Genomic DNA, 230686 nt, shown 5'->3' on the forward strand with positions numbered 1-230686 from the left:
AAAAAATGGGGGGTATATGGTAAAAATACCCTTCATGTCCATATATTTATTGGACATTAAAATATACAGTAGTGAGTATATTTTATGTTATCAAGCTTTCCCTTGGAGATGTGAGGTGTTGTTTGGAGCCCATTCAGACGACGCTCCATCTCTTTTTTTGTTTTTACGCTGGGATAGATTTTTCCGGTATTGCCAACTTGCTGAACGGAGACGGGGAGTTGTACAATTTCAGGCGAACTTGCATTTGCCTGGGTAACACGGTGTCACGGATTAGTTTTTTTTGCTACGTTGGTGACCTCATTCCATACAGAAAATGCCTGCCTACGCATGTGTCGGTACTGCTCCGCTGTCATACGGTTTCGCTGACACCGGAAGACATTGTTGATCGGGCCATGAGCCGATAAAAAGCGCTGAGCATGGCCCGATGATGTGAAGCGCCGCATCTGTCGTTCTCGTTGCCGCGTAGGTTGGTGCGAGAGTTCTGCACGGTTATTGAGGCCTTTGTGCTGGCGATGCTCGACACCCGGCATGATGTGCGTCTTCGCCGCGACATAACTCTTGAGCTTGTCGGTGATTAGCACTCGTGGTGGGTAACGTAAGCCCTTGAGAAGCTTGCAGAAAAAACGTTTTGCCGCTTGTCGGTTGCGCCGACTCTGCAACAAAATATCGAGCACATGTCCGGTCTGATCGACCGCACGCCACAGGTAATGGTGCTTGCCCTTAATCCCAGATTTTCCATTAGACCGCTACCACTTCGCAGAAACGCAGACGGCGTGCGGTCTTCAGAGGTATAGCACGACCGCGATTTGAGTGCGAGCGCTACAGCGACAATTACACCTTTGGCGAACTGCTTGGCGTTGTTGCTCCTCCTAGCAAGATGCAGCTTGCGTCGTCGTCGCGTCTAGCCAGTCAGTCCGACAAAGGCACACTTGTCTCTGTTCCAATGGAAAATCTGGGTTAATTGTTAGCACCACCTCGTCGAGATGCCATTTGTCTCCACGTTGCGGTTGACGCCGGCGAAGCTCATTGGCATAGCATTGGCCGAACATCGTCCATTGGCGGATCGTCTCATACGTGACGATGATGCCACGGCTGGCCATTAGTTCTTCTATGTCGCGAAAACTCAGCGCGAACCGGAAGTAGAGCCACACGACATGGCTGATGATTTCTGCTGGGTAGCAGAAGCCGCAATAGAGCAAAGATTTTTTCATCTCGCCACCTTACAATATCGCCCCGCCGCCCGTAAGTTGACAGTATCTACAAAATATATGAAGAATGAACGCTCGTAAAATAGACGAACCGCCTGCGAGATTGCAAGAAGTTTCGTTCTTGATTTGTCGTTCAAATGGTGCGTTGTAACGCACCCTACTCAAGCCCCACCACATTCTCCAGTACCGCCGCAATTCGCCCTGCCAGCGGCAACACACCGGGTTCATAATTTGACAGCACGACCACGGTATAACCAGCATCGAGATACATATCAAGATTACTGGAAATGCCGGGGAACTGCCCGCTGTGGCCCACGATTTTACCCAGCTTGCCCGAGCGTAATTCGAAGCCATATCCATAGCTGCCCTTGTCTGCACGGCCTGCGGTCTGGTCTTGCCAGAATAACTGGCGCGTTGCTGGCTTGAGCAACTTGCCAGTCTGAAGTGCATCCGCAAAGCGCAGCAGGTCTGGTGCGTTTGAGTAGCCTATGCCATAAGGGCCGCCGCGTACTGGTATCAGGACGGTGTTTTCTTTCCTGCTGGCTGTCGCACCTCGCGTGCTGATGTAGCCGGTGGCGAGGTTTTCTGTTCCCTCATCCCTGATATAGTTATCGGTACTATTCATGCCTGTCGCCAGAAACACATGCTGGCGTACATAGTCAAAATAATCTTGTCCCGAGACTTTTTCTATGATGACACCGAGGAAAAACATACCCATATTGCTGTACAAATAATTGCTGCCGGGCGCAAACTCCAGTGCCGCATCGCGTATAAATGGCTTGTAGTCAGCCAAGTTTCGCATGGCGGCCATCTGCATATACGGACCGTTGGTAAACTTGTTGGTAAAAATATTTCCCAGCCCAGATGTGTGCGACAGCAACTGGCCGATGGTGATTTTTTTCGCCACCTCAGGTGACAACCAGCTGGCATCCACATATTTGCTGACCGGGTCTGCATAGGACAAACGCCCCGCATCCGCTAGCTGGCCTATGGCAACCGCCGTAAACATCTTGCCGACCGAGGCGACATTGAAGATGGTATCCATCGTATTCGCCACATGATAACGCTTGCTGGCTTCACCACATGCTGCTTCGCTGATGACATGATTGCCCCTGGCGACGACATACACACCTGAAAATTCATCCTTGCTACAGACTGTGCTGAATAAGGCTTGCAACTTGTCTTTCAGTGCAGCTTCCACAGCGGGCGACAGAGCCGTGTTTTTATCTGTAATTGCATACGCAGCGGTTTGTCCGGCAACCTGGGATGACAATATCAAACTCAGTATGGCTGGCAGTGCATGGTATGGACGCATTAGTTTTCTTTTCGGGTGCATGGATGAGAAGCGGTAAAAATTTTGTTGACAGCTTTTGTTGACTGTAATTCATGACGTTGTCGATTTTATATGAGTATGCGGTATTGTCAACTTACGGGCGGTGGAGAAATTTTGTAAAGTAGCGTGATGAAAAAATCTTTGCTCTATTGCGGCTTCCGCTATCCGGCAGAAATCATTAGTCATGTCGTGTGGCTCTGCTTTCGGTTTGCGCTGAGTTTTCGCGACATAGAAGATCTGCTGGCCAGCCGTGGCGTCATCGCCGCTGAACAAACGCTGGCCGCTGCCAATGCTGACATCGGTCAGGCCAAGGCGCAGTATTTTCCAAGCCTGAAGCTGACTACCGGTTATGGCGATGAGTCGCGTAGTTTTAAGGACTTGTTTGATCCGGCGTCTTTATTGTGGATGTGGGCGCTGGCATTACACAACCAATCTTCCGCGCCCTCGCGATTGGCGCGCTGGTGTCCGGTGCCAAAGCGCGCAAAACGCAAGCCTTGGCACAATATGTACAAAGTGTGCAAGGCGCGTTCCGCGACGTGCATGATGCGCTGGTCAACACGGCTGCTAATGAGCAAATTTATGCGGCAGGTAGTCGTCGTGTCACAGCGTTAAAAAGACTCACTGCGTATAGCTGACTTGTGTTACAAAAACGGTACAGCAGCTATCTCTATGTACTCAGCGCGCAGCTTGATTTACAGCAAGCCCAATCGACTTTGACTGATACTCAGCGGGCACATCTGGCTGCTGTTGTCAGCATCTACAAAGCCGTCGGCGGTGGTTGGGATAAGTCAGAGAAACTCGCTGCTAAGTAACCGTTTAATTAAAATAAGGGGGGTATACGCCGAAAATACCCTTAATGTCCATAGGTTATTTGGACGTTAAAATATACTGTAGTGAGTATATTTAACCCAGAATTTCCATTGGTACAGCGACAAGTGTGCCTTTGGCGGATTGAATGGCTAGACGCGACGACGACGCAATCTGCCTCTTGCCAGGAGGAGCGACAACGTCAGGCAGTTCGCCAAAGGCACAATTGTCTCTGTAGCGCTCCCACTCGAATCGCGGTGGTGCTATCCCTCCGAAGACCGCATGTCGTCTGCTTTTTTTGCGAAGTGATAGCGGTCTAATGGAAAATCTGGGTTTACAGGTCGAATCAATCAGTTTCGCCTTTTAAAGGTGCGGTGCTAACCTGAATCACAAAATGAAAAAGCCATCCTTTAAGATGGCTTTTTTTAACTGAGATTCAAATTGAGACTAAGACTTAATTCCCACGACGCATCATTTCAAAAAACTCTGCATTGTTCTTAGTTGCCTTCATTTTGTCGAGGATGAATTCCATCGCTTCGATTTCGTCCATGCTATATAGCAACTTGCGCAAAATCCAGATTTTTTGCAATTGATCAGGTTTGATGAGTAACTCTTCACGGCGCGTGCCGGACTTGTTCAAATTGATCGCAGGGTAAGTACGTTTCTCAGCCAGACGGCGTTCGAGATGCACTTCCATGTTGCCGGTACCTTTAAATTCTTCATAGATCACATCATCCATGCGGCTACCAGTTTCGATCAGTGCAGTAGCGATAATGGTCAGTGAGCCACCTTCCTCTACGTTACGTGCAGCGCCGAAGAAGCGCTTCGGACGTTGCAGCGCATTTGCATCAACACCACCTGTCAATACCTTACCAGAGGCCGGAATGACAGTATTGTAAGCACGTGCCAGACGGGTGATCGAGTCGAGCAGAATGACCACGTCCTTTTTCATTTCGACTAGGCGCTTGGCTTTTTCCAGCACCATCTCAGCGACTTGTACGTGACGGGTAGCTGGTTCATCAAACGTCGATGCAACAACTTCACCGCGTACGGAGCGTTGCATCTCAGTCACTTCTTCCGGGCGTTCGTCAATCAGCAAGACGATCATCGTAACGTCTGGATGATTGGTGGTAATGGCATGCGCAATATGTTGCAGCATGACGGATTTACCGGATTTAGGTGACGCTACTAATAAGCCGCGCTGGCCTTTGCCGATAGGGGCGATCAGATCAATGATACGGCCAGTGGTGTTTTCTTCACCACGCATATCACGTTCTAATTGCAAGACTTTGTTTGGATGCAGCGGTGTTAAGTTTTCAAACAGAATACGGTGTTTGGAGGCTTCTGGCGCTTCGCCATTGACCTTGTCCACTTTGACCAGGGCGAAATAACGTTCGCCATCTTTTGGTGTGCGGACTTCACCCTCAATCGAATCGCCTGTGTGCAGGTTGAATCGTCGGATCTGTGAAGGAGAGATATAAATATCGTCGGTAGATGCCATGTAACTGGCATCGGGCGAGCGCAAGAAGCCAAAGCCGTCTGGCAATACTTCTAAGGCGCCATCGCCAAAAATTTGTTCGCCGGATTTGGCGCGTTTTTTCAGGATTGCGAACATAAGTTCTTGTTTGCGCATCCGTGCTGCGTTGTCAATGTCTAAACCGATGGCCATTTCTAGCAAGGCTGAGACGTGTAACGCCTTTAATTCTGATAAGTGCATGTTGAGTGTCCCGGGATGGGATAAGTAGGTGGGGGAGTGAACAGAGGTGAACTACAGGATGGTGTTTTTAGGATTTCTGCTATTTTTTGCCGCTTCTCATTATTTTTTTGAGAACGAACAAAAAATTGATTGTCGATTTGGTTTTTTAAATATCTTTTTAAAGCGCGTTTTTATAAAAACGTTTTTAAATCTAAATGAACGACGCCTTAACGCCGCTCATCTTTTTATAGCTGTGCATTTTACCTTACTTATCTAAGAATATTCTGTAACTTAAACTATCTTAAATATTGCTGTCGATAAATGCAGTCAATTGACCTTTTGCTAATGCGCCGACTTTTTGTGCTGCAGCAGCGCCATCTTTGAACAAAATCAAAGTAGGAATGCCACGAATACCAAATTTAGCTGGAACAGCTTGATTTGCATCGACATCCATTTTTGCAATGATGATCTTACCATCGTATTCTTTTGCTACTTCTTCCAGAATCGGGGCGATCATTTTGCATGGACCGCACCATTCAGCCCAAAAATCGACTAAAACTGGTTTGTCAGATTTCAACACGTCTGCTTCAAAAGAAGCATCGCTTACATATTTGATGTTTTCGCTCATGGAATCCTCATTCGAGGGAAAAATTAAAGGGGGTACAGCGCCACAGAAATAATAACTGAAATCGACTGGTAGGATCTTTGATCTACATCATCGATGATGACGCTTCCGGTAGAACAATTAATATCTGGAGGCGATCTGCACAAATTCAATGCTTTTGAACGGTGCAACACTGGATTCAGTGATGTCTAGTGGCAAACTACGCGTCAAATAATAACCTATTTTTTATAAAAGTGGGATCAAGCTCTGAAATTGCGTAGTCTGTCGCATAAAATGCGCTTATCTAAAGCTTGTCATTTACTAAAAAATCACGAAAATTCTTGAAACTCCATGCGATCTTCCACTGAGCTTATTGCGGCATCCGGCAACTTCTGGCAACAAGCTGCGCATCGCTTTGTACTTGATGTTGTGTCGCCAGCCTGGCCGCTGACATCGGCTAATGATTATTCTGCTGTGCGTGTTGTGGTGCCGACTTTTGAACATGCGCAATTATTTTTAAAAGCACTGGCACACGAGCTGCAGATTAATTTTATTCCACCTCGCATACAAACTATGTTTGCCTGGGTGGAGATGTTGCCGCCACAAACCCATAAAAGAGTCAGCGCACCGAGCGAGCGTCTGATGAGTTTGTATGCCGAGTTGAGGCAGCATGCCTGGCTAAAAAAATTATTTACTGCCAGACGCAATACGGACTTGCTGCCCCTGGCGCAGACTTTATTAAACTTATCGGATGAGCTGACGCAGGCCTTGTTAGCTTCCGTACTAGATGACAGAGAGCAAACGGCACAGCGCTGGCATACTGCCTTGGCACAGTTGCCGCAGCCAACGCAGAAAATCTTATCGGAAGAAGCGCAACTGGTCTGGACTATTTGGCAAAGTCAGTTGGATGAACATGACGCCATCGGACAAACGCATCAGCAATGGCTGCGTATTGCGCAGCAAGCGCAGGAACCTTTAGTCTGGATCAGCCCAACTGCACCGAACGCACTGGAGCAAGCGTTTTTAGATGTGTATTCTAAAAAGAAAAAACTCTTAATGATCTTGCTGGATTGGCGCGTCACATCCATTACGCAGCCATACGCATCTGCCTGGCCGAATTTATTTGAAGATGTTAACAGCGGCCCGCAGCAATTTACCCTGGATCAGGCCGACGTATCGCATATTCGCTTATGTGAGGCGAGTTCGCTTGAAGACGAGGCGCAGCAAGGCGCGCAGACTATTATTGATTGGTTACAGGCGGGTCGTCAGAGCATTGCAGTGATCGCACAAGACCGTGTGGTGGCGCGTCGTATTCGGGCCTTATTAGAAAGAGCACAGGTATTTGTTGCAGATGAAACTGGCTGGAAACTCTCGACGACCCGCGCTGCTGCCGCGATTGCCGCTTGGTTTGAGGTGGTTGCCACACGTGCCGATACGATGGCATTGCTGGATCTGTTGAAGTCGCCTTACTTACCTGGCGGCCTGTCTGGTGCATCTGCAAAAGACGCCGCTCGGACCGATGCGGTGATTGAAATGAATGCGAAGGCCGATGCGGTGATGCATATCGAACTGGCCTTGCGTCGCGCTAACGTTCTCGGTGGTTGGGAGGCGATTTTATCCACGCTGGATAGTAAGCCCGACGAGCGCAAATGGATCGCAGCGCTTGCGCGTCAGGCAGCAGGATTCAGCGGACGTAAAAGTATCTCTGATTGGAGTCGGGCAAGCATACAGATGCTTTACGAGTCAGGCATGCATCCGCAGTTGCAAGCCGACAGTGCAGGCTCACAAATTATTCAGTTATTGCAAGCGTTGACGGAGGATTGTCAGCAGATGGAGGCAACGTTCTCCTTTTCGGAGTGGCGTGCCTTTATTAATTTACAGCTGGAAAATGCACCTTATATCACCGCCAGAATAGATAAGCGCGTATTTATGTTGCCGTTGAATGGTGCTCGCTTGCGACGATTTGATGCGGTGTTGCTGGTTGGTGCAGATGCCGCACATTTGCCATCGCAAGCACAGGAAGTTTTGTTTTTTACCAATGCGGTCAGACGCGAATGTGGTTTGACGACCCGTGAGCAAAGGCAGCAACAACAGCTCAGAGACTTTACCGAGTTATTGCTATCCAATCCAGAAGTGGTTTTGTCATGGCAAGGTCAGCAGCAAGGGGAGCATAATCCTGTGAGTCCTTGGCTGGCGCAATTGAATCTGGCGCTGGAGCGCAATGGCAGCAAGGCGCTTCTCAAACATCATCCGATGTTGTCGACTGTGAATCTGCAATCAGAAACCCTACAACAACCACGCCCAGTCGCCGCTATATTAGCGCCAACTACCTTGTCCTCCAGCGGATATAGCAGCTTGCTCGCATGTCCTTATCAGTTTTTTGCCCGACGGATGTTGCGGCTGGATGCGCTGGATGAATTGTCAGACATGCCCGAAAAACGTGACTACGGCGATTGGTTGCACGCGATTCTTAAAACTTACCACGATCAATTATCGGGGCATCAGCCGGAAGACAGAATCCAATTGCTGAGAGATATTTCTACCCAACGTTTTGACGATATTTTAAAGCGCAGTCCTGCAGCCTTGGGATATAGCGTGCGCTGGAATAAAGTGATACCTGAATATGTCGCCTGGGCTAATCAGCGCGAGGCAGATGGCTGGCAATTTGAAATCGGTGAGGATTGGCGCGAGCGTACTTTGATCTGGTCCGACCAAGGTGAAAACGCGAACATCGTTTTGCGGGGAAGGATAGATAGGATTGATAAAAACCAAGACGGTGAACATGCGGTCTTGGATTACAAAACTAAAACACAAACCGCATTAATGAAACGTTTAAAAGAAGGCGAGGATCAGCAATTACCCTTTTATGGTTTGCTGGCAAATCAGACTGTTGCTGCTGCAAGCTATGTTGCTTTGGAATTAGACAAAGGCAAAATTGGTGCCGCCACCGCCGATAATTTTAGCGACTGGACGAATGTATTGGAAGTGGATATCAAAAGTAATATGCAGGCAATCAGAGATAACACACCACTGCCAGCACAAGGTACAGAATCGGTCTGCCAGTATTGCGAAATGCGTGGACTATGCCGCAAGGGAGCATGGTCATGATGTTATCGCCGATCTTGTCCCCGTTGTTATCCCCACTATTATCACCTTCGTCGTCCCATTCTTCACCAAACGACGATGTTCAAGCCTATGAAATTAACGGACATGGCAGCGACACTGTAAGCTTCACTGCCACCGCATGTAATCCACAATTGTCAGTAGTAGTTGAGGCTTGTGCTGGTAGTGGCAAGACATGGTTACTCGTAGCGCGTATGTTGCGCCTGTTGCTGGCTGGCGCTGAGCCGGGTGAGTTATTGGCGATTACCTTTACCCGCAAAGCTGCGCAAGAAATGCGTGAGCGCCTGATGGCACTGTTACGCGAGTTAGCCTTAGTTGATGAGACTGCGGCTATTCAATTGTTGACAGAACGTGGGATACAGCAAAACGATATTCCCTCAATGTTGCCTAAAGCGCGACGTCTTTACGATAAGATTTTATCCAGCCCGCAAGTGTTAGCGATGGACACTTTTCATAGCTGGTTTGGACGCCTGATCCAGTTAGCACCGCTGGCCTCAGGCGTGCCCCATGGCTTTAGTTTGCTAGAGGCAACTGCTGACTTGCAAAGAGAAGCTTATGCGCAGCTGATGCAATCCCTGACTGATGCCGAGAATCAGGATGTGCGTCATGCCTTATTACTCTTGTACGAAGAGTTAGGTGATTTCAACACCAAAAAAATGCTGGATGCATTTTTAGATAAACGTGCGGAATGGTGGGCATCCAATCAACATGGGCTTGAAGGCGATCCCTTGGATTGGCTGCGCGAGATTTGTGGCGCTGATGCAGAGGTCGATCCACGATTGGCCTTGTGGGATGATCAAGAACTATGTCAGCGTATTAATGCAATCGCATTATGTTTAGGGCAGGGTACCGCGACCAATCAAAAGCGTGCAACTGCGATAGAAACTGCTATGAGCACAGGTACGAACTTAGACAGCTTTGATGCCTTATGCCATGAGTTTTTTGGTACTGATGGCAAAAATAGATCCAATACAAAAACAAAAAATTTACTCATCGCAATCGAAAAATGGCTAGGTGCAGATAGTGTTGCCAGCTTTGATGATGAGTGTACTGTCATTGCAGAAACGCTTAAATTATTGCGTCGGCGTAGCGGTGAAAAAATGGTGCTCACCATTAATCAGGCCTTGTTTAAAGTCGGTGCAGCTTATCTGGAGTGCTATCAATCTTTGAAATCGGATCAGAGAGTATTTGACTTTGCCGATTTGGAATGGCAAGCCTACAGGCTTCTAAGTAACGAGGAATACGCAGCATATTTACATAGCCGGCTAGATGCGCGTTACAAGCATATTTTGCTGGACGAATTTCAGGATACCAATCCTTTACAGTGGGGCATCGTCCAAGCGTGGCTAGATGCCTATGGCAACGACGTGGCGCGGCCAACCGTCTTCATTGTTGGTGATCCTAAGCAGTCAATTTACCGTTTTCGCCGTGCAGAACCACGCGTGTTCTCTGCTGCAAGACAAATGTTGGCGCAGCATGGCGCACAACTGCTACGCACCAATCAGACTCGCAGAAATGCGCCCGAGATTGTGTCTGTCTTGAATGACAGCATGCGTCAAAATAAAATCTATCTGCCACAAACCAGCGCCTCTACAGCGATGGGTGAAGTATGGCGTTTACCCTTAATCAGTGCATCGATTAGTACGATGAATCAAGGTAAAGAAGATTCTGATATTAGCGGCGAGACTCAATCTTCAAACCGTACTTTACGTAATCCCTTCACCACGCCAATGATTGAAGAAGAGGATAGTCGTCGCATGGAGGAGGGACGTCAGGTCGCACAAGCTCTGCTATTGGCGCGGCAGCAACTGGGGAACTTACCTTGGTCAGAAGTCATGTTATTGGTCAGGCGCCGTACTCATCTGGCTGCGTATGAAAATGCTCTGCGTGAACTTGGTATTCCGTTTGTATCCAGCAGGCGAGGTGGTTTGCTGGAAGCCTTGGAAGTTGCAGATCTGATCGCTTTATTAGGATTTTTGATGACGCCGGGCGATAACCGTGCGTTGGCACATGTGCTGAAGTCGCCGATTTTTTCTGCGACTGACGACAACCTGATCACGTTAGCGCAGCGATCAGAAGCGTCGTGGTGGAAGCGTTTGCAAGCTAGTGCATTATCAGCATCAGCATCGGTGGTAGCGCAGGAAGTTTTTGTCCGGGCAGCACGGTTATTGCAAGACTGGATGCAAGCGGCACATGATTTGCCCGTACATGATTTGCTTGACCGGATTTTGCATCAGGGCGAATTGCTGTCGCGCTACGCACAGCTTGCTAGTCCGGCGGAGCGACATCAAGTCATAGGGAATATTCACGCCTTTTTAGAACTGGCGCTCAACATGGACGCGGGGCGCTATCCTAGCTTGCCTAAGTTTATTGCGGCCCTCAATGTGTTTAGAAATGGAGGGGAAGGCGATGCGCCTGATGAGTCGGCAGTAGATGATGCAGCCGACGCAGTAAGAATATTAACCATCCATAGTGCCAAAGGGCTAGAGGCATCAGTCGTTGTTGTACTCGATGCTAACCATAGCGAATCCGCCAAAGATCAGGTCGGCATCTTATGCCAATGGCCATTACAAGAAGGCGATGCCAGACATTTTTCTGTCTTCGGACGCAAGGATCAGCGTGGTGCAGCGCGGGATGCATTGTTCGCGCAAGAGGAGGCGCAAGCCGCACAAGAGAACTGGAACTTGCTTTACGTCGCCGCCACTCGCGCTAAAAATTTATTGATACTCAGTGGTATTGCTAGCGACAAAAAAACGAAGAGCGCCGTGATCGATGAAGGCGGGGATGTCATCATCGGCTTGATTCAAGATAGTTGGTATGATCGGCTGCAACAAGTAGGCCAAGTGAATGTGCCGGTCAACGCTGCATTAGTGCAGCAATCGCAAGGCGAATTTAGTTTGCAAGTATTTAATCCGCCCAATCTGACTTTGCCCCAAGCCGAGAGTGAACCAGTCCCAAGTGACGCGCAGCTGGAGGGCATTGCACTACATGCCTTATTAGAGCGATTGACCAATCAGGTACAAGCATGGCCTGTCGTTGTTCCCGAGGCGGAGGCGATTGCTGCCTGGCTGCCTTGTGCTAGTAGTATCGCGGCCACCATACGTCAGCAAGCTTTAGCAATATTGAGTCAGGCGACGCTGGAAAAATACTTTAATCCTGCCCATTTTGTGTATGCCCGCAATGAGATGGATGTTTTGTTCCAGCAACAACTTTTACGTCTGGACCGAATGGTCGTTTTTAAAGACGAAATATGGATTCTCGATTACAAGCGGGCTTTGTTAGAATCTGAGCGGCTAGACTACCAGACCCAATTACAAACCTACGCTGATGCGCTGCGCGAGTTGCATAAGGATAAAAAAATTAAAGCGGCCTTGATATTAAGTGACGGTGCTCTGGTAGAAAATGCTATAAAGTGACGTTTCAATTTATAATTTAGTTGGTATTGTTTAGCCCGCGCTCTTTCCGCGTTTTTGCCATGTTTTTACCAACCTAGTGACGAGATGAATTCTGAATTTGAATTACTTGCTGAAAAAGTCGCACGGCTCGCAGAGCTGACCGATTTTTTACGCCTTGAGAACGCTGAGCTACGGCGCGATATCGTTGCTCTGACCGAAGAAAATGGTGAGATGCATCAACGTATGGATGAAGCACACGAACGCGTAACAGCTTTGCTCGCGCAATTACCAGTTGAGAACGATTCAGATAAGGATGCCGCATGAAAGACAATGTGATCCAGCTAGATGTCAGCATCATGGGACAAGCCTATAAGCTCAGCTGTAAAGAAGGTGAAGACAAAGCATTGCTAGCTGCAGTCGCTTACCTTAACGAAAAAATGTGCACCATCCGCGACGCCGCCAAGATTAAAGGTAACGACAGAATCGCAGTAATGGCAGCTTTGGGTGTTACGGCAGAATTGCTATCGACCAAATCGCCAGAGGGGCCTTTGTCTGGATTGTCGATTGCAGACGTCAAGCAAAAAATTAATCATATGCATGAGGTCTTGGACAAAGCACTAACACCCCAAGAAAATCTATTTTGAACCGTGCTTGTATTGGTTTAATCAATCAAAAAGAGTTAAAAAAAGCTGTACGACATCGCGGATAGGAGTAAACTTAGATTCCCTACCGTGTTCGCCAGTGCCATATATTCCTTGAACCATTTATGTGCACAGGCTGCGGGAATTGTTCGACAGGTGTGAGCGTCGCTAGTCCGATGAACCCGAAGTTGAACCGACTGTGGCCAACTTGAACCTCCTGGTTCAGGATGCCGGCATAGCGGCATTGGTGGGGACTTATTCCAGAGCACTTACAGCGTTTGCTGTGAGTGCTTTTTTATTGGGACTTACGCAAAACCGCCCCAAAGCGTTGCAGCGACTAGCCGTACTAATGTACTGTCATCGCTGTGCCTTGCCGGGACAATTTTGCGTAAGTCCTATTTGTTTGTAGGCTTGTTTTTTCGACGTTTGACTGAGCAAAGGTGATGCGAGCTTGTCTAACGGTGCAACGTCTTAGAAACTAATTTTCCTTTAGTATTGCTTGTCGTGTTGTGCCAATATCCACTTGGTCGGCTCTTAGATATCGTTAGGCCAAGATGCAACTAAGATGCTTTGGTATTTAATATACTCATATATGTATATTTTAATCGTCCAAGTAATCATTGGACGATAAGGCATTTTTTTAAAAATTTACGGGGAGTATATTGTTATGGCGTATTGGTTAATGAAGTCCGAGCCGGATGAAGTGAGCATTGATGACGCTTTATCTGCATCCTCGATAGCCTGGTTTGGCGTGCGAAATTACCAGGCACGTAACTTTATGCGTGATGCAATGAAGGTTGGTGATGGAGTACTGTTTTATCACTCCAGTTGCGCAGAGCCTGGTATTGCTGGGCTGGCTGAAGTTGCGAGCAGCGCGTATCCCGATCACACACAATTTGATCCGCAAAGTCATTATTTTGATCCCAAGGCGTCGCAAGAAAATCCGCGCTGGATGATGGTGGATATCCGGGCATTGCGCAAGACGCGTTTATTAAGCCTGGCAGAGCTACGCACTCATGGGGCCTTGGCAGATATGCTGGTACTACAGAAGGGGAGTCGTTTGTCGATCACGCCAGTGACTGCCGCAGAATGGGCAGTCATCATGAAGTTATTGGACTGAGCTTTTTAACGGCACTATCGTTTTCGATCAGAGATTAATCCTACGATAATGCCGTAATAATGTTACCTAGGCTTTAGCTGATTTTCTATATACAAACACCAGTATCACCAGTCCACCAATAATCATTGGTAGCGAAAGTATTTGTCCGGCAGAAATGGTCATGCCTGCTAGGTTCACTTGCCAATCCGGCGTACGGAAATACTCGGTAAAAAATCGTGCGCAGCCGTACAGCATTACAAACATTGCGCCGACAGCCAGAGGTGGCCGCGCTTTACGGGCATATATCCATAAAATAACAAACAGCAACAATCCATCCACTAAGGCCTGATAAATTGGCGACGGATGTACCAGGTGATCCACACCAGGCCATTGCATTGCCCAAGGTAAATCGGCTGAAGCAATCCGACCTGGTAGTTCGTGGTTGATAAAGTTGCCGATGCGCCCCGCAGCGTAGCCTAGCGGCACCAGCGGCGCGATGAAATCAAATACATTCACCAATGGTCGACCCACTTTGCGCGCCCAGAAGAACATCGCAATCAAAACGCCGATAAAGCCGCCGTGAAATGACATGCCGCCATGCCAGACCATCAGTATTTCTAAGGGATTGCTGATCAATTCACTTGGCCGGTAAAACAGAAATTCACCAATGCGCCCGCCCAGGACAACACCAAGCACGCCATAAAACAGCATGTCATCAATGTCTTCGTTTTTCCATCCCTGAGCTGCAATATGCGGTGAGCGAATGCGTACCCGGCCTAGCAAGACAAATTGTATAAACGCGACCAGATACATCAGTCCATACCAGTGTACAGAAACAGGTCCTAAATGGAATGCTACTGGATCTGGGTTGGGGTGAATCAGCATAGCTACTCTTTCGTTTGTAATAAGGTGAACCGAGATTTTTCATTAGACGCACCATAGGTGCTATTTGAGTGCTGGCGGCGCATTTACGGTCATTTTTTGATGCTCTTCGTTGCTCACGGCTAGCCATGAGCGCCTTAGTTACAACAAACTCACATCAAAACTGCCTCGAAAAGTGCATCTGCCATTAGCTCAAATCCTAACGGAAAATCTCGGTTAAAAAAGCCTGCAGCACGGGAGACGTATTATCTTTACGCCATGCCACGCCGATTTCTACCACATGGCTAGTTTGCGGCAGACTTAGGTAAGTCACACCGGGACGTTTTAAATTCGAGACAGATTGTGGCACAAGCGCGATGCCCATGCCAGCGGAGACTAAGCCGACGATGGTTTGCATTTGTATCGCTTCCTGACTAATTGCCGGGGTCAACCCGAGTTCTCGGAAGCAGCCAAGTATTAAGTCATGTAAAGCTGGCGCAATTTTGCGTGGAAAAATAATTAGAGGCAGATGCTGGTAATCCAATAGTGAGACGTCGTGTGTTTTTGTCGCAAAGCTTTCCGGTACTGCTAGTATCAACGGCTCGGACAAGACTTTTTGGTAGGCTAACAGATTACGCAAACGATCTGGTATCGGCGGGATGATCAGGCCAGCATCGATTTCACCTTTCTCCAGAGCGATTAATTGAACATCACTGGTTGCCTCTCGCAGTTCAATCTGCACAGCCGCATGACTTTGCCGGAATGTTCGCAGATAGGGTGGCAAGATGCTGTAGTCGGCGATAGACACAAATGCCAGCGACAAATGACCGCTAGCACCGGCGGCTGCGCGTTGTACTAGTGCGGGCAAGCCCTGTGCCTGCTGAAGTATGCGGCGTGCCTCTGGCAGCAGTGCTAGCCCGGCAGCGGTCAGCGCGATACTACGAGTGCTGCGGGTAAATAAAGCAGTGCCAAGAGTAGCTTCAAGCGCTTGTATAGTTTGTGACAGCGGTGGTTGCGTCATGTGTAATTTAGCCGCAGCTCGACCAAAATGCATTTCTTCTGCTACCGCGAGAAAATAACGTAGTTGTCGTAATTCCAGATTCATATGGACCGCATCTGATCGATGCATGAATCAGCTAATCTATAGATGGTTTCACGCAAATTGGTTAGGCTTGGTGGATAAAAATTAGTCAGGGATTTCAACAAGTTAAATGTTTTTTGCATTTGAGATTACGCTGAATCTGGTACAGACTGATGTACTGAAATTAACATACTCCCCCTTTTTTTAAGGAATAGTATCGATTGCCCAATAAATACCTTGACGATTAAAAGATATTACTAAAAGTATTTACGCAGTACAAGATTATTGGTGCGTCGACATCCCTGACCAATTCAAAAAAAACCTGGATAAAAGTTTATTTTATGCTTGAGAAAAGAAAGGTCTTAGTTAGGTGCGCAGACAGTTTATTTTTTCTTTTCAAACGTCCGCTTGACTCGTTCTTTTTTGATTTTTTCAAAATGCTGGTGATCTTTTCGCTTATCCAGTCCCAGGATACGTTCGAAATATTCAAACCATAAAAAAGCAAACACAGCTAGGCCGACTGGCCACCACCAAGAAATATTCGCTAAAAAGCCGACTTCTAAATATTTAAGTAAAAACAACAACGCAACTAGAATGATGAGAGGCATGATGGCTCCTTTTGCCAGATATTAGGAGTAATTTTACTTATGGTCAACCTTATGTTTAGCCGACACGTTCTATGCTGGACACAGCGTATCAAAATAAGCAAAACGCAGTAAAATGGAGCAACAAATTTTCTAACTTGGAGAAAGTAATGAACAAGTCTTTATTAGCGGTAAGTGCACTTTTTACGATGATGGTTTCTGGTGCGGCATTGGCCAATATGGAATTAGCAAAATCTAAAAACTGCATGGCTTGTCATGCTGTTGCTAATAAAGTTGTGGGTCCCGCTTACAAAGATGTCGCTAAAAAATATGCTGGCGACAAAACAGCAGAAGACACCTTGGTAAAAAAAGTGATTGCTGGTGGTAGTGGCGTCTGGGGAGCAGTTCCCATGCCAGCTAATCCACAGGTGTCTGAAGCTGAGGCACATACTTTAGTTAAGTGGGTTTTGTCGACCAAGTAATTTTGCCTGAGCCCTGAATATGACACAGGAGCGTTTTAAGATTAATATAATCCTAGTTTTACAAGTGGTTTAGATCATATTGCTTTATCAGTTTTTAATAATGTAACTGAGAAATAAAAAACGCTGCAAGCCTTTGAGGTTTGCAGCGTTTTTATTTGGTCGCATTTTTATGAAATAGACTGACGAATCAGCCTGTGCAAATCACGATAGCCTCGAATTATTTTACAACTTGCAGCAACTCACGCTTGCCGCCTTTGTATGTGTACAAAGTCAATGTACCGTCTTTGATATCGCCTTTAGCATCAAATTCGATGTCGCCAGTAATACCTTTGTGCTTGATTTTAGCCAGGAAAGGCAGGTACTTTGCTGGTTCTGCTGATTTAGCTTGTTGCATCGCATCAACCATCGTCATCACAGCATCGTATACATACGGTGCGTAGATTTGAACGTCCAGACCAAATTTCTTCTTGTAAGCTGCTTTCCAGTCATCCAACACTTTTTTCTGTGCATCTAAAACACCGCCGGCTTCTGCGCAGACAACTTGACCTTCGCCAATGCCGTCACCAGCCAGTTTCACTAAGTCAGTAGTACAGATACCATCGCCGCCCATGAACTTAGCAGTAATGCCAAGTGCTTTCATCTGACGCAACATCGGACCTGCAACTGCATCCATACCGCCGAAGAAAATCACATCTGGATTCTTCGCTTTGATTGTGGTCAGGATCGCGCTGAAATCAGTCGATTTGTCAGTCGTATGTTCAGTAACAACAACTTCAGCACCTTTGGCTTTAGCACCCTTCATGAACTCGGCCGCAACACCTTCGCCGTAGGCCGTTTTGTCATCGATGACAGCTACTTTTTTAGCTTTGTTAATTTGCACAGCGTAACGACCCAAAGTGCCACCCAATTGACCGTCATTAGCAACAACGCGGAACGCGCCTTTGTAGCCTTGTTGTGTGTATTTTGGATTTGTTGCAGATGGGGAGATTTGCGGGATGCCTGCGTCGTTGTAGATTTTAGAAGCTGGGATTGTCGTACCAGAGTTCAAGTGACCGATCACGCCATTTACTTTTGCATCGACCAATTTTTGTGCTACGGTTGTGCCTTGTTTTGGATCGGCAGCGTCATCTTCTGTCAGCAGTTCGAATTTAACTTTTTTGCCATCGATCATCGTGCCTTTAGCATTCAGTTCTTCGATCGCCATTTTGGCACCATTTTCATTGTCTTTACCCAAATGGGCAATCGCGCCGGAAATAGGGCCTACGTGACCGATTTTAATAACTTGTTCTTGAGCAGCCGCAGTACCAGCGAAGGCGAAAGCAATTGCGCCAGCCAGTGGAATCATTTTAATTTTGAACGACATGAACATACTCCTAAGGTTTAAAAAAAGTAGGACAACATTACTGCATCTCTGACTTATTCAGAAAACTGAATATGCAAAAGGTACAACAGAAAAATTAATAAGCAAAGCTATTTTCTTTTGTTTTTTCATAAATAAGACGATTTTTATATGCCTCAATATCGCTCACTCGACAAGGTTGATCGCAAGCTCTTGAACCTGTTACAGAAGGATAATCAGATACCTACCCGGGTTCTGGCAGACAAGCTCCATATCTCACAACCAACTTGCCTGCGGCGTATAAGAGAGTTGCGTGAGCTCGGCGTAATTAGTGCAGAAGTAGCTATGGTTGATCCATTTGCACTGGGATATGGCATGCTGGCTTTTTTAGAGGTATCGCTGATCAATCAGTCTGATGAGCATATGCAAGAATTTGAAGCGGGAATGAACAAAGAAGCTGAAGTGATGCAGTGTTATTTTGTGTCTGGCGAATACGATTACTTCCTGGTTATTCATGTTATTGACATGGATGCCTATTATCAGTTTGTACGTCGTGTTATTTCTGGTTCTGGCAATGTACGTCACTTCCACTCACGTTTTCCGATGAAGCGTGCCAAGTTTGCAACACGTATTACATTTGATGAGAAGATGCCTGAGTTGCCAGTTAAAGTAAGCAAATAATTCTTGTAACGAGTTGTTGCGTTTATGATTACGCCGATGATGAAGAGGTTACGCCGTACCGCCCCTCGGTATCGAGTCCAGCGCAATTACCATTTCCAGGACAATTAGAACTGGAATTGGGTCTGCTTAGCACCAAGCAAGATGGAACCAGACGAGATAGTTTGCCTTACCAATTAAAGCTGGCGTTTAATCCGCAATGGGGTGTGCTAGTCGGTGGCGAGGCCTTAGTCTCGTCTTTGGACGATCAGGGCAACCGTGAGCGCGGCTGGGGTGATACCACGCTAGTATTAAAGCGTGCCTTTTTGATGAATGACGACACTGCATTTGGACTGGAGTTTGGCGTCAAAGTCCTCACTGCTAAAAATACGATCGGTAATGGCAAAACAGATTACAGCGTGAATGGGATTTACAGTAAAGGCATCGGCAAACTGCATATAGACGCCAACCTAAATTTTACACGTTTGGGCTTGGTCGATCCCGGTACTGCCAGTACACAAACAGGTGTTTCAACATCGGCATCAATAGCCGTCACTGAAAATTGGGGTGTCACGGCAGAACTCAGTGGCACACGCAGACGCGGCACTGACGATACTGCCCAAGCTTTGGCTGCGTTAACCTACAGCCCGAGTAATAAACTGACGATTGATTTTGGTTTTGCTAAAGGTCTGAATAAGGCATCATCAGATTTATCTTTATTCACCGGATTGGTTATGCCGCTGGCAAAATTGTGGTGATATTTGAGTTGTTGAGACGTGTCAGTCAACGTGATGAAAATTGCGTCTAAATGAAGTCAATTCTTGTAGGGTGCTTGAGTGAGTTACGCGGACTAACCAATATCAGTTTAAGTTTTATCCATCGGTGCGCATGACGCACTTCACCGGAAATACAAACTAAAGCGGCAGCAGCGCGCTAAATTTAGTGATGCTGCCTCTCTAGTGTTAATGCTGATGCCCGTGATCGCCATGTACATGACCATGCATAATTTCTTCCGCGGTCGCTGCGCGTACTCCTAATACTTGCAAACCTACACTCAAGGATTTGCCCGCTAGCGGGTGATTGGCGTCGAGCATTACCTGATCGCCTTTGATTTTAAGTACGGTGTAAATGGTTTCCTCACCCGTGTCAGTATGTCCTTGCATAGACGCACCTACTTTGACACCAGGAGGGAAATCTTTCTTGGAAATTGTTCTCAGCAAACTTTCATCACGTAGACCAAAAGCATCTTCTGGCGCCAGATCCAGGGTGGCTTTAAAACCGACTTCCTGATCTTGCAAGGCAGCTTCTATTTTTGGCAGTAAATTGTCATAACCACCGTGCAAATAAGCGATCGGGGTTTTGCCGTTTTCAATGACTTTGCCGTTGATCTCGGCCACGGTAAAGCGCAGGGTGACGGCGGTGTCTTTATCAATTTTCATAAGATTTTTAGCGTAAGAATAGAAAGTGCAAGCATATTAACCGAAGTGACTACTTTGATGAAATCAGATCATGTGCAAATGGGTTTTTCCTCGTTAGCGTGAGATTTTTGTTTATCACTGAGCTCATTTTATTGCGTCAGCGATGATTGTCGTTCAAAAAAAGCCCAGATCATTGCGGTGCCATCCGGTGCCATAGGTGACGGCCCTAATAATCGCGGACGACGGAAGTAGGGTTGCGGCAGTCCATGCCCACCGCCTTGAATCGCAACCAGCTCTACTTCCACTTTAGTATCGTTACGCCATAAAAACTGTTCGACATTCACACCGTCTGCCGCTGTGCTCAGCTTCGTTACTGGTTTCCCGGTGAGGTGATTGAGGTCGGCAAAATATTGACCGGATTCTTGAGATGAGCGCACATTGCCACCCTTGTAAAACAAGCCCAGGAGGCTGGATTCTCCGCCATTGAACGGGACCAGCGGGTCCTTGGTGCCATTCATGATCATGACTGATATACCTGAATTACCGGACGCAAGTTGCTGGGCAGGCTGACATTTAAAATTCTCGGGTGACGGTACGTTTGCGGATACAGCTGCAATCGCGCGAAACCGGGACTGCGCCTCCAGCGCAAGGCGAATCGACATAAAACCACCAGACGAAACACCAGTTGCAAACACGCGATCTGGGTTGACATGAATCTCTGTGATCAGCTTGTCGGCCAGTGCGCTTAAAAAGCCAACGTCGTCTACCTCGCGCCCGTTTGCGCTGAAGTCACCAACTTTGCTACAGTCATTCCAGTCAAAACTGTAGGAGTTAGGGTAGACGACTGCGAAGCCATATTGGTCGGCGAGACGTTCATATCCATACCCGGTATCAATCCGAATTTGCGCGCCGTCTTCACCTGATCCGTGCATCACCATCACCAGCGGCGCTCCTTTTGCCAGCCCTTGCGGTACGTAGGTCAAGTATGTACGCTTGAGTCCACTCACTTCGATGGACTCCTTAGCCAGTGTGCCAGACAGCTTTGGAAGTTCTGGTTCAGGTGAGTAAATGAAGTAGCCAAATAGCAGACCAGCTATCGCTATCAATGCAATCAAACCCAAAAGACAAAACCCAAGAAAACGTAAGACACTTTTCATTAAAAAACCTCGGTAATAGAACGATTGCTGGATGACGTGGTGCTGATGTGAGCACGAACATTAACATGATCAATTGAGCTTGGATGTTACGGAACGTCCCGAGTTGCTGCTTTGATAGTCTTGTGTTGTTATTAATTCCTATGCTCAGATATCTTGTCGGGAATCTACGCATTTAACCCATTGCAGCGCAAAAATGCTTATCAAATAAATCGATTGACACAATATCCAATAAATTGGAAAATAAATCCATTATGAAAGAAATTAACCAAGATAATTAATCTACCCACACTATGCAAGACCAAAAAACTATTCAACCGCCGGACATTAATCAGCGCATTGCAAACCGACTGAGCAGCCTGCGGGCTGAGCGCGGTATGTCGCTCGATGCACTGGCGACCAAGTCGAACGTCAGTCGTTCTATGATCTCTTTGATTGAGCGCGGGGAGAGCAGTCCGACAGCGGTAGTCCTGGATAAATTGTCGTTTGGTCTGGGTGTCACGCTAGCCTCGTTTTTTGAAGAGCCGCAGCCTGATGCTAATCCACTAGTAAGGCGCGAGGAGCAATTACTGTGGATAGATCCACAGTCAGGTTATCGTCGCCGGAATATTTCACCGCCGCATTTCCGTTCGTCTATTCAGTTGGTTGAGGTGGAGTTTCCTGCCGGTGCGAGAGTGTCTTATGCAGCGGGTTTGCGTGAAGTCGGGATACATCAGCAGATCTGGGTACTGGATGGCTCGCTGGAAATTATTTGGGGTGATGTGCACCATCATCTGGAGAGCGGCGATTGTCTGGCGATGGATGAGAACAGTGCAATCGTTTATCAAAACACCAGTAACCGCCCGGTACGTTATGTCGTCGCGATTAATACCGCATCCATTTAAACATCGCCGCTTTCGGATGGAAATCTAATATTGATCTATCAGAATGTGCCTAACCATTTGACCAAATCATTTTTTGTTTATTTCGGGAGTCCAGGATGACCATAGACTATTCGACCTCGCCTCAATCGTCCTCTGAATATTCAATTCAGTTATTGCAGGCGCTCGATGATCATGAGGATATAGAAGCATTGTGCGATGTCTTGATCGATTGTGTCGAAGGCGGTGCCTCAGTTAGTTTTATGCAGCCCTTATCGCGCGCTAAGGCAGATGCATTCTGGCGGAACGTTGGTGCGAGTGTGACGCGTCAAGAGCGACTTTTGCTCGTGGCCAGAGAAGGCGCAGGTGCCATTATTGGAACAGTACAGGCAATATTGAGTCAGCCAGAAAACCAACCGCATCGCGGCGATATTTCTAAGTTACTGGTACATCGCCGGGCCCGTTCCCTTGGACTCGGTGCAGCTCTCATGAAGGCCGCAGAACAGGCAGCTCAGGCAGCAGGGAAAACGGTGTTGGTATTGGATACGGCAACAGGTGGTGGCGCAGAGTCTTTATATGAGCGGCTTGGCTGGCAGATGTGCGGGCGTATTCCAGACTATGCCTTATGGCCGCAAGGCGGGTTGTGCTCCACCACCATTTATTCCAAATCAATTTAAGCGATATTTCTTTTGTTTACCATGAACGTGGAGTCGCCTGATCAGGCTGACGTGCTCACTCTGATTGCTGAACTTGATGCATACCAGCACAGTCTTTATCCGGCAGAAAGCGTCTATTCGCTCGACTTGACTGCGGTCTCTGCGCTGCAACTTATCTGCATTGTTGCCCGCGATTTGGACCAACGCGCGGTCGCCTGCGGTGCGCTTGTTTTGGCGCCAGAATATGGGGAGATCAAGCGTATGTATGTGCATCCCACTCAGCGGGGACAAGGTTTGGCTAAACGATTGCTACATTCGCTTGAGGCAGCTGCCTATAAAGCAGGGTGTCGGCAAGTGATGCTGGAAACCGGCCCACGGCACACAGAAGCTTTGCGTCTTTATGCTCAGGCTGGGTTTGTAGTATGTGGTCGGTTTGGAAACTATCGCGACGACCCTCTAAGCGTGTTTATGTGCAAGGATCTCGTCGCCTGAGAATTAGACCAACAATGCAAAAACATTACGATCAAAGATAAGATCACATTCAGCTAACCTTACCTCTGCTCTTAGATATTCGTTGTTGGCGACCCTGTCGATATCAGTAGTGGGCACTCATTCTTGCGGTAACTCGTGAATAATCAGCCCGGTATGTTGTGCCGGCGGCTGTAGCCAGGATTTGTGACGCAGAGCTCTCTCTGCATCATGCAGTCCTGCCTGCCAGCGGTTTTGTATTGTCTCTGTACTGAAGTCGATATCTTTAAAATACTGATCGTGTTCTTGCGCCTTCATCACCAGATGTACGACATTGATTGTGTGATCGCAGCCCAGTTTCATCAAGGCTTGTATTTCCGGTTTTTTGCGTTCCGCTGCAGAGAGTTTTTCAGATAAACCGCGTATTGCTTTTTGCAGATTCTGCAGTTGGCGACGGGTTGCTAGTTGTTCTTTTGAGCGACTGGCGTATTGAATATTTTTGTACCGTGCCAATGCTTCTGCCATCGTCTTCGGCGCTGCTTCACTTGGGTCCCACAGGTCAACCATAAAGCAAAGCGCATCGCGTTGTAGTGCTCCATCCAGCAAAACCTCTAATGGTGTATTGGAGTAGATGCCGCCGTCCCAATACATTTTTCCGTCGATTTCTACCGGCGGAAAACCCGGTGGCAACGCGCCGCTCGCCATGATGTGTTCTGGTCCTATTTTTTGTTTCTTGCTATCGAAGGTCGTCATCTGGCCGCCGGTAATTTCTACCGCGCAAATACTGATACGTATTGGGCTTTTATTCAGATAGTGAAAATCGATATTTTTCTCTAGCGTCTTTTTGAGAGGCGACGTGTCATAAAAACTGTTTTGGCCTATGTCTACGGCGGCATTCATATCCCAACCAGCACCAACCCGTGGCTTAAAAAATCCAGGAACACCATTGGTCAAAGTGTTCATCGTCTCATTAGAACTGGTCCAGCTGCTCCAGGTATTAGCGATACCCCATTGTTGCAAGAAAGGGGTGAATACCGACCAGGGTTGGTTAGACGCCAATGGCGGTGCCAGGCTTTCCCAAAAGGCCCGTAATTGTTGAACCCGCTTCTCTGGAGGATTGCCGGCAATCAGCGCGCAATTGATCGCGCCGATAGAAGTGCCAATCAGCCAGTCGAGCTGAATATCGTTTTGATGAAGCTGCTCAAAAACACCCGCTTGGTAGGCACCCAAAGCACCTCCACCTTGGAGAATCAGAACGTTTTCTTGTGTAGTCATGGCAATTGGGAGTTTTTGTTGCGATGCAGTGATATTACCTGTAATGCTCATTTTTTGCGGCGCTTGTAGCGAGAAATTACAAATTAAAACGAGGGGTGCTTGGTCTTTCAAGCTTTACAGTTTCTTTACATTTCACGCATGCTCAGCACAAAACAACAAGCCCACCAAATTGGCGGGCTTGTTATGGGCTACTTTTTTAGAAGTAGTTGACTGAAACTAATCAAATAGTCATCTGACGTAAAAACTTGAAGTAAAAACCTGAGGTAAAAAACCTAAGCTGCTACGTTCAACAGCATTTCATTGAGACGTTTTACAAAACTGCTTGGATCTGCCAGTGATCCACCTTCTGCCAGCATTGCCTGATCAAACAGGATATTGGCCCAGTCGTCAAACTTCTTCTCTTCGTACTTTAAACGTTGTACTAACGGATGATCTGGATTGACTTCAAGAATCGGTTTTGATTCCGGTGCTGCCTGGCCTGCTGCTTTCAGCATGCGCATCAAGTTGCCGGATAACTCGTTGTCGTCCGCTACCAGACAAGCAGGGGAGTCGGTCAGACGGAAAGTCACGCGTACATCTTTGGCTTTATCTGCCAGCGCGGTTTTCATCTTCTCAACCAGATCCTTGAACTGCGTTTCGGTCTCTTCGTGCTGTTTTTTCTCAGCTTCATCTTCGAGTGTGCCGAGGTTCAGGTCGCCTTTGGCAACGGAGACTAATTCTTTACCTTCAAAATCACTTAAGAAGGACAGCATCCATTCATCAACGCGGTCAGTCAGCAATAGAACTTCCACACCTTTTTTGCGGAAAATTTCTAAATGAGGACTATTTTTCGCAGCGCCGTAATTGTCGGCAGTAACGTAGTAAATCTTTTCCTGACCTTCTTTAACCCGGCTCAGATAATCAGCTAAAGATACCGTCTGTGCATCGCTGTCGTTGTGGGTAGAAGCAAAACGTAGCAGTTTAGCGATACGTTCTTTGTTGCCCGCATCTTCGCCTATACCTTCTTTGAGTACCTGACCAAACTCGGTCCAGAAGCTAGCGTATTTATCTTTCTTCGCTTGTGAATCACCATCACCTTCTGCATTTGCCAAATCTTCCAGCATGCCTAATACACGCTTGGTCGATCCTTCACGAATCGCTTTGATGTCACGGCTTTCCTGCAAAATTTCACGCGAGACATTCAGTGGCAAGTCATTGGAATCAATCACACCTTTAACAAAGCGCAGGTAGACCGGCATCAACTGTTCGGCATCGTCCATGATGAAGACGCGTTTGACATATAGCTTGATACCGCCGCGTTTGTTACGATCCCACATGTCGAACGGTGCACGGGCAGGGATGTACAGCAATTGCGTGTATTCGCTGCGACCTTCCACACGGTTATGCGTGTGGGTCAGCGGGGCGCTGTAATCGTGTGAAATATGTTTATAGAACTCATCATATTGCTCAGGCTTGATGTCGCTCTTGCTGCGTGCCCACAAAGCGCTGGCCTGATTGATTGTTTCGAGTTCGTCTTTAGTAACTTGTTCTTTTTTCTCTTCGTCCCACTCTTCTTTTTGCATCAAGATCGGCAAAGAGATATGGTCGGAGTAAGTACGGATTACCGACTTGAGTTTCCATGAAGAGAGGAAATCATCTTCACCTTCGCGCAGATGCAAAGTGATTGAAGTGCCACGATCGGCTTTCGTAATATCTTCTACACTAAAGTCGCCAGCGCCTTCAGATTCCCAGCGTACGCCAGCGTCGGCGGCAGTGCCAGCACGACGTGATTCAACGGTGATTTTGTCCGCAACGATAAAGCCAGAGTAGAAACCCACACCAAATTGGCCAATCATAGCAGCATCTTTTTGCTGGTCGCCAGACAGTTTGCCAAAGAATTCTTTCGTGCCTGACTTGGCAATGGTACCTAGATGCGCAATGGCTTCTTCGCGTGTCATACCGATGCCGTTGTCGGCGATGGTGATGGTGCGTGCAGCTTTATCGAAGCTGACTTTGATCTTGAGCTCAGGATCACTTTCATACAAGGCGGCATTGTTGATCGCCTCAAAACGCAGCTTGTCGGCAGCATCAGATGCGTTAGAGATCAATTCGCGCAAGAAAATTTCCTTGTTGGAATACAGCGAGTGGATCATCAATTGCAGCAGTTGTTTGACTTCGGCTTGGAAGCCCATTGTTTGTTTTTGGTCGGACATAATTCCCTCTTACTATTTTTTATGAGTTTAGGACTTTACAAAATTACCCTGGCGACCTCATACAGCATCGCCTGACGATCTGCTCATACCGATTTTGTCAGGGCGATTTTGTGCAAGTCCCGACTTGATGAAATCCATAAAGATTTTGCTTGGCAGTTATGCGGCTAAGTTGGGATATTTCAAGATGTTGATTGCAGCTAATTTATATACTGGGTAGTAGTACAAGGTAAATTAGCCTTATTGTCCAATTATTCTCTGGACAATTAAAAATACTCCCCATTTTTTTAATTATTGTTCTAATTAAGCGAATTAGAGAGTTTAGATGGAAAAGACAAAAATAGATGCTGAACGTGGGATGTCGTGGCGATTTGTTTAAAACCGGAGTTCCAGTTTTTCATATGGTTTAATCTGCGACCATATCGCGTTTAGCTCCACTGCTTGCTGGAATAAGGTGTGTGCCAAACTCTCCGCCGGTACTGCTGGCGCCTCAATATTGCGTGCCTCAGCCGCAGTTTGCAGCCCATAAGCAAACGCGTCGTGATCAAAATTGCCGCTCCAGAGTTGTGTCTGCAATGCCTCAACAATCGCCTCGGCTTGCACTGCGCCCCGTTCAACATCCCGGCGCTGAGTGTCGTGGGTCAGCTCCATGACAAACTGTGCATCGGCACCTTGCGCTACCAGACTTAAAAAACCGTCACTGAGTTTCAGCCCGGTTTCCACCACAAAATGCACCAGATCATGCGGCAGCACACCTTGGCGCGGCATCTCGATTTCACTAACAGAGCTATCTTGCCGGATGAACCTTAGCAAATCCGATTTTTCCGAGGGCGGGCGCTTGGTCGCAGTAAGAAGCATGGTCATATCTAAATTAATCCGTTCGTAGCGCTCTCACCAGAACGGTGATGGTGAAAACCCTAGCATCAGTCAATTGAATCAACTACTTAATTATACTGACGAGCGGTCAACTGCCGTTTCTAGGTTTTATCTTCATCCCATCTGCTTTATCTTCCACCTCATACCCCAATGTATGCAAGGCTGCGCGCAGCCGGTCCGCTTCTACCCAGTTCTTTGTAGTGCGGGCAATTTGACGTTGCTCTGCCAGCGCAGTTACCTCGGCGGGTATGGTGAGTATCGCTGGTTTCCACTCCGCCAATCCCAATCCGAGGACAAGATCAAATTGATCGAGAGTCGCTTTTTTATCTGCGTCGTTCAAATCCGATTTGAGAACTTCCCACACCACGACCAGTGCTTTGGGGAGATTCAGGTCTTGATTGATTTCAGTCTGGAAGCGGGTCACATAATTGCTATCAGCCGCGCCACCTTCAGGTAATGCAAAGTAAGTATCGCGCAATCTGCCCAACGCTGTTTGAGCTGCTTCCAATGCATCCCAGCTAAAATTCATCTGGCTGCGATAGTGTGCTGACAAGCATAAAAACCGGTATGCCAGCGGATCAATCTCCTGGTCAATCAGAGTTTGCAGACGCAAAAAATCGCCGCTGGATTTAGACATTTTTCCTGCATCGATTTGCAAAAAATAGCCATGCATCCAGTAGTTAGCAAGACGGGTGCCGTGGCAGGCTTGGTTCTGTGCAATCTCGTTGCTGTGATGAATCGCGATGTGATCTTCTCCGCCGCAATGGATGTCAAACCACGGTTCCAGATATTTGCTAGCCATCGCAGAGCACTCAATATGCCAGCCTGGAAAACCACGTCCCCAAGGGCTATCCCATTCCATCTGACGCTGTTCATTTGCCGGACTGAATTTCCATAGCGCGAAATCGGTGGGGTGTTTTTTTTCACCCAGATCAACACGGATGCCGGCTTCAATACCGTCTCGATTGAGTCGTGCCAGGTAGCCGTAATCATCTTGTTTGGATGTGTCGAAATATACGCCGTCGCTGGTGGTGTAGGTGTAGCCTTTTTGTTCTATGGTGGCAATAAAGTCGATTTGCTCGGCGATATGATCAGTTGCCTTGCACCAGATGGTAGGGGGCAGCATATTCAGGCTGAGCAAGTCGGCTTTGAACGCGCTAGTAAATTTTTCCGCAATGTTCCAGGCAGATTCTCCCACTTTGCGGCTGCCTTTTTCCATTTTGTCTTCGCCATCATCCGCATCGGATACTAGATGACCAACGTCAGTGATGTTGATGACATGACGGACCTGGTGACCGTTAAATTCTAAGGTGCGACGTAAAATATCTTCAAACAAATAAGTGCGTAAATTACCGATATGCGCATAGTCATACACGGTAGGTCCGCAGCAATACAGACCAACCCAATCCTGGCGCAGTGGAGTAAATTGGCGAAGCTGACGCTCCCAGTTGTCATAGAGATAGAGATGCATAGTGAGTATAAAAAATCGAAAATAAACAGCAGACGTACACCATGATTGCTACAGCTAAAAAACGGTGAATTTTTGGAGTGGTTGTGACTAGATCAGGATCAACAGCGACAACAAAGCTTGTCACTGCATATGTGTGTACATGACAAGCTGAGTGCGACAAGCAACCGGCGCGCTGTTGCGGATGCGCAGATGGAAGTAGAGGCGTTTGTCATCGTATTGAATGTGGCTTGCACGGGTAGCTTTGAGTGATCGATAAAAATGAAATGGCAAGCAGGATAAAACCAAGGCATGAATTTATCACACAATTTGATTGCGTTGATGTGAGTGGACGGCTCGTACTGACTGCTGAGCTAATAAACAACGCTGTTGCAAGATTTTAAGACTGACCCAAATAAGCCAAAAACATATCCACCGCAGCCTCTACGATTTGCACTTGAGCAGCCTTATCCAAAGGCGCTTGACCCATGGTGATTTGCGGCCAGAATGCGAAGGTTTTTAATTGACCTTGTAGCAGGTGGGCTGCAAATATAGGATCGGCCGGTTTGAGTTTGCCATCGGCTTGCGCTGCTCTGATCCAGCCTGTGACGCCTTCTTCTTTTTCCCCTAATTTTGCGACCATCTCTTGTGCGCGGTCTGGCGCGTGGATGGTGGCCGCAATAGCGACACGTGCCAACGCGATAAAGTGCTCATCATTGAGCATCTGCATTTTTTCTTGCATCAAGTCGATTAGCTGATCACGCAAGGAGATGTCGGTGCGATAAACCACCTCGCGCTGGCTGGCGCTGTTTTGCCATAGCTGTAATAAGATCGCAGCGAACAGATCATCTTTGCTGGGGAAATGGTTATAAACCGTGCGCTTAGAAACCTCGGCGCTGGCGGCGATTTTATCCATGCTGGTGGCTTCAAAACCGTGAGTTCGGAATTCGATAATAGCGGCTTGCAAGATCGCTTCGCGCTTGCGGTCGGTAAGGCGTTTTGGACTTGGCATGGCGGTAATGTAGCGTTGAGGTCAAATTGTGGCAAAAAGAGAATTAAATTATTTTACACTAGGTAGTTTACTTTTTAAGAATTTAAAACTACACTGTGTAGTGTAATTATTGGTATGCGTAGGGTTTTGCCGATAATTTCGGTTCGATGTAATGGTTTGTACTTTCGATTTTATTTTGCTTACAGGACATCTGATTATGGCAATTGGCACATTTCCGGCGAACGGCTCAAGTAAGGCAGGGTTAAACACTGTTGGCACTGAGAATACTCAAGATAAGATGCGCTATCTGCGGCATGAGGACGGCAAGTATCGAAATCCAGTACAGATACAAAGGACCAGCTTTTTCAAAACATTGCAAATCGCCTTGACCTTCCTTTTTAATAAACCAGCCAATACCATACCGGCAGGACAAATCCCTGTACAAACTCTGACGAGTGAACAGTTACTAGCCGCGCCGGATCAATCTTTATTCCGCCTTGGTCATTCCACTTTATTACTAAAACTGCGCGGTGAGTTTTGGCTGACTGATCCTGTATTTTCCGAGCGGGCATCACCGTTCCAGTGGATGGGTCCAAAACGTTTCCATCAGCCACCGATCAGTATTGCGGATCTGCCGCCGATCAAGGGCGTGATTTTGTCGCACGATCATTATGATCATCTGGACTATGCTGCAGTGTTACAACTGGCCGACAAAGTCGAACACTTCTTAACGCCGCTAGGTGTGGGTGATACCTTAATTAAATGGGGTATCGCCGCCAGTAAAGTACAGCAACTGGATTGGTGGCAAAGCACCACTGTTGACGGGATTGAATTGACGGCGACGCCAGCACAACATTTTTCCGGTCGCGGTCTCAACGATGGCAATCAAACTCTTTGGGCGTCTTGGGTAATCCGTGAAACCCATGGCGAGGCCGAGCAGAATCTCAAGCTGTTTTTTAGTGGTGACAGTGGTTATTTTGACGGCTTTAAACAGATCGGCGATAAGTTCGGTCCCTTCGATCTGACTATGATAGAAACCGGCGCCTACAATCACCAGTGGCCAGATGTCCACATGCAGCCTGAGCAGACTTTGCAGGCGCATCTGGACTTACGCGGTAAACATTTGCTGCCGGTTCATAATGGCACGTTTGATCTGTCGCTACATGTCTGGCATGAGCCGTTTGATCGTATTACAGCCTTGGCTGAGGCGCGGAATGTTCCTATCAGCACACCGCAAATGGGGGAGCCACTCAGCATGAGCAAGCCACATGCAGGTGAGGCCTGGTGGATATCAGCGAAATAGGGTCTATTACTTAATTTCTTTCTCTAAAAACGCCCACACATCAGGATCAGACATCGCAGCAATGTTGATGCGCATCTTGGTGGAGGGCAGTTGATTGGGGGAGAACAAGCTACCGGGTGCTAGCAGAAAACCTTGCTCCATTGCCTTCTCGGTCAGTACATTGGTATCGCAGCCGGTATCAGTCCACAAAAACATACCGGCAGGTGTGCGGTAATCAACTTTCATCCCGAGATTTTCTACCCGCTTAGTCACATCATCCCGAACAGAATCTAGTTTGACGCGGATGCGGTCGACATGTTTGCGGTAGTGACCTTCCGACAAAATTTTATACACGACACGCTCACCGATTTCTGTCGTAGTCAGCGTGGATAACATCTTACGGTCAGACAAGCGCACGGCTAATTCATGTGAGGTGGCGATAAATCCTACGCGCAGATTGGCAGCGAGAGTTTTAGAAAATCCACCCAGATAAATCACACGGTTTAATTGGTCTAAGGCGGCAATGCGGGTCGCCGCTTGTACCGCGGGACCGGGATGCATGTCGCAGTAAATATCATCTTCCACCACCATAAAATCATGTTCTTCTGCCGTCTTCAATACCTGAAATGCCTTGGCCGCCGACAGGGACGTGGAGGTCGGATTATGCATGACAGAATTAATGATATAGAGCTTGGGCTTATGCAGCGCCGCCAGCTCGGCTAGCTTGACCACATCGGGACCGTCATGCAAGCGTGGTATGCCAATCACTTTGGCACCCAAAATCGCAAATGAGGCAAACATCAAAAACCAGGCGGGATCATCGACAAAAATCGTGTCGCCGGGGCGGGTAAATTCGCGTGCCACCAAATCCAGCGCCTGCGTCACGCCGGTCGTCATGATGATTTGCTCTGGTGCTGCGGCGATTTCCAGTTCAGCTAATTTCAGTTGCAGTTGCTGGCGCAGCGGTAAAAATCCCTGTGGCGTACCGTAGTGTAAAAGCAGGTTTTGATTGAGACGGCTGATCGCACGCAAGCCGTTGGCGACCAGTTCACCATCCAGCCAGTCATGCGGTAGCAGACCGGCGCCCGGCATTTTTTGCGGCGGCAATTGGCGGAACATATTCCGCACCAGCCACACCACATCGAGTTGTTGCCCTGATGGCAAAGCCTCTGCGGCATTATGAGCGTTATTGCTGTTGATCATCGACGCACGCTCACGCACAAAAAAGCCCGAGCCGCGACGTGATTCCAGATAACCCTTGGCGACCAGTCGGTCGTAAGCCTCAACCACTGTAAAGCGAGATACGCGCTGTTCGTCCGCAAACTGCCGGATCGACGGCATCCGCGCACCGGTGCGTAGCAATTTGTCGTCGATACGGGTAGCAACGTTACGGACAATTTGCTCGACCAGAGAGCCGCCAGAATCGCGCGAAACTATGCTTCGATTTGTGCTTCCGATTGTGCTCACATTTGTGCCTCGGTTCTTGTCGCCACTCGTACTGCCATTTGTATCGCTATTCCTGCTACCGTTAATCATAGGATGCCTGCCAATCAGATAGGTGTATCGGGAAAAAGACCGTAACAGTGCGTGAATTATCGTTTTTATTGTACTGGTACTGTATTGGTTTTTGCGGCTAGGATAGCACAACTCCTACACCAATCCGCAAGGAATGCTATGAAAATTCTCACCGCCAATACATTACTGACGCTACCACCAAATGGCTTGTTATCTGTGTCTGCCGAATCGGCGCTGTGCTTGCAAATCGAATGCGGTTTGGTGTGGATTACGATCGAGAATGATGCCTATGATTACTGGTTATCGAAAGGGCAGAGTTTGATGATACCGCCGCTGAAACGAGTGGTAATTGAGGCAGATCGTCAAGCTAGTGAGATCCAAATTTGTCCTGTTATCGAAAATAGCTTGCCTGAGCAAACGCCCTTAACTCATCAGAGTTCAGGCTTGGTCTTGAGTAAACAGTTTGAGCCTGCAGTGTCCTTCCGGCGCACCGATGACGCAATCAGGGCGGAAACAATTTGCGACCCGCGGTGAGATTGGGGGAGTTGCGAGATGAAGCGGTATGCATAGCGCCCCCCGACGATGCTGAAAATATTTGCCTTATACCCATAAAGAAAAAAGTAAAAAATAGGGGAGTATATGAATAAATATACCTTATTGTCCAAATAATCATTGGACATTAAAAATTACACCCCTCTAGTATATTTTATTGAATAGGAAGTCCGTGATGCCGTTTGCTCAAATACAATTTGCTGAAGTGCTGGCTTTTACCACCTTTGCCTGGATCGCTTCTTTTACGCCTGGCCCTAATGTGGCAATCGCTGCAACCACTGGTGTTAATCATGGACTGCGTGCCGCCTTACCACAGGTGGCGGGTGTGCCAATCGGCTTTGTGGTGCTGATGTGGGTGGTCGGTTTGGGCGGCATCGCTATTTTGCAAGCCAGCCCCTATCTGGTCTGGGGTATGAAGCTGGCGGGTATTGCTTATCTTTTGTACCTGGCTTTTAAGCTGTGTTTCTCACGCCAGTTGTCGTCCAGCGATGCGATTAAACCTTTAAGTCTTCCGCAAGCTGCATTGTTTCAGATCGTCAACCCCAAAGCATGGATGATGCTGGTTGCCGCGACCTCAACTTATGCCATAGGGCATGCTGATTTTGTTGTCCGTATGGCTTGGATGAGTCTGGGATTTACCATTCCGAGTGCGCTGAGTATTCTCGCTTGGGCATGGATGGGGCAAAGTTTGCGCAACTGGTTGCTAGTCGGTAATCGTCTGAGAAATTTTAATCTCGTGATGGGATTGGCATTAGCGTTGACGGCGATGTGGATGCTGACTTTATAAGTGATGACGCAGTCGATGATGTCAGTGACGATATAAGCGACGATATAAGCGACGATATAAGCGACGAATTCTCGCCCAATACCAATTGGCTGGCAGCGATAGCGTTATTGGCAATCGGCAGACCGATGAAGAATCATCGGTAGTCGTGTTGAAAAGAGACAGGCCTCCAAATTAAATCAAGCGGATCGTCTGTAATTGGGGGTGTTAATCGGGTGATGAGGGGCTTACAATGGAGGTCTGTCAGTGAAAACAATTGTTCCGCTTCACTCTATAAAATCAGGCACTTGCCTTGGTTCTCATTAGCAATTTCATCAGGTAGTTTAGTTATTGCCGAGATTGCTTTTTGCATTACATTGCACCGAGTCAGGCATACGCCACAACTTTTTTGGAAATCACCATGTCGTTTTACGAAAAACTCCAAGCTTTGAATATTGAGTTACCAGCAGTCGCTGTGCCGGCCGCTGCGTATGTTATGTATGCACAAACTGGTAACACTGTGTTTTTATCCGGTCATATCGCAAAAAAAGACGGCAAGGTATGGGTCGGCCAATTGGGCAAAAATATTAGTACGGAAGAAGGCAAAGCTGCTGCGCGTGCGGTGGCGATTGATTTGATTGCTACCCTGCAAGCAGCTTGTGGTGGCGACCTGAATCGCGTTAAACGGATTGTAAAAGTCATGAGTCTGGTCAATTCCACAGGCGACTTTACAGAACAGCATTTAGTCACAAACGGCGCGTCAGAATTGTTTGGTGAGATTTTTGGTGAACAAGGCAAGCATGCCCGTTCCGCTTTCGGCGTAGCACAAATCCCGATGGGCGCTTGCGTTGAAATTGAATTGATTGCTGAGATTGCCTAGTTGGATCAACTCAAAATTACCTTAAGTGATTCAGATTAATTTAGAGTAATGCAGACAATTGACCGATTATAAAAACAGTACAACATAAAAATACAGAGTGAATGAGACCAGTATGAAACTTGAAAATCCTAGCCCCATGCAGTGGAAATTTTCTGAGCGTGCAGAGCAGTTGCAAGGCTCCGTGATCCGTGAAATTTTGAAAGTCACGATGCGTCCAGAAGTGATTTCTTTTGCCGGTGGTTTGCCGTCACCAGAGACGTTTCCAATCGACCGTATGCGGGCAGCGTTTGATCTGGTTTTATCCAAGCAAGGAAAGTCGGCATTGCAATACGGACCGACCGATGGCTATGCGCCTTTGCGTCAATTCATCGCGGATTCTTTGTCCAACGATGTGACTAAAATTTCGCCAGAACAGATTTTGATGGTCTCGGGTTCACAACAAGGTCTGGATTTGCTCGGTAAAGTGTTGATCGACAAGGGTAGCAAGATCTTGGTCGAGACACCGACTTACCTCGGTGCTTTGCAGGCGTTTTCTTTGTACCAGCCTGAGTATGTTTCTGTGGATGGTGATGTGCATGGTTTGTTGCCGTCGTCAGTTGCGGCAAAAGGACAGGGCGCGCGTTTATTGTATGCCTTGCCTAATTTCCAGAATCCGACCGGTTTGACGTTGTCAGTTGAACGTCGCTATAAGTTGGTCGACACCTGCGCACGTCTGGGTTTGCCTTTGATTGAAGATAATCCGTATGGCGATTTATGTTACAGCGGTGAGCCTTTACCAAAAATGCTGACGATGAATCCCGATGGCGTGATCTACATGGGTTCGTTCTCCAAAATCCTTACGCCTGGTATTCGTCTCGGTTATGTCGTCGGTCCGGCGCCGTTGATCCGTAAATTAGAGCAAGCAAAACAGGCCGCCGATTTACATACATCGACATTAACTCAGATGGTCGTGTATGAAGTAATCAAAGATGGTTTCCTGGGTGAGCATATTCCAACGATCCGTAGCTTTTACTCCGGTCAATGCGATGTGATGCTGGCCGCGATGACAAAGCATTTTCCAGTCAGCGTGACATGGACGCGTCCAGAGGGTGGTATGTTTATCTGGGTGACCTTGCCTGCGCACGTCAATAGCAAACAGTTATTGGATGAAGCGATTGCGCAGAATGTGGCATTCGTTCCTGGTGCGCCGTTTTATGCAGATAATCCGGCCACAAATACCTTGCGTTTGAGCTTTGTGACCGTATCGCCAGAGCGGATTAATGAAGGGATTGAGAAGTTGGGTAAATTGATTCAGTCTAAGTTGTAATCTGAATCCAAGGTAAAAAAATGAGCCACATCGGCTCATTTTTTTTTGCGACTGAATAAGTCACGGTTTTACTATTTGGTCATATTAATTACCTTGTCAAGGTATTCAATTTTTAAACAAACCCTCCCTGCAAATAAACTCCCTTATTTGCGTCACCCCATCACCCGTTTTTAAATTTGTAAAAATAAACGGACGATCACCACGCATACGTTTGGCGTCTTGCGCCATGATGTCTAAGTTGGCTCCGACATGCGGCGCCAAGTCTGTTTTATTAATGATCAACAGGTCAGAGCGGGTTATGCCAGGGCCTCCTTTTCGCGGGATTTTCTCCCCACCAGCGACGTCGATGACATAGATCGTTAAGTCAGACAATTCGGGGCTAAAAGTTGCGGCCAGATTATCACCGCCAGATTCCACCAGAATTAAATCTAGGTTAGGGAAATCAGCGCACATTCGTGAGATTGCTTCCAGATTGATGGACGCATCTTCGCGGATCGCTGTGTGTGGACAGCCGCCGGTTTCTACGCCCATCAAACGTTCTGCCGGTAAGGCATCTGCGCGTAACAGGATTTCCATATCTTCTTTGGTGTAGATGTCGTTAGTGATGACCGCCATCTCGTAGTCGTCACGCATGGCCTTACATAACATTTCACACAGTGCCGTTTTGCCCGAACCTACCGGGCCGCCGATGCCGACGCGCAATGGATTTGATGCTTGTGCACTTATTTTTGAATTGGTTTGCGTGTTGATTTGAGTACTGATTTGGGTATTGAAATCGGAATTCATATGGACTCTCAAAAATTTAAATTCGGTAAGTATGATGTTGGCGTTAGGAGCGATATAGACGGCTATATTGCACTTCATGTTGCATCGATAGCAGAGATAATCCTGGCGCCCAGCTGGATAATTCATCGTCGTTCAGAGTTTGCGCGGTTTTTGCCGCCGCCTCTAATGCCTCAGTCAAACTGAGTAACAGGGCTTGTCCCGCGACTTGTCCCAGTGGCACGGATTTGACGCACACTAGCACCTGATTTTCTGCCCATGAAAATAACATGCCGAGTAATGCTGCCTCGGCAGGTACTTTCAACGCAACCGCACTGCAAGCTAATGCAGTCGGAAAGGGTACTTCGGCCAGACTTTGCAAACACGCAAGCAATGCCGGATCAACTTGGCTATCGTCCAGTTTTAAATCTACCAATAGCTTGCCGAGTGAATAGCCCATTTGTACTGTCTCCGCCCGAAATTCTGCAGTATCTCGCGCGGCTAAAAACCGTTCTGTCCACAGACTGACCGCAGCCTGATCGCGTTTTTCAAAAGCGTGCAGCAGTCGCCACAAAATCGGCGCTTCAAAACAGGCTAGCACCTCGACTAATTGCTGCGATATCCATAGTCTGGCAGTGGCTGAATTTTTCACCAGACCTTGTTCAATCGCACTCTCTAAGCCTTGAGAATAGCTATATGCGCCAACCGGCAGAGAAGGGCTGGCCAGTTGCAGCAAGTGCAGCAATGCAGTGGTTTGTATCATTAGCTGGCAGTGTTAGTTTTTGTCAGAGGGACGATGTATTTTTTGACGTAGCGGGATAGGTGCAAGTGGATTGTTCGGATGACCGTCGTCGCCATGATGATGACCACCGCCATAGGCACCGGCTTCTGGCTCAAATGCAGCAAGTTCTTCCTCTACCTGAGCGCCCAAACCTTCTAACATCTCTTTAAGTACATTGTCGTGACGGATACGTAAAAAACCATCACCAACCTGAGCTTGTGTGTGCCGGTTACCTAAATGGAACGCACAGCGCAACAAAGCCTGGGCCGAATCGCAAACGACTTTATAAGTCGGTTCTGCCGCAGCGACGATTTTGACGACGAAGCCGTCTTCGCTAGTGATCAGATCGCCATCGCGCAAGACGCTACCACGCACCGTGAGTAAGGCAATATCCTCGCCTGAAGTGAGGGTAGCGCGAAAGCGACTTTTTTCGCGTATCTGAAAAGGTAAAACTAATTCGCCATCGATATGATCTGTGTGTTGAATTTTTGTGTGCAGGGTACGCATGAGTTTGCTATAACGAAAGCTGGGATGTTTTTCGGTGCGCATGTTTTTTGCATTGCGCTTCTATAGTGCTATTGTGTTCGTGTTTCATCAAAATATTTTATAAAAACAGAGGTTCTTGCAAAACGAAACACCGGAGAGTAATTTTATTGCGAGAAGCGCAAAATAGATGAGAAAGGAGCGGCCATTTCTGGCAAGATGAAAGTGACTAAACAACCATCTGCGCTCCGCTATGAATCCTACACAACGCCTGCTGATAATGCAACGCTGGAATTTACTGCAACACGATTTGCTACCGGAGATAAAACAGCAATGCGGGTCACTGACGCCGAAGCTGGAAAAATTGATTCATGTACTAGACTGGGTGCGCATCGAAGAATTTGTGTCGGACCAATGGCAAGGGATAGGACGCAAACCGCATGACCGTGGTGCATTGGCCAGCGCCTTCATCGCCAAAGCTGTGTTGGGGCTCAATACAACAGCGGCCTTAATAGAACGATTGACGATGGATCGCAGTTTAAAACGGCTGTGCGGCTTTGAGATGTGGAAAGAAGTTCCGAATGAAGCCACTTTTTCGCGCGCCTTTGGCGAATTTGCCCAAGCCAAATTAGCGGAGAAAGTGCACGAAGCGCTGATCAAGAGTTATTTAGGCGACAGCCTCATTGGACACATCAGCCGTGACGGCACGGCGATTGCGGCGCGCGAGAAGCCGAAGAAACACATGAAAGTTGTTTCCGTAGAAAAGGCCCAAAAGCAGCGCCGTGGACGGCCAAAGAAAGGCGAGATAAGGCCGCCAAAGGAAGAGAAAGTGACCAAGATAGGCTGGCAGTTGACGCAAACTTTACCGAGCATCGTCAATGCTTTACCCAAAGAGTGTGACCGCGGCACTAAATGCAATGCGCAAGGTTATAAAGTGAGTTGGAACGGCTACAAGCTGCATATCGACACCGCTGACTGCGGCGTTGCCATCAGTGCGCTATTGACCAGCGCCTCGGTGCACGATAGTCAAACGGCGGTGCCGTTAGCAACGATGACGGCCGCACGAGTAACGAATTTGTACGATTTGATGGATGCAGCGTATTGCAGTGAAGAGTTAAGGGCACACAGCAAAAGTCTTGGCCACGTGCCATTAATTGATCACAACGCACGCGGCGGGGAGAAGAAACCGTTCGCCCCGCATGAACAACAGCGTTATAAAGAACGCACGCAAGCTGAACGTACCAATGGCAGGCTGAAAGACGAATTTGGTGGCACGACAGTACGGGTGCGTGGTAGCGAAAAAGTGATGTCGCATTTGATGTTTGGTTTATTGGTATTGACCGCAGATCAGTTGATGCGTTTATTTACGTAACAGCTTTGCTTTTAAAGAGTCGAAAAAAACAACGTTTCCCAACGTTCATAGGGGCAGTGATGGTCACATAGGGATTGACACGCCATAAAACGATAATCCGGCACAAATTCATGTCACATGTGCCGCTTCAAACAAGAAAACCAATCGCAACAGTGGCCACACCCATGCTCGACTTTACTGGTTTGGGTATTTTGCAAGAAGCTCAACAAATTATAAAAATAATTCTTAAAAAAGGTATGCACATTGTATGCCATGCCTTTTACATAAAATGACGGCGCTCTGTGCCGTGTTTTACCTGAACTGGCTTATACGACGACAAAGCTGACATGCTTGTTATTGATGATGCCGTATTACTGGAAGTTCTTCGCTTTTCCATCCTTTAATTTATCCGGGAGTTCTAACATGAAAAAAAACGCCTTAATTTTCCCTGTGTTGTTCCTGCTACTTTCAAGTGTAAACATAGGTGCTCATGCACAAACAATCAGTTCTAAGCAGCAATATACCGAAGATACTAAAAGAGCGGCAACTCGATATGCTGATGATAAAAAGTTGTGTGCAGAAGAGAGTACATCCGCTTCGCGCATGCAATGTCTGCGGGATGCCAAGACCGAATATAACAATGCATTGGCTACCGCAAAATCGAATATGCAGGCAGTCACCGTATCAACCAAGTCGGGCGCAAGCTGCGCTGGCTGCGGTCGTGTGCTATCGGTCAATGTGAGTGATAAAGAGGGAGAAGGCAGCGCTTTAGGATTAATTGCCGGCGGTGTGGCCGGTGCACTATTAGGTAATCAGGTCGGTAATGGCACCGGGCGCGATCTGGCAACGGTTGCTGGTGCAGCTGGCGGTGCCTATGCTGGTCGTAAAATTGAGCAAAAAGCAAAATCGTCCAAAGTCTGGGCAGTCGCAGTGCAATATGATAATGGCGATAAAAACACTTTTAATTTCGACCATGATCCAGGATTCGGTAGCGGTGATCTGGTCAGAAACAGTGGCGATAGCATTATCCGCCGTTAATTTTTTGAGTATTCTTGTTAGCGACTTACGCAAATTTGCAGAGATGATCAAGCGAGGTGATTTGCGTAGGCTGGAGATGGGCAGAGTATTTTCAATCGATAATGTAACCAGAGCCTTCGTGGATACTAATAAGCTCACAAGGTTTGCTCTATTGACAGGAGCGAGGGCTAAGCTTGCTTACAGGTCTTGGTTGGGGTCATCATGGGATCGCCAATAGTGGCGAAACTAACTTTACATTTCAGTTTTCTATCTTGCTCATTTTCGTTGCTTCTTAGTATTTTATTGCCCTACGCCTAGATCGTTCTTGTAAATACCAAATCCAGTCGTTAGACTAGACGCTCATTATCCCAATAAAAACAAGGGACTGCTCAATGTTAAGCTACAAGCAAATACAGCCGCTGTCAGGACTAAAGTTGTTCAGTGTTCTCGCCTTGGTTTGCGCCTGTTTTTCTGGTTCAAATGCGCAAGCTGAATCGTGTAAAGCGTTGATTGCAGCAGGCAATCCAGAATATCCTCCTTATTTATGGCGTGACCCCAGCGATGAAAGCAGGTTAATCGGTGCAAATGCCGATTTAATGCAGTTATTATCAAAAGAGTTAGGCATACCGATTGAAGTCAAGTATGTTGGTACTTGGGGGCGCGTGCAGGAGGAGGCTAAGCTTGGTCGTATTGACTTGATTGCGGGAGCTTTTTTCACTCAACCCAGACTGGATTACATGGATTATTTTTATCCGGCTTTCCGTGAAACGCATTCTGTAATCTGGACAAAAGCAAATAGGTCTCTCAACTATAAGAAGTGGAGCGATCTACAGGGCAAACAGGGAGTCACGGTGATCAATAATAGCTTCGGTGACGATTTCGATCATTATGCTAAGGAATCATTGAAAATAGCTACCGTTGCTAGTCTGGAATCAGCATTAAAAATGTTGACTTTATCGCGCTCAGATTATCTGATTTATGAGGAAGATCCAAGCCTCGCCTACGTGGCTAAGCTGAATATCACCGGCTTAAAAATAGTCACGCCAGCGATTAGTAATGAGGGCTTATTTTTAACTTTCTCGCACAAATCGCCATGTAATACCGGAGAAATGCGCGGGCGCGTTGCGAAGGCAATGATCAAATTGACCAAGCAGAATGTGATGGATAAATTAATTGAAAATAACATTCAGCTCTGGCGTAAAAAAAGTGACTGAGGTGTTCAAGACGCTACGCATATATCTGAGTGAATGTCTGTTAATCAGGCTCTTTTTGCAAAAATAGCTAACGGCGAACTCTGCAAAATTCGGTGAATGCCAGTCGTTTCCTTGCAGCGAAAATAAAACTGTATATGGCAACTGGCTATGGCAACTGGCAACTCTATAAGCAACTCTACAAGGCTCATGTTGGGAAAACTTTCACTTCGTCAAATTCTGATTTTAGGCGTCGCATTAGGAATCTTACTGCCAGCCTTGGTCGTCGGACGATTTTTGCTGGTGGATCGGTACGAGCGTGAGTTGGATCTACGTGTGCGTACCCCAATGTCGCAATACGCGGATATGCTGTCCAGCGCGATGGCGGTTCCGGTCTGGAATGTCGATAAAGAAGTTGCTACCCAATTTGTTAAAGCCGTCATGCGTGACCCGGCAGTTCTGCAAGTCACCGTCGAAGATGAATCCCGAAGCCAGTTTGTGCATAGCGAAATCGCCGAGCGACGCATCGGCGAGGTCATGCATGAAGAACGTCCGATTTTTTTAAATAATAAGCAAATCGGTAAGGTCGTTATCGAACTGAGTACAGGGCGTTTGGATCACGATTTACTGATTGATTTCTTGAAGTTGGGCGGCGCAATCCTTGCGCAGGTTTTAATTTCGTTTGGTTTTATCCTGCTGTTATTTGAGCGCAGGATCGTACATCCATTGCAGGCACTGCAAAATATTACTGCCGATCTGGCGCGTGGCAAACTGGACAAAGCGGTGATCTGGCATCGCAAGGATGAGATTGGCAGCTTTGCCGATAGCCTGGACAAAATGCGGCTTGATCTGGGCGCTTTGCTCTCAGAACGCGATCTGAAAAATGAGATACTCCAACAAGAATTAAATGATCGTTTGCGTGCAGAGCAAGCCTTGCGTTTTACCGAAGAAAAATTCACCGCGATTTTTCATGCCTCGCCAGTTGCAATGACGGTATTTCGTAAAACAACCAGTTTCACGATGATTGATGTCAATGATGCCTGGGTCAGGCAATTTGGCTGGTCGCATGATGACATCTTAAACAGCCCAGAAAAACAACTTGCGCTGTGGCGAAATAAAGAAGATTTAGATGCCGTAATGCAAAACGTAGAACATCATGGCGAGATCCATGATTACGAAGCATGGCTACATTGTGGTCATCAGGAAAAAATCCTGCTATGTAATATTTCTGGCAGGTTAATTCGTCTGAGTGAAGAATCTTTATTGGTACTGGTGCAAGAAGATATCACCGAAAAACGGCATAACGAATCAGAAATTCGTACCCTCAATAGCAGTTTAGAGCGCAGGGTATCAGAACGAACTAACGCACTCGAGGTGGCCAATTCTGAGCTAACGATCGTGCTAGAGAATCTCCAGCGGGCGCAGCATGAGCTGTTACGCACCGAAAAAATGGCCGCACTCGGCTCCCTGGTGGCAGGCATCGCGCATGAGCTCAATACGCCCATCGGTACCAGCGTGACGATTGCCAGCACTTTGCAGCAGCATACCGAGCAAATCATCGCCGGGATGAAGACTGGGATGCGGCGTTCCACTCTGGACGAGTTTTTACAAAATACGCGCAATGGCACAGATATTTTGATGCGCAATCTTGGTAAAGCGTCCGAACTAGTCGTCAGCTTTAAACAAGTTGCCGTTGATCAGACCAGTGCCAATCGTCGTTTGTTTGTGTTGGATGAAACCATTGCAGAAATTGTGCTGACTCTTGGTCCGACCATACGCAAGACCCGGCATGAGGTGGTGTATACGATTCCGCCTAAAATTATTCTGGATAGTTACCCCGGTCCTCTGGGGCAAGTGTTGACCAACCTGATTAACAATGCGTTTATTCATGCGTTTGAAGGCGACACCCGCGGTGTGGTGGATATTTCTGCCAAGTTGTTTGAAGAAGATAGAGTGGAAATTGTGGTTAGCGATAATGGCAAAGGCATACCCGCCGCCAATCTCGGACGCATATTTGATCCGTTTTTCACTACTAAATTAGGGCAGGGTGGTAGCGGATTAGGGCTCAATATTGTGTATAACCTGGTGACTGGCGTACTCGATGGGCATATCAGCGTTGACAGCATCATCGACCAAGGCACCATCTTTATCATTAGCTTGCCTTTAACTGTTTTTAAAAAATAAAAACCAATTTGACACCCTGAATTTTGCAGACGTCCTCGCTTCTGTTAAAGTGCCGCCCATGAGTAAATTATCCCTAGATAAAATCCTGCAATCGCAAGGATTTGGCACCCGAAAATACTGTCGCGAGCTAATCGATGACGGCGAACTGAGCATCGCTGGCGAAGTCATGGACAGTTATAAAACGACCGTGGAAACCGATGGCCTGATTTTTCATATTTTTGATGAAGAGTGGGAATATCGTGAACATATTTATATCGTTCTCAACAAGCCCGCTAATTTTGAATGTTCACGCAAACCTAGCCACCATCCCGGTGTACTGAGCCTTTTGCCAGAACAGTTTTCGTGGCGCGATGTGCAGCCGGTAGGCCGCCTGGACCATGATACGACGGGTATGTTGTTGATGTCGGACGATGGGCCATTTATCCACGCCCAGTCTTCGCCTAAACGACATATTCCCAAAGTGTATGTTGCAACCACGGCGGAACCTGTCACCAACGAATTGGTAGAAAAGCTATTGGCAGGCGTGCAATTACATGATGAACCAGCGCCATTGGCAGCGCAAACCTGCCGCCAGCTTTCTGATCACCAGCTTGAGATCGTCTTGGAGCAAGGCAAGTACCATCAGGTCAAGCGCATGCTGGCAGCAGCCGGCAATCATTGTGCGGCGTTGAGCAGAACTGCTGTCGGACAACTAACATTGCAGTCTCTGGGTTTGGAAGAGGGCGAATGGTGTTATCTCACCCAGCAACAAATGGCGCTCTTGGTGCCTGCATAAAATGATTGTTTGTTGCGATTATATAATTTGAATTCTTAGCATCACTTTTATTGTTGGTTTTAGCTTAAGCTTCAACATCATTATCAGTTACGAGGAGTCACTATGCCTGTAGTCGCTATCGTCAATCCTAAAGGTGGTGTTGGTAAAAGTACCTTCGCCACTAACCTGGCCGGATACTTTGCCTCGCAAGGGCATAAGGTGATGCTGGGCGATGCGGACAAGCAGCAATCATCACGCACATGGTTGTCGTTGCGCCCTGCCAGTTTGCCAGCGATTAGTGCCTGGGAAATCCAAGACGGTCATATTGCAAAACCACCTAAAGGGACGACACATATCGTATTGGATACGCCTGCAGGTTTAAGCGGCAGTAAATTAGATGCGGTCTTAAAACTGGCGGACAAGGTGATTGTCCCTCTGCAACCTTCTATTTTTGACATCCTCGCCACGGAGGATTTTTTGAAAAAACTCAATAAGCGGGACAAGAACTACCAATTAGCCGTGCTAGGTATGCGAGTCAATGGCCGTAGCCGAGCGTCGGATCAATTGGCGCACTATGTCGGACAACTAGGCTTACCTGTCCTAGCGTATTTACGTGATACCCAAAACTATATTCAATTGGCAGCACACGGCGCGACTTTGTGGGATGTTGCACCTTCCAGAGTAGAAAAAGATATAGCGCAATGGCAAGACGTGATTGCATGGGTAAATCAGCCTTAAATCAGCCCTAAAGCGGCTATAAATCAGCCACGGAACAGAATTTAGCCGCAAAGCAGAATTGATATGAATTGCCCCGCAATATCAATTTGTGCAAATTCTGGGTTTAATATACTCCCCATTATTTTATGGAAAAATGCCTGATTGTCCAGTGATTATATGGACGATTAAAATATACTAATGGCAGTATATATTTAGGCGAAGCTTACTTCGCCTGATAAATCGACGCAGACTTGTTGCAGCAAACGGTCACAGCGCTTTCACCTACGCACCCTCCATCTTGATTGATGGCACTCTTTATTTCCCTAAAGCAGCATGTCTCTCTCTATAATGCCGCATTCGTCACGACGCCTTGCTGCGGCAATTTGGCGTAAATTCTATTTTTATCAAAGACTTAGTACATGCATCACACCATTTTTGACACGCCCATCATCAATACTTTGATGCGTTGGGTTTCTTTATTGATATTGAGACTGATTGGCTGGAAGGTCGAGGGTATTACACCGACCGCGCCCAAATACGTGCTGATCGCAGCGCCGCATACGAGCAATTGGGATTTTCCCGTGACTTTGCTGGTTTGTTTTGCTCTGCGCCTTAATGTTTACTGGATGGGTAAAGCCAGTTTGTTTCCACCCGTTGTAGCCGGCGTAATGCGTTGGCTTGGCGGCATCCCGGTGGATCGCACCCGCACTGGCAATTTGGTCCAAAGCACGGTTGAGGCTTTCCAAAACACCTCGTCATTGACAGTGATTGTCCCGCCGGAGGGCACGCGTGGCAATGTCAGCCACTGGAAAACCGGATTTTATTACATTGCTCAAGGCGCTGGCGTACCAATTGCGCTGGGTTATCTGGACTTCAAACGCAAAGTCGGCGGCATCGGGCGCATGTTTGAATTGTCTGGGGATATTACGCGTGATATGGCTGAAATCCAGTGCTTTTATGCAGGGATTACTGGCAAGAATCCGCGCCAGTTTGATGCAGGTAATATTCAAATAAAGTAATTGTCTCAGCAGAGCACAGGATAATTTCCCTGTGTTCTAACTATATTCAAATTAAAGTTTTTTGTGGAACGACTTTCACCTCAATAACTTTAGTTGGGCTAAGCTGGCTTGCTGCTTGTGCTCTGATGAATAACCATGACATTGGTTTTAAGATCAGCTTTTGTGTTATCAATTCACACCAGGCGTGTGACGCCAGCCAGACGATCAGTGCACTCACTGCGATTGCCGTAAAAATAGCCAATCCTTGTTCTAGTTTAAAAATCTCATTCAAAATACCCGTCTGTTGCAACACAATCAGTGCCAGACCGTGCCATAAAAAAACATACATAGAACGTTGACCGACTTGTGCCAGACCCCAATTTCTCAAAGAAAGCAAATGTAGACAGGCTAATCCAATTGTCAATGAGGCAAGATATTGGGCGATTTGATACAAACTACCTGTCATATTCGCCATCCCAAGATGGTTGAGCGAATAACTGCCATACAGCCAGCGATAATCGAAATCACTGTGCAATAAGAACGAGGCGGTGATCGCGATTGCTACTACCGGCGCACTCACAAATACCAGACGCTTCTTCGTATTATCAAAGGCACCCGGTCCCATTTTCCAGCCCAATAAGAAAAATGGGAAGAAACAGAGAGTGCGTGAAATACTTAAAAAATAACCCGTGCTGTCTGAATAACCAGCGATTAAGGACATAGCCAAGGCAATTACCACCGGAAATTGCAATTTTGAAAAAATCGGTAACAACAGACGCCAGGATAGTAAGCTCAACAAATACCAGAGCATCCAATAAGGTGCAAACAAGCCGCTATAAACGCTTAAATTGCCTTTTAACAGCAACTCCAGACCTTCATAAAAAATCTCAAAAGCGACCAGGGGAATAACAACATTTTTGACTAATTGGCTACCTTGTTTTTCGTCTAAAGATGCTTTTGAGAACATGCCGGAGACTAAGGCAAACATCGGCATGTGGAACGAGTAGATGAAAAGCCATATCGAGTGCAGAAAATGCGCTCCCGCGATATGCAATTCAATCAAATGACCGAACACGACTAAAAATATCAAAACACCTTTGATATTGTCGATACGGAAGTTTCTGCTCAGTGAGGACATCAATAATTCTCTAACTATTTGTAAACATGGGTTTTTTCGGAAAGTCGCCATGATAACGAATGATCGGAACTTAGGTTCGTGAAGTTTGTAACGAAGCTTTGCTAAAAGCATTGAAGTAGGCAAATAGATGCTTTGATCTGCTAAGATTTCACTGCAATCAGGCTAGTAACATCACTGCTTATCATTGCTATTACAGTGGTGTTTTCGTTACAAAAATTATGAGTAGACGTACGCAAAATCGTCTCAATTGCATTGCTGTGCCTTGCCGGAACAATTTTTGCGTAGGTCTTAATTGATTTCCATACGAAGAACATCTGCCATATTGATGTCACAAAGTGAGCTTATAGTTATCGTGTACCCTATGTTTTAATTTCTTTGTGGCAATTAGTGGTGATGCGATACTACAATTCATCAACGACTTACGCAAAATGATCCCGGCAAGGCGTGACAACGAAGATAGTACTGTTGTATGGCGTCGCGCCACGACGCTTTGAGGCGGTTTTGCTCAAGGCCATCATATTGGTATTTATTATTGGGGAGTGCACTGCTTATGGCGAATAGTGATGCAAAGAAAGCACTGCTGACTTCTAAGCTCGATTTTGAACCCATGCATGGCGGAATAATTAAGTCATCCGAATTTGGCGATAACATTCTTGACGAATGGGGCTTTAGTCCCGATTCAGTTGTGGTTGACAGCAAGCCCGCGCCAGACAAAGTTAATAAGTCAACGCAACCAGTACCGCCTGCAAATTCACCATTACAACCCTCGCCATCTTTGGTCAGCTCCGACGCTACCACTAAGTCTAAACGGTCGGTTGCGTCTATCTCACTTGGAGAGTCTGCGGCAAGAGCCTCGGCCACCCAAAAAAAAGTACCGCTATCACCAACAAGAAAAACAGCCGTAGTCAGAAAAAAAGATCAATTTACCCAGTACGCTGCCAGCATTATTTTGTTGGGATTTATCGTCATTTCAGTGGCGATCTATTTCTATGTGAATCGCGCTCCAAAAAATAATGCCGAAATCAGTTATGCGACGCTGCCCGAAGCTGTCGTCAATATTAACGGTCAAGTGACCAGAATGCAGGTCACTATACAAGTTGGTGCGGACGATCAAGGCTGGTTGCAAGAAAATACGAAAAGTCTCAACGACATATTTAAAGTGGCAATCTCCAACACCAATCCTGACGATTTGCGCACGCCTGAGGGTTTTCTGACACTGCAAAATAATCTTAAGCAAGAACTGAATAAGGCGATGAATTCCGATAAGGTACAGGCAGTTTTATTGACAGAACTACTGCTGCAAGATAAATCTTAAAGAATCACTTGCCGCTATTTTTATGCTTGATGTTGCATTTTGTTCTTGAAATTGTCAGGTTTTAAAATCTTATTTCTGTATCTCATGTAAAAAAAATTCATCAAACAGCAGTTTGAGTTTGCTACACTTCTGATCTTTCTCGCTGGCATCATTCGTCCCCAAACTCTTATTTGCAGAGACCCATCTTGTTAAATAAAAATCTTTTATCGGTCAAGGTATGTATTCTGATCGCATTCACTAGCTTCAGCATAGTCAGTCTAACGATTCAAACTGCCCGCGCTGACGAAGGACAATGGCAACCCTATCAGTTACCGCAATTAAAAGCAGAGCTAAAGCGCATCGGTATCGCCATCCCTGCCGAGCAGTTGGCAAACTTAAGTAAGTTGCCGATGAGTGCCATGGTGGCGCTGCCTGGTTGCTCTGCCTCGTTTGTGTCTGATGCAGGTTTGATCGTGACCAATCATCACTGTGCTTACGGTGCCGTACAGCGTAATTCAAGTGCGACACGCAATTTGATCGCCGATGGTTTTTTAGCGAAAACCCGTGCTGAAGAATTGCCCGCGGGTCCTAGCGAGCGTATCTACGTCACCGACAAAGTCGAGACCGTCACCGATAAAGTAACAGGTAATTTAAGTCCAAATTTATCAGGTCTGGAACGCAATAAACAAATCCAAAATCGAATCAAAGGATTAATTGCCGAATGTGAGCAAGACAAAGCCTACCGTTGCTCGGTGCCTAGTTTTCATCGTGGTCTGGAGTATTACCGGATACGCCAATTGATGATACGTGATGTCCGTCTAGTGTATGCACCCTCCGATAAAATCGGCAATTTTGGTGGCGACGTCGATAATTTTGAATGGCCACGTCACACGGGCGATTTCTCGTTTATGCGTGCCTACGTCGGTAAGGATGGTCGTCCCGCAGACCCTTCCCCAGACAATATTCCTTACCATTCCAAAGACTTCTTAAAAGTCTCTGCAGAGGGATTAAAAAACGGTGATCCGATTCTGTTGGCGGGATATCCTGGTCGCACTAGTCGCTACAAATTACCGACAGAAATCCGTTCAGCGCGCGACACTAGTTATCCCCGTCGTGTCGCTGAAAACCAGGCTGACCTGGCGACAATCGCGCTAGCGACGAAAGACGATCCAGAGTCAACAGTACGCTATGCCAGTGTGGTCAAGAGCATCAACAATGGTATGAAAAAAACCGAAGGACTGATCGACGGTTTTGCGCGTAAAGATATTGCCGCAATCAAAGATGTGCAGGAGTCGGAATTCCGGCAATGGTTTGCCACTCACGGCGATACGAATGATAAAAATTTGCTGGCGGAGTTGGATAAAGTGATTGCTGATGACATCACTTTAGGTGAGCAAGAGTTTGCGATGTCTGTTGCGTTGCACAGCGATATGTTCCGCAGTGCACGCAGCTTGTATCGTTTGGCACAGGAGCGCAAAAAGTCAGATGCCGAGCGCGAGCCGGGTTTCCAGGAACGTGATATTCCATTCCTCAAAGGGCGCCTCTCCGGTTTGGAACGGTCCTTTGTCAGCAGCGTCGATCAGGCTCGTTGGCAAGCCGCATTGCAGCGTTATGCGCAAATGCCGGCAGATACCCATCCGCAAGGTTTAGACGCGCTGCTACCAGCGGTTGACGCCATTGCACCGTTATACGCTCAGACTAAACTGACGACGACTGCACAGCGTTTGGCGTGGTTAGATAAAGATGTCGACAGCATGACACAGTCGGATGATGCTTTTTTACGCTTAGCCAGCAAGGTCTATCAGCTTGGCCAGACGATGGAAAACCGTCGTAAAGAAATCGACGGCAATTTAGAGCGCATCATCCCGCGTTATATGCAGGCGTTTATCAATTGGAAAAAGTCACAAGGTAAACCGGTGTATCCAGATGCCAACTCCACCTTACGCGTGACTTTTGGTACTGTTGCACCTTACTCTCCAAGGGATGGCATCAGCAAAGGTCCGTTTACCACCGTGGAAGGTATCGTAGAAAAGAACACAGGCAAAGAGCCATTTAATGTGCCACCTGCTGAGCAGGAGGCGATCAAGGCAAAGCGTTATGGCGTCTTCCGCGATCCAGTTTTAGGTACTGTGCCGGTTAACTTCCTGTCCAGTGCAGATACCACCGGCGGCAATTCTGGCTCCGCTGTGATGAACAAACATGGTGATTTGATCGGATTAAATTTTGATTCGACTTACGAATCTATCACCAAAGACTGGTACTTCGATAGCGCAATCACGCGTGCTATCCATGTGGATATTCGTTACATGCTGTGGGTGATGAAAGAGATTGATCATGCAGACAATCTTTTGCAAGAAATGACGATCAAGTATCCATCGCATCAAAAATAATTTGCCTTGATTAAATAAAATCATTGGCAACAAGAAACCAGGCAATTTTGTCTGGTTTTTTTTATTTAAAATTTTCATCGGTTATTGGTCAAATCAACCCAGAATGGGATTGAAGCGGTCATAATGCTTGTACTACTGATCGCCCCACCCATTGCAATTGCATGGATATCTGCAAGCGCCATCAAATTGACCTTTCCTATGAGACTCCCACTGTTGACATCTGATTTAGTAATAAAGCGATTGATGGCGAGCATATTGCCACCGATCCTGATCATGCTATCACTCGCCAGTTTGTTGCTCAGCAAATCAGCGATTGCGCAATCGGTACCAGATACCTTAAGTCAGCGACTCATGGCATGCACTTCCTGTCACGGCAAACAAGGAAGGGCGACCAATGATGGTTACTATCCGCGTATCGCAGGAAAACCAGAGGGATATCTACTAAATCAGCTAAAAAATTTCAGAGATGGTAAGCGCGTTTATCCTGTGATGACCTATATGGTGGGTAATATGTCAGATGCTTATCTGCAAGAGATCGCCGCGTTTTTCTCTGAGCAGCATCCGCCTTATCCATCCCCGCAGCAATTGGATATTCCAGCGGCCTCGATTGAGCGTGGACGGCAATTAGTGCAGCAAGGTGATAAGCAAAAAAAATCCCAGCCTGTGTTGCGTGTCATGGCGACAAAATGACAGGTGTCGCCCCGTTTATTCCCGGCTTGCTTGGGTTGCCGCGTGATTACATTAATGGACAACTTGGTGCTTGGCAAACAGGCAGTAGGCACGCGCATGCGCCCGATTGCATGGAACAGATCGCAAAAAAATTAAGTCCTCAGGATGTGAGTGCAGTATCCGCATGGCTCGCATCCCAGGCATTGCCCGCCGATCCGCTACCGATTGCAACCAGAGATATGACCGCATCTTTGCCTATGCGTTGCGGCAGCGTGCCATCAATGGGAGCTAAGTAAATGAAGCGTATTTTCTTGGCTATCTTAGTGGTATTGGCGGCGGGTACTTCTGCTTTATTTGCGTATGGTTATTTTTTAGGCGATACCGTTGTTATACGTTCGGAACAGCCTGCGTCATCTGCATCAACAACGACTGTCTATGTCGCATCACAGATTACTAAAGGTGAATATCTCGCGCGCGCGGCCAATTGCATGGGCTGCCACACCACGCGAGGCGGATTTGCCTACGCTGGCGGTCGAGTGATTTCTTCTGAGTTTGGTGATTTTGTGTCGCCTAACTTAACCCCAGACGTTGCTACCGGTATCGGTAGCTGGAATGCCGATCAGTTTTGGAATGCATTGCATAACGGCAGATCCAAAGATGATCGCCTGCTTTATCCAGCGTTTCCTTTCACCAGTTACACCCAGATGACGCGTGAAGATGCTGATGCAATGTTTGCTTACTTCAAATCAATTCCAGCGATTAAGCGCGAGAATCAGGCACATACTTTGCGTTTTCCGTACGATCAACGGCCGTTGCTGGCGTTCTGGCGTGCATTGTATTTTCGCCCTGGCGAATATCAGAGCGATAGCAAACAAAGTGTCGACTGGAATCGCGGCGCTTATCTGGTAAAAGGCCTCGCGCATTGTGGCGCATGCCATACCAGTCGCAATGCACTTGGTGCTAGCGATGGTGCAAATGAATTAGGTGGGGCAATAATGCCAATCAGTCGCTGGTATGCACCCTCGTTAGTTGCGCAGGATGAAGCTGCGTTAAGCACTTGGTCGAGTAACGACATCAGCACCTTGTTACGCACTGGTGTATCAGAAAAAGCCCATGCATCAGGGCCAATGGCGGAAGTCGTTTCGAATAGTTTGCAATATCTTAGCGACGGCGATATTCATGCGATGACCAGCTATTTACGATCATTGCCTGGCAAGGCTGCGCCCAACGCAGATGTTTTGGATCGCGCTATTGCTACCCGAGGCGAAAGCAAAGAAGAGATGGCGCGCATCATGCTCGAAGGCGGCAGCATTTATAAAAATCACTGTATCGATTGTCATGGTGCGGAAGGCAAAGGGGCAGGTTCGGTTTATCCTGCACTAAAAGCTAATCCAGCAGTTTTAATGTCGAACGCTGGTAATCCTATCCGTATCATCTTGTCAGGCGGCTTCCCTGCAACAACTGCAGGCAATCCAAGGCCGTACGGCATGCCTCCATTTGCGCCGACCTTGACCGATGGCGAGGTCGCGTTGGTGTTGTCCTACATACGCAACGCATGGGGCAATCAGGCGGGCGTTGTCAGTGCTTCAGAAGTTAATCGTTACCGGACAGCACCGTTGGATTAAATTGAATACCATTACCATATAGATTGATCAGGATAACAATGTTACTCGCCCTCTCTTTTTTGCCATTGTTACTGATGCCATGCATCTTCGCATTGCTCATCAAACTGGCAGCTTTTTTGTATAAACGTACACAGTTACGCTGGACTCATGCATTGATATACGGCGTCATTGTCTCTGTATTGAGTACGATTGCAACGATATTAAATAATCTCACTGGCAGAGTCTTACCGGTTTACTTCGCTTTTATTATTGGCTTAGCCTTACAGTTATTGCTGGGTGGATGGTATCTGGGACCAAAAGCCACCAACACAGATAACGCTCTTATTCTATTTAAAGGTGGCGTCATATTGTCATTGATCAGCTATCTGTTGGTTGTCGTGACTGGTATATTGGCCGCAATTTTCATTCCGATTTTTTATCAAATGCACTAGATTTCCTTGTTTGAAAAATAGACTCTGCAATGAAAGGTGGTTCTTTTGGATCTTCAGCTATCAGGTCTTCATGCCATTGTAACCGGTGGATCTGCCGGAATAGGCGCGGCGATTGTCCATGCTCTGGCGAGTGAAGGTTGCACGGTTTCTTTTTGCGCCAGAGGTCAGGCGCAGATTGACAGATCACTTCGTTTAGTTGAGCAACTTCCCGGAACTGTTCGTGGCTACGTTGTTGATGTGACTAAGATCGACGATTTTAAAACGTGGATGGCTGAGATCGGTAATGTTGATATTTTCATTCCGAACGTGAGCGCGATCAGTATGGATTGGGCCGCTAGTATCAAAACAGATATTCAGGCGACGGTCAACACAACAGAGGCAGTCATTCCATATCTGCAAAAATCTTCTCATGCTGCAATCACATACATTGGCTCTAAAGCAGGCTCGCTGGAGGCACCGACCTCTGCACCTTATGGAGCAGCAAAAGCGGCAATGGTGCATTACATGAAATCCCTAGCCACGCGTTTGCTGCCGACAATTCGGGTGAATACAGTCTCTCCCGGGGACACCTTATTTGACGGTGGATTATGGGATCGCGTAAGTCGAGAAGAACCTGAGGCTTTCGAAAAAGTTGTTAAACGCAACCCCATGCGGCGCCTAGCTACAGCAGAAGAGATTGCGCGAGTTGTCGCTTTTATTTCCAGTCCCGCAGCAAGTTTTGTCGCAGGTGCAAATTGGTATGTTGATGGAGGTTCAGTCAATCATGTGCAGTTTTAAATGCCGACTCTGTGATTTCATGTAATTACATTTCAAGCACATGGCTGCAGTCATCGGTTGGTCGCGCAAGATAGCTGTTTAACCAGTTAAATACTTTGCCTGCGTTATCTTCAATTTGCTCGCCAAAACCGTGCGATGACAGTAAGGCGATACCGTTGGTATGTGCCAGTATGCCAGGGCGTAATATTAAGTTCTGTGCGTTGTCATCGGTTGCTGTTACGTAAAGCGAATTGAGCCATTTTTCTAGCAGTGGCGCGAGTACCAGATTATGTGATGAGACGATCACCAGACCTTTTTGTGCTAGTGTTTTTAATACCGCTGCTGCGGCAGAAACTGATTCGCTATGGTTGGTCCCGCGGAAAATTTCATCGATGATGTAAATACCCTGATGCATCCCATTGGCTGCGGTAAGTAATTCTTTGGCACGTCGCAGTTCTGCGATGTACAGACTCTCGCCACCCATTAAAGAATCTTCATTTTGCATACTTGCATAGACTGGACGTGTTGATACGCTGGCGGTCTTGGCATAACAAAATCCAAATGCACGGGCGACGATCAGATTTAGTCCTATGGTGCGTAGCAGGGTACTTTTACCAATGCCATTTTCGCCGGAAATAAATGCACCCTTAGACTCCAGCCCAATTGATAGCGGTCGCGCCTGATGTAGCAGTGGATGTACTGCCTCCGTAAATGCAAGCTGCTTATATTGATGGCGCTCTGCCCAGCAAGTAATTTTTTGATCTAGCAGATGACGTGCTAAAGCGATATCCGCTTCTAAATTCGATACACGTAAATAACAGTCGCGTAGAAAATCGATGTTGGCATAGACGTGCAATACACTCTTAAAATAATGCCTGACATTCGCTATCATTAACCAGTCGATATACGCTCTGGTGCCGGGGATGATGGCATCAATACTGGGCAGTCGTGTTAATTTCCGGTTGATTCTTCCGGCACGGACACTATTGTCTGCAAACTCTTTCAGATCTATTTCTGTACGTTTCCCAAGCACACTGCATACGCCCAATAACTGATTGAGTGAGCGCATGGAGTGATTCCAAAGATGCATCGCCGAATGATAATGAATCTGTATGGCAAACAGTCCTAGCAGCGAGAGTGACGCAGTTATCCAGGCGAATGGATGCAGCAATGTTGCACCGAGCGATACAAAAAATGTCGCAGCCACCGTCCATATATAGCGATGCCAGACAGGTAAGCTGATCTGATTTGAATCGCTAAATAATAAGCTCGCAATTTCAGCGTCGGCTTTGCGCAGGTTTTGGAAAACATGATGTAGCTCGTCCAGCACAACCGGGTCTTGCATCAGTGTTTGCAGTCGCTCAGTCAGCTTTGCACATTGCTTATCGCCGAGCCCAGTACGCAAGCGTTGATACAGTATCTGTTGTCCAAAAATACTGACTTCTTTTGATAATAGTGTTGCGTATTGCTGTACCAATAAATCTTTCCAAGTTTGCTCATCAATCGTATGTGCGTCGGGATTTAGTGTGACGCTATGTAATTGCCCGATCTGCTTTACAGAAAATGAATGATCAAGTGAGTCTGGCTCGGGTAAAACTAAAAAACGAATCCAGCGGATAAAATTTTTCCAGGAAAATTGCAGTGATGATGTGGACATACAGCCCTTAGCTAGCGAAGTGTGTAGCAGAATGTAAATGGGAATTACGTAAATGCGTGCGCGTTGATTCGCTAGATGTAGCTTTGAGCCAAGATATCAAGAGAGGTGCAAAAGGATACGCAATATGGCGGTAGAAATTTAGCCAAGGTCATCGCGGGTATTTGTCAACGCAGTTCGAAACACGTTTGCCCGGTAGTGTCTGCAACGGACTTTTCTTCGCGCATAGAGGAAGATAGTATATTTCCCCGTGGACTAGTTATGGTGACTGGCACTGTTCTGATTTAATCTCTAACGTATGTTGCATTCAAACTTTCAAATTCTATTGCGTTGTTTATTACGTATTTCCTAACATCGGTTTAGCCAACGCTAATATCCTTTCAACTTATCAAATTGCATAGCATGACTGTGGTACCCGCCTGGCGCCAGCTTGTCGCAACAAAATACAGCCAGTACCGCCATGGCGCTGTGGAAGAAGCAGTGATTCGCCGCGAACTGGCCGAGGAGTGCGAAGCGCGAGCCAATCAGGTCTGGCTCAACTTTGCTCAGGTCATCACACGCCATGTCGTAAGCGGGCAATTGAATGGAGCCGCATTGATCATTTGGTAGCGATGCCTGAGTCAACGAAGTTACACAAAGTGGATCGAAAAAGCTTAGCAAAGACATCGGTTTTGAGCATAAACTAATCTCAGTGCTTAAATTTTTTTCAACCTGCCATGGCGCAATGCGACTATAACAATCGCGCTGATGTCCGATTTCTCTGCAGTACTTCGCTGGCTCATCTTTTGTGGCCTACTGTTCCCACCTACAACTGCGGCACATTGCCCTTGGCTTTATCTTGCTCGTCGCGGCGCTTCATCTCGGCGCCCGCAGCCTTGGCATTGACGACGCCAATATCATGCACCAGCCACGGGGCGGCCATGGATACGGAGTAGCTATCGACCAAGCCCGACCTAGGAGCCAAGTGCGACGTAACCATAATATTTAGCGCACAGTTGGGAGAAGGATGGAGCAACATCGCATTCACTTCGGGGGCGCCGGGTATCAAATCCCCCTGGCATGGACTGTCGGAATTGGGCCCTCTGTCGTTCATGCTGAGTTTGCCGTTCATGTCGTAGCGCCACTTCGCTATCCCGAGAAAATCCGGACGCGTTGCGTTGTCGATTCCTTGTGCATCGAATTTCGCTGCGACAGAGCGCTGCAGTACGGCCACTGGGATCGCTTTGTCTGACGGCAGGTTTGTGAAGGCCCGCAACACCATGAATACGGCTCCAGCCTCGTTGTACAACAGGACGAACTTCTCACCGCTGCCGTAAGAGTCGCCAGGCGAGGTGGTTCGCACATCGGCCTCAACACCGTTGAAACTAGAACTCATCCAGGTAAAATCGGTCTTTTTGAACTTGAAATTCGGATTGGCCTTGAGTGCAAGACGGCGCGCTTCATCGATATTCATACCAATCTTGATGCCAGCAATATCTGGCAAATTAAGTTTTGCTAGCACTGCGCTGACCTCGGCTGAATCGGGTCCTTCCGAGCTATTACGCGACGGACTGTTACTCCTGCCCGCTGCGTTGCCGGATGTGGCCGACTTTCCAGAGCCCGCCCTGTTGCCGCTCGCGGATACGGTAGCGGGGGCTTGATTCTGGGTTGAGATGTTGTCTGTGATGATCTTCTTTAGATCAATCGTTGTACCCGCATGGGCTGCCAGCGGTGCCGCGAGTGCCAGTATTGATACGAGGGTTGATACAGCTTGCTTCATGTGTGCTCCGTCAAAAGGAAATTAGGGGGGGCAGTCGCCGTGCATACGGCAAACGTAGCCCTTCCATTGAAACATAAACTTGATTTAATTTCAACATTTCGCATTGCTGTAGAGTGATGCGCAATTGATGTGACTATTTTGAATGAAGTCAAACTGACGTATTTTGAGAGTGGCGGCATTTCTTGCAGCTCACGATATCGATAGTGTTTGTTAACGCAGTTGGCAACGCGTTTACCCGGTGGTATTTGCGACGGACTGGATTAGTTACAGCAAATGACACTGTTCTGATTCAATCACTATTACGCCGGGCGTGGCTTTTAAGGCCGCACTAATCATGGTTGCTGCTACTTTGCTCGTGGTGACCGGGCGTAGACGTTTTGGGACGAGTGGTCCTAATAATTTACTGAAACTGATTGCAAACGATTCCCCCCATCGTTTTTCTGGGCGTTCGCCACCGTCCAATAGCGAGGGACGGACTAGCGTCAGAGATATAAATCCCAATCCCGCCAGATCACGTTCGGTTTCTGCTTTGACGCATAGATAAAATGAACTGGCATTGAGTTTGGCGCCCATGGATGAGTTGAGTACAAAGCAGGTGGTACTGGCAGCAAATGCATATTTCGCTGCATCCACCACATAATCATGATCTACCCGATAAAACGCAGCTTGTGACCCAGCCTGGCGCATGGTGGTGCCAAGCGCGCAGAGAACGGCATCTGCTTTCCACCATAGGGCATCAGCTGGTAGCTGATCAAAATCGATAATCGGATTTTCTAGCTTAGCGTGGCGACGTTGGACATCTGCTAGCGGGCGTCGGGTGGGCGCGATGATATGACTGATGCTGTCATTAGCCAGCGCTTGCACCAAAATTTGTTGCCCTACCAAACCACTGGCGCCGAGTACGATGAGGCGGGTCATAAGCGACTTTCACAAAATAAATAGGATGCGTTGAGTTTGATCAAGATGCCATAGCGACGATTAGTGTATCGCTGAAACGAATATGTTTGCAGAAGATTGTCTGGCGAACCGCCTTAGGCATAAGAGCCGATTTCTTGCGCTGACCGTACGCTAGTACGGAACCGTTTTGAAGCACAGCTGATTTTTACGGCGGCAGTTCCAAGCTTTCAGGACAATATTTCTACCTGAATTGAATATACTCCCTATTATTTTTATTAAAAATGTCGTAGTGTCCAATGATTATATGGACACTTAAAATATACTAGGTGATAGTATTTATCATTCATCCTCTTGTCTGATCATAAAAAATACTATCACCTGCTACGATATATCACCAATTGTCTGCTACTTAGTGCCTACTTAAATGCCTTAATCAGCGCATCAAACTTCACCTTGATGGACTCGTCATGATGATGAATTGACGGGACTTCCCTATCGATTTTAAGTAGTTCATACACAGCCATTTGTGCCGCCCGTACCGAATATTCCACGGTGAAGACAACATCGTCAGCGATCTCTACAAACTGGCTGACGAAGGCGAGATTTTTAGAATTCGCTGGTACTGGCAACGGACGGTCAATTTTTGTCCTTGGCATAAACATGCTGGTGATATACGGCATGCGGCAAGGGATGCAATTGGCATTGGCAAAACTGGCCTGATCAAAATTGAGATGACCGCACAACTCTTGCAAAATTTCTGCCCCGCTGCATTCTGCCATAGGCTTTGCCACAAAATTTCCGACGCGATCTGGGTGTAGCGCATAACCCCAAAATACCTGCACGCCTTCTGGCTGATCCGCAAAATGCGGTTGATGTGCAAGCACTACCGACATAAACCAATTGGAATCTTTAAACGTCACCAAGCCGCCAGTACCTGCCCGGTTACCAGTAAATTGTTCCATCTTATCGAAGAAAATACTGTCTTTGAGTGTGACCGTAAACGATGCCCAATACGATTCCGGGATGCTGGAATTGAAGGCGGCAGGATTACCAAATTCAGGACGATTTACGGCGATCTTTTCCCATAAGCGCCAGCCTTTACTATCGTGTTTGGTCAGCTTTACCGGGGCGGCGCTCATGGAGCCATAAGTAGAGGCATCGGTCATGGACGCATTTTGGAAAAACACAATATCGCCATCAACAACGGGAACCACTTCATCTTTACCATCGCGATGGCAATGCAAGGCCGTGACGACGATTTTGTCATTTTGCGTGACGAGATCCATATCCGTTACAGTGCAGTTCGTCACAAAGTTCACGCCCTGAGTTTGCAACCAGCTTAACAACGGACGTACCAGTGAATCAAACTGGTTATACACAGTGCGCTTTACACCAGCTAAGGTTTCGATGCGAGAAAACTCCATCATAAAGCGGTGCAGATAACGCTTAAATTCCACCGCGCTATGCCAGGGTTGGAAGGCAAACGTAGTCGCCCACATAAACCAGAATTTGGTTTCAAAAAATGTTGGCGATAACCAATCAGTGATGGCGCTATTCCCCAAGCTGGCTTCATCAGCCTCGCTTAGTTTTAGCAGCTCCATCCGGTCTTGCATACTAAAACCCATGGATGTGACATCTACTTTGAAGCGATTTTTATCCACCAGACGCGCCATAGAATGCGGCATGTTCTTGAGATTAAACGCAACGGTTTCATCGAATACACTTTGCGCCAGATTGCTCAATGAAGGAATGCTATTGAACAAATCCCAGGTACATTCATAATTATCAGTAGTCAGCATACGTCCACCACGCAAGGTGTAGCCATGCTCTGGATTGCCCGCACCATCGAGACTGCCGCCAAGGAGTGGCATCGCTTCAAAAATCGTAATTTGCTTGCCGCTCACACCGCCGTCGCGGATCATAAAGGCAGCGGCTGATAAAGAGCCAATGCCACCTCCAATGAGATAGGCTTTATGCGTACTGTTCATTATTTTCCTAGTTAGTTGATGTGTTGATGATTTGCGCTGCTTTCGTGCAGCTTTCATGCTGATATGGCACGCGTTACTTTTCATCTAGGTCAAGATGTCTTACCTGACCGTAGAGCTAAAGGTAGACAAAATCTGTCGATTACGCTTTGATCTAGGTCAAGCAATAGTGGTGATAAAGCGAATGCTCAGGATGAGCGCATCGTAAAGCTCGGCGATAATTCAGTCAGTGCGGCAGCACACAGTGCCTTGTATGTAGCCTTGAAACTGATTTTGTTTGCATTTTGCTACGCAGAACGGCGATTGAGTTTTATAATAGTTTTTACCGATGTAAAGCAAAGAAATGACATGACAAAAACGCCGAGCCAGATGACTACCGTCCGCAAACCAGACTCTGCCAGCGCAGAGCAGCGAAGACTGCAAATGGCCGATATCGCCCGCTTGGCAGGCGTCTCTACTTCTACCGTGTCACGTGCTCTTAGTGGCAGCTCCTTAGTCAATGACGAGACCAAGAAAAGGATAGAAGAGTTAGCACGCTCTTTAAATTATTCCATCAATATCGGCGCACAAAATTTACGCCTTAAACAAAATAAAACGGTAGCAGTCGTGGTGCCTTACGATGCGACAACACGGCAACATTTATCGGACCCTTTTTTCTTAAGTATGTTAGGTAGTCTGGCCGATGCATTGACCGATCGCGGCTTCGATATGTTGCTGTCGCGGGTGGATGCTGAGCAACTGGACTCGGCTGCACAAATTTATGATACCGGCAGAGTGCTTGGCGTAATTTTGATCGGGCAATGGCGTCATCACGATCAGCTTAATCAACTGGCAGCGCGCCGGGTTCCGATTGTGGTCTGGGGCGCACAATTGCCACAACAATTGTATGTGACCGTTGGTAGTGATAACGTTAGTGGCGGTTTTTTAGCGACCGAACATTTAATTCAGTCTGGTAGAAAACACATCGCATTTTTTGGCGATACCCAACTGCCAGAAATGGCGCAGCGTTATGAAGGCTATTGCAACGCGCTGAGCCGTTTTCAGCTCCCCTTAGATCCCAATCTGGTCGTACAAGCCTCATTTGTAGAAGACGGCGGCCGACTCGCAGTAGAAGAGTTGTGCTCCCGTAAAATCCCCTTTGATGCCTTGTTTGCCTGCAGTGATTTGTTAGCGATGAAGGCAATCAATGCACTCAGGGATAAAAAATACCGCGTATCAGAAGATGTCGCCGTAGTCGGTTATGACGATATCGAACTTGCCCGTTATTTTCACCCCCCACTCACCACAGTGCGACAACCAATGGCAGCAGCAGGGCAGGCGCTGGTGCAAGCCTTATTGTCGATTGTCGAACACGATGCAGTTAGCCCGCGACTGTTGCCTACGCAGTTGATTTCTCGTACCAGCAGTTTGTGATTTGGTCGACTAAGGCTTTCAGCTTAAATTCTATGACAATCAGTTTTCTGCTTTGATTATAAATATTTGCAAACGGTTGCAAGTTTTGGATTTTTTGTGTTTTTAAATAATCCAGATGTAGAATTTCTATCGAAATTCATGCTGCGCCGCATAAGCAAACGATTTACATTTTTTATGTATGTTGCACAATTGTGACAAGCGATTGTGGTCAAGGTGCTTATCGATTTTCTCTTATAAATTTCCAAATTAATTTTGAAAACTCCAGATTTGATCATAGTAAGGGCGATAGTTTTTTGCTTCATGATAATTGGGAATATTTAAGATATTTACAGCGAACAATATCAAATTTCTATTTCTTGATTGCACTAAATAAGTGCTTTGCTGCACTGCGTTATTGCAATCGATTGCAATTATTATTTATTTGACCGATAATCGATTCACTTACTGGCCGCCCATGGTTCAAAAGATCTTCAGCAATGTTTGTAGAATATGTTTGACGAGTGTTTTTGGAGAATTTCAAAAATCTAACGAGGATTGCTGGAGGTCTTTTGTTATTTTCTTTAGTCCGTTGAAACACAGCGGTTTAGTAAGAGAACAGTGCGCTGAAGTAAAGTAAATACGTAAAGTGAATGCATAAAATAAATACGTAAAACGACGCAAAGTAAGATTGTTAAGAGCAGTAAAAATAAAGAGAAGCAAAAATAAAGAGCCGAATCAAGCATGCATAGTGTTTGAAGAAATTTGGCGAAACCGAAAAAAACGGAGACAGAAATGACATCATCACGCATCAAAATGACGCGCATGGCCGGCTTGGTATCACTGGCTGTTTTGCGAATGAACTCTGCCTGGGCGCAAGAGGCAACGCCAAGTGCCGACAATGAAAAAAATTCTCTCAATCTGAATAGCGTAGTCGTAACGGGTACACCGCTACGTACCTCTAAGATGAAGGCCAGTGTTTCTATCAGTACGCTGGATGCAGACCAGATCGCCCAATCAGCGCCTACCAATGCAGCAGAAATTTTGCGTGCGATTCCGGGTGTGCGTGCCGAATCCTCTGGTGGTGAAGGCAATGCTAACTTGACCGTGCGTGGTGTACCGATCTCTGCTGGTGGTGCGCGTTATGTTCAGTTCCAGGAAGATGGATTACCCATTTTGCAGTTTGGTGATATCGCTTTTGTGACGCCAGATATGTTCTTACGTGCTGATGGTGGACTCAGTCATTTGGAAGTCGTACGTGGCGGCACTGCCTCAACGATGGCGACTAATTCTCCGGGCGGTATCATCAATTTCATTACTAAAAATGGGCGTGAAAAAGGTGGCAGTATCGGAATTACTAAAGGTCTGGATTTTGATCAGACTCGTTACGATTTTGATTTTGGTACACCGATTTCCGACAAGACACGGATGTTTGTAGCGGGCTTTTATCGCAGCGGTGATGGCGCACGCCCTGCTGGTGTTACTGCAGAAGATGGCGGCCAGATCAGGGCGAATATTACGCATGAACTGGATAATGGTTACATCCGCTTGAGCTTTAAGCATCTGGACGACAAGACACCGATGAATATGCCTGTGCCTGTGAAAACAGTCAATGGAACCATCTCAGAATTGCCGGGAATTGACCCACGCACAGCGAGCTTCTATTCACCGTACTGGACCCGCGATATCGTACTGAACGGTAATAACAGCAAAACCTCTACCAATGTGAACGATGGTTTGCATGTCGTCAATAATGCGTTCGGCGCAGAAGCTTCGTTCAAGCTTGGCGAGGGTTGGACTCTCGACGATAAGTTTCGGAAGTCGAATAATTCTGGTCGCTTCATTTCGATTTTCCCAAGCGACAACAGTAATGTACAAACCGGTATGACTTATGCCACCGGCCCTAATGCGGGTAAGGCGTATAACGGTACTGCGTTCACTGCAACGGTATTCAATACTTCCCTGGATGATGTCGGTAGTACGGTCAATGATCTGAAAGTATCCAAAGTATTCGAACTGGGTAGCGGTAAATTGGCCGCAACAGCTGGTTTGTATTCCTCTATCCAAAATCTGGGCGTGACCTGGAACTTCAATCAATATCTGATGCAGTCCAGCGGCGACAAGCCAGCGCTGCTGAATTCCAGCGCAACGATTGCAGGTTCGCCCGGTCTATTAGCAGCAGGAACCGATGTCTTTGGAGGTTGCTGTAACCGTTATATCGATGCGCAATACAAGACCAATGCGACGTATCTCAACCTCGGTTGGGAATCGGGTAATTGGAATATTGATGGTGGTCTGCGCTACGATAAACAGAATGCCTCCGGTACTTATAATCAGGCAGTCAATCAACTGTATAGCGCGGCCAACACTAAGTTTATCGATTACAGCGTTAATCACACTTCGTATTCATTAGGTGCCAATTATCGTCTGACAAAAGACCTCGCTTTATTTGCACGAACCAGCGACGGTATTGCCTTCAATGCGGATCGCATTATGTTCGGCAATCCACTGGATGGATCGACACCGATCAGCACTAATATCGTCAAGCAAAACGAGGCTGGTGTGAAGTGGAAGACGGGTGACTTTAGCAGTTTTGTTACTTTCTTCCAGGCTAAAACGGCTGAGTCTAATTACGAAGCAACGACGCAAAAATTTACCTCTAATAATTACGATGCTAAAGGTATCGAAGTTGAAGCCAGTTATCGCATAAATGAATTTCGTTTGACGGGCGGCTTGACTTATACCAATGCAAAAATAGTTGGTGCAAATGACCCAACGATCATCGGTAAGACACCGCGCCGTCAGGCTGATTTGATCTATCAGATTGCGCCAACTTATACCATAGGTGATACGGTATTTGGTGCTAGCGTGATCGGTACAACCAAGTCATTTGGTGATGATGCCAATACTTTAAATTTGCCAGGATTTAGAGTGGTCAATGCCTTCGTTAATTACCAAATTAATGAGCGTACACAAGTCTCCTTAAGCGCGAATAATTTGTTTAATTCAATCGGCTATACCGAAGTGGAAGGCGACGGTCATGCTGCTCGCTCAATCAACGGACGTACGATCCGCGCTACTTTGAAATACTCGTTTTAAATAATTGATCGTCTCAAATTAGTCCAAATAATACCGTGGAGATTTCCACGGTGTTTTATTCAGTCCAGCAGTACTTTAACTCCCGTTGTGTGTTCTCCTTCTGCGGGAGTTTTTTTCTTCTTTTTGTCTTGCTAAATAATGCCTTCTAGTTTGTTACATCGCAGTCTTGCGTCTTTGCTCTCTGAGTTGCCATCATCGCAGCATGCCTTAATACGTGTACGTTTTGAGAAGCGAGCGCCAGCTCTAATCGATACATTGCAAAGCTTATATGCAGATCGTCTTGGGAGTGCAGATCAGTTTTCTACATGGCTTATTCAGTTGATGAATAGCGTCGGTCAATTGGCTGCCCAGCGCTCGTCCGCGCTATGCCAATTAGACCAAAGTCGCAGCGCAACGCCTGGATGGTTTGCCAGTCAAGATATGCTGGGCTATTGCACTTATGTTGACCGGTTTGCCGGAGACTTGGCAGGCGTCGCCGACAAGATTCCCCATCTGACAGAAATGGGTGTGCGCTACTTACATTTGCTGCCATTTTTAAAAGCCCGCCAAGGTGAAAACGATGGAGGCTTTGCAGTAGCTGATTTTGATGCGATAGAACCGCGTCTGGGCAGTATGCAGGATTTGCAAGCGCTGACCACCCGATTGCGTGATGCCAATATCAGTTTGTGTTCTGATTTTATTTTGAATCATATTGCAGATGACCATCCATGGGCGATGGATGCGAAGCAGGGCGATCCGCATTATCAGAATTATTTTTATCACTATGCGGATCGACAAAAACCGGATGAATTTGAAACGACTTTAGGACAAGTTTTTCCTCAAGTGGCACCAGGTAATTTTAGTTTTATCGAGGAAATGCAGTCTTGGGTCTGGACCACTTTTTATCCTTATCAATGGGATCTAAATTACAGCAATCCCTCTGTATTTTCTGATATGGCTGCTGCCTTATTGCGTCTTGCTAACCGTGGGATAGAAGTATTCCGATTAGATTCCACCGCTTTTTTATGGAAGCGCGAGCAAACCAATTGCATGAATCAGCCAGAGGCGCATTGGATACTACAAGCATTGCGAAGTATTGTTGATATTGCCGCGCCTGGCGTATTGTTAAAAGCCGAGGCGATCGTCCCGACAGCAGAGTTGCCAGCGTATCTGGGCAGTGCTGACGGTGTCGTGAAAGAGTGCCATATTGCTTATCACAGTAGTTTAATGGCGGCCAGTTGGGTGGCGTTGGCCGAGCAAAATACCGAGTTGATTCAGCAGGTGATACTTGGTACGCCAGTATTGCCGGATCAGACCTCATGGCTGACGTATGTGCGCTGTCATGATGATATCGGCTGGAATGTATTACGCCCCGAGGCGAGTCAATGTGCCTTAGATGTGCAACAACGGCTATCTAAAGTAGCGCAATTTTTTGCCGGAGATGGAGATAGTTTTGGCCGAGGAGCGAGCTTTCAGGCGAGCGATCCCAGCGCGGTTCATGGCAGTGTCGGTATGGCATCTGCATTAGCCGGATATGCCGCGGCTACTACGCCGGAACAATCCCAAACTGCCTTGCGTCGCCTGTTGTTAATGCATGGGCTGGCGCTGAGCTTTGGTGGTATGCCTGTCATTTATATGGGGGATGAATTAGCCCAATCCAATGACGATGATTACCGCCAAAATCCGGCTAATGCGCAAGATAGTCGCTGGCTGCATCGCCCAGTATTGGACGCTGCTGCATTTGCGGCACGACACGATGATCAAACCGATGCTGGTGCGATGTTTGCTGGGCTTTGTCATTTGCTTACATTGCGTCGCCAGTTAAACCAACTCGCAGCAAATCAGCCACGCCAGTTATTACCTATCAGTCAGCCAGAAGTCCTGGCATTTTCAAGAGGTAGTTTTTCTACTGACAGTGATCAATTCATTTTTATAGGTAATTTTTCTGATAAAAAAATTAGCTTAGATTGGTCAACGCTACTTAGTAATTTACCTGCGACGATCGCGCATGTCGTTAGCTGGAAAAATCTTCTTGCCGTCTCTGGTCAACAAGAGATTCCAGTACTTATCGAAAGCCATAATCGCTTAGAACTTCCACTAAAACCGTGGTCACAAGTCTGGCTTACTCCAACAACAAATACTGATGCAGGAGTCATATCGTGAGTAATCCAATTAGCATTCCAGTCACGATTTTTGGCGAAGTACTGATTGATCAATTTCCTCATCAAAAAATTATTGGTGGTGCACCTTTCAATGTGGCGCGTACTTTAGCTTATTTTGCTTGCGATCCCTTATTCATTTCGCGGGTTGGGCAAGATGCTTCCGCCGACTTAGTCCGTTTAGAAATGCAACGGTTTAGTCTACGCCAAGATGGTTTGCAAATCGATGCAGATTATCCGACCGGACTGGTTAAGGTGGAGCAAGATGAGGGGGGCGATAAAGCACAGCATCGCTTTACGATTCTGCCAGATCAGGCGTATGACTACATCGACGCTGAGCTAGCGTCGTCTGCGTTTTCAGCTATGAATAACGATCACGCAGGCATCATATATTTCGGCACCTTGGCACAACGTAGCGAGACCTCTCGCAGGGCTTTGTATGCCTTGCTTAATCAAACCAAGGCACTGAAATATCTTGATTTAAATTTGCGCAGTATGCAGTTCAGTATGTCCACGATTGATACGTCCTTGCATAGCGCCGACGTACTTAAGTTGAATGAGGATGAATTACTGACTTTGTACCAAATCTACCTGCAAACGGATTCTGCGCAGCAGCTCAATATCAATGGTGAGCCAGCAGACTGGCAAGAGGCGATACAGATCTTAATGCGCCTGTTTAGCTTGCAGGCGGTTATCGTGACCTTAGGCGCACGTGGCTATGCTTATTTTGATCGCGAAGGCCGTTATCTCGATAGCAGTCAACACGATCAAAATACGCTCAATACCGTAGTGGTGGACACTGTTGGTGGGGGTGATGCGTTCTCTTCGATTTATTTATTAGGCCTGGTTCAGGGATGGCCGTTGGACGTCAGCTTACGGAGGGCACATCAGTTTGCTGCCGCAATTTGTGGTGTGCGTGGTGCAGTCGCGGCGGACCTTGATTTTTACCAGCAATGGCAAGAGCGATGGGCTGCAGAGTCTTTGAAGGACGAACTCAATAAAGGAACACCCGTATGAGCAGCGTGACTAATGTGACTAATGTGACCAGTGTGATCAGCAGAGTTCGAGGTATTTTGACTAAGCCCAAACTATCGTTTTGGCAAATCATTAATATGAACTTTGGCTTCTTTGGTATTCAGTTCAGTTTTGGTTTGCAGCAAAGTAGTATGAGTCCGATTTACAAATATCTCGGTGCAGATGAGGCCAGCTTGCCTTATCTTTGGCTGGCAGGACCTGTTACGGGCTTGTTGGTGCAACCCTTGATTGGTGCGATGAGCGATCGCACGGTGACTCGTTGGGGACGGCGCACACCTTATTTTTTATTCGGTGCGATTTTATGCAGCCTGGGATTGCTGGTGATGCCGTTTAGCGCAACGCTGTGGATGGCGGCTAGTTTGCTATGGATATTGGATGCCGCCAATAATGTAACGATGGAACCCTACCGCGCATTTGTCAGCGATAAGCTGGATCAGAGCCAACATTCGATCGGGTTTTTAACCCAGAGCGCATTCACCGGACTTGGGCAGACGCTGGCGTATTTAATGCCCTCTATCTTAGTCTTGATTGGCATGAATAAAGATGCCGTTAATGCCAATCACATCCCGCATATTGTGATTGCTGCGTTCTTGATCGGAGCTGTATTTTCAATCGTATCGATCATATGGACGCTCAAAACCACGCCAGAAATCCCGTTGACCGCTGACGAGTTAGCGGCGATCAAACGCAAACCAAGTGGCTGGTTAGCGACACTGCGCGAAGTTGGTCTGGCGATCAAAGAGATGCCGCTAACCATGCGGCAGTTAGCGCTTGTTAAATTATTTCAGTGGTACGCCATGTTTTGCTATTGGCAGTACATCATGTTGTCGATAGGCCGGACTATTTTTGGAACCAGTGATCAGACCTCGCAGGGCTTTCGTGATGCGGGTTTATTGAATGGGCAGATCGGCGCTTTTTATAACTTTATCGCATTTGTCGCTGCATTTGCGATGGTGCCATTTACCCGCCGCTATGGACCAAAAATCACGCACGCAATCTGCCTGACTCTGGCGGGACTTGGCATGTTGAGTATTCCTATGATCCACACACCGTCGTTATTATTTATTCCGATGATTGGTGTCGGTATGGCCTGGGCAAGCATTATGGGGAATCCCTACGTCATGCTGGCTGGCTGTATTCCGGCGGAGCGTACAGGTGTCTACATGGGGATTTTTAACATGTTTATTGTGATCCCGATGATCATTCAGATTTTTACTTTACCGTTGTACTACCAAAGCTGGTTGGGTGGTAATCCGGAAAATGTGGTCCGACTGGCAGGTGCTTTGTTGATTTGCGGTGCGTTTTCAGTCACTTTGGTGAAGATTCGTCCAGTCACTTCTGCTGTTAAAAATTAAAATAATCTTGCGTTGAGCCGATCCAAGATTGTATTGAATGTACGCATCATCTTGGATGACTATAACTAATATACTGGGTAGGAGTAAATATGGGTTGTCCAGGTATTACCTGGACAATGGGCACTATTTCTTAAAAATAATGGGGAGTATATTATTTGGATATCTAATAGAGCGGTTGTTTGTCCTGCAAACACGCTCTATTTTTTTACGATGAATTGGCTGATTATTTTAAAAAATTTTATTCCAAAATCCAGCGTAATTGCTTGCCGTTGGTATCAACAATCGTCGTCATTTCTTTAAATACCCTTGCCTGGATCGCATCCGGCAGACGCACCAGATCCACGTGATTGACAAACCGGTCGCCATGCATAAATCCCCAGGTAAAGAACTTAATCGCCGCCAGCGTTTTGTCTGGATTATTGGTTACTTGCGGCATGATGACAAATGTCCCCATAGCGATGGGCCAGGCATTGGCGCCTGGTTTGTCTGTCAGCATTTCATCAAACATGGCTTTAGATTTCCATTGGCTGGCATTCAGCGCGGCGGCAAAGCTGTCTGCCGTTGGCGCTAAAAATTTCCCGTCACGATTTTTTAACTGGACGCTACTAAGCTTGTCTTGCAGTACATAGTTGTAATCAACATAGCTGATCGAGTAGGGCGTTTTTTTGAGTGTCGCAACGATGCCGCTACTACCTTTGACTTGGGTTACATCTTTATGCCAGTTAATCGTAAAATTTTTGCCATACGTTGTTTGCCAATCCTTGCTCATCTTTCCTAAGTAATCAGTGTAGTTATAGGTTGTTCCTGATCCGTCTTGACGCACGATGACTTCAATATTTTTCTTCGGCAGACTAATTTCTGGATTGAGAGCAGTGATTGCTGCATCATTCCAGCTCACAATTTGACGAGAGAAAATAGCCGCTAATACATCACCGGTTAAACGCAGTTCGCCCGATTTGACCCCTGGTAAATTGACGATGGGCACCACACCAGAAATCGCGGAGGGGAACTGTATCAGTTGATCTTTTTTTAAATCAGCCGGACTCAGTGCAACATCACTTGCACCAAAGTCAACTTCCTTCGCCTTGATTTGCTTAATCCCGCCGGATGAGCCGATTGGTTTGTAATCCAATACATCGCCACTTTTCTTGGCATATGCTTCTGCCCAAGTGTTATACAGCGGCGCAGCGGCAGAAGAACCAGCTCCGTTCATAGTCGCCGCTTGGATGGGTGCTATGGGTGCGAGTAATGCCAGATTGAGCAAGGCGAGTAAGCTGACTCGTTTGGTGATGTTGTGTGCAAATTTCATAATAGACTTAGAGTAAAAAAATACTGCTGTAAAAAACTCGGATTATAACGACTATCCGATGATTGATATCGATCATTACTGCGTCACTAAAATAGTTAATTTGATGCCATGTCACAGGAGTGTCACGTAAAAACACTAGGCTTGATCAATCTGAATATTCGATTTGAATATTCGTTTAGCTAAAAATCCGGATAAATTTTAATTTGTTTGTTTGAGATAAATAGTTTATATTATTTATATGTTTACATTTTTTGGAGATATTAATGGTTACTACTGCAAATAAAAAACCAGTTTTAGATGACAGCGCAGACAAGCCAGTGATTAAAACTGCTGTAGTCCCTGCAAAGAAAATTGCTACAGCAGCAAAGCTGGCGTCCAATCCAGAAACGATGCCAAAAGCGCCTGTCGTAAAGGAAGAAGTGAAAGCGGTAGCTAAAAAAGTTGTAGCAAAAAAAGTAGCTGTAGCAAAAGCGAAGCCAGTTACTAAAGTGGCAAAGTCAGCGATAAAAACAAAAGTATTAGCTAAGCCAAACACCGTAAAAATTGCAAAAGCGGCTACGCCTAAACCGGTAGTGAAGTCTGTAGCAGTTAAGGCCGCAACAAAGCCTGCTGCTAAATTAAGTGCAGCGACTGCGCATAAAGAAAAAGCTAAAAAAGAGAAACTGGTACGTGATAGTTTCACCATGCCAGAATCTGAATATGTCGTTTTAAGCCATGTGAAAAAAGCTTGTCTAAGTGCAGGGATTGAAGTTAAGAAAAGCCAACTCCTACGAATAGGCCTAGTCTTGCTGAATAAGACGGATCTCACTTCCCTCAAAACTTTGATCTCAGGCTTAGCGCCATTGAAGGCAGGACGTCCTAAGAAAGAAAAGTGATTTTTTAAAAATCATAAAATCGCTGCCAGTCATGACATAAGTAGCGAGCTTAATTAGCCATACTTAATCAGCTATACCCCAAACAGGCTCAGCCCATAACGGACTGGGCCTGTTGTATTTTTGCTTGTCATAAAAGCGACATCAAACTGTCATCTTGTTGAAGTAATCCTCATTTAATCTTCGTCCGTCTAAAAGCACAATGCCCAAGATGAGATTGTCTAAGATTAATTGAAATAGGATGAAGAAGAGGATGACAATATGAGATTACTCACGATACCTGCTGATGCCAATCCTAGTTTTTCTAAATTAAGTTTAAGTCTGGCGAGTACCGCCAAAGAGATTAAAGAAGTCCAGCGCCTGCGTTATAAAGTATTCATCGAGGCAATGGGTTTATCTGCCTTAACCAACCCCGATGGTCTTGATAAAGACGAGTTCGATGAGCATTGCGATCATCTGATTGTGCGCGATACCAAGACCTTAAAAGTCGTCGGCACCTATCGTATTCTTGGCCCAACGGCCGCAAGACATATCGGCCGCTATTACTCCGAAACAGAATTCGATTTATCTCGCTTGCAAAATATTCGCGGCAGCATCGCTGAGGCAGGGCGTGCTTGCATTCACCCTGATTATCGTAGCGGTGCAGTCATCATGATGCTGTGGGCTGGCCTAGCAGCGTATATGCGTCGTGAGCGCTGCACCTACCTGATCGGCTGCGCCAGTATTAGCCTTACGGATGGCGGCCACAATGCGGCAGCGATCTACCGTAATTTTAAAGAGAACGACTTTGCTCCTCTGGAATATCGGGTTACGCCGCATTTACCATTTCCGATAGATGAGATGGATGTTTGTCATGACGCACGCATTCCGCCGTTGCTTAAAGGATATTTGCGCGCTGGAGCCTGGGTCTGTGGTGATCCTGCTTGGGACCCGGACTTCCACTGCGCCGACTTGTTTGTGATGTTGCCTTTGTCAAATTTGGATAATCGTTACGCTAAACATTACGGTACTGAGGAGAATGCATAATGAAACCTGGCGACCACTTCTTAAATCAGAAACTGTTTAAAACCAGCAAAAAAGATGTGGTCCGCTTCCGCACTATCTGGATCTCGGATCTGCATTTAGGAACTACTGGTTGCCAGGCTGCCCGCTTACTTGAATTTTTGCAGGCGACTGAGTCAGAGAATTTGTATCTGGTCGGCGATATCATTGACGGCTGGCAGCTCAAACGTCGTTGGTATTGGGATCAAGTCCATAACAACGTGGTGCAAACCGTACTGAAAAAAGCCAAGAAGGGTACCAATGTCATTTTTGTCCCTGGCAATCATGATGAATCAATACGCCAATTCATCGATCTTGATTTTGGTGGTATCAAAGTCAGGGATGAACTGGTACATGTGACCGCACAAGGCAAACGTATGCTGGTATTGCATGGCGACCGTTTTGACGGCGTGATTGCCTGTGCCAAATGGTTAGCGTATGTCGGTGACAGTCTTTACACCGTGATTTTGAAGTTCAACCAAGTCTTTAATAACTGGCGCGCCCGCGCCGGTCTACCGTATTGGTCGCTATCGCAATACCTCAAACTCAAAGTCAAAAATGCCGTCAGCTATATCAGCTCATTTGAAAATGCCTTAGCCGATGAAGCACGCAAACTTGGTTTGGACGGCGTGATCTGCGGTCATATTCATAAACCAGAAATCAGAGATATTGATGGCGTGATGTACTGCAATGATGGCGACTGGGTAGAAAGCTTGTCTGCCTTGGTAGAAGACGCTAGTGGTGAATTACGTCTGATTAGCTGGCACGACGTGGTGCAGGTACAGCAGCCTATGATGGCACAAGAGCCGGTATTCTTTGAGGCTTGACTTTGCTCAGCAGCTTTTGCGTGAAAAATAAGAACGGAAGTTTCTAAAGACCTAAATGGAAGGTCTAATAATGATGTGGCTTGTGGCACGGTATCGTGCCACAAGCCACATCATTATTGGGGGGAGTAATTTTGGACGTTCTAAAAAATCCTTTATCCAGATACAGGACAAGACAGGACACAAACACTATTCGTTTAGTTGTCACCTCTGCTAAAAGCAACAGCAACGACATGCCTTACAACTTCAGCCTTCTCCAATCCGCTTAGCAATATGTGCTAGCGCTTCTTCAACCTGATCAATCAAAATCAGACATAAATCGCCTTCTGATAAACGTGCCATCGCTGTGTCGATTGCTAGAAATTCACCGTTGATTTCGTCGATGACTTTGGTACGGTTGGCATTGGCTAATCCTGTACGTAGCAGAGCAACGACCTCACCATCTGCGCGACCACGTTGGCATTGATCCTGATATAGCACGACGTCGTCGAAGGCATCACCCAGAATCTCGGTTTGCTGGCGAATGTCCTGATCGCGTCTGTCACCTGCGCCGCTGATGACGACCGAGCGGCGTTTAGCAGGGATGCTTTCTACTGCACGGACCAGCGCCAGAATTGCATCTGGATTGTGGCCATAATCGGCAATCAAGGTTGCACCGCGATAGTTGAACATGTTGAAGCGCCCCGGTGCATTGTCGCTCTCATTGGCGAAGGATTTTAAGCCTGAGCGAATTGCATCCCAACTAATCCCAACGCCCCATGCTGCAGCGACCGACGCCATCACGTTTTCTACCTGGAAGCCGACAGCGCCGTTGCGGGTGATAGGAATATCCGCTAACAGAACTTCGTGTTTAGTTTTGCCTTCGGCAGCGATTAGCTTATTGCCATCAACGTACACGACGCGATGCCCTTGCGCTTTATGCGTAGCCATCACTGGATGTTGGTTGTCGGCTGCAAAAAACGTGATAGATCCAGTGCAATTGACAGCCATACTGACGACGATAGGGTCGGCTGCGTTTAACACCGCAACACCGCTGTCTGCGACGTTTTGTACGATCACCCGCTTTAAAACGGCAAGATCTTCTACCGTTGTAATGTAGTTCAAGCCAAGGTGATCTCCAGAACCGACGTTAGTGACAACGGCGACTTGACAGCGATCAAACGCGAGTCCTTCGCGCAAGATGCCACCACGAGCCGTTTCAAATACGGCGGCATCGACGTCAGGGTGAAGCAGAACATTACGGGCGCTACGTGGTCCGCTGCAATCGCCGCTGTCGATACGACGGCCTTCAATATACACGCCATCGGTATTGGTCATGCCTGTGCGCAAGCCGCTTGTGGTTAGCAGATGCGCTATGAGCCGCACAGTCGTTGTCTTGCCGTTGGTGCCAGTCACCGCGACAACAGGGATACGTCCATCATCGCCATCTTCAAACATAGCAGAAATAATCGCTTCGCCAACAGGACGACCTTTGCCAAAGGACGGGGACAGATGCATACGCAAACCCGGGGCTGCGTTGACTTCTACAATGCCACCATTTTGTTCTTCGATTGGTTTTAAGACGCTATCGCAGACCAGATCGACACCGCAGATATCCAGACCAACCATTTGGGCTGCGACGATAGCGCGTGCTGCAACTTCTGGGTGGACATCGTCAGTGACATCAGTTGCTGAGCCGCCGGTCGACAAGTTCGCGTTATTACGTAAAATCACGCGTTGACCTTTAGCAGGTATGGAGTCCGCTACCAAATCCTGTTTTGCCAGACTTGCCAGTGCGATATCGTCAAAGCGAATTTTGGTCAAAGAGGTTGCATGACCACTACCGCGACGCGGATCTTTATTTACTTGTTCGACTAATTCGCGTACCGAGTGCGCACCATCACCAACAACGTGCGGTGGATCACGACGCGCTGCAGCGATCAGCTTGTCGCCGATCACCAGCAAACGAAAATCATGACCCGGTAAATAACGCTCAACCAAAATATCATCGCGGAATTCAGCCGCTGCCTGATAGCCTGCTTCTAGTTGTGCACGGGTTGTGACGTTGACGGTAACGCCTTTACCCTGATTGCCATCTTTGGGTTTAACGACGACGGGCAAGCCGATCTCGCAGGCGATTGCCCAAGCATCGTCCACATCTAATGCTGTACGTCCTAATGGAACCGGCACGCCTGCTGCATCAAGAAGTTTTTTAGTCAGTTCTTTATCTTGTGCAATCGCCTCTGCAATCGCGCTGGTGCCATCCATTTCGGCGGCTTGAATTTTGCGCTGACGGCTACCCCAGCCGAATAAAACCAGACTGCCGTTAGTCAGGCGACGGTAGGGAATATTTCTATCTACGGCCGCTTGCACGATCGAACCAGTGGACGGACCTAGCCTGACATCTTCATCTAAATCTCTTAGTTGTAGCAGCGCGCTACCCAGGTCGAACGGTGTATCTTCTTGCGCTGCTTTGCATAATTGTTCGGCTAATTCTAATGCCAGGCGGCCGACGGCTTCTTCCGAATATTCCACAACAACTTGAAAAATTCCGGCTTCCAGCGTCTGCGTAGTACGGCTAAAAGTGACCGGACAACCTGCTTGTGCTTGTAAGCCCAGCGCGGCCAGTTCCAACACATGCGCCATCGGGATAGTGTCATTGTGGCCGGTCGGTTGTAGTGGACTGATTTCTGGGAAACGGGCGCGCAGTCGTACTTCAAATCCGTTCAGTTCATCAATAGAGAGTTCAGCAGTGCTGCAACCCACTATGGCCTCAACCGCAGTGTGATGGCTCCAGAGATTGGGGCCGCGTAGCGCTCGTATGCGTGATACTTCCATAAACCTTCGTCCTATCTTGATGGCAGTGCCAATATGTAATTACAGCGATTTTATTTTTTAATCTTGCGCTAATTTAGCTGCGTACTTAGTTTCTTACTTGGTTTGCACTTAGCAGCGTGCTTAGTATCGTACTTAGTAGCCTGCTCAATAGCGTGCTTTCTTGGGACTGGAATCAAAGGTACGTAATCCCGCGACGATTAAATCTGGCGAAATTTCTAAAGCCCAGGCAGCCGCTACGGCTGCCATCACGACTTCTGGCTGGGCTGCTTTAATCGGTTTTAAAGTGCTCAATGAGAGCAAGCTAGTTTCTTCTATACCTTCCGCCAAAATGATGTGGTTGTCACGTAAGAAAACTGCGCGTTCGTTTTTAGCACGATGCTGTACGATGGCCTCAAGCGCATCATTCAGACCATAAAAAATCACTTTGCCATCACATAATTCAGCCAGTTCTACCACCTGCGAATCTGCTGCATTTAATACAGCCACACCATCCGGCAATACCACATCTACTTGGGTACGCATTACCTTAAACATCTGGTCTGCTTCATCGATGTAAAATTCACCAAGTTCTGCATGACCATCCATATCAGTCACCACGGCGACCTGACATTTATCGTAGGCCAGGCCTTCAGCCAAAATCATACGGGCATTAGTTTCAAAGACAGCGGTTTCCAGAGAACGATTTAGCAATAGCCGCTGACTGGCTTCCCACTTAATACAGTCAGTACTAACAACTTGTCGCTGATCCAGGTACAAGCCCTGAGAGCAGGCTACACCAGTGTGCTTGCCGCTGACATGCACGACGCTGGCAATTAAGCGCGCGATTAAACTGGTGCCGCGAGTGCCTGCCACACCGATAACGGGGATGCGGCCGCTTTCTTCTGCAGCAAATAAATTAGCGATAATCGCGGTCCCGACCGGACGTGCTTTGCCTTCAGCAGGTTTCAGATGTGCCAGCAATCCCGGGCTGGCATTGACCTCAATAATTGCACCGCGTTGTTCTTCCAGAGGGCGGGAAATATCTTCTGCAACCAGATCAACACCGGCAATATCCAGACCGACAATCCGGGCGGCGAGTGCGGCGGCTTCTGCGATAGAGGGATGGACTTCATCAGTCACATCAAAAGCAACATTACCGTTCGGCTGGATTAAAACTTTTTGGCCATCGAGTGGAATGGAATACGCCGTTAAACCCTGGCGTTCCAATTCCAAAATAATTTCAGCGCCTTTTTCTGGTGCTAAGGCATTGAGAGGAGAGTCTTCGCCCGTGCCACGACGGGGATCGGTATTGATCTGATCATCAACCAATTGAATAATATTCGAAGTGCCATTACCAACTACCCATAAGGCCTCACCTTTGGCGGCAGCCACCAGACGCTTACCAACGATTAACAAACGATGCTCATTACCGGTAACAAAGCGCTCTACGATCACGCTCTCGCTGTCGCCTTTGCGTGCGGCTAAATGATATGCCGCATGTACATCAGCTTCTGTCATTAGATTGAGTGAAACACCGCGGCCATGATTGCCATCGTAAGGCTTGACGACGACTGGTACACCGATATCCTCAGCGGCTTCCCATGCCTCTTCGGCACTTTTTACCAGGCTACCTTCAGGTACTGGTACACCACAAGATTGCAATAATGTTTTGGTCAAATCTTTATCGCTGGCGATGCTCTCAGCAATTGCGCTGGTGCGGTCTGTTTCGGCAGTCCAGATGCGACGTTGCGCTGCGCCATAACCTAATTGCACCAAATTGCCATCAGTCAGACGTATCGATGGAATCCTGCGATCTGTTGCGGCATCTACGATATGTGCGGTGGAGGGACCTAAACACAGATCGTCCACCATTTCACGCAAGGGCACTAATTTTGCCTCAAGATCAAATTGCGTGTCTTCAATGGCAGCCATCAACAAATCACGACCTAATGCTAAAGCCGCACGGCCAACTTGTTCCTGGCGGGTGCGGAATGCCATTTTGTAAACACCTACTTGATTAGTCGACCGGGTTTGACCGAAACCAGTTCGCATGCCAGCCAGATTTTGCAATTCAAGTACAACGTGTTCCAGAATATGACCAGACCATGTGCCTTCGCGCAGACGCTCCAAAAAGCCACCGGTCTCACCGACGCTGCAACGATGCACAGTAAGGCCAGGCAACCAGGTTGTCAGACGCTCGTATAAGCCGGGTAAAGTATTGGAGTGGAAATCTTCTAGCGCACCAATATCTAACCACGCTTCAATTACAGGGCGATAGGTCCAGATATTAGGTCCGCGTAAATGAGTTACACGGAGAATTTCAATGTCTTTCTTCTTCGTCATCATGTATTTAATTTCTTGATAGCAGAGCTAAGTCTGCTTTTAAATCTTTCGGACGCTTTTTTTACGACGTCTTACGGTGGATAAATAGTGTTAGCGTGTATTTTTTAGTCTATTAGGACTTACGCAAAACATTCCCAACTACGTTGCAGCTTCCGTTCACACCAGGCAAGGTGTTAGGGACTAAAGTTAAAGTGCTGTCTTCGTCGCTATAACTTGCTGGCACAATCTGCCAGTAAAATTTGCCGGGATAGTTTTGCGTAAGTCCTAGGTCACTAAATTAGATGACTAAATGAAATTACAAATTAAGAACTTAACTCAAACCTTCTTGGTCTGTTTTTTTTCTTCCGATAGAATACCGTAAATTAATGCTGTAGTGATATGTTGACTTAGTCACTATTGCTACCATTTCAGGCTTCTCACCTCATTTATTCAAAGTTTTATTGAACCGTATCGAAATTTGCAGATTATCTGCATCCCGGTGGTTCAATGATCACTCAAATAATTTATCTTTTTTATATTTATTCCTGACGATAAATCGGGACCGGTCAAACGATGACAACACAACAATTAAGCTTCGACCATGTTTTTAGTGCACTGCCAGAGCATTGGCGCTCTGAAATCGCAAAACAGTTATCCACTGGGGAAAACGTTTTAAGTGCAGTCGAGGTTGACCTAGATGCCGGACTTCGCTTTGTAAAAGGTATGTTGGTCGTTACCGACCGCCGGCTACTTGCGCGGGCGCCGGGGGAAACGACGTGGCAAGAATGGTTTTATGCCAAAAATCTACGGCTCCAGCACCACGACCATGCCGGTGTCGGACATCTGGAATTATTTGATGATAATGCCCGGCTGGCTAGCTGGCGTTTTACCTTGGGTCAGAATTTATTAATGATCCGTTTGCTGGATCACTTTAAAGAGCAATTGCAAAGTCATGTGACTGGTTTGCCGGTCCAACATGAAGAAAAAAATACCTGTCCAAGCTGCAAAGCACCGCTAGAAGCAGATCAGGAAGAATGTCCGATCTGTACCAAAGTAATTTACACCCCGCCATCAACCTGGACCTTGTTTCGGCTGTGGCGTTTTGCACAACCATATCGCTGGCAATTATTAGCGGGCTTTAGCTTAATGCTGATGGGTACGGCAGCGCATATGATTCCGCGTTACCTGACAAAGCCGCTGACAGATGAAGTGTTGATTCCTTACCAGAACGGACAGCATGTTGATCCCCATCTGGTAACTTTGTATATCGGTGGTTTGTTAGGTTCGGCGGTCATTGCCTGGCTACTTAGCTGGGGTAAAACCTACATTCTCGCCTTGGTATCCGAGCGTATCGGCGCGGACTTGCGTACCACGACATATCAACATTTATTGAAATTATCGCTTGAATATTTTGGCGGAAAACGTACCGGTGATCTGATGTCGCGCGTTGGTAGTGAGAGTGATCGTATTTGCGTTTACTTATCTTTACACTTACTTGATTTTGCTACCGACGTATTGATGTTTTTAATGACCGTAGTCGCCTTATTGCAAATCAATACTAAACTTGCTTTAGTCACCTTGCTACCATTGCCTATCATTGCCTGGATGATTCATCTGGTGCGCGATAAATTACGTACCGGTTTTGAAAAAATTGACCGTGTCTGGGGCGAAGTAACTAATGTCCTGGCCGACACAATTCCGGGTATCCGTGTGGTCAAGGCCTTTGCGCAAGAGACCCGCGAGGCAACACGTTTCCGCGAGGCGAATAAACATAATTTAGCAGTCAACGATAAGCTGAATAAAGTATGGTCGCTGTTCTCTCCTACGGTCTCTTTTTTGACTGATCTTGGGATTCTCGTTGTCTGGGCTTTTGGTATCTGGCAGGTATCGCATAACGAAATTACGGTAGGTTCTCTGGTTGCCGCAGTCGCGTTTATCGGTAATTTTTATGGTCGTATTGATTCTATGAGCCGCATCGTTTCAGTGACCCAAAAATCAGCGTCGGCCGCAAAACGTATTTTCGATATTCTGGATCATGTGTCCAGCGTGCCCGATCCGCAGCATCCGGTCAAAGTGAACGAAGTCAAAGGTCAGATTGAATTGCGTGAAGTCGGTTTCCGCTACGGTAACCGTGCTGTTAACCGTGGGATTAATTTAACCATCAAACCGGGAGAAATGATCGGCCTGGTTGGTCACAGCGGCTCTGGTAAGAGTACCCTAGTCAATCTGATCTGTCGCTTCTATGATGTGTCCGAAGGCGCGATTTTGCTCGATGGCGTAGATATCCGTTCTTTTGCCGTGTCCGATTACCGTCAGAATATTGGTTTGGTTTTGCAAGAACCATTCTTGTTTTTTGGCACGATTGCGGACAATATTGCTTACGGTAAGCCTGACGCCAGCCGTGCCGATATCATCGCCGCTGCCCGTGCTGCCCATGCGCATGAGTTTATTTTACGCTTACCGCAGGGTTACGACTCTATGGTAGGTGAGCGCGGACAAGGATTATCTGGCGGCGAACGTCAGCGGATTTCTATCGCGCGTGCACTGTTGATTGACCCACGTATTCTGATCATGGATGAGGCCACCTCATCAGTCGATTCTGAGACAGAAAAAGAGATTCAGAAAGCGCTGGATAATCTGGTCAAAGGTCGTACCACGATTGCGATTGCCCATCGCTTATCGACCTTACATAAGGCTGACAGGCTGGTGGTGCTCGATCGTGGGCAAGTAGTGGAGGTCGGTAGTCATGACGATCTGATGGCACGCGAGGGAGCCTACTTCCGTTTGTATGAGGCGCAGGCGCGCAATGCTAATTTGGGTGGGGGAGAATAAGATGACCGATACATTAAACCCGAGATTTCAACTGAGTCGCAATAGTTTCGGCCATCTTGTGTTGATCAATGCCAGCGGCGAGGTACATGAGCATGTCAGTCCGGTACGTGCTTTCCCTATTCAGACACCGGACGAAGGAATCTCTCTGGTACTGCAAGATGGACAGGAGGTGGCATGGATCGATAAACTCAGCGACCTGGCAGAGAATGAGCGCAAGCTAGTCAGTGATGAGCTGCAGGGGCGCGAATTTATGCCCGAGATAAAACGTATTATCGGCATCACTAGCTACGCCACACCTTGCACCTGGGAAGTAAAAACAGATCGTGGCGACACCTCATTTGTCTTAAAAGGTGAGGAGGATATTCGTCGCATTGGACGCACTTCCTTGCTGATTTCAGATAATCACGGCATACATTTTTTGATCCGCGATATGTTTGAGATTGATAAACACAGTCGTAAAATTTTAGACCGGTTTTTATAAGACGAGATTGATTGTAGAGATAAAAGCGAGTAAGAAAACGGCACATCAGTCACTAAAGCTGATGTGCCGTTTTTTTATATAGTTTACGCAAAGTCGTAAGTAAAAAATTTACTTTCTTCCGTTTTGCCATTGCGCGTCAAGCTAACGATTTTTTTATAGGTAAAGCCGATCTTTTCTAACACGCGTGAAGAGATCGCATTCTCCGGTGCAGTGATCGCCACTAGCCGAGGTAATCCTATCGTTGCGCGCGCATAGTTGACGACTGCGGTTGCGGCTTCGCTTGCTAAACCTTGGCCTGTGTAAGCAGACAAAAATCCATACCCAATATCCACATCATCCAGGCCATCGCGTTTGATTAATCCGCACATGCCGATAGCGATGTTGTCTTGTTTGGATTCCACGATATACAAGCTAAAGCCTAAGCGTTCCTGCATATCGATAGGACCTTTTTTGATCGAATCAATCGCGTCTTCTATCGTGCGTATTCCCTTATCGCCGATGTTGGCAAGGTACGCAGGCTCGTTGACCAGTTGCAGATAAAACGCGGCGTCATCCAAAGTAATTGTCCGTAATCGTAGTCGTGTCGTGTCTAAAATATGCATGATGAATAATTGACTGAGTGATGGTGTCGAGAGAGCAGATTATATGAAGTGACTATCATAGGACTTGCATAAAAAAGAATCACGATTACTCGGCTTTCCTTAGATTTAATTTAATATACTCCCAATTTATTTTTATAAAAGGCCTCAATTGTTCAGGTAATATATGGACGACTGAAATATACTCGTTATGAGTATGTTTAATCGTTAAAGTCATGGCAGCATCGCCGACAATTCTATTGCGCCGCTTTGCAACGTTGTTAAAAAATCTTCCCGCATGCGCTTGCTGCTGACGCGAGTGGCTTGTGCGCTGATGTTGAGCGCCGCTGTGATGTTGCCCGATGCGCCTCTGACTGGCACTGCAATTGATCGTAAGCCGACTTCCAGTTCTTCCTCCACCACTGCATAACCAGATTCGCGGATGCCGGCAAAAATATCCATTAATCCGTTTTGCGATACCACCGTGTTGTCGGTAAAAGCACGCAGCGTAACATTTTTAAAATACTGTTCCAGCGCCGCCTCTGGCATATGCGCCAGTATCACCCGACCTAATGAGGTGCAATAGGCGGGCAGGCGGCTTCCGACGTTTAGCGCCACTGACATAATGCGTGAGGTCGCGGAGCGGCAGACGTATAAAACTTCATTACTATCGAGGACCGCAAGTGAACATGACTCATTGAATTGACGGCTGATCTGATTCAGGCAAGGTTGTGCCGACGTGGCTAAAGGTGTCGACGATAAATAAGAATATCCCAGCGTCAGCGCCTTGGGTGTTAGCCGAAAATTATTACCCTCTGCATCGGCATAACCTAACATTTTTAATGTGTACAAACAACGTCTGACTGCCGCACGCGAAATACCCGTCTTGTGGCTGATTTGAGAAATCGTCAACGTCCGGTGCTGGTTGCTAAATGCGCGCAGTACCGCAATGCCGCGTGCCAGCGAAGACATAAAATTAGGGTCGCCCGTCATTTCGTCGATCTCATCCGAGATGCTGATGGTATGAGGTAGCGGGGCAGATTGCGATAGAGATGACATAGCTTTTCTACGATCGGAGTGAGTGTGGCTAAGGGCTTTTTGTGCGGCGATCGCACAGAATCAATCATGCTATGTTGACGGTCGCATAGCGCGCTGTCTACACTAAAACGGTTCTATCAACAGCCATATGTGCGATAGCCGAACAATAATCTATTTGACGCTACTGTAATTTCGAATGCGTCAGGCGTCAAATTTATTGATTTAGCTTAAGTATCGTTACAGATATCGTCATGGACCTGAGTCTTGGATTCTGGCAGTTGATATAGTCGTCACACGAAAAAATATTATTCCCATAAGCGGCGATCCAACGTGGATCAAACGCAGAGAAGGAGACGTAATTGATTAACAAAATAGTCGATTCGAGCGCGCATGCCCTGGCTGGTGTCAGCGACGGCGCGACGATCATGATCGGTGGATTTGGTAATGCAGGATTGCCGGCCATTCTGGTAGACGCCTTGATCGAGCAGGGTGCACGTGACCTGACCATCGTCAGCAACAACGCAGGTAGCGGCGATCAGGGACTGGCGGCACTGTTAAAAGCGAAGCGGGTACGCAAAATTATTTGCTCTTTTCCACGTCAAGCAGATTCCTATGTTTTTGATGCCTTATACCGAGCTGGTGAAGTGGAGCTGGAACTGACGCCGCAAGGCAATCTGGCCGAGCGCATCCGTGCGGCCGGTGCCGGTATTGGCGGATTTTTTTCTCCGACGGGTTACGGTACCTTGCTGGCAGAGGGTAAAGAAACTCGCCTCATCAATGGCAAACACTATGTGCTGGAAAGTCCTATCCATGCCGACTTCGCATTGATCAAGGCCTTACGTGCGGATCGTTGGGGCAATCTGGTGTATCGCAAAACTGGCCGTAATTTTGGCCCGATCATGGCGACTGCCGCCAAATGTACCGTGGTGCAAGTGGATGAGATTGTCGCATTGGGCGAGCTTGATCCGGAGCACATCATCACGCCGGGTATTTTTGTCCAGCGGGTACTGGCAGTGGGGAAAGCTACGGAAGCTGCAATAACGGACGCTGTAAATACTGGAGCACGCGCATGAGTAGCGACATCAATCTGAATGCCGGTAATAGCGCTCCGTTTAAGCCGCTGACGCGCCAGCAAATCGCAGCGCGTGTCGCTCAAGATATTCCTGAAGGCGCTTATGTGAATTTGGGAATAGGTTTGCCGACCATGGTCAGCAATTATTTACCTAAAGAGCGCGAAATTATTTTACACAGCGAGAACGGTTTGCTCGGCATGGGACCTACGCCACCAGCTGGCGAAGAAGACGAGGATTTAATCAATGCCGGAAAACAGCCCGTCACCTTACTTGACGGCGGCGCTTTTTTTCATCATGCAGATTCCTTCGGGATGATGCGTGGTGGTCATCTGGATATTTGTGTCCTCGGTGGTTTTCAAGTTTCAGCAAAAGGGGATTTAGCAAACTGGCACACCGGTGCACCGGATGCGATTCCAGCAGTGGGCGGTGCGATGGATTTAGCCGTCGGTGCTAAGCAAGTGTTTGTGATGATGGAGCATCAAACCAAAACCGGCGAGAGCAAGGTGGTCGCTGAATGTTCTTACCCGCTAACAGGCATCGCCTGCGTCGCCAAAATTTATACTGATTTAGCGGTGATGGAGGTGGGCCCTCAAGGACTACTCGTCAGGGAGATGGTGCCGGGTTTATCGTTTGAGGTGTTGCAAGCCAGGACGGGCGCAACGTTGACGCTGGCATTACTGTAGTTTTAATTGAGTTGAGTTGAGTTGAGAAAAGCTGCTTTAAAAAATTCTACAAAATTTAAAAAGACAAAGAGACGAACAATATGACTGCTTACATTTGCGATGCAATCCGTACACCGATCGGTCGTTACGCCGGTGATTTAAAAGATGTTCGTGCCGATGATCTGGGCGCTATTCCGCTGCGAGCGTTGATGCAGCGTCAGTCGCAAGTCGATTGGTCTGCTGTGCAGGAAGTGATCTTTGGTTGCGCCAATCAGGCTGGGGAAGATAACCGCAACATCGCACGCATGTCTGCATTATTAGCGGGTTTGCCGCTGACGGTGCCAGGCGCCACCATCAACCGCTTATGCGGTTCTGGGATGGACGCGGTGGGCACTGCGGCGCGTGGCATTAAGTCGGGCGAACTTGATCTGGTGATCGCGGGTGGTGTGGAATCGATGACCCGTGCACCGTTTGTCATGGGCAAGTCGGATAGCGCTTTCGGACGTGGCGCGACCATCTTTGATACCACGATAGGCTGGCGCTTTATCAATCCGCAAATGAAAGCGCAATACGGCGTTGATGCTATGCCAGAGACTGCAGAAAACGTTGCGACCGATTACAACATTAGCCGTGCCGATCAGGATTTATTTGCCTTAGCCAGCCAGGCAAAAGCAGCTGCAGCACAAGCCAATGGCGTGTTGGCAGAAGAAATTACGCCAGTGACAATCGCCCAGAAAAAAGGCGAATCCATCATCATTAGCAAGGACGAACATCCGCGTGTCACCAGCATAGAGTCGCTCAGCAAACTCAAGGGCGTCGTGCGTGCCGATGGCACAGTCACCGCAGGCAATGCTTCAGGCGTCAATGATGGTGCATGTGCTTTGCTGCTGGCATCGGCAGAAGCGGCAAAACGTCACGGACTCACTCCCAAAGCCCGCATCGTCGGTATGGCAACGGCTGGGGTAGCTCCGCGTGTGATGGGCATAGGGCCTTTTCCCGCAGTAGAAAAACTGCTGGCACAAACCGGATTGACCCTGGCACAGATGGATGTGATTGAGCTCAACGAAGCTTTTGCAGCACAAGGTCTGGCTGTGATGCGGCAACTGGGTTTGCAAGACGACGACCCGCGCGTCAATCCCAATGGCGGTGCAATTGCGCTTGGACATCCACTAGGCATGAGCGGTGCTCGTCTGGTCACTACTGCCATGTACCAACTCCATCGTACCGGTGGTCGCTATGCACTTTGCACGATGTGTATTGGTGTGGGGCAGGGTATCGCGATCATTATTGAACGGGTTTGATTTGCACCCCTTTATTTAAAAATAGGGGGGTATAAGTCAAAATAGTACTAATTGTCCATACATTCATTGGTCTTTAAAAAATACTGACGGATAGTATATTTTCTGCTTGTTTCTCTCGTTTTCTTGCATGCGGACGCGGGATGTTGTAGTGCACGCTTGTATCAAAATCAAAATTCGTCCGCTGAGACGCACAAGTTAAAAATAATTTAAAACGATTCAAGGAGACAAAATGACGCATTCCCATTTGCGCATCGGATCAGGGCGGTGCCCATGCTAGGTAATCTTGCGGGTGTTTTATTTGACGGCATCGCTTACGGCGCTTTGCTATTTTTAATCAGCGTTGGTTTGTCTGTGACGATGGGATTGATGAACTTTATCAATCTCGCACATGGGGCGTTTGCGATGCTGGGCGGCTATGTCTGCGTGGTCGTGATGAACCGTCTGGGACTGCCTTTTTTATTATCGCTACCGATCGCTTTTTTTCTCAGTGCTCTCGCCGGATTAGTGCTGGAGCGGGTTTTGTACCGTCGTCTATATAAATCCAGCCATTTGGATCAGGTCTTGTTTTCTATCGGTCTGACGTTTGTGGCAGTGGCTGGTGCAACCTATATCTGGGGGCCGACGCAGCAACCTGTGCTGTTGCCGGAGTGGCTGCGCGGGCAAATCAATCTGCTGGGATTGGATGTTGGCGCCTACCGTGTATTTTTGATTGCGGTTGTGATTGTGGTTACGTCAGCCTTGGCATATTTGATAGAGCGTACTCGCTTCGGTGCACAAATCCGCGCCTCGGTAGATAACAGTCTGGCGTCGGCGGGTTTGGGGATTCATGTCAGTCGGGTATTTTCGCTGACCTTTGCACTGGGCTCTGGCTTAGCGGGTTTAGGTGGTGGTTTAGGGATCGATTTGCTAGGACTCGATCCGACTTTTCCAATCAAATACCTGGTGTATTTTTTACTTGTAGTCGCGGTTGGTGGTGCCGGTAGCATCAAAGGTACTTTGATTGCTGCATTGATACTCGGCATCTTCGATGTGGCTGGAAAATACTATGTGCCTTCGGTTGGCGCGTTTGTGATTTACGGTTTGATGGTGGTGCTGCTGATTTTGTATCCGTCCGGTTTGATGGGGAAAAAATCATGACTACATCACTAGATCAAACCCATGGCGCAGCCAGTTTGCCCTCAGGACGTTGGACTAAATTGGAAATCGTTTTTTGGATTTTGCCCGTTGCCGCATTTTTTCTTTTTCCAAATTACTTGGTGTTGGGTAGTCAGATTTTGATTGTTGGTCTGTTTGCCGTCTCACTCGATCTGATGTTGGGGTATGCGGGTATTGTTTCGCTCGGACATGCTGCCTTTTTTGGTCTGGGTGCATACACTGCCGGACTGTTATCGGTACATGGTTGGGGCGAGCCTTTGAGTGGTTTGTTGATTGCCGCTTTGGTGGCAGCTATAGTGGGATTTTGTGTGAGCTTTTTGGTTGTGCGCGGTCAGGATTTAACGCGCTTAATGGTGACGCTGGGTATTGGTCTGATGCTGTTTGAGGCGGCTAACAAAATGGCATTTATCACTGGCGGCGTGGATGGATTATCCGGCATGATGGTGGGTAAAGTACTTGGCTTTGAGTTTGATTTGTATGGGAAAACGGCATATTGGTACAGCCTGATTGTCCTATTTATTTTATTTGTGATCTTACGTCGGCTGGTGAATTCTCCGTTTGGTCTGAGCTTGCGCGGTATCCGGGAAGGTGGCAAGCGTATGCCAGCGATCGGTGCCAATGTGCAACGTCAATTGATCACTATTTTCACCATCAGCGCAGCTGTCGCCGGTGTTGCTGGCGCCTTGCTGGCGCAGACGACGCAGTTTGTCGGACTGGATAGTCTTGGGTTTCCGCGCTCGGCGGAAATTTTAATTTTGCTGGTATTGGGTGGAACCGGACGCTTGTATGGCGGCCTGATCGGTGCGGCAGTGTACATGCTGGCACAAGATTTTATCTCTGCACAAAATCCCGCTTATTGGCAATTCTGGATAGGATTATTGCTGATATTTATTGTTCTGTTTGCGCGTGGCGGATTGCTCGGCGGGCTCGATAAAATGCGAGATTATCTGATATCAAAATGGGATCAAGCCAAATCAAAAGGACAGAGCTTATGAACGCCGCTCATTTGATGATTGATCGCAGCAGTACTGAACTTGCACATGAAGGTCAACAGATTGCATTACGTACTCAAGGTCTATCCAAGGTATGGGGTACGTTTAAAGCAAATACGGATATTTCACTCTCATTCGCTAAAGGTGGCAGGCATGCTTTAATTGGCCCGAATGGCGCTGGTAAAACCACCTTCATCAATTTACTCACAGGTAGCATTGCACCGACTACTGGCCAAGTATTTTTAGACGATCAAGATATCACCCACTTGCCGCAACATCAGCGTGTTAAGCGCGGGATGACCCGGACTTTTCAGATCAACACCTTGTTTGCCGGATTGACCGTGCTGGAATCCGTCGTGCTGGTGATTTGCGAACGTCAGGGGAATAGTCGGGTTTGGTATAAAACCGTTGCGCAACAAAGCTCGGCGATAGAGGAGGCGATGGCGTTGCTCGGTTCGCTCAAACTAGAGCAAGAGGCGCAGCGATTGACAGCGAGTCTACCCTATGGAAAGCAGCGTTTGGTCGAGATTGCCTTAGCACTCGCTACCCAGCCGAAAGTCTTGTTGCTCGACGAGCCGGCAGCAGGGATTCCTTCCGCAGAAAGTGCCGAGTTATTTGAGGTAATCGCCGGTCTACCGCGCGAGGTGACGATACTTTTTATTGAGCACGATATGGGCCTGGTATTTCAATTTGCAGAACGGATTACCGTCCTGGTTGGCGGCAAGGTATTGGTTGAAGGCACTCCAGCCGAGATCGCCTCAGACCCAAGGGTGAAAGAAGTCTATCTGGGAGAAGCGCATGACTGACTTACTCACAGTAGATAAACTCACCGCCGGCTATGGCGAGTCCGTGGTGCTGGAAGATATTTCTTTCAGCCTAAAACAAGGTGATAGTCTGGCGCTGCTAGGGCGTAATGGTGCGGGTAAAACCACCTTGCTCGTCAGCCTGATGGGTATCACACAACAACACGGTGGCCGCATACATTGGCGTGGCAATGACATCAATCCTATGGCAACGCATAAGCGTGCTAACGCAGGTTTGGGGTGGGTGCCACAAGAGCGATATATGTTTCCATCGTTGACGGTTGAGGAGCATTTAAGCGTTGTGGCTCGTCCGGGGCCGTGGAATATTAAAAAGATTTACGATATCTTTCCGCGACTAGAAGAGCGTCGCGGCAATATGGGCAATCAACTCTCCGGTGGCGAGCAGCAAATGGTGGCCATTGCCCGTGCGCTGATGACGAATCCCAGATTGTTATTGCTGGATGAACCGATGGAGGGGCTAGCGCCGATCATCGTGCAAGATCTGGCACAAGTGATCCGCAAGCTGATCAGCGAAGAAGGCATGGCAGTCATCGTGGTAGAGCAACACGCCAAACTGGCTTTATCAATGACGCAAAATGCGATGGTGTTGGAGCGTGGACGTATCGTGCATCAATCGGATAGTGCGAGTTTGATGGCAGATGCCGCTACACTGACTCGTCTGGTTGCGGTGGCCTAAAGGCTTAGTGATTTAGTAATTTAGTTAGGACTCACGCGAAACCGCCCCAGCTGCGTTGCAACGCCTCGCCGCACTAAAGTACTGTCTTCGTCGCTGCGCCTTGCTGGGACAATTTTGCGTAAGTCCTATTTAGTAATGCCTTATTTATGTAGGACTCACGCAAAAACTAAAAAATCTTACCATAGAGGCGCAGAGAAACAACAAAGCAAGAGAACGGCAGGTTTTCGCTGTTCTCGTGATTTTCTCTCTATTTTTTGTTCCTCTGTGTATTTGTGTTAAGGGGTCTTGATGTTCCAGATTCAGACATCGGGCTCCATCTGAATGGCAGTAAGTAGCTTGTCGTTTTTGTATAAGTCCTGAATCAAATAAAAAAGCTTGGCAATTTACTCGCCAGGCTTTTTTATTTCGGTAATGTTTATTTACCCGTATCTTTCATGTCCAAGAACTTATCAAACTCGACATTAAATAATTCGCCGCCGACCTTCTCTACTTTGCGCACATAGACTGTTTGTATGATGTCCCGGGTTGTCGGATCGATCATGATGGGGCCACGCGGGCTCATCATTTTCAGCCCTTTTAAAATTGCCATGGCTTTGTCACCATCGATTTTGCCGTTGAGCTTTTTAGACACTTCATAAATTGCCGCCATCCCGTCATACGCAGCTACTGCCATAAAATTAGCCCGACCTGCACCTGGATTCGCTTCTGCAAAATTTTTCAGGAAGGCTTTATTTTCTGGTGAGTTATGTGCAGCAGAATAGTGGAATGTTGTGATCACGCCCAGAGTGGCGTCACCCATTGCAGGCAAAACATGGTCGTCAGTCAGATCGCCAGTGGCAATGACTTTGATGCCTGCTTCTGCCAAGCCACGCTCCCGATAACCTTTCATGAATGCCACGCCTTGTTCACCAGCTGGTACGAAGATAAAAACAGCTTCCGGTTTTGCGTCTTTAATTCTTTGGATGTAGGGAGCAAATTCCGGGTTACGTAAAGGAACGCGGATGGATTCTGTGATGCTGCCACCGCCACCGACAAAATTGGTTTTAAACGCAGTTTCGGCATCAATACCTGGACCATAATCGGCTACCAGTGTCACTACTTTTTTAATATTGTTTTTTATTGCCCAAGTCGCCATCGGACCAGACACTTGCGGCAAGGTCATCGAGAATCGTGCGATGTAATTTGACTTTGTCGTGATGATTGAGGTTGCCGCATTCATGATGATCATCGGCTTTTTTGCCTGCTCAGCAATCGGCGCGACTGCTAATGCTTCCGGTGTCAAACCAAAGCCTGCCAGAAAATCGACTTTATCTCTTACTACCAATTCTTGTGCTAAACGCTTGGCTACGTCTGGTGCAGGACCGGTCGTGTCCTTAATGATAATTTCAATTTTTTTACCAGCAACCTTGTCACCATATTGATGCATATAGGCCTTAATACCACCCTCAATCTGTTTGCCATAATCTGCAAACGGACCAGAAAATGCAGCTACGACGCCTACTTTAATGGTTTCTTCTGCCTGTGCTGCCAAACTGCTGGCAGCCAGACACAATGCACTTAGGGTAAGTGTCAGATATTTTTTGAATTGCATGAGTGTCTCCTGATGGATGTATTGCTAGGATGCTTAAGCATTTTATTTTTTATTGACTGTGAAGCGCAATGGACTACGGCTTACTAATCACAAACGATTATCCATATTTTGATCCATTCAGCAAGGCGTTGGGCGGTTATCGAACGATTTGTAAAAAATGAACAAACGTCCCATAAACTCCCTCTCCTGACTATTTACTGACTGCTTTTGTTCTCTCCTCTAGCCATGCTTTTGCTGCACCGCTGACGCGTTGTGACAAGCGTTCTAAGACGGTCGCGTGGTAATCATTGAGCCATGCCAATTCGTCCTCACGGATTATTGTCATATCGATGCAGCGGGTGTCGATTGGGCAGAGTGTCAGAGTCTCAAACTTGAGATAGTCGCCAAACTCGCCTTGATGACCGACGATATTGAGCATCAGATTTTCTATCCGCACTCCCCATTTGCCTGGACGATAAATGCCCGGCTCGTTGGAAGTAATCATGCCTGCTTCCATTGCGTTATGTGCCTCTGGAATAGCGCCCGAGATAGATTGCGGACCTTCATGTACATTTAGAAAGTAGCCTACGCCGTGGCCGGTACCGTGACCGTAGTTAATGCCCTCGGCCCAGATCGGTGCTCGTGCCAGAGCATCTAACATCGGTGACAGCGTGCTACGCGGGAACTGCGCACGTGACAAATTGATCATGCCTTTTAAAACCAAGGTGAAGTCGCGTTTTTGTTCGGCTGATACCACGCCAATTGGCATCACGCGGGTGATGTCGGTGGTGCCGTTGAGGTATTGGCCACCGGAATCGATCAGCAGCAAGCCATTGCCTTCGATGACCGCATGCGATTCTGGGAGAGCGCGGTAGTGGGGCATCGCGCCATTGCCGTTAAAGCCAGCGATCGTACCAAAGCTGGCAGAGACGAAGTTAGGCTGACGTGCGCGGGCCGCAGTAATTTTTTCGTCAATGGTCAGTTCTGTGATGACTTCTTTGCCCAGCGATGCTTCCAGCCAGCTAAAAAATTCACATAATGCGGCGCCATCTTGCTCCATCGCTTCACGTACAAATTGCGCTTCTTGTGGAGTCTTACGGGATTTTGCAAATACCGATGGGTTGATTGCCTCAATTACTTTGACCGAAGCTGGTACTGCCTGGCGGAAAGAGTAGGTGATGCGGCGCGGGTCTATCAGCAAACTGCTATTTGCTGGCAACGCAGCCAAGGCGCTGGCAGCTTGCGCGTAGTCGGCGATAAACACACCGTCTTTTGCTAATACTTCTACCAGAGCAGCAGGTACTTTGCCATGAGAGACAAACAAGGCAGCACTGTCTTGACTGATCAGTGCGTGCCCGACAAATACCGGGTTATAGCTGACATCGGCACCGCGCAGATTGAAGATCCAAGCCAGATCATCTACGGTAGAAACAAAATGCCAGTCCGCCGCTTTGATACGCATTTGCTCACGCACAAGGGCTAGTTTGTCTTGACGACTGACCACCGCAAATGGTGCCAGATGTTCATAGATAGCGGCTTGCGGCAGATCAGGGCGACCGGACCAGATAGTTTGTAATAAGTCTTTGCTAGTGTCCAATTTACTGCCTCTAACTTGCAGCGCCTGCTCAAGCATGCGAGCCATCGCTAGCCCAAGCACGGCGCCGTCTACGCCAACGGTTTGTCCTGCTTGCATGGTGCTGGCGAGCCAATCAAGATGCAGTGTGGCAGCAGCAGAATTGATTTTCATCATCTGTATGCCAGTAGGGGCTAGTTCTTGCTCTGCCTGACTCCAATAACGGCTGTCAACCCACAATCCGGCAAAATCTGCCGTCACGATTAGAGTGCCGACCGACCCGGTGAAGCCAGAATATTGCTCGCGGCCTTGCCAGCGCTGTGGCAAATATTCAGACAAATGCGGATCAGCCGAGGGAATAATGTAGGCATCTAAACCCGCAGTTTTCATTGCTGCGCGCAATTGGACCAGACGTGCAGGGATAGGGGAGGTAACTGCGGCGGGGCTAAGTGGGCTATTCATGGATATCTGACCGTGGTGAGTTGATCGGTTCAATCAAGTACTACAAAAAGGTAAATGGAGTATATCTCATGGGCAATCTATTGAGAAATCTCTACAGGATTTTTTGTTAAACGAATGTGCGAATACCGCGCCAGTTTGATGTCTTGAGTTAATTTTTGATGTGGGGCAGTGCTGACTGGAGCTGATGTGGGCGTAACTATTTACTTGTTAACCTGGCAATTGAAAATGGCAATTCAATTTGCCTCATTGGTCTGGTACCTCGTTGCTCCTGCGAAGGCAGGAGTCCAGTGTCTTTGCTTAAGTAACTAACGCCGCTGGATTCCTGCCAAGAGCGTGCAGGAATGACGTATTTTATAGATAGCACTGCTTTCTCTTATTCCGCACGTGCCAGATCTTTCAACCTATTCTTTTAACCTATTCGATTGCCGGAACAATCATTTACATAATTGAGAGAGACATTGATCAGATTTCATATACTCCCCATAAAAATTTGCAAAATACGTCGATTGTCCAGGTTTTGTTTGGACGATTAAAATATACCTATGGGGAGTATTTTATTGATATGAGAGATTTAAATCGCTGAGTGAGCTATTGCTTATTCCTATCTGCTTTAGTCACTCAGCGTATTTTTTGACAAACTTGATTTGCAAACTAGATTCGCCAACCCGTCGCGGATTAGCGTACCCGCATACCCGGTTGCGCACCAGGCCAGGCCTCCAGAATATACAAACCTGGATTAGCTTTTTCATCCTCGGCAGACGCAGCCAATACCATGCCTTCAGAAATACCAAACTTCATCTTGCGTGGCGCCAGATTAGCAACCATCACGGTGAACTTACCGATCAGTTGTTCTGGCTGGTAGGCAGATTTAATACCGGAAAACACGTTACGCAGGCGACCTTCGCCAACATCCAGAGTCAGGCGCAGTAATTTGTCTGAGCCGTCGACGTGCTCGCAGTTGACGATTTTGGCGATGCGCAAATCAATTTTTGAAAAATCATCAATCTTAATTTCCGGCGCTAACGCTTCGATCTCGCTGGTAGCGGGCGATTCTACTGGTGCGGTTGGCGCTGCTGAGTTTGCTGCTGAAGCTACTGCTGGTGTTGATACAGCAGCGACAACTTCAGTAGGTGCGTCGAACAATTGATCGAAAATTTTAATATCCACACGTTGCATCAGATGCGTGTACGGCAGCACTTTATGCAGATGTGGTAGCGGTGTTGTAACATCCGCCCATTGCAAAGGAGCTATTTGCAATTGTGCCTCGACCTGTGCAGCGAGCTGCGGTAACACTGGCTTCAAGAAGATGGTCAGAATGCGGAAGGCTTCTAACAAGCGACTACAAACTTCCTGCAATTTGGCATCGTTCTCTGGCTTTTTAGCGAGTTCCCAAGGCTTATTCGCATCGACATAAGCGTTGATGATGTCAGCTTGATCCATGATGGCGCGCAAGGCTTTACCGTAATCACGCGCTTCATAGTAAGCCTGAATATCCGGCGACACTTTACGTAGGTTACTGATAAATGCATCGTCCGCCGTCGCCCAGTCGGTCACGATTGCACCGTCAAACCGCTTGGTGATAAAACCTGCCGCACGGCTGGCGATATTGACGTATTTACCAATCAGATCAGCGTTCACACGAGCGACGAAGTCTTCAGGATTCATATCCAGATCTTCAACTTTAGAATTCAATTTGGCTGCGAAGTAATAGCGTAGCCACTCAGGATTCATACCGATATCAAGATAACGCAGTGGAGAAATACCAGTGCCGCGCGACTTTGACATTTTTTCGCCAGAGACCGTGACAAAGCCATGCGCATACACATTATCTGGTGTTTTGTAGCCAGAAAATTTCAGCATGGCAGGCCAGAACAAGGTGTGGAAATAAGTAATATCTTTGCCGATAAAATGGATCTGCTCCGTCGTCGGATCAGCCATAAAGGCATCGTAATCACGACCGATTTTGCCAAAATAGTTTTTTAAGGATGCCAGATAGCCAACAGGCGCATCCAGCCAGACATAAAAATATTTACCCGGTTGATCAGGGATTTCAATGCCAAAGTAGGGCGCGTCGCGGCTGATGTCCCAGTCACCCAAACCACCTTCACCTTCTAGCCATTCTTTGCATTTGTTGGCGACTTCGGACTGCAGGCGATTATCTTTGAGTGCCCAGCCGCGTAAGAACTCTACGCATTTTTCATCTGATAATTTAAAGAAAAAATGTTCAGACGATTTCATCACGGGCGTAGCGCCGGTCAGTACTGAGTACGGATTTTTTACTTCCGTCGGTGAGTACACCGCGCTACAAACTTCGCAAGAATCACCATATTGATCCTTCGCGCCGCATTTCGGGCATTCGCCTTTAATGTAGCGGTCTGGCAAAAACATATTTTTAACAGGATCAAAAAACTGCTCTATCGTTTTGCTGGTGATGAAGCCTGCTGCTTTTAGTTTGCGATAAATGTCTTGCGACAGCGCGTGATTTTCCGGGCCATCGGTAGAGTGCCAGTTATCAAAAGTAATATGGAAACCATCCAGATATTGCTTACGCCCGGCCGCGATATTCGCTACAAATTCTTGCGGCGTGATGCCCGCTTTTTCCGCGGCAATCATGATCGGCGCACCATGCGCATCGTCGGCACCGACGAAATGCACTTCGTTACCCGACATTCGCTGATGACGTACCCAAATATCAGCCTGGATATATTCCATGATGTGGCCTAGGTGGAACGGTGCATTAGCGTAGGGCAGGGCGGTAGTAACGAACAGCTTGCGTGTCATGGTAGTGATACTTTGCGAATGGAAAATTAAGGGGGGTGGTTTCAACTAAAAACAATGAAGACTGTTATTCTAACAGCGAAAAAGGTCTAGTCTTTTAAGGGTTTTATCAGTCATACGGGAGTTTTACGCTAGACTGGCAAAAAATTTACGGAGAATTGCATGAGCATTACAGTGGAAGATGTTAAAACAGCGCTGACTTTGGTCATTGATCCTAATACAAATAAAGATCTGATCACTTCAAAGTCGGCTAAAAATATCAAACTCGATGGCAACGATGTGAGCTTGGATGTGGAGTTGGGTTATCCGGCAAAAAGCCAGATTGAGCTGATACGGCTTAGCGTACAAACGGCTGTCAGCAATCTGGCCGGTGTTGGTAAAGTGAGTGTTAATGTGTACAGCAAAATCGTTGCCCATGCGGTACAGCGTGGTATTAAATTGATGCCTAATGTGAAGAATATTATTGCGGTTGCCTCGGGCAAAGGTGGTGTCGGTAAATCAACGACTGCGGCGAATCTGGCACTGGCACTGGCTGCCGAAGGCGCTGCTGTCGGTATCTTAGATGCGGATATCTATGGTCCTTCGCAGCCGATGATGATGGGGATTTCTGGTCAGCCATCGAGCGCTGATGGGAAAACTATGGAGCCTATGGAGAACTATGGTTTGCAAGTTTCCAGTATTGGTTTCATGATCAATCCAGATGAGCCTATGGTTTGGCGTGGGCCTATGGTGACACAGGCCTTGACGCAGTTATTGTCCCAAACTAATTGGCGTGATCTGGATTATTTGATTATTGATATGCCGCCTGGTACTGGCGATATTCAGTTGACGCTTTCTCAAAAAGTCCCGGTCACCGGTGCTGTTATTGTCACCACGCCACAAGACATCGCTTTATTAGATGCCCGCAAAGGCCTGAAAATGTTTGAGAAAGTCGGCATTCCAATTCTGGGAATTGTGGAAAACATGAGCACCCATATTTGCTCAAACTGTGGTCATGCGGAGTCGATTTTTGGTGAAGGTGGTGGTGCCAAAATGTGTGCTGAATATGGCGTTGATTTTCTTGGTGGCTTGCCGCTGACGATGGCGATCCGTGAGCAAGCTGATTCTGGGAAGCCGACCGTGGTTGCTGATCCTGAAGGAAAAATTGCCCTGATCTACAAAGAAATTGCGCGCAAAGTGGCAATTAAAGTCGCTGAAAAAGCTAAAGATATGACGAGCAAATTCCCGACGATTTCTATCCAAAATACCTAAAACTCTACACCGCTGAGTCCGCATGACTGAATCCTATTTGAATGATCAAGCAGGTGAGCCACAAGATATCCGCTTCATGCAAATGGCGCTGGAACTTGCGGCGCAAGCGACGATTGCCACATCGCCTAATCCTAAAGTGGGCTGCGTTATTGTTAAAGATGGCATGGTGATTGGGCGTGGCTATACTCAGCCAGTCGGACAAGCGCATGCGGAAGTGCAGGCTTTACGTGATGCGATCGCGACGGGACATGACACGAAAGGTGCTACCGCTTACGTGACATTGGAGCCATGCAGTCATTTTGGGCGCACGCCGCCATGCGCCAACGCCTTGATTGATGCGGGTATTTTTCGGTTGGTAGCTGCAGTCCAAGACCCCAACCCACAAGTCGCAGGCAAAGGCATGACGATGTTACGCGATGCCGGGATCACCGTTGAATCTGGTCTGCTGGGTGAGCGCGCGCGCGAAATGAATATTGGTTTTTTTAAGCGTATGGAAACCGGTAAGCCTTGGGTGCGACTGAAAGTAGCCGCAAGCCTGGACGGCAGAACTGCGCTGGCAAACGGCGAGAGTAAATGGATCACTGCATCAGATGCGCGTGATGACGGTCATCGTTGGCGTGCGCGTGCCGATGCGATTTTGACTGGTATCGGCACTGTGCTGGCGGATGATCCGCAAATGAATGTCCGTGCGATAGAAACACCGCGGCAACCTTTAAAAGTTGTGGTCGATTCCCAATTACGTATTCCTGCCAATGCTAAGTTACTGCAAGACGGTAAGTTCGTAATCGTTTGTGCAGAAGCGCCTGAACTTAAGCAAGGTCATCAGCAAAATCGTCAGCAAGCCTTGATTGCGCAAGGTGCTGAAGTCGTATGTTTGCCGGATGATCACCAACAAGTCGATTTAAACGCCTTGCTATTAGAATTAGGACGCAGGCAAATTAATGAGCTTCATGTCGAGGCGGGCGCTAAGTTAAATGGTGCCTTGATTGCTCAAGATTGTGTGGATGAATTATTGATTTATTTGGCGCCCAAATTATTGGGACATGGGGCTGGTTTATTTGATCTTCCTGAGCTAAAGCTGGTGGCAGATGCTAGGCAGGTCCGGTTCCATGAGATTAGTCAGGTCGGAGAAAGTTTGCGAATTTTAGCGCGGTTTTAAAGCGTACTGACGCCTTAGTGACGCTTACTTTAATCTTGATTTTTACGCTTCAGATATAAAAAAAGGATCATCAAGCAAACTTGATGATCCTTTTAAACTGGTCGGAGTACAAGGATTCGAACCTTGGACCCCCTGGTCCCAAACCAGGTGCGCTACCGGACTGCGCCACACTCCGAAACTTGCTTTGCGTGTTCAAATGCTAAATTCGCTACTTGGACAAACGCTAAATTTTTAAACTTTAATCTTATAAATTGAAAAAGACCGAAAGATAATTAAACCTAACGGTCTTTTAATATTTGGTCGGAGTACAAGGATTCGAACCTTGGACCCCCTGGTCCCAAACCAGGTGCGCTACCGGACTGCGCCACACTCCGAAGACCAAGATAGTATCTCGTCACGATTACGCTGTCAAGGCCTTTGTCATTGCTGACTTCGCCATTGCAGGTGGTTTGCAATCGACATAGCGGGCTTAAGTCCGCATATATTGCTAATCATATGCGCAGTCAACTTACAGAGTTTTTGTGCTTGTAAATTGTCTGTAGCCACCGCTAAGCGGATCGGTAAAACTGATCGATTTTGCCAGTAATTGTAGCGGGGCAGAAAAGTCATCACCGTTACATGGGAGGGCGATTGGGTAGAAAGTATCATTGATAATCGGCGCGCCGAGGCTTGCTAAATGCACTCGCAATTGGTGTCTTTTCCCCGTGCTGGGATGCAATTCATATAAATCATTTTCACCGCGGCGCTCTATAACTGTTATATGAGTTTCAGCGTTAGGTTCGCCAGGAGTTTCTTCCATTACAAAGAATTTTTCGGCGTCAATCATTTTGCTGCGATAAGTCAGCGGAAACTCTTGCTGGGATAAATGTGGTGCTAAGGCGTGATAGATTTTATTAACTTTGCGCTGCTGAAATAAAGATTGATAGGCGCCCCGCGTTTCTGTTTTTTGTGAAAATAAAATCACGCCAGCGGTTTCTCTGTCCAGCCTGTGAATAGGTGTCAGTTGATTGTTGCCGCTACTCTTCTTTAACCGAACTAACAGAGTTTCATGCAAAAAACGACCGCCTGGTATCACGGGCAAAAAATGTGGTTTATCTACTACCAGCAAATTCTCGTCTTGGTAAAGGATCTGTTCTTGATAAGGGATAGTCACCTCATCATCAATTTCGCGGTAATAAAAAATACACATACCACGTTTGACTGCGCTATTTGCCGCCAGAATCGTGCCTCGAGCATCAACAACCTCATGTTTCGCGATACGCGCATGCCACTGCTGTTCGCTTACATCCGGAAATTGTGTCAATAAAAAATCTAATAAATTATCCCACCGTCCCTCTGGTAACCATAGATAGCTTGGTGATACGCCATCACGTGTGGCCAGAGGAGGCGTTGGTATGCGATTTGGGATTTGCATGTTAGATTTCTATTTTTACCCGATGGCCCTGCTGCGAAGGCGGTAAAATATTGGTTTTAACTTCTATCGTTTTGTAGCGCATTTTATTATGCCCGACAAACGCACCATCTAATGAGCACTTCTGCATCTGTCGATCTGAGCAAGCCCGTTCGTACCCGTTTCGCACCTAGTCCCACTGGCTATTTACATGTGGGCGGCGCCCGCACAGCCTTATTTAGCTGGGCATTTGCACGCCATTTTGGCGGTACTTTTGTATTGCGTATCGAAGATACGGATCTTGAGCGCTCTACGCCAGAAGCGGTGCAAGCTATTTTAGATGGAATGAATTGGCTAGGCCTGCAACATGACGAAGGTCCTTTTTATCAGATGAAAAGGATGGGCAGATACAGTGAAGTGTTAGCCAAAATGCTAGCGGATGGCACTGCCTATTCTTGCTATTCCTCACCCGAGGAAGTCGAGGCTATGCGTGAGCTGCAACGCGCCAACGGCGATAAACCGCGCTACGACGGCACCTGGCGTCCAGAGCCAGGGAAAAATTTGCCAGCAATACCAGCAGACCGCAAGCCTGTCATACGTTTCAAAAATCCTTTAGATGGCGAAGTGAGCTGGCTTGATGTTGTTAAAGGTCAAATTACGATCGGTAATCGTGAATTAGATGATTTAGTAATTGCCCGTCCAGACGGTACGCCAACATATAATTTTTGTGTTGCAGTCGATGATTGGGATATGCAAATTACTCACGTAATTCGCGGTGATGACCATGTCAATAACACGCCACGCCAGATCAATATTCTGAACGCGCTGGGAGCTAGTTTGCCGCATTACGGTCATGTGCCGATGATCCTCGGTACGGATGGCCAAAAATTATCTAAGCGTCGAGATGCGGTCAGCGTAATGGACTATCTGGATAAAGGTTATTTGCCCGAGGCGATGCTGAATTACCTTGCGCGTCTTGGTTGGAGTCATGGTGACGATGAAGTTTTTTCTATGGAGCAGATGTGTAGCTGGTTCGATTTAAATCATCTTTCTAGTTCGCCAGCGCAGTTCAATCCGGAAAAACTCGCCTGGATTAATAATCATTACATCAAAGCTGCTGATAATGCGCGCCTAGCTGAGTTGGTGCGTGCGCAGATGCGAAATGACGGCGCACAATTTGAGAATGCGCCAGAGTTGTCTGCGGTCGTCGCTTTGATGAAAGAGCGAGCCAATACCACTAATGAGTTGGCGCAAGCTGCGATGTTGTTCTATCGCCAGCCGAACCCGGATGCAGAGTTGTGCAAGCAGCACATTACGGAAGGAGTGTTGCCAGCCTTGGCACACTATGCAGCTGCGTGCAAGACTGTGGAGTGGAGCAAACCAGCTTTGTCGTCGATGATGAAAGAAACCTTGGCGCAGTACTCGTTAAAAATGCCGCAACTTGCTATGCCTTTGCGTTTGTTATTAACAGGCCAGCTACAAACACCATCAATTGATGCTGTGGTTGAACTATTCGGTCGCGACGTCGTGCTTCAAAGGCTGAACTCTATCTGTAAGTGAAATTGAAACAGGTAAATAGAAGCGGGAAATAAAACGGGGCTTTACATAGAATGGCTCAGCCCCTATAATCTCGTTTCTGTTCTGGGGGTGTAGCTCAGTTGGTAGAGCGCTTGCATGGCATGCAAGAGGTCAGCGGTTCGATTCCGCTCACCTCCACCAGTAATGAGCTAAGCAAGCGATGTGAAAAAAGTAGAAAAAAATTGCTTGCAGATATCAGAAAAAATAGTATATAATCTTGGTCTTGCTTGATTGAAGAAACTTGCAAAAACAAGTTGAAAGAAAGAAAAAGCAGTGCAGTTCAGAAGTAAAAGGTCAGTAACGGACAGATCACTGTCCCCATCGTCTAGAGGCCTAGGACATCACCCTTTCACGGTGAGTACAGGGGTTCGAATCCCCTTGGGGACGCCAGAGTTAAACAAGTTGGAGATTGAGTAGATCATCATTACTTAACTTGAAGTAATAAAATGTGTTTAATAAAGGCCGCTCAACGCGGTCTTTATTGTTTTTAAATTGTCTTTTTGAATCAATCAACGAGGATTCAAAACGGTTTATACAAATCACATTGGCTGTAGAAGTAATTCAGCCTCTTTCCCAGATAAAAAACAATAACAGGACTTACGCAAAACTACCCTAAAGCGTTGCAGCCTAGGGTGTTGGTACTTAGACTAAAGTATTGTCTTCGTCGCTACCCCTTGTCGGGACAATATTGCGTAAGTCTTAATTATCGTTTTTCTAAAATCCAAGTTCGCCGCCTGTTAGAAGTTCGTCCGCCATGCAGGGCAATTACGCAAGCGATACAATCGATGACTTATCAATGCGCGTGCAATCAACATAAGCTCGCCTCCCAATCTAATAGTGCTAATCTGGGCCAAGAATGCTTAAGCAAAATAGTATTGAACACGATCAGGCCTTGGCAAATCGTGATGGATTGCCGACACGCGAACGTAACTTGGCTATGTTGTCTCTCGCAATTGGTGTCGGAATGGCCTCCCTTGATACGGCTATCGCCAATACTGCGCTGCCAGCGATTGCGGATCAGTTACATACATCACCTGCCGCCTCTGTCTGGATTATCAATGTATATCAATTGGCGATGGTTGCTACGCTGTTGCCATTTGCGGCCTTGGGAGAGGTGATAGGTTATCGCCGTGTTTCCATCGCGGGGCTGGTATTGTTCACGCTGGCATCTTTGGGCTGCGCATGCTCTTGGTCTTTAACATCCTTAGTCATTGCGCGCTTATTTCAAGGTGTTGGCGCTAGCGCGATTATGGGTGTCAATACTGCGATGTTAAGAGCAATTTTTCCTACTCGTCTGCAAGGGCGTGGTTTTGGATTGAACTCTTTGGTGGTCGCAGTTGCATTTGCGGTTGGACCGACAATCGCCTCTCTGATACTGGCCGTCTGGTGTTGGCCTTGGTTATTTGCGATCAACGTGCCTCTCGGTATATTCGCTTTTTTCCTGGGACGTAAAGTCCTGCCTCTGACCCGTCGAGCCACTCACAAAATAGATAGTCTGACAGCCTTGTTTAACATTGCTGCATTTGGTATGTTAATTTTGCTGTTCGGGGAAGCTGCTCACCTTCAAAGTTTTAAAATACTCGTGATCGAAATGATAGCTACCATTTTCTTTTTTGCCTTATTATTGCGTCGCCAGCATGGACATCAGGCACCGATGCTTCCGGTTGATCTGTTTCGCCGTCCATTGTTTTTACTGTCAGTATTAACGGCAATTTGTACCTTCACCACTCAAAGTCTTGCCTTTGTATCACTGCCTTTTTATTTTGAGACGGTATTAGGGCGTTCACCAGTAGAAACGGGCTTTTTGATGACGCCTTGGGCGGCACTGGTTGCTGTGATGGCGCCTATTGCAGGACGATTGAGTGATCATTATTCACCAGGAGTACTCGGTGGCATTGGTCTTGCTGCATTATCAGCTGGTATGTTGTCTCTTGTGCTCATGCCCCTGAACCCCTCAGTGTTTGATATTGGCTGGCGTATGGCTATGTGCGGTATCGGTTTTGGATTTTTTCAAGCGCCTAATCTGAAGGCGATTATGGGAGCTGCGCCCTTATCCCGAGCTGGTGGCGCTAGTGGTATTGTTGCTACCTCCCGTCTGATGGGGCAAGCCTCGGGTGCAGCACTGGTGGCATTTTGCTTTACCTTATCAAATAAAAGCGGTACTAGCTATGCGCTTGGTCTGGGAGCCGTTTTTGCAGCGGTCGCCAGCATCGCCAGTTTCTCTCGCTTACTGGTGGCAACAGACCCACTGTGAGCACGTTCCCTCTCTATATTCAAAAATGCCTAATTTTTTAGGTATTTAAGTAAAAGTATTCTTTTAGTCTCAGATAATGCCAAAACATAGATTGTCCGGACAAAACTCTGTCGCTCATTACTACGTCACTAATGCATTAGTCAATGTGGCCGCAAATAAGAAAATCCCTCTTAATTACTGCTGCATTACAGGGTAAAATGCGGCTTCGATTGTTCTTTTACCTGTTGATCGCGATCATTATGAAGTTCACCAAACAATTTCAGCTTTACCAATCCGAAGCAACTCAGTTTATTCAAAGTCTGAAAAAAGCTAATCCGCAATTAGAGCAAAGCCAGCGTGATGGTCGTGCTTTATTATGGGATAAAGCACCGATTGATCTTGCGACGCAAAAAGACACGATTGAGTCCAATATCGATCAACAAGCTTACGTGTACCAAAACAAAGCCTAAGCCAAGACTGCTGTGATTGCAATCAGCACTACTTTGTCAGCGACAGATTTGCCTCTGGTTGGCAGTAGCGACAGCACGCCCAACGTTGTTGATGGACTGGCGTTCGCCAAACTATATGGCGAGCCGCTGTTCAAACTACCCAACGATCTCTACATCCCGCCAGATGCGCTGGAAATTTTTTTAGAAGCGTTTGAAGGTCCGCTGGATTTGCTGCTCTACCTGATCCGCAAGCAAAATTTCAATATTCTCGATATTCCGATGGCGCAAGTCACGTTGCAATATCTGGACTATGTTGAGCAAATCCGCAAACATAATCTGGAGCTGGCCGCAGAATATTTATTGATGGCAGCGATGTTGATTGAAATCAAATCACGCATGCTCTTGCCCAGCACCAAAAGTCTGGATGATGGCGAAGCAGGCGATCCGCGTGCAGAATTAGTGCGTCGTCTACTGGAATACGAGCAAATGAAACTAGCTGCCTACGACCTCAACGCGGTTCCCCAGCTAGGACGTGATTTTTTGCATGCGCAAGTCTTTGTTGAGCAAAATACGGTATTGCATTGGCCGCAGGTCGACGTGCAAGATTTACAAGCAGCCTGGGCCGACGTGCTAAAACGAGCAACACTTGTCGCCCACCACAAAATCAGCCGTGAAGAACTATCTGTACGTGAGCACATGACAGGTATTTTACGCAAATTGCAGTCCGCTAAATTTATCGAGTTTTCAGATCTATTTGATCCTAGTAAAGGTGCACCAGTTCTGGTGGTTAATTTTGTTGCCTTGCTTGAACTCGCAAAAGAAACTTTAATAGAAATCACTCAGGCAGAAGCTTTTGCACCGATTTATGTGAGACTCGCTTATTTGCCAACGCACTCACCTAATTAATCGCTAAGCCAGCAAACCCTTGCTAAGAATCAAATCATAGTCGTCACATTCACTCACTCTTATCCTCATGAAAATTATTTCCTCTATCGAAGAATTGCGCGATCAACTACGTGGTCAATTACGGACTGCGTTTGTACCGACGATGGGCAATTTGCATGAAGGTCATTTGTCCCTGATGCGCCTGGCAAAAAAACATGGCGATCCGATTGTGGCATCGATTTTCGTCAATCGATTACAGTTTGGCCCGAACGAAGATTTTGATAAATATCCGCGTACTTTTCAGGCTGACGTAGAAAAGCTGGAGAAGGAAGGTGTGTATGTATTGTTCGCCCCGACAGAAAAAGACCTCTATCCAGAACCACAAGAATACCGGGTGCGTCCACCCGACGATCTGGGGAATATCTTAGAGGGCGAATTCCGCCCTGGCTTTTTTACCGGCGTTAGTACTGTTGTACTGAAATTATTTTCTTGCGTCCAGCCCCGTGTTGCGGTGTTTGGTAAAAAAGATTACCAACAATTAATGATCATCCGGAATATGGCAAAGCAGTTTGCCTTACCAACTGAAATTATCGCAGCCGATACCTGGCGCGCTGATGATGGACTCGCACTGTCATCACGCAACGGTTATTTGTCCGAGGCTGAACGCGCAGAAGCGCCTGTTTTATACCAGACACTGAATGAGGTTGCGCAAGAAATCCGTTCAGGGCATCTGGATATTTTTGAGCTGGAAAAGAAAGCCATGGCGAAACTAGCAAATCGTCATTGGAAGCCAGATTATATTTCTGTACGCAAGCGTTCCGACCTGCAACCACCGTCTGCTGGCGATATTGCGCAGAAGGCGGAGCTGGTGGTAGTCGCCGCCGCCAAGCTTGGCAACACCCGCCTGATCGACAATCTGGAAGTCTGATGACACAGCTTGCAAAAAGCAGAGAGCACTTTTGTCTCATCAAAAAACTAACTGCTTTCATGGCACTGGCAGCGATCAGCTTGCACAGTGTCGTGGGGCACGCCGCCATCAGCGTGACTGATGATGCACAACATGTGGTCACGCTGGCGAAGCCAGCACAGCGCGTTATCAGCCTCGCGCCGCATGCGACTGAGTTGTTGTTTGAGGCCGGTGCCGGTAGCCAAATTGTCGGCGTCAGCGAATACAGCGACTTTCCGGAAGCTGCGAAAAAAATCCCTTCGATTGGCAATGTATTCGCATTAGATGTAGAACGCATCATTGCGCTCAAACCCGACCTGATCGTGGTCTGGGGTACTGGCAACGGCAAAACCCTAGCTAGTAAATTGCGCGATACCCATATCCCGATATTCGAGAGCGAGCCACGCAGTTTTGAAGATATTGCCAGTTCAATAGAACGTCTGGCAGTTCTGACTAACAAGCAAGCGACCGGCAATGCAGCCGCCCAACGTTTCAGAATTCGTTTAGAAAAATTGCGCCAAACTTATCAGCCCGGCTTACCGTCCGGCTTGTCGCCCAGTTCACAAGTCAGCACTGCAAACGCAGCAGAAAAACAAAGAATCGTCAGCGTGTTTTATCAAATCTGGCGCAAACCTTTGATGACCTTAAATGATCAGCATCTGGTGTCGGCAGCAATCCGTTTGTGCGGTGGTAAAAACATATTTGGCGGCTTAAAAGAAATCAGTCCCACAGTCAATACCGAAGCAGTGCTGGCTGCCAACCCGGATGCGATTATTACCACTGGCGGCGAGCAGCAAGATGTCTTCGCCGACTGGCGGCAATTCACCACGCTCAATGCCGTCAGCAAGGGTAATTTATTTACCGTAAAAGGTGACTGGATGAATCGTGCGGGGCCGAGAATTTTAGATGGCACTGAGATGCTCTGCAAACATCTGGCGACTGCCAGAACAACACTGAAATAAGATTCAAATCTGATCTCATTTTGCTAGCTTTGCGAGTTGAAAGCGGATATTACTCCTACTTGACATTACATTAAAATAAATATACTCAGGTAGTGTATATTTTAATCGTCCACATATTATCTGGACAATTCGGCTTTTTAATTAAAAATTAAGGGGAGTATATAAAAATATGCCCTTTTGATCGAATCAAAAGCTAGAACGGATCACAACACCCAGCATACAATTAAGCCATTAATTCCAGTCGCGTGGATCAACCTGATAATACGCACGGAATTGCTCAAACAGCGCGGGATGATGTCTCGCCATTTCCCAGGTTTTCTCAAAAAACGTCTCTGTCCCGACGGCAAAAAATTCTGCCGGATTGGTCGCGCCATAATGATCCATCACCGTTTCTTCACCTAGCTCCGCTGCGCGCTGCAATACATCAAACTCTTGGGACAAGATACTAGACCAACGTTGATAACGCGCCTTACTCATCAAGGCAGGTGCGCCGTTAGTGCTGCCGGTTTCGCTATCGAGCTGATGCGCAAACTCATGCAAGACCACATTGTGCCCTGCGATTTGCGTACCATCACTGCGCTGCACATGATCCCATGCCAGGATCACCCTGCCATCACTCCAGGATTCTCCCGACAATGTTTGGTTGGCGTGAGTGACTACACCACCCAGACTCGTTTGAATATGCGGCTTCATAAAAGCACTGGGATAAACCAAGATGGTTTTTAAGGCTGGGTAAACGGTGCTTGGACGATTAAGGAGCAACATGCAAGCTCTGGCCGCGATCGTGACCTTGATCTCATCCGTTATCTGCAAATCATCGCAAGCAATAAATTTCTTTTGATATAAAAACTGTTTGATCAATCGCTTTAACTGCAATTGCAGCTCCGCCGGCATTCTGGAATACACCGGGATATTTTTACGCAGTATTTTGGAGTAGTGACCAGGGAATGGCTTTTGCAAAGCGCGCTTCAACAGCACATCAGGCAACCACGCAATCAGTCCGACCGTGATTACGATGCTGGATAATACGAGCATTAGTGGTAAAGCGGAGGACATTGATTACCTGCAATTCTGAATGGAAACACAGTAACGGTACCGTGTTATCTCTGGTTATTTAGACCGTTGCCATCTTGATAAAATCTATGCAGCTTGATAGCAAACATAAGTACGAGCTGGAATCAACTCATACCATCAGATGGGACAGTCTTCAGAAAAAACAATAGCTATTAACCATAGCTATTGAATGAAGTGCCCACAAGGCAACACGAATAATCGATTGCTGCGATAATGCGCCCTCACCGATGCCATCAATATCATTCTAAAAATAAGGCATCCAATCCCGTATTCTATTTTTTGATTGTCCTCCCATGCGCAAAGGCATACTCTACGCAGCTTCCGCTTATATCGTCTGGGGCTTATTTCCCATTTATTTCAAAGCTCTGCACGGGATACCTGCACTAGAAATTTTGTTACATCGCATGTTATGGTCACTGCTATTTTTGATGGTAGTACTGGCATGGCGTAGTCAATGGTTTTGGGTACGCGATGTGCTGCGTCAGCCAAAACTGATCGCCGGATTTGTCGCCAGCGCGACCCTGTTGTCAGTAAATTGGCTGATCTACATCTGGGCGATCAATAACGATCATATCGTCGATGCCAGTTTGGGATATTTTATGACGCCGCTGGTCAATGTCCTGCTCGGTTACGCTATCTTGCGTGAGCGCTTGCGGTCAGCACAATGGTTTGCCATAGGCTTGGCAGCCTGCGGCGTGATCTGGCTGACCTGGCAAACCGGTCATCCTCCCATCATTGGGTTGTCTCTCGCCATCAGCTTTGGCGTGTATGGTTTATTGCGTAAAACAGCCGCACTTGGTGCGCTGGAAGGCTTGTCACTGGAGACCTTTTTGCTGTTCCCGTTTGCTTTTGCTTATCTGACTTACTTAACGGTACAAGGTCATAATGCCTTCATCAGTGGATCTGGCACAACTCAATTATTACTGCTGGCAGCTGGTCCCATCACTGCAATTCCATTACTGATGTTTGCTGCCGGTGCTCGCCTGATCCCTATGGCGACGCTGGGATTGCTGCAATATATTGCGCCATCAATCCAACTGATATTGGGCGTCATTTTGTATCATGAGCCATTTAGCGGCGAAAGACTGATCGGATTTATGGCGATCTGGGCTGCGCTGGCGGTGTATTCTGCAGAGGGAATACGTCACTCCTTCAGACGCCAATAATCCAGGTTTTAATTACCAATAGAGTTGCTAAAGAAGGCTAAAGGAGCCCAAAGAAATAGGCCAATCGCAGTTTATGGTAAAGTATGCGCTTCGCTAGGGGTCCTGCGTCAAAGATAAAGTTTGTTTTTATTTTTGTCTGCAGGTGAGAAATACCCTTGAACCTGATCTGGATAATGCCAGCGTAGGGAAGCGCAAAGTCTCTATCAGTCTCTTTGTTTGCTCCCGCGCTTGCGATAAAAAATGAGCAAACTATGACAATCGCACCACCCATCCGCGTTACACAACTTCTTTCACAAGCGACTTCACGTAAGTCATCAGCTCATTCGCTATCAGGTGTTCAAAGCCGCTTGATTCCGCTGACGATGGTCTTGGCAATTTCTCAGGCTTTTACTATCTCTGCTGCCTATGCGCAGAGCGCAGATAAAGCGCTGCCAGAAGTCGTCATTCGCGCTAATAAAACGGATAGCAATAAAAATGATGTAGCAAAAATCGGCGGCTTTGCCGATGCAAAATTATCAGATACGCCAGCATCGATTACCGTCTTTACTCAACAACAATTACAAGATTTAAGCATCCGCACTAGCAGCGATGCGATGAAATTTGATGCCAGTGTCAACGACGCTTACAACGCGGTTGGCTACTCTGAACAATTTTCTATCCGTGGTTTTGCGCTGGATAACACCAGCAGTTACCGCAAAGATGGGCTAGCCATTCCAGGCGATGCATCTATCCCTTTGGAAAATAAAGAGCGCATAGAAATACTCAAAGGATTAGCCGGATTTCAGGCAGGCTTTGCCACCCCCGGCGGCATTGTGAACTACGTGACTAAGCGCCCAACCACTACGCCATTACGTTCAGTAACGGTCGCCGCCAGTGAGCGCGGCACGCTATACGGTTCGCTAGATTTAGGCGGTCAATCCGATGATCAGCAATTTGGTTATCGTATTAATGCTGCGACAGAAAAATTACGCTCCTATGTAAAAGGTGCAGACGGAGACCGACAATTTATCTCTGGTGCTTTTGACTGGCATATCACGCCAAAAGCACTATTGCAGCTAGATATGGATTATCAGAAAAAATCCCAGTTAACTGTCCCTGGATTTCAACTATTTAATGGAATAGATCTGCCTCGCAATGTCAGCGCAGACACAATGCTGAACAATCAACCTTGGGCGAAGCCTGTCAGCACCCGCGACAGCAATATCGGCTTACGTTTCGAATATCAATTCAATGACGACTGGCGCGCCTCGTTCTCAGCCAACCGTCATGAATTCAAACGCGATGATTACACCGCCTTCCCTTACGGCTGTTCGTCCGCAAACTTATTCCCAGGTTATTGCGCGAATGGTGACTACGATGTCTATGACTATCAAAGCGTAGGAGAATCAAAATCGCCAGTGGCAACGCAGGGAATTTTAAATGGCAAATTCCGGTTAGGCGGTTTGCAAAACACAGTCGCAGTGGGATTCTCGACCTTCCAGCGCCGTGATCGCTTTGGTGACTATGTCTACGATTTAGTGGGCACTAGCAATGTATTTCAACCTGTCGTCGTACCGCAATCGACCAACACAACCGGCCCGGTTCTGTTGCGCAGAACGGATAAAGAATGGTCCCTGTTTGCGCAGGATATTATTGATCTGACCGATACTGTCAAACTGGATATCGGTATACGTCACGTTGCGATCAAGCGTCAGCAAATCGATGCGCCGGGTTACGATCGTAACTACGAATTGCCAAGCGTTGCGCTACTTTTTAAACCACAAAAATCCTGGACGCTGTACGGATCGTACACAGAAGGTTTAGAGCATGGCGGCATCGCCCCGTTCGGTACCAACAACGTCAACCAGATGCTTAATCCGAGTAAATCCAAGCAAGTTGAATTTGGTCTTAAAGCAGATGTGGCACAAGATATTAGTATCACTGCCGCCGTCTTCCACATCACTAAATCGCTGGAATATACCAACTCGGATAATGTCTACGTCAGCAACGGCTACGCAATCCATAATGGACTGGAAGTATCCGCCCAAGGTCGTATCACTCCAGCCTTGACGTTAGGTGCCAGCGTCACTGCATTGGCGGCGCACCAATACGATACCGGCATTGCAGGATTAGATGATAAGCGTGTCACCAATGTACCAGAGTTAAAATCTGTGGTGTATGCAGACTATGCTATTGCCAGCATATCTGGACTCAACATCAACGGCAGTTGGAATTATTCTGGTAACAAGGCGTTTCAACCGGATAACAGCGTCATCGTTCCAGGCTATCAAGTGTTCAACCTGGGTGCGCGTTATGTCACCAAAGTGGCTACTGTCGTGACGACTTTACGGTTCAATGTCGACAACGTCGCCGATAAATTTTACTGGCGCGACGTGACGCAATCCTTAGGTGGCTACTTACTGCCAGGCGCACCAAGAACGTATAAAGTATCTGCACAATTTGATTTTTAAAATTTGATTTTAAATACAGCATACAAGCTGTTTAAAATAAAAAAGAGCGGCTCATTTTTAAATGAGTCGCTCTTTTTTTCAACCGATATTTTCCATTTAGATTTGAATTGATGACGGATACACTTTTCAACTATCAACTCATCAGGAATGACAACGCGAAACTGACTTGTTCTACCCGTTCTTTCAAACTCCCGCCTACCAGCAAGAACGGCATTTCCCGCTCATCCAATAAGTCCAGCAATTCTTCATGCACTCGCTGCCTTACTACCGCTGATTCGCGCTGCAAGCCATCGGCAGTCCACGGAAAATCCGGTGCAGTCACTATCGTAAAATCATATTGATGCTGCGCTTCTAAAGTGGCCAGATCAGCGTCAGCTTCACCAAAATAATGGCGACTATATAAGGCGGTCATCAGCGGCGAGGTATCGCAAAATAACCACTGATGGGCTTGTTGAGCGAGTTTATTCTCGCGCTCGACCTGAGTACGAGCGATCAGAATTTGTTCTGCTTCTTTCGGCACGCGTTGCTGCGTCTCGACAAACTCGCGTAAATATTCTGGAACCCATACCGTTTTGTAATGCGCCGCCAATGCCTCAGCAAGCGCTGATTTACCCGAAGACTCGGCGCCTAATATCGCAACTCGATTGATTGAATTTTTGTCCGTCTGACTCGTCATTATTTTTTACTCCAAGCGCGTAAGCCAGCGACCGCCATCACTACAAAAATAGAATACAAAATCGCAGTCAACATCAACCCCTTATGCACGTAAAGGCCGACATACAAAATATCGACGATGATCCAGACGTGCCAATTCTCTCTCTTTTTACGTGACAACAGCAGCTGCCCTAATAGACTACCCGCCGTCAAAAAGCCATCGGCATACGGCACATCGGTATCAGTAAATGATTTTAAAAACCACGCTAATACAACGAAGCCGATCAGCCACGCCAAGATCGACCACATACGCTGCATTGACGATAGCCCAGATACGACCAAAGTCGTCGACGTATCGCCTGCCGAACTACCGCGTAACCATAGCCACCACCCCCACAAAGACACAAGAATAAATACCAGCTGCAAACCCATATCGCCATACAATTTAGCGTCAAAAAAGACCAGGCCATATAATCCAGAAGCCAGAACAGAAAACAACCATGCCCAATGAATTTGCTTGATATTCAATGCAACAGTCAGCACCGACAACACAAAGGAAATCAACTCCAATGCGGTGGTACTAAAACCCAATAACGGGATAGGGTCGTTCATGTTCATAGGTACATTTCTCAAAAGGCGAATTGCGTCATTGCATTATCTATGATCGTAGTGGTGACATAAAGCACTAATCCAGATAGCCTGGAAATTGACGGAACAAATCAAATTTATTCGACAAGCCAGGTATTTTCGCAACAAGCTAATGCAGCAAAAAACCGATAAGGAAAAGTAATGACAAATACCCCATCACCCGAAGCCGTAGTACAGCAACAATTAGATGCCTATAACGCCCGCGACCTGGATGCCTGGGTAGCAACCTATGCAGATGACGGCAAACAATTTGAACATCCTGCGACCTTGGTCGCCAGTGACAAAGCAGAAATCAAAGCGCGCGCCACCATCCGATTTCAAGAACCCAATTTGCACGCCAAACTGCTAAACCGCACGGTGATGGAAAATATAGTGATCGATCATGAAGAAGTGACACGTACTTTTCCAGAGGGCACAGGCACGATCAGGCTGGTCGCTATTTATGAAGTAAAGAACGGGAAAATCCAATCTGGCTCGTTTGTGTTTGGCGAGAAACGACTGGATGTAACTGGGTCTTAAATAGACTTAGCGGACTGGGGTCAGCAAAATAAATGTGCGAAAAAGGCAGTATGATTTTCGCATTTTCAATACATGCAGGGTACGTTTAACGCACCGCAACAGCGACAAAACCCAAGTATGCTCACCTCAGAATACTTGCACTTATGCATATACTCCCCATATTAATTATTGAAATTTCGCTCTGAATCAAGTAATACAAGGACATCTAATATATACCCATTAGGAGTATTTTTTCAATGTGGTGCGTGGAATGCACCCTACGCTGACTAAATGACAAGACATCCTATCGAAATATCTTGCCAGCGCTAAGTTATTAAAATGTGTAGCCCATATCTATTTCACATCTTCATTTCCAACAAAGCACGCACTGCTACCGTTGTCGGTGTCGTCGTAGTTTGTGTCAAAGAACCAAAGGTGTCTGCGTAACTTGAAGCATTAATATTGTCTTGATGTAGCGCATTTGCCAGTGAGACGCGCAGGTTGGTTTTTGGATTAAATTTCCATAATCCGTATAAATCTAAACCGCGCTTTGGTACTGAGTAGCTGGTTTTATTGGCAGACAAACGTACTGGACCGCCGTCTTGAAAACTCAGATTGCCGCCGATGGTCAGCGGTATTTTATCCAGCTTGTAATCTAAGCCGACGTTGGCGCTGATCGGTGTTTGCGAATCGAGACGATTATTTGGACCAGGTACTGTTTCAAGATTGGACCAGTTAAACGATAGGTTGGAACGGAAGTCGATTGCAGGCGCGTCCTTCATCACTGAACGCAATGGGAACTTGGCTTCCATCTCAATGCCACGGGTAGTAGCTTGCCCATCATTGATAGGCATATTGGTCCAGATACCGTTGACGTTAGATAATTGGGTGCGGGTGATGTCGTCAATTCTGCGCATAAACACACTCACACTCATCAAGCCACCCTCGGGCAGATAATGTTCAAATGCTGCATCCAGTCCCCATGCCAATTCTGGTTTTAGATTGGGGTTGCCGATGCTATCAGGACTGGTTGGACTATTGTTTTCTGAAATATAACGGCGCGGAATCAGACTGCTGGTATCCGGCGCTTTATAAGTGCGTGTCAGACCAAGGCGTACCTGGTCATTTTTGCTGTCAGGCAGTTTCCATAATGTTTGCAGAATCGGGCTAAAAACGCTGGAACGGTTATTGACTTCGGCATAGGAATTGCCCGTGCTCTTGGTATCGATCCCTTCCCAGCGCAGACCGGCATAGACTGACCAGCGTTTGGTGACATTCCACTCATCTTGCGCAAATACGGCGATGCGGTTAACGCTGGCATCAAATACTTCATTCAAGTTAAGTGGCGTCACTCCATTGGTAGTGATGTCATGTATCGTCCGAGCTTCGTTGCGTTTGCTATAGGCACCATCCCAGCCAATAGCTAAGGCATGATCAGTCATAAAAGGCGCCGTATATTTACCGCCCCAAGTCAAACCTTTGTCGCTTGCGCTGGTTTGATTTTTTCTATCTAGTATTTCTGACTGATTGATGTCATAGCCTTGCGTGTTCACATCCGAACTACGCTTGTTATAGTTAAAGCCAAGCTTAAAATCCAGCTTGGCACTATCCGCCATTTTGTGTATCCAGTTCAGATTGGTTCTAAGCATCGCGAACTCAGATTGGATCTGAGTTCGATCACTGACGTAATTCGGCAATGCGCCTAAACTCGTCACCGAGCTATCGGTACTATTGCCGGAAAAACGGTTCGCGTTGACAAAGCTCTGAGTCGTTACGGTATCGCCATTGTCTAAATTAAAATTAACCCTTGGCGACAAGCCGATGCCGCTGAAAGTGCCCCAGTTGTCGATGGAAGTACTGCGCCGTAAATTTACATTACCATTCGCATCGGTACCAACTTCATCCATACGTGACGGACGCTCGTATTGACCATGATTCAGCGAACCTGAAATCGAGTAGGACATTTTTCCAGCTTTATCTGACACTTGCCAGTTGGCGTTGACACCGTACTTGCCCCCATCCTCTTGCCCGCCAATTTTGAGTTCACTCTGTGACGTTTGTACAGTGCGCTTTAATACGATATTGATCGCACCTGCAATGGCTTGTGTGCTGTACTCGGCAGTGGCGGCACGGATAATTTCTATCCGCTCGATCAGGTCGGGTGAGAGTGAATCTAAAGAAAATCCCGGGGGGCTAGGCTCGCCATTGAGCAAAATTTGGGTATAACCGGAACCCAGACCACGCATGCGGATATCTCCACCACGTCCTTGCACTCCACCGATCGTAATACCGGGAAGACGCTTCAACACATCAGCTATTGTTGAATCGCCGTAGCGAATAATGTCCTCCTGTGTCACCACGATTTTGGTTGCGGTATCCTGGCGACGCTCGTCGTAACCTTTGGCGCCGCTGACTTCGACCTTTTGGATTTGTTCTTTATTTGCAGGCGCAGTGTTTGGTGCTGGCGCTGGAGTTTGTGTTTTTTGCGGGTCGGCCTGCACCGGAGTTGATTGCTGCGCTTGAGCTACCGGATTAAACGCGATGAAAATTGCTAATGGCAATAAGGCAAGGCGGAATGGAAGGAGGTTAAATGACATGATGATCGCTAGTGAGTTAAACCGAGATTTCCATTGCCTAATGAAAAATCCCGGTTGAATAATTATCTTATTTGGTGGTGCGCAAATCTAATGGTCTTGCCATCGCTTCAGGCTTTAGAACAGCGTCTGAGTGCTGGATTATCGCAATGTATTGCAATGACAAAATTTCATCTTAAAACATGTAAGCAAATATGACAATGCAGCAGATAAAAAGTTCCATCTGCTACAAGACGGAGACGGAAGTTGAATTTAGTGTTAAGCGGAGGGCGATAAAATTGACTTCGTTTTAAAGTTCCTGCAAGGCTGCTAACAACGGCATGCAGGCATCCGCTACGCGGTCAATGCTTTGCTCCCGCAATGCCGCCAGATCGACTGTGACTTCGGTCTTTAATCCTGCCCACGCAAGTAATGCAGCGCAAGCTTCTGGGTGATCGAATAAGCCGTGCAGATAAGAACCCAGAATCTGATCATCTGGTGAGCGGCTGCCCTCTAATTCTGCGCTGTCGTTATCTAATACGAACACCGGCTGGGTATCATTGCTGGCGTAGGTGATGCCCATATGGATTTCATAACCGCTGACTTTGGCTGCCTGGTTTTCAATCGAATTTCCATTCTGGTTACCAAACAAGCAGCGACCGGTAACTTGTTGCAGACGTTTGTCTTTGGTCAGTTCGGTGCTGATATCGAGCAGGCCTAAACCGTCAGAATCCCCAGAGATGCCTTCTACCCCATGCGGATCGCTGACGACATGACCTAACATTTGATAACCGCCGCAAATGCCGATAATTTTGCCTCCATAGCGCAAGTGTTTTTCCAACACAGGCTGCCAGCCTTGCTCTAGCAAAAAAGCCAGATCAGCGCGGGTATTTTTACTGCCTGGCAGAATAATCAGATCGGCAGGCGGGATCGCCATGCCGGGGCCGATAAATTGCAAATCAACCTCGGGATGCGCGCGCAGTGCATCAAAATCGGTATGGTTAGAAATACGCGGTATCGCCGGTACGATAATGCGTAATTTGCCTGCACCTTGCTGGCTAGACTGGATCGCATCTTCCGCATCCAGCATTAGTCCGTGCAAATACGGCAGCACTGCCAGCACCGGCTTGCCGGTTTTTTCTTCCAGCCATGTCAAGCCCGGTTCCAACAGACTGATATCGCCGCGAAAACGATTAATCACAAAGCCAACGATACGGTTTTGCTCTGACTCTGACAAACAGGCCAGCGTGCCGAGGAAGTGGGCGAACACGCCGCCACGATCAATATCCGCCACCAGAATCACAGGACAATCAACTGCCTCAGCAAACCCCATATTGGCGATATCACGCGCGCGTAAATTGATTTCCGCCGGACTGCCTGCGCCTTCCACAATGATGCTGTCGTATTGTTGTTGCAGCCGGCCATAGGATTCCAGCACGGCTTGCATGGCGACGGTTTTATACTGATCGTAATCACGCGCATTCATGTCGGTGCGTACTTTGCCGTGGATGATAATTTGTGCTCCGGTGTCGGAAGAGGGCTTGAGCAAGACAGGGTTCATGTCCGTATGTGCGGGCAAGCCAGCGGCGATCGCTTGCAATGCCTGCGCCCGGCCGATCTCGCCACCGTCGATTGTCACGGCACTATTCAATGCCATGTTCTGCGGCTTCAACGGCACGACCGACACACCTTGTCGTTTGAGCAGACGACATAAGGCGGCGACTACGGTGCTTTTACCCGCGTCTGAGGTGGTGCCTTGCACCATTAAAGTGGTGATTTTCATAGGATGTCTTATGAGAGATAATAATATACTGGGCTTAGTATATATTAGACGTCCAATCATTCACTGGTCAATGAGCGTAAAACTTAAAATATATCGGGGAGTATATTGATTTTTATATGCTTCAGGCTTGTCTGTATAGTTTAATGCCCTTCATTTTGAGAGAGTATTTAACGCCATGAACAAAACAAATCAGCTTGATCAGCACGCAAGCGCGTATTCGATCAGTAATCTGATCCCTTCGATTGAGGTCTATCAAGCTTTGCGATCAGGTGCAGGCTTAAGCGGAAAAACGACCGAGGCCGCCAGCAGAGGTTTGCCGAATAGCTTGTTTGCGATCCAAATTATGCTCAACGATCAGGCCGTTGGTATGGGGCGTGTCATTGGCGATGGAGGTTGTTTTTATCAGGTGGTTGATATCGCCGTACTTCCCTTGCATCAAGGCAAAGGTTTAGGTAAGCGCATCATGCAGGGGATTGTCGCCTATCTAGAAATAAATGCGCCTGACAGTGCTTACATCAGCTTAATTGCTGACGGCAAAGCACAAGAGTTGTATGCGCAATTTGGTTTTGTGCAGACAGCACCGCGTTCTGTGGGCATGGCGTTGAAGCGAAATAAAAACGAAGTTAAGGTGGATTGTTGAAAATGTAAGGACATAGACATTTGCTCAAGCAAATCCCAAGCGGGATTTTGCTTATTATTGACTGACGATGCAGTGAGTCAAATGTCTTGCCAGCGAGAAATTAAAGCATGCAACTGCGGTAAACCATACAAAATCGCTGACGGTCCTGGCGACAATATATCGGCCGATTTTATCTCTACTACTAAGCCATTTTGTACCGCCGGAATCTGCTGCCAACCGTCGCGTTCTGTCACGGTTTCTGGTCTGAATTTTTTACCGCACCACGATCCCATGATGATATCTGGCACGCGTCGCACTACCTCGCCGGGGTCAGTAATGATGCGTTGTTTGGCGCTGTGATGTTGCGCTAACTCAGCAAAGATATCGTCACCACCAGCGATCTGGATCAGTTCTGAAACCCAGCCTATACCGGACATCAAAGGCTCATTCCATTCTTCAAAATAGACCTTGGGTCTGCGCGTCCATTGCGCGGCTTGCTGTTGAATATGTTCTGTCTTTGTTTGCAAATAAGCGATCAATTCTGCACCTTGCTGTTGCTTATCAACCAGACTGGCGAGCGCCGTTATCATGCGTAAAATCCCCGCAACCGTATGTTGATTAAAGACGTGCACCTCAATCCCCGCGGCAATCAGGTCACGGCAAATATCCGCTTGCATATTGGAATACGCAATCACCAGATCTGGCTGCACCGCCAGAATGCGATCTATTTTGGCAGAAGAGAATCCGCTAATTTTTGGCTTCTCTTGTCTGGCTCTGGCAGGACGGGTGGTATAGCCAGAAATCCCGACGATCAACTCTTCTGCGCCAAGCGCGTATAAGGTTTCTACTGCCTCGGTGGATAAACAGGCTATACGCTGGTAGGGAGATTTGCTCATCGTCATGGTGTTACCGATGACTTGATTGGGGCTAACTTCGTATCAGTCTTAGTGTCAAGCTTGCTGTCAATCTTAGTGTCACGTCGGCTGCGTGCCTGATCTAATGCTTCACATACCGCTTTGGCACCTTCAATAATTCTTGGTCCGGCACGGTTTAATAAATCGCCATCGACCACAATCAGATTATTGTTTTTGACTGCTAATAAGTTTTTAATATCTTTCCATTGCTCTAGTCCGCTGGTAGCTTGCAGTTTGCTGTCACCTGTCAAAATCACCTCGGGGTTTTCTTGTATCACTGACTCCAGTCCCACTACTGGCGCAGCAGCAGACAAGTGTCCGAAAATATTCTCGCCACCACAAATCCTGATCGCATCACTGACGATATTCTTGTCATTGAGTGTGTAGATAGGTTTACTCCAGACCTGATAAAACGTTCTGACCTTTGGTTTGCTCTGATAGCGTGCGACAAGCTGGTTGAGCTGCTGGCTAAAGTCCGCTGCCGCTATCTGAGCCTGCTTTTCAGTCCCAAATAACGTACCCAACTTGAGCAAGGTGGCGGGAACATCTTCCAGCTTATGCGGATCACTAAAATAATATGGTATGCCTGATTTGCGCAGCGGTTCTAACTGACGCTCAAAAGCGCCATGCATCCACACCACCAGCAAATCGGGCTTCATCGCAATAATGCGCTCGATATCGAGTTGACGATTGTCGCCAACTCGCGGGATGGCTTTTGCCGCTTCAGGGTAGTCGCTGTATTTAACGGTGCCAATCAGATGATCACCTGCACCGGCAGCAAACACTAACTCGGTCACATGAGGCGACAAGCTGATGATTTTTTGCGCCGGACGCGCCAGAGTAATCGTCGTCCCTAGATCGTCCGTCACACTGGTTGCGGAAAATGTAGGTGAGCTTGTGGATGCGAACAACAATGCTGCCGCAGTCAATTGATAAAGATTTTTTTTCACAGAATAGTTGGTAGCTGAATAAAGAAATTACTTGGGATATTAATAGGATCAAGCATGTATTTTAAGGAGTATTCGGGCTTGATGTTAGCGGTATCATATTGCCTTTTTATGAGAATAGTCGTAAAAGCATAGTCGTAAAACCAATTAAAACTGTTGAAGGTGTCTTGCGTTCTGTCGTCGTACGCGTGTATTGTTCTGGTCAACAATCTAGTCGCAGCAAGTTACACCTGTCTTAAAATGTAGTCGATGGCTTTCTCTTCAGTCCTCATGTGCGAAGCCAACCGAGCAAAGGAATCCATGTTTAAAAATTTTCTGAAATGTCTGTTAGCGAGCGCTTTATTAGCAGCGAATATGGCGCATGCTGCCATCCCTGTCTATGGCTACATCGTCAAAAATACTTACCCGCACGATCCATCCGCTTTTACTGAAGGCTTGTTTTATAAAGACGATTTTTTGTATGAAAGTACCGGATTAGCTGGGCACTCATCGCTAAGAAAAGTTGATCTTGTGAGCGGTAAAATCTTACAGCAGAAAGATTTGAGTCCAGAATTTTTTGGCGAAGGATCGACCGAAATCGATGGGAAAATTATTAGTTTGACCTGGAAGTCGCAAGTCGGCTTTATCTTCGACGCTAAAACCTTTAACTTAAAAAAACGCTTTACTTACACGGGCGAAGGATGGGGTCTGACCAGCGATACACGCCATGTATATATGAGCGACGGCACACCTTTTATCCGCATCCTTAATCCAGTCACATTAAAAGAGGAACGCAGGATTTATGTGATGGCCGATGGTATCGCCGTAGATAGACTAAACGAGCTTGAGTGGGTGGAAGGCGAGCTATTCGCCAATATCTGGGGCACCGATGTGATTGCCCGAATTGATCCGGCAACAGGCCATGTCGTCGGCTGGATCAATCTGAAAGGCTTGCTGCCACCTGGCGAACGCGTTAGCAATTCCGCTGATGCGGTACTCAATGGTATTGCTTATGACAGTAAGCGCCATCGCCTGTTTGTCACTGGAAAATTGTGGCCGAAATTATTTGAAATCGATCTGCTGAAAATTCAAAATTAAGCGATGCGACAGACCATTAGCGGCCATCATTTGTATTAATGAATCTGTCATTAACACAATATACTCCCCCAATATTTTTATAAATATACTCTGTTGTCCAATGATTATATGGACAACTTAAATATACATATGGGGAGTAATTTTTCTATCTAGTCCAGACTTAAGCTTTTTGTCGCTTGGCAATCCAATCATCAATCACTCGCTCCAGCACAACCAAAGGCAAAGCGCCGTGGGTCAATACCTCGTTATGGAATTGCTTTAAATCGAATTTATCGCCAAGTGCCAACTTCGCCTTTTCACGCAAGGCGAGGATTTTCAGCATGCCGACTTTGTAGGCTAATGCTTGTCCCGGATCGACCATATAGCGTTCGATCTCGGTGGTGACATCGGTCAAGGCCATGCCAGTATTGTCAGCCATGTAGTCTATGGCTTGTTCGCGTGTCCAGTGTTTGTAGTGGATGCCGCTGTCAACGACCAGACGTACGGCACGCATCATTTCGTCGCGCAGGCGACCCAGGTTATCCATAGGATCTTTTTCAAATCCCATTTCCCAAGCCAGGCGTTCTGAATACAATGCCCAGCCCTCTGCATAGGCGGTAAAGGGTAATACTTGGCGGAAAAACGGCACGTCTTTTAATTCTTGCGCAATCGATATCTGGAAGTGATGGCCAGGTATGCCTTCATGATAGGCGAGGGTGCGCATCGTGAACTTAGGATTTTCTTTGGTATCACGCATATTGGCGTAAAAAATCCCGGGACGAGACCCATCAAAAGCACCTTCGCTGTAATACGCGCCAGGTGCGGTAGCCTCGGCAAATTGCGGTACTGCTTTGACTTCTACCCCTAACTTTGGACGGACATCAAACGCGCTGCCGAGCCCTTTATTCACCTCGTCTAAAATTGCCTGATAGCCTTTGAGCATGGCTTGTTTGCCCTCTGGCGTATTAGGATACAACTGCTCAGGGTCTTGCGATAATTTTAAAACACGGACACCGATGCTACCGTCTGCCAAGCCTTTACTTTTTAAGATGGCGTCCATTTCTTGGGTGATCCGGGCGACTTCTGCCAGACCTAAGTCATGCACCTGTTGCGGCGTCATGTCAGTCGTCGTATGCATGCGCACACACCAGGCGTAGTAGGCATCGCCATCAGGCATATGCCATGCGCCAAAATTGCCTTGTGCTTTTGGTTGCAGCGCGGTGAAATAGCTGATTAATTTTTGATAAGAGGGATATACCTGCTGTGTAATCGACGCATCGACTTGCGCTAGCAAATCACTACGTGAGCTGGCATCGATTTTATCTGCGGGGATTTTATCCAGCTTCTCTTTAAAGTTGGTGTACAACGGATTTTGTTTGGCTGGTTTGGCGATAAAGCCCTGCATTTGTGTCAGTACTTTTTCCACCATAAATTGGGGCGGAATAATATTTTTGCTGTCCCTGAGGCGCAAATCTTCCAGCACCTGATCAAATTTAACGGGGAATTTTTTCAGACGAGCGATATAACTTTTAGCTTCTGCTACTGAGTTAACCTGATGTACTTCGGTCATAAAGTTAGGCAAGCTTGATTGCACGCCAAACATCTGGTTCACGGGGAAACTCAGATCACGATAGCGATCACCCTCATCTTGCATGCGCAAAAAATAGTCCATCGTGTCATAAGACAATTGGCCGTCGCGATCAAATGAGTCGCGCTGATAACGGTGCAAAGTCTCTAGATCGGCTTTCACCATATCGGCCATTTTTTGCTCAGCGGCTGGCGAAGCATCGCTTAACTTGTCGCTATAAAAATCCATCCGGTCCGGCAAAATCCGCATACTCGATAACATCTCCGGCTGCTGCAATGCGAAGCTCGCCATCACGCGCCCATAAAACCAATCGATTTTTAACGGCTTGAAATACCAGACGTGTACAAAGCCAATCACGAGCAGTAATAGCAAGAATAAGACCCCTCGTCCTAACCACTTAAATAAGCGTGCCATATCGTTTTGTCCAGGAAAAATGAAAATGGATTATAGGCAGAATACTTTCTATAAAACAAACTTTTGTTTTGACAGGATGATTTTTACAACAGAGCGCGAAGGGGGTTTTCTGCCTAGGTTTTTCTGCGCAAATATCTCTGACCGGACTTCGCTTGGCTTGCTGATGAGGGAAAGGTGTTTCCAGTAAATTACTGAGCGCTCTAATGTTGGTCACGCCACAAAGATTGATATTGTTAAAATAGATACTGGTGATAAGTATATTTTAGTTATCCTTGTATTATATGGATAATCGGCTGTTTCATTAAAAAATAATGGGGAGTATATTGAATCCGTGTTCATTCGCCCTGTCAGCAGTAGATGATTTTGACAGCACGGTCAACAAAATAGGTGTTACAAGCGTTGAAGTCACATTCTTACAATTAATTACAAATTTCTATGCTCACACTTTGTCGCAAGGCTGTCCTCTCACTCCTCCTGATTTTGCCGCTGGCAGCGTGCCAGACGACGATCAGCCAAATGCATGATTGCAAAACCGGCGATTGGAATTTCATCGGTAACAAAGATGGTGCGCAAGGATTTGATCCGCGCTTTGAAGAGCGCCGCAAATTCTGCTCTGTCGTCGATAGCGACAAAATCAAGGCAGAATCTGCCAGCAATTATCAGCTTGGCTGGGAGCAGGGCAATCAGCATTTTTGGACTGAGTTGGGTAGTAACGATGGTCGCAGCGGGCAGGCGATCAGCTACTTCGATACCCAAGTGGTGTCAGAAAAAATCACGAGTAATAAAACGCCCCTCAACAAAACCGCGTATCAGCAAGGCTGGGTCAAAGGTAACGCCGACTATTGGTATGGCCTGGGTGATCTGGATGGTAAAGCCGGTCGTACCGCTAAAGAAGAGCAAAATCGTGCCGCCAGCGGTCAGCAGATTGGCTTCAATCAAAGCAGCTATCAGCAAGGTTGGGCTAATGGTAATTATGCGTATTGGACGCAGATTGGTTTTCAAGATGCGCATGACGGAGTACCCGATACTGAGTTAAAAAAACGCGCGCAGGCGGCATTAGTAAGCGGATTATTTGTCCGCGAAGACGCTTATAAAGAAGCCTGGAATAAAGAGATTATTGAGTACTGGCGCAGATTAGGCTGGAGCGATGCGACCGAAGGACGTGATGTGCATACGCGTCGTGCTGACGCCAAACCCCGTGGCCTGAAGTTTTCTGAAGCAGAGTATGTGCAGCAGTGGGAGCAAAGACTGATTCAATATTGGCGCGATGCCGGCAACACCGATGGCTTTGGTAAACCCAATCAAATTGAAGAACGTATGAGCAGCGCCAGAGCCAATAATGTCTTTGTGATTGCCCAAACCCGCGATACTTATAATCAGGCATGGACTACCCAAAACGCGAATTACTGCAGCCCTGACAATGCCTTTAACTTTGGCCGTGGCAATAACCGCATGGCATTTGAAGTTTGTCAGGCTAGTATGCAAAATCGAGTACGCCGCGCCTGGACCAGTGGGCAAGATTATGAAGACCTCGCCAGAAAACTTGCCAATGTCGACAATGATTTAGCATCTTTAAACGACCGTAGGGTGGATGCTGCACGCAGACTGGATCGCATCGAACGGGACATCCGCCGCGATCAGGATGACAAAAACCGGGTTGTGAATAATGACACTGCCAACAACGATCGCAAACGCGAGCGTGAGCGACAAGAGTTGCGCGACTTTTTACAAAAAACAGCGTTTAGAATGGATGAGTTACGTAGCTGGAATTTTAGATATACCCAGCAGATGCAACAGATCAAGCGGGATATTTATTTGTAAGACTTGTACTAAACCGTCCAGGTACTTTGCAGCTCCCGCTCGTATTAATTTAGTTTGTAAAATCAAAAAATAGTCTGCAAATTAGCCGGCTATTTTTTTGACTTTTAAATGATATTGATAAATTCCAGTTCATCAATTGGCGCAGGCTTATGAAGTAAAAAGCCTTGTGCAAAATCGATTCCAATTTCGCATAATCGCGCAAGTACATCGGGATGATCAACAAACTCAGCGACGGTTTTGACACCGATCACCTTCGCAACATCGGCAAAACATTTCACCGCTGCTTCGTCCAGAGGATCGGTCACAATATCCATCACAAATTGACCGTCGATTTTTAAATAATCGACAGACATTTTCTTCAGATAGCCAAATGATGAGGCTCCAGCGCCAAAATCATCTAATGCAACCCGTACTCCAATGTCATGAATTTGTTCAATAAATAAAGCGGCATCAGCCAGATTGGTGACTGCTGCGGTCTCTGTAATTTCTAAACATAATCGTGCGCAAATCGCCGACCCGGCATTGGCAAGTACATCAATAGCCCATCGATGAAATGCTCTGTCACCGACTGATTGTCCTGAGAGATTAACGCTGATTTTTGCGATATGGTCGATAGAGTCTAAGCTTCTCATCCAGGTAATGGTTTGTTTAAGAACCCACTTGTCGATACGAGATGCCAGATTGAAACGCTCTGCGGCGGGTAAAAAAGCACCCGGGCCTATCAATGAACCATCAAAATCACGCATTCTCAGTAATACCTCTGCATGCAAACCGGGTGATTGATCGTTCAGTGCAATAATTTTTTGGGCGTAGAGCACAAAACGATCTTCATCAAGCGCTTGTTCAATACGGGTAGTCCATTGCATCTCACCATGACGGGCACGCATTGCAAGATCAGTGTCAAACCAAGCATGCACTCTGTTGCGACCAGCTTCTTTTGCGGCATAACAAGAGGTATCGGCTGCTTGCATAATGGCTTCGGTCAATGACCAGCGATCGTCCACCGGCACCAGTCCGATACTCGCACCGATACGGAAACGTCTACCATCATGCATAAAACGGAAATCATCCATCCGGTCACATATTTGCTGCGCCACTCGTTGTGCCTGATCGGTTGAGCATTGTTCTAGCAGGATCGCAAATTCGTCACCTCCTAGTCTGGCAAGGGTATCCCGCGTGCGCGCTGTTTCTGACAATAATTTAGATACCTGTTGTAGTAATTGATCGCCTACTGCATGGCCGCATGCGTCATTTACCAATTTGAACTGATCAAGGTCAATGTATAGCAAAGCATGCTGGCTATGATCTGCGCGTGCTGAGTCTAATAATTTTTGTAATCTGACCTCAAACTCTATCCGGTTGACCAAGCCTGTAAGCACGTCATGGCTAGCTCTAAAACTCATTTCACCCGATAAGCGGCGTTGCTCTGTCACGTCGTGGAATACCAGCACAACACCGAGAATTTCACCTCGCTCATTACGGATAGGAGCGGCAGAATCTTCAATGCCAAATTCGCTACCATTGCGTGAAATCAGAACCGTCTTGTAGGCTAAACCAACTATTTTTTCTTGCGCTAAACAGGTGGTGATAGGGTTGGCTGCTGGTTTGCGGGTCTCTTCATTGATGATATGAAAAACTTGCGTCAGCGGTCGGTTTTGTGCCTCGCTGGCAAGCCATCCTGTCATACGTTCTGCGGCTGGATTGAGCCAGTTAATATAACCTTTTGCATCGGTAGTAATTACCGCATCACCAATCGATTTTAGGGTGACATGCAGTAATGCATGTTGCTCGGCGAGTTCTATTTCCAGTTTTTTTGGTGCAGATATATCGATCGCCGTGCCGACCATGCGCAAGGCATTACCTTGTGCGTCGTATTTAACCAGCGCGGTACTTTTGATGTAATGCAAACTAGCATCTGGCCAGATTACTCTGTATTCCAGTTGAAATGGTTTTGTGCCGCTAATGGCTAATTGCGTTGCCAGCGTTATTTTTTCTATGTCATCTGGATGAATGTGATTTTTCCAAAAATCAAATGTATTTGTTTTAAATGTGTCAGTTTCAAATGCAGCTGTTTCAAAGCTACCTGCCTGAGTGCGAGGCAGCAGTCCAAATAAACGATACATCCACGCGTCCCATAGCACGGTGCTGTTGATGAGATCATATTCCCAGATACCGATGGCTCCGCTATCGGTCGCAAGTTCTATACGATCGTTCGCAATTTGTAATGCTAAATGTTCTTCTACTCTCTCGGTAATATCTTGGAATGCACCAATTAATCGTATCGGTTTTTTGTCTACGAATTCGACGGTACCCACGGCACGTACCCAGATCGGTCGTTGATCAGCCCGGATGAAGGGCAGTTCAAGATCCCAGCCTTTACCCGTTAAGATTCCACTTTGTACTGCTTCCAAAATAATAGGCTGAGCAGCAGGTGCATAAAAATGAATTGCCTGATCCATTGTCGGTTTGAAACCAACTGGAACCCCATGAATGCGGCAGGTTTCGTCTGACCAGTAGATTTCGTTGGTAATGAGATCGACTTCCCAACCCCCGACGCCTGCTAATTTGCCTGTCCGGTCTAAAAATAGCTGGCTTTTACGAAGGTCTTCCTCTTGATGTTTGCGATCAGTAATGTCGAGTAAAGTACCCAACATCCATTCTGGTTTGCCATCGGAAGTCCAGCTGATAACTTTGCCGCTATCGAGTACCCACCTCCAATTGCCATCTTTATGTTTTAAACGAACTTCAGACTCGTAACGTGGGCTGAGATTTGCTAAATGGATGTCTAATTCTGATTGGCATGCAATCAGGTCGCCCGGATGAATGAGATCAAGCCAGATCTGTGGAGTCAATGGTTCTAGTTCCAGCAATGTTCTGCCAGTAATTTCAGCCCACCGCTCGTTATATCGTACTGCTCCGGTTTGGAAATTTCTTTCCCATGTACCCACGTGGGTACTTTCAATAAGATTAGTGATTCGTTGACTCTTTGCCAGCAAAGCACGTTTGTCACGTTGTCCTTCAAGTATTGCAGCGGCGGCATTGGCCAGACAACGCAGAACCTCATGTTGTTTTTCGTCCAGGCGATTTGGAAGTCGGTCGATGACACATAATGTACCGACACGACTACCATCACTTATCGTAATTGGTGCGCCTGCGTAAAATCGGATATCGGGATGGTCGGTAACAAGAGGATTATTAGCGAAGCGTTCGTCTTGCAGCGCATCATAAATTTCGAAAATATCGTTTTCAAGAATAGCATGCGAGCAAAACGCGATATCTCTTGGGGTTTCAGATACGCCTGGCAATCCTAAGTTCGCTTTGAACCATTGTCTTTCTGTATCGATCAAACTGATCAGAGATATCGGCACGCCGCAAACTAAAGACGCTGCCTTCACCAAGGCATCTAGTTCTGCTTTTGGTTCGGTATCGAGAACGTCGAGAGAACGTAATGATGCTGTGCGTTGAGTTTCGTTGTTTGGAAAAGGCGCCGCGTTCATACTAGTTCTCCCACCGCATCATTGAATTGATCGTTAAGAAATAACGATACTTAATTTCAGTGTAGTCAGATGAATCGTCGCTTGTATGAGTTTTCGCGCGCTTACAGCTTTTTGTGACAATTGTTTTCAATCAATATTCCGCTACCACTTAAAAATGAAACATCAATGATCTCAAAGATTGTAGAAATAGAAATCCTGACACAAAAATACAAGCTCACAAATATTTACCCCTCAACGCTCTCAAGCGCTTTCTAAGCCCTTATAATCGCTGAACTTGATCAGGAGAGCGCGGCCAGCTAGATTGATGTTTATAGTTGCAAGCCGCCGCCGAAGGGGCTAACACCCAAAAACTCTCAGGCAAATGGACTGATCAAGGGGCTGGATTTTCAGCCCAAACTCTGGAGAGCGGTAGCGGCATTACGTAGCATTAAATAGATTTAAGCCGAACTACCCACCGAAGGTGCGCGCGGATTGCTGTTGTTAAAACGCAGTCCGTAATCTCTCAGGTATCAGGACAGAGGGGTCTGCGATGTTGTCGCATGGATGAGCTCGCTCGCCTGTGTGATGGATCGTCCCTTCTATTTTGGTAATGAGGCTCTCATGACGCAAGCAGTGACATCTCTCAAGGCAACTCCTCTCAACGCCGCACATCGTGCTGCTGGCGCAAAAATGGTTGATTTCGGCGGCTGGGATATGCCAGTCAACTACGGCTCACAAATTGAAGAACATCATGCGGTTCGCACTGATTGCGGCATGTTTGATGTGTCGCACATGTGTGTGGTGGATCTCAAAGGTGACAAGGTTCGTTCCTTTTTGCGCAGCCTGGTCGCCAACAATGTCGATAAATTACAAGTCCCTGGCAAAGCGCTGTATTCAGCGATGCTGACGCCACAAGGAACGGTCGTCGATGATCTGATTATCTATTTTTTGAGCGAGAACTGGTTCCGTCTCGTCGTCAATGCGGGTACTGCTGAAAAAGATCTCGCATGGATGTCCGCGCACAATCTTGCTACTGATAGCGGCATTACCATTACCCAGCGCCGCGATGGTGCTAATGCTTTCGCACTCGTTGCGGTACAAGGTCCCAACGCCCGCGCTAAAGCATGGGAAGTTTTGACAGAAGCCAAAGCTGCCAGTGCTGAGATCAAACCGTTTAACGCCGTTATTGTTGCTGACACCGCGTTTGGTGAGGTCATGGTGGCTCGCACGGGTTACACCGGAGAAGACGGATTTGAAATCGCAGTCGCTGCAGATAAAGTCGTCGCATTTTGGGATGCTTTGATCGCCGCAGGTGTTAAGCCGGCTGGCCTGGGAGCGCGTGATACGTTGCGTCTGGAAGCCGGTATGAATTTATACGGCCAAGATATGGACGACACAGTGAATCCCTTAAATGCTGGATTAGCATGGACGATTGATCTGGTGAGCGAGCGCGATTTTGTCGGTAAAAAAGCATTGCAAGAGCAGGGACAAACAGCCCAATTCCTCGGTCTGATTTTGCGTGAAAAAGGCGGTATTTTACGCGCACATCAAAAAGTCATCACTGCTATTGGCGCGGGTGAAATCACCAGCGGTACTTTCAGTCCTTCCATGCAGCAAGCAATTGCCTTGGCACGTCTGCCGATGGATGTGGCGATCGGCGATACGGTACAGGTCGTGATCCGCGATAAGCAATTAGCAGCGACCGTAGTCAAATTGCCGTTTGTTCGCAACGGTAAAATATTGGTCGCATAATCGGTTCCATAATCATTGTGCGTTTGCTGTTGTACTGAATCGTTGTACCTTATTTGTACTGACGTTGTGATCAGGTATAGACCCGGATCATACAAAATCAATTTTAATTTCGACTTTTAAATCAACAATCATTTTTTTGGAGCATGCCATGACAATTCCAGCTAATCTCAAATATACCGCCTCCCACGAATGGGTGCGTGTTGAAGCCGACGGTACGATCGCCGTAGGTATCTCTGATTTTGCACAAGATGCTTTGGGCGATATCGTGTTTGTTGACTTGCCAAAAGTTGGCCAGGCATTGACTGCGGGTAAGGATTGCGCCGTGGTCGAATCCGTCAAAGCGGCAAGCGATATTTATGCGCCGGTGTCAGGCGAAGTAGTTGAAGTAAACCAAGCAGTCGCCGATGCGCCAGAAGCAATCAACACCGATGCATTCGGTTCATGGATGTTCAAAATGAAGCCAAGTAATTCTGCTGATGTCGATGCTTTGATGGATGCTGACGCATACGCAAAAAACATCGGTTAAATTGAATTCTCTCCCTCGGTTTAGTCCTGACGGGAGAGTATTTGCCAGTCATTTGATGCTCTCATCTCTATCGCCTTTCCAGCACATTTGACGGTTTTTATTTCACGTTTTTTGAATCCTAGAATTCTATTATGACCAGAACCAGCTTAACCCAACTTGAAGCGCATGACGCCTTCATCGCCAGACATATTGGTCCCTCTGAGGCAGAACAAGCCGCCATGCTCAAAACTTTGGGTTATGCCACGCGTACTGCCTTGATCGATGCGATCGTGCCTACCAATATCCGTCGCCATGATGTACTGCCACTGGCGCAATTTACCGAAGCCAAGTCCGAGCAAGAAGCGCTTGCGACCTTAAAGTCCTTAGCAAGCAAAAATAAAGTATTGAAATCTCTGATTGGTCAGGGTTATTACAACACACATACACCTGGCGTCATTCTGCGTAATATTTTTGAAAATCCAGCCTGGTACACGGCCTACACGCCATATCAGCCAGAGATTTCTCAGGGACGTTTAGAAGCGATTATCAACTTCCAGCAAGTCATCACAGATATGACAGGCATGGACATCGCCAATGCATCAATGCTGGACGAAGGTACTGCTGCTGCTGAGGCGATGACCCTGATCCAGCGAGTAGGAAAATCAAGTTCCAACGTGTTTTATGTCGCCCATGACGTACTGCCGCAAACCCGCGAGATCATTGAAACCCGTGCTAAACCATTGGGGATAGAAGTTCGTACTTTCACCACCAATGAAGCCCTTGAGAGTGAGTGCTTCGGCGTGCTGTTGCAGTACCCAAGTGTCGATGGCGCTATCCGTGATTACCGCGAGTTTGCTGCTGCGGTACATGCTAAAGGCGCGATGGTGATCGCTGCTGCTGACTTGCTGGCGCTGACCCTGATCACGCCACCGGGTGAGTGGGGCGCAGACGTCGTAGTCGGTAACAGTCAGCGCTTTGGTGTTCCGCTTGGCTTCGGCGGTCCGCATGCAGGTTATATGGGCACACGCGACGCATTCAAACGTAGTATGCCTGGCCGTTTGGTTGGCGTGACGATTGATGCGCAAGGTAACCAGGCATATCGCTTGGCGTTGCAAACACGGGAACAACATATCCGTCGTGAAAAAGCGACCTCGAACATCTGTACTGCCCAAGTATTGTTGGCGGTGATTGCTTCGATGTATGCGGTTTATCATGGCCCGGCCGGACTGCGTCAGATTGCGCAACGGGTACATCGTTTCACGGGCGTACTTGCATCAGGTCTGCAACAAGTGGGTTTGACGATCGCTAATGCGACTTATTTTGATACCTTAACGATCAATGTCAGTGATGCAGATGCCGTCCATCAGGCAGCGCAAGCAGCAGGTTATAACCTGCGCCAAATTAGCACTACTCAAGTTGGTATTTCTTTGGATGAGACAACTACACGGGCTGATATCGATGCGTTGTGGAGTATTTTTGCTCACGGCAAAGTTATTCCTGATTTTGATGCAACCGAAGCAGCGGTGTCGGATGCCTTGCCAGCCGCGCTGGTACGTACCAGCACTTTCCTGACACATCCCACTTTTAATCGCTATCACGCAGAGCATGAAATGCTGCGTTATCTGCGTAGTCTGGCGGACAAAGATCTAGCATTAGATCGCACAATGATACCGCTGGGTTCTTGCACCATGAAGTTGAATGCAACGTCAGAAATGATCCCGGTGACATGGCCAGAATTCTCTAACATTCATCCTTTTGCACCAGATGACCAGACGATTGGCTATCGCGAAATGATTGATCAGTTAGAGGCCATGCTGTGCGCTGCGACTGGCTACGATGCTGTCTCGTTACAGCCAAACGCTGGCTCACAAGGTGAGTACGCAGGTCTGCTGGTAATTCAGGCCTACCACGCCTCACGTGGCGAAGCGCATCGGAATATTTGCCTCATCCCGTCCTCTGCACATGGCACCAATCCGGCATCCGCCAGCATGGTCGGGATGGAAGTGGTTGTCGTCGCCTGCGATGACAACGGTAACGTTGATCTGGTTGATCTTAAAGCCAAGGCAGAAAAACACAGCGCTAATTTGGCTGCGGCAATGGTGACTTATCCATCCACGCATGGTGTGTTTGAAGAAGGCATTCAACAGCTGTGTGACATTGTTCATACCCATGGCGGTCAAGTGTATGTCGATGGTGCGAATATGAATGCGCTGGTTGGTGTTGCTGCACCGGGCAAGTTTGGCGGTGACGTCAGTCATCTCAATTTGCATAAAACCTTCTGTATTCCTCATGGTGGTGGTGGTCCAGGTGTTGGTCCGGTTGCCGTAGGTGCTCATCTGGCGAAGTTTTTGCCGAATCAGAAATCGACTGGCTATGTGCGCGGTGCAGATGGTATTTCCGCTGTCAGTGCAGCACCCTTTGGCTCTGCGAGTATTCTGCCAATCTCATGGATGTATATCGCCATGATGGGATCAGAAGGTCTTAAAGCGGCAACGGAAACCGCAATTCTGGCGGCCAACTATATTGCTAAACGTCTGGCGCCACATTATCCAGTTTTATATTCTGGTCATGACGGCTTGATCGCGCATGAGTGTATTTTGGATTTGCGTCCGTTGACAGATGCAACCGGCATCAGTAATGAAGATGTGGCAAAACGCCTGATCGATTTTGGTTTCCACGCACCGACTATGAGCTTCCCGGTACCCGGTACGCTGATGATTGAACCGACAGAGAGTGAATCTCAAGTGGAACTGGATCGTTTCATCGACGCCATGATCACGATCCGTGAAGAGATCGCCAAAGTTGCGAGCGGCGAATATGATGCTAAAGACAATCCACTCAAAAATGCACCACATACAGCACAAGTATTGGTCGCCAATGATTGGGTGCATGCTTATGGTCGGGAAGTCGCGGCATTCCCAGTTGCATCTTTACGCAAACAAAAATACTGGCCACCGGTAGGGCGTGCAGACAACGTCTACGGCGACCGCAATTTGTTTTGCTCTTGCGTGCCTGTGAGCGATTACGAGTAGTTGTATATGACAGTTGTTGTAGTTAATTAAAAAAAAGCGGATACGATGAAGGTTGTATTCGCTTTTTTTATTTTTTGGCTGTTGTTTTTTATTTGAAAGATATCACTGTTTGGGTATAGGTTCCTAGCAAAGACTGCCGGGCGCCGTTACTTCTCCTGACAAGATCCAGCGTGTATCGCCGTTTGGAGCCACGTAGTTCACCAAAGGCATTTGTTGCAGTTCCAATGGATAATATCTGTGAATTTAGAACGTCCATTGAAAATGGGGCTTCTGGCGTGATTTCGTGCCAGAAGCCCCATTTTAATTGGACGTCCTATTTTAGAAGTTCCTTTTGGCTATTTCTTTTATTTTATAACCAAGTCCGGCGACATAATCGCCTTCAGATAGGTTTGCAAATCGTCGTCGCCTTCCTCTTTATTCCTCTGCTTTTGGCTAATCCACCAGACATTACCTTTGCGTACTGCGCACTCTTGTTGCATTGGTGCGATCAGACGTGCGGCGACTTGCCCCAGGGTAGGCTGGTGTCCAATGATCAGCACAGGTTCGCGGCTATTTGGCCAGTTGGCGGCTTGTAGCAGGGCGTCTGCATCTGCATCTGGGCCTATCTCATGCAGCACTTTAAACTTGCGGTCGAGTGCTGCCATGGTCTCTCTGGTTCTTACCGTTGGGCTAACCAGGATGCGACAGGTCTCAGGTAAATTACTATCTAACCAATAGGCCATTTTATTAGCTTGTTTAATGCCTTTGCCTGTGAGCTTACGAAAGCTGTCGGGCATCTCTGGCGTTGCTATTTCTGCTTCTGCATGACGCCACAAGATTAGGTCCATTTTATTCGCCCTCTGTTTCAGACAAAGAGCCTAGGCGTTGCATCAGGCTCTGTTGTGCGCAAATAGCGGCCTGTTTTGTGCGGGCTTTTTTGCGGTGATATTCGCCCTCACTGTCTAGCGTCCAGGCGTTGACGTTATCTTTTAAATAGGGATCAAGTCCCTCTGTCATCACCCGTTTTTTCAGGGATTTATCCAAAATAGGGAAGGCAACTTCAATCCGGCGGAATAAATTACGACTCATCCAATCAGCGCTCGCCAGGTACACATCATGTGCCAGATCATTACGGAAATAATAAATGCGGCTGTGTTCCAAAAAGCGTCCGATGATAGAGCGCACCTTGATGTTTTCTGATAATCCCGGCACGCCAGGTCGCAGGGCGCAGGCACCGCGAATGATCAGATCAATTTTGACGCCATCGGCAGAGGCGGCATACAAAGCGCGGATGACGGATTCGTCTAGCAAGGCATTCATTTTGGCGATGATCCGACCAGGCCGACCCGAGCGCGCGATTTTGGCTTCGTTACGGATGGCTTTGATGATTTGTGGTTGTAGGGCAAATGGCGCTAGCCAAAGGTATTCCAGCTTCTTGGGTTTATTTAATCCGGTTAAATGAATGAAGACTTCATTCACCTCAGCCGCCAGTTCCGGGTGGGCAGTGAGCAAACCAAAATCGGTGTAAAACTTGGTAGTCGATGGATGATAATTACCTGTACCCATGTGCGCATAATGGCGCAAGACGCCACCTTCTTCACGCCGTATTACTAATGCCAGCTTGGCATGCGTCTTTAATCCAACCACGCCATACACAACTTGCGCACCAGCTCTTTGCAGTCGGTCCGCCCAGTTGATATTGGCTTCTTCATCAAAGCGCGCCATCAGTTCTACGATGACAGTCACTTCTTTGCCATGACGTGCCGCAGTGATCAGCGACTCCATCAAATCTGAATTCATGCCGGTACGATAAATTGTTTGTTTAATCGCGACGACACTTGGATCGAGTGAGGCTGACCGGATGAAATCAATGACGGTCTGAAACGGTTGGAAAGGGTGGTGCAGCAAAATATCTTGCTTGCCAAGTAAAGTAAAAATATCGTTATGGGTATATTTTGAATTAATCTTGGCAGAGAAGGGCGGGAAGCGCAGGCTAGGTTGCTTGACGTGATCGACTAACTCCGACAAGCGCACCATATTCACCGGGCCATCTACCGGATATAAGCGATCTTGATCTAATGCAAATTGAGATAGTAAAAACTGGGCTAAATCATTAGGGCAGTTTTTGGCAACTTCTAAGCGAACTGCAACACCAAACTGACGACTTTGTAATTCGCCTTGTAAAGCCTGACGCAGATTTTTAATTTCCTCCTCATCAACCCACAAATCGCTATCGCGCGTGACGCGGAATTGTGAATACGCCAATACCTCACGACCATTGAATAAATCGCCGATATGCGCATGAATAACTGAGGATAACAGGCAGAACGATAAGCCTTTGTCCGACAACTCATCTGGCAATTTAATTACACGCGGCAGTACCCGTGGTGCTTTTACGATCGCAATCGCAGTACCCCGACCGAAAGCATCTTTGCCTGCCAGTGAGACGATAAAATTAAGACTTTTATTAACAACCTGCGGAAATGGATGTGCCGGATCAAGGCCGATCGGTGTGAGCAGCGGTTTGACTTCGCGGTCAAAATAGCTTTTCACCCAGGCGCGTTGCGCTTCATTTCTATCGGTATGACGCAATAAATGGATACGCTTGCGTGCCAGTTGCGGCAGGATTTCTTGATTTAATACTTCGTATTGGCGTTTTGCCAGTTGATGGCATTCAGTATTAATGCGCTCCATCATCCCAACAAAAGTCGCATGCTGTGCCAACTCACCATCAATCGTATTTTGCGCTAACAGGCTGGCGACTCTGACTTCAAAAAACTCATCCAAGTTGCTACCGACGATACATAAGTAACGCAATCTTTCCATCAAAGGGATCGTTTTATCTTCCGCCTGCGCCAGTACTCGCCAGTTAAACGCGATCTGTGACATCTCACGGTCAAGGAAGATTGCCGAGCGCGGCAACTCCGTTGGTGCCTGGGGAGTTTGCGTATTGTGGCTTGTCACAATTGGTTTTGCCGGTGGTTTCGGCGGTGTTTTTGCATCATCATGTGGCGTTTCAGGCAAGTCTTCTTCACTGACAGTCACCACTTTTTCCGCTGATGGGTCGGGTAATTTTTGATCTGGCATTTTGCTCGCGTGTCATAGAGACCGTCATATGTAGGTGAGTATATTGTAAAGAGGCAATATGACAAGTTTATGACGGAAAAATACAAACTTTTACCCCATTTCATCTATTATTACAGAATATTAAATGAAGTCATAATCTTGTCATAATTGGATTGTAGAGTTCGCTTCGTACTAAATGGATAGCATCATGTTATTTAACTCAGAGGTGAATATGCAACTCAATCGTATCGTCAAATCTTTAGTGGTTACGCTGGCAGCAGTCGGTGCAACTGTTTCCTTATCTGCCGCGTATGCCGCAGACATGACTGGCGCTGGTGCCACTTTCCCTTATCCAATCTACGCTAAATGGGCAGAAGCCTATAAAAAAGCAACCGGCAATGGCTTGAACTATCAGTCTATCGGTTCTGGCGGTGGTATCAAGCAAATTAAAGCAAAAACTGTCGATTTCGGCGCATCAGATATGCCTTTGAAGTTAGAAGAGCTGGAAGCTGATGGCCTGACACAATTCCCGGCGATTATCGGTGGCGTAGTGCCAGTCGTTAATCTGGACGGTGTTGGCCCAGGTAAGATGAAGATGACTGGTGACGTACTCGCCGGCATCTATATGGGCAAGATCACAAAATGGAATGCACCAGAAATCGTTGCATTGAATCCAGGTATCAAATTGCCAGCAGAAGACATCAATGTTGTACACCGTTCTGACGGTTCCGGCACAACATTCTTGTGGTCTGACTATCTGTCTAAAGTCAATGCAGAATTCAAAACAGTCGTTGGCGCAAGCACTGCAGTCAAATGGCCAGTTGGTTTGGGCGGTAAAGGTAACGAAGGCGTTGCAGCTAACGTACAACGTATCAAAAATTCCATCGGTTATGTTGAGTACGCTTACGTAAAACGTAACAAAATGACCTACACCTTGTTGAAAAATGCGGATGGCCAGTTCGCAGAACCGGATGATGAAAACTTCAAAGCGGCTGCCGCTGGTGCAGACTGGGCAAAAGCACCAGGTATGTATCTGGTGTTGACTAACCAGCCAGGCAAAGTTACATGGCCTATCACTGGCGCATCTTTCATCATTATGTACAAATCCCAAGTAGAAGCTGACAAGGGTAAAGAAGTGTTGAAATTCTTTGATTGGGCATTCAAAAACGGTGGCGCAATGGCTACTGAGTTGGAATATGTATCTCTGCCAGCACCAGTTGTGAAGTTGATTGAAGATAGCTGGAAATCTAAAATCAAAGATGCTTCTGGTAAAGCAATTTGGTAATTAATTTAGTTTGAAGCTACATCATCGGAGCGACGAAGTTACTTTGTAAAACTTCGAAGTTCCGATGATTTTAATCAAGAGTTTTACAGGCACTGTTTGATTTCAGTGCCTTTGTTTAAGTGGCCATGAACAGGTAAGTCAACGCGTAAGTGAACGGATAAGTCAATGGGTCAGACAACCATGTTCATGCCGATCACTTATTAAGCTGCTAGTAAACCAATATGGAAAGCTCCTTCCATGCAGACACAACAACCTCCGATCGCTATGTCAGCCTCCTCATCTACATCAAGCAATCCGCAGCAACATACAACGCAGCCAAGCGCACCGGCAAATCATGCAGAGGTGAATATGGCAGCGGTGATGCGCCGTCAGCAGTGGCAGGATTTTTTATTTCATAAACTGACATTCGGCTTCGCTTTGTTTGTTTTGGTGGTGCTTGTAGGCATCATTATTTCACTCATCATTCGCGCCTGGCCAGCGATGCAAGAATTTGGTTTTGCCTTCGTGACGACGATAGAGTGGGACCCGGTCAATGATAAATACGGTGGTCTAATCGCCATTGTCGGTACTCTGGCAACCTCTATTATCGCCTTGCTGATCGCCTTCCCGGTGAGTTTTGGTATCGCTTTATTTTTAACTGAGATTTGTCCCGCCTGGCTTAAACGCCCGCTTGGTACTTCAATAGAATTATTGGCCGGTGTGCCAAGTATTATTTACGGTATGTGGGGTTTGTTTGTATTCGCACCGCTGTTTTCGGACTATATACAACCAGCATTACACGCAACATTAGGCAAATTGCCTGTGATTGGTGTGATGTTTTCTGGCCCTATGATAGGTATCGGTATTTTGTCTGCCGGTGTGATCTTAGCGATCATGATTATTCCTTTTATCGCTTCTGTCATGCGTGATGTGTTTGAGGTTGTCCCGCCAGTCTTAAAAGAGTCGGCCTACGGTCTTGGCTGTACTAAATGGGAAGTCGTCAGAAAAATCGTTTTGCCTTATACAAAAATTGGTGTAGTCGGCGGTGTGATGTTGGGCTTGGGTCGGGCTTTGGGCGAGACTATGGCAATCACTTTTGTGATCGGTAATGCGCACAAATTATCTTGGTCTTTGTTCGCTCCGGGTAACAGTATTGCCTCTACCTTAGCGAACGAATTTGCCGAAGCAGAGACCGTGTTGCACACATCATCGTTGTTCTTGCTTGGTCTGATTTTGTTTGTCATCACATTTATTGTTTTGGCCGCAGCTAAATTAATGTTGCTTGGTTTGACCAGAAAAGAAGGTGCAAAATGAGCACGAATTCAACCAGTCCTATGACCCTCACTAGCAACGCTTTAAATTCTTCAGCAAATAATCCTGTCTACAAACGTCGTTTGTTGATGCATAGAATCGGTATTACTTTGTCTTCTCTGGCAATGGCATTAGGCGTGTTTTTCCTGATGTGGATTTTGTTCACTTTGCTGATCAAAGGTTTCTCAGCGATTAGCTTAGATATGTTCACAGAAACAACGCCAGCGCCAGGTAGCGATGGCGGCGGTTTGATGAACGCGATTGTCGGTAGTTTTATGATGGTCGGTTTCGCTACTCTGATCAGTACGCCGATTGGTATTTTGGCCGGTATCTACCTCGCAGAATACGGTGATAAAAGCTGGTTTGGCAGCATCACACGCTTTGTGACGGACATTATGTTGTCAGCACCTTCCATCGTCATCGGTTTGTTTGTGTATGCCATCTATGTATTTAATGTTAAACATTTTTCTGGATGGGCCGGTAGTTTAGCGATCTCCTTGATTGCCATACCGGTGGTTGTACGCACCACCGACAATATGCTGGGATTAGTACCAACCAGTTTGCGTGAAGCTGCTTTTGCACTTGGTGCGCCGCGCTGGAAAGTCGCTTTGCTAATCCGTTTGCGCGCTGTTAAAGCGGGTGTCGTTACCGGTATTTTATTGGCAGTTGCCCGTATATCTGGTGAGACCGCACCTTTGTTATTCACTGCATTGAATAACCAATTCTTTAACGGCAATATGAATAAGCCAATGGCCAACTTACCCGTAGTGATTTACCAGTTCGCTATGAGTCCTTACGATAACTGGCGTGACCTTGCATGGGGCGGCGCTTTGCTGATTACATTTAGCGTATTGGGATTGAATATCCTGTCTCGCACGATGTTTAATCAAAAAGTACAAAACTAATTTCTTGGAACCAGCATGATGACAACGCCAATGAGTACAAATATGAATAATGGAATCAACGTAGCTATTAATCCATCGATGAATGCTGGTTTAAATTCATCTTCGAGTGCGACTGCCAGCGCAGATATGAAAATGTCGATAGAAATTTCCGGATTGAATTTTTTCTACGGTGCGACACGTAGTTTGCGTGATATTAATTTGAATATCCATGACAAAAAAGTGACTGCATTTATCGGTCCTTCTGGTTGCGGTAAATCGACTTTATTGCGCACTTTAAACCGTATGTACGATCTGTATCCAGGCCAGCGTGCCGAAGGCAAGATTATGTACAACGGTAAGAATATTTTAGATGCCGATCAAGACATCAATCTTTTGCGCGCCAAAGTTGGTATGGTGTTTCAGAAGCCGACACCGTTCCCGATGTCGGTGTATGACAACATCGCATTCGGTGTTCGCTTGTATGAAAATTTGTCCAAAGGTGAGATGGATGAACGGGTTGAATGGGCATTGAAAAAAGCAGCATTGTGGACCGAAGTTAAAGACAAGCTCAATAAGAGCGGTCTGAGTTTATCTGGTGGTCAGCAACAACGTTTGTGCATCGCACGCGGCGTATCAGTGAAGCCAGAAGTCTTGTTGCTGGACGAACCAACCTCGGCGCTGGACCCGATTTCTACCGTCAAGATTGAAGAATTAATTCATGAGTTAAAGCAGGATTACACCATCGCGATTGTGACGCACAACATGCAGCAAGCAGCGCGTTGCTCTGATTACACGGCGTATATGTATTTGGGCGAATTGGTGGAATTTAGTGAGACCGATCAGATATTTATGAACCCGGTCAAAAAAGAAACACAGGATTACATCACGGGTCGTTTCGGCTAACTGCACGCGTGGATATAAAGTAAAAAACTAAGTTAAAAACTAAGTAAGAAATTGCAAATTTAGGAGTAGACCGTGATAGGTGAACATTCTTCAAAACAATACGACAATGATCTGGAAACGATACGTTCCAAGGTCTTGATGATGGGCGGTTTGGTTGAAAACCATTTCCATGATGCGATGTCGTGCTTCCGTACTGGTAATGCAGATCAGGCAGAACTGGTAATCAAATCTGATCTGGAAGTGAATCGCCTTGAGGTATTGCTGGATGATATGTGCAGCCACCTCATCGTCAAGCGCCAGCCTGCTGCGAACGATCTGCGCACTGTCATGGCGACTGGCAAAGTGATCACGGATCTGGAGCGAATTGGCGATGAATCGACCAAGATCGCACGGATTGCCAGAGATGCTGCGGCCAATCGTAAATCCGTTGCCATCTTCAGTGGTTACGAGACCGTGCGTGTGTTGGCCAGTGGCGTAGGTGAAATGTTGCATCAGGCATTGGATTGCTTTGCCCGTCTGGATGGCGAGCAGGCAGTACGCCTGATTGCCCAAGATGCGATTGTGGATAACGATTTCCGTTCCATCATGCGTAATCTGATTACCTTCATGATGGAAGACCCAAGCACGATTTCATCCTCGCTGGATGCCCTGTGGGTTGCCAAAGCGATTGAACGTATTGGTGATCATTCTAAAAATATCGCTGAGCACGTGATCTATATTATCGAAGGCAAAGACATCCGCCATTCCGACTATGTAGCGACCAAACAAGAGCAAAATAACTAATCTAAATTATGGCTGCTGATAAGACAACAATCCTCATTGTGGAAGACGAACCAGCGATTGTCGAGCTGGTTACTTTTACACTCCGTGCTGCTGGCTGGAATACCTTTGCTGTAAATAACACGGCAGAAGCATGGGAATTTATTCAACGCAGAACACCACAGTTGATTTTGTTGGATTGGATGCTGCCTGACCAGAGCGGTTTGCGACTGTTGTCTAAAATTCGTGCTGACCGCAACTTCAATGAGATGCCGGTCATCATGTTGACCGCCAAAAGCATGGAAGAAGACAAAATTGCTGGCCTGGATCATGGCGCAGATGACTACGTCACTAAACCGTTTTCTCCGCGTGAGCTGACTGCCCGTATCAAAGCCTTGTTGCGTCGTAAGAGTCCAGAACATGCACAAAGCGCATTGGCTGCGGGCCCAGTGATACTCGATCCGGTAAGTTGCACGGTCAAAATTGATGAGCAAAAAGTCGATATCGGGCATGCAGAATATAAGCTGCTAAAGTTTTTTATGGCGCATCCGGAACGCGTTTTTTCCCGTAGCCAATTACTCGACAAAGTCTGGGGCGACCATGTCGTGATTGAAGAGCGTACTGTCGATGTGCATGTACTGCGTTTGCGTAAAGTATTGAAAGAGGCCGAGTCCTTGATAAAAACGGTACGTAGCGTCGGTTATATGCTGTCAGAAAAATAGTCAGGGCTATAGTCAGAGCGATAGTCAAAACTGTAGTGTGCTTTAGAAGCAGCAATCTCGATATTCTGGCAATAGACTAAATAACTCATATACTCCCCATAAAATTTTTAAAAACTGCCGTATTGTCTCGGTTTTACTTGGACAACTAATATATACAGGTATGGAGTATATTATTTATCATAGGCGTTATTATCTGATTGACGCCGTTTCTCCAGCGTAGTTCTCGATTTTTAGTAGATGATTCAGTAATTGATTTTGCATCTCGCTTTGCATCTTATTTAGCATCTTATTTAGACCATTTAATGCATCCTCATCTCGTATTCTGGATTTCCGCCATAGTGCGTATGATCGTCGTTTTATTGACCGCCGCGGTCGGCTGGTTTTTCTGGGGGGCAGTGCCTGGCTTGTTGCTCGGTCTGGCTGGAATGATAGGTTTGATTGGTATCCAGTTATTTTATTTACTGCGACTCTCTGACTGGCTGGACAACCCAAATACGGTTCGGCTGCCCGATGGCTGGGGTGCATGGACTGACGTATTTTCTCGTTTGTATCGCCTGCGCCGTGGCGATGAAAAAAACCAGGCTGAACTGGCAGAGTGGCTGGCGCGCTTTCGCCAAGCCATGACTTTGTTGCCGGATGGTGTGGTCATCATGGACGACGTACTATTTTTGGAATGGTGTAATCCCGCGGCGGAGAGCCATCTTGGTCTGAGTCTGCGACAAGATAAAGGGATGCGAATTACCAATCTGGTACGCAGCCCGGAGTTTATGGACTACATCATTTTGGGTCGCTATGACTCGCCGCTGACCTTGTCTTTCCGCGAGCGCAAGCTGATCGTCCACATTATCCCGTTTGAAAATCGCCGGCAAATTTTGGTCACGCATGATGTGACGGAGTCCGAACGTATCGACATGATGCGGCGCGATTTTATCGCCAACGCCTCGCACGAATTGCGTACACCGCTGACCGTGATTAACGGCTTTCTGGAGATTGCCTCTATGCAGCCGGATCTGGATTCCAGCATCCGCATGTCACATCTTAAATTGATGGCAGAGCAGGGCGAACGCATGCAGCGTCTGGTTGAGGATATGTTGACCTTAACCCGTCTGGAATCGATCGATTATCCTATGCGCCCGGAGCGCATTGACATGCGCGCGATGCTGGAACAAATCTTAAAAGAAGCACATGCCTTATCTGCCGGACGGCATCATATTAGTCTGGAATTTAATGGCTCGGATTTATTAGGCAGCAATGATGAAATCCGTAGCGCGCTAACCAACTTAGTCACCAATGCCATTCGCTATACGCCAGAAAATGGCGAAATCAAACTGATCTGGAAAAATCAAACCAACGGTCAGGGTCAGAAATTTATCGTGCAAGATAATGGTATCGGTATCAGCAACGACCACATCTCCCGGCTGACCGAGCGTTTTTATCGTGTCGATAAAAGCCGTTCCCGCGAGACCCAGGGCACCGGTCTTGGCCTAGCCATTGTGAAGCATGTATTGCTGCGCCATAAAGGCCATCTGGTGATCGAATCTACGCCGAATGTCGGTAGCAAGTTCTGCGTACAATTTCCGGCATCAGCAAGTGTGGCGCATGAGGATGGCTTGTTCCAGTAATCGATTTGATGAAATCACGATCCTTGTTTTGCAGGGATCGTGAACTCTTAAAACTCATTCCATCACCGCAAACTAATCGTCTGCTTTTTCCATACCGGATCTTGCCAGCGATAAAACAGACTTAAAGAGCTTGGCTTATCTGCCGATTTTTCTGTTTGTAAAGACTCCATACTGATTAATTCAAAACTGCGTTTGTAGCGACCATCGATTCTGGCTTCGCGTGCGACCAGTATTTTTGTCGTGCCAGGTACCCAGCCGGCAAACTCTGCATAACCCAGATCGGGGTCGCTATTGGCTGGTGGCAGTACGTCAATCACCCAGTCCTTGCCGGTCTGGTGGAATAGCCACATTTCGCGCCAGGTATCCATCGGTTGCACCGCCAAAGTCAGCGCAGTAGCTTGTGCGTTCGGCCGTGCTGATGCGGTCCATACCAGACTATAAGTACAGCGCTGTACCAGCGGTGCTTTTACGTCATGCTTTGCATCGACCAAGGCAACACAAGTCTCGCCGGGTTGGCCAGCAGTTGTGACGATATGCAGGCTTTTTCCATCTGTCTGAGTACTGGTCGGTGCCGCTACCGGTGTCGGCTCCGCCGCCCAACGCATACTGCCTGTACGTACGCCTGCATCGGCATAACTATTCAGATCGTCGTCACTCATTTCGCTCTTGTTCACGGCGGCTAATTCTGTCAATGCGCGGGTCGCTGCCGGTTGGCTGTTATCGCCTTTACGTTGATGTTGGAAAGCGATGCTGGACCAGACACCGGCACGGCGCATATGAATACGATTTTTCATATACTCTGGCAACTCGCTGATATCAACACGATCCAGTACGTCGGCGCGCCATAGATCAAGACTATTGCGCTCGGTTGGACGCATCACCGGATCGATGCAATCAGCACGTGTCAGCGCCAGCGCTGCAGTGGCTTTTTGCGTTTGATTTGCACTCATTGCCAGTACGCGGCGGAAGGCTTCGCCGTCATAGCAAAGTTGGATACGGCCATCACGTTCTACACCTTTGAGATTAACGCCGTAATAAGCGGCGACCTCTAAGTGGGCAGAAATTTGCGCCTCATTTGGTTTGATTGTTGCACCAAGCGCTTTGTTCGATGCACGTCGTGCCAGACGCTCTGCCATTCCACCCAGCGCATCAAAAGCTTCTGCATTAATCGTCTGTGCTGGTGCTGCTTTTAAAAAGGCCGCGGTATAGGCAATACCCAATGCCTCTGCACCTGGCGTATCACGTAAAAACCGGACGACAGACAATAATTCTGGTGCGTCGTCTGGCTTCATCGATACCATTCTGACTTGACTGGCTTTGATATAACCTGCGCGTTCGCGGCGGTGATCATAGACTTGCAAGTAATCGAGTTTTTCACCGCGGATTTCCAGACTATCGCCTTGCCATAATACGGCTTGCTGTTGTCCGCTATCTTTCGGTGAGGCGCGCAACTGCGCCTGATCCTGGGTCACAATCGCGATTAAAGTGATGGCAGTAGCTAACATGATTATTGGCTTTCTTCTGTCGTGTTGGTCGGTGTTGTCGTCTGTAAGTGCGCTTGCTGATTTTTACCGATACCCAATAAGGCCGATCCGATAAAGCCGCCATCTGCAGGCGGCGGCGCGATGATGACGGAAATTTTGTCGGACAATTTATCCGCCATGGTTTTTTGTATCAGTAATGGATGTTTCGTCAGCAACGCGCCATCTCGCTCTAACTGTGCACTGGCGACTTTACCGACCAGATCTTGACGATAGGCTTCTGCATCCGCTAGTTTACGGCGTGAATCTGCTTCGCCGGAGGCTTCGATAATACGGGCTTGCGCTGTCCCTTCAGAGGTTTTGATGCGAGAGATTTTTTCTGCTTCGGCCTCTAACTGTCTTTGTTCGATTTGTTTTTGCTTAAATGGCAGTACATGCTTCATCGCTTCTTCTTGCGCTTTGGCGGCAATGATTTGTTCGCTGGCAGCTGCCTCTGCATTTTTTTCACGACGGATTTTTTCTGCATCGGCTTCTAAGGATGTTTGCTGAACCTGCTTACTTTTTAGTTCTAGGGTGTAGCGCATTTTTTCACTCTCTAACTCTTCTGCTAGCAGCTTTTCCATGCCTGCTTTATAGTCTTCTGGTAAATCAACTTTGCCTACCATCACGCTACGCAGAACGATGCCATCTGCCGCCAGTTTGGGCTTGAGTTCGGCCTCGATTAATTGCTGGATTTCTTGACGTTTGCTAGAGAAAATTTCACGCACGGTGTAACGGGTAAAGGCTTTATAGATCACGCCTTGTACGGCGGGTTCAACAATTTCACCATTGATGTCGCGCGGTAGATTTTTGCTCATACTGGTTAATTTGGCCGGGTCCAGGACATAACGCACAGTCAGGTCAACACCAAGTGACAAGCCCTCTACCGACTGGAATGGCGCTTCACCATTGGCCTTAGCACTTTTCACAGGACGATAGATTTGATCGAGTAAGGAGTAGCGACGTAATTCATGAATGCCAGGGATGACCATGGCGGTGCCAGCCCGCAATTCTTCTGATACGCCGGTGAATTGGTTGATCCGTATGCCGACTTCACCACGTTCTATGGTTTGTGCAGGCGGATGCTTGACGACGACGTAACCAGTAGCGCCTATCGTTGCCAGAATCAACAAACGTTTGATGATTTTGCCGCCATGTGTTTTGACACCGCTTGTGATGACATTGCCTGCACCATTCGCAATCCCGCCGGATGTATGGAACACGCCGGATGCGCCCTTGGATAATGCGGAACGGATAGCTTGCACGATAGTTTTGATACGGTCAGACATGGCATTCTCCTGTGAGTGGCTTGTGTACTAAATGGGTACTAAATTTGTACTAAATTTGTACTAAATGAGTGCTGAATAGGTACTGAGCTTGCTGTGGGCGCCGCGTTTATTTGCTGCTGTTCCCTGAGACACATCATGCGACTAGCTGCGCGGAAGAATCAACTAGGCAGCCGTGCCAGTATCTTCATCGCACCAGAGCGCTTGCTCCTTCAGCGGAATCGACGGAAGGCCGTGTGAGTAAAAACTCACAGCCAGAGGTATGACTTTTGTGCTGAAAGCGTGGATACTCATGTGATTGGATTTTGATTGAATTTTGATTAAATATGATCGACTAACAACATACGTCAGCAGACAGCAAGAGAGGTAGAACATGGTAAAAGTAGCCGTCATCGAGGACGATCTCCCAACCAGTAACCAACTTAAATCCTGGATAGAATCCGCCAAGCCCGGCATTCAGGTAGATCAATGGTTTAGTCGTGACGATGCAGAAGCCGCGCTAGCGCGTGAGACCTATGATCTGGTCGTGCTCGACATCGAGCTGGGACGCGAACGTCATGCCGGTGTTGCCATCATCAATGTGATTAACAAAAGTCAGGCGACGCCCGTCCTGGTGGTGTCAGCCATGCCCGCCACGATTTATCGCAGTATTATGAAAGCCTTAGACGCCTGGGATTATTTACAAAAGGCGACCTTTGAAGAAGTTGATTTCATCGACACTTTTCTGGAGATTTTGCGTGCTGTCAAAGAGCGTAAGCAACATAAAGACAATGGCAAACAAGTCGAGGTGGTTGATGAGTTAGCGATGGACCCCTTGCGTCAGCGTAGTCCGATCTGGCGTGGTCAGCGGATTAATTTGCCACTGACAGCACAACGGATTTTGGCCGCTTTATTTGCCAGTCGCGGCCAAGTCGTGTCTTACGACGATTTATATGAAGTCGTTAAAAGTGGACGTAACCGTGACAATATCCGTAAACATGTCAGCACCATCCGAGATGCCTTCCGCGAGATTGATCCTGAATTTGAAGGTATAGAAAACGTACCGATGCGCGGTTTCCGTTGGGTGGACGCTAAGTGATGAGATCGCTCTTTTCTGCACTGGCACCGTTCCGGCTACGGTTATTATTTCGTACGGCATTTTTACTGCTGGCAATTGCTACTGTGGCTTTAGCAGTCTCAGTTTTGCAGCAAGAAAAGCAGCTCAGCTATAAAAATTATCAGCATAGTTTTGCTAAAACACGTGAGCAGATTTTATCCACCTTGCGCCATCCGGCGGGACAATTGGCGTTACTCAATCCACCCGCAGAAAAGGGTAGCGATGGTTTGCATCCTTTGCTATTACCATTTTCTGCGCTGGATTTTGATGATCAAAATAAGGTGCAGCAAGCAGTAGCGATGTCCGGTTGTTTGGTGCAATACGGCACGACAGGATCGCTCTGTTTAGGCATAGGGAATAATCCCTGGGCTGGCGGCTATATTTATGTTGCAGGTAGTTTTAATAGCGCTGATCTGGTCTCGCATCAGCGTGGTGATGAGAGCCTTGCCCAAGCACACAGAATGCGCGTTAGCGTCAGCCTGCGTGGACAAACTTACCAATGGATTGCTCCGTTTGAAAAAATGCCGGATGCTGGCAAAAAATCGATTAGCCAACGTGGATTAAGTGGAAGGTTAACTGGATTCTGGGCGAGCGAAGCAGACAAGCCCAACGCGCGACCGGTCAAAGAATTTCGTGGTTGGATTTGGCAAAATGCGAATTGCAATCAGGCTGAACTAGATGATCAGGACAGCACTTGCAGCAAGACCTCCTTCTATTCATTGCGTCTGCCGATCGCTGTCTGGCAAGACGCCTTGTTTGAGAAAAAACGTCCGGTCTGGCCGCCTGAGGATTTAGATCAGGTGAAGGTCAAAATCGCCGTTCTTGCGCCGGATCAAGGTCCCGGTTCGATACCCGAAATTTTGTTTGATAGTGAGAATGGCACACCAACGCCGCCGTTTTCTCTAAGAGATTTACAAACTCAATTACTACCTGGTGAGACCGTGCGCATACGCAAGCTGACCGGTGGCAAAGAGCTGGTGAATCTGAATGCCCAGGTCGAGCAAGAGAATGAGTCATGGAATTTGTTGACTCGACTGATCCGTCGTTTGCCAGTAGATGACTACGACACACCTTTAGAAAGCAGCGACCAGATCACCACTGCGCTAGATACCTATGAGGTTGTACTCAAGGGTGATCTGCGCAGTGTTAGCAAAAGTCTGGCGGTAGTTGCAACACGGGTGTCCTGGTTTGTCGGTGCGATGTTGCTGGCACTTTTTCTCACTTGGTTGGTGATGGAGATCAGTATTATCCGGAAAATCACGGTGCTGACTAAACGCGCTGCTTCCCTTTCAAAAACGGTTAAAGGTGCTGGCGGTTTGCAGCAATTTGAGCTCGGTGATTTACGTGGTGATGATGAATTAGGCGTGCTGGCAAGTTGTTTGCACGACTTGTTGCGGCGGGTTAAAGAAGATGTTGAGCGCGAAGGTATTCGCGCAGAACAAGAGAAGCAAATGTGGCACGCGGTCGGGCACGAGATTATGTCCCCTTTGCAATCACTGATGGCTTTACACGGCGCGGCAGATGACCAGAGCAGCCGCTATATTCATCGCATGCAACAAGCGATACGCGTCCTGTATGGCAACGCCTCGCCGAGTGAGGCTTTTCAATCGACTGAATTGCAAGTGACCAGTATCGACATCAGCGCTTTTCTGCATAACGTTGCGGGTAACGCGCCTTGCGTCGGCATACAGCAAGTAGAGTTTATCGGTGGAGATCAGGCAGTTATGGTCAGAGCAGATGATTACTCACTAGAAGATGTGGTGACCCATGTACTGCGAAATGCTGACCGGTACCGCCTGCCTGGCAGCGCGATTACCCTCAACTTACAGATCAGCGAAACCGCAGCTACGATCACGATCCACAATGCCGGCCCGCATATTGCAGACGATATGCTGGATAAGATTTTTGAGTACGGCGTCTCAGATCAGCAAGATTCCGCTGCCAATGGCAATCGTGGTCAAGGTTTGTTCGTCGCAAAAACCTATATGGCAAAAATGGGTGGAACGATCAGCGCCCAAAACACCGCGGAAGGCGTAAGCTTTGTGCTGAGTTTGCAGCGAGCGGATTGATTGGCTTAGTGAATTTGCTCAGGGGCGTCATTCCAGCGAAGGCCGGAATCCAGTGTCCTGCCAAGCTAGCTTATCTGCCAGGCGCTCAAGAGTAATTATCTGTTTTAGTCTTAGATTAATTAATATACTGGGATAGTGTATATTTTAATAGTCCATATAAAGTATGGACAATAAAGCATATTTTATAAAAATAATGGGGAGTATATTAAACTGAGCTTTTCCATTAGGCGCACCCAATGCGCTGTCATCATCCTAAATCCTAATGGAAATTCCCGGTGAATACTCTCATTTCACGGACAACAAAAATCATGATTAATGCACTTAACCATATCAACATCAAAGCACCGTCTGCATTACTGGAGCGTGTCCGCGATTTTTATTGCAGCGTTCTGGGTTTGCAAACGGGTTTCCGGCCAGCGTTTCAATCGCATGGTTATTGGTTATATGCAGGCGATAGCTGCATGATCCATTTGTCTGAGTTGACGGAATTTATTCACAACGACAGTGACGCGATGGCGGTAGTAGGGACGACTCTTGGTACCACCACTGGATACCTGAATCATGTCGCCTTCGCTTGTCAGGATTTGTCGCAGAGCAAAGCACAGCTAGAATTGTTTGGCGTTTCTTACACAGTTAAAACCGTACCAGAGACCAAACAAACACAACTGTTTTTGATTGATCCTGCTGGCGTCGGTATCGAGCTGAATTTTTCTGAGCTGGCTTAATCTGGACTCAATTTTTGACTCGATTGAGCTTACTCATCATGTGTCTGGTGATGTTCACTAGCACCACGTTTCCAATAGCTGGCTGCGTGTATATGCGCTTTTTCTAAACGGGTTTCTTGTAAAAGATACCGACGCAAGGCCTGTACATTGCCTAACTCGGTGGCGATCCATGCATAGCCTTCACCCGCCGGCAAGTTAAGGGTTTTTAAAGTGGTTAAGAGTTGATTGCTTTGTCCAGTTACGTCGCTTTGTAGCCAATGAATTTGTGTCTGCGCGCCTTGCGTTAAAGTGATTTTGTCGCTCAGGTCTGCAACTTCGACCAACACGATTACTTGCGCATCCGGTGGTAATTCTTCTAACCGGCGGGCAATAGCGGGTAAGGCAGTTTCGTCGCCCATCAATAAATACCAGTCAAAATCAGCTGGCACCACGCGTGAACCACGTGGGCCGCCGACACCCACGGTTTGTCCGGGTTTGGCTTGCGCTGCCCAGTTTGATGCGGGGCCGTCATCGTGTAAGAAAAAATCAATATCCAGCTCTTTACTCGCAGCATCAAAGCGACGCGGCGTGTAGTGTCTGCCGATCACGTTCGTATTGTTATTGTTGGCATTTTGCCCAGCCCCAGGTAATTGCGGCAGAGCGGGTTGATCACTTCCAACGGCAGGGAAAAACAATTTCATGTGGTCGTCATGCGCCGCAGTTGTAAAACCATCCAGCGCCTCGCCAGTCAGCGTGATTCTGAGCATGTGTGGCGATAGTTTTTCGGTGCGTAACACCGTCAATAAACGCAGTTTGAGGTCGTGCCGTATTTTTAGAATTTGATGTGGTGTTTGAGTCATATTATTGTTCTTTCATTTTTAAGTCCGCTTCTGAGTTTGAGTCAGAAATAATGCTGTTCGCCGTTTGTTCCAGCAAGATTGCAACGCGGTCAGCTTCGGCCGCATTCCAGCTACCACGTCGCAGCATTAATGCATGCTTTAGGGTATGCATGGCCTGATGTACTCGCTCTGGTAATGACTGTTTAGCCTGGACTTTGGCAAACATGTCTAGGCGTGCCAATACGCCATTCACTTGTGCCCGATTGGCATCAAGATAATCGCGTCCAATCGCCGTAATCGTGTACAGACGTTTGTTACCGGTCGCTGGAACGCCGCTACTGGTACCTGAGCTATCTGCTGAATTGACCGACACATTAATTTGCGAATTGACCTGATCCTGCTCTTCCAATAAGGTTAAGGTCGGGTAGATCGCGCCTGGGCTTGGGGCATAAGCACCACCGCAACGTTCTTCAATTGCCTTGATGATTTCATAGCCGTGACGCGGGCTGATTTCTATCAATGCCAAGACGATTAAAGGCAAATCGCCACGACCGAAGACGCGCTCTGCGCGTTCACCGCGCCCACGCCCGCCGCCTCCACCACCACCACCACGCAAGCGACCATGCCCACCGCCTGCCTCGTCATCAAAAGCGTCATCGCCTATGCCGGCAAAATATTGTGGGTGGTTATGCTCATGAGCAAAATGTCTTTCGCCATGTCTATGATGTCCGTGGTGTTCGTGGGAGCCATGACGTTGGTGATGATTGTGTTCTGAATGAGTATGATGATGATTTTTCATGATTTATAGATATATCTTTAGTGTAAAACTGTATGATATATCGTTAACTGATTAAGTCAAGGACAGATTTTTGAAAAAATCAGAAATTTTCTTCTTTAATCAAAAATAAAAAAATACAGCAATCTAAGCCTGAGGCGTAGCCAGGAGCTAAACCGGTGTAGACGCTTAATCGTGGGATGGGGACTTATCAGCAAAGCCAATTTGCTGTTCTGCTAATCATTTCAAAATTAGTTGATCAGCCATGAATGCATAGTTTTACCAAAGCCGAGTGTGTATGATGGGAAACTTATTTAGGTAGTTCATAGCAGGAAAATCATTAGCTTTCATGGATTTTTCACGAATATGATAGGACATTGATACAGCATGATCGAGACCCCTGGTTCCAAGATTGAATCAGCTTTAAACAAGCAAAGCTCTGAGCTAGAAAGTTACAAAAACGATCGTATTTGTAATGACCTTTACAGGCGTGCATTAATTGGCCCAGTGTTTTACCTGATCGCTTGTTTTTTACTGATGGGCATCACTGGCTATCATTTGCGCTGGCCTTGGCTGAGTGCCTTGCTGATATTCACTTTTCTCATTTTATGGGTGATGCGGTACAAGCATCTGCCTCCTGTAGCAGGTACCGACACAGAGAAATACAAGCAGTGGATCAGCCAACATTGGTTGTTAATACAGATAGGCTCGGTGGTTTGGGGGCTGGTACCCGCCGTGATCGGTTATTTAAGAGTGCGTCCCGACAGCGCGATTATGGTAGCGACGATTGCGACCGTTGCATTTAGTACTGCAGCAAGTCAGGCTTTTGCCATGCACCCACGCCAGGCTCGATGGAGTTTGCTAGCGCTGATCTTGCCTGCAGCCCTAGTATTTTTTCTACCGTCACTCGAACTTAGCTCCACTGGCCTGACGCTCTCGTTTTACGTTTTATATTTAATCGCAAATCTGCGCCGGTCTGCTAACGAATATGCTCAGCAGATTGCAACGGAAGTGGATTTAATCCGCAGCCGTGCTGAAATAGATCGACTCTCACTGACGGACATGTTGACTGGTTTATCCAATCGACGGAGTTATGACCAGGCATGGCAACAAGCCTGGCATTTGGCGGTGCGACAAAAAGCGACACTGGCATTGCTGATGCTCGATCTGGATCATTTTAAACATGTCAATGATCGCTATGGCCACCTTGGCGGTGACGCTTGCTTACAGCATTTTTCTGGACTATTACAGCAACACATACGAAGAGGTAGCGATATCATTGCGCGTATAGGCGGTGAGGAGTTTGTGATTATTTTGCCCGCTACCAACGCAGAAGATGCTTATGTGATGGCAGAACAATTGAGATTGATAGTATTAAATACTCCCTGCCAATTTGAAAATATTCAGATTGAGATGACAGTCAGTATCGGTGTCGGTACAGTCAATTTGGATCAGGATATCAATCCATCCGCGACATTTAGCAGAATTGACCGCGCTTGCTATGATGCAAAAAATGCGGGCCGTAACAAGGTCCGGCTGGCGAATATCAATTGACTGAATTCAATTAATTTTGACGTAGATTCATCAATATAGTCCAAAATGAGATTTTGATCGAAGCAAAAAATCTCAATACACCACACTTTACTTAAACGCATGTACCATATTTCATCCATTAAGTCGTATCGACCATGAAGCAAAAAAAGGTCTTACTCCTGAGCGTTTCTGCCGGTGCCGGCCATATGCGCGCTGCCGAGGCGATACGTGCTTATTCGCTTGATCCTCACTATCAGGTGGTGGCAACACATCTGGATGTGATGAATTTTATGACGGCAGGATTTCGTAAGTTATATACCGATTTTTATATCAAACTGGTCAATAAAGCACCAACACTGTGGGGCTATTTATACCAGGCCTCGCACGAGGCGCAGCCCGACAGTACAATGGAAAAAATGCGACGGGCGTTGGAACGTTTAAACGCACGTGCTTTGCTCAAAGAGATTGCTAATTTCAAACCAGATGCAATTATCTGTACGCATTTTTTGCCTGCCGAAATGCTGTCAAGGCTGCTTAAAAAAGAGCGTTTGCATTGTCCAGTCTGGGTACAAGTGACAGATTTTGATTTACACAGAATGTGGGTTCATGAGCGCATGACCGGCTATTTTGCTGCGAATGAAGAGGTAGCTTTTCGTATGCGGGCGCAGGGAATCGCAGCGGATACGATCCACGTGACTGGCATCCCGATCATGCCTAGTTTTGCCAGTCATTTAGATAGGGTGGAATGCGCTAGAGAATTCGGTCTTGATCCCGCTCGCATGACGATTATGTTAATGGGCGGCGGCGCAGGCTTGGGTAGTCTGGATACGATCGCAACACGTTTATTGGCCTTGGATAGCGATTTTCAACTAATTGTTTTAGCAGGAAAAAATTTACCAGCTTTGGCTGAGTTGCAGAGATTGGCAACGCGTTATCCCGGACGTTTATTACCACAAGGGTTCACTGATCAGGTAGAACGTTTAATGTCATGTGCCGATCTGGTCGTGACTAAGCCGGGTGGATTAACGACCTCAGAATGTCTGGCGATGGGCTTGCCGATGATTGTCAATTCACCGATACCAGGGCAAGAAGAGCGTAATGCCGATTACTTGTTAGAGCAGGGTGTTGCACTAAAAGCTTTTGATGATGTGACGCTAGAATATCGCATCCGTTATCTGTTGGCGCATCCAGAAAAACTAGCAGATATGCGTGCCAAAGCGACCGTATTAGGCCGCGCCGATGCAGCGCAGCAAGTGCTGGAGTTGGTCTGTAAAAACACATAAAAGGGTTTTTAAAAACTCCGTATAAAGTAGAGTCAATTGATGCCAATAATGTCGCAAATGAAATCGCAAATGAAATCAAACCAGCCTGAGTCTGACGCAGCTCGGATAACCAAGATCGAAGACTTAAGCCATAAAACTGTTCCTCTTATCGTTACCTTGTTTTGGGTCGCATTATTAGGCTTATTTTTTGCGCAGACAGAAATCCAGATTGAAGGCGGCGCGGGTTGGGCAGCCAACTTACCGACTTGGCGGATAGAGCATCACTGGTTATTAGATATCTTTTGGGGCGGTCGTCCGATGACGGGCTACCACGCTTGGGTGTTTCCTTTTATCTCAATGTTTTTCCATTTTCCGTTTTTTTTCTCGCAACGCTGGACGCTCAAATTAGAAGCTAGAGCGCTGGCTTGCATTATGATGTTTTGGATCGTAGAAGATTTCTTGTGGTTTGTTTTTAATCCTGCTTATGGATTAGCTCGTTTTGATCCCAAGCATGTAGCGTGGCATAAAAATTGGTTTTTATTTGCCCCCTCTGATTACTGGAATTTTTTAGCTGTCGCGGCCATATTATTTTGGTTTTCTTATCGGCAGGGGACAGTCATACGACAGATCAAGGATGTTTAAAAAAAACGGAGGGTGATTGGCCAAAGGCTTTTTTAAACATCGCAGTCAATGCAGATTGACTTGCGTAACCCAATTCTGATGCGACTTGTGATAAGGGCATTCCACCAGCGATCAAAGGCGCCGCACGTGCCAAACGCATTTGCTGGCGCCATGCAACAAAACTCATCCCCAGATCTTTCTCAAAGAGCCGTGCCAGGGTACGGGCCGATGCCCCGACCTGGCAGGCCAAATCGTCTAGAGTCAAATTAGATGAAGGATCATCAATCAGGGTGAGGCAAAGAGTTTTCAGACGTTTGTCGTGCGGCATCGCCACTCTCATTGGCAGACTTTCAGCAATTGCTAACTCGTCTAGCAATACTGCGACCAAATGATTTTCGCGCTGGCCAGCCGGATCTTGTTCCGCCAATCTTAAGACCAGTTCCCGCATCAGCGCAGACACTTCTAACACCACACATTGATCGCCTTTGATCGGCGCAACATCTTGATGAATATAGATGGCGCGCAGACGCGCTGTTTCTATAATCCTTACCTCATGCGCCACATTCGCTGGTATCCAGATTGCGCGAAGTGGAGGCACAAACCAGGTGCTGTCTTTGGCGTGCACTTGCATTACGCCATCCAGCGCATACGTAACTTGTCCCCACGGATGTTGGTGTTGTCGTAGCAGTTCGTCTGCGGCTAGGTTTCTGGCAATGACGCGCACGGGCCTGTCTTTACTAGGAAATAACCTGTTCGGTGCCGATGCTGTTGTGGTGATAGGAGATGTGCTCATAGCGAGTCAATCATAGTTGGCATCTTTACGACAAAGATTGTCTTTTTATCTTAAAACAGACGTAGCGATTTTGCATACACTTTGCTTAAATAAAAATAAATGAAGTGGCAATTAGATGCATAACTTCATAAGGCGACATCATGGCAACGATCAATGATGTTCATTGGCTGCACAATAATGACTAAGTAATTACTAAGCAGCTTCTAACCAGAAAAGAGAATCATATGATCAGTATCAGCAACAGCACAAGGCAACCGGGCAATATGAAGCAAGACGCGCAAGTGATTGGCCTGGTCGGCATGGCGCATAGTATTTCGCATTTTTTTCATTTGATACTGGCACCCTTATTCCCTTGGATTAAAGAGGCGTTCAATCTCTCGTATGCAGAATTGGGCTTATTGATGAGTGCCTTTTTTGTAGTCTCGGGTATCGGGCAAGCTCTGTCTGGTTTTGTGGTGGATAAAATCGGTGCAAGAACCGTACTGTTTTTTGGTGTGAGTTGTCTGGGTGTTGCCGCGCTGGTGTTATCTGGTGCGCAAAATTATTCTATGCTGATGGCTGGATCGATGTTGGCTGGGCTGGGCAATAGTGTATTTCATCCATCAGATTACACTTTATTAAACAAGCGAGTGTCGCCTGCACGCCTTGGATATGCTTTCTCGGTGCACGGAATTACCGGTAATCTGGGATGGGCAGCGGCACCGCTATTTTTGGTGACGATTGCTGGATTTTCCGGCTGGCGTACAGCCCTGTTATCGGCCGCCTTTTTGCCAGTTGTGGTGTTGATCGTATTGTTTGTATATCGCGATGTTTTGCGGACGGATGAGGTACCAAACATAGTGTCTGGTACAGCACCGATGTCAGCTAAGGCCAGCGGTGGGGCAATGGATTTTATGCGTGTGCCTGCGGTCTGGATGTGTTTTGTTTTTTTCTTTATGACGGCAATGGCACTGGGCGGCATACAGAGTTTTGCGTCAGTTGGTTTGCGTGAAATATATAGCATGTCATTGACTTGGGCGACCACGGCTTATACCGCTTACATGCTGGCGTCTGCTGCTGGCATGCTATGGGGTGGTTTTATCGCAGCCAAAACGGCACAGCATGATCGTACGATCAGCATTGCTTTTGCAGTTGCGGGTTGCTTTGCATTGTTGCTGGCAACAGGCTGGGTTGACGCCGCGCTGGCAGTGGTATTGATGGGCGCGATCGGTTTTGGCTCTGGTGTTGCCGGACCTTCGCGAGATTTATTGATACGCGCAGCAGCACCAAAAAATGCCACAGGGCGCGTCTATGGCGTGGTGTACTCCGGTCTTGATACTGGCTTGGCATGCTCACCCTTATTGTTTGGCGCAGTCATGGATGCGCATCATCCAAGCTGGATTTTTGTCTGCATTGGCGTGTTCCAGGTGATGGCGATTTTGACAGCGGTGAATGTGGGGTCAAACACAAAAGCAAGGACGCTGGCTGTTTAACCTCGGCATCAATGTTGGTGTTGAGTACGGGCAAGTTTCGGCCTGAAACGCATTAGTAAATTCTGACCTCTTAGTCAGGCCTGTTAGTCTGAGTTCTTAGCCAGACTAAGAGGCCCGTGTTTTAGACAATAGCAGCGGCTGTGGTTAGAATAAGATCAGCACTCGGATGACGTGTTAGGGAGTCTAAGTTGAATAGCTGTTTTTTTATATGATTAAATATACTCCTAACTAGTATTTTTAATTGTCCTTATATTTATTGGTCATTAAGGATATTTTTGTTAAATATAAAGGGGGTATGTGGTATTTTCAATTTTTGGAGAATCTAATGAGTCTGTTAACCTGTGATATCTGCGATGCATATGAAGACAAAATAGCCAGCAGTGAGCTACAAGTTTTTACACCTATTTTTAAACAATTCGGTCGCAAGACGCAATTTTCCGGACCCGCCGTCACACTGAAATTGTTTGAAGAAAATGTATTGATACGCAATAAGCTAGAAACCCCTGGTAACGGTCAGGTGCTGATCGTCGATGGTGGCGGCAGCCTGCGTTGTGCGCTGGTGGGCGGTAATCTCGCCAAACTGGCGGAGCAAAACGGTTGGGCTGGCATTATCGTCAATGGCTGCATCCGCGACGTGGACGAGATTAATGCCTGCGAGATTGGCGTACGTGCTTTGGCGGCGTTCCCGGTTAAAAGTGCCAAACGCAATACCGGGCAACAAGATGTGCGTGTCCGTTTTGCTGGTGTAACCATTGATGCCGGTGACTGGATTTATGCCGATGCGGATGGCGTGCTGGTGTCGCCAGTGAACTTAATTAATTAGCGTAAATCTTCAGTGCCAGGCTAGATAAGGGAGTAACTGTTTGTCGACATAAAAAATATAAGTTTGTTTCCAAAAAATAAGTGATTTATTAAACCGTCCCCGCTTTTTTTGCTATGATGAAATGGATGTTTATTATTATCCGTGAGAACTTACGCAAAATTGTCTCCGCAACGCAGTTGGGTGGTTTGAGTAAGCCCTTTTAAAGCGAAGCAAACGTAGCAAACGGAGTCAAGGCTCAGAATATATTCCAAAATCACTTAGGTTTATTTTCAAAGGTGTTCAATGAAGGTGCTTATTGTTGATGATAATGCGACAAACTTAGTTCTGCTCAGTGCCTTAGCGAAAGCTGCAGCGGAGGTCGATGTATTGACATTTGAGCACCCCCTCAAGGCAATTGAATGGTGTCAGACAAATAGTCCAGATTTGGTACTGGTGGATTTTATGATGCCAGATATGAACGGACATCAATTCATTGCGCAATTCAGAACTTTGAAAAATTGTGCCGATGTGCCGATTGTGATGGTCACTACCGAAAATGAAAAAAACGTTAGAAAAGAAGCACTTTCTCTTGGAGCAACTGAATTTTTATCTAAGCCAGTTGACCCCAGTGAATTTCGTTTAAGGGTTAAAAATTTATTGGCATTGCGCCATGCTCAAAATTTATTGAAAGATCAGGCGAAGCATTTACGGCATGAAGTATCTCTGGCGACAGCATCAATTTTAGAACGAGAAAAAGAATTAGTTTTACGGCTGTCGAAAGCTGCTGAGTATCGTGATCCAGAGACTGGTGCGCACATCTTGCGCATGGCACACTATTCCGCCTTGATTGCAAAATGTTTAAATCTCACGCCGGAATATCAACAAACCTTGCTTGAGGCTGCTCCTATGCATGACATCGGTAAATTGGCGACGCCAGATCATATCTTGCTCAAGCCGGGTCGGCTTGACGCAGATGAGATGGCGATTATGAAAAAGCATGCTGAAATCGGTGCCGAGATTTTAAGTGGAAGTAACGCGTCATTAATTCAGCTCGCTGCTGAAATTGCAGGTGCCCACCACGAAAAATTTGATGGCAGTGGCTATCCAGCCGGCCTGGTCGGGAATGATATCCCTTTATCTGGGCGCATCGTCGCTGTTGCTGATGTCTTCGATGCACTGACATCAGAGCGACCTTATAAAAAAGCCTGGTCTTTAGACGATGCGCGAAGTTATATTGCTGATAATGTCGGTAGTCATTTTTGCCCTACTTGTGCCCATGTTTTTTTAAACGCTTGGCCAGACGTATTGAAAATTCGATCGCAGTTCCCTGATTAGACAATATTTTTTTAGCTTTGCCGTTGGAGACAAAAAAATGAAAACACAGCAAGTTGTAGTAAAGCTGGACAGCGATTTTGAAAAAATATTAAGTACGATTTTCGACGATGCGCCTGATCTGGTCTTAGTATTCGGTGCAGTACCGTTTTTTACTTCAGCCAACTTTCCACCGAGTGTCAAAAAGCGATTTCCCGAGGCGATTATTTTGGGATGTTCCACTGCGGGCGAAATAGCAGTCGACCGGGTGTATGACGATATCGTCGCGCTGACAACAGTAAAATTTTCTAACACTACATTACGATCCGTTTCAACGCCAATCACCAATATGGCGGACTCGTTTGATGCTGGAGCCAGATTGTCGACTTTGCTGCCGGCTGACGACCTTGCCGGAATATTAGTTTTTGGAACTGGTGTATCGATTAATGGCAGTGCCTTAGTAGCAGGATTACAGTCGGTTTTAGCGCCCAATATTCCCATATCTGGCGGACTCGCAGCGGATGCGGGCGCTTTTCAGCAAACCTGGACTTGGGGTGAATCTGGCGTTGCAGATAATCAGATCGTTGCAGTTGGTTTGTATGGTAAATCAATACAGCTAAGTTACGGTACGTTTGCCGGCTGGGAGCCTTTTGGCCCAGCCAGAAAAGTGACGCGCTGCGCTGAAAATGTTTTATTCGAGCTGGATGGTGAACGTGCATTGGACGTGTATAAACGCTACCTTGGCGACTATGCCAAAGACCTGCCAGGGTCAGGACTGTTATTTCCATTTGAAATGTTAGGTAAAAATCGCGATAAAAGCGGTATTTTTAGAACGATTCTTGGTATAGACGAAGTTGATGGCTCGCTTACTTTGGCGGGCGATATCGATGCTAACGGTTACTTAAGGTTGATGCATTCAAGTACGGATAAATTAATCGAAGGTGCTGAGACCGCAGCGACAACCGCCTTAACTTTAGCTAAACAAGTGGGAAGTGAGTCGCTTGCTATCTTGGTGAGCTGTATAGGCCGAAAACTGGTGATGGGGGATCGTGTCGATGAGGAAGTAGAGGCGGTTGCCGATATTTTGGGGAAAAACACAACGATTACAGGTTTTTATTCTAACGGCGAGATTGCGGGTACGGATTTCCATGGCGAATGCCGTTTGCATAATCAAACGATGACGATCACTTGGATCAATGAAATTGAATCAAATTTAAAATAAACCTTCATTAAATCTCATATGCATCGTACTTTAGCCAGGCAGCTACGACGGAGTTGTGGCATCGAGTCGATCGATAGTTTTGCACTCGTTGTCGAACAAGCACAAGCGCTAGCACCACAATGTTCCGATAATGAGCAGTTGGTTCTATTTCTGAGCGGACTCCCGGAACTCATAGGTAAGATCGATGCGACTTATGGGCAGTTTGAACGTGACCTCGATCTGCGTTCCCGCAGTCTGGATATCAGTTCGTTTGAATTAAGTGATGCTAATGAGCGTATGCGGACAGAATTAACCAGTCGCAACCGCAGTCTAGAATCAGTGCGCAAAGCAGCCGGAGAACTACTTTCTCACTCAGAATTAGTCCTCAACTTGCCCGAAGAGGATGATCTTGAAGTGCTGTCTGCATTATTGCCAAAGCTTGTCAGCCAAAGAGAAGCTAGTCGCTTAGAGTTATACAACCAGCGTTTTGCGATGGATCAACATGCGATCGTTAGCATCACGGACACCGATGGAACAATTATTTATGTCAACGACAAATTTTCCCAGATCAGTGGATACGATCGCTCTGAATTAATTGGCGTTAATCATCGGTTGATCAATTCAAAATTACATCCGCCAGAATTTTTTACTAATTTGTGGGATACCATTTCTAATGGCAAGGTATGGAACGGCGAGATTTGTAATATCGCAAAACAAGGTCATCAATATTGGGTCGACGCGACCATCGTTCCATTTTTGAATCAGGACGGAAAACCGTATCAATACATTGCGATCCGCACCGAAATCACAGAGCGTAAGAAAATGGCGGAGCGTATCGCTAATAGTGAGCGCCAATATCGTACTGTCGTTGATCGCTTAAAAGAGATCGTTTTTAGAACAAACGCAAACGGCATCTGGACATTTTTGAATCCCGCCTGGACAGTGATCACCGGGTTTTCTACTGAAGAGACGATAGGAAAATCATTTTTGGATTTTATTCATCAAAGTGACCGGGCAGCGATTGAGGCAGGGTTATACAAATTACTTGCGGGCTCAAAGGGATACTCACAACATGATGCACGTTATATTACAAAGCAGGGTGGATATCGCTGGATATCGGTCTATGCGCAACTGGAAATTGATAACGGAACCGTTGTCGGCTTAACCGGTAGTTTAGTAGACATTACCGAGCGCAGGAATGCCTCAGAAAATCTCAAAGAAAATCTAAAATTTGTCGATGCGATCTTTGAATCAATTCCGCTGCCAGTTTATTTTAAGGGAAGTGACGGAAAGTTTTTACGTGTTAATAAAGCGTTTTGCGATTTATTTAAAAGTAAGCCCGAGGACTTTATTGGACAAGATAATTATGGCTTGCTTGGTCGCTCTTTTGAAAAAATTTATACCGACGCAGATTTGCAATCGATCAGTTCTGGTGGTGTAGTTTCTCGTGAGAAGGTGGTCGACTTATCTAACGGCATTTGCGTCGATGCCATATTTACTAAAACGGCTTTACTCAAATCTGATGGCAGCATACTGGGTTTGTTAGGAACTATTGTTGATATATCTGATCGCAAAATTGCAGAACGAACCTTAATGCTTGCTAAAGAATCGGCAGAGTCAGCTAATCGCTCAAAAAGCGAATTTCTAGCGAATATGAGTCACGAGATCCGAACGCCGATGAATGGCATTATTGGAATGACTGACTTGGTATTGGACATGGAGTTAGGCACTAATCAAAGAGAATATTTGTCTATCGTTAAATCATCTGCCGATTCATTGTTAGAGATCATTAACGACATATTAGATTTTTCAAAAATCGAAGCTGGCAAGATGGGATTGGAATCGATCGTATTTGATTTCCCGAAAATGATTTTGGAAACCTTGCGCACACACTCATTGCGTGCTGTGAAGAAGGGTTTGGAGCTTGTCCTTGATATTGATTCTGAGATACCTTTTAGGTTACGTGGTGATCCTGGGCGCCTCCGGCAAATTATCAATAATTTGGTTGGAAATGCGATCAAGTTCACCGAGTATGGCGAGATATTGATCTCTGTTAAATTATTAAAAATCAGCGACCATCAAGTCCATTTTTTATTACTGGTGAAAGATACGGGTATAGGTATTTCCGCTGAAAAGCAGCATCGTATTTTCGACGCATTTGAGCAAGAAGATGGTTCAACCACCCGCCGTTTTGGTGGAACGGGTCTTGGTCTGTCAATTACTCGAAGTTTAGTCGCGATGATGGGTGGAACAATTGGTGTGACGAGTATTTTGGGCGAGGGGAGTGAATTTTCTGTTGAATTATCCTTACCATATGAAGATCAACTGCATAGTCAATCCAACCAAAAACAGAATGCCGCATTAGCCGGACTCACTGTTTTTATATCTGATGATAACGAGACCAATCGCAAGGTGTTGCACACCCTGTTATCGAAAGTCGGGATGCAGGTAGTCGATTTTTCTAGCGGTCAGGACTTGTTAACTTACTGTGCTGATCTATCGGCGGTAGCCGATTGCATCGTGATCGATTATGCAATGCCTGGACTCGACGGATTTAAAGTTGCAGAACAGCTTTCGGCGATAGAGCATGTGAAACATATTCCTATTGTGATGTTGTCCTCCAGTGGTATGCCTGGGGATATAAAAAAATGTCGACAGGCTGGTATCCAGGCTTATCTCCTAAAACCTGCTAGCCCAGATGAGATTTATTCAGCGATTGCGAATGTCGTTGGTGGCAGCAGGTCTGCTAACGATGAAGAGAAAATGGTCGTAACGAGACATAGTATTCGAGAAGCGAGTAGTACCTTAAAAATATTACTTGCTGAAGATAACTTCTCGAACCAAGCATTGGCAACTGCTTTATTGGCGAAATGGGGTCATCAGGTTTGGGTAGCTAACAATGGCAAAGAAGCTTTGGAGTTGTACGATAGTTTGACATTTGATGTCATTTTGATGGATTTACAAATGCCCGTGATGGGAGGCTTTGAGGCGACTAAAAAAATTCGTGAACGAGAGCAAGGACATCATATTCATATCCCAATTATTGCGATGACTGCGAATGCATTAGAGGGAGATCAAGAAATTTGTATCGCAAATGGTATGGATGATTATTTGTCTAAACCGTTTAAAGCAGATATTTTTAAGCAAATCCTTGCCAAGCATTTTCCGCGTCAATCAGAGTTAGCCTTGTCATATGGCTCTCCAGCGGACGATATCAGTACCGAAAAAAAGAAGTCTGGTATGGAGTCGTTTGAATCGGGATATTTTGATTATCATGCCGCAATAAGTAGTGCGGACGCTGAAGTAGTAAGTTTGATCGCAGAACACTTTTTAACGCATGCACCAAAACAATTGAGTGATATGAAGGATGCATGGGTTAGCCGGGACCTTGTGACGTTACAGCTCAATGCACACTCGCTGGCGGGATTATTTGGTAATTTCAACGCTGATCCGGCTCGCCATTTTGCGCATGAGATCAATCAAGCGATTAAAGTCCGTCAGCTAGATTCTATCGAGGATTTTTTGCAGTCATTGCAGTTGGAATACGACCGGTTTTCGTTCTATTTATTCGCCCATATCAACCAAGCATAATATTTATTTGTTGCTTTGCTCAGACCGACATGGTTAGTTTTTAACCCAGAACACGATAGTCGAAGTTTTCTCTGCAAAGCGTTCCGCGTGTTCTACGCCCGCATCAATCACGCACCATTCGCCTGCATGAAACGCTTTTTCTTCACCACCACTGGCGACAAACATCGTGCCCTCGGTGACTATCACATAAATCGGCGTGGGGGGTGTGTGCGGCTCTCTGGTCTGATGCTCACGCGTGGCGAACGTCACGTCGCACTGTTCGCTGGTGATTTTGCCTAAATTGAGTAAGGTGTCGGGTATATGCGTCATGGTGTGTTGTCTCACGTCCAGTAAAATAAAAGTGTAGCACCGAGTACAAAAATGGTTTGGAGGCTTGCAAATAATCTCCGCAATAAACGCATTGCATCTACTAGAGTGAAATCAATCAGAATTAAATCAACTCGATGCTCTGTAAATTCAAATAACTGCTTTCTCGTATCGTCTTCACAAAGTCAGTCAAATACGCTTTGTCCGCCAGTTCTGGTAAGCAAGCCGCATACAGTTTGCCCGTCAAGCCGTCAGCAGTGATCCGTTTAGGCAGAACATAATCGCGATTCACATAATTTTGTGCCGCCCAAACCGGTAGTGTGGCGATGCCTCGTTTGCTGGCGACCAGTTGCAACATAGCGACCGTAAGTTCTGTCGTGCGTCTTGTTGCGTCGACGCCAGCCGGCTTGAGCACTTGCCGCACGATGTCTAGCATCTCATCGGGTACCGGGTAGGTAATTAACGTATCGGTCGCAAAATCCTGCGCCACCAGATAATCGCGAGTTGCCAGCAAATGGTCTTTGGCGAGTAGCGCGACGATTTCAAACCGGAATAATGGGTGGTAGCTGACGCTCTCATCATGATCAATCTCAGCCACAATCGCCACATCGGCACGGTTGCTATACAGCAGGCCAACCGGATCTGCCTGAAAACCGGAGACGATATCCAGATCGACTTCTGGCCAGCGATGACGGAATAAATCCATCGCAGGCATGAGCCAGTCAAAACACGTATGACATTCCACCGCGATGCGTAATTGCCCGGCAACCCCTTGCGCTAGACGTGCGAGGTCTCGCTCGGTATTGGCGATTTGTGGCAACACCGCGTCGGCCAGTTGTAGCAGTCGTTCTCCTGCTGGCGTAAAACGTATCGGTGTCGATTTGCGTTCGAACAAGGCGCTACCGTGGTGCTCTTCCAGCAATTTGATTTGGTGCGACAGCGCAGATTGCGTCACATTTAACAGTGTTGCAGCGCGCAACAGATTGCCAGCCTCACGCAAAGCGTGCAGGGTTTTGAGGTGCCGGACTTCCAGAATTGATTGCATAAACGGTTTTTACTATTAGTGAAATTCAAGTTGATTCTTAAAATTTATCGTTTGAATCATAAACGACGTTGCACCATCATGACAACACTTAGATAAAAGGAGTTGTCATGGCATTAGCACATATTTTGGGATTTCCGCGCATCGGTGCGCAGCGTGAATTGAAATTTGCGCAAGAAGCGTTCTGGCGTAAAGAATTGTCCGAAGAGGCCTTACAAGATATCGGCACTGATTTGCGGGCGCGACACTGGGGTGTGCAGCAGCAAGCCGGTCTGGATTATGTTAGCGTCGGCGACTTTGCCTGGTACGATCAGGTCTTAAACACGCTGGCATTACTGGGTGCTTTGCCGACACGATTTGGTTTTGATCCGCAGGCTTTGTCCTTAGAAAATTATTACAGCGCCGCGCGCGGTAATAGCGCCAATGTCGCGATGGAAATGACCAAATGGTTTGATACTAATTATCATTATCTGGTGCCAGAATGGACTACTGATACCCGCTTTGATGGCGGCGTTGATTGGTTATTTGATGAGCTTGCACAAGCCCAAAAATTGGGACATGTCGCCAAGGTGACGTTGATCGGGCCGATCACTTTGCTCTATCTGGGCAAGATCAAAGGCGACGCAGGTAAACAGCTTCAGCATAAACTTGATTTACTGCACAAGATAGTTCCGGCTTATCAAAAAGTCCTGGCGCGCTTGCAAGCTGCCGGGGTGGAATGGGTGCAAATCGATGAGCCGGTTTTGTCGCTAGATCTGGATCAGCAATGGCAAAAAGCGTTTCAGCCTGCGTATGTCGCGCTGGCAAAGACGGCACCAAAAATTTTGCTGGCAACCTATTTTGAGGCGGTAACAGACTATGCAAATTTATTGCATCAATTGCCGGTAGCGGGTGTTCATCTTGATCTGGTGAGAGCGCCGCAACAACTGGCGGACTTTTTCGCCAATGGGGCGCAAACGTGGCCAAAAGCACGCGTGTTATCTGCGGGAGTGATCGACGGTCGCAATATCTGGCGTGCGGATTTATCAGTCTTACTCAAGCAATTGCAACCACTGCAAAAGCAATTAGGCGATCAGTTATGGATTTCATCCAGTTGCTCTCTGTTGCACGTGCCAGTCGATCTGGCGACCGAGACAGCGCTCGATGCTGACTTAAAAAGCTGGCTCGCATTTGCGACACAAAAGCTCGATGAGATTGTCGCCTTAAAACAAGCCTTAAACGGACAAGCAGCCTCGGTCATTGCCCACTTTACTGCATCGCAAATCGCCATCCATAAACGTGCTACCTCGACCCGTATTCACAATCCTTTAGTCAAGCAAAGAGTCGCTGGCGTTACCGCGGCGGACGCAGAACGCCAAAGTGCATTTCCGCAGCGGATTGTGAAGCAACAGGCACGTTTTCAATTGCCTTTGTTCCCAACCACGACGATAGGCTCTTTCCCACAAACGAAAGAGATCCGGCAAGCGCGCGCGGCTTACAAGCGTGGCGACCTCAGTCATCTGGATTATCTAGACACTATGCGTGCTGAGATCAGTCTGGTGGTAGAGAAGCAAGAGCAACTGGGCATTGATGTGCTGGTGCATGGAGAGCCAGAACGTAACGACATGGTGGAATATTTCGGTGAGCAGCTGTGGGGTTATGGTTTCACACAAAATGGCTGGGTGCAAAGTTATGGTTCCCGCTGTGTGAAGCCGCCATTTATTTATGGCGACGTGTATCGACCAGAAGCCATGACAGTCGCCTGGAGCGCCTATGCCCAGAGTCTGACGGATAAAACCATGAAAGGCATGCTGACCGGCCCCGTGACGATGTTGCAATGGTCGTTTGTACGCGACGACCAGCCACGCGCTACGACCGCTTTGCAAATTGCATTGGCATTACGTGATGAGGTCTGTGATCTGGAAAAAGCAGGCATCGGCATGATACAAATTGACGAACCCGCTTTCCGCGAAGGCTTGCCATTACGCCGCAGCGATTGGCCCGCGTACCTGGATTGGGCAGTACGTGCCTTCAAAATCAGCGCATCCGGCGTGCCCGATGATACGCAAATCCACACCCACATGTGCTACTCAGAATTCAATGATATTTTGCCTTGGATCGCCGCCATGGATGCCGATGTCATCACGATAGAAACCTCGCGCTCGGATATGGAATTGCTAGATGGTTTTGGCGATTTTGCTTATCCCAACGATATCGGCCCGGGCGTCTACGACATCCATTCGCCACGCGTAGCCAAGGTCAGCGAAATGCAAAGGCTGCTGCAAAAAGCGCGCAGCGTTTTACCAGACCGCCGGCTTTGGGTAAATCCAGACTGTGGACTGAAGACTCGCGACTGGCCTGAGACAATGGCTGCGTTAGAAAACATGGTACAAGCCGCCAAACTCTTACGAGCAAGCGTAGCGGATCATGAGGAGCATCTGGATTGCTGCTGAGCTAAATTATTGCTGAGGTAAGCCTTAGAGAGTTAGAGCTGCCAGAGGTTGCGTTTTTATATCAATCTCTGGTAGTCATCTTGGTGCGGAAGATTTTGCATCTCTCGTCAAATATTACTTTCAATACTAATTCAATATACTCCCCTAATATTTTTTAATAAATGCTGTATTGTCCAATGATTATATGGACAATATAAATATACCTACTACCAGTATATTTATAATGCTTGTTGCGAAATCGTTAGAAGTTCATTGACGATATGATTTATTTTTCCTCTGGGTATCGATGATTAGTTAGCAAGATCAGGCGGTATAATCCTAGGATGCTCCCAAATCCAATTCATCCTGCATATCAAGATCAAAAGCAAGATCAAGCCAAGGCAATGCCATGTGGATAGACACGCACTGCCATTTAGATGCGATGGAATTCGATGGCGCGTCGCTAGCGGTGGCTGATGCTGCCGCACAAAAAGCCGTGTCGGCGATTGTGATTCCTGCTATTCATCCGAGTAATTTTGAGGCGGTGAAAAACCTGGCGCAGCAACGCAGCGATTGCTTTTATGCCCTGGGTATTCATCCAATGTTTGTACCGACTTCGCAAGAGAGTGATTTGCAGCTATTGCGTGAAAAGGTGTTAACAATCATGTCACGTGATGTAGGCATTACAGAGGACGGCGCAATAACGCGGTTTGTGGCAATCGGTGAAATCGGCTTAGATTTTTTTGTGCCGGCGTTAACCCAAAGTCCCCTGCGCGAAAAGCAGGAATTTTTTTATGTCGAGCAATTAAAAATCGCACGTGATTTTGGCTTGCCGGTGTTGTTGCATGTCAGACGATCGCAAGATCAGATACTCAAATATTTACGCAGAATTAAAGTCGTTGGCGGCATTGCGCATGCATTTAATGGCAGCCAGCAGCAGGCGCAGACGTTTATTGATTTAAATTTTAAACTGGGCTTTGGCGGCGCGATGACTTATACCCGCGCTCTTCAGATCCGGCGCATGGCAAGCAACTTGCCGCTGTCTGCCATCGTGCTGGAAACAGATGCGCCGGATATCTCTCCCAGTTGGTTGCACCCAGCGATCAATAGCCCAGCAGAATTACCGCAGATCGGTGCAGTATTGGCAGAGTTGCGCGGGATGACGACCATGCAAATTGCCGCGCAGTCTACCGCCAACGCGCTGGAAGTTTTACCCCGGTTGCCGCGCTCACTTCGTTCACTCTTAGCGTAAACGATGCGGGCAGCGATCATCAGTTTTGTCATTGGTGTTGCTTGCTTGCAGCAACAGGCGGCGCTGCTGGACAGTTTTGACTTGACTGTGCTGGCGGTGATTAGCCTGATGTGCATAGTGCTCAATTCTTTGCTGAGTCCTATCATCAATTCATGGCTTTCTGAGCGGATTATTTCTTCAGTTTTTTATCGCGCCTTCAATTTATGCGCTAAATGTGTAGGTGCCGCTGGCTTGGGTTTTGTATGGGCAAGCACGTTTGCCCATTTTTATCTAGCGCAAGAATTACCCAACGTTTGGGAGGGCAAAGATATCACTGTGGTTGGTACGATAGACAGCTTGCCATTTCAATTCGAACAGGGAGTACGCTTCAATTTTTTGGTGGAGCAAGTTCTTGCCGGTAGTGATGGAGATGAGCAAAAACCAGTCGTGCCATCTAAAATTGCCTTGTCCTGGTATGCACCTCTCAGATCATCAAATAGTACCGTCGCTGCGGTGCAGCCGGGAGAACGCTGGCGGCTGACTGTCCGTCTGAAGCGACCGCATGGCAACGCAAATCCTGATTCTTTTGATTATGAGGTGTGGCTGCTGGAGCAAGGCTTACGCGCTACCGGAACGGTACGCAATAGCTTGGCTAGTAATAATTTAGTGCTTGCCGATCCTATGGTGACTGATCCTGCACTGACTGATTCGGTGACTAATTCAGTGACTGATTCACCAACTAATACAGTGGCTAACTCCAATCAGCGTATAACGCCATTTGTATGGAGTATTGGCAATCTGGTTGAGCGCGGCAGAGCAGCTTTGCGTGCCCGTATCCATGCAGCTTTGCCTGCGCACACTTATGCCGGCGTGCTGGTGGCGTTGGTGGTGGGTGACCAGCGCGAGGTCGCGCAATCTGACTGGAAAGTGTTCAACAGAACGTCGGTAGGGCATCTTTTCTCTATCTCAGGGTTGCATATTACGATGGTGGCGGGTTTGTTTGCTGGCTTGATCTATTGGTTATGGCGTCATTCATTTTTTCTTAGTCATGTTTTAAAAAAACCATTATCGATTCACTTACCTGCGCAAAAAGCGGCAGCATTAGCGGGTGTGTTAATGGCACTGACCTATGTCGCTTTGGCAGGATTTGGTGTGCCTGCACAACGCACTTTGTACATGCTGAGTGTGGTTGCACTGGCCTTGTGGTGTGGACGTCTGACGAGTATTTCGCATGTGCTTTGTTTAGCCTTGGGTGTGGTTGTGGTGCTTGATCCTTGGGCGGTATTGTGGCCGGGATTTTGGTTGTCGTTCGGTGCGGTTGGGATTATTTTATTTGCGTCTGTTGGTCGTATTTCTTCTTCAAAACCAGTCAGCTGGCGTGGTCGTCTATTTAGCATGTTGCGTGCCGCGACCTTCACCCAATATGTGGTGACCATTGGCTTGGTACCTTTGACCTTATTACTGTTTGGACAGCTATCTTTTGTAGGCCCGATCGCAAATATGCTGGCGATTCCCTTAGTCAGTTTTGTCGTGACTCCGCTCGCTTTATTGGGTAGCGTGTTACCTGCACCGATGAGCTCTTGGGTGCTGGAGCTTGCGCATGTTTGTGTCGAGTTTCTTGCCCGATTTTTAGATTATTTAAGCACCCAAAGTTTTGCGGTATTTACTACGCCAATGCCGCCGCTATGGATGGCTGGGGTGGCGATGCTAGGTATTTTATGGTTACTGGCACCACGTGGTTGGCCTTTGCGCTGGCTGGGTATTTTCTGTTGTTTGCCATTAATTTTACACCAGGCAAGTCAGCCAATTGAAGGTGAAATGACGGTAACCGCACTGGATGTAGGGCAGGGTATGAGTCTGCTGATAGAGACAGCTCACCATCGCTTGTTATATGACACCGGTCCTTCATATTCGCCAGAGTCGGACGGAGGTAGTCGCGTGATCGTGCCTTACTTGCGCGCGAGGGGGATTTCATCTTTGGATGGTGTGATGATTTCGCATAATGACAGCGACCATTCTGGTGGTGCTTTAAGTATTTTTAAAGAGATGCAAATTACGTGGGTGAGTAGTTCATTAGCTAGTGATAGCCCTGTGGTTTTGGCTGCCATAAATCATCGTCGTTGTTTAGCTGGGCAAGCGTGGTCTTGGGACGGTGTAAATTTTGAGGTTTTGCAGCCAGCACCAGCCAGTTATGAAAGCCAGAAGTGGAAGCCAAACGCCCGTAGTTGTACTTTAAAAATTTCTACCAAAACCCATTCGATGTTGTTGGCGGGTGATATCGAGGCAATTCAAGAAGATGAGCTGGTGAATAGCATCCCAGCTAAATTGCATGCCGATGTATTGCTCGCACCGCATCACGGTAGCGGGACGTCTTCCACTCCCGCATTTTTACAGACAGTGCAGCCTCAGTTAGCAGTATTTCAGGTCGGTTATTTAAATCGTTACCATCACCCCAAACCAGAAGTATTTCAACGATATGCCGATTTTGGAATAAAACGTCTAAGAACAGACGAGGCTGGTGCAATCACATTACAATTCGGCACTGAATTGCGCTTTTCTGAATATCGTAGCGAGCATCGTCGTTATTGGTATCAAAGGTGATTGCCCTACCTACTGACTTACCACTTATCTTATGCCAACAGAATCTACAGAATTGAGGGAATTAACTAAGCCTGCGCTTCATTTTGCTCATGCTAATAGTTTTCCAGCCGGGACCTATCGCGTTTTTTTTGAGCATTTACGTCAGCATTACGATGTACGGGCTTTACCTTTACATGGACATAATCCTGCTTATCCTGTGACGGATAGCTGGCCGTATTTAGTGCAAGAATTAGTTGATACCCTGCAAGCTAGTTATCAAGAGCCGGTTATTTTGGTGGGGCATTCTCTGGGTGGAATGTTAGCGACGATGGCCGCAAAAGCGCGACCGGATTTAGTCCGTTGTGTAGTGTTATTAGACTCGCCATTGGTGGCTGGTTGGCGTGCGATGTTGTTGCATTGGTTTAAAGCTTTAGGTATAGATAAAAAATTCTCGCCTTCTCGTTTTTCAGAAAAACGCAGAAATCAGTGGAAAGATGCTGAGGAGGCATATCAACATTTTGCCAGCAAAGAAATGTTCGCCATTTGGCCGCCAGAGGTGCTGCGTGATTACATTAATGCGGGCATCACACCGAATCAGCATGGTGATGGTGTCACTTTGCGTTTTACGCGTGAGGTGGAGACGGCCATTTATTCCACTTTGCCGCATGGCCTTGGTTATCTGGCTCGCACAGGTTTGGATGTGCCTGTTGGTTTTGTCGGTGGTACTGAGTCAGTGGAGTGCAAACAAGCGGGTTTGGATGCGACTAAAAAATTGGTCGGTAATCATTTTGTGCAAATCGCTGGCGGACATTTAATCCCGATGGAGTCGCCAGCACAAACAGCTGCGGCGACCCATGCGATGATTTTGTCTCTGATTGGTAGTGCGTAGAGTTTAGTCAATAGACTATAGGATCAAGCTTGGCTCAGACGCCTTAGTTTTTTTTATCTTTTTTAGCTAATTTAATATGATGTCAATTTTAAGCAAAAACAATCTGTGCCTATCTTTGTTTGTCTTAAGCGCGCTTAGCTCTGTTCAATCTCAGGCAAGTGATTTGTCGTGGAGTGAATGGCAAGATGTACATGCAAAAGGAAGCGCATTTTTGCAAATAACGATTGATAACGATAGCTTGTTACTGACCGATAAAGATCGTTTTTATACTAGCGGCAATCATTTATCGCAAACTTTTTTTCTGAAGACGTCAAATCAAGAAGTTAGCTATACCTGGCAAGTCGGACAAGATTTATATACGGCGTCTGATATCAAGCTGACACCTGCGCAAATCCCGAAAAACGATCACCCCTATGCTGGTTGGTTATTTGGCGGAATTTATCGTGAGGTAGCTAATACAGAAGGCCAAGACAGCAAAGTAGGATTAGAGCTTGGTTGTCTAGGGCCTTGCGCGGGCGGTGCCTGGACGCAAAACAATTTACATAGAATTATTAAGCAGCCGTTGCCGCAAGCCTGGAGTACTCAAGTGTCCAACGAGCCAGGTTTTGTTCTGTCTGGCGAATGGACGCCACTGCGCTGGACGGCTTCATCAATCGTGGATATTAGTCCCAGAATCAAGGCTCGATTTGGGAACATTTTTACCGATGTAGGTGCCGATATGACTTTGCGTGTCGGTGCGCTTAATGCCTTGCCGCAACAGCCTGCACACTATGCATTTTTAAGAGGAGAGGCCAAGGAAGTCGCTTATAACGCCACGCTTCAAGGCGGTTATTTTAATCATCAACGTGATGAACAAAATACGGGTATCACGCCAAAGCGATCAGTTGGAGAGCTTGAATTAGGTTATTTTTGGCGCACTCCTGCTTATGGCATAAGTGCATCTGTGCTGCGGCGCAGTAATGAAATTAAAGAGCTTTCTAATAGTATCGGTGCTCAGAGCTTTGCTCGCTTGCAATTCTTTTATGCGATGTAATTCTTGAATAATTGAGTCATGATTTTTTCATGACTCGTTGGAGAGCGGCGCTGTTTGGGGTATAATTCGAATTTCCCGCTCGTGCCGTCTGGCACCTTCTGCAATGACTAAGTTTGTATTCGTTACCGGGGGCGTCGTGTCCTCCCTAGGCAAAGGCATTGCTGCCGCCTCCCTTGCTGCGATTCTTGAATCTCGCGGCCTCAAAGTTACCATGCTCAAGCTTGATCCCTACATCAATGTGGATCCAGGCACCATGAGCCCGTTTCAGCACGGTGAAGTTTTCGTCACCGACGACGGCGCTGAGACTGATCTCGATTTGGGACACTATGAGCGTTTCATTACTGCCAAAATGAAAAAGGTGAATAACTTCACCACCGGGCAGATTTATGAATCCGTGATCCGCAAAGAACGTCGTGGCGAATATCTGGGCAAAACTGTTCAGGTTATCCCGCACATCACTAACGAAATCCAAGATTACATCCATCGCGGTGCAAATGGTTTTGACGTAGCACTGGTCGAAATCGGTGGCACGGTTGGCGATATTGAATCTTTACCTTTCCTTGAAGCTGCACGTCAATTAAGTTTGCGTGCTGGCCGCCATGCTGCAGCATTTGTGCATTTGACTTTGGTACCGTATCTGGCCTCTGCCGGTGAATTAAAAACCAAACCAACACAGCACAGCGTACAAAAACTGCGTGAAATAGGTATCTCTCCAGATGCTTTGCTGTGTCGTGCCGATCGCCCTATCCCGGATGATGAGCGCGCAAAAATATCCTTGTTTTCTAACGTGCCGGAAGAGGGTGTCATCTCTGTCTGGGATGCGGACACGATTTACAAGATTCCACAAATGCTGCATGACCAGGGTCTGGATCGTATCGTTTGTGAAAAACTTGCTTTGTCACCAAAACCAGCCAATCTGGAAATGTGGGACAAACTGATTTATGCATTAGAAAATCCAAAAGAAGAAGTCACCATCGGTATGGTCGGTAAATATGTCGACCTGACTGAATCGTATAAATCCTTGACTGAAGCTTTGCGTCATGCGGGTATTCATACCGAAAGTCGTGTGAATATCGAGTACGTTGATTCAGAAGAAATCGAAGCAAAAGGTACTGGCGCATTAGAAAAGTACGACGCGATTTTGGTTCCGGGTGGTTTCGGCAAGCGCGGTGTAGAAGGCAAAATTATTGCAGCCCGTTATGCACGTGAAAACAAAATCCCTTACCTCGGTATTTGCCTTGGTATGCAAGTCGCTTTAATTGAATACGCACGTAACAAAGCTGGTTTGACATTAGCAAACTCAACCGAGTTTGATCAGCAGACAGAACAGCCAGTCGTCGCATTAATTAACGAATGGCAAAATCATGACGGCAAGGTAGAAACCCGTGATGAAAACTCTGATCTGGGCGGTACCATGCGTCTGGGCGCACAGACTTGTGCGGTCAAGCCAAATACTTTGGCATCAGAGATTTATGGCAATGTCGTCACTGAGCGTCACCGTCATCGTTATGAAGCCAATAATCATTACCTGGCACGTGTTGAGCAAGCTGGACTGATCGTTTCTGCGCGTACGCCAACCGAAGATTTATGCGAAATCATGGAGTTGCCACGTACAGGTCCAAATTCACATCCTTGGTATCTTGGTGTGCAATATCACCCTGAGTTTAAATCGACGCCGCGTGAGGGACATCCGCTATTTATCTCCTTTGCTAAAGCTGCTATTGCGCACAAATTGGCAAACCAAAAAGCGAACGGACAATAATTATGAAGCTCTGTGGATTTGATGTTGGTCTGGATCAGCCCTTTTTCTTAATCGCAGGTCCTTGTGTTATCGAGTCGCACCAAATGGCGCTTGACACAGCAGGTGCTTTAAAAGAGATGACGACAGCTTTAGGTATCCCTTTCATTTATAAGTCGTCTTTTGATAAAGCCAATCGCTCGTCAGGTTCTAGTTTCCGTGGTTTGGGAATGGAAAAAGGTTTAGAGATTTTGGCTGATGTTAAAAAACAATTGCAGGTCCCGGTGCTGACAGACATCCATGCGATTGATGAGATAGCGGCAGTTGCTGCGGTGGTTGATGTATTGCAGACGCCTGCTTTTTTATGTCGTCAGACTGATTTTATTGAGGCTTGTGGCCGTTCTGGTAAGCCAGTCAATATTAAAAAAGGGCAGTTCCTTGCGCCACATGACATGGTCAATGTCATCGCCAAGGCACGTGCCGCAGCAAAATCTGCCGGTCTGCTTGAGGATAATTTTATGGCGTGCGAGCGCGGTGTCTCATTCGGCTACAACAATCTTGTATCTGATATGCGCTCCCTAGCAATCATGCGTGAGACCAATTGTCCGGTGGTATTTGATGCGACGCATTCTGTACAATTGCCAGGTGGTCAGGGTACGACCTCAGGTGGTCAACGTGAATTTGTGCCAGTACTGGCGCGTGCTGCGGTGGCGGTGGGTATTTCTGGTTTGTTTATGGAAACCCATCCAGATCCGTCCAAAGCAATGTCAGATGGCCCAAATGCGGTACCGCTAGGTCGTATGAAAGAATTGCTGTCTACATTGATCGAGTTGGATCGCGTCGTTAAAAAGAATGGATTCCTTGAGTCTAGTTTTGCTTAGTCAAGACGCTTACTAGCGTATTGGCAAATATTTTTTAACAGGACTTACGCAAAATTATCCCAGCTAGGAGTTACAACGCAGCTAGGGCGGTTTTTCGTAAATCCGATTTAAATAGTTTGTTCACTATATTGCATGTTTAGGAGAAATGAATGAGTGCTATCGTTGATATTATCGGTCGTGAAATTATTGATTCGCGCGGCAATCCAACAGTTGAGTGTGATGTATTGCTGGAATCCGGCGTCATGGGGCGTGCGTCTGTACCGTCCGGCGCATCAACTGGTTCTCGTGAAGCGATAGAGCTGCGTGATGGCGATAAATCTCGTTACCTCGGCAAAGGCGTTTTAAAAGCCTGCGAACATATCAATACCGAAATCGCCGAAGCGATCATGGGTCTGGATGCGAACGAACAAGCCTTCCTTGACCGCACGCTGATCGATCTGGATGGCACAGAAAACAAAGCGCGTCTCGGTGCAAATGCCATGTTGGCAGTTTCAATGGCGGTTGCCAAAGCAGCCGCAGAAGAGGCGGGCCTGCCGCTGTATCGTTACTTCGGCGGTTCTGGCGCAATGCAGTTGCCCGTGCCAATGATGAACGTCATCAATGGCGGCGCGCATGCAGACAATAACCTGGACATCCAGGAATTCATGATTATTCCAATTGGCGCGCCATCCTTCCGCGAAGCGGTGCGTTACGGTGCTGAAGTTTTTCATGCACTGAAAAAAATCTTGCACGACAAAGGTTTGACCACGGCTGTGGGCGACGAAGGTGGTTTTGCACCTTCCGTCGATAACCACGAAGAAGCAATCAAGATGATTATCCAAGCGATTGAGGCGGCTGGCTACGAGCCAGGTACACAAATCGCGTTGGGTCTGGATTGTGCCGCAAGTGAGTTCTACAAAGAGGGTAAATATCATCTTGAAGGCGAAGGTCTGACGTTGTCATCAGCGGATTTCACTAATTTACTCGCTACCTGGGTCGATAAATATCCTATCATCTCGATTGAAGACGGTATGGCAGAGGGCGATTGGGACGGTTGGAAGATTCTGACGGAACGTCTGGGCAAAAAAGTACAGATCGTTGGCGATGATTTATTTGTCACCAATACCAAGATTTTGAAAGAAGGCATTCAAAAAGGAATCGCTAATTCTATCCTGATCAAGATCAATCAAATCGGTACTTTGACTGAGACGTTTGCTGCGATTGAAATGGCAAAACGTGCTGGTTATACCGCTGTTATTTCGCATCGTTCTGGCGAAACAGAAGACAGCACCATTGCGGATATCGCTGTTGGTATGAACGCCTTGCAAATTAAAACTGGCTCGATGTCTCGTTCAGATCGTATGGCAAAGTACAATCAATTGCTGCGTATTGAAGAAGATTTAGGCGACATTGCCAGCTACCCTGGTCGTGATGCTTTTTATAATCTGAAATAAGCTGCAAGAAGATGCAAAAAAGGGGAACGGCGTTCCCCTTTTTACTAATCTCGGTTTAATTCAATGTTCGTTTTTTAACCTATATTTCTAAATACTGATGCGTCTGATCGCGTTATCACTTACAGCGCTGCTGCTACTCATACAATACCCGCTCTGGTTGGGTAAAGGCGGCTGGTTGCGTGTATGGGAGTTAGATAAACAAGTTACCCAAGCTCAAAAGCATAATGATGAGTTGAAAGAGCGGAACAGCAAGCTCGACTCAGAAGTACAAGATTTAAAAACAGGCACAGGCGCAGTAGAAGAACATGCGCGCTTTGAACTGGGCATGATTAAAAAAGACGAGATCTTCGTGCAAATCTTAAACGCAGCGTCATCTGCGCAAACATCGAACCTCAACGATCCAAAACCGCCAAAAGAAAAAACGGCACCATCTATAAATCATTAGCTTGCCGCTAATTTCAACGGTATTCCAGTTACACTCTACTCACGCTTTTTAGACGAATCCGCCGATAAATTCTACATCGCTGATTTGGCATTGATTTTAATTACTCCCCACCAGTACTTTTAATTGTCCAGGTATTCTCTGGTCATTAAGGTCATTTCTAGTAAATATGGGGGGAGTATATTAAGCCTAAATTAAATTCACCTGATATTTTGATGAAAAATCGTGCGGGATTAAATAATTAATGCTTGCTGTCGTTCGCTACGCTAGTCGCTTCAGCTAAGGTGTTCGCCACAAATAATTGTGCGCAATCGACCTGATCGAAGCCATAGTGCTTACCGCAAAAATCGCAATTAATATCGAGTCGTCCTAATTCTGCAATGGCGGTATTAATCTCAGGCTCGCCCAGCATGCGCAGCATATTGCCGACTTTTTCACGGGTGCAGTTGCAGTGGAATTGTGGATGTTGCGGATCAAAAATGCGGATGGTTTCTTCCCAAAATAATCGATGCAATAAAGTTTCGATATCGGTCGTCAGCAATTCATCTTGTTTGAGTGTGCCACCTAATGAGATAGCGCGATTCCAGGCTTCTGTCTCATCTTCCACTTTGGCTTCTATGCCGCCATGTTTCGGTAGTTTTTGCAGCAACATGCCTCTGGCAATCTTGTCATCCGCCGCCAGCCAAAGTTTGGTATCTAACTGTTCAGAACGCATCATGTAATTTTCTATGATGCCAGCAATGCTATCGCCATCAATCGGCACGATCCCCTGATATGCCTGTTGACCGGGTAGCTTGTCATTAGGGTCTAGCGTGATGACAAAGCGACCTTGCCCGTTCGCATGTACTAATTCAGTCAAACTGGCATTGTCGGTAATCACTGCGTTTGGTGATAACTTGGCAGTAGCACGGATGCGCAATTCTGCATCGCATTCCACCACCAATAATTTGACCGGACCATCACCGTAAATTTGCATGATCATGGTGCCGTTAAACTTGAGATTGGCACACAACAGAGCAGAGGCGGCGGTTAGCTCACCAAGTATGGTTTTGACGGCGGCGGGATATTCGTGACGCGCCTGGATTTGTTGCCAGGCGTTAGAAATTTCAACTAATTCACCGCGCACGCCAGCGTGTTCGAACATAAATTTTTGTAGGGTATCTTGCATAAGTTTCTTTACTTTGACGACGTTTTTAATCTGCTCTTGAATCTGAAAATAGTTGCTAGTTAGCCGATCTTTTTCAATTCAGTTTTATAAGCTTGGGCGCGGCGGACATAATTCAACGTATTGCCGTGCATCCGCAAAATATCTTCTTCATTTAAAGTGCGTACCGCTTTGGCAGGTGAGCCGATAATCAAAGAGTTGTCTGGAAATTCTTTTCCCTCAGTGATCAGGGCGCCAGCGCCGACCAGACAATTTTTACCAATTTTTGCACCGTTCAAAATGACTGCCTGAATCCCAATTAAGGAGCCTTCACCGATTGTGCAACCATGCAGCATGGCTTGATGACCAATCGTCACATTTTTACCTATCGTCAGCGGATGACCAGGATCGGTGTGCAAAATGCATCCCTCTTGTACGTTGCTGTTTTCACTGACGGTAATCAGCTCATTGTCACCTCGGATGGTGACGTCAAACCAAATACTGGCGCCTGCTTCGATCTTTACTTTTCCGATGATATTGGCGCTGTCAGTAATGTAAGCGCCGGGATCAATTTCAGGTGCGATGTCGCCTAACTGGTATATGGTCATGATTTTTCCGTAAAATAGGGTGACTGATTTAGGATTTACGCAAAATCGCCCCAACTGTGTTGCAGCGCCTAGCCGCACTGAAGGCTGTCGTCGTCGCTGCGCCTTGCTGGGACAATTTTGCGTAAGTCCTATGATTTATTATCGCTATTTTAACGCTCATCTTATGAACCCATCGTTCCCTAATACAAATGCGACTGCAAATCTAGTTGCTAAACCTGCTGATATTGCTAATTTTGCTGATTTTGCTGATAAGGCCACTTTAGAGGGAGCGGCTTCATTTTCAGATTTGCGCAGAGCGGCGTTAGCTTTGCTGGCAGAACCTGATACCAAGGCCAAAGCAGAAGGTACTGCCAGACTGCGCGCTGCATGGCAACGAGGAGAGGTAGCGCTAGATGCCGCCACAGTCTTGCACGCTAATCAATTGATTCCTGGCCGGCCAGCTAAGCCTGCGCTGGTTCCGCCGCTGGAAGTTAAGCGGCGCGCAATGAACACAGTAGAAGGTCGTGCAGTGCTGATCCATGCGTTGGCGCACATCGAGTTTAATGCGATCAATCTTGCCTTGGATGCGATCTGGCGCTTTGCTGATATGCCCGTGGATTATTACTCGGATTGGTTGCTGGTCGCGCAAGAAGAGGCCTATCATTTTGGCATGCTGGCCGATCATCTGGTTAGCTTGGGATATCAATATGGCGATTTTCCGGCACATCATAGCTTGTGGGAACTAGCAGAAAAAACACAAGAAGATGTGCTCGCAAGAATGGCCTTGGTCCCACGCACGATGGAGGCGCGTGGCCTTGATGCAACGCCTGCCGTGCGAGCCAAACTGGCGCAGGCCAAAGATATTGCTGCCGCAGAGATTCTTGACATTATCTTGCGCGATGAGATCGGTCATGTGATGATCGGAAATCGATGGTTTGGCTATCTTTGTGAGATGCGTGATCTGGAGCCTGTAGCGACTTACGCACAATTGGCGTTGCAATACAAAGCGCCACAAATGCGGGGTCCTTTTAATCTGGATGCAAGAAGAGCTGCCGGCTTTAGTGAAGAAGAACTTTTGGTGCTGCAAAGCTAAAGTTAGTTTTTAAATGCAGGTCAAAGTTCGCATGTATTTGATTTTCAACTTCGTTTTTTGAGCGACATGATGAAAAATAATCTGATCCGATTTTGCTTCGCACCTTACCTCATGCTGTTGTTGGCGCTCGTGATTTTCTGCATGTTCCTCAATGATGTAAGCGCTCAAACTAGCACAGGAAAAAGCATAAGCAAAACTATACAAAATCTGACTCCTGCAGAAACCGTCCCATCAATGTCAGCGCCAGCGATGGAGGCACCTGTCACTGAGCCCATCGTAAAGAAAAAAGTTCTGGCCACCGCATTTGTCGTCAGTAAATCAGCCAAGCTAGAGGATGTTGATGACATCGCACATGGTTTTCCGCGCGAGCTGATTAGCAGACTCGCTTTATCCAGAAAATATGTCACTAAAATTTCGCCAGGCTTACTTTCTTTTAACACCGAGGTTGGTGTTCCCTCAATAAAATTATTGCGGCAATTGGGCACGCAATATGACAGCCAATTTGTCATCTCAGGAGAAGTCCGCGACGATAGCGTAATCACCGACAAAAAATATTTGGGTTTGATCGAAAATAAAAGACGCTTTATCGATTTGGATATTGATTTATATGACACCACAACAGGTGTCTTATTAAGTCACCACACACTGAGTAATATCGCGCAGCAAGACGTCATTATCGGTCGTGACAAAGCGTTTGGCAGCGGTGCATTTTTAAATACCACGTATGGCAAAGCAATCGATGTATTGATTGATCAGGCCGCAAAATTAATCATCCATGATTTAGATGCTTTGCCTGCTGAGACTAAAACGACAGAGATGAAATCAGATAGTTAAAACAGCAGGCAAATGTACCAAACACAATGTTTACCTACTTCTTAGCTCGTTCCTCCTCCAACAAACGCAGCACACGGCGCTGCACTTTGCCAGTGGTCGTCATCGGCAGTGCCGCTATAAATTCGATTTCTTTCGGATATTCATAAGGTGCCAGTTTGCCTCGCACATGCGCTTGTAGTTCTGAGATGAGTTCTGCACTGCCGATAAAACCGGCGCTTAAAACGATGTATGCTTTGACGATATTGCCGCGTTCTTTGTCTGGCTTGGGTATGACGGCGGTATTGGCGACTGCCGGATGTTTGACCAGACAGTTTTCGATTTCGGATGGTCCGATGCGGTAGCCCGCGGCTTTAAACATATCATCTGCTCGTCCTTGGTACCAAAGATAACCGTCTTCATCGCGCAAGGCTAAGTCACCTGTTCTGCACCAGTCGCCGGTAAATTTATTGTTGGTTGCTTCTGAGTTTTTCCAATAGCTGATAAAAAATACCGGATCAGGGTCGTCATGAATATCGTAGCGGTGCATGGCTACCTCTCCGACTTGATTGACAGCGGTTTCATTACCATCGTCATCAATAATCGCAACGCGGTGTCCAGGATACGGACGTCCCATGCTACCGGGTTTAGCGGGCCATTGCAGATGGCTATTGCCGACGATATAGTTCATTTCTGTCTGGCCGAACATTTCATTCGGTATGACACCCAGTGATTGTTGACACCAGTTGAAGACGGCATCACCAACTGCTTCGCCTGCACTCATAATCGCCCGCAGTTTGAGCTTGTATTGCGGTTGCGGTTCTGGGCAAGCCTTCATCATCATTTTTAGCGCTGTCGGGAACAGGAAAGTGTTCGTGACCTGATATTTTTCCAATAAATAAAACGCTGTCTCAGCAGTAAAGCGTCCTTGGTAGCCGACGATAGGTTGACCAAAATACAGGCAGGGCAGCAGTGCATCCATCAAGCCACCAGTCCAGGCCCAATCTGCTGGTGACCAGAACACGTCATTGGGCTGAGGAAACCAATTTTGCGAGGCTACAAAACCTGTCAGGTTGCCGATGATCGCAGAGTGGGGGATGAGCGCGCCTTTAGGTGCACCGGTCGTGCCGCTGGTATAGATCAAAATGGCGGCGTCGCTTGCGGCAGTTTTGACGGGATCAAACTGATCTGACATTTCCGGGATTGTATTCTCCCAACGCAGACAATCTTCAGCGCCGCACTTTAATGTAATGAGTGTGGTCAGCGCAGGACAACTACCGCGGATTTGCCAATATGCTTCTATCCCGCTTTGATCTACCACCAGCGCAACCGCCTCGCTGTTCTGTAGGCGGTATTCCAATGCTTCGGGACCAAATAAAAACGATAAAGGCATTGCAATCGCACCCATTTGCAGACATGCCATCACCGTGATGGCAGTCTCTGGACGTTGCGGCAAAATGTAGGCGACGATGTCACCCTGTTTTACACCTTGCTCTCGCAACAGATTGGATAGCTGATTTGCCTGTTGCTGTAATTCTGCGTAAGTTAGCGTCGCTGTATTGCCATCGGCATCTTCATAATGGATAGCGATGCGCTCGCTATCTTTACTCCAGCGCTGGCAACATACTTGCGCCATATTGAAATCGCCCGGTACATCCCAGCGAAAACGCTGATATAACTCTTGATAATGATCTACATTTCCGATGTTTGCGATCTTTGCGATCTTTGGAATTGCTTTTTGCTTAGTCATTCTGTCTCCGGTTTTTTATAGAACGATCGTGCTATTATCTATCGACTTATAGACCAATCCTAATCCAAAATTTGCATGATTGTCGATGAGAAATGCGATGATATGTGTTCACCCAAAATTTTAATCTCATGATCAAATCTTCCCGCTCCGAATTTATCGCCATCCGTGGATTGCAATACCATGTGCGCCATTGGGGCGATGAATCCGCTCCTAAAATCTTCATGCTGCATGGCTGGATGGATGTGTCTGCCTCTTTTCAATTTGTGGTGGACTGCCTGAAACAAGATTGGCACGTCATCGCCCCCGATTGGCGTGGCTTTGGTTTAACCGATACGCCAAATGCTGATTGTTACTGGTTCCCGGACTATATGGGCGATCTGGATGCGATTTTGCAGCATTATTCCCCAGACGAGGCTGTCAATTTAATTGGACATAGTATGGGGGCAAATGTCGCTGGTATTTTTGCCGGTGTACGACCAGAGCGGATAAAAAAGTTTGTCAATCTGGAGGGCTTTGGCATGCCAGTGACCACACCAGGCCAGGCGCCAGGTCGCTATTTAAAATGGCTGGATGAGTTGCGCCAGACACCGGTACTGCGCACTTATGCAAGCCAGGCAGAAGTGGCAGGACGCTTACAAAAAACGAATCCACGGTTGTCCGACGAACGCGCTAATTTTTTATCGCAACACTGGGCTAAACAAAATGCCGAGGGTCAGTGGGAAATCCTCGGCGACCCCGCTCATAAACTCACCAGTCCCTTGCTTTATCATGTAGAAGAAGTGATGGCCTGCTGGGAAAAAATCACCGCGCCAGTATTGTGGTTTGAGGCGGACGACACCAATGTCTGGCATTGGATGGGACCAAAATCAGAAGCTCGCACAGAGATTGACCGGCGTCTGGCGCATATCCCCAAGCTACAAAAGGAAATGATAAAAAACGCTGGTCACATGCTGCATCATGATCAGCCAGAAATTTTGGCAGAATTAATCGAGCAATTTTTACTTGCTTAGACAGTGACAGTATTGAATCAACAGCCGTGCCAGATCATTAATCGCTAGAACGGAAAGTAAAAATGAAAATTCTAGTTACATTACTATTGCTGGCATTCTTGCCGGGCTTGTCCGTCGCCAAAGAGGTGTCACCTTTCTCAACACGCTGTCTGTCATCCGATGCCAGCAAAAAAGCGATCAAACTACAGTTCAGCACGGTAGGTGATGATGCAACTGGCTGGAGCGGTGCCTTTGTCAAATATGGTAAGAATGGAAAACCGATCACGCTGGTAGTCCAAAAGACATCAAGCGAAGAATTGATCGCAGGTCGCCCGGCAGAATTTACGACGATCTGGCTAGAAGTCGTCGGAGACCAAATTACCGGAACGTATGAAGTCGCAACCCAGGGCGCTCTGATCAATAATTTTGTCTATAAAAACAAACGTACCGGAGCGACGATGAGTTTTTCTGAAAGCGGTGATGTTGAGTTGAGTGATAATGGTGTCTGTAAGTGGTGACCGATTAATTGAATTACGACATTCCTGTTTTAAAGCTCCCACAACATGAAACTCTTTTTCCTCTTAATGATGCTCAGCGCAAGCGCCTGGAGTGCAGAGCCAGCGTTCGGTAATCCGATCAGCGAAATAGAGGGTGTGTATAAGCACCGTTTTATGAATGGCACGATCACTCCTGGCAAAGCGCCAGGCGAGGCAGACCAGCCTTATGAATCGGAAGATATTGTTGAGATCGTTCGATATGATCAGACGCACATCTATTTCCGTGCCGAACTGCAGTTTTATAACGGTCATACATGTGGTATCTACGGTATTGCAGGCGAAGAGAACGGTGAATTTGTCTACCATGATCCGACAACACCACTCGCAGGAGAACCAGCCTGCACCTTGAGAATATCTACCTTGGCAAACAAATTGCGGATTACCGATAGGGATACGCCGCAAGGCGGTGCAACATGCAGAAACTATTGCGGTGTGCGTGGCAGTTTGTCCGATTATTTGATAGCGAAAAGTAGCAAAAGAAAAATTCGTTATCTTGATCGACTGAAAGCCTCCAGGGAATATTCAGAAGCAGTCACCTCATTCAAGGCTTCAGGGAAAAAGTGAGTTAATGTTGAATAAGGATCGCGCACGATTGTTGTTGTGGCGCATGTAGTAGTCTGCGAACCTCCAACACTTGGCGCCTTAGTCAAAGTCATGTGCAATGACATCGGCCATGATGATCGTCTGCTAGCGTATTCACACTAGCCTGTCCTCAAAGAATCTCGGTTAAACTTACAGCATTCCTTAGTGCGTTCCTTTTTAACGCAGTCCCTCACTACAGTATCCATTTCATCATGAGCGAAAAAGCATCGTACGGCTTCACCACTACTATTCTGCATAACGACCGTCAAAAAGAGATTGAGCACGGCTCTGTGCACAAACCTATCCACACGTCCGTGCTGTTCGGTTATAAAGATGCACGTGATCTTGCAGCAGTATTTCAGGGGAAACAATCTGGTTATCGCTACGGTCGTCAGGGTAATCCCACGGTTTCTGCCTTGGAAGACAAACTGACGAAGATGGAAGACGGGCATTCCAGTATTTGTTTTGCTACTGGCATGGCGGCGATTGGCGCCGTGTTTCAGGCTTTATTGCGTCAAGGCGATCATGTTGTCTCTTCGTCTTTCTTGTTCGGTAATACCAACAGTTTGTGGCAAACGGTTGCTGGACAGGGCGTTGATGTTAGTTTTGTCGATGCGACCAATGTGCAAAATGTCGCTGCCGTGATCACGCCCGCAACTCGTATTATCTTCGTGGAAACCATTGCCAATCCGCGTACTCAGATTGCGGATCTCAAGCGTATCGGCGCCTTGTGCAAGGAGCATGGTATTTTGTTTGTCGTAGATAACACAATGACTTCGCCCTACCTGTTCCGCCCTAAAGTCGTGGGCGCGGGTCTGGTGGTGAATTCACTGACGAAGTCGATTGCGGGGCACGGCAATGTTCTCGGTGGTGCTTTGACTGACACGGGTGTGTACGACTGGAGCCAGTTTCCCCATATTGCCCAGAATTTCAAAAAATTCCCAACGCCGCAATGGGGTATGACCCAGATTCGCGCTAAGGGCTTGCGGGATTTTGGCGCATCCTTGTCGCCCGAGGCGGCACACCAGATTGCCGTTGGTGCCGAGACGATCGCTTTACGTCTGGAGCGCGAGTGCGCCAATGCGATGGCACTGGCGATGATGTTGGAAAACGATCCGCGCGTCGCCGTTGTTCATTATCCGGGCTTGCCGTCACACCCGCAGCATCCGATTGCACGCGAGCTGTTTTTAGCCTACGGCGCATTATTTAGTTTTGAGCTTAAGCCAGAGATTGATTGCTTCGATTATTTAAATCGCCTCAAGCTGGCAATTTCTGCAACCCATCTGGGTGACACTCGCACACTTGTGATCCCGGTCGCCCACACCATCTTCTTTGAAATGGGAGCAGAGCGGCGCGGTGCCATGGGAATTGCAGATTCGCTGATCCGGGTCTCGGTAGGGATTGAAGATACTCAAGATTTGCTAGATGATTTTCAGCAGGCTTTGTCTGAATAGCGGATGCTATTTGGTCGTATCTTTGTGACGATACTGGATAGGTGTATTGATTGCTTGTGCTAAATTGTCCATATAATTATCGGGCTATAGGCTAACCATTTTAGATACTCCCCATTTTTTCTATATTGCGGTTTTTAACTGGAAAGTGCCGATGTTACGTCTTTCGCTTCGTATGACCTTACGTGACTGGCGGGCTGGTGAGCTGCGCTTTCTGTTAGTTGCTTTGATGATCGCTGTGGCGTCTTTGTCTTCAGTCAGTTTTTTTGTGGACCGGATGCGCAACGGACTCAACCGCGATGCGCATCAATTGCTGGGGGCGGATTTGTTGATCAGTGCTGATCAGGCGATCAATCCGGCATGGCGCAGTGAGGCACAAAAACGCGGCTTGACGATGGCCGAGACGGTTGTCTTCCCTAGCATGGCGATTGCAGGCGAGGGTGACAATGTCGCTACTAAGCTGGTCTCACTCAAAGCGGTTACACCTGGCTACCCGTTACGCGGCAATCTCAAACTGAGTCAGACCCAGCAAGGTGCTGAAGTCATTACCAAAATTGTGCCGCCATCCGGCACGGTCTGGATTGATCCAGCATTGCTGATTAGCATGAAGCTGAAGATTGGCGATCAACTCAAACTCGGCGATAAAACTCTCAACATTACACAACTGATTGCCAATGAGCCAGATCGTGGCGCTGGTTTTATGAACTTTGCGCCGCGTGTGATGGTGAATATGGCAGACCTGACCGCGACTAACCTGATCCAAAATGGCTCGCGTGTCACTTATCGATTATTACTGGCCGGGCCAGCGGCTGCGATTACACAATTTCAAAAATGGCTGCAAGAGGGAATCGAGCGCAATCAAACCAAAGGTGTACGGCTAGAATCTTTGGAATCAGGCCGGCCAGAAATGCGCGCCACGCTAGATCGAGCTGAACAATTTCTATCGCTGGTTGGCTTGCTATCTGCCATGCTAGCCGCCGTTGCAGTGGCAATGGCAGCGCGGCGATTTATGCTACGTCATCTGGACGCTTGTGCAATGCTGCGCTGTCTTGGACAAACGCAGAACCAGGTCACTGGCATGTACCTGATTGAATTTTTAATGATCGGTATTGTCGGCAGCGCCGCTGGAGTCATTGTCGGTTTTGCCGGACATTATGTTTTGCTGGAGTGGCTGGGTAAGTTAGTCTCGAACGATTTACCGTCCGCCACCTGGCAACCCGCGTTACAAGGGATTGCAACGGGTTTACTTTTGTTAGTCGGGTTTGCACTGCCACCGATTTTGCAACTGCGCAATGTGCCGCATAACCGCGTCATTCGTCGTGAGCAAGACGCACCACAAGCCCTGACGTTGGCGACCTATTTGCTCGGACTGGGCATGTTTATCGGGCTATTATTATGGCAAGCTGGTGATGTCAAACTGGGTTTGCTGACTGCGGGTGGTTTCTTGATCGGTTTGCTAGTATTTGCCCTCGTTTCCTGGTTGGGCGTGGCATCATTGAAGCGGCTGCGTAACTTAAGCACGAACACCGCTTGGCGCTTTGCTGTCACTGCCTTACAACGTCGTCCTGGTGCTACGGTAATTCAGGTCGTGTCGCTTGCCTTGGGCTTGATGGCGTTGTTGCTACTGACGGTTGTTCGTGGCGATTTAATTACCGCTTGGAAGAGCTCTACTCCGGCAGACGCGCCCAATCAATTTGTGATCAACATCCAGCCAGATCAAAAGAACGACGTCGCTACGCGCTTAAACCAAGTTGCCGAACCCGTGCTTTACCCGATGATACGTGGCAGACTAATTGAAGTGAACAACAAGGCGATTACCGACAGTACTTATCCCGACGATCGTGCAAAACGCTTGGTCGACCGAGAATTCAACCTGTCGACCATGACCGATATGCCCGCAAGTAATACATTGGTCGCGGGTAAATGGTATCAAGACACACAGCCAGAAGCCTCAGTAGAAGAGGGTATTGCCAAAACTTTGGGATTAAAGTTAGGCGACAAGCTCACCTTCGATGTTGCCGGCCAAAAAATTACTGCGCCGATTACCAGTTTGCGTAAGCTAGATTGGGGATCAATGCGGGTCAACTTTTTTGTGATCATCAATCCCAAAGCGGTTGTCGATTTACCGCAAACCTGGATAACGGCGTTTCATTTGCCGGAAAGCGATCAGCGCTTCGTCAATCAGCTCACGCTGGATTATCCTAATCTGACGGTGGTCGATGTTGGCGCGATGCTCAAGCAAGTACAAAGCGTGCTCGATCAGGTAATTACGGCGGTAGAATTTTTATTCCTATTCACCCTCGCGTCTGGTGTGCTGGTGTTGTACGCCGCACTTGCCGGATCGCAGGACCTGCGCATGCGCGAAGCGGCCTTGCTACGCGCTTTGGGCGCAACCCGCAAACAATTATCGCAAGCACAGTGGATAGAGTTTTTGCTGGTCGGCGGATTGGCTGGTGTATTAGCCGCTAGCGGCGCATCGGCAATTGGTTGGGCACTGGCGCATTTCAGCTTTAATTTTGAGTGGCAATTCAGTCCGGTAGTATGGATCGTAGGACTATTTGTCGGCGCTGCTTGCGCGCTAATCGGTGGCTGGCTGGGTTTGCGCAATGTGCTGAATCAACCACCTTTATTGAGTTTGCGTGAGGGCTAAATCGCCTGCATAAAACGCCTCGTAACGATCATTCTTCACCTAAGAAAAATTTCACAGTAATGACGACAGAATCAAACAGCAATACGCAAGATACTCAACCGGAAGAGGAAGCGTCCAAGCTTTACGAACTCATTGGCGGCGCCAACAAACTCCGTCAAATGGTAGATCGTTTCTATGATTTGATGGAGCTAGAGCCCGAGTTTGCTGGCATCCGCGCTTTGCATCCGATACCAATGGATGGCTCACGCGATAAGTTATTTTGGTTCTTGTCCGGCTGGATGGGCGGTCCGAATCTTTATATTGAGCAATTCGGGCATCCACGCCTGCGCGCACGCCATTTGCCCTATGCCATCGCCAGCAGCGAGCGCGATCAATGGTTGCGTTGCATGGCATGGGCAATGCAAGATGTCGGGATCGCAGCGGACTTGCAGCAACATCTGATGCAGTCGTTTTATCAGACGGCGGATTGGATGCGGAATAAGCAAGGCTAATCGCTATTGGGGCATCCATTTCGATTCAAAAGCATCTTTTCCTTGATGGGGGAAGATGAAACGTTCGCCTGCTTCATTTAATGCACTAAGCCTGAATCTATAACAAACAATAAATAAAATCTACGATATGAATTTGATAGAAATTTTGGTGCTCATCACGCTCGCTATTTTGCTAGTGATTAACTTGCTCGTTTTATTACGGAGTAGCGGCAACGATGTCGGCCCTCAACTGCTTGCATTACAACAATCACTGCAACAGGGACAACAGCAGCAAACTCAATTGCAGCAGGCGCAGGAGCGTTCCGAGCGGTCTTTGCGTGAGCAAGTGCAATCCACTGCACAAGCGACCAGACAAGAATTAGGCGGGAATTTTTCTCAGCTTCAGCAAACATTGGCAGCGCAATTAACCAGCGTAGCGACTCTGCAAAATAATCAGATTGATGCATTTTCGCAGCAGCTGATTAAGCTGACGGAATCCAATGCGCAGCAGTTGGAACAGGTGCGGCTGGCGTTGATACAGCAAAGCCAAAACTCGCGCGATGAACAGGCAGTTAGCCTGAAGCGGTTTGGCGATACCTTAAACCAAAGTCTGGCAACGCTGACCGAATCCAATGCCTTACGCATGGCCGAAGTGCGGGCGACTCTGGAAGAGAAGATCAAACATCTGCAAGACGACAATGCCGCCAAGCTCGAAGAGATGCGTAAGACCGTTGATGAAAAACTGCATGCCACGCTGGAGCAGCGTTTGGGCGAATCCTTTAAACAAGTTTCAGACCGTTTAGAAAAAGTGCATCAAGGTCTGGGCGAAATGCAGCAATTAGCCATTGGTGTCGGCGATCTGAAACGAGTACTGACCAATGTAAAAACCCGCGGAACCTGGGGCGAGGTGCAGCTAGAAATGGTGTTGGAACAAATGCTCACACCAGAGCAATACGCCAAGAACGTCGAGACCGTGCCAGGCTCTGGAGAGCGGGTAGAGTTTGCAGTGAAATTGCCAGGCAAAGAAGATGGCAGAGCACCAGTCTGGATGCCGATTGATGCCAAGTTCCCTAAAGAGCAGTATGAGCGTTTGATTGACGCCGCCGAGCGCGCAGATGCCGAAGGCGTTGCGCAGGCAGGTAAAGAATTAGAACGCGCAATCCGTGGCGAAGCCAAGACCATTGCAGAGAAATATCTGTCGCCGCCACTAACCACCGATTTTGCGATTTTGTTTTTACCGACCGAAGGTCTGTACGCCGAAGTCATGCGCCGCCCGGGTTTGGCAGATGAATTACAACGCACCTACCGCGTCAGCATCTCTGGCCCATCCACTTTATCGGCATTGCTGAACAGTTTGCAGATGGGCTTCCGTACCTTGGTATTAGAAAAACGCTCATCAGAAGTCTGGCAAGTATTAGGCGCAGTCAAGACCGAGTTCGGCAAATTTGGCGACGTACTTGCCTCCACCAAAGCCGCCCTGGTCAGAGCCGCAGACAACATCGACAAGGCAGAAGTGCGCACCCGTCAAATGACCAGAAAGTTGAAGTCGGTAGAGGCATTACCATCCGATTCTGCCCAGAGCCTGTTAGGTGTGGACGGAGATTTGGGTTTGGATGAGCCGGGGGATGTAGGCACTGCTGGTTGATGTATTGATACGTTCCGGTCGTCACATAAGCGGAAAATCATAATTGCACCACCTGTAGGGTGCGCCATGCGCACCAACCTACTTGGGGTAACCGTCTAATTACAACATGGTGCGCATGGCGCACCCTGCCCAGAAATCCTAACTTTTCCGACTCCAGCCATTGAGAGAGCCGAATTTAATTTTAGTAAAAATTAAACCCAGATTTTCCATTGGAACAACGCCAGGCAGTTCGCCAAAGGTGCAATTGTCGCTGTAGCGTTCCCACTCAAATCGCGCTGTTGGTATCCCTCTGAAGACCGCACGCCGTCTGCGTTTTTTGCGAAGTGGTAGCGGTCTAATGGAAAATATGAGTTAAATTCGATCGCCCAATAAAAATGCGCCTTCCGAGCACTTTTTGGCTTGGGAGGCGCATTTTTATTGGACGTCTGATTTTAAAATTGAGCGCCAATTTCAATCCAAATTTTCTGTTAGCCGCTATCGCCTATTAGTAACGCGGATGGCACTTGCTGTTCCAACTGAAAATCTGCTTTCGATCTTAATAACTGATGGTCGCGCCGTTGTACTGGTAATTAGGATTTATCGTCTGGATCGTACAGACGATAATTATTTTTACCCGATTTTTTGACTGCATACATAGTGTCATCTGCCTGTCGCATTACGTCATTTTTATCGAAATCGGCATCGCCTACATAAGTAATGCCGATGCTGGCACCAATTTCTGTCTGGGTACCGACGTCTAAATCAATCGGAGCCGAGGTGAGCGTGATGATTTTCCAGGCGATTTCTTTTGCTTTATCGGCGTCTTGTAAATCTTTTAGTAAGACGACAAACTCATCCCCGCCGAGTCTGGCGACAAAGTCCGATCGTCTGACTATTTTGAATAATATCTGTGTGAAGTGACAGAGTATTTTGTCACCGGCATCATGACCGTGAGTTTCATTGACGGATTTAAATCCATCCAGATCGATGAGTAATAAGAAAAATCCACTACCAGTTTTTTGTATCGACCGTTTTAAGCTGGCGATCTCGTTATCAAAACCCAGACGATTAAATGCGCCTGTAAGGTAATCTGTGACGGCCAGCTGGTTTGCTGCTTCCTCTCCGGTTTTATGATCGGTAATATCATTGAGCAGGCCTTGTAGCACACCATCTTCGATCGGGCTTAACACAATGTGCAACCACTTGCGTACAGGCGGTGTACCAATTTCAATCGAAAAGTCTTCCGATAAGATCTGATCTTGATTAGTTGCGGTGTCGATCATCATGTGCAGCCGTAACTCTTGCCCCTCTAGCGCAGACATCAAGCCACTGCTGATATTGTCTGAGGTGGTGTCTGGCGATAGCGCCAGCAAGCGTAAAAAGGCCGTGTTGTAGGAGGTGACTTCGCCCGACGTTTTGAGTAAAAAAATCCCGGTCTCGGCGTTATCAAAAATAGTGCGGAATTTTTTCTCGCCAATCTCATGCTTGATGCGCAGATGCCGCTCATCTTCCAGAATATTGACCAGTTTGCCGACGATGGTATTGACGTCGCGCACGAGCTGGCCGATCTCATCTCGCTCATTACCGAGAGGGAGCGACAGTCTTGCTCCTGCTTCCGGGGATAAATCATGCAAGCGATCGGAGATGGTTTTGATCGGTCTGGCGATGATCTTAATCACGACATAGACCAAGGCCAGTGCCATCAAAATGGTTTGTAGTATTAGCAAATAGGTGGTGAAATTCGCCTTGCTATTGACTTGCTTCTGAATGAAGGCCATGTCTGGTACCAGCTCGATCTGACATACTTTTTCCGCAGTATTAAACGGGGAAAACACATCTCGGGTAATCCGAATATCTGATGATGGCAGCGTAGCTAGTTTTGCTTTAGCCAATTTGCTTGCCTGTGCTAACTTCGTCGCTGGGGTAAAAATCCGTATGCTGTAAACATCTTCATTCTTGAGTAATCCCCGGCTAACCTCTGCCGCCAAATTGATATCTAACAAGTAGCAGGCAATACTGGTAGTACTTTCTACAGTGCTGAGCAAGTTGCCCATTCTGCTTTTTGCCTGCTCTTGCTCTAAATGCGAAGTCCAGTAATAAGTGAACACCGCAAAAAAACTACCGACTAGGAGCGCAATTCCCAGCACAATAAATGTGCTGCGATAAATAATGCTGGTACGCAGTAGTTTGAGCATAGTCGGTATTTTAAGTAGTTAGTTTTGCTTGTATTCGTTTGTTGGTATTTACTGGTGCTTACTGATGTAAGTTCGATATAACTTCGGTGTAACTTATTAACGGTTTGCTTGGATCTAAGTAAGCTAAGTGCGCTGATTAATTTAAGGCGTAGAGTCAAAAATAACTTTGACCCGTTTATCTAATTTCTTTCTATCAATATACGCGATCGCGCCTTTATTGTTACTAACAATTTCCAGTACTTGTTCTACGCTATCCGCCTGGCGCGGTGGCGAACCTTGTCCGGAAAAAGTCAGACGAGCCCAGTAGGAATTGATCTCTGGTAATTCCTTATTGACCATGCTGGCGTAAAATTTAGTCTTTTCTGAGATAGGCGTGTTGAGATCAATCGGCATGGCTTTAATGCCTGATGGCAGTTTGCGATATCTGCCCATGTAAATATTGACGACATCATCTTTGCTCATCTTTTCTATCCCGCTATCGGGATTAGCAATCACCACAAAATCAGCACAAAAAGCTTGATTGCCGCCAACCATTATAAATAAGACGAGTGCTAGGCCAGGCAGGAGTGCGCGATGTACTAGGGTTTTCATGATCTATCCCTAAAATACAAAATTGACTGAGACGCTGAGCAAATTGGCTTTGCCATCCCAACCCGGTTGAGCGTTGCGGGTTACTTGTGGACTGGTACTATCAACATGATCTACTTGTATTTTTAAATCAATTTTATCCCCCAAGTCGTAGCGTGCGCCGAGTGATAAGGTGCTTTGCTTATTGACTACGGTATTGGCTAGCGCATTCGCGCCAAGAATCAGAATGTCGATATTGGGGTTAATGCCAAACGGTAAGCCGGTGTTGCCATTGCTTTGTCGATGTTCTGGCGTGGCGGCGGAGTAGCTAAAGTAGGGCGTCCATTTTTTAATTCTGTAACCTGCTGTGAAATATCCCGCCTTGAATCCTGGGTAAGGCAGTATTGCCGACTTGGTCTGGCTTAACATCAGTTGTGCTTGCAAGGGGCCTTCATCATAGGCGATACCTGCGGAGAGGTAGTTGATGGCTTTATCCTGGAATCCAATATTACCAGCGACGGTCGCGGCTAACGGGCTGATCGCGTTAATTGCAGGGGAACGTAAACCATCAATCAAGCCCTGAAAACCAGGGAACTCGTTTTTGAAACGTATCTGGCTATAACCAACCCGATACATCCAACTTTCAGTTTGATATTCGACATGTCCGCCTACAACATCCGAACCTTTTAATGAGAAATATTGATCTGGCACACCGGTATAGGTTTTTTCTCTGGCTTTACCCGCAAAGGCTTTGAAACGGGCGATCCCCGGGCCGACCGGATATTTGATGACCATATCCGCACCATCGATATACGACACGATCAAGTTACCAAAATAATCGATGGGCGGACGTACCCATAAATAAGAGTAGGCGACATTGCGCGAGTCGGCCAAGAGGTAGACATCAAAACCCAGGCGACCTGCACGCAATTGCAAATTATCGTTCGGGTTATATTTAAGAAACGCCCAGGTAACGTCAGGGTCGAAGCCAGTTTGTGAGCGGCGGCTGACGACTTGGACTGAGGCGTCCAAATTGTCAAGAATGGAGGTGGAGAGTTGCAGACCTAGCAGGGAATCAACGCCAAAATCGAGCTGGCTAGAGTAGCCTACGCCTCTGGCTTGCAACAAATCTCGCACGATATCGACTTGACCAGTATCGCTGTACACAGCACCGACCGTGCCAAAACCGCTGATTGTGAAGGGTTTGTCGCCGTCCGCTGCCTGTGCCTGTTGAACACATAATAGCCAGCAGCAAAGTAAAAGACATCGTCGAACAATCACATCCAGCATAGGATCGCATTTTCTGTCGAATAAGTTTAAAACACACCGAGCTTTATCTTACACATCTAAAAACTCACTGACAACTATTGATTTTTGCTTCTTTTTATAGCAAATAAACATTGTTTTGCTAAGAAAGATCAGTCTATTTGTCCGCGCAGAACAGTACATATTTGGGGGTGTTTTATTCAGAGGGTTACGTAGCAGTCTGGGCGACTTTATGTAAATTCTTGTGAATCTTATTTAAATAAAAAGGCTGACGTTTAGATCAGCCTTTTGAAGTGTTTGTCATCCTGTTTTTGCATATGAGAAATTACTTCTTTTTTGCATCCGTTTTTTGTTTCGCAATGATCAGATCTTTGATGCTGTTATAAGCATCTGCGGGCAAAATCTTTTTATTTAATAAATCATCTTTGCCATTGTATGGACGACCTTTGATGATGGCGTCCGAACGCACATCGCCAATTTTAGGTAATTCTGATAATTCTTTTTTTGTCGCGCTATTAATATCTAGCAGCTCAACTTTGGCCGACGCAGTGGCCGCAGATGCTGAGACCGAGGCTTTTTTAGGGTCATCTTTAGCTTGAGCGATACTGACGGCAAATAAAGAGGCGGTGAATAGCATTAGTGATAGTAGCGATTTCAGTAGTTTGTTCATGATTACCCTTTTGTGATACCCAACGATTAGTCAGGTAGTTGTTGATTTCTAAGTTCTAAGTTTTAAAAATAAGCGAGGAGAAAACCAGATCACAGCGCAAACAATGGGCAATTATCTATACCGTACTATCAACGAAAATTACATGGTTATATAGGACGACAGCCAGGTAATTTTCGTGAATCTAAAACGATTACTTTATTGGGTTTGCAATGCTGAATTAATCACGATTGGTGTAACCGGCACATCGGTCAGTCCGTTAGTAGCACCAGTAGGTACTGCTTTAATCAAATCCATTACATTGAGACCGCTAACAATTTTACCAAATACTGCATAGCCTGGATTGGCGGCGTTGCCGTAATCCAGCGAGGTGTTATCAACCACATTAAAATAAAATTGGGATGTCGCAGAATTGGCCACACTAGTACGCGCCATTGCAATACTCCCGCGCAGATTGCTTAAGCCGTTATTGGATTCTAGTGGAATGGCTGCGAGGGTCGCTGGCAATTGAAAACTGCTGGTGTAGCCGCCGCCCTGAATCACAAAATTGCTGATGACCCGATGGAAAATTTTATTCACGTAAAAGCCACTCTCTACATACTGTAAAAAGTTATCGACCGTAATCGGTGCTTTGGCTGGGTTCAACTCAATCACGATTGTACCCATCGATGTCACCATGGTCACTTGAGGTTGCGCTGCCAGCGGGACAGTCAGCGTGCCAGAGTAAAGCGACGATCCATTGCCAGCAGTGATCGATAACGCCACCGTACCTACAGAGACGATCTTGCAAGAAAATACGCGTTGTGTGGCGGTGCCACCCGCGACTTCGGTGATGGTCAGGCAGGCGGGGTTGGAGATGTTGATACCTTTGTCGAGGTTTACTCCTTTAACTGTCAGATTAGTCGTTTTGCGATAGACCAGTTGATCTGTAGTGACGCTGGTGACGGACACGGTTGCCGAGGTGCTGCCAGAGTCGCTGCTGCTACTTCCGCCTCCGCAGGCGCTTAGTAAACTTAACAAGCTAATACTTGCGGTGGTAATTGCTAACCAGTTGAGCACTTTCAAAATCTTCTCCTGAAAAATATCTAATGTTTAAAAGACGCAGTATTGCGCCAGTCTGAGTGCTTATTTGTGCTGAAATAGTGCGTTGATTGTTGTGTTGCCTATGTCTTGCCTAGGCATTTTAAGCATTTTTTATTTGTCACTGAATACAGGAAACATCTAAAGCAAATCATTATATAGACGCAGAGGATGCCAAGCTAGATGGTATTTGTATGGAAGCATGAGTTTAATATTATCGATTGGGAATATTAAATTTTTACATATACTTATAGTGAGTATATATTTTCTATCCATGTATTAATTGGTCTTTGGTATATTTTTATTAAAAATAATGGGGAGTATATTTAATATATCGATTTTTACTTGTGTAAATTTTTAAATGCGAGCTTCATTTTAGATGTTAATTCGCACCTGAAGGTAGCCACTTTAGTTGGCACTTCAGATCAATCCCTCAAACAATAAAATATCAACTTTTTCACCGGCGGCGATATCGGCCTGATCGTGGTGTAGCACCACCATGCAATTGGCCTCTGACATGGAACGTAAAATCCCGGAGCCTTGCGATCCGGTGATACTCACTTGTAGTTGTCCATTGGCTGCGACCGAGACGATGCCGCGCTGGTATTCGGTGCGTCCGGCGCGCTTCCGCAGAGCGACGCTTGAGATGGCTGGCACCAGCGGCAGCGATGTTGATGACGATGTTGATACTGCCACGGCACCCATCATCTGCAACAGTGCATCGCGGACGAAAAAATAAAAACTGACCATCACCGCGACGGGGTTGCCTGGCAGGCCAAACAGATACGCGCCTTTTCCATTAGTCTGCTCAGACTGATCAGACTTATTTGACTGAATTTTGCCAAATGCCATTGGTCTGCCTGGACGCATAGCGATACTCCAGAAGGCGACATCGCCTAATTTTTCCATCATCTGTTTGGTGTAATCCGCTGCGCCGACCGACACGCCACCAGAGGTAATGATGGCATCTGCGTTTTCGCCAGCGGAACGAAAAGCGGCTTCCAGCGATATCGGATCATCTTTGATCACGCCCATATCGATGATCTCGCAGCCGAGCCGGGTCAGCATCCCATATAAGGTGTAGCGGTTGCTGTCATATACGCAGCCTAAATCGAGGGTTTCTCCCCGCGATCGCAGTTCGTCACCAGTTGAGAAAATAGCGACACGCAAGCGGCGTTGTACGGCCACTTCAGCCACGCCTAACGACGCTAATAAACCGAGATCGGCAGGCCGTAAAATTTTGCCTTTGCTTAGCGCTGTTGTGCCAATCGCTAAGTCTTCGCCTTTGAGGCGACGGTTATCGCCAGCATTTATTTTTGCCGCTGGTATGCGGATTTGCTTTGATTCTGTCGCTTGCTTACTGTCGCTTATCTCAACAGTCCATTCTTGTGGAATCACTGTGTCGCAGGAGCTTGGCATCACTGCGCCGGTCATGATGCGTATACATTCCCCTCGTTGTACTGCGCCTTCAAACGCGCGTCCGGCATAAGCGGCGCCGACGACTTTTAATGTGAGGGTTTGGTTTGTTGTATCGCTATGGTCTGTAGCTTTTTTTTGTAAATCACTACCGATAAACGCATAGCCGTCCATGGCAGAATTATCATAAGCAGGGACGTTAATGCCAGACAGAACATCGGCGGCAAGTACACGCCCAAGCGCTTGACGTATGGCGAGTTTTTCTACCGAGTCAATTGGCGTCACAAACTGCTGGATGATCTGCTGTGCCTGCGCGACGGGTAGGGAGTTTGGGTCGTAATCCGACAAACAGCTAAGGAGATGATGCAGGTTTGCGGCTGGAGTGTTGGCGCTCATAAAATAGTTTGATTCGACTTAGTTAGATTCGATTTAGTTAGATCGGGTCAGGTTGGAGTGTGAATTTAGTCAGGCTTCAAATTGTCGCAAATCTTGCAGCGTATTGATATTACGGAAGGCGGCGACATCTTCAAATACCACTTCGACACAATGCAGGCTTGCATGCCAGGCATCTACTTTACGCCCGCCATGTCGTAAAAAATCACTCAGCTGCGGCAGCAAGGAAATTTTCATTAAAGAAAATACCGGGTGCGCCTGCTTGGCAATGACGTTGCCATTGGATTCCATTGTGACAGCGACGGCAAGATCCGCGTTTTCTTGCAATAACGCTGCTGCCAGATGCTCTACCAGATTGACGGGTAAAAATGGCGAGTCGCATGGCACACTGGCTAGATAGGGCGTTTTGCAATGAGTCAGGCCGGTTTGTAATCCGGCTAAAGGACCTAAAAAGTGATTATCATCATTCTCGGCGTGATCTGGCCAGACTGGCGCACCAAAACGCTCGTAAGTGAGTAAGTTTTGGTTGGCATTGATGAGCATATTGCCGACTTGTGGCGAGAGGCGCTGCAACACGTGCATCGCCATCGGCAAACCGCGAAAAGTCTGCAAACCTTTGTCCACGCTGCCCATACGTGTACCACGACCACCTGCGAGTATCAGTCCGGTAATGAGTTGCTTATCTATGCTGGTCATGTCTGCGAGCCATGGAATGTGTTGCGATTTAAGTTCTGGAAGTTACTGGAGCTTATGCGAATAAGCTTAAACCCAGATTTTCCATTAGACCGCTATCACTTCGTAGAAACTCAGGCGGCATGCGCTGTTCAGAGAAATAGTACCACCGCGATTTGAGTGCGAGCGCTACAGCGACAATTGTACCTTTGGCGAACTGCCTGGCGTTGTTGCTCCCCCTAGCAAGATGCAGCTTGCGTCGTCGTCGCGTCTAGCCAGTCAGTCAGTCCGCCAAAGGCACACTTGTCGCTGTTCCAATGGAAAATCTGGGTTAAACCCAGAGACATTCTTATCCTTTGTTATAGATCAAATAATGGTGGCATACAAATATACTCCCCATTATTTTTATAGAATATGCCTTATTGACCAAATATTATATGGAGGATATAAAATATACCTGGTAGGAGTATATTTACTTATTAACAGCCGCCGAAGTCGCTTACCGAAGTTAGCCACCGAAGTTAGCCTCCAATATAAGACATCTCCACTTTTTTCCTGGTGATCTGAAGTTCATCCGTATTTTGGCTACGTAATTCCGAATAACGATCAGTACGTTGCTGCCATAGTTGTTTGATGACATTGGTGATGGCAAGATCACTGTGCTGCTTGTCATCATCTCTGATTAAGGCGCGTAAATCATGACCATGGCTGGCGAACAGGCAAGTGTACAGCTTGCCCTCGGTAGATAGCCGGGCGCGGCTGCAATCGTGGCAAAAACTTTGTGTGACGCTGGAGATCAGGCCGATTTCACCGCTACCATCGACATAGCGCCAGCGGGCGGCGGTCTCGCCTGTGTAATTTGCATCGATTGCCTGGAGCGGCATGCCGGCAGCGTCGATGCGCCTTACTACCTCTGCCGATGGGATGACTTCATCTAACTTCCATCCATTTGAGGCACCTACATCCATGTATTCTATAAAGCGCAAAATATGGGGCGTGTTTTTAAAATAGCGTGCCATTGGCACGATCTCCTGATCATTTAAACCCGCTTTAACGACCATGTTAACTTTGATTGGACCAAGCCCCGCCTGATGCGCTGCCGCGATGCCTTCAAGCACATCGGACACCGGGAAATCGACATCATTCATTTGTTTGAAAGTGGCATCATTGAGCGAGTCCAGCGATACCGTGACACGGCTTAAACCAGCGTCTTTCAGACTTTGTGCTTTGCGCGCCAGCAATGATCCGTTGGTGGTTAGGGTCAGATCAAGATCGCGTCCGTCCAGTGTTTTTAAACTGCTTAACATGGCGATCAGCTTTTCGATATTTTTACGTAACAAGGGCTCACCGCCGGTCAAGCGGATTTTACTCACGCCGTGGGAGATAAAGATACGGGCGATGCGGGTTATTTCTTCAAAATTGAGCAGCGATGTATGCGGTAAAAACCGATAGTCTTTATCAAAAACTTCTTTCGGCATGCAGTATACGCAGCGGAAGTTACAACGATCTGTTACCGAGATGCGGAGGTCATGCAAAGGACGTTGCAGGCTATCAAGCAACTGTCCATTTGGTTGCTCTAATAAACCTGGAACGATCAGCGCTGGCTGTCGTTGCCGGAAGTCGGCTAGTGGGATAAATTTTTCAGACATTGAATTCAAAATAAGTGGTGCAGTGTTAGCGAATCAGAACCGATGAATCAAATCAGCCAAACACAATTAGTCAGACAAAACTGGTTGGGCAAAATTAGCGAAGCGGAATCAATCCAACCGGGTGATCAAATGATGTGCAGAGCAAAAAGATACCACGAGATGGAATAACTGGTTGAATACAAAAAAACGACCCGACAACATTGCTGTTATCGAGTCGTTATTTGTATGCATTTAGATCTGCATTTAGATCTGTATTAAGAACCGTATCCAGTACCTGAATTTAGACGCTAATGAATACGATAAAAATACAAACAGCGCATTTACGGTGCAGGTGTTTTCTTAGTTTCCATCATTACTAAGGGTTCTGATGAGACTGGCACCACCGGTTTGCGTTCGCGTGGTACACGCGGTGCAACATTAACGGTTGCCGCTGCCGCTTGTGCCGCACGCAATTTTTCTGGATCGGTGCTCGCCAAAGCTAAACCTGCTTGCTCTAACATAGTATTTAAGCTTTCTACAGGCATAACGACAGGTGCAACCGGTTTCATAACAGGCGCACTTGGTGTTGCTGCTTCGACCGAAACCGCCTGATGCAACGCAGCCGGCGTTGCAATGTCAGCTGTAACATTACTTGCAACCTCAGTTGCCACATCAGAGCTAGCGGCACTGACGATAGTTTCAGCTGGCTTGGCAGACGCTGGCGCTACTTCAGTCGCCGACACTGCTGGCACTAACAACGCTGGTGCTGATACAAGATCAAGACTAGCTTGCACCGGTGCAGGAGTCTCAGGTGCAGATACTATTGCAACTGGCGCAGCTTCAGCAGTAGTCACAACATGATTGACGATTGCTGGCTCTGCTGCTTTGTCTATAGAAACCGTGGCGACAGTAACCGGCGCAGAAGTGACTGCTGTTACAGGTTCGGTTGCAGATTCTGGCATAGAGATGGGTGTTGAAACAGGATCAGGTGCAGAAACCGGAGTAGTTGCAGGAGTGGCAGCAGGAGTAGCTGCCATACCGGATGCCGTACTAAATACAGCAACCGGCGCTGTAACAATTTCAGGCACCGCAGTCGGCGATATCGCTGGCGTTACCAATGATAATATCGGTGCAGGTGCTTGCTCTACCTCAACATGCTGACGGGTCTTATGCGCCTCATGCCCTTCATGATGGTCATTTGCTTCTTGGTTGTCATTGCTCTCATTAGTATCCGTAGTGTCGCCAGCTTCACGATCACGACGATTACGATTGCGACCACCGCGACGACGACGACGACGGCTTTCGCCTTGCTCGCTGGTCTCAGCGTCAACCGGATTGCCGTTGGCGTTTAAGGCGAGATTGGTGTTGTCCACGGCTTCATTATTCACCGCGCCTGGCGTAACTACTGCCGGTGCTGCTGTTTGGGTATTGGCAGTTGTATCCAAAGACATTGTTTCAGTAGCTACGCTGTCTTTGCGCTCACCACGCTGGCGTGGCTGACGATCACGACGTCCTTCCGGTTTGCCTTCTTTAGCTTCAGTGCGGCCTTCTTGCGGCTCGCGGTCTTCACGTGGAGGACGCGCTTGCTTTGGTTGGCGTTGCTGTTGTGGCTGAGCTTGTTCTGGCGCAGCAGTTTTTGTCGCTTCGTCTTTTACTTCTTTATCAGCACGTGCATTGACCGGGCGTTCTTCTTTATCATCACGATCACGTCCACGATTATTGCCGTTGCGGTTGCCATTGCGATTGCCATTACGACTGCCACGATTATTACGATCGCGCTCACCACGGTCTGAACGCTCGCGAGTTTGTGTTGCATCCGTTGTTACAACGCTAGCGACAGCAGGTTCAGTCGGTTTAGAGCGGAACAGATTCAGAAACTTAGTGAAGAAGCCTTCACTTGCTGCTACAGGTGCGACAAGCACTGGTGCGACGATTTCCTTACGTTCTACGATAGGTGCAGTGTCAGGTGTAATGCTCTTGACCATCGCTTCTTGGCGTGGCTTGATGTCTTCTTTCTGACGCTTGCTGTAGCCGATGTCAGTGTCTGCCTGCTCTGCCATTGCATAACTGGCGTGAGATTCTTCCAAGCGCGGATCGTCATGTTTCAGACGTTCTAACTTGTAGTGAGGTGTTTCCAGATGCGTGTTCGGGATCAGGATGATAGTGACGCGATGACGCGTTTCTATCTTCAGAATTTCACCACGTTTTTCATTCAGTAAGAAGGCTGCAACGTCAACAGGCGATTGCACATGAATCGCTGCTGAGTTTTCTTTCATTGCTTCTTCCTGGATGATGCGCAGGACTTGTAAAGCAGATGATTCGGTATCGCGGATATGACCTGTACCATTGCAGCGCGGGCAAGTAACATGGCTACCTTCCGACAGGGAAGGGCGCAGACGTTGACGGGACAATTCCATCAGACCAAAGCGCGAAATTTTCCCCATCTGGACGCGTGCGCGGTCATAGCGCAGGGCATCTTTTAAGCGGGTTTCGACTTCACGCTGGTTTTTAGCGTTTTCCATGTCGATAAAATCGATCACGATCAATCCGCCCAAATCGCGCAAACGCAACTGGCGCGCTACTTCTTCGGCTGCTTCGCAATTCGTATTGAAAGCCGTTGTTTCGATATCGCCACCACGGGTAGAGCGCGCAGAGTTGACGTCAACTGAGACTAAGGCTTCCGTGTGATCAATCACGATTGCGCCGCCCGATGGCAATGGTACTGTGCGGCTGTAGGCGGTTTCGATCTGATGTTCGATCTGGAAACGGGAGAACAGCGGCACGTCGTCACTGTAACGCTTAACACGGTGCACCATGTCTGGCATAACGTGGCTCATGAACTGCTGAGCTTGTTCGTAGATTTCGTCAGTATCGATCAGGATTTCGCCGATATCCGGTTGGAAATAATCGCGGATCGCGCGGATCACGAGTGAGGATTCTTGATAAATTAGGAAGGCGCCAGCAGAAGATTTACCTGCACCTTCAATCGCACGCCAAAGTTGCATCAGGTAATTTAAATCCCATTGCAATTCATCGACATTACGACCAATACCTGCGGTACGGGCAATCACGGACATACCGCCTGGTAGATCCAGTTTGTCCATGGTTTCGCGTAGTTCTTGACGATCCTCGCCTTCCACGCGACGGGACACACCACCGCCACGCGGATTATTTGGCATCAGAACTAAATAGCGACCTGCCAAAGAGACGAAAGAGGTAAGGGCAGCGCCTTTATTGCCACGCTCTTCTTTTTCGACCTGGACCATGATTTCCTGGCCCTCACGTAACGCATCTTTGATGCTGGTGTTACGGACGTCGATACCTTCTTTAAAGTAGCCGCGGGCGACTTCTTTAAAAGGCAAAAAGCCGTGACGTTCTTCGCCGTAATTGACGAAACAGGCTTCAAGTGAGGGTTCAATACGAGTGATAACGCCTTTGTAAATATTGGACTTACGTAATTCACGTCCGGCGGTTTCGATATCGATGTCGATGAGTTTTTGCCCATTGACGATGGCGACGCGCAGTTCTTCTTGCTGCGTTGCATTAAATAGCATGCGTTTCATTTTTTACTCCGTGACCTTATGGTCATCTTTTGTTGCTACCTCTATAGAGTGAGGCTGGCAACTTGCTTACATTGGGGATGTATGCGAGAACGGAGAGTTTGAGGGGGCGGGAAATGCCTCAGGCGCAACAGAAATAAAAATTGCTGGGCGAGTAGCTAAACGAGTGAGCGAGGATATTTTTCGCTGCATCTTTTCAGTACTGCCATCATTCTTCTCATTGTTCTATTGCGCACTAGGCGCGGATAGTTTCAACCGTGGATCGAGTGCACATGTCCCCCGCGTTATCTGATTCCTATTTTTTGTTGCAACAGGAAGACAACGCCAGGCGATGAGCAACTTGATGAGCGCCAAACCATCTTTAATAAAATTGTGTTTGGCAGGATCGATCACACTGGATTAAAACTATCAACCTGCAAGCACACCTGTAATAAATATACAGACATCTCTTGCTGGACTTATCCTTACAATTCAAACCTTCTGATCCAAATCATTACGCAAAATCCGATTACCACAATTGGTTGTAACCCTGACCAGCATAATGATGTGCATACACATCTTTTCCATCGAATTTGCAAATTGGCGAGGCCGACGGACATGCCCCTGTGTAGAATACGCGTTTGTTCCACCATTTATTCCTACACCTACTACAGCCTAAAGCTGAAGCGAAAATGATTATATATTCAAAATGAAGGACTTAGCGATAAATAATAGGAAGCCACCTGAAAAACAGGCGCAAGAAAGTACTTCCAGCCATCCCTCACAAGCGTCGTCGCAAGTTCAGCCGCAGGTTCAGCTCGTTACTATCGAAGAAGAGGACGCAGGTCAGCGCATCGATAACTATTTGATACGCATCTGTAAAGGCGTACCAAAAAGTCATGTGTACCGGATTTTGCGCTCGGGTGAGGTCAGAGTAAACAAAGGTCGTATAGATCAGCTATATCGCCTTAAAGAGGGCGACGTGGTGCGTATTCCACCAGTCCGTATTGCAGAAACATCAACGCAAGTCGTACCGGGGGCAGAATTTACTATCTTGTTTGAAGATAAACAGCTCTTGATTATCGACAAACCTGCTGGCGTTGCCGTGCATGGTGGTTCTGGTGTTAGTTACGGAGTGATTGAGCAACTGCGCGCTTCTCGCCCGGATGCTAAATTCCTGGAGCTAGTTCACAGACTGGATAGAGAAACCTCAGGTGTTTTACTGTTAGCAAAAAAACGGTCGGCCTTGACTAATTTGCATGAGCAAATGCGTGACGGCAGTACCGACAAGCGTTACCTGACCTTAATCCATGGGGACTGGAAAAATGCGCGTCAGCATATTAAGCTGCCGCTACATAAATACACGACCGCTGAGGGTGAGCGACGGGTTCGGGTGCAGGCTGATGGCATGGAGTCGCATACGGTATTTTCTCTAAAGAAAAAATATCAAGACTACGCATTATTAGAGGCTGAATTAAAAACCGGACGCACACATCAAATCCGCGTGCATTTATCCTCTAGCGGTTTTGCGATCGCAGGTGACGATAAGTACGGTGACTTTGCGCTAAATCGTGCTCTATTAAAGCCGAGCGCAGATCGCGGCGTTTTGAAGAGAATGTTTTTGCATGCACATCAGATTACTTTTATGCATCCGGAAACAGGCGAGTCAATGACGCTTAACGCCAAGTTGCCAAAAGAATGTGAGGATTTTTTGAAAACGCTTAAAGGCTAAAATAAAAGCTGATCAGAACTTCATAAACCCAATAAGCTTAATATTTTATTATTATTGAAATAATTTAATAGTAAAATACTTACTTCCACAACATCAAATAGTCGGCAGAAAAGCTTATTCATTTCTAAATTATTAGTCCCATTGTTGTCTTCGTCTTGCTGCCTTAAGTTCAGTAGCTTGGTACTTCAATGTTGATGATTTGCAAAAAGAATTATGCGGTTTGCGGTGAATAAAGAATATGGCAAAAAAGCAATTTGATTTTATCGTGTTTGACTGGGACGGTACTTTGATGGATAGCACGGCAACCATCGTTCACTGTATCCAGGCGTCAGCAAAAGATCTTGGTTTGCCCGTACCCGACGAGAAAGCAGCATCCTATGTGATTGGATTGTCGCTCATGGACGCCATGCAATCGGCGATGCCTGATATTGATCCTAAATATTATCCCCGCATGGTTGAGCGTTATCGTCACCACTATCTGGCAAAAGATCACGAGTTGCCTCTGTTCCCCGGTGTACGGCAAATGCTGACGGAATTGTCGCAAGAAGGTTATTTCCTTGCGGTAGCAACGGGCAAAACGCGCGTAGGTTTAAGCCGTGCTTTGCATACGGCGAATTTGCTGTCGGTATTTGATGCGACTCGTTGTGCTGACGAAACGTTTTCTAAACCGCACCCAGCAATGTTACAAGAGCTGACCCGGGAGTTGGGGCAAGACATGCAGCGCACCGTCATGATTGGTGACACATCACATGATTTGTTGATGGCGAGTAATGCAGGTGCTGCGGCAATTGCAGTGGAATATGGCGCGCATGATGCAGCATCCTTACATTCTTTAAACCCCTTATATTCTGCAAAAACAGTTGGCGAGTTGCATGCATGGTTGAGCTGCAATGCCTAAGGCTTATTATCTTGAAGATCTGACAGGACGGAGTCATGACTGAAATTACGATTTGCGCCTCGGCTGATCTTAAAGAAGGTGGCAATGGGATACGTTTTCCAGTGACTGCCGGTGGTCATGATGCGACTGGATTCGTGATTCGTTACAAAGGTGCCGCGCATGCCTATTTAAATCGCTGTGCGCATGTTCCGATTGAGCTGGATTGGAACCACGGTGAGTTTTTTGAATCCAGCGGTTTATATATTATGTGTGCTACTCATGGCGCAATCTATACGCCGGATACTGGCAATTGTACGGGTGGTCCATGCCGTGGCGGTCGCTTGAGAAAACTCAATATCAATGAGCAAGAGGGAAAAATTGTCTGGTACCCGGATGATTACGTCACACCAGTAATTGCCTGATTTTTTTAAAAATTATTCTTAAAAAATTGTATGACAGAAAATTCTATGATTCCCGAAAATAACACCCCAAGTTCTGCGACAAATAGCTTGTCTCAATCTGGCTGGGAGCGGACTTTTTTAGAAAAGCTGGCGAGCGAATCATTAAAAGAGCAACGCTTACGTCGCCGTTGGGGTATCTTTTTTAAATTGATTTTTGTCGCACTGATACTCGGCGGTTTCTATTTCTTTAGTGATTATCGTACTTCAGAAATGGATAATCCTGGCCGGCATACAGCATTGGTTGAGATTAATGGTGAGATTGATTCAGAAGGTAATGCCAGCGCACAAGCGATTATCCCCGCGCTCGACCGGGCTTTTTCTGACGAAGGTTCGGTCGGCATTATTATGCGCATCAATAGTCCTGGCGGCAGTCCAGTACAGGCCGGCATGATCAATGATGAAATACAACGATTACGTAAGCTGTATCCACAGAAGAAACTATATGTGGTGGTGGATGAAATGTGCGCCTCCGGTGGTTACTATATTGCTGTTGCGGCAGATAAAATTTTCGTCAATAAGGCTAGTGTGGTTGGTTCTATCGGCGTGTTGATGGATGGTTTTGGCTTTACCGGATTGATGGAAAAATTGGGCGTAGAGCGACGCTTAATGACTGCTGGTGAGAACAAGGGATTTATGGATCCATTTTCTCCTCAGACCACAAAACAAAGAGCGTTTTCGCAGGAGATGTTAAACGATATCCATCAGCAATTTATTGCAACTGTGCGTCAAGGTCGAGGATCTCGTTTGAAAGAAACGCCAGAAACTTTCTCCGGTTTATTTTGGATCGGTAGCCGCGCTGTTGAGATGGGTTTGGCCGATGATTTTGGCACAATTGACAGTGTTGCACGCGACGTTTTAAAAGCAGAAGATATTGTTGATTACACGCAAAAAGAAGGCTTGCCAGAACGTGTGCTTAAGAAGTTTGGCGCGTCTATCGGAAGCGGCGCAATTTCTGCAATGACCAAAGTGAAGGCACCGGGTTTGCGTTAATGCGCAATCAGTAAATACTCGCAAATTCAGATTAAAAACTCAGATCAATTTCAGCAATATTGTTTGGTTGATTTTTTTAATCTTGATTTGAAATCGATAGTTATTTTTATCTTCTTCATCGCTAAACCTTGTTATATATTAGGTGCGTAACTGGTTCAAAGAAGGAGGTCGATATCGATAAACGACAACAGCGAACGACAAGAACTTTTTCATACCCAAGTTGGATCGAGTGAGTTCCGGTTCTTTTTAGCGTTCCGGTTATTATGAGGTGGAATGAGTAGTAATGCTCTATCGGGTTTCATGTAGTTTTTTTGAAATTGCAATTACCTTAGTAATACAAGTAACACCTACAATTTGTGTAATATCATTCCGTATTTAATAGCGGATTAGAGGTCTCTACGATTCCTCATAATGTCGCTGACACAAGGACAAAAAGACGGTGGTGCAATGCCACCGTTTTTTACGTTTAGAAATTTTTGTCAGCTCGCCACCATTTTTAAATCAAACTATTTTCTCTAAAATACGGCTCGCAGTCGCCTCAAAATTTTGCGTTTCTATGCCCGTCTGCAAGATGGCATCTGATTGCGGATATTGTAAAAAATTTTTATCGATAGACCGTAAGTAAGCTGGGTCGTAATGCTGTTGCAGCAGTTCTTCGACCAAATTTTCCATCTGGCCATTGCTTGCATAATGTTTCCAATGCTGGATTTTTTCTTTGCCGTGTAAGCTGACCAGGCAATCCAGCTGGCGATTTAAATTTTCTGCGTCCTTTACAAAATGAACATAGTCTTGCATCAATAACTGCACCCGGTCGGTAGTTGTCAAACTAAGTGCAATACAGGGCGCGGCTCGCATAGTTTGTATGATTTGATCTGGTACGCGAAGGTTGCCTACTTTTTTACTTTCTGATTCCACAAACACGGGCTGGTCTGGATCAAAGTGTCGTAGTGTTTGCCAAATCTGGCTTTCAAACATTTTTTGTGAGGGTTGTGGCTGGCTCGGTAAATGTCCTAAAACTGAGCCACGATGCATGGCTAGCTGTTCCAGGTCTAGTACTTGCGCACCTTGGGTTTTTAGGGTCTGTAATAAACGACTTTTGCCGCTGCCAGTAGTGCCACAAATCACTTGCCATCGTATCGTATCTGCTATCGTTGGTAGCGCTTGGTTAACGTGCTGACGATAGTTTTTATAGCCGCCGTCAAGCTGCACGACTGGCCAGCCTATCTTGGCAAATATATGTGCCATTGATCCGCTACGGTTACCGCCACGCCAGCAGTAGATCAAGGGCTTCCAATCTTTTGGCATGTTTAAAAAGTTGGCCTCTACATGGTTGGCGATATTTTTTGCCACAAGGACTGCACCGATTTTTTTAGCCTCAAATGCGCTGACCTGTTTATAAATGGTACCAATGCGAATACGTTCTTCGTCAATTAAAACAGGACAATTGATGGCAGTTGGGATGTGATCCTCGGCAAATTCAGACGGACTGCGAGCATCAATGATAGCGTCAAACTCACTAAGTCTAGGCATTACATCATTGAAGCTGATGAGTTCTGGATATTTCATTGAATTATTTTTTACCTGATGTAGTCACTGGCGTCGTTGATTGCTTGATAGATGAGCTTATTGGGGAGCCAATTAATGGACTCAATTGAGGCCAGACATTGTCGAGTATCGCTGGATGTGCTGCAGCGACCATGTGAATGCGATCAGCCTGGAATAGCTCGGGCTTGTCCGCAACGCCTTCTAATAGAAATGGGACTAAATTGGTTTGCTGTTCTTTGGCGACTTTGGCATAGATAGAGAAAAATCGTTCTGTGTAATCACGACCATAATTGGGTGGAATTTGCATACCAATCAATACCACTTTGGCTTTTGCTTTTTTGCTGGCGATCACCATGTCACGAAAATTTGTTTCTGATGCACCCAATGCCAGACCGCGCAACGCATCGTTACCGCCAAGTTCGATCACCACCACGTCGGGATGATATTGGGTCAGCAGTTTATCTAATCTAGCTTTGCCACCGCTAGTGGTTTCGCCGCTGATACTGGCGTTGATGACGGTGGCAGGAATTTTTTTCTCTTGCAACCGTTTTTCTAATAATGCGACCCAGCCGGTACCACGTGTTAAGCCGTATTCTGCAGATAAGCTATCGCCAAGCACGAGCACAGTTTTTGATGCAGAATGATTTGCTGCATGTACTATGGGTGCTGAATTTGCCATCACTGTTGTCGCTAGTAAGCTGATCGATAAAGTGGTCAATAAGTTGGTCGATAAGTTGGTCGATAAGTTGATCGACGAGCGGGCAACTAAGTTGCGCCTTAACATGACGATCTCGCTAAATAATCTAGCTAATGAACGAGTCAATTTGCTGCATAATTTCAGCACATTTTTTTTATTTGAAAAAAGCATGAATCTTCCTAAAGAATTGCCTGTGGACCTAACAATGAACGCATCAGCGAATCAGAATACTAATTTACGACTCTCTATTGAAGTCAAACAGTTATCCAAGCAGGTCAGCGATGCAACCGGTACCCTTAATATTTTGCGAGAAATTGATTTTACCGCGCAAGAGGGGGAGACGCTTGCGATTGTTGGTGCTTCTGGCTCGGGTAAATCAACTTTGCTTGGTATCTTAGCTGGACTGGATACACCGAGCGAAGGTAAAGTGATCTTGGACGGGATTGATATTTTCTCCTTGGATGAAGATGGAAGGGCGCAGTTTAGAAAAGAAAAACTAGGTTTTGTTTTTCAATCCTTCCAGTTATTAGCGCATTTAAGCGCGCTGGAAAATGTCATGCTGCCGCTGGAGTTACGTAGTGATTCTCAAGCACGGAATAAGGCAACTGAGATGCTAGGGCGGGTGGGCTTATCTAGCCGCTTGCAGCATTATCCAAAATATTTATCTGGCGGTGAACAGCAGCGGGTGGCATTGGCACGTGCTTTTGTGACTGAGCCGCCTTTACTGTTTGCCGATGAACCGACCGGGAGTTTGGATGCTGTGACCGGCGAGGCAGTAATCCAGTTAATGTTTGCGCTCAATCGGGAACGTGGATCAACTTTAGTCTTGGTGACGCATGATTTGTCGATTGCGGCGCGCTGCGCCCGCACCATAAAAATCACCGCAGGCCGTTTAGATTTGGGAATTTGATGCTTTGTGCTTTGATAATGTGACTTTGATGCGGTGACTTTGATACGGTGACTATAATTCATAGTATTTTTGCAATAACACATGGAATTTAATTTTGATGAAATAGGGGAGTATATTTAATTATCTAGAGATAATATGGGCAATACCTATGATTATTGGTTATACTCTAACTGAGTATATTAATTTTTTCAGGTAATTTACCTCATTTCGCCTGATGTCATAAGTTTAGTCATGACGGTTAATGCAGTGCCGTACCATCATAATGAGTTCGCTGGCGGTTAAGCCTACCGGACCTATACCTTGTTCTACTAGCAGATCAGCCGCTTTGCCATGCAGCCAGACCGCTAACCCTGCCGCTGCTTGCGCCGTTAATCCTTGCGCTAGCAATGCTCCGCAGATGCCTGCTAATACGTCGCCGGTTCCGCCTGCGGCTAAAGCGGGATTGCCGCTAGTGTTGATGATGATCTGCTCATCTGGTGTAGCGATGATTGTTCCCGAACCTTTTAAGATGACTGTCGCATTGAACTTATTCATCAGCTTGCGCGCACTTTGTAAGCGGTCTGCCTGTACTGCTTCTGCACTGATGCCAAGCAGCCGTGCGGCTTCTAGCGGATGTGGTGTGAGGATGGTGCGTATGGTCTGATCTATTTTGTTTGAAGTGTTTAGTGCAGTTTTAGCAGGGATGCCTGTTTTGCCCGACCTTGCATGGGCGAGTAATTGCAGCGATCCGTTATTGGCAATTAAATTCAATGCATCCGCATCAATCACGATGGCGCTGGCTTCTTGCAGGCATTGTTCCAGCAATAACCGGGCTTTATCCGATAGACCCAAGCCAGGCCCAATGACGATAGCGCAGTTTTTAAAATGCACATCGTCAGCGTTGCGGCACATTAACTCAGGATTGATCGGGTCATACGTTAGCGGAGGTATCGCCATACTGCCGATAAACACCCGACCCGCGCCACAATGCAACGCTGCACGGGAAGATAATAATGCCGCACCTGCCATTCCATCTGCACCACCAATCACAAACACATCGCCAAAATTCCCTTTATGGCTATCTTGCCTCCTTGGACTGAGTGCGGCCATCAGCGTCGCTGGATGACATAAGCGTGCTTGCGGTGTTGGATATAAAGATGGTTCAATACCCAGATCTGCAACTTTAACGATACCTGCATAATCTTTGCCTGCTGCGGTGTATAAACCTGGTTTGTTGGCGATAAAAGTAATTGTATGGGTTGCCCGCACCGCAATCCCATTTCTACCGATGACTTGACCGGTATCGGCATCTAGGCCACTAGGTACGTCGAGCGCTAGGACGGGAATTCTGGCAATTGCGGCATATTGATTGAGCTGTTGGATCAGCGCATAGGTTTTGCCCTCGATCGGACGTGTTAGCCCAATTCCAAACAAACCATCGATCACCAGTGACCAACGCTTCCCCGATGTTTGAGCTAAATAATCCAAGCCAAAAAAATGTGCCTGGCTTGATTGCGCTTGTACTAGACTCTCTTTTGCTTCCGCAGAATAGTGCTCGATTCCATGGGTGATAATGACCGATACCCTCTCGCCTGATGCGGCTAATAAATACGCTACTTGCAACGCGTCACCGCCGTTGTTGCCCGGACCTGCTAATACTAGTACGTCAATTGAATTCGAGGTCGAGCTTGCTGTTGGTTCAACGCTTGTAGGGATAGCTGGATGATTTGCAATTAAAGTTTTTGCCAGCGCTGCGGCGGCTACACCAGCGGCATGCATCAAGTTGCCTTTCGGTGAGGTCACAAGCGATGCTGATTCGATGGCACGGATTTCCTCCGTTGAATATAAGGCGCTGAAGGATATCGGCAGTGATGCTGAGGAGGAGAGAGTATCGGTCTGCATCATATAGATTTATACTAAAGAGGCGCTCGGTTGGCTTACGGGGCTAGGGATTTATCGGGAGTCCCAAAGACAGTATAGCCTCAATCGTTTTTTGGAACGAATTCTCGAACGGAATCATCCAATACGGTAGCACCATACTCAGCATTAAAAATCCGACGCCGATCGTAATCGGGAAGCCGATACCAAACAAGTTGAGTTGCGGCGCAGCGCGAGTCAAAATCCCCAACGCAATATTAGTGATCAGTAAGGCCGCAACAATGGGCAAAGACAAACGCATACCGATGCTAAAAATTTCGCCGCCCCACAACGCTAAACGTTGAAAACTAAATCCCATCGTCAACGAAGTAGAAATTGGAATCGTCTTAAAACTATCAACCAAGGTAGCAATTAGCGACAGATGTACATTTAAGGTTAAAAAAAGTAAGGTCGCCAGCAGCACCATAAACTGACTGATCGCCGATGAGCGGCCCTGGGTCTGAGGATTGAAGAACGTCGCAAAGCCTAAGCCCATAGTCAGGCCGATCACTTCACCGGCCATCTCAATACCGGCAAAGGTGACGCGCATCATAAAACCCATTGCGGAGCCGATCACAAATTGCTGCGTCAAAATCATGATCCCCGTTAGAGAGATCATGTCTACATTCTTAAGAGGGGGAATGATAGGCGTAACGATCAACGCAATCGTGATGCCAAGTACTAGCTTCACTTGCACAGGGACGCTGTTATTGCCGAAGGGAGGGGCGATCACAATTAGCCCCAAAATTCTAGTTAAAGGCCAGATAAAAGAAGCGATTAATGCGATCAGGTCATTTCCTGAAAAGGAAACCATAGGACTATCTAATTCGTAGTTGTGCTGAACGATCTGCTGAGGGACTGGCTGATGTATTAAAACTTAGCTCGCCAGAGTAGCGATGCTGGTAAACATCTCACGCATGTAATCAGTTAAAACCGACAGCATCCAAGGTCCAGCAATAATCAGGGTGACAAAAATACCGACTAACTTAGGGATGAACGACAAGGTCGTTTCATTGATCTGGGTTGCCGCCTGAAAAATACTGACGATCAAACCAATCCCAAGCGCGACTAATAACAGCGGCGCAGACACCATCAGAGTAACTTCCATTGCGTGGCGGCCGAGTGACATGACGCTATCTGGGCTCATACTTTTCCTCTTGTTTTAAAATATTTTTAATACGGTCTGCTAATAAAAACTCTGCGCCAGCGAACCAATCAATAACTGCCAGCCGTCAACCAATACAAATAGCATGAGCTTAAATGGTAATGACACGATGGCCGGCGACACCATCATCATCCCCATAGACATCAACACGCTGGCAACCACCATATCGATAATCAAAAAAGGAATAAAAATTGCAAAGCTAATCTGGAATGCAGTTTTTAATTCGCTAGTGATAAATGCGGGGATCAAAATCCGCAAAGAAACGTCTTCCGGACCTTGTAATTCTGGCGTATTTGACAGTTTTACATATAAGGCTAAATCACTTTGCCGTGTTTGTTTCATCATGAATTTTTTCAATGGCGCGACACCTTTGTCCATCGCCTCCGACATTGATATTTTATTTTCTGAAAACGGTAGGTAAGCGTCTGCATAAATTTTATCGAACACCGGTCCCATCACAAATAAAGTCAAGAACAGTGCCAAGCCAACCATTACCTGATTTGGAGGCGCTGATTGTGTTCCCAGCGCCTGACGCAACAAGGACAACACGATAATGATTCGGGTAAAGCTGGTCATCATTAACAACACCGCCGGTATAAAAGACAGCGCTGTTAAGAACAGTAATGTTTGAATACTTAAAGAGTAATTCTGTCCGCCACCTGCTGCTGGCGTAGCCGTAATTGCTTGCAGACCGTCGGTAGTTTCAGCCATGGCATGTATTGGGAGCAGGAGTGCAAGACCCAACATCAGCATCAGTGCGTAACCCATGAATACCGTTGTTGGCTTGGACATTGATGTGACAGTGCGATTGAATAAGTGAGTTATTTTCATACCGTATTGATCTTGTAGCTTAGCTGGTAACTTAGCCGATAAAAAAATCATTCTGGCGCCTTATGGTTACTGCTACTACCAATCACACCATTAATACCGTTGTTGCGCTTTTCTATCGTTTTCGCCAACCATGCCGAAAAAGGATTTGCTACCTGAGTACTCGTTTGTTTTGCCAATTGCTCTGCAACTATTTGTTCTTGTTTTGGCATGGTTGATAAGGTGGTGATCTGCTGGGCGGTTACGCCAACGACGATCCATTGGTCTGCCACTTCCACCACCATGATGCGCTCACGATTGCCAACATTGACGCCACCGATAATATTCACCGGTATTTTATTTCCAGTTACTGCCGGGCCGATTCGTTTGAACAGCCATGCGGCAAATAACATTAATGCCAGTACTGCGCCTAAGCCCAATAAAATTTGCAAAAAACCAGTTGTCGGCGAAATCGCTTTGGTTTCCGCCGATGCCCATGCCTGATCGCTGACAAACAGCAGTCCAATAAAAGTGCCGCATAGGGAACCACAAAAATAGCGATGTCGTTGCAAGTGAAAAGTGGAGCGGATCATTTATTGAGTTTGCGTATTCGTTCGGCCGGCGTCACGATATCTGTCAGGCGAATACCGAATTTATCATTCACCACCACCACCTCGCCTTGCGCTATCAGACAGCCATTGACCAGTACATCCATCGGTTCGCCGGCCATACCATCTAGCTCCACTACCGAGCCTTGTGCCAATTGCAAAAGATTTTTAATGGCGATTTTGGTTCGTCCTAATTCCACCGTGAGCTGTACCGGAATATCCAGGATGAAGTCGATATCATTATGGGTTTCGGTATGCGTGCCCTTGCCACTAAATTCTTTAAAAATAGCCGCACCACCGCCAGCAGCAGGCGGTGCACTAGCAGCCGCAGCGGCTGCCGCATCTGCCTTCTCTTGTTCTGCAATCGCCGCGCCCCAATCATCTTCACTGATTGGTGTGTCGTTAGTATCATCCATTTGTACCGTCCATTATTTTTCTCCCTGCGCTACTTCGCTGACGCTGGAGCTAATCAGCTTTTCTACACGCAAAGCATATTGACCATTAAATACACCGTATTTGCATTCCATCACTGGCGTACCATCTACCTTGGCTGACACAATATCCGGTATCGAAATCGGAATCACATCGCCCTCTTTCATATTTAAAATATCGCCCAATGTTACCTTGGCCGTGCCCAGATCGGCTACGATTTCTACTTCGGCAATTTGGATTTGTTGTGTCATCAAACGCACCCAACGCTTATCGACCTCCAGCGTTTCACCTTGCAAGCTACTGGTCAGAATATCTCTGATCGGTTCTATCATGGAGTAGGGCATGCACATATGCATTTCGCCACTGACGGGGCCAAGTTCTATCGTAAATGTAGTCGAGACAACGACCTCATTTGGGGTCGCAATATTGGCGAACTGGGTATTCATTTCGGAACGAATATATTCAAATTCAACTGGGTAAACCGGCTCCCAGGATTTGGCATAAGTTTCAAAAATAATTTCTAAAATACGCTGAATAATCCGTTGCTCAGTTTGAGTAAAATCACGCCCCTCAACCCGGGTATGAAAGCGTCCATCGCCGCCGAATAAATTATCAACTAATAAAAATACCAAGCCCGGATCCAGCACGATCAAAGAAGTACCGCGCAGGGGCTTCATGTGCGTCAGGTTGAGATTGGTCGGTACCACCAGATTACGGATAAATTCACTATATTTGGATACACGCACGGTACCGACAGATACCTCGGCACTACGGCGTAAAAAATTGAACAAACCTATCCGCAACAATCGCGCAAAACGCTCGTTGATGATCTCCAGCGTTGGCATACGTCCGCGGACAATACGCTCTTGGGTCGCAAGGTTATACGGGCGGACACCTGAGGTGTCCTCCTGCGATTGAGAGTCATCCTGATCTCCCGTGACACCCTTAAGTAGGGCATCAACTTCTTCCTGTGAGAGAAAATTATCAGACATAGTTTATTGGCGTACTTTTAAAATACTATTTATTGAATGACAAACGAAGTGAAGTACACATCACTTGCTTTTTGCGGCTCACCTTTTGGGGCGAATGGTAAATTCACTTGTTCGATAATTTCTTCAACCAGTTTTTTCTTGCCATCACCAGTCAGTATCTCGTTGGAGTCTTTGCTGGACAGTAACATTAATAACCTGCTGCGCACCTGTGGCATATTGGTTTTGATCAAATTAACTTGTTCTTCGTCCGGCACTTTGAGCGTCATACTCACTTGCAAATATTTATCTCCAGCATCCGATTGGAGGTTGACCGTGAATGGCTCTAATGCCAAAAATACCGGTGCTTTGGCAGGCTCTGCTTTGTGTTCTTTTTCTTTAGAAGGGGCATTCTTTTTCGCTAAAAATATGGCAGCACCGCCACCGACGCCACCCAATACCAGAACACCTGCTACGATCATAATAATCAGTTTTTTCTTAGACTTTTTGACTGGTGGCGCATCTGCTGCTACTGCTGCAGGCTTCGCTGGTGCTTTCGACATTTTTTTCCTCTCGCTGGATGTGCCATAAAGGCACATTGCATGTATTAGGCCATTATCTGTAATTATTTATCGATCTCATCTGCGAAAAAGAGGGGCTATTTCAGACCATCTCTCTCATTTCAGATGAATTACCACTAAATTAGTTTAAATTTATAGCGTAGCGCATGAGTTTGCACCAACTATCTTTTCAGGACTGACGCAAAATCGCCTCAAATGGCATGCAGCGCTGATGATTACTCAAGTACTGTCTGAATCGCTCAGCTCTTGTGAGAGCAATTTTGTATAAATCCATCTATCGCATTCTACATGCTTAACTTACTTGAATTCTCAGATGAATTCTTCGATGAGTTTTAAGCAAAAGTATCAACTATGCCAACTGGAGTTGATGCGTTAGTTTTGGTGGATGTCAGGCTGGAGATGCCTGATTCATTGGATGATGTCTGTGAGTTATTCGATCTTTGCGAGCCAGGTCGCCCGTCTTGAGGCGTGTTTCCTTGCTGGAATGACTGTGAGTTGACAGAAAAATTAGATAACTGCATTCCCGCATCACTCATCATTTCGCGTAGTCTTGGCAAAGCAGCTTCTAAAGCTGCTCTGACATCTGGCTGAGCCGATGTAAAGGTCGCGCTAGCCTGATCGTTGTTGACGCTTAATACGACGCGTAATGGCCCTAGATCAGGTGGATTCAACGTCAGCTCCGCAGTTTGCTGACCGCCCGCGACCATCCAGACTACTTTTTGTCCCACGGCCTGATCCCATGCCGGGCTGCCGACTCGTGGCGCGAGATGTTCTGCTGCAGCGCCTGCAGCGGAATTAGTACTTACCGCTAATTGTTGAGCGAAGCTCTGAGGCGCTGGTGCTATTGCAACCGCTGTATCTTGCATTTTCTCAAGTCCGGCAGTTTTTATAGCTGAGTTATTTTCGATCGCATTAGTAATCGTATTGGTTATTTGTGACGCCACAGTTTTTTGGGATTTGTCTTCTGTAATGGCATTGCTATTATTGAGCGCGGACTTAGTATTTTTGATATTTTGCTGCGCAGTCCCCTGCGTTATCGAGGCAACACCTGATGCGCTATCTAGTGATTTTTCTGTTCCGGGTAATTTTACGCCGATACTGTTTTGTATCGCGTCAATATTTGTCGGTACATCAGATGTGAGCGTTTTATCGGCGGCGACCGAATTGCCCGTATCAATTTTAACTATATTAATCTTAACTATATCAATTTTGTCCTTGTCAATTTTCGTAAGGTTTGCATTCTGTACTTGATTGTAAATTGGTAAGACGCTTGTGGCGGCTTCGGCTACAAATGATATTTGTGTTTTATCGCCGATAACAGGATTGCCCTCATCACTGACTATTTCATTGGCATTGATACTTTGTTTTTGTACATTACCGTTTGTAATTGGAAATGATGTTTTTGTCGAATCGGATGCAGATAAATTTGTTGATACAGGTACTTTATCTGAGGTAACTAAGTTAATACTTGGCGTTGCCAATATCTTTTCCGATGTTGGCGCTGCGGTTTGGATTACATCAGATACAGATAAATTTATTGATACAGGTGTTTTATCAGCAGCAACACCCGGTGTCGCAAGGGTAGTGTCTGATACCAATAATTTTGTCGGTATCAATGTTTTATCAATAGCAGTGTTGCCAGAGGTCTCTGTTGTTAGACCGCTGTTTGCTGGCGCGCTGCCTCGCATTGCGGCTTGGCCGGGAGTAATTTGCTCCGCTGTCGCATTCGCCGATGCAGGAGGCGTCGATTTTGCCGCATCACCTGCAATTAGCTTACCGTCTGCACCTGCTGTTAGCTCCGCTGTTGATGCAAGTTCGTTTTTACTTATTTTTACTTTAGATAAATCACTGGTTTGAATTTGTTTTTTCGAATTAATATCTTTGTTCATTACATCTGAACTTTTATTCAATGAAACCGACCCCGTCCCAAGCTCGTTACCGTTAATTTTGTTGTCGGTAGTATCGATCTTGGAATTAGCGTCTATCACCAAGTTTTGCGTATTGTCTTTCGCTGTAGCGTCAACTTTTTTCAGATCTGTTGCAAGTTGTCCCACGCTACCGACAAAAGCAAGTAGCTGCACATTATTTGATTGATCTGCTTTGACTGCATTGGTTTGATCTTCTGTTGCGTCTTGATTTTTTTGAAGGGTTTTGCCCGTGTCTTTGAGTGTTTTTGAGTCTACTGGAGTTGCCGCTGTGGTCGTATTAACTAGATTTGCTGTCTGTTGTGGCTGTTGCGACTGATCCTGAGGATTTGCTTTGGGTGTGGTTTGAGTGGTTTGCGCACTCTTACTATTTTGTTGAGAAATTTCTTTATTTAATACTTGGTTAAACGGCGTAACCGCCGATGCACTACTGGCGCTGGCAGATTTGGCGGAGCTTTGCAAATTGTCAGTCGAGGTGGGGATAATTGCCGTTTGCATGATGTCACCAAAAAAATAATACAAAAATAAAGTTGTTCTAACTTAGTCTCTCAGTGCTATGACTTATAAAAGAATGCTCTTGCTGCATGTTCATCTGTTTGCTTTTGATCTTGCTTGGCTTCTTTTTTCTGCACGCTCACTTTGGCGCGCTTGTCTAAAATTCCGTAAGAGAGCCGTTTTTTTTCATGTTCTTGCCATTGGTTGCGCGCTATTTTGATTCTGTTGGACGCGTCCGCAACAATTTTCTTTTGCCCATCGACTGCCGTGTCCAGTTTATTGATGAAGGATTGAAAATTGCTGTACTGGGCAATACTTAAACCTTGTGCTGCACTGTTTTGAAAACGGTTAATGTAATCCTCCCGATACTGCGACAGCAAGGCTAGCTGCTTCTCAGAGTCCTCATGAGCACGTATCGTTTTGCCTAAATATTTGGCAGCCTCTTCGGTATCTCTTTCCGCAATCTCTATGAGTGTGCTAATAGGGGATTTTTGCATTGTCTCTGTTTATTATAGTCAGCTAAAACAAGAGTCTATCCCCCGAACAGAGCAGAAAGTCCCTGCAAGCTCTCGGGTATGGTGGATTTTTCATTGATATCTTGTTGCAAAAAAGCATTAATTTGAGGATACAGGCGAATCGCGTCGTCTAGCAGTGGATCTGATCCGGCCGAATACGCACCGACGCTGATGAGGTCGCGGCTACGCTGGTATCTTGAATACAGCTGTTTAAGACGGCGCGCTAACTTTTGATGTTCTGGCGAGGTAATGCTATGCATGGCGCGGCTAATCGATTGTTCAATATCAATCGCCGGGTAATGTCCGCTCTCTGCCAAACCACGGTCCAGCACAATATGTCCGTCAAGAATCGCTCTGGCTGCGTCGGCAATCGGGTCTTGCTGATCATCGCCTTCGGTCAATACGGTGTAAAAAGCGGTGATAGAGCCGCCGCCATCCACACCATTACCAGCGCGCTCAACTAAAATCGGCAATTTTGCAAATACCGACGGCGGGTAGCCTTTGGTCGCTGGTGGCTCGCCAATCGCCAAGGCGATTTCCCGTTGTGCCATGGCATAGCGGGTAAGTGAATCCATAATCAGCAAAACACTTTTGCCTTGGTCACGGAAATACTCTGCAATGGTCGTCGCGTACGCCGCACCTTGTAAGCGCAGCAAGGGTGGTGCATCTGCCGGTGCGGCAACGACGACGGCGCGCGCGAGGCCTTCTTCCCCTAGAATTTGCTCGATAAATTCTTTAACCTCCCGGCCACGTTCACCAATCAGTCCCACCACGATAACGTCAGCAGTGGTGTAACGCGCCATCATGCCAAGTAATACGCTTTTACCGACGCCAGAGCCCGCGAACAAGCCAAGACGCTGACCGCGCCCGACGCTCAACATACTATTAATCGCGCGCACGCCGACATCCAGTTTTTCAGTAATTGGCGAGCGTAATAATGGGTTGTAAATCCGCGCGCCTAACGGAGCGGATTCGGTCGTCATCAGCGGGCCTAGCGTATCCAGAGGTTTGCCGTTACCGTCTAAAACACGACCTAATAATTGCCAGCCGACAGGCAAATGCCGGGTGCGGTCGCTGGGGCGGCGTCTTGGGTGCTTGGCGTCGCCGTGATACTGATCCTCCTCGGCATACACCAGTGTGCCTGGTGTAACGCCGCTTAGGTCGCTATGTGGCATTAAAAATAGACGATCACCATCAAAGCCGACGACTTCGGCATCAATGATGGCGCCACCTTGTAAGTGAACAGTACAGGCGCTGCCGACCGGGAGCTTGAGGCCAACCGCCTCCATCACCAGACCGGTCACTTTGGTCACGCGACCGGACACCAGCATCGGCTTCACATCGGCAATTTGTTGTTTGCCGTTACTAAGCAGTTTTTGCCATGAGTCTGAAAGTGCTGCTTGCATGATGTTTTTATTGGCTGATGTAAGAGAGTGATGACTAAGCAATGAAACTACGGTTTATTCAAATACAGGGCTTACTCAAAACTGCCCTAGCTGCGTCGTTGGTACTTAAACCCAGATTTTCCATTAGACCGCTATCACTTAGTAGAAACTCAGGCGGCATGCGCTGTTCAGAGAAATAGTACCACCGCGATTTGAGTGCGAGCGCTACAGCGACAAGTGTGCCTTTGGCGAACTGCCTGGCGTTGTTGCTCCTCCTAGTAAGATGCAGCTTGCGTCGTCGTCGCGTCTAGCCAGTCAGTCCGCCAAAGGCACACTTGTCGCTGTTCCAATTGAAAATCTGGGTTAAAGGCGCTCTTCGTCGCCACTCCTTGCCGGAACAATTTTGCGTTAGTCCTAAGACAAATATTGAAGCTTAAAAAAACAATGGTTTTAATATACTCCCCATTATTTTTACTAAAAATGCCGTATTGCCCAGACTTTGTATGGACAACTAAAATATACGGAATGGGAGTATATATATTTACTCCATTAAATCTAAGTCCGAATTGAAGCCTTAATTTAAGTCAACCTATTCAGCCGTCGTTTTTTTCAATACGGCCGTCAAGCGATCCCAGCGTGTGGCTAAAGTCGCATCGACACTATTTTGTCCGGTTTCTAAACGGCAGCCGCCGCGTTCAATATGATAATCGGCAGTGACCCGCCAGCCAGTTTTGCTTAACTCTTCACCGATGCGATTTTTTAAGATGTCGGCGTCTTCTGGGTTGACCATAATTTGCGCCGGTTGCTGCACCGAGGGCAGTTGATCGATGGCTTCTTGCACGATGGGCAAAATCACTTCTGGATCAATCGCTATGCGCACTTTTAACATCGCCTCTGCCAACTCTATCGCCAGACTCAGCAAGTCCTTACCCATCACTGCGCTGGCAGCAGAAATTTGCTCGGCAGTGCTGCTGATTAGTTGCTTCATCTGTTCTACCTGGACATCAATCTCAGCTTTACTGGCGGCGAAGCCAGCGTCTTTGCCTTCTTGTAATCCGACCAGATAAGCCTCCTGGTAACCGGCTGCATAGGCTTCGCGGCTCGTGATTTCTTTGAGCTTGGCCAGCTCTTCACGATTGATTCTGGCGGCCAGGTTGGTAGCTACTTGTTGCTCTGCTACATGGGCCGGACGCTCATCGCCGAAGGATGCCATTTCCCAGCGCTGGAAAGCGGACATCTGCCCCTTGGGGAGGTTTTTTGGCGGTATTTTTTCAGTCACATCAGACATACGAATCTTCGCCTTTTGCGCCTAACATGATCTGGCCTTCGTCCGCCAGACGCCGCACAATCAAGAGAATTTGTTTTTGCTGGGTTTCGACTTCTGACAGACGAACTGGCCCTTTGGACTCTAAATCTTCGCGCATCATTTCTGCCGCACGTTGCGACATATTTTTGAAGATTTTTTCCCGCATGTCAGGGTTGGCACCTTTGAGTGCGATGATCAGAGAATCGGACTGTACTTCGCGCAGCAGCAACTGTATGCCTTTGTCGTCAATCTCCAGAATGTTATCGAAGACAAACATCTCATCCATGATTTTTTCGGCCATATCGCCATCATATTTGCGTAAATTCTCCATCACTGAGGCTTCATTATCGCCACTCATAAAGTTGAGAATTTCTGCTGCTGCACGCACGCCACCAATAGATTTTTTCTTCAGACTCTCATTGCCGGTGAGGAGTTTAGTCAGTACATCATTTAATTCGCGCAGAGCTGCTGGCTGGATACCGTCCAGCGTTGCAATACGCAGTACGACGTCATTACGCAAACGCTCGGTAAAGTTATTTAAAATTTCGCATGCCTGATCACTTTCCAGATGCACCAGGATGGTTGCAATAATTTGTGGATGTTCGTTCTTGATCAGATCGGCGACTGACGGGGAGTCCATCCATTTCAGACTTTCTATCCCGCTGGCATCCTTGCCACCCAGAATACGGTTGAGCAGGGAGGATGCTTTGTCGTCACCCAAGGCCTTGGTCAGTACATTGCGGATGTATTCATCCGAGTCCAGACCGACTGATGAACTGATGTCAGCTGCCGCTTTAAACTGCTCTAGCACTTTGGCAATACTTTCATGTGGAATCGCACCGATGGTCGCCATGGCGGCACCGATTTTTTGTACCTCGCGCGGGCCAAGGTACTTCATGACTTCTGCCGCACCATCTTCACCCAGTGCCAGCATCAGTGTTGCTGCTCTTTGTACGCCGTCGTCACTCATTGCTCACCCATGTTTTAATCACATTTGCTACGATTTTAGGATCACTGCTAGCCAATTGCTTTGCCATGTCCAGATTGATATCGTAACCAGAACTTTGTTTTGCTGCGTTGGCCGTCTCTTCATTTGATTTCGACAGGTTAACGATCGCGGCTTCTTCCTCTTCCTGAGCGGCTAATTCTGCGGCTTCTTCCCGCTCTTTTGCCCGTGCTTCTGCGGCTTTTTGTGCCTTGGTTTTGGTTTCTTTGCCCATAATTTTGTAGAGCATCGGGCGCAGATAACCAAAGAACAGATATAGCAGCACAAGCCCAGTCAAAATATATTTACCGATGTCTTTTGCCATTTGCAACATATCTGGCTGATTCCATAGCGGTGCTTCTACTATAGTTTCTTTTTGTGGTCCGGCAAATGGGCTGTTGACAACATTCAGCGTATCGCCACGATCTTTGTTGAATCCCATGGCTTCTCTGATCAGATCAGTTAGTTGAGTTTTTTCTATATCGCTTAATGGTTTGGTCGTGACTTTGCCATTTTTGTCTGTCTCGCTCTTGTAGTTAATTACGACCGCTACTGAGATGCGCTTAACGCCACCCATAGGCTGTTGAGTGTAGCGCAAGGTTTTATCGACCTCGTAATTTACGGTCGAGTCTTTTTGCACCAGACCGCTAGCCGCCGCATTGCTAGCCGCTGCCGCTGCGCTGGCAGTAATCGGGGCGATGGCTGGCACTGGTGGCTGATTTGTCAATGCACCTGGAATGCCCGACGCATTCGCTGTCTTGTTATAGCTTTCATTCGACTGCACGCTGCGGATGGTAGAAGCCTCTGGCGGTGAATTAGGGCGATAAGTTTCGGCTGCTTGTTCGGTGCGCGAGAAGTCGATATCGGCAGTTGCTTCTGCTCTGACATTGTTGGGGCCAACGATAGGCGTGACAATAGACTCTATCCGCTTGATGATATTTTGCTGAAAATCTTGCACGTATTTGAGTTGTGCCGGATCAAGACCGTTATTGGCCATTTGCTTGTTAGGGTCAGAGAGCAAATTACCGTTTTGATCGACGATGGTGACATTGGCCGCGACCAGTTCAGGTACGCTGCTGGCAACCAGATGCAGTACCGCGCTGACTTGCTGCTGATCGAGAGTGCGCCCAGGGTATAAATTTAGTAAGACAGAGGCGGTTGGTTTCTGTTGTTCTCTGATAAAAACCGAGGATTTTGGCATCGCCAGATGCACGCGCGCCGCTTGCACTGCGGAAATGGCTTGAATCGAGCGTGCTAATTCGCCTTCTAGTGCCCGTTGAAAATTAACTTGTTCTAAAAATTGAGAAATACCTAATTTTTGGTTTTCCATTAATTCAAAGCCGACATTGCCGCCTTTTGGCAAACCTTGCGCCGCCAATTTTAGACGTGCATCATGGACTTGGTTGGCCGGGACCAGAATCGCGCCGCCGCCATCGGAATATTTATACGGCACGTTCATCTGTTGTAGTGAGGCGACAATTGCGCCGCCATCTCTGTCAGTGAAGTTAGAAAACAAGACTTTGTAATCGGGAGTTTGGCTCCATAGCCAGACGCCAACCATGATCGCTAAGGTAATCGCGACACCTACAGATAACAAAACGGTCCTCATCCCAGGTGTCTGTGGGATACCCAAAATAGTAGGGAATGCCGGTGATACAGTTGCGGGCGCAGGGGAGATGCCACCGCCGCCCAGCATAGTTTCATTCGCGGTTGCCATGGCGTGCCTTGTAGTGAGCTTGTTTCAAAAAAATCTGCTGCATATCAAATCCGTTTAAATTTGTTTTAACCATAGATGAATATTTTGATGCATATATGGTTTTTTCCTTGATAGCGATTGTGCTGTTCTTTTTGAAAATCAATCTTAAGAAGAAGCTGTCTTTACACCTTCTTATCAAAGTTATGTGATTTGTAAGCGGTGTTAAGGTAACGCGGTGGATGATGTGGCCAGCCTACGCTGTTTTTACATCTTCTCAGGTTAGTACAGAATGAAGGACAGGATCAAATACGGATCTATTGTGGATGGATTGTTTGGGAGTCAGTGATGAAAATAGGTGGAATCGATAATAGCCAAATTACGGCAATGGTGGCGCAATTAAAAGCCGCCGCAGCACGGATGGAATCGTCTGCGCCGGTTGCTGGCACAGGTGCGAGCGTAGGTTTGAGCGCAGGTGCAAGCACTGCTCCGGCAAAACTGGATTTTGCAGATGCTCTTAAAGGTGCTCTTGATCAAGTCAATGCTACTGGCGCCAAGGCGGAAGAAGTCGGTAAGCAATTTACGATGGGTAGCGACAACGTCGGTTTATCTGACGTCATGATTTCCATGCAAAAAGCCAATATCTCTTTTCAGGCGGCGGTGCAGGTCAGAAACAGGCTGGTTTCAGCCTATCATGACATTATGAATATGCAAATATAAGCTGGTGGATTTTGCTACATGCGAACTGTCGGTGATGTATGCTAAACATAAAAATAAGGGGAGTATGTCGATAAATTGCCTCGTTGATGAGGTTTTAATTGGACAATTAAATATACT

Annotated in this window: 189 protein-coding genes, 4 tRNA genes, 1 other RNA gene, 3 pseudogenes and 3 riboswitches; of the genes and pseudogenes, 113 read left to right on the forward strand and 84 right to left on the reverse strand. The window is 47.1% G+C overall.

Annotated elements, in window-relative coordinates; all coding sequences use genetic code 11:
• Positions 1 to 370 precede the first annotated feature (370 nt).
• The 3 genes and pseudogenes from RGU72_RS01460 to RGU72_RS01470 all read right to left on the reverse strand — a co-directional run.
• A pseudogene (locus RGU72_RS01460) lies at positions 371 to 725 on the reverse strand (IS6 family transposase); the annotation flags it as partial.
• A 144-nt stretch (positions 726 to 869) separates the two neighbouring features.
• Positions 870 to 1211 carry a hypothetical protein gene (locus tag RGU72_RS01465; protein ID WP_416200091.1) on the reverse strand — a complete coding sequence of 114 codons (342 nt, stop codon included), beginning with the start codon at positions 1209 to 1211 and terminating at the stop codon, positions 870 to 872.
• A gap of 154 nt (positions 1212 to 1365) precedes the next feature.
• Positions 1366 to 2523 carry a serine hydrolase domain-containing protein gene (locus RGU72_RS01470; RefSeq protein ID WP_322118055.1) on the reverse strand — a complete coding sequence of 386 codons (1158 nt, stop codon included), beginning with the start codon at positions 2521 to 2523 and terminating at the stop codon, positions 1366 to 1368.
• Between the two features lie 147 nt (positions 2524 to 2670).
• Between RGU72_RS01470 and RGU72_RS21350 the strand changes: the two are divergent.
• The 3 genes and pseudogenes from RGU72_RS21350 to RGU72_RS01480 all read left to right on the forward strand — a co-directional run.
• Positions 2671 to 2916, forward strand: a pseudogene (locus RGU72_RS21350) (TolC family protein); the annotation flags it as partial.
• An 86-nt stretch (positions 2917 to 3002) separates the two neighbouring features.
• Positions 3003 to 3176, forward strand: a complete 174-nt coding sequence (locus RGU72_RS21355; protein ID WP_416200092.1) for a hypothetical protein — start codon at positions 3003 to 3005, stop codon at positions 3174 to 3176.
• Positions 3177 to 3179: 3 nt separating this feature from the next.
• Positions 3180 to 3353 (forward strand): hypothetical protein, encoded by a 174-nt coding sequence (locus RGU72_RS01480; RefSeq protein WP_322118057.1) that lies wholly within the window; start codon positions 3180 to 3182, stop codon positions 3351 to 3353.
• A 449-nt stretch (positions 3354 to 3802) separates the two neighbouring features.
• Here the strand turns inward: RGU72_RS01480 and rho are convergent, their stop codons facing one another.
• Together rho and trxA are read right to left on the reverse strand one after the other, a co-directional pair.
• A complete protein-coding gene (rho, locus tag RGU72_RS01485) occupies positions 3803 to 5065 on the reverse strand; it encodes a transcription termination factor Rho (RefSeq protein ID WP_322118058.1) in 1263 nt (420 codons plus the stop codon).
• A gap of 280 nt (positions 5066 to 5345) precedes the next feature.
• Complete coding sequence (trxA, locus tag RGU72_RS01490) at positions 5346 to 5672, reverse strand: thioredoxin TrxA (protein ID WP_322118059.1); 327 nt, start codon at positions 5670 to 5672, stop codon at positions 5346 to 5348.
• Between the two features lie 327 nt (positions 5673 to 5999).
• Between trxA and RGU72_RS01495 the strand changes: the two genes are divergently transcribed.
• The 6 genes from RGU72_RS01495 (at position 6000) to RGU72_RS01520 (ending at position 13927) form a co-directional block, all read left to right on the forward strand.
• Positions 6000 to 8756, forward strand: a complete 2757-nt coding sequence (locus RGU72_RS01495; protein WP_322118060.1) for a PD-(D/E)XK nuclease family protein — start codon at positions 6000 to 6002, stop codon at positions 8754 to 8756.
• Positions 8732 to 12187 carry a UvrD-helicase domain-containing protein gene (locus RGU72_RS01500; protein ID WP_322118061.1) on the forward strand — a complete coding sequence of 1152 codons (3456 nt, stop codon included), beginning with the start codon at positions 8732 to 8734 and terminating at the stop codon, positions 12185 to 12187. The genes RGU72_RS01495 and RGU72_RS01500 overlap by 25 nt, the downstream gene beginning before the upstream one ends.
• Positions 12188 to 12271: 84 nt before the next feature.
• Positions 12272 to 12490: a DUF904 domain-containing protein gene (locus tag RGU72_RS01505; protein ID WP_322118062.1), complete on the forward strand. Its 219-nt coding sequence runs from the start codon at positions 12272 to 12274 to the stop codon at positions 12488 to 12490.
• An 8-nt stretch (positions 12491 to 12498) separates the two neighbouring features.
• Positions 12499 to 12810 carry a cell division protein ZapA gene (locus tag RGU72_RS01510; protein ID WP_322121523.1) on the forward strand — a complete coding sequence of 104 codons (312 nt, stop codon included), beginning with the start codon at positions 12499 to 12501 and terminating at the stop codon, positions 12808 to 12810.
• A gap of 76 nt (positions 12811 to 12886) precedes the next feature.
• A non-coding RNA gene (gene ssrS / locus RGU72_RS01515) (6S RNA) lies at positions 12887 to 13065 on the forward strand.
• A gap of 409 nt (positions 13066 to 13474) precedes the next feature.
• The gene (locus RGU72_RS01520; RefSeq protein ID WP_322118063.1) at positions 13475 to 13927 is read left to right on the forward strand and encodes an EVE domain-containing protein; all 453 of its coding nucleotides are present in this window, start codon (positions 13475 to 13477) and stop codon (positions 13925 to 13927) included.
• Positions 13928 to 13993: 66 nt separating this feature from the next.
• On the opposite strand, the gene lgt is transcribed toward RGU72_RS01520, so the two are convergent.
• The 3 genes from lgt to RGU72_RS01535 all read right to left on the reverse strand — a co-directional run bounded on the left by lgt (position 13994) and on the right by RGU72_RS01535 (position 16456).
• The gene (lgt, locus tag RGU72_RS01525; protein ID WP_322118064.1) at positions 13994 to 14791 is read right to left on the reverse strand and encodes a prolipoprotein diacylglyceryl transferase; all 798 of its coding nucleotides are present in this window, start codon (positions 14789 to 14791) and stop codon (positions 13994 to 13996) included.
• A gap of 196 nt (positions 14792 to 14987) precedes the next feature.
• Positions 14988 to 15872, reverse strand: a complete 885-nt coding sequence (locus RGU72_RS01530) for a LysR family transcriptional regulator (RefSeq protein ID WP_322121524.1) — start codon at positions 15870 to 15872, stop codon at positions 14988 to 14990.
• A 359-nt stretch (positions 15873 to 16231) separates the two neighbouring features.
• Complete coding sequence (locus tag RGU72_RS01535) at positions 16232 to 16456, reverse strand: TIGR04438 family Trp-rich protein (protein WP_322118065.1); 225 nt, start codon at positions 16454 to 16456, stop codon at positions 16232 to 16234.
• Between the two features lie 185 nt (positions 16457 to 16641).
• Here RGU72_RS01535 and RGU72_RS01540 point away from each other — a divergent pair, with 185 nt between their 5' ends.
• Entirely contained in the window at positions 16642 to 16914 is a 273-nt protein-coding gene (locus RGU72_RS01540; protein ID WP_416200144.1) for a c-type cytochrome, read from the forward strand.
• A 217-nt stretch (positions 16915 to 17131) separates the two neighbouring features.
• Here RGU72_RS01540 and RGU72_RS01545 read toward each other — a convergent pair whose 3' ends face one another.
• Complete coding sequence (locus RGU72_RS01545; protein WP_322118066.1) at positions 17132 to 18277, reverse strand: branched-chain amino acid ABC transporter substrate-binding protein; 1146 nt, start codon at positions 18275 to 18277, stop codon at positions 17132 to 17134.
• Positions 18278 to 18424: 147 nt separating this feature from the next.
• Here RGU72_RS01545 and RGU72_RS01550 point away from each other — a divergent pair, with 147 nt between their 5' ends.
• A complete protein-coding gene (locus tag RGU72_RS01550) occupies positions 18425 to 18934 on the forward strand; it encodes an Lrp/AsnC family transcriptional regulator (RefSeq protein ID WP_322118067.1) in 510 nt (169 codons plus the stop codon).
• Between the two features lie 116 nt (positions 18935 to 19050).
• Entirely contained in the window at positions 19051 to 19668 is a 618-nt protein-coding gene (locus RGU72_RS01555) for a transporter (RefSeq protein WP_323492716.1), read from the forward strand.
• Positions 19669 to 19872: 204 nt separating this feature from the next.
• Here RGU72_RS01555 and RGU72_RS01560 read toward each other — a convergent pair whose 3' ends face one another.
• Both RGU72_RS01560 and RGU72_RS01565 read right to left on the reverse strand, forming a co-directional pair.
• Entirely contained in the window at positions 19873 to 20349 is a 477-nt protein-coding gene (locus tag RGU72_RS01560; protein WP_322118068.1) for a peptidylprolyl isomerase, read from the reverse strand.
• A 128-nt stretch (positions 20350 to 20477) separates the two neighbouring features.
• A complete protein-coding gene (locus tag RGU72_RS01565) occupies positions 20478 to 21485 on the reverse strand; it encodes an alpha/beta hydrolase family esterase (RefSeq protein ID WP_322118069.1) in 1008 nt (335 codons plus the stop codon).
• Between the two features lie 290 nt (positions 21486 to 21775).
• On the opposite strand from RGU72_RS01565, the gene RGU72_RS01570 reads away from it, so the two are divergent.
• The 3 genes from RGU72_RS01570 (at position 21776) to RGU72_RS01580 (ending at position 23490) form a co-directional block, all read left to right on the forward strand.
• Positions 21776 to 22366 (forward strand): helix-turn-helix domain-containing protein, encoded by a 591-nt coding sequence (locus RGU72_RS01570; RefSeq protein WP_322118070.1) that lies wholly within the window; start codon positions 21776 to 21778, stop codon positions 22364 to 22366.
• Between the two features lie 95 nt (positions 22367 to 22461).
• The gene (locus tag RGU72_RS01575; protein ID WP_322118071.1) at positions 22462 to 23019 is read left to right on the forward strand and encodes a GNAT family N-acetyltransferase; all 558 of its coding nucleotides are present in this window, start codon (positions 22462 to 22464) and stop codon (positions 23017 to 23019) included.
• A gap of 21 nt (positions 23020 to 23040) precedes the next feature.
• Positions 23041 to 23490 (forward strand): GNAT family N-acetyltransferase, encoded by a 450-nt coding sequence (locus RGU72_RS01580; RefSeq protein ID WP_322121527.1) that lies wholly within the window; start codon positions 23041 to 23043, stop codon positions 23488 to 23490.
• Positions 23491 to 23607: 117 nt separating this feature from the next.
• Here RGU72_RS01580 and RGU72_RS01585 read toward each other — a convergent pair whose 3' ends face one another.
• The 4 genes from RGU72_RS01585 to cysS form a co-directional block, all read right to left on the reverse strand.
• Positions 23608 to 24741, reverse strand: coding sequence for a patatin-like phospholipase family protein (locus RGU72_RS01585; RefSeq protein ID WP_322118072.1), 1134 nt, complete (start codon positions 24739 to 24741; stop codon positions 23608 to 23610).
• 272 nt (positions 24742 to 25013) lie between these two features.
• A complete protein-coding gene (gene htpG / locus RGU72_RS01590) occupies positions 25014 to 26933 on the reverse strand; it encodes a molecular chaperone HtpG (RefSeq protein WP_322118073.1) in 1920 nt (639 codons plus the stop codon).
• Between the two features lie 372 nt (positions 26934 to 27305).
• Complete coding sequence (locus tag RGU72_RS01595; RefSeq protein ID WP_322118074.1) at positions 27306 to 27794, reverse strand: hypothetical protein; 489 nt, start codon at positions 27792 to 27794, stop codon at positions 27306 to 27308.
• Positions 27795 to 27894: 100 nt separating this feature from the next.
• The gene (gene cysS, locus RGU72_RS01600; RefSeq protein WP_322118075.1) at positions 27895 to 29277 is read right to left on the reverse strand and encodes a cysteine--tRNA ligase; all 1383 of its coding nucleotides are present in this window, start codon (positions 29275 to 29277) and stop codon (positions 27895 to 27897) included.
• A 117-nt stretch (positions 29278 to 29394) separates the two neighbouring features.
• On the opposite strand from cysS, the gene RGU72_RS01605 reads away from it, so the two are divergent.
• On the forward strand, positions 29395 to 29526 hold the full coding sequence (locus tag RGU72_RS01605) for a hypothetical protein (RefSeq protein ID WP_322118076.1): 132 nt from the start codon (positions 29395 to 29397) through the stop codon (positions 29524 to 29526).
• A gap of 127 nt (positions 29527 to 29653) precedes the next feature.
• On the opposite strand, the gene RGU72_RS01610 is transcribed toward RGU72_RS01605, so the two are convergent.
• Positions 29654 to 30265, reverse strand: a complete 612-nt coding sequence (locus RGU72_RS01610) for a TetR/AcrR family transcriptional regulator (RefSeq protein WP_322118077.1) — start codon at positions 30263 to 30265, stop codon at positions 29654 to 29656.
• A 277-nt stretch (positions 30266 to 30542) separates the two neighbouring features.
• Between RGU72_RS01610 and RGU72_RS01615 the strand changes: the two genes are divergently transcribed.
• Positions 30543 to 31547 (forward strand): MBL fold metallo-hydrolase, encoded by a 1005-nt coding sequence (locus RGU72_RS01615; RefSeq protein WP_322121528.1) that lies wholly within the window; start codon positions 30543 to 30545, stop codon positions 31545 to 31547.
• Between the two features lie 6 nt (positions 31548 to 31553).
• Here RGU72_RS01615 and RGU72_RS01620 read toward each other — a convergent pair whose 3' ends face one another.
• Complete coding sequence (locus RGU72_RS01620; RefSeq protein WP_416200093.1) at positions 31554 to 33062, reverse strand: PLP-dependent aminotransferase family protein; 1509 nt, start codon at positions 33060 to 33062, stop codon at positions 31554 to 31556.
• 138 nt (positions 33063 to 33200) lie between these two features.
• Here RGU72_RS01620 and RGU72_RS01625 point away from each other — a divergent pair, with 138 nt between their 5' ends.
• From RGU72_RS01625 to RGU72_RS01640, 4 genes are all read left to right on the forward strand, one after another.
• Entirely contained in the window at positions 33201 to 33575 is a 375-nt protein-coding gene (locus RGU72_RS01625) for a DUF2917 domain-containing protein (RefSeq protein ID WP_322118079.1), read from the forward strand.
• A 193-nt stretch (positions 33576 to 33768) separates the two neighbouring features.
• Complete coding sequence (locus tag RGU72_RS01630) at positions 33769 to 34380, forward strand: LysE family translocator (RefSeq protein ID WP_322118080.1); 612 nt, start codon at positions 33769 to 33771, stop codon at positions 34378 to 34380.
• Positions 34381 to 34777: 397 nt separating this feature from the next.
• The gene (locus tag RGU72_RS01635) at positions 34778 to 35236 is read left to right on the forward strand and encodes a RidA family protein (protein WP_322118081.1); all 459 of its coding nucleotides are present in this window, start codon (positions 34778 to 34780) and stop codon (positions 35234 to 35236) included.
• Between the two features lie 112 nt (positions 35237 to 35348).
• Positions 35349 to 36542 (forward strand): PLP-dependent aminotransferase family protein, encoded by a 1194-nt coding sequence (locus RGU72_RS01640; protein WP_322118082.1) that lies wholly within the window; start codon positions 35349 to 35351, stop codon positions 36540 to 36542.
• Positions 36543 to 36647: 105 nt separating this feature from the next.
• On the opposite strand, the gene ureG is transcribed toward RGU72_RS01640, so the two are convergent.
• The 3 genes from ureG to ureE form a co-directional block, all read right to left on the reverse strand.
• A complete protein-coding gene (ureG, locus tag RGU72_RS01645; RefSeq protein ID WP_322121529.1) occupies positions 36648 to 37268 on the reverse strand; it encodes an urease accessory protein UreG in 621 nt (206 codons plus the stop codon).
• 103 nt (positions 37269 to 37371) lie between these two features.
• Positions 37372 to 38064: an urease accessory protein UreF gene (locus RGU72_RS01650; RefSeq protein WP_322121530.1), complete on the reverse strand. Its 693-nt coding sequence runs from the start codon at positions 38062 to 38064 to the stop codon at positions 37372 to 37374.
• Positions 38065 to 38079: 15 nt separating this feature from the next.
• Positions 38080 to 38592, reverse strand: a complete 513-nt coding sequence (ureE, locus tag RGU72_RS01655) for an urease accessory protein UreE (protein WP_322121531.1) — start codon at positions 38590 to 38592, stop codon at positions 38080 to 38082.
• Positions 38593 to 38821: 229 nt separating this feature from the next.
• Between ureE and RGU72_RS01660 the strand changes: the two genes are divergently transcribed.
• The 7 genes from RGU72_RS01660 to RGU72_RS01690 all read left to right on the forward strand — a co-directional run bounded on the left by RGU72_RS01660 (position 38822) and on the right by RGU72_RS01690 (position 46800).
• A complete protein-coding gene (locus tag RGU72_RS01660) occupies positions 38822 to 39940 on the forward strand; it encodes a transposase (RefSeq protein ID WP_322117783.1) in 1119 nt (372 codons plus the stop codon).
• Positions 39941 to 40342: 402 nt separating this feature from the next.
• The gene (locus RGU72_RS01665) at positions 40343 to 40957 is read left to right on the forward strand and encodes a glycine zipper 2TM domain-containing protein (protein WP_322118083.1); all 615 of its coding nucleotides are present in this window, start codon (positions 40343 to 40345) and stop codon (positions 40955 to 40957) included.
• Between the two features lie 371 nt (positions 40958 to 41328).
• The gene (locus RGU72_RS01670; RefSeq protein WP_322118084.1) at positions 41329 to 42150 is read left to right on the forward strand and encodes a substrate-binding periplasmic protein; all 822 of its coding nucleotides are present in this window, start codon (positions 41329 to 41331) and stop codon (positions 42148 to 42150) included.
• Positions 42151 to 42339: 189 nt separating this feature from the next.
• On the forward strand, positions 42340 to 44310 hold the full coding sequence (locus RGU72_RS01675; RefSeq protein ID WP_322118085.1) for an ATP-binding protein: 1971 nt from the start codon (positions 42340 to 42342) through the stop codon (positions 44308 to 44310).
• A 58-nt stretch (positions 44311 to 44368) separates the two neighbouring features.
• Entirely contained in the window at positions 44369 to 45085 is a 717-nt protein-coding gene (locus RGU72_RS01680; RefSeq protein WP_322118086.1) for a 16S rRNA pseudouridine(516) synthase, read from the forward strand.
• A gap of 102 nt (positions 45086 to 45187) precedes the next feature.
• Positions 45188 to 45802 (forward strand): ParA family protein, encoded by a 615-nt coding sequence (locus tag RGU72_RS01685; protein ID WP_322118087.1) that lies wholly within the window; start codon positions 45188 to 45190, stop codon positions 45800 to 45802.
• Between the two features lie 398 nt (positions 45803 to 46200).
• Positions 46201 to 46800: a lysophospholipid acyltransferase family protein gene (locus RGU72_RS01690; protein WP_322118088.1), complete on the forward strand. Its 600-nt coding sequence runs from the start codon at positions 46201 to 46203 to the stop codon at positions 46798 to 46800.
• 46 nt (positions 46801 to 46846) lie between these two features.
• Here RGU72_RS01690 and RGU72_RS01695 read toward each other — a convergent pair whose 3' ends face one another.
• On the reverse strand, positions 46847 to 47917 hold the full coding sequence (locus RGU72_RS01695; protein WP_322118089.1) for an acyltransferase family protein: 1071 nt from the start codon (positions 47915 to 47917) through the stop codon (positions 46847 to 46849).
• Between the two features lie 550 nt (positions 47918 to 48467).
• Here RGU72_RS01695 and RGU72_RS01700 point away from each other — a divergent pair.
• Positions 48468 to 49232 carry a flagellar basal body-associated FliL family protein gene (locus RGU72_RS01700; RefSeq protein WP_322118090.1) on the forward strand — a complete coding sequence of 255 codons (765 nt, stop codon included), beginning with the start codon at positions 48468 to 48470 and terminating at the stop codon, positions 49230 to 49232.
• 248 nt (positions 49233 to 49480) lie between these two features.
• Positions 49481 to 51601: a S46 family peptidase gene (locus RGU72_RS01705; protein WP_322121532.1), complete on the forward strand. Its 2121-nt coding sequence runs from the start codon at positions 49481 to 49483 to the stop codon at positions 51599 to 51601.
• A 74-nt stretch (positions 51602 to 51675) separates the two neighbouring features.
• On the opposite strand, the gene RGU72_RS01710 is transcribed toward RGU72_RS01705, so the two are convergent.
• The gene (locus RGU72_RS01710; RefSeq protein ID WP_322118091.1) at positions 51676 to 51855 is read right to left on the reverse strand and encodes a hypothetical protein; all 180 of its coding nucleotides are present in this window, start codon (positions 51853 to 51855) and stop codon (positions 51676 to 51678) included.
• Positions 51856 to 51874: 19 nt separating this feature from the next.
• Between RGU72_RS01710 and RGU72_RS01715 the strand changes: the two are divergent.
• From RGU72_RS01715 to RGU72_RS01730, 4 genes and pseudogenes are all read left to right on the forward strand, one after another.
• Positions 51875 to 52566: pseudogene (locus RGU72_RS01715) on the forward strand (c-type cytochrome).
• Positions 52567 to 53895 (forward strand): cytochrome c, encoded by a 1329-nt coding sequence (locus RGU72_RS01720; protein ID WP_322118092.1) that lies wholly within the window; start codon positions 52567 to 52569, stop codon positions 53893 to 53895.
• A 38-nt stretch (positions 53896 to 53933) separates the two neighbouring features.
• Complete coding sequence (locus RGU72_RS01725) at positions 53934 to 54326, forward strand: hypothetical protein (RefSeq protein WP_322118093.1); 393 nt, start codon at positions 53934 to 53936, stop codon at positions 54324 to 54326.
• Between the two features lie 45 nt (positions 54327 to 54371).
• The gene (locus RGU72_RS01730) at positions 54372 to 55103 is read left to right on the forward strand and encodes an SDR family oxidoreductase (protein ID WP_322118094.1); all 732 of its coding nucleotides are present in this window, start codon (positions 54372 to 54374) and stop codon (positions 55101 to 55103) included.
• Between the two features lie 25 nt (positions 55104 to 55128).
• Here the strand turns inward: RGU72_RS01730 and RGU72_RS01735 are convergent, their stop codons facing one another.
• Entirely contained in the window at positions 55129 to 56739 is a 1611-nt protein-coding gene (locus tag RGU72_RS01735; RefSeq protein ID WP_322118095.1) for a MutS-related protein, read from the reverse strand.
• A 399-nt stretch (positions 56740 to 57138) separates the two neighbouring features.
• Between RGU72_RS01735 and RGU72_RS01740 the strand changes: the two genes are divergently transcribed.
• The gene (locus tag RGU72_RS01740; RefSeq protein WP_322118096.1) at positions 57139 to 57345 is read left to right on the forward strand and encodes a hypothetical protein; all 207 of its coding nucleotides are present in this window, start codon (positions 57139 to 57141) and stop codon (positions 57343 to 57345) included.
• Positions 57346 to 57541: 196 nt separating this feature from the next.
• On the opposite strand, the gene RGU72_RS01745 is transcribed toward RGU72_RS01740, so the two are convergent.
• The 3 genes from RGU72_RS01745 to RGU72_RS01755 form a co-directional block, all read right to left on the reverse strand.
• Entirely contained in the window at positions 57542 to 58495 is a 954-nt protein-coding gene (locus tag RGU72_RS01745) for a hypothetical protein (RefSeq protein ID WP_322118097.1), read from the reverse strand.
• A gap of 264 nt (positions 58496 to 58759) precedes the next feature.
• Positions 58760 to 59413 (reverse strand): NAD-dependent dehydratase, encoded by a 654-nt coding sequence (locus RGU72_RS01750; protein WP_322118098.1) that lies wholly within the window; start codon positions 59411 to 59413, stop codon positions 58760 to 58762.
• Positions 59414 to 59808: 395 nt separating this feature from the next.
• Positions 59809 to 61464: an oleate hydratase gene (locus RGU72_RS01755; protein WP_322118099.1), complete on the reverse strand. Its 1656-nt coding sequence runs from the start codon at positions 61462 to 61464 to the stop codon at positions 59809 to 59811.
• 261 nt (positions 61465 to 61725) lie between these two features.
• On the opposite strand from RGU72_RS01755, the gene RGU72_RS01760 reads away from it, so the two are divergent.
• From RGU72_RS01760 to RGU72_RS01780, 5 genes are all read left to right on the forward strand, one after another.
• Positions 61726 to 62790 (forward strand): LacI family DNA-binding transcriptional regulator, encoded by a 1065-nt coding sequence (locus tag RGU72_RS01760; RefSeq protein ID WP_322118100.1) that lies wholly within the window; start codon positions 61726 to 61728, stop codon positions 62788 to 62790.
• Positions 62791 to 63561: 771 nt separating this feature from the next.
• On the forward strand, positions 63562 to 65865 hold the full coding sequence (locus tag RGU72_RS01765) for a TonB-dependent receptor (protein ID WP_322118101.1): 2304 nt from the start codon (positions 63562 to 63564) through the stop codon (positions 65863 to 65865).
• A gap of 138 nt (positions 65866 to 66003) precedes the next feature.
• A complete protein-coding gene (locus tag RGU72_RS01770; RefSeq protein WP_322118102.1) occupies positions 66004 to 68007 on the forward strand; it encodes an alpha-amylase family glycosyl hydrolase in 2004 nt (667 codons plus the stop codon).
• Entirely contained in the window at positions 68004 to 69020 is a 1017-nt protein-coding gene (locus tag RGU72_RS01775; protein WP_322118103.1) for a PfkB family carbohydrate kinase, read from the forward strand. Before RGU72_RS01770 ends, RGU72_RS01775 begins: the two co-directional genes overlap by 4 nt.
• Positions 69017 to 70393, forward strand: a complete 1377-nt coding sequence (locus RGU72_RS01780; RefSeq protein ID WP_322118104.1) for an MFS transporter — start codon at positions 69017 to 69019, stop codon at positions 70391 to 70393. The genes RGU72_RS01775 and RGU72_RS01780 overlap by 4 nt, the downstream gene beginning before the upstream one ends.
• A gap of 238 nt (positions 70394 to 70631) precedes the next feature.
• Here RGU72_RS01780 and pstS (RGU72_RS01785) read toward each other — a convergent pair whose 3' ends face one another.
• Positions 70632 to 71702 carry a phosphate ABC transporter substrate-binding protein PstS gene (gene pstS, locus RGU72_RS01785; protein WP_322118105.1) on the reverse strand — a complete coding sequence of 357 codons (1071 nt, stop codon included), beginning with the start codon at positions 71700 to 71702 and terminating at the stop codon, positions 70632 to 70634.
• Between the two features lie 317 nt (positions 71703 to 72019).
• On the opposite strand from pstS (RGU72_RS01785), the gene RGU72_RS01790 reads away from it, so the two are divergent.
• The 3 genes from RGU72_RS01790 (at position 72020) to RGU72_RS01800 (ending at position 74442) form a co-directional block, all read left to right on the forward strand.
• The gene (locus RGU72_RS01790; protein ID WP_322118106.1) at positions 72020 to 72577 is read left to right on the forward strand and encodes a hypothetical protein; all 558 of its coding nucleotides are present in this window, start codon (positions 72020 to 72022) and stop codon (positions 72575 to 72577) included.
• A gap of 258 nt (positions 72578 to 72835) precedes the next feature.
• A complete protein-coding gene (locus tag RGU72_RS01795; protein WP_322118107.1) occupies positions 72836 to 73600 on the forward strand; it encodes a GNAT family N-acetyltransferase in 765 nt (254 codons plus the stop codon).
• Positions 73600 to 74442: a UDP-2,3-diacylglucosamine diphosphatase gene (locus RGU72_RS01800; protein ID WP_322118108.1), complete on the forward strand. Its 843-nt coding sequence runs from the start codon at positions 73600 to 73602 to the stop codon at positions 74440 to 74442. The genes RGU72_RS01795 and RGU72_RS01800 overlap by 1 nt, the downstream gene beginning before the upstream one ends.
• Before the next feature lie 243 nt (positions 74443 to 74685).
• On the opposite strand, the gene cphA (RGU72_RS01805) is transcribed toward RGU72_RS01800, so the two are convergent.
• Both cphA (RGU72_RS01805) and cphA (RGU72_RS01810) read right to left on the reverse strand, forming a co-directional pair.
• Positions 74686 to 77256 carry a cyanophycin synthetase gene (gene cphA, locus RGU72_RS01805; RefSeq protein ID WP_322118109.1) on the reverse strand — a complete coding sequence of 857 codons (2571 nt, stop codon included), beginning with the start codon at positions 77254 to 77256 and terminating at the stop codon, positions 74686 to 74688.
• Between the two features lie 144 nt (positions 77257 to 77400).
• Complete coding sequence (gene cphA, locus RGU72_RS01810; RefSeq protein ID WP_322118110.1) at positions 77401 to 79578, reverse strand: cyanophycin synthetase; 2178 nt, start codon at positions 79576 to 79578, stop codon at positions 77401 to 77403.
• Between the two features lie 552 nt (positions 79579 to 80130).
• On the opposite strand from cphA (RGU72_RS01810), the gene RGU72_RS01815 reads away from it, so the two are divergent.
• A complete protein-coding gene (locus tag RGU72_RS01815; protein ID WP_416200094.1) occupies positions 80131 to 82389 on the forward strand; it encodes an ABC transporter ATP-binding protein in 2259 nt (752 codons plus the stop codon).
• 1 nt (position 82390) lies between these two features.
• Positions 82391 to 82870 (forward strand): DUF1854 domain-containing protein, encoded by a 480-nt coding sequence (locus tag RGU72_RS01820; RefSeq protein ID WP_322118111.1) that lies wholly within the window; start codon positions 82391 to 82393, stop codon positions 82868 to 82870.
• Between the two features lie 83 nt (positions 82871 to 82953).
• Here the strand turns inward: RGU72_RS01820 and RGU72_RS01825 are convergent, their stop codons facing one another.
• Positions 82954 to 83472 carry a GNAT family N-acetyltransferase gene (locus RGU72_RS01825; RefSeq protein WP_322118112.1) on the reverse strand — a complete coding sequence of 173 codons (519 nt, stop codon included), beginning with the start codon at positions 83470 to 83472 and terminating at the stop codon, positions 82954 to 82956.
• A 210-nt stretch (positions 83473 to 83682) separates the two neighbouring features.
• Positions 83683 to 84507: an IclR family transcriptional regulator domain-containing protein gene (locus RGU72_RS01830; protein WP_322118113.1), complete on the reverse strand. Its 825-nt coding sequence runs from the start codon at positions 84505 to 84507 to the stop codon at positions 83683 to 83685.
• A 338-nt stretch (positions 84508 to 84845) separates the two neighbouring features.
• On the opposite strand from RGU72_RS01830, the gene RGU72_RS01835 reads away from it, so the two are divergent.
• From RGU72_RS01835 to RGU72_RS01865, 7 genes are all read left to right on the forward strand, one after another.
• A complete protein-coding gene (locus tag RGU72_RS01835) occupies positions 84846 to 85559 on the forward strand; it encodes a 3-oxoacid CoA-transferase subunit A (protein ID WP_322118114.1) in 714 nt (237 codons plus the stop codon).
• Positions 85556 to 86242 (forward strand): 3-oxoacid CoA-transferase subunit B, encoded by a 687-nt coding sequence (locus RGU72_RS01840; RefSeq protein WP_322118115.1) that lies wholly within the window; start codon positions 85556 to 85558, stop codon positions 86240 to 86242. The genes RGU72_RS01835 and RGU72_RS01840 overlap by 4 nt, the downstream gene beginning before the upstream one ends.
• A gap of 80 nt (positions 86243 to 86322) precedes the next feature.
• Positions 86323 to 87522 carry a 3-oxoadipyl-CoA thiolase gene (pcaF, locus tag RGU72_RS01845; RefSeq protein WP_322118116.1) on the forward strand — a complete coding sequence of 400 codons (1200 nt, stop codon included), beginning with the start codon at positions 86323 to 86325 and terminating at the stop codon, positions 87520 to 87522.
• Between the two features lie 270 nt (positions 87523 to 87792).
• A complete protein-coding gene (locus tag RGU72_RS01850; RefSeq protein WP_322118117.1) occupies positions 87793 to 88659 on the forward strand; it encodes a branched-chain amino acid ABC transporter permease in 867 nt (288 codons plus the stop codon).
• On the forward strand, positions 88656 to 89672 hold the full coding sequence (locus RGU72_RS01855) for a branched-chain amino acid ABC transporter permease (RefSeq protein ID WP_322118118.1): 1017 nt from the start codon (positions 88656 to 88658) through the stop codon (positions 89670 to 89672). The genes RGU72_RS01850 and RGU72_RS01855 overlap by 4 nt, the downstream gene beginning before the upstream one ends.
• A gap of 14 nt (positions 89673 to 89686) precedes the next feature.
• On the forward strand, positions 89687 to 90475 hold the full coding sequence (locus RGU72_RS01860; RefSeq protein ID WP_322121534.1) for an ABC transporter ATP-binding protein: 789 nt from the start codon (positions 89687 to 89689) through the stop codon (positions 90473 to 90475).
• A complete protein-coding gene (locus RGU72_RS01865) occupies positions 90468 to 91169 on the forward strand; it encodes an ABC transporter ATP-binding protein (protein ID WP_322118119.1) in 702 nt (233 codons plus the stop codon). The genes RGU72_RS01860 and RGU72_RS01865 overlap by 8 nt, the downstream gene beginning before the upstream one ends.
• A 415-nt stretch (positions 91170 to 91584) precedes the next feature.
• On the opposite strand, the gene RGU72_RS01870 is transcribed toward RGU72_RS01865, so the two are convergent.
• From RGU72_RS01870 to metG, 3 genes are all read right to left on the reverse strand, one after another.
• Positions 91585 to 92760, reverse strand: a complete 1176-nt coding sequence (locus RGU72_RS01870; protein WP_322118120.1) for an ABC transporter substrate-binding protein — start codon at positions 92758 to 92760, stop codon at positions 91585 to 91587.
• Positions 92761 to 92950: 190 nt separating this feature from the next.
• Positions 92951 to 94774 carry an aminopeptidase P family protein gene (locus RGU72_RS01875; RefSeq protein WP_322118121.1) on the reverse strand — a complete coding sequence of 608 codons (1824 nt, stop codon included), beginning with the start codon at positions 94772 to 94774 and terminating at the stop codon, positions 92951 to 92953.
• A gap of 675 nt (positions 94775 to 95449) precedes the next feature.
• Positions 95450 to 97555, reverse strand: coding sequence for a methionine--tRNA ligase (metG, locus tag RGU72_RS01880; protein ID WP_322118122.1), 2106 nt, complete (start codon positions 97553 to 97555; stop codon positions 95450 to 95452).
• Between the two features lie 159 nt (positions 97556 to 97714).
• Between metG and apbC the strand changes: the two genes are divergently transcribed.
• Together apbC and ribD are read left to right on the forward strand one after the other, a co-directional pair.
• On the forward strand, positions 97715 to 98803 hold the full coding sequence (gene apbC / locus RGU72_RS01885) for an iron-sulfur cluster carrier protein ApbC (RefSeq protein ID WP_322118123.1): 1089 nt from the start codon (positions 97715 to 97717) through the stop codon (positions 98801 to 98803).
• Positions 98804 to 98825: 22 nt separating this feature from the next.
• Positions 98826 to 99962 carry a bifunctional diaminohydroxyphosphoribosylaminopyrimidine deaminase/5-amino-6-(5-phosphoribosylamino)uracil reductase RibD gene (gene ribD, locus RGU72_RS01890; RefSeq protein ID WP_323491956.1) on the forward strand — a complete coding sequence of 379 codons (1137 nt, stop codon included), beginning with the start codon at positions 98826 to 98828 and terminating at the stop codon, positions 99960 to 99962.
• Positions 99963 to 100060: 98 nt separating this feature from the next.
• Here the strand turns inward: ribD and RGU72_RS01895 are convergent.
• From RGU72_RS01895 to RGU72_RS01905, 3 genes are all read right to left on the reverse strand, one after another.
• Positions 100061 to 100137 (reverse strand) — tRNA-Pro (locus RGU72_RS01895).
• A 122-nt stretch (positions 100138 to 100259) separates the two neighbouring features.
• Positions 100260 to 100336: transfer RNA gene (locus tag RGU72_RS01900), tRNA-Pro, on the reverse strand.
• A gap of 134 nt (positions 100337 to 100470) precedes the next feature.
• Positions 100471 to 101376: a pseudouridine synthase gene (locus tag RGU72_RS01905; protein ID WP_322118124.1), complete on the reverse strand. Its 906-nt coding sequence runs from the start codon at positions 101374 to 101376 to the stop codon at positions 100471 to 100473.
• Positions 101377 to 101487: 111 nt separating this feature from the next.
• Between RGU72_RS01905 and gltX the strand changes: the two genes are divergently transcribed.
• The 8 genes from gltX (at position 101488) to RGU72_RS01945 (ending at position 108405) form a co-directional block, all read left to right on the forward strand.
• The gene (gltX, locus tag RGU72_RS01910) at positions 101488 to 102912 is read left to right on the forward strand and encodes a glutamate--tRNA ligase (RefSeq protein ID WP_322118125.1); all 1425 of its coding nucleotides are present in this window, start codon (positions 101488 to 101490) and stop codon (positions 102910 to 102912) included.
• A gap of 83 nt (positions 102913 to 102995) precedes the next feature.
• A tRNA-Ala gene (locus RGU72_RS01915) sits at positions 102996 to 103071 on the forward strand.
• Between the two features lie 173 nt (positions 103072 to 103244).
• Positions 103245 to 103320, forward strand: a tRNA-Glu gene (locus tag RGU72_RS01920).
• Positions 103321 to 103786: 466 nt separating this feature from the next.
• Positions 103787 to 105184 carry an MFS transporter gene (locus RGU72_RS01925; protein WP_416200095.1) on the forward strand — a complete coding sequence of 466 codons (1398 nt, stop codon included), beginning with the start codon at positions 103787 to 103789 and terminating at the stop codon, positions 105182 to 105184.
• A 239-nt stretch (positions 105185 to 105423) separates the two neighbouring features.
• Entirely contained in the window at positions 105424 to 105633 is a 210-nt protein-coding gene (locus tag RGU72_RS01930; RefSeq protein ID WP_322118126.1) for a DUF3460 family protein, read from the forward strand.
• A 21-nt stretch (positions 105634 to 105654) separates the two neighbouring features.
• On the forward strand, positions 105655 to 106518 hold the full coding sequence (locus tag RGU72_RS01935) for a ScpA family protein (protein ID WP_322121537.1): 864 nt from the start codon (positions 105655 to 105657) through the stop codon (positions 106516 to 106518).
• Positions 106519 to 106585: 67 nt separating this feature from the next.
• On the forward strand, positions 106586 to 107425 hold the full coding sequence (gene panC / locus RGU72_RS01940; protein ID WP_322118127.1) for a pantoate--beta-alanine ligase: 840 nt from the start codon (positions 106586 to 106588) through the stop codon (positions 107423 to 107425).
• Entirely contained in the window at positions 107425 to 108405 is a 981-nt protein-coding gene (locus RGU72_RS01945; RefSeq protein ID WP_322118128.1) for a cobalamin-binding protein, read from the forward strand. The genes panC and RGU72_RS01945 overlap by 1 nt, the downstream gene beginning before the upstream one ends.
• A gap of 231 nt (positions 108406 to 108636) precedes the next feature.
• Here the strand turns inward: RGU72_RS01945 and RGU72_RS01950 are convergent, their stop codons facing one another.
• Positions 108637 to 109461, reverse strand: coding sequence for a M90 family metallopeptidase (locus RGU72_RS01950; RefSeq protein ID WP_322118129.1), 825 nt, complete (start codon positions 109459 to 109461; stop codon positions 108637 to 108639).
• Positions 109462 to 109772: 311 nt separating this feature from the next.
• On the opposite strand from RGU72_RS01950, the gene rarD reads away from it, so the two are divergent.
• The gene (gene rarD, locus RGU72_RS01955; RefSeq protein ID WP_322118130.1) at positions 109773 to 110645 is read left to right on the forward strand and encodes an EamA family transporter RarD; all 873 of its coding nucleotides are present in this window, start codon (positions 109773 to 109775) and stop codon (positions 110643 to 110645) included.
• A gap of 85 nt (positions 110646 to 110730) precedes the next feature.
• A riboswitch (TPP riboswitch) is annotated at positions 110731 to 110850 on the forward strand.
• Between the two features lie 46 nt (positions 110851 to 110896).
• Positions 110897 to 113095 carry a TonB-dependent siderophore receptor gene (locus tag RGU72_RS01960; protein ID WP_322118131.1) on the forward strand — a complete coding sequence of 733 codons (2199 nt, stop codon included), beginning with the start codon at positions 110897 to 110899 and terminating at the stop codon, positions 113093 to 113095.
• A gap of 133 nt (positions 113096 to 113228) precedes the next feature.
• On the opposite strand, the gene RGU72_RS01965 is transcribed toward RGU72_RS01960, so the two are convergent.
• Entirely contained in the window at positions 113229 to 113771 is a 543-nt protein-coding gene (locus tag RGU72_RS01965; protein ID WP_322118132.1) for an ATP-binding protein, read from the reverse strand.
• On the reverse strand, positions 113771 to 114361 hold the full coding sequence (pnuC, locus tag RGU72_RS01970; protein ID WP_322118133.1) for a nicotinamide riboside transporter PnuC: 591 nt from the start codon (positions 114359 to 114361) through the stop codon (positions 113771 to 113773). The genes RGU72_RS01965 and pnuC overlap by 1 nt, the downstream gene beginning before the upstream one ends.
• 177 nt (positions 114362 to 114538) lie before the next feature.
• Here pnuC and RGU72_RS01975 point away from each other — a divergent pair, with 177 nt between their 5' ends.
• The gene (locus tag RGU72_RS01975; protein ID WP_322118134.1) at positions 114539 to 114916 is read left to right on the forward strand and encodes a nuclear transport factor 2 family protein; all 378 of its coding nucleotides are present in this window, start codon (positions 114539 to 114541) and stop codon (positions 114914 to 114916) included.
• A 338-nt stretch (positions 114917 to 115254) separates the two neighbouring features.
• On the opposite strand, the gene RGU72_RS01980 is transcribed toward RGU72_RS01975, so the two are convergent.
• Positions 115255 to 117492 (reverse strand): TonB-dependent receptor, encoded by a 2238-nt coding sequence (locus RGU72_RS01980; RefSeq protein ID WP_322118135.1) that lies wholly within the window; start codon positions 117490 to 117492, stop codon positions 115255 to 115257.
• Between the two features lie 286 nt (positions 117493 to 117778).
• Entirely contained in the window at positions 117779 to 119233 is a 1455-nt protein-coding gene (locus RGU72_RS01985) for a cobyric acid synthase (protein WP_322121538.1), read from the reverse strand.
• A gap of 193 nt (positions 119234 to 119426) precedes the next feature.
• On the opposite strand from RGU72_RS01985, the gene RGU72_RS01990 reads away from it, so the two are divergent.
• Complete coding sequence (locus tag RGU72_RS01990; protein ID WP_322118136.1) at positions 119427 to 119891, forward strand: GNAT family N-acetyltransferase; 465 nt, start codon at positions 119427 to 119429, stop codon at positions 119889 to 119891.
• 77 nt (positions 119892 to 119968) lie between these two features.
• Here RGU72_RS01990 and RGU72_RS01995 read toward each other — a convergent pair whose 3' ends face one another.
• On the reverse strand, positions 119969 to 120772 hold the full coding sequence (locus RGU72_RS01995; protein WP_322118137.1) for a cobalamin-binding protein: 804 nt from the start codon (positions 120770 to 120772) through the stop codon (positions 119969 to 119971).
• A complete protein-coding gene (locus tag RGU72_RS02000) occupies positions 120769 to 121734 on the reverse strand; it encodes a cobalamin-binding protein (protein WP_322118138.1) in 966 nt (321 codons plus the stop codon). Before RGU72_RS02000 ends, RGU72_RS01995 begins: the two co-directional genes overlap by 4 nt.
• 297 nt (positions 121735 to 122031) lie before the next feature.
• On the opposite strand from RGU72_RS02000, the gene RGU72_RS02005 reads away from it, so the two are divergent.
• Positions 122032 to 122808 (forward strand): glutaminyl-peptide cyclotransferase, encoded by a 777-nt coding sequence (locus RGU72_RS02005; protein ID WP_322118139.1) that lies wholly within the window; start codon positions 122032 to 122034, stop codon positions 122806 to 122808.
• A gap of 160 nt (positions 122809 to 122968) precedes the next feature.
• On the opposite strand, the gene RGU72_RS02010 is transcribed toward RGU72_RS02005, so the two are convergent.
• Positions 122969 to 124789 carry a DUF885 domain-containing protein gene (locus RGU72_RS02010; RefSeq protein WP_322118140.1) on the reverse strand — a complete coding sequence of 607 codons (1821 nt, stop codon included), beginning with the start codon at positions 124787 to 124789 and terminating at the stop codon, positions 122969 to 122971.
• Positions 124790 to 125224: 435 nt separating this feature from the next.
• On the opposite strand from RGU72_RS02010, the gene RGU72_RS02015 reads away from it, so the two are divergent.
• A complete protein-coding gene (locus RGU72_RS02015) occupies positions 125225 to 126610 on the forward strand; it encodes a DUF2799 domain-containing protein (RefSeq protein WP_322118141.1) in 1386 nt (461 codons plus the stop codon).
• Between the two features lie 104 nt (positions 126611 to 126714).
• Here the strand turns inward: RGU72_RS02015 and RGU72_RS02020 are convergent, their stop codons facing one another.
• Positions 126715 to 130107, reverse strand: coding sequence for an EAL domain-containing protein (locus RGU72_RS02020; protein WP_322118142.1), 3393 nt, complete (start codon positions 130105 to 130107; stop codon positions 126715 to 126717).
• 269 nt (positions 130108 to 130376) lie between these two features.
• Positions 130377 to 130486, forward strand: a riboswitch (glycine riboswitch).
• A 9-nt stretch (positions 130487 to 130495) separates the two neighbouring features.
• Positions 130496 to 130635: riboswitch (glycine riboswitch) on the forward strand.
• 72 nt (positions 130636 to 130707) lie between these two features.
• On the opposite strand from RGU72_RS02020, the gene gcvT reads away from it, so the two are divergent.
• From gcvT to gcvP, 3 genes are all read left to right on the forward strand, one after another.
• A complete protein-coding gene (gcvT, locus tag RGU72_RS02025; RefSeq protein WP_322121539.1) occupies positions 130708 to 131838 on the forward strand; it encodes a glycine cleavage system aminomethyltransferase GcvT in 1131 nt (376 codons plus the stop codon).
• Positions 131839 to 131986: 148 nt separating this feature from the next.
• Entirely contained in the window at positions 131987 to 132364 is a 378-nt protein-coding gene (gene gcvH / locus RGU72_RS02030; RefSeq protein WP_322118143.1) for a glycine cleavage system protein GcvH, read from the forward strand.
• 131 nt (positions 132365 to 132495) lie between these two features.
• Positions 132496 to 135375 carry an aminomethyl-transferring glycine dehydrogenase gene (gene gcvP / locus RGU72_RS02035; protein ID WP_322118144.1) on the forward strand — a complete coding sequence of 960 codons (2880 nt, stop codon included), beginning with the start codon at positions 132496 to 132498 and terminating at the stop codon, positions 135373 to 135375.
• A gap of 344 nt (positions 135376 to 135719) precedes the next feature.
• Here gcvP and RGU72_RS02040 read toward each other — a convergent pair whose 3' ends face one another.
• The gene (locus RGU72_RS02040; RefSeq protein ID WP_322118145.1) at positions 135720 to 136202 is read right to left on the reverse strand and encodes a SixA phosphatase family protein; all 483 of its coding nucleotides are present in this window, start codon (positions 136200 to 136202) and stop codon (positions 135720 to 135722) included.
• 1 nt (position 136203) lies between these two features.
• Entirely contained in the window at positions 136204 to 138441 is a 2238-nt protein-coding gene (gene ppk1, locus RGU72_RS02045; protein WP_322118146.1) for a polyphosphate kinase 1, read from the reverse strand.
• Positions 138442 to 138652: 211 nt separating this feature from the next.
• Here ppk1 and pstS (RGU72_RS02050) point away from each other — a divergent pair, with 211 nt between their 5' ends.
• The 7 genes from pstS (RGU72_RS02050) (at position 138653) to phoR (ending at position 145885) form a co-directional block, all read left to right on the forward strand.
• Positions 138653 to 139705 carry a phosphate ABC transporter substrate-binding protein PstS gene (gene pstS, locus RGU72_RS02050; protein ID WP_322121540.1) on the forward strand — a complete coding sequence of 351 codons (1053 nt, stop codon included), beginning with the start codon at positions 138653 to 138655 and terminating at the stop codon, positions 139703 to 139705.
• Positions 139706 to 139969: 264 nt separating this feature from the next.
• Positions 139970 to 140998, forward strand: coding sequence for a phosphate ABC transporter permease subunit PstC (gene pstC, locus RGU72_RS02055; protein WP_416200145.1), 1029 nt, complete (start codon positions 139970 to 139972; stop codon positions 140996 to 140998).
• Positions 140995 to 141900 carry a phosphate ABC transporter permease PstA gene (pstA, locus tag RGU72_RS02060; protein ID WP_416200096.1) on the forward strand — a complete coding sequence of 302 codons (906 nt, stop codon included), beginning with the start codon at positions 140995 to 140997 and terminating at the stop codon, positions 141898 to 141900. The genes pstC and pstA overlap by 4 nt, the downstream gene beginning before the upstream one ends.
• Positions 141901 to 142026: 126 nt before the next feature.
• Complete coding sequence (gene pstB, locus RGU72_RS02065; RefSeq protein WP_416200146.1) at positions 142027 to 142782, forward strand: phosphate ABC transporter ATP-binding protein PstB; 756 nt, start codon at positions 142027 to 142029, stop codon at positions 142780 to 142782.
• Positions 142783 to 142854: 72 nt separating this feature from the next.
• Positions 142855 to 143565 carry a phosphate signaling complex protein PhoU gene (gene phoU / locus RGU72_RS02070; protein ID WP_322118147.1) on the forward strand — a complete coding sequence of 237 codons (711 nt, stop codon included), beginning with the start codon at positions 142855 to 142857 and terminating at the stop codon, positions 143563 to 143565.
• Between the two features lie 8 nt (positions 143566 to 143573).
• Positions 143574 to 144263, forward strand: coding sequence for a phosphate regulon transcriptional regulator PhoB (phoB, locus tag RGU72_RS02075; protein ID WP_322118148.1), 690 nt, complete (start codon positions 143574 to 143576; stop codon positions 144261 to 144263).
• A 302-nt stretch (positions 144264 to 144565) separates the two neighbouring features.
• A complete protein-coding gene (gene phoR, locus RGU72_RS02080) occupies positions 144566 to 145885 on the forward strand; it encodes a phosphate regulon sensor histidine kinase PhoR (RefSeq protein ID WP_322118149.1) in 1320 nt (439 codons plus the stop codon).
• A 62-nt stretch (positions 145886 to 145947) separates the two neighbouring features.
• Here the strand turns inward: phoR and RGU72_RS02085 are convergent, their stop codons facing one another.
• The 3 genes from RGU72_RS02085 to RGU72_RS02095 all read right to left on the reverse strand — a co-directional run bounded on the left by RGU72_RS02085 (position 145948) and on the right by RGU72_RS02095 (position 148985).
• Positions 145948 to 147390 (reverse strand): hypothetical protein, encoded by a 1443-nt coding sequence (locus RGU72_RS02085; protein WP_322118150.1) that lies wholly within the window; start codon positions 147388 to 147390, stop codon positions 145948 to 145950.
• A gap of 2 nt (positions 147391 to 147392) precedes the next feature.
• A complete protein-coding gene (locus tag RGU72_RS02090) occupies positions 147393 to 148694 on the reverse strand; it encodes a prohibitin family protein (RefSeq protein ID WP_322118151.1) in 1302 nt (433 codons plus the stop codon).
• A 162-nt stretch (positions 148695 to 148856) separates the two neighbouring features.
• Entirely contained in the window at positions 148857 to 148985 is a 129-nt protein-coding gene (locus RGU72_RS02095; RefSeq protein ID WP_322118152.1) for a hypothetical protein, read from the reverse strand.
• A gap of 79 nt (positions 148986 to 149064) precedes the next feature.
• Here RGU72_RS02095 and RGU72_RS02100 point away from each other — a divergent pair, with 79 nt between their 5' ends.
• From RGU72_RS02100 to RGU72_RS02110, 3 genes are all read left to right on the forward strand, one after another.
• Positions 149065 to 149769 (forward strand): response regulator transcription factor, encoded by a 705-nt coding sequence (locus tag RGU72_RS02100; protein WP_322118153.1) that lies wholly within the window; start codon positions 149065 to 149067, stop codon positions 149767 to 149769.
• Positions 149769 to 151856, forward strand: a complete 2088-nt coding sequence (locus RGU72_RS02105; RefSeq protein WP_322121544.1) for an ATP-binding protein — start codon at positions 149769 to 149771, stop codon at positions 151854 to 151856. The genes RGU72_RS02100 and RGU72_RS02105 overlap by 1 nt, the downstream gene beginning before the upstream one ends.
• Positions 151857 to 152164: 308 nt before the next feature.
• Positions 152165 to 152581, forward strand: a complete 417-nt coding sequence (locus tag RGU72_RS02110) for a diguanylate cyclase (protein ID WP_322118154.1) — start codon at positions 152165 to 152167, stop codon at positions 152579 to 152581.
• Positions 152582 to 152610: 29 nt separating this feature from the next.
• Here the strand turns inward: RGU72_RS02110 and RGU72_RS02115 are convergent, their stop codons facing one another.
• Both RGU72_RS02115 and RGU72_RS02120 read right to left on the reverse strand, forming a co-directional pair.
• Positions 152611 to 153420, reverse strand: coding sequence for a siderophore-interacting protein (locus tag RGU72_RS02115; RefSeq protein ID WP_322118155.1), 810 nt, complete (start codon positions 153418 to 153420; stop codon positions 152611 to 152613).
• Position 153421: 1 nt separating this feature from the next.
• Positions 153422 to 154198 carry a PadR family transcriptional regulator gene (locus RGU72_RS02120; RefSeq protein WP_322118156.1) on the reverse strand — a complete coding sequence of 259 codons (777 nt, stop codon included), beginning with the start codon at positions 154196 to 154198 and terminating at the stop codon, positions 153422 to 153424.
• Positions 154199 to 154561: 363 nt separating this feature from the next.
• Between RGU72_RS02120 and RGU72_RS02125 the strand changes: the two genes are divergently transcribed.
• From RGU72_RS02125 to RGU72_RS02135, 3 genes are all read left to right on the forward strand, one after another.
• Positions 154562 to 155728, forward strand: coding sequence for a GGDEF domain-containing protein (locus RGU72_RS02125; protein WP_322118157.1), 1167 nt, complete (start codon positions 154562 to 154564; stop codon positions 155726 to 155728).
• Between the two features lie 134 nt (positions 155729 to 155862).
• Positions 155863 to 156990: an MGDG synthase family glycosyltransferase gene (locus RGU72_RS02130; protein WP_322118158.1), complete on the forward strand. Its 1128-nt coding sequence runs from the start codon at positions 155863 to 155865 to the stop codon at positions 156988 to 156990.
• A gap of 69 nt (positions 156991 to 157059) precedes the next feature.
• The gene (locus tag RGU72_RS02135) at positions 157060 to 157611 is read left to right on the forward strand and encodes a hypothetical protein (protein WP_322118159.1); all 552 of its coding nucleotides are present in this window, start codon (positions 157060 to 157062) and stop codon (positions 157609 to 157611) included.
• On the opposite strand, the gene RGU72_RS02140 is transcribed toward RGU72_RS02135, so the two are convergent.
• Complete coding sequence (locus RGU72_RS02140; protein ID WP_322118160.1) at positions 157598 to 158383, reverse strand: helix-turn-helix transcriptional regulator; 786 nt, start codon at positions 158381 to 158383, stop codon at positions 157598 to 157600. The two genes, RGU72_RS02135 and RGU72_RS02140, sit on opposite strands and share 14 nt — an antisense overlap.
• A 224-nt stretch (positions 158384 to 158607) precedes the next feature.
• Here RGU72_RS02140 and RGU72_RS02145 point away from each other — a divergent pair, with 224 nt between their 5' ends.
• The 5 genes from RGU72_RS02145 (at position 158608) to RGU72_RS02165 (ending at position 166760) form a co-directional block, all read left to right on the forward strand.
• Positions 158608 to 159855, forward strand: a complete 1248-nt coding sequence (locus tag RGU72_RS02145) for an MFS transporter (RefSeq protein ID WP_322118161.1) — start codon at positions 158608 to 158610, stop codon at positions 159853 to 159855.
• A gap of 325 nt (positions 159856 to 160180) precedes the next feature.
• The gene (gene rraA / locus RGU72_RS02150; RefSeq protein ID WP_322118162.1) at positions 160181 to 160678 is read left to right on the forward strand and encodes a ribonuclease E activity regulator RraA; all 498 of its coding nucleotides are present in this window, start codon (positions 160181 to 160183) and stop codon (positions 160676 to 160678) included.
• A 282-nt stretch (positions 160679 to 160960) separates the two neighbouring features.
• Positions 160961 to 161992, forward strand: coding sequence for an HD domain-containing phosphohydrolase (locus tag RGU72_RS02155; protein ID WP_322118163.1), 1032 nt, complete (start codon positions 160961 to 160963; stop codon positions 161990 to 161992).
• 37 nt (positions 161993 to 162029) lie between these two features.
• Positions 162030 to 163190 carry an FIST signal transduction protein gene (locus RGU72_RS02160; protein ID WP_322118164.1) on the forward strand — a complete coding sequence of 387 codons (1161 nt, stop codon included), beginning with the start codon at positions 162030 to 162032 and terminating at the stop codon, positions 163188 to 163190.
• Between the two features lie 18 nt (positions 163191 to 163208).
• On the forward strand, positions 163209 to 166760 hold the full coding sequence (locus RGU72_RS02165; RefSeq protein WP_322118165.1) for a PAS domain S-box protein: 3552 nt from the start codon (positions 163209 to 163211) through the stop codon (positions 166758 to 166760).
• A gap of 33 nt (positions 166761 to 166793) precedes the next feature.
• On the opposite strand, the gene RGU72_RS02170 is transcribed toward RGU72_RS02165, so the two are convergent.
• Positions 166794 to 167069: a cupin domain-containing protein gene (locus RGU72_RS02170; RefSeq protein WP_322118166.1), complete on the reverse strand. Its 276-nt coding sequence runs from the start codon at positions 167067 to 167069 to the stop codon at positions 166794 to 166796.
• Between the two features lie 121 nt (positions 167070 to 167190).
• Entirely contained in the window at positions 167191 to 168111 is a 921-nt protein-coding gene (locus RGU72_RS02175) for a LysR family transcriptional regulator (RefSeq protein WP_322118167.1), read from the reverse strand.
• 107 nt (positions 168112 to 168218) lie between these two features.
• Here RGU72_RS02175 and metE point away from each other — a divergent pair, with 107 nt between their 5' ends.
• From metE to ftsB, 9 genes are all read left to right on the forward strand, one after another.
• The gene (gene metE / locus RGU72_RS02180) at positions 168219 to 170540 is read left to right on the forward strand and encodes a 5-methyltetrahydropteroyltriglutamate--homocysteine S-methyltransferase (RefSeq protein ID WP_322118168.1); all 2322 of its coding nucleotides are present in this window, start codon (positions 168219 to 168221) and stop codon (positions 170538 to 170540) included.
• A 388-nt stretch (positions 170541 to 170928) separates the two neighbouring features.
• The gene (locus RGU72_RS02185) at positions 170929 to 171771 is read left to right on the forward strand and encodes a TatD family hydrolase (RefSeq protein WP_322118169.1); all 843 of its coding nucleotides are present in this window, start codon (positions 170929 to 170931) and stop codon (positions 171769 to 171771) included.
• 3 nt (positions 171772 to 171774) lie between these two features.
• Positions 171775 to 174351, forward strand: a complete 2577-nt coding sequence (locus RGU72_RS02190; protein WP_322118170.1) for a DNA internalization-related competence protein ComEC/Rec2 — start codon at positions 171775 to 171777, stop codon at positions 174349 to 174351.
• Between the two features lie 31 nt (positions 174352 to 174382).
• Positions 174383 to 175219, forward strand: coding sequence for an alpha/beta hydrolase (locus RGU72_RS02195; RefSeq protein WP_322118171.1), 837 nt, complete (start codon positions 174383 to 174385; stop codon positions 175217 to 175219).
• Between the two features lie 79 nt (positions 175220 to 175298).
• Positions 175299 to 176252 carry a lipid A deacylase LpxR family protein gene (locus RGU72_RS02200; RefSeq protein ID WP_322118172.1) on the forward strand — a complete coding sequence of 318 codons (954 nt, stop codon included), beginning with the start codon at positions 175299 to 175301 and terminating at the stop codon, positions 176250 to 176252.
• A gap of 103 nt (positions 176253 to 176355) precedes the next feature.
• Complete coding sequence (locus RGU72_RS02205) at positions 176356 to 178014, forward strand: CTP synthase (protein ID WP_322118173.1); 1659 nt, start codon at positions 176356 to 176358, stop codon at positions 178012 to 178014.
• 2 nt (positions 178015 to 178016) lie between these two features.
• A complete protein-coding gene (gene kdsA / locus RGU72_RS02210; RefSeq protein WP_322118174.1) occupies positions 178017 to 178871 on the forward strand; it encodes a 3-deoxy-8-phosphooctulonate synthase in 855 nt (284 codons plus the stop codon).
• A 149-nt stretch (positions 178872 to 179020) separates the two neighbouring features.
• A complete protein-coding gene (gene eno, locus RGU72_RS02215) occupies positions 179021 to 180304 on the forward strand; it encodes a phosphopyruvate hydratase (protein WP_322118175.1) in 1284 nt (427 codons plus the stop codon).
• Positions 180305 to 180401: 97 nt separating this feature from the next.
• Positions 180402 to 180749, forward strand: a complete 348-nt coding sequence (ftsB, locus tag RGU72_RS02220; protein ID WP_322118176.1) for a cell division protein FtsB — start codon at positions 180402 to 180404, stop codon at positions 180747 to 180749.
• A gap of 238 nt (positions 180750 to 180987) precedes the next feature.
• Here ftsB and hslO read toward each other — a convergent pair whose 3' ends face one another.
• Entirely contained in the window at positions 180988 to 181914 is a 927-nt protein-coding gene (gene hslO, locus RGU72_RS02225; RefSeq protein WP_322118177.1) for an Hsp33 family molecular chaperone HslO, read from the reverse strand.
• Between the two features lie 59 nt (positions 181915 to 181973).
• A complete protein-coding gene (locus RGU72_RS02230) occupies positions 181974 to 182498 on the reverse strand; it encodes a gamma carbonic anhydrase family protein (protein ID WP_322118178.1) in 525 nt (174 codons plus the stop codon).
• A gap of 163 nt (positions 182499 to 182661) precedes the next feature.
• Here RGU72_RS02230 and RGU72_RS02235 point away from each other — a divergent pair, with 163 nt between their 5' ends.
• On the forward strand, positions 182662 to 183570 hold the full coding sequence (locus tag RGU72_RS02235; protein WP_322118179.1) for a ferritin-like domain-containing protein: 909 nt from the start codon (positions 182662 to 182664) through the stop codon (positions 183568 to 183570).
• A gap of 69 nt (positions 183571 to 183639) precedes the next feature.
• Positions 183640 to 184404, forward strand: a complete 765-nt coding sequence (locus tag RGU72_RS02240; RefSeq protein WP_322118180.1) for a flagella assembly protein FlgT middle domain-containing protein — start codon at positions 183640 to 183642, stop codon at positions 184402 to 184404.
• Between the two features lie 34 nt (positions 184405 to 184438).
• Here the strand turns inward: RGU72_RS02240 and RGU72_RS02245 are convergent, their stop codons facing one another.
• Positions 184439 to 186130, reverse strand: coding sequence for an acyl-CoA synthetase (locus tag RGU72_RS02245; protein ID WP_322118181.1), 1692 nt, complete (start codon positions 186128 to 186130; stop codon positions 184439 to 184441).
• Positions 186131 to 186258: 128 nt separating this feature from the next.
• On the opposite strand from RGU72_RS02245, the gene RGU72_RS02250 reads away from it, so the two are divergent.
• The 7 genes from RGU72_RS02250 to rmuC all read left to right on the forward strand — a co-directional run bounded on the left by RGU72_RS02250 (position 186259) and on the right by rmuC (position 194474).
• Positions 186259 to 187140, forward strand: a complete 882-nt coding sequence (locus RGU72_RS02250) for an alpha/beta hydrolase (protein WP_322118182.1) — start codon at positions 186259 to 186261, stop codon at positions 187138 to 187140.
• A 62-nt stretch (positions 187141 to 187202) separates the two neighbouring features.
• Positions 187203 to 187637 carry a hypothetical protein gene (locus RGU72_RS02255; protein ID WP_322118183.1) on the forward strand — a complete coding sequence of 145 codons (435 nt, stop codon included), beginning with the start codon at positions 187203 to 187205 and terminating at the stop codon, positions 187635 to 187637.
• Between the two features lie 45 nt (positions 187638 to 187682).
• Entirely contained in the window at positions 187683 to 188240 is a 558-nt protein-coding gene (locus RGU72_RS02260; RefSeq protein ID WP_322118184.1) for a hypothetical protein, read from the forward strand.
• Between the two features lie 230 nt (positions 188241 to 188470).
• On the forward strand, positions 188471 to 189712 hold the full coding sequence (locus RGU72_RS02265) for a cystathionine gamma-synthase family protein (RefSeq protein WP_322118185.1): 1242 nt from the start codon (positions 188471 to 188473) through the stop codon (positions 189710 to 189712).
• Between the two features lie 151 nt (positions 189713 to 189863).
• Complete coding sequence (locus tag RGU72_RS02270; RefSeq protein WP_322118186.1) at positions 189864 to 192359, forward strand: ABC transporter permease; 2496 nt, start codon at positions 189864 to 189866, stop codon at positions 192357 to 192359.
• Positions 192360 to 192418: 59 nt separating this feature from the next.
• Complete coding sequence (locus tag RGU72_RS02275) at positions 192419 to 192850, forward strand: group II truncated hemoglobin (RefSeq protein WP_322118187.1); 432 nt, start codon at positions 192419 to 192421, stop codon at positions 192848 to 192850.
• Positions 192851 to 192977: 127 nt separating this feature from the next.
• Positions 192978 to 194474 (forward strand): DNA recombination protein RmuC, encoded by a 1497-nt coding sequence (gene rmuC / locus RGU72_RS02280; protein ID WP_322118188.1) that lies wholly within the window; start codon positions 192978 to 192980, stop codon positions 194472 to 194474.
• Positions 194475 to 195043: 569 nt separating this feature from the next.
• Here the strand turns inward: rmuC and RGU72_RS02285 are convergent.
• The 9 genes from RGU72_RS02285 to RGU72_RS02325 form a co-directional block, all read right to left on the reverse strand.
• Entirely contained in the window at positions 195044 to 196648 is a 1605-nt protein-coding gene (locus RGU72_RS02285; RefSeq protein WP_322118189.1) for a diguanylate cyclase domain-containing protein, read from the reverse strand.
• A gap of 141 nt (positions 196649 to 196789) precedes the next feature.
• Positions 196790 to 197239 (reverse strand): hypothetical protein, encoded by a 450-nt coding sequence (locus RGU72_RS02290; protein WP_322118190.1) that lies wholly within the window; start codon positions 197237 to 197239, stop codon positions 196790 to 196792.
• 9 nt (positions 197240 to 197248) lie between these two features.
• On the reverse strand, positions 197249 to 198505 hold the full coding sequence (locus RGU72_RS02295; protein WP_322118191.1) for a porin: 1257 nt from the start codon (positions 198503 to 198505) through the stop codon (positions 197249 to 197251).
• A gap of 301 nt (positions 198506 to 198806) precedes the next feature.
• Positions 198807 to 199151, reverse strand: coding sequence for a ComEA family DNA-binding protein (locus tag RGU72_RS02300; RefSeq protein ID WP_322118192.1), 345 nt, complete (start codon positions 199149 to 199151; stop codon positions 198807 to 198809).
• Positions 199152 to 199346: 195 nt separating this feature from the next.
• A complete protein-coding gene (locus tag RGU72_RS02305; protein WP_322121545.1) occupies positions 199347 to 200207 on the reverse strand; it encodes a peptidylprolyl isomerase in 861 nt (286 codons plus the stop codon).
• Positions 200208 to 200648: 441 nt separating this feature from the next.
• Complete coding sequence (gene glp, locus RGU72_RS02310) at positions 200649 to 202040, reverse strand: gephyrin-like molybdotransferase Glp (protein ID WP_322118193.1); 1392 nt, start codon at positions 202038 to 202040, stop codon at positions 200649 to 200651.
• A 69-nt stretch (positions 202041 to 202109) separates the two neighbouring features.
• Positions 202110 to 202733, reverse strand: a complete 624-nt coding sequence (gene mobA, locus RGU72_RS02315; RefSeq protein ID WP_322118194.1) for a molybdenum cofactor guanylyltransferase MobA — start codon at positions 202731 to 202733, stop codon at positions 202110 to 202112.
• 497 nt (positions 202734 to 203230) lie between these two features.
• Positions 203231 to 204358, reverse strand: coding sequence for a GTP 3',8-cyclase MoaA (gene moaA / locus RGU72_RS02320; RefSeq protein ID WP_322118195.1), 1128 nt, complete (start codon positions 204356 to 204358; stop codon positions 203231 to 203233).
• A gap of 320 nt (positions 204359 to 204678) precedes the next feature.
• Positions 204679 to 207900, reverse strand: a complete 3222-nt coding sequence (locus tag RGU72_RS02325; protein WP_322118196.1) for an Rne/Rng family ribonuclease — start codon at positions 207898 to 207900, stop codon at positions 204679 to 204681.
• A gap of 685 nt (positions 207901 to 208585) precedes the next feature.
• On the opposite strand from RGU72_RS02325, the gene RGU72_RS02330 reads away from it, so the two are divergent.
• The 4 genes from RGU72_RS02330 (at position 208586) to RGU72_RS02345 (ending at position 211936) form a co-directional block, all read left to right on the forward strand.
• Positions 208586 to 209608, forward strand: a complete 1023-nt coding sequence (locus RGU72_RS02330) for an RluA family pseudouridine synthase (RefSeq protein WP_322118197.1) — start codon at positions 208586 to 208588, stop codon at positions 209606 to 209608.
• 238 nt (positions 209609 to 209846) lie between these two features.
• Positions 209847 to 210506, forward strand: coding sequence for an HAD-IIIA family hydrolase (locus tag RGU72_RS02335; RefSeq protein WP_322118198.1), 660 nt, complete (start codon positions 209847 to 209849; stop codon positions 210504 to 210506).
• 35 nt (positions 210507 to 210541) lie between these two features.
• The gene (locus RGU72_RS02340) at positions 210542 to 210907 is read left to right on the forward strand and encodes a Rieske (2Fe-2S) protein (RefSeq protein WP_322118199.1); all 366 of its coding nucleotides are present in this window, start codon (positions 210542 to 210544) and stop codon (positions 210905 to 210907) included.
• 30 nt (positions 210908 to 210937) lie between these two features.
• Positions 210938 to 211936: a S49 family peptidase gene (locus tag RGU72_RS02345; RefSeq protein WP_322118200.1), complete on the forward strand. Its 999-nt coding sequence runs from the start codon at positions 210938 to 210940 to the stop codon at positions 211934 to 211936.
• A 501-nt stretch (positions 211937 to 212437) separates the two neighbouring features.
• Here the strand turns inward: RGU72_RS02345 and mnmH are convergent.
• Positions 212438 to 213502, reverse strand: coding sequence for a tRNA 2-selenouridine(34) synthase MnmH (gene mnmH / locus RGU72_RS02350; protein WP_322118201.1), 1065 nt, complete (start codon positions 213500 to 213502; stop codon positions 212438 to 212440).
• A gap of 4 nt (positions 213503 to 213506) precedes the next feature.
• The gene (locus tag RGU72_RS02355; protein ID WP_416200097.1) at positions 213507 to 214349 is read right to left on the reverse strand and encodes an arylesterase; all 843 of its coding nucleotides are present in this window, start codon (positions 214347 to 214349) and stop codon (positions 213507 to 213509) included.
• 34 nt (positions 214350 to 214383) lie between these two features.
• On the opposite strand from RGU72_RS02355, the gene RGU72_RS02360 reads away from it, so the two are divergent.
• Positions 214384 to 215088 carry an ABC transporter ATP-binding protein gene (locus tag RGU72_RS02360; protein ID WP_322121547.1) on the forward strand — a complete coding sequence of 235 codons (705 nt, stop codon included), beginning with the start codon at positions 214384 to 214386 and terminating at the stop codon, positions 215086 to 215088.
• Between the two features lie 225 nt (positions 215089 to 215313).
• Here RGU72_RS02360 and RGU72_RS02365 read toward each other — a convergent pair whose 3' ends face one another.
• The 14 genes from RGU72_RS02365 to fliF form a co-directional block, all read right to left on the reverse strand.
• Positions 215314 to 216969, reverse strand: coding sequence for an NAD(P)H-hydrate dehydratase (locus tag RGU72_RS02365; RefSeq protein ID WP_322118202.1), 1656 nt, complete (start codon positions 216967 to 216969; stop codon positions 215314 to 215316).
• A gap of 43 nt (positions 216970 to 217012) precedes the next feature.
• A complete protein-coding gene (fliR, locus tag RGU72_RS02370) occupies positions 217013 to 217798 on the reverse strand; it encodes a flagellar biosynthetic protein FliR (protein WP_322118203.1) in 786 nt (261 codons plus the stop codon).
• Positions 217799 to 217861: 63 nt separating this feature from the next.
• Positions 217862 to 218131, reverse strand: a complete 270-nt coding sequence (gene fliQ, locus RGU72_RS02375; RefSeq protein WP_322118204.1) for a flagellar biosynthesis protein FliQ — start codon at positions 218129 to 218131, stop codon at positions 217862 to 217864.
• Between the two features lie 39 nt (positions 218132 to 218170).
• Entirely contained in the window at positions 218171 to 218917 is a 747-nt protein-coding gene (gene fliP / locus RGU72_RS02380; RefSeq protein ID WP_416200147.1) for a flagellar type III secretion system pore protein FliP, read from the reverse strand.
• A gap of 110 nt (positions 218918 to 219027) precedes the next feature.
• Positions 219028 to 219549, reverse strand: a complete 522-nt coding sequence (gene fliO / locus RGU72_RS02385) for a flagellar biosynthetic protein FliO (RefSeq protein WP_322118205.1) — start codon at positions 219547 to 219549, stop codon at positions 219028 to 219030.
• The gene (gene fliN, locus RGU72_RS02390; RefSeq protein WP_322118206.1) at positions 219546 to 219980 is read right to left on the reverse strand and encodes a flagellar motor switch protein FliN; all 435 of its coding nucleotides are present in this window, start codon (positions 219978 to 219980) and stop codon (positions 219546 to 219548) included. Before fliN ends, fliO begins: the two co-directional genes overlap by 4 nt.
• 12 nt (positions 219981 to 219992) lie before the next feature.
• Positions 219993 to 220988: a flagellar motor switch protein FliM gene (gene fliM / locus RGU72_RS02395; RefSeq protein WP_322118207.1), complete on the reverse strand. Its 996-nt coding sequence runs from the start codon at positions 220986 to 220988 to the stop codon at positions 219993 to 219995.
• 29 nt (positions 220989 to 221017) lie between these two features.
• Positions 221018 to 221527 carry a flagellar basal body-associated protein FliL gene (gene fliL, locus RGU72_RS02400; protein ID WP_322118208.1) on the reverse strand — a complete coding sequence of 170 codons (510 nt, stop codon included), beginning with the start codon at positions 221525 to 221527 and terminating at the stop codon, positions 221018 to 221020.
• A 350-nt stretch (positions 221528 to 221877) separates the two neighbouring features.
• Entirely contained in the window at positions 221878 to 223968 is a 2091-nt protein-coding gene (locus RGU72_RS02405; protein ID WP_322118209.1) for a flagellar hook-length control protein FliK, read from the reverse strand.
• A gap of 56 nt (positions 223969 to 224024) precedes the next feature.
• Positions 224025 to 224462: a flagellar export protein FliJ gene (gene fliJ, locus RGU72_RS02410; protein ID WP_322118210.1), complete on the reverse strand. Its 438-nt coding sequence runs from the start codon at positions 224460 to 224462 to the stop codon at positions 224025 to 224027.
• Between the two features lie 35 nt (positions 224463 to 224497).
• On the reverse strand, positions 224498 to 225811 hold the full coding sequence (gene fliI, locus RGU72_RS02415; RefSeq protein ID WP_416200148.1) for a flagellar protein export ATPase FliI: 1314 nt from the start codon (positions 225809 to 225811) through the stop codon (positions 224498 to 224500).
• Positions 225812 to 226454: 643 nt separating this feature from the next.
• Positions 226455 to 227153, reverse strand: coding sequence for a flagellar assembly protein FliH (locus tag RGU72_RS02420; RefSeq protein WP_322118212.1), 699 nt, complete (start codon positions 227151 to 227153; stop codon positions 226455 to 226457).
• The gene (gene fliG / locus RGU72_RS02425; protein WP_322118213.1) at positions 227146 to 228141 is read right to left on the reverse strand and encodes a flagellar motor switch protein FliG; all 996 of its coding nucleotides are present in this window, start codon (positions 228139 to 228141) and stop codon (positions 227146 to 227148) included. Before fliG ends, RGU72_RS02420 begins: the two co-directional genes overlap by 8 nt.
• Complete coding sequence (gene fliF, locus RGU72_RS02430) at positions 228134 to 229852, reverse strand: flagellar basal-body MS-ring/collar protein FliF (RefSeq protein WP_416200149.1); 1719 nt, start codon at positions 229850 to 229852, stop codon at positions 228134 to 228136. The genes fliG and fliF overlap by 8 nt, the downstream gene beginning before the upstream one ends.
• A gap of 345 nt (positions 229853 to 230197) precedes the next feature.
• On the opposite strand from fliF, the gene fliE reads away from it, so the two are divergent.
• Positions 230198 to 230569 carry a flagellar hook-basal body complex protein FliE gene (fliE, locus tag RGU72_RS02435; protein ID WP_322118214.1) on the forward strand — a complete coding sequence of 124 codons (372 nt, stop codon included), beginning with the start codon at positions 230198 to 230200 and terminating at the stop codon, positions 230567 to 230569.
• Positions 230570 to 230686: the final 117 nt, after the last annotated feature.

Source organism: Undibacterium sp. 5I1 (assembly GCF_034314085.1).
Lineage (GTDB): Bacteria > Pseudomonadota > Gammaproteobacteria > Burkholderiales > Burkholderiaceae_D > Undibacterium.

Bases quoted from the DNA above. Each gene is read 5' to 3' on its own strand.
- RGU72_RS01465 (WP_416200091.1), bottom strand. From the start codon at position 1,211: ATGAAAAAATCTTTGCTCTATTGCGGCTTCTGCTACCCAGCAGAAATC.
- RGU72_RS01470 (WP_322118055.1), bottom strand. From the start codon at position 2,523: ATGCGTCCATACCATGCACTGCCAGCCATACTGAGTTTGATATTGTCA.
- rho (WP_322118058.1), bottom strand. From the start codon at position 5,065: ATGCACTTATCAGAATTAAAGGCGTTACACGTCTCAGCCTTGCTAGAA.
- trxA (WP_322118059.1), bottom strand. From the start codon at position 5,672: ATGAGCGAAAACATCAAATATGTAAGCGATGCTTCTTTTGAAGCAGAC.
- RGU72_RS01495 (WP_322118060.1), top strand. From the start codon at position 6,000: ATGCGATCTTCCACTGAGCTTATTGCGGCATCCGGCAACTTCTGGCAA.
- RGU72_RS01500 (WP_322118061.1), top strand. From the start codon at position 8,732: ATGCCGCAAGGGAGCATGGTCATGATGTTATCGCCGATCTTGTCCCCG.
- RGU72_RS01505 (WP_322118062.1), top strand. From the start codon at position 12,272: ATGAATTCTGAATTTGAATTACTTGCTGAAAAAGTCGCACGGCTCGCA.
- RGU72_RS01520 (WP_322118063.1), top strand. From the start codon at position 13,475: ATGGCGTATTGGTTAATGAAGTCCGAGCCGGATGAAGTGAGCATTGAT.
- lgt (WP_322118064.1), bottom strand. From the start codon at position 14,791: ATGCTGATTCACCCCAACCCAGATCCAGTAGCATTCCATTTAGGACCT.
- RGU72_RS01530 (WP_322121524.1), bottom strand. From the start codon at position 15,872: ATGAATCTGGAATTACGACAACTACGTTATTTTCTCGCGGTAGCAGAA.
- RGU72_RS01535 (WP_322118065.1), bottom strand. From the start codon at position 16,456: ATGCCTCTCATCATTCTAGTTGCGTTGTTGTTTTTACTTAAATATTTA.
- RGU72_RS01540 (WP_416200144.1), top strand. From the start codon at position 16,642: ATGATGGTTTCTGGTGCGGCATTGGCCAATATGGAATTAGCAAAATCT.
- RGU72_RS01545 (WP_322118066.1), bottom strand. From the start codon at position 18,277: ATGTCGTTCAAAATTAAAATGATTCCACTGGCTGGCGCAATTGCTTTC.
- RGU72_RS01550 (WP_322118067.1), top strand. From the start codon at position 18,425: ATGCCTCAATATCGCTCACTCGACAAGGTTGATCGCAAGCTCTTGAAC.
- RGU72_RS01560 (WP_322118068.1), bottom strand. From the start codon at position 20,349: ATGAAAATTGATAAAGACACCGCCGTCACCCTGCGCTTTACCGTGGCC.
- RGU72_RS01565 (WP_322118069.1), bottom strand. From the start codon at position 21,485: ATGAAAAGTGTCTTACGTTTTCTTGGGTTTTGTCTTTTGGGTTTGATT.
- RGU72_RS01570 (WP_322118070.1), top strand. From the start codon at position 21,776: ATGCAAGACCAAAAAACTATTCAACCGCCGGACATTAATCAGCGCATT.
- RGU72_RS01575 (WP_322118071.1), top strand. From the start codon at position 22,462: ATGACCATAGACTATTCGACCTCGCCTCAATCGTCCTCTGAATATTCA.
- RGU72_RS01580 (WP_322121527.1), top strand. From the start codon at position 23,041: ATGAACGTGGAGTCGCCTGATCAGGCTGACGTGCTCACTCTGATTGCT.
- RGU72_RS01585 (WP_322118072.1), bottom strand. From the start codon at position 24,741: ATGACTACACAAGAAAACGTTCTGATTCTCCAAGGTGGAGGTGCTTTG.
- htpG (WP_322118073.1), bottom strand. From the start codon at position 26,933: ATGTCCGACCAAAAACAAACAATGGGCTTCCAAGCCGAAGTCAAACAA.
- RGU72_RS01595 (WP_322118074.1), bottom strand. From the start codon at position 27,794: ATGACCATGCTTCTTACTGCGACCAAGCGCCCGCCCTCGGAAAAATCG.
- cysS (WP_322118075.1), bottom strand. From the start codon at position 29,277: ATGCATCTCTATCTCTATGACAACTGGGAGCGTCAGCTTCGCCAATTT.
- RGU72_RS01610 (WP_322118077.1), bottom strand. From the start codon at position 30,265: ATGCCAAGTCCAAAACGCCTTACCGACCGCAAGCGCGAAGCGATCTTG.
- RGU72_RS01615 (WP_322121528.1), top strand. From the start codon at position 30,543: ATGCGCTATCTGCGGCATGAGGACGGCAAGTATCGAAATCCAGTACAG.
- RGU72_RS01620 (WP_416200093.1), bottom strand. From the start codon at position 33,062: ATGATTAACGGTAGCAGGAATAGCGATACAAATGGCAGTACGAGTGGC.
- RGU72_RS01625 (WP_322118079.1), top strand. From the start codon at position 33,201: ATGAAAATTCTCACCGCCAATACATTACTGACGCTACCACCAAATGGC.
- RGU72_RS01630 (WP_322118080.1), top strand. From the start codon at position 33,769: ATGCCGTTTGCTCAAATACAATTTGCTGAAGTGCTGGCTTTTACCACC.
- RGU72_RS01635 (WP_322118081.1), top strand. From the start codon at position 34,778: ATGTCGTTTTACGAAAAACTCCAAGCTTTGAATATTGAGTTACCAGCA.
- RGU72_RS01640 (WP_322118082.1), top strand. From the start codon at position 35,349: ATGAAACTTGAAAATCCTAGCCCCATGCAGTGGAAATTTTCTGAGCGT.
- ureE (WP_322121531.1), bottom strand. From the start codon at position 38,592: ATGCGTACCCTGCACACAAAAATTCAACACACAGATCATATCGATGGC.
- RGU72_RS01660 (WP_322117783.1), top strand. From the start codon at position 38,822: ATGAATCCTACACAACGCCTGCTGATAATGCAACGCTGGAATTTACTG.
- RGU72_RS01665 (WP_322118083.1), top strand. From the start codon at position 40,343: ATGAAAAAAAACGCCTTAATTTTCCCTGTGTTGTTCCTGCTACTTTCA.
- RGU72_RS01670 (WP_322118084.1), top strand. From the start codon at position 41,329: ATGTTAAGCTACAAGCAAATACAGCCGCTGTCAGGACTAAAGTTGTTC.
- RGU72_RS01680 (WP_322118086.1), top strand. From the start codon at position 44,369: ATGAGTAAATTATCCCTAGATAAAATCCTGCAATCGCAAGGATTTGGC.
- RGU72_RS01685 (WP_322118087.1), top strand. From the start codon at position 45,188: ATGCCTGTAGTCGCTATCGTCAATCCTAAAGGTGGTGTTGGTAAAAGT.
- RGU72_RS01690 (WP_322118088.1), top strand. From the start codon at position 46,201: ATGCATCACACCATTTTTGACACGCCCATCATCAATACTTTGATGCGT.
- RGU72_RS01695 (WP_322118089.1), bottom strand. From the start codon at position 47,917: ATGTCCTCACTGAGCAGAAACTTCCGTATCGACAATATCAAAGGTGTT.
- RGU72_RS01700 (WP_322118090.1), top strand. From the start codon at position 48,468: ATGGCGAATAGTGATGCAAAGAAAGCACTGCTGACTTCTAAGCTCGAT.
- RGU72_RS01710 (WP_322118091.1), bottom strand. From the start codon at position 51,855: ATGCTCGCCATCAATCGCTTTATTACTAAATCAGATGTCAACAGTGGG.
- RGU72_RS01720 (WP_322118092.1), top strand. From the start codon at position 52,567: ATGAAGCGTATTTTCTTGGCTATCTTAGTGGTATTGGCGGCGGGTACT.
- RGU72_RS01725 (WP_322118093.1), top strand. From the start codon at position 53,934: ATGTTACTCGCCCTCTCTTTTTTGCCATTGTTACTGATGCCATGCATC.
- RGU72_RS01735 (WP_322118095.1), bottom strand. From the start codon at position 56,739: ATGTCCACATCATCACTGCAATTTTCCTGGAAAAATTTTATCCGCTGG.
- RGU72_RS01740 (WP_322118096.1), top strand. From the start codon at position 57,139: ATGACTGTGGTACCCGCCTGGCGCCAGCTTGTCGCAACAAAATACAGC.
- RGU72_RS01745 (WP_322118097.1), bottom strand. From the start codon at position 58,495: ATGAAGCAAGCTGTATCAACCCTCGTATCAATACTGGCACTCGCGGCA.
- RGU72_RS01750 (WP_322118098.1), bottom strand. From the start codon at position 59,413: ATGACCCGCCTCATCGTACTCGGCGCCAGTGGTTTGGTAGGGCAACAA.
- RGU72_RS01755 (WP_322118099.1), bottom strand. From the start codon at position 61,464: ATGAAAAGTAACGCGTGCCATATCAGCATGAAAGCTGCACGAAAGCAG.
- RGU72_RS01760 (WP_322118100.1), top strand. From the start codon at position 61,726: ATGACAAAAACGCCGAGCCAGATGACTACCGTCCGCAAACCAGACTCT.
- RGU72_RS01765 (WP_322118101.1), top strand. From the start codon at position 63,562: ATGACATCATCACGCATCAAAATGACGCGCATGGCCGGCTTGGTATCA.
- RGU72_RS01770 (WP_322118102.1), top strand. From the start codon at position 66,004: ATGCCTTCTAGTTTGTTACATCGCAGTCTTGCGTCTTTGCTCTCTGAG.
- RGU72_RS01780 (WP_322118104.1), top strand. From the start codon at position 69,017: ATGAGCAGCGTGACTAATGTGACTAATGTGACCAGTGTGATCAGCAGA.
- pstS (WP_322118105.1), bottom strand. From the start codon at position 71,702: ATGAAATTTGCACACAACATCACCAAACGAGTCAGCTTACTCGCCTTG.
- RGU72_RS01795 (WP_322118107.1), top strand. From the start codon at position 72,836: ATGAGATTACTCACGATACCTGCTGATGCCAATCCTAGTTTTTCTAAA.
- RGU72_RS01800 (WP_322118108.1), top strand. From the start codon at position 73,600: ATGAAACCTGGCGACCACTTCTTAAATCAGAAACTGTTTAAAACCAGC.
- cphA (WP_322118109.1), bottom strand. From the start codon at position 77,256: ATGGAAGTATCACGCATACGAGCGCTACGCGGCCCCAATCTCTGGAGC.
- cphA (WP_322118110.1), bottom strand. From the start codon at position 79,578: ATGACGAAGAAGAAAGACATTGAAATTCTCCGTGTAACTCATTTACGC.
- RGU72_RS01815 (WP_416200094.1), top strand. From the start codon at position 80,131: ATGACAACACAACAATTAAGCTTCGACCATGTTTTTAGTGCACTGCCA.
- RGU72_RS01820 (WP_322118111.1), top strand. From the start codon at position 82,391: ATGACCGATACATTAAACCCGAGATTTCAACTGAGTCGCAATAGTTTC.
- RGU72_RS01825 (WP_322118112.1), bottom strand. From the start codon at position 83,472: ATGCATATTTTAGACACGACACGACTACGATTACGGACAATTACTTTG.
- RGU72_RS01830 (WP_322118113.1), bottom strand. From the start codon at position 84,507: ATGTCATCTCTATCGCAATCTGCCCCGCTACCTCATACCATCAGCATC.
- RGU72_RS01840 (WP_322118115.1), top strand. From the start codon at position 85,556: ATGAGTAGCGACATCAATCTGAATGCCGGTAATAGCGCTCCGTTTAAG.
- pcaF (WP_322118116.1), top strand. From the start codon at position 86,323: ATGACTGCTTACATTTGCGATGCAATCCGTACACCGATCGGTCGTTAC.
- RGU72_RS01850 (WP_322118117.1), top strand. From the start codon at position 87,793: ATGCTAGGTAATCTTGCGGGTGTTTTATTTGACGGCATCGCTTACGGC.
- RGU72_RS01855 (WP_322118118.1), top strand. From the start codon at position 88,656: ATGACTACATCACTAGATCAAACCCATGGCGCAGCCAGTTTGCCCTCA.
- RGU72_RS01860 (WP_322121534.1), top strand. From the start codon at position 89,687: ATGATTGATCGCAGCAGTACTGAACTTGCACATGAAGGTCAACAGATT.
- RGU72_RS01865 (WP_322118119.1), top strand. From the start codon at position 90,468: ATGACTGACTTACTCACAGTAGATAAACTCACCGCCGGCTATGGCGAG.
- RGU72_RS01870 (WP_322118120.1), bottom strand. From the start codon at position 92,760: ATGCAATTCAAAAAATATCTGACACTTACCCTAAGTGCATTGTGTCTG.
- RGU72_RS01875 (WP_322118121.1), bottom strand. From the start codon at position 94,774: ATGAATAGCCCACTTAGCCCCGCCGCAGTTACCTCCCCTATCCCTGCA.
- metG (WP_322118122.1), bottom strand. From the start codon at position 97,555: ATGACACGCAAGCTGTTCGTTACTACCGCCCTGCCCTACGCTAATGCA.
- apbC (WP_322118123.1), top strand. From the start codon at position 97,715: ATGAGCATTACAGTGGAAGATGTTAAAACAGCGCTGACTTTGGTCATT.
- ribD (WP_323491956.1), top strand. From the start codon at position 98,826: ATGACTGAATCCTATTTGAATGATCAAGCAGGTGAGCCACAAGATATC.
- RGU72_RS01905 (WP_322118124.1), bottom strand. From the start codon at position 101,376: ATGCAAATCCCAAATCGCATACCAACGCCTCCTCTGGCCACACGTGAT.
- gltX (WP_322118125.1), top strand. From the start codon at position 101,488: ATGAGCACTTCTGCATCTGTCGATCTGAGCAAGCCCGTTCGTACCCGT.
- RGU72_RS01925 (WP_416200095.1), top strand. From the start codon at position 103,787: ATGCTTAAGCAAAATAGTATTGAACACGATCAGGCCTTGGCAAATCGT.
- RGU72_RS01930 (WP_322118126.1), top strand. From the start codon at position 105,424: ATGAAGTTCACCAAACAATTTCAGCTTTACCAATCCGAAGCAACTCAG.
- panC (WP_322118127.1), top strand. From the start codon at position 106,586: ATGAAAATTATTTCCTCTATCGAAGAATTGCGCGATCAACTACGTGGT.
- RGU72_RS01945 (WP_322118128.1), top strand. From the start codon at position 107,425: ATGACACAGCTTGCAAAAAGCAGAGAGCACTTTTGTCTCATCAAAAAA.
- RGU72_RS01950 (WP_322118129.1), bottom strand. From the start codon at position 109,461: ATGTCCTCCGCTTTACCACTAATGCTCGTATTATCCAGCATCGTAATC.
- rarD (WP_322118130.1), top strand. From the start codon at position 109,773: ATGCGCAAAGGCATACTCTACGCAGCTTCCGCTTATATCGTCTGGGGC.
- RGU72_RS01960 (WP_322118131.1), top strand. From the start codon at position 110,897: ATGACAATCGCACCACCCATCCGCGTTACACAACTTCTTTCACAAGCG.
- RGU72_RS01965 (WP_322118132.1), bottom strand. From the start codon at position 113,771: ATGACGAGTCAGACGGACAAAAATTCAATCAATCGAGTTGCGATATTA.
- pnuC (WP_322118133.1), bottom strand. From the start codon at position 114,361: ATGAACGACCCTATCCCGTTATTGGGTTTTAGTACCACCGCATTGGAG.
- RGU72_RS01975 (WP_322118134.1), top strand. From the start codon at position 114,539: ATGACAAATACCCCATCACCCGAAGCCGTAGTACAGCAACAATTAGAT.
- RGU72_RS01980 (WP_322118135.1), bottom strand. From the start codon at position 117,492: ATGTCATTTAACCTCCTTCCATTCCGCCTTGCCTTATTGCCATTAGCA.
- RGU72_RS01985 (WP_322121538.1), bottom strand. From the start codon at position 119,233: ATGGTGCAAGGCACCACCTCAGACGCGGGTAAAAGCACCGTAGTCGCC.
- RGU72_RS01990 (WP_322118136.1), top strand. From the start codon at position 119,427: ATGAACAAAACAAATCAGCTTGATCAGCACGCAAGCGCGTATTCGATC.
- RGU72_RS01995 (WP_322118137.1), bottom strand. From the start codon at position 120,772: ATGACGATGAGCAAATCTCCCTACCAGCGTATAGCCTGTTTATCCACC.
- RGU72_RS02005 (WP_322118139.1), top strand. From the start codon at position 122,032: ATGTTTAAAAATTTTCTGAAATGTCTGTTAGCGAGCGCTTTATTAGCA.
- RGU72_RS02010 (WP_322118140.1), bottom strand. From the start codon at position 124,789: ATGGCACGCTTATTTAAGTGGTTAGGACGAGGGGTCTTATTCTTGCTA.
- RGU72_RS02015 (WP_322118141.1), top strand. From the start codon at position 125,225: ATGCTCACACTTTGTCGCAAGGCTGTCCTCTCACTCCTCCTGATTTTG.
- RGU72_RS02020 (WP_322118142.1), bottom strand. From the start codon at position 130,107: ATGAACGCGGCGCCTTTTCCAAACAACGAAACTCAACGCACAGCATCA.
- gcvT (WP_322121539.1), top strand. From the start codon at position 130,708: ATGACGCAAGCAGTGACATCTCTCAAGGCAACTCCTCTCAACGCCGCA.
- gcvH (WP_322118143.1), top strand. From the start codon at position 131,987: ATGACAATTCCAGCTAATCTCAAATATACCGCCTCCCACGAATGGGTG.
- gcvP (WP_322118144.1), top strand. From the start codon at position 132,496: ATGACCAGAACCAGCTTAACCCAACTTGAAGCGCATGACGCCTTCATC.
- RGU72_RS02040 (WP_322118145.1), bottom strand. From the start codon at position 136,202: ATGGACCTAATCTTGTGGCGTCATGCAGAAGCAGAAATAGCAACGCCA.
- ppk1 (WP_322118146.1), bottom strand. From the start codon at position 138,441: ATGCCAGATCAAAAATTACCCGACCCATCAGCGGAAAAAGTGGTGACT.
- pstS (WP_322121540.1), top strand. From the start codon at position 138,653: ATGCAACTCAATCGTATCGTCAAATCTTTAGTGGTTACGCTGGCAGCA.
- pstC (WP_416200145.1), top strand. From the start codon at position 139,970: ATGTCAGCCTCCTCATCTACATCAAGCAATCCGCAGCAACATACAACG.
- pstA (WP_416200096.1), top strand. From the start codon at position 140,995: ATGAGCACGAATTCAACCAGTCCTATGACCCTCACTAGCAACGCTTTA.
- pstB (WP_416200146.1), top strand. From the start codon at position 142,027: ATGAAAATGTCGATAGAAATTTCCGGATTGAATTTTTTCTACGGTGCG.
- phoB (WP_322118148.1), top strand. From the start codon at position 143,574: ATGGCTGCTGATAAGACAACAATCCTCATTGTGGAAGACGAACCAGCG.
- phoR (WP_322118149.1), top strand. From the start codon at position 144,566: ATGCATCCTCATCTCGTATTCTGGATTTCCGCCATAGTGCGTATGATC.
- RGU72_RS02085 (WP_322118150.1), bottom strand. From the start codon at position 147,390: ATGTTAGCTACTGCCATCACTTTAATCGCGATTGTGACCCAGGATCAG.
- RGU72_RS02090 (WP_322118151.1), bottom strand. From the start codon at position 148,694: ATGTCTGACCGTATCAAAACTATCGTGCAAGCTATCCGTTCCGCATTA.
- RGU72_RS02095 (WP_322118152.1), bottom strand. From the start codon at position 148,985: ATGAGTATCCACGCTTTCAGCACAAAAGTCATACCTCTGGCTGTGAGT.
- RGU72_RS02100 (WP_322118153.1), top strand. From the start codon at position 149,065: ATGGTAAAAGTAGCCGTCATCGAGGACGATCTCCCAACCAGTAACCAA.
- RGU72_RS02105 (WP_322121544.1), top strand. From the start codon at position 149,769: ATGAGATCGCTCTTTTCTGCACTGGCACCGTTCCGGCTACGGTTATTA.
- RGU72_RS02110 (WP_322118154.1), top strand. From the start codon at position 152,165: ATGATTAATGCACTTAACCATATCAACATCAAAGCACCGTCTGCATTA.
- RGU72_RS02115 (WP_322118155.1), bottom strand. From the start codon at position 153,420: ATGACTCAAACACCACATCAAATTCTAAAAATACGGCACGACCTCAAA.
- RGU72_RS02120 (WP_322118156.1), bottom strand. From the start codon at position 154,198: ATGAAAAATCATCATCATACTCATTCAGAACACAATCATCACCAACGT.
- RGU72_RS02125 (WP_322118157.1), top strand. From the start codon at position 154,562: ATGATCGAGACCCCTGGTTCCAAGATTGAATCAGCTTTAAACAAGCAA.
- RGU72_RS02130 (WP_322118158.1), top strand. From the start codon at position 155,863: ATGAAGCAAAAAAAGGTCTTACTCCTGAGCGTTTCTGCCGGTGCCGGC.
- RGU72_RS02135 (WP_322118159.1), top strand. From the start codon at position 157,060: ATGAAATCAAACCAGCCTGAGTCTGACGCAGCTCGGATAACCAAGATC.
- RGU72_RS02140 (WP_322118160.1), bottom strand. From the start codon at position 158,383: ATGAGCACATCTCCTATCACCACAACAGCATCGGCACCGAACAGGTTA.
- RGU72_RS02145 (WP_322118161.1), top strand. From the start codon at position 158,608: ATGATCAGTATCAGCAACAGCACAAGGCAACCGGGCAATATGAAGCAA.
- rraA (WP_322118162.1), top strand. From the start codon at position 160,181: ATGAGTCTGTTAACCTGTGATATCTGCGATGCATATGAAGACAAAATA.
- RGU72_RS02155 (WP_322118163.1), top strand. From the start codon at position 160,961: ATGAAGGTGCTTATTGTTGATGATAATGCGACAAACTTAGTTCTGCTC.
- RGU72_RS02160 (WP_322118164.1), top strand. From the start codon at position 162,030: ATGAAAACACAGCAAGTTGTAGTAAAGCTGGACAGCGATTTTGAAAAA.
- RGU72_RS02165 (WP_322118165.1), top strand. From the start codon at position 163,209: ATGCATCGTACTTTAGCCAGGCAGCTACGACGGAGTTGTGGCATCGAG.
- RGU72_RS02170 (WP_322118166.1), bottom strand. From the start codon at position 167,069: ATGACGCATATACCCGACACCTTACTCAATTTAGGCAAAATCACCAGC.
- RGU72_RS02175 (WP_322118167.1), bottom strand. From the start codon at position 168,111: ATGCAATCAATTCTGGAAGTCCGGCACCTCAAAACCCTGCACGCTTTG.
- metE (WP_322118168.1), top strand. From the start codon at position 168,219: ATGGCATTAGCACATATTTTGGGATTTCCGCGCATCGGTGCGCAGCGT.
- RGU72_RS02185 (WP_322118169.1), top strand. From the start codon at position 170,929: ATGTGGATAGACACGCACTGCCATTTAGATGCGATGGAATTCGATGGC.
- RGU72_RS02190 (WP_322118170.1), top strand. From the start codon at position 171,775: ATGCGGGCAGCGATCATCAGTTTTGTCATTGGTGTTGCTTGCTTGCAG.
- RGU72_RS02195 (WP_322118171.1), top strand. From the start codon at position 174,383: ATGCCAACAGAATCTACAGAATTGAGGGAATTAACTAAGCCTGCGCTT.
- RGU72_RS02200 (WP_322118172.1), top strand. From the start codon at position 175,299: ATGTCAATTTTAAGCAAAAACAATCTGTGCCTATCTTTGTTTGTCTTA.
- RGU72_RS02205 (WP_322118173.1), top strand. From the start codon at position 176,356: ATGACTAAGTTTGTATTCGTTACCGGGGGCGTCGTGTCCTCCCTAGGC.
- kdsA (WP_322118174.1), top strand. From the start codon at position 178,017: ATGAAGCTCTGTGGATTTGATGTTGGTCTGGATCAGCCCTTTTTCTTA.
- eno (WP_322118175.1), top strand. From the start codon at position 179,021: ATGAGTGCTATCGTTGATATTATCGGTCGTGAAATTATTGATTCGCGC.
- ftsB (WP_322118176.1), top strand. From the start codon at position 180,402: ATGCGTCTGATCGCGTTATCACTTACAGCGCTGCTGCTACTCATACAA.
- hslO (WP_322118177.1), bottom strand. From the start codon at position 181,914: ATGCAAGATACCCTACAAAAATTTATGTTCGAACACGCTGGCGTGCGC.
- RGU72_RS02230 (WP_322118178.1), bottom strand. From the start codon at position 182,498: ATGACCATATACCAGTTAGGCGACATCGCACCTGAAATTGATCCCGGC.
- RGU72_RS02235 (WP_322118179.1), top strand. From the start codon at position 182,662: ATGAACCCATCGTTCCCTAATACAAATGCGACTGCAAATCTAGTTGCT.
- RGU72_RS02240 (WP_322118180.1), top strand. From the start codon at position 183,640: ATGAAAAATAATCTGATCCGATTTTGCTTCGCACCTTACCTCATGCTG.
- RGU72_RS02245 (WP_322118181.1), bottom strand. From the start codon at position 186,130: ATGACTAAGCAAAAAGCAATTCCAAAGATCGCAAAGATCGCAAACATC.
- RGU72_RS02250 (WP_322118182.1), top strand. From the start codon at position 186,259: ATGATCAAATCTTCCCGCTCCGAATTTATCGCCATCCGTGGATTGCAA.
- RGU72_RS02255 (WP_322118183.1), top strand. From the start codon at position 187,203: ATGAAAATTCTAGTTACATTACTATTGCTGGCATTCTTGCCGGGCTTG.
- RGU72_RS02260 (WP_322118184.1), top strand. From the start codon at position 187,683: ATGAAACTCTTTTTCCTCTTAATGATGCTCAGCGCAAGCGCCTGGAGT.
- RGU72_RS02265 (WP_322118185.1), top strand. From the start codon at position 188,471: ATGAGCGAAAAAGCATCGTACGGCTTCACCACTACTATTCTGCATAAC.
- RGU72_RS02270 (WP_322118186.1), top strand. From the start codon at position 189,864: ATGTTACGTCTTTCGCTTCGTATGACCTTACGTGACTGGCGGGCTGGT.
- RGU72_RS02275 (WP_322118187.1), top strand. From the start codon at position 192,419: ATGACGACAGAATCAAACAGCAATACGCAAGATACTCAACCGGAAGAG.
- rmuC (WP_322118188.1), top strand. From the start codon at position 192,978: ATGAATTTGATAGAAATTTTGGTGCTCATCACGCTCGCTATTTTGCTA.
- RGU72_RS02285 (WP_322118189.1), bottom strand. From the start codon at position 196,648: ATGCTCAAACTACTGCGTACCAGCATTATTTATCGCAGCACATTTATT.
- RGU72_RS02290 (WP_322118190.1), bottom strand. From the start codon at position 197,239: ATGAAAACCCTAGTACATCGCGCACTCCTGCCTGGCCTAGCACTCGTC.
- RGU72_RS02295 (WP_322118191.1), bottom strand. From the start codon at position 198,505: ATGCTGGATGTGATTGTTCGACGATGTCTTTTACTTTGCTGCTGGCTA.
- RGU72_RS02300 (WP_322118192.1), bottom strand. From the start codon at position 199,151: ATGAACAAACTACTGAAATCGCTACTATCACTAATGCTATTCACCGCC.
- glp (WP_322118193.1), bottom strand. From the start codon at position 202,040: ATGAGCGCCAACACTCCAGCCGCAAACCTGCATCATCTCCTTAGCTGT.
- mobA (WP_322118194.1), bottom strand. From the start codon at position 202,733: ATGACCAGCATAGATAAGCAACTCATTACCGGACTGATACTCGCAGGT.
- moaA (WP_322118195.1), bottom strand. From the start codon at position 204,358: ATGTCTGAAAAATTTATCCCACTAGCCGACTTCCGGCAACGACAGCCA.
- RGU72_RS02325 (WP_322118196.1), bottom strand. From the start codon at position 207,900: ATGAAACGCATGCTATTTAATGCAACGCAGCAAGAAGAACTGCGCGTC.
- RGU72_RS02330 (WP_322118197.1), top strand. From the start codon at position 208,586: ATGAAGGACTTAGCGATAAATAATAGGAAGCCACCTGAAAAACAGGCG.
- RGU72_RS02335 (WP_322118198.1), top strand. From the start codon at position 209,847: ATGGCAAAAAAGCAATTTGATTTTATCGTGTTTGACTGGGACGGTACT.
- RGU72_RS02340 (WP_322118199.1), top strand. From the start codon at position 210,542: ATGACTGAAATTACGATTTGCGCCTCGGCTGATCTTAAAGAAGGTGGC.
- RGU72_RS02345 (WP_322118200.1), top strand. From the start codon at position 210,938: ATGACAGAAAATTCTATGATTCCCGAAAATAACACCCCAAGTTCTGCG.
- mnmH (WP_322118201.1), bottom strand. From the start codon at position 213,502: ATGAAATATCCAGAACTCATCAGCTTCAATGATGTAATGCCTAGACTT.
- RGU72_RS02355 (WP_416200097.1), bottom strand. From the start codon at position 214,349: ATGCTTTTTTCAAATAAAAAAAATGTGCTGAAATTATGCAGCAAATTG.
- RGU72_RS02360 (WP_322121547.1), top strand. From the start codon at position 214,384: ATGAACGCATCAGCGAATCAGAATACTAATTTACGACTCTCTATTGAA.
- RGU72_RS02365 (WP_322118202.1), bottom strand. From the start codon at position 216,969: ATGCAGACCGATACTCTCTCCTCCTCAGCATCACTGCCGATATCCTTC.
- fliR (WP_322118203.1), bottom strand. From the start codon at position 217,798: ATGGTTTCCTTTTCAGGAAATGACCTGATCGCATTAATCGCTTCTTTT.
- fliQ (WP_322118204.1), bottom strand. From the start codon at position 218,131: ATGAGCCCAGATAGCGTCATGTCACTCGGCCGCCACGCAATGGAAGTT.
- fliP (WP_416200147.1), bottom strand. From the start codon at position 218,917: ATGGGTTACGCACTGATGCTGATGTTGGGTCTTGCACTCCTGCTCCCA.
- fliO (WP_322118205.1), bottom strand. From the start codon at position 219,549: ATGATCCGCTCCACTTTTCACTTGCAACGACATCGCTATTTTTGTGGT.
- fliN (WP_322118206.1), bottom strand. From the start codon at position 219,980: ATGGATGATACTAACGACACACCAATCAGTGAAGATGATTGGGGCGCG.
- fliM (WP_322118207.1), bottom strand. From the start codon at position 220,988: ATGTCTGATAATTTTCTCTCACAGGAAGAAGTTGATGCCCTACTTAAG.
- fliL (WP_322118208.1), bottom strand. From the start codon at position 221,527: ATGTCGAAAGCACCAGCGAAGCCTGCAGCAGTAGCAGCAGATGCGCCA.
- RGU72_RS02405 (WP_322118209.1), bottom strand. From the start codon at position 223,968: ATGCAAACGGCAATTATCCCCACCTCGACTGACAATTTGCAAAGCTCC.
- fliJ (WP_322118210.1), bottom strand. From the start codon at position 224,462: ATGCAAAAATCCCCTATTAGCACACTCATAGAGATTGCGGAAAGAGAT.
- fliI (WP_416200148.1), bottom strand. From the start codon at position 225,811: ATGCTGGTGTCCGGTCGCGTGACCAAAGTGACCGGTCTGGTGATGGAG.
- RGU72_RS02420 (WP_322118212.1), bottom strand. From the start codon at position 227,153: ATGTCTGATGTGACTGAAAAAATACCGCCAAAAAACCTCCCCAAGGGG.
- fliG (WP_322118213.1), bottom strand. From the start codon at position 228,141: ATGAGTGACGACGGCGTACAAAGAGCAGCAACACTGATGCTGGCACTG.
- fliF (WP_416200149.1), bottom strand. From the start codon at position 229,852: ATGCTGGGCGGCGGTGGCATCTCCCCTGCGCCCGCAACTGTATCACCG.
- fliE (WP_322118214.1), top strand. From the start codon at position 230,198: ATGAAAATAGGTGGAATCGATAATAGCCAAATTACGGCAATGGTGGCG.